Source organism: Trichocoleus sp. FACHB-6 (assembly GCF_014695815.1).
Taxonomy (GTDB): Bacteria; Cyanobacteriota; Cyanobacteriia; order Cyanobacteriales; family FACHB-T130; genus Funiculus; species Funiculus sociatus.
This window is the reverse complement of record NZ_JACJOY010000097.1, coordinates 1-230,686: the sequence shown is the minus strand read 5'-3', so window position 1 is coordinate 230,686 and position 230,686 is coordinate 1. Positions and strand designations below refer to the sequence as shown.

The window sequence follows — 230,686 nt, the reverse complement described above, 5'->3', positions numbered from 1 at the left end:
CTGGTGTCGCTCACGAAATCAACAACCCAGTCAACTTCATCTATGGCAACCTTGTCCACACCGAGGAATATACTCAAGACTTGCTCTACCTCCTGAGTCTATATCAGCAGCACTATCCCCATCCGGTGCCGGAAATTTTGGAGGAAGCCGAAACAATTGACCTCGATTTTCTACTCGAAGACCTCCCCAAAATGTTAACTTCGATGAAATTGGGGGCAGAGCGCATCCGCGAAATTGTCCTGTCTCTGCGGAACTTCTCTCGTCTGGATGAAGCCCAGGTGAAGCCCGTAGACATCCATGAGGGCATCGATAGTACGCTGCTGATCTTACACAATCGTCTCAAAGCCAAGCCAGAAAGTCCCGGTATTCAGGTGATTAAAGAATACAGCGACTTGCCCCTTGTCGAGTGCTATCCGGGGCAGCTAAACCAGGTATTTATGAATATCCTGGTCAATGCTATTGATGCTTTGGAAGTCGGGATTGCAGACTGGGTACTGGGTACTGGGGACAAGGGACTGGGTAAGAATTCTTCCAATCCCCAATCCCTAATCCCTAATCCCCAATCCCCAGCCCCGGAGATTCGGATTTGCACCGAGGTGCTGAATGCTCAGAGTGTGGTAATAAAAATAAAAGACAATGGATCGGGAATGACTGCGAATGTGCGATCGCGTTTGTTCGATCCTTTCTTCACTACTAAAACCGTCGGCAAGGGTACTGGGTTGGGGCTATCCATTAGCTACCAAATTATCACCCAAAAGCACGGCGGTGTCTTGAAATGCTTCTCAGAACCTGGACAAGGAGCCGAGTTTTGGATTGAAATCCCTATTTGCCAAAATTGAAATTTCTCGTTTCTACTCTCTGAGTGAGAACCAGACAAACAAAGTTGATATGAGGCTCCAGCCTTAGGGTAAGCATTCCTAGCCAAAGGCTAGGAACGAGCCAAACAAAGCAAAACGTAAAGTTGCACATTGCTTTCGTTACCATTAAGGTAATAGCTACTTGGAAAGTAGCTTTTTGAGGAAAAAACAAAAGTCATGGACCCGATCACAATTCTTGCTCCCCTAGCCCTACTGATTATCGGCTCAGCAGTGGGTTCTGGGAAAATTATCAATGAGGGTAATCAAGCTTTGGTAGAGCGCTTGGGTCAGTTCCATCGCAAACTAGAACCTGGTCTTAACTTCATCATCCCTTTTGTGGACTCAATTGTAGTGGAGGAGACAACTCGTGAGAGGGTCTTAGACATTGAACCTCAAGAAGCCATTACCAGAGATAATGTTTCTCTGATAGCCGATGCTGTGTTGTATTGGCAGATTTTTGATCTCAAGAAAGCTTATTACGCTATTGATGATATTGAAAACGCGCTGAAAAATCTGGTTTTGACCCGGTTGCGAACTGAAGTTGGTCAGATGGAGTTGGAGCAGACCTTTTCAGCTAGAAAAGAAATTAATCAGGCAATGCTGGCGGAGCTGGATGATGTGACTGACGCTTGGGGCGTGAAAGTCACTCGTGTGGAAGTTCTGGATATTATGCCAGTTCAGACGGTGCTAGAGTCGATGGAGCAGGAGCGGGCAGCTGAGATTAAAAAACGGGCATCAATTTTGGAAGCTGAGGGCGCTGCGGAGTATATGAACCGCATTTCTCAAGCTTTGCGATCGCAAGCTAATAGTAAGGAAGTTTTGCAGTTTTATCTGGCTCAGAGATTTGTCGATGCTAACTATAGATTAGGAGAATCTCCAAATTCCAAGATTCTGTTTATGGACCCGAAAGCTATGAGCGAAGCACTGGGAGAGCTGATGGGAACGGAGACTGACGTACCAAATGGCAGCAATGGCAGCAATGGCAATAAGTAATTTAGAATTAAAAAAGTTTTATGAATTTTTAATTCTAAATATGGCATCGGCGACGCGACAGACATCGTGCATTTGTTGAACGTCGTGTACTCGCAGAATATCAGCACCACTCGCGATCGCTCCACAACAAGCCGCCGCAGTTCCCCAAACTCTGGCTTTGGGATCGGGTTGATTTAAAATCCGCCCGATAAAACTTTTCCGGGATGGCCCCACTAAAATAGGTACGCCCAAAGAACGCAACATCGGCAAAGATCGCAAGATTTCTAAGTTTTGCTCGTAAGTTTTGGCAAAGCCGATACCTGGGTCAATGATAATCTTCTGGCGGTCAATGCCAGACGCGATCGCGCTTTCTATTCGGCTTGCCAAAAACTGCCCGATCTCCCCCATCAAATCCTGATAATCTGTCATCTGCTGCATCGTCGCAGGCGTTCCCCGGATGTGCATCAACACAATCGGTACGCCTAACTCTGCTACGGTGGGGAACATCTGGGGGTCGAAAGTCCCGCCGGAAATATCATTGATCATATCTGCCCCAGATGCGATCGCAGCCCGTGCTACGTCCGAGCGCGTCGTATCCACCGAAATCACCACTGAGGATTTTGGAGCGATTTTTGGGGAGATTGATGAGGGAGTTGAACCATTACTGGTTCTTCCCCCAACCTCCCGTTCTTCCCAAAACATCGCGTGATTTTCCCTGGGGGGATCGGTTGGATCAATTTGTTTATCTTGTCTTTCGCCTTCTCGTAGTGCCTGCACAACTGGCAGCACCCGATGCAATTCCTCTTCTAAAGAGATTTGGGCGGCTCCTGGTCGAGTCGATTGTCCTCCCACGTCGAGAATATCTGCACCAGACGCTATCAGATGCTCAGCCTGCGCCAGGGAAGAAGCGATCGCTCTGAAGTCTCCCCCGTCACTAAAACTATCAGGCGTTACATTCAACACGCCCATCAAATACGTGCGCTTTCCCCACTCAAAGGTTTTTCCCCTGATTGTCAAAAATCCCCTGTCATTAGTCATTAGTCCTTAGCCATTAGTCGTTTGTTAATGGCTAAGGACTAATGACCATTAGCCATTAGCCATTAGCCATTAGCTAATGACTACTACTTATAATTCACAATCCGAGCAAAACTCTCAGGCTCCAGACTCGCTCCCCCCACCAGCGCACCATCAATTTCTGGCTGCGCCATGATTTCATCAATATTATTAGGCTTTACCGAGCCACCGTACTGAATTGAAACATGAGGATTGTTTAACTGACTGCGAATCAGACCGATTACCCGGTTAGCTTCCGGGGAATCACAGGTGTCGCCAGTGCCAATTGCCCAGATGGGTTCGTAGGCGATAACTAGGTTCTGCTGGTCAACGTCAACAAGACCTTTCTTAAGTTGGGTGACGATCAGGGATTCTGTTTCACCATTCTCTCGTTGTTCTTTGCTCTCACCGACGCAGAGAATCGGCGTTAGACCACAGCGCTGCGCTGCTTTAAGTCGCCGATTAACTGTTTCATCGGTTTCGCCAAAATATTGCCGCCGTTCGCTGTGACCGACAATTACGTAGCGCACACCGATTTCAGTGAGCATGGAACCGGAAATTTCACCTGTGTAGGCTCCCTCCTGCTCCCAGTGGATATTCTGGGCAGATAGCAGCACCCGGTTGTTATGTAAATTTTTCGATAGGATGCTCAGATCGGTGAAGGGAGCCGCGATAACGACTTCCCGCTCCTGGGGGGTTTCTTCCAGGTGGGACATGAATCCTTGTAAAAACTCCAGACTCTCTGCCTGGGTTTTGTACATTTTCCAATTACCAGCAATAACTATTTTCCGCACAGGTAGCTCAGCCAAGTTCACAATGCTAAAAACTGTAACCTCCAGTTTAGTACGGCGCGGGGGAACCTCTGCCTTTAAGGGGATCAATTTTATACATAAATAGATGCGATCGCGATCGCCTTAATGCTTACCGGGCTTCCCAAAGAGTAGCGTATGCCCCTATACGCGGGGCTTTGCTCTTTTTTCCCCCCTTCTATCTCTTAGGTATTACTTCAGAAATTTTTTCCAGGCTTGACTCTGGATTCACCCCACAGGTTCAACCTAATGCAGGATGCTCTGGAATAATCGTAAAGCATAAAATTATATCAGAAAAAAATAAAGAATTAATAAAATATTGCAGGTAAAAAATATGAAACTGACAATTCTAGCAACCGCAGCACTTCTACTTCCCTTAAGCTTAGTAGCTCCGATTCGCGCAGAAAATCCTGCCCATGTCAAACAGTTGATAGAAACTAAACAATGTAAGGGCTGCGACTTAACACAGGCAAATCTGGCAAGCGCTCACCTGGCCGGGGCTGACTTGAGAGGGGCTAATTTGAAAGGCGCAAACTTGTCCAAAGCTAACCTGGAAGGTGCTGATTTAACCGCGGCTAATCTGGAAAAGGCTAATATGACTGCCGCATTTATCAATAGTGCGGATCTCCAGCAAGCAGACTTGAGCGGTGCCAACCTGAGTCAGGCAAACTTGATGAATGCTAACTTAGAGAATGCTGCCTTAGATAATGCAATTCTGCCCAAAGGCATGAGATAGGGTGAGGCAGTTGTTGAAAACTAATATCTCAAATCGTGCGGCTCGGTCTGTTTCAGACCGAGCTTTGTTCTATCTGCTATTAACGGTTCGCCGCCGCTTCGCGGGCTGCTGTTGCTTCATCGGGGTGAATGTTCAAGCGCGTCAAATTAATCCGACCCTTTGAGTCAATTTCTCGCACCTTGACAACCACTTCATCACCGACAGCTACTTCATCTTCTACGCGACCAACCCGATAGTCAGCCAGTTGAGAAATGTGGATCATGCCTTCTTTTCCGGGAAGCACTTCCACAAAGGCACCAATCGGGATAATACGGGTAACGCGACCAGCATAGACATCTCCTTCGTTCAGCTTCCGCGTCATACCCTGGATAATGTTGCGGGCTTTTTTCGCCTTCTCGCCATCCACCGAAGAAATCGTTACGGTGCCATCATCGTCAATATCAATCTTGGCACCAGTTTCTTCAGTGATACTCTTAATCATCTTGCCTCCGGGCCCGATGATCATGCCAATCAAGTCTGGATCGATCTTGATTGTCAGCAGACGAGGCGCAAACGGCGACATTTCGGTACGCGGCTTCTCAATCGTCGTCAGCATTTTTTCCAGAATGTGCAGCCGCGCCCCCTTGGCTTGCTCAATCGCTTTGGCGATTACCTCTATGGGTAATCCGCTGATTTTCATGTCCATTTGCAAAGCCGTGATACCGCTTTCGGTGCCTGCAACTTTAAAGTCCATATCGCCCAAGAAATCTTCGATTCCCTGGATATCTGTGAGAATGCGAACTTCGTCGCCTTCTTTGATTAGACCCATTGCTGCGCCACTGACTGGCTCAGTAATTGGCACGCCAGCATCCATCAAAGCGAGGGTGGAACCGCACACGGAACCCATTGAGGTTGAACCATTGGAAGATAGCACTTCCGATACTACCCGAATCACATAGGGAAATTCTTCTTTCGGCGGCAACACTGGCACGATGGCTCGTTCTGCCAGCGCTCCGTGACCGATTTCCCGACGACCAGGAGCGCGCATCGGCTTGGTTTCCCCTACAGAATAGGGCGGGAAGTTATAGTGATGCAAGTAGCGTTTTTCATCTTCTGGGTGCAGGTCATCTGCGAGATCCTGGGCATCGCCTGGGGTGCCGAGAGTGCAAACAGATAATACCTGGGTCAGTCCCCGGTTAAATAAACCGCTACCATGAACGCGAGTAGGTAACAGACCGACGCGACAGGAGACAGGACGCACTTCATCAAGTTTGCGACCGTCTACGCGAACGCCGTCTTCGATAATCTGACGGCGCATCATCTTTTTGGTGATACCTTTGAAAACGTTGCTAACTGCTTTCGAGTTTTCGGCAGCGGCAACTCGTATCGGGTCTTCTTCGGGTAATTGGGCGATCGCGCTGGTGATTTGCGTCTCTTTGATCTCGTCTAGGAGAGCATCACGCTGGTTTTTATCTAAGTCAAATTTAGATAAGACTTCTTTGATTTGAGCGGTTGCGCGATCGCTTATAAAATTCTCTAGCGTCGGGTCTAATTCCGGCGGTGTCTCTTGCACCATCTCTATACCCAGTTCTGCTAAAAGCTCTCGCTGCGCCTGAATTAAATCGCGCACCGCCTCATAGCCAAAATCAATCGCCTCAATCACATCCTGCTCTGGCAACTGGTTGGCTCCAGCTTCCACCATAATCACACCTTCTGGGGAACCTGCCACCACCAAATCCAAATCCCCCGCCTCAATCTCTGCATAAGTAGGATTGATAATAAAATCATCGCCTACTAAACCAACACGCACCGCCGCCATCGGCCCCAGGAAGGGAATTTTTGCCAACAACACGGCAATCGAAGCGCCAGTCACCGCTAGCACATCCGGCGGTACTTGCTCATCCATAGAAAGTGTCGTTGCTACCACTTGCAGGTCATCTCGCAACCAGGAAGGAAACAACGGACGCAGGGGACGGTCAATTAAACGGCTTGTCAGTGTCACCTTTTCCGGCGGCCGCCCTTCCCGTCTCAGAAAACCACCGGGAATGCGACCTGCTGCATAAAGCCTTTCTTCGTAATCTACTATTAAAGGCAGGAAATCAATTCCCTCTCTGCCGGTTGAGCGAGTCGCCGTGACTAAAACTACCGTATCTCCTGACTGAATCAAAACTGAACCCCCTGCTTGTGGGGCAAACAACCCGACTTTCAGTCGAATATCCCGTCCATCAAAGGATATTGACTTGTCTAGTTCTACCATGTGGTACTTTGTCCTTTCATCATTTTTCTTTATCTTTCGCAATCCTAGCATTTGTATAATGTTGGTGCTTTTAGTCTGTTGTCAGTTGTCTGTTAGCGTTTGAAGGTTGTCAGCTTCTTCCAACCGGACAACCGGACAACCTGACGACTTTTGACTGAACTAATGACTAATGGCCGATACATCATCAGTGCGTCTACCACCCGTCCATCAGATAAATGCGCCGCACTTGGAATGCGCCCTATTATCTGAAATCCCAAGGATTCCCATAACTGGATGGGGTGTTGTTTGCAAAGACCAAATTGAACATCACCGCCGTATAACCTTGAAGGGTGGCAATTTCTAGCATTCCCTGTCCCATCAACCTCCCAATGCCTTGACCCCGCATAGATGGTTGTACAATAAAGCCAGCATTACAGATGTGGCTGCATCGTCCGGGAAAATTGGGTTTTAGATAGAAAGCTCCCAAAATTTCCTCCGGCGTTGCTGCGGTTTCGTCATCGGCAGTGACGACAAAAGCATCGTGAGTCATCCAGTAGGCAGCAAATTCTACTTCGGATAGAGGTTGATTTTGTGGATACGTTTGATCCTCAATAATGATTTGGTTCAATAACGCCCTGACCGCATTTTGTTCGCTTAGGCGCATCCGGTCTAAGTTTACTTTTGTTCCATTTTTTAAACTTTTCTGCCAGGGCAAATTAATATTCATAGTTTTTTGGAAAATATGTTATCTCTTATGTAAAAATTTGATTTAAAAATTTATAATTTATCAGGTAGCTGTTAGATAGTCTACCTAAAATAATTGGATAGAGATTTAAGTTAAAAATCAAGAAATTAAATTTTAAATCATGGCAGTTTTACACGGTAGTTGGCTACTTCAATCTCAGAATAGTTATTTATTTCTTTGGGGAGAAACTTGGCGGCCAATTCCGCCAGATGGGTCTTATAAAACAGATTTGATACCATTTCATCCTTTGGCGATGACACAGGCGGAATTGATATCTTTCTTGCGATCGCGCAGTGTCTTTGGAGGAGAATCGCCCCATTTTGATATTGAGAAATTTGTCCAAACATCGGCAACCAAAAGCAAAAAGAATCGTACTGCGGATGAGAAATGGCAGCATTGTATACTAGCTCTCCCCACCCAAACAGGGGAGACAGGCGAACCAGTTTATCCCGTATTGTCTACCAAAATGGTGTCAGAAAATGGGGATGCGCCGCCTCTATTTTTACACCCTTGGCAAGTTGAGGGGCTGTGTCTTAACCCTTTGCAAGCAATGCAATTTTTGCAAGCGCTTCCCCTTGGCTCTTTGAAAGCATCTGACACATTTGTGGGGGGAGAATTGCGCTTTTGGTCGCATATTGGTCGATGGGTTTTGGATCTTCTGGCTCGGTGCAAGTTTTTGCCCGCACTAGAGCGGCAAAAAAATGATAGCATCGTCGCCCGTTGGCAACCCCTGCTGGATAGTGCAGTAGATCGGGAGCGTTTAGAAAAGTTTACCGCTTTGATGCCATCTACTTGTCGCACGTATCAGGGATTGGGGACTCAGGAAGAAGACCAATCCCCAATTCCCAATTCCCAGTTTCCAATTTCTGTACAGTTGCCAATAGAACCACAGGAGTTACTGTTGGGATTCTTGAGTAGTATGATAGACACGATTGTGAGGTTGCGTGTTGGCAATCCTAACTTAAGTGCAGTAGAACCTGCTGTTAGAGAATGGTTAGGCGCTCTATCGACGACATCTGATACCCTGAACGCACCGACGGGATTAGGAAAGCTGGAAACGGCGCTCAAAGATTGGATAGCGCCCGTGCAGAACCATTTAGTTTCTAGAGCGATCGCTAACGGGGAATCTTACACTTTTTTAGCGCCAGAGCAGAATCTGTTTCGCACCTGTTTGGTTCTCCAACCACCGACATCAGGTGAGGAAAACTGGACTTTGGATTACTTTCTCCAAGCAGTTGATAACTCAGAATTTCTGGTGGATGCAGAAACCATTTGGAATCATTCCTTGCAGCGAGGAGTGTTCAAAGGTCGGACAATTGAGCATCCTCAAGAGACTTTGCTTGGCGGTTTAGGCTTGGCTTCCCGAATATATCCTCCCATAGAAGCCAGCTTGCACGACCGCCGTCCGCAGTTTTGTTGCTTGACACCAATTCAGGTGTATGAGTTTATCAAGGCTGGCGCATGGCGGCTAGCTGACAGCGGGTTGGGGGTAATTTTGCCGCCCAGTCTGACACCTGTTGAGGGAGAAAATCGGCGCTTGGGGCTAAAAATTCGCTCCAGTGCGACACCGGGAAAAGGTCAATCAGGGTTACAAAGTTGGCTGGATTTTGAGTGGGAATTAGCTATAGGCGATCGCACAATTTCTAAACAGGAATTTGACCGACTCGTAGCCCTCAAAAGTCCACTTGTACAAGTGAATGGCGATTGGATTGCACTGCAACCTTCAGAAGTTAAAGCAGCGGCGGCGCTGTTGGCGACACCGAAAGATCAGCTTTCTCTCTCTTTAGAGGACGCTGTGCGCCTCAGCAGTGGCGATACCAAACTTGTTGAAAAACTTCCAGTAGTTAGCTTTGAGGCATCAGGGCCCCTGGAGCAGTTGTTGACGACTTTAACAGATAACAAGAAAGTGGAAGCGATCGCGCCTCCCGCCAACTTCCACGGTCAGTTGCGCCCTTACCAAGCCCTCGGAGTGGGCTGGCTTTCCTTCATGGAGCGCTGGGGCTTGGGCGCTTGTCTGGCGGATGACATGGGGCTGGGAAAAACGGTTCAATACATCGCATTTTTGCTAAATTTGCAAGAAAAAGGGAGATTAGAAGCACCAACTTTGCTAATTTGCCCGACTTCGGTGTTGGGTAACTGGGAGCGAGAAGTTAAGAAATTTGCCCCGACGTTGAATGTTGTAGTCCACCACGGAGATAAACGCGCCAAAGGGAAAACATTTACCAAAGCAATCAAAGGGAAAAGTTTGGTAATTACCAGTTATTCTCTCGCATTTCGAGATGCTAAAGACCTGCAAAGTGTTTCTTGGCAAGGGGTGGTATTGGATGAAGCCCAAAATATTAAGAATCCCCAGGCGAAACAATCGCAAGCGGTACGTCAGCTAAAGGCAGGTTTTCGGTTTGCGCTGACAGGAACTCCAGTAGAAAATAGATTAGCTGAACTGTGGTCAATTTTGGATTTTCTCAATCCTGGGTATTTGGGAACGCGGGATTTCTTTCAGCGGCGGTTTGCTTTACCGATTGAGAAATATGGGGATACAGCATCGTTGCAGACATTGCGATCGCTTGTTAGCCCTTTCATCCTCCGTCGTCTCAAAACCGACCGCAAAATCATTCAAGACTTGCCAGAAAAGCAGGAAATGAATGTATTCTGCGGACTTGCATCAGAACAAGCTGCACTTTATCAACAACTGGTAGAAGAGTCTCTTGCTGAAATCGAAGAAACCGAGGGTGTTCAACGCAAGGGAATGATTTTAGCTTTATTGCTAAAGCTGAAGCAAATTTGCAACCATCCCGCACAATTCTTAAAATCAGCAGGCGAAACTAAAAATTCATCTTTCCGCAGTCGTTCTGGTAAAGTCCAGCGTCTAGAAGAGATGCTAGAAGAGGCTTTAGCAGAAGGCGATCGCGCTTTAATTTTCACTCAATTCGCCGAAATGGGAAAACTCCTCCAGCCTTATTTAGAACAACTTGGCTGGGAAACATTGTTTTTGTATGGCGGAACCCGCAAACAACAACGGGAGGAAATGATAGACCGATTCCAGAACGACCCGGAAGGCCCCAAAATCTTTATTTTATCCCTAAAAGCTGGTGGTACAGGTCTTAACTTGACACGCGCTAACCATGTTTTCCACTTTGACCGTTGGTGGAACCCAGCAGTCGAAAATCAAGCAACAGATCGGGTATTTCGTATCGGTCAAACTCGTAATGTTCAAGTGCATAAATTTATTTGCACAGGTACTCTGGAAGAAAGAATCAATGACATGATTGAAAGTAAGAAAGCGCTGGCAGAACAAGTTGTTGGTGCTGGCGAACAGTGGCTAACAGAACTGGATACCGACCAACTCCGCAACTTGCTTTTACTTGACCGCAGTGCAGTAATTGATGATGAATAAATGCTGAACGAGTAAGAGGATGTCCCAGAAGCGTCAAAAGTTAGCTTGATCCCCCCAGCCCTCGCGCTAACGCGCCGCTGTGCTAGAGAGAAGGAGAGAAAATCAAGTCTTAGCCCCTCTTTTTAAGAGGGATGGAAGAGGGATCTCGACCGTCTAAGCGTCTCGATTATGACTTTTGAGACATCCTCTAAACTCGCAACCGCACAAACTCTCGTCCGCCTTTACAGTCTTGAATTCTCGTTCCCAGGCTGAGGAAACAAGAGAACAACAGGAGTAAAACAAAATGACAAATTACGATATTCAACAAAGTCGAGAATGGTGGGCGCAACGGTGGCTAGATTTACTAGAGTCATTTGGCTGGCGGCGTCGCTTGGAACGGGCGCGCATATATGCACGAGAAGGCAAAGTTTTAAGCCTAGAATTTCGCGGTCACAAAGTGGTTTCCAGAGTGCAAGGAACTGCGCCTGAACCATATAAAGTTGTTTTATCGCTGGATGCTTTTAGTGACGAACAATGGGATTATGTGATTGAAACTATGTCACAGCGGGCAATTTTTTCAGCTCGTTTGTTGGCTGGAGAAATGCCACAAAATATTGAAGAAGTGTTTACTGCAAATGGTATAAGCTTGTTTCCATTGACCAAGTTTGATATCCACAGTAAATGTTCTTGTCCCGATCCGGCTAATCCTTGCAAACATATTGGAGCAGTGTATTATTTGTTAGGCGATCGCTTCAGCGAAGACCCCTTTGTAATCTTCCAGTTGCGCGGGCGTACCAAAGAACAAATACTCGATACATTACGTCAATTGCGACGCGGGGCTGATGAAACTTCTGAAACAGAAATTACTGCGGAAACATCTCAGCCAACTCGAACAGTAACCCCGCTTAAAATTGAACAATTTTGGCAATACAACGAGCCACTGGAGTCTTCTTTAGTTATAATTGCACCAGCAAGCAACGACACAATATTAGATGTTTTAGGACCTATTCTTTTATCATCAGGTTCCAATTCAGCTTCTAGTCAGCCAGTGATGCAATATTTAGATACAGTTTACAAAACAGTCAGCCAGCAGGCTATTTTATCGGCAATGAATTTAGAGGAAGATTGATTAGGTAGTCATTACTTTAATAAGTAACCGTGGATAATTAATTACACAAACTTGCCTTGTTACATCAGACTTTCAATAGGATCTGATGTGTAATTTATTTCCTATATCCACTTCGTGCCATGCTACTATAGCGATTCTTGATTGGGTGCTATACATCTGTAAGGACATGGAAATGCCATGTCTCTACCAAGGTGGCTCGAACATCAGAACCACCATATATTCCACCCAACTGAGAAACCCTATATAGCAATCCTAAATCATTTATGAACTTCTCCCTTTCCTCTACCGGGAGCGCCTGGGCGGTTCATTTAAAAGGGAGTTTTCATAACTCAAATAGGATTGCTATAGACAAGCTGAATTCCTTTATTACTGTCCAAATTCGACCCTTGCTTGTTCAACAAACTCAACCGTGACAATATCCGAACCAGCAGCACGAGCTAGCTGCTCAATCCGTTGTCTCGCCTGAGTGCGGACAAAAAAGGGAATATTTTTCAGCTTTGTTTTGGCATCAGGTGTCCACTGTAAAGCATCTGTAAAATCAGGATCGCGCATGGTACGCCAGCCTTCTGCTGTCAGCAAGGAATATTAATTACATTTTATCTGAGTGTGCGATCGCGCCGCTCATTGCTATTTTTGAGCAGAAGCGAGTTTCTTCTGTGCTAATTGCAGCAGGTTTTGGGCTTCTGAATAGGCGGTTGTCCCAGATTTAACCGTTTGCAGCTGATTGATAATTTCTTGCATCTGGCTAATTATCTGGTTGCGATTTACCTGTGAACCATCCTTGGGGATAGAAGCCAGCAAGGCTTGGATTTGCTCTTGAGCATATTTAAACGCTTCTTGTGACTGGCGTTCTGCTTTCAGCCGAGTTTGCACAGTACCTAAGTTAGTTTGGTATGTTGCTAGTAATTTTTGCGCTTCCACGTAGTCAACGTCATCTACGCGAATTTTTTGTAGCTGCTCAATTGCTTTGTACCACAAAGTTTCAATTTGTTGCCATTTATCTGCTGTATGAGGTGCATTTTGTCCAAGTTTAGCGCCTGCAAAGGCAAATTGTTTGGCACCTTTAATTAAAGTTTTGGTGCGTCCCTGAACCTGTTTTTGTTGAGAAAGTTGGTTTTTTACCTGCTCAAATCTAGAGCGAATCGAGGCAGTTTGCTCGTCTTCTATTGTCTGCGTATTGTAACCGCTAACATAGCGCCTACCCTTTTTGCGCCTGTAAGAGTATTGCGGCGAAGATATTGTACGCGAAACTGGCAGTTCATCAATATGTTTTTTTGCTGCGTTTAGTTTTTCTTCACCCAATGCCAAATCTGCTGCTTTACTGGCTTGGTTAATGAATTTTTCTGCTTGTTCTAAGAATGCGATCGCTAATTCATAATGTTCTTCATTGCTCAAGGGAGCATTCTGCGCTACTGGCTGATCGTTTGTAGGATATAGCAGGATTGCTAAGACAAGCGATCCCGATCCTAAGACTAGCAAGACTACCAGTACAGCAGCTAGTTTAATTACATCTAAAATACCTATCGAGCGATTAGCTTTTGCGGCTTGCGTCAGCGCCTTCTCTCTGAAGTTTGGATAAGTGGTGACGACTATTTGTTGTAGTTCTTCTAAAGATGCAGGGGAGCCTTGTTGCTTTTGCAGTAATTGTAACTCCCTGACTACAAGGCTTTCCTCTATTTTACTCAATGGGTCATTCCCGGCACATTTGGTAATTTCAGCACGCAGGATTTCAAAAGCGCGATTGTTGAGACGGGACATAGACTAACACCAAGCAACTGATGTTAGTGTTCCCGAAATCAACTTGAGAATCACTGGGGCTGCTACAGGCACAAATTTTCAAGAACGCCTGATATTAAAGCAGCACCATTCTTGCCGTCGCCAGAGAGTGGCAACAATCCAATCGTGTTGTTCTAAAGTATCGGCAATTGGTTTGGCTTGCTCTAGCAAAACACCGCTAATAATTCCCCAACTAGAAGGTTTAGCGATCGCAGTCATTTGCGGGATCAAGTCAATAATCACCTCTGCCAAAATATTGCAGAGAATGCCATCGACAGGCTCATCGCTCATTTTTATCAAGCGGTCGATACTACCCTGCTCTACAATCAGACGCTGGGGGCTAATCTTGTTAAGTTCCCGATTGCTGCGCGTGGCTCGCACCGCCATCGGATCGATATCTACGGAATAAACTTTTTCGGCACCTAACAACACAGATGCAATCGAGAGAATCCCCGATCCGCAGCCAATATCCGCCACTGTAACCCCTTCTTGCTCCCCACCCAAGCGCATTTCCAACGACTCTAGACACAGCTGAGTCGTCTGATGAGTGCCAGTGCCAAAAGCCGCACCGGGATCGAGGCGCAGGGTATGGCGTTCTGACTGTTCTGGAGGAGGCAGCCAAGCCGGGTAGACAAGTAAGCGATCGCCTACTTCTTGCGGTTGCCAATATTGCTTCCAGCTACTCGACCAATCCTCCTCATCAATCAAATGCCAATGGGTCATCGGCATCGCCAATCCCACCATCAGCGCATCCTGACGCAACCACAGAGATAGCGCCGCCAAATCCAGCAGATTTGCATCAAGGGGAGATAAGTAAGCGCACACCAAGCTGGAATGTCCTTTTACCTCACTGGAAGTACCGCGACAGCCAAATTTTTCCAGCCTCCAGAAGATTACATCTTCCAAAGCTGGGTCGCCCAAAACTTGAATTTCCCACCAGGTGTTCGCCATATCTATTTTGGATTTTAGATTTTGCGGGGGCGAAGAAGTTTCTCCGCCTCCGATGATTTTAGATTTTAGATTTTAGGTAACGGGTTAGAACCACACAACCTGAGGATTAACGAGTAAACCTTTAATCCAAAATCAAGAGCATCCAAAATCCTTGCATCGTTTAAAGAGTCACCGTATAAGCATCCCGAATGCCGGGAATTTTGGTAATCTCGCTCAATATTCCCTCCGGTAAGGGATCGTCCAGGCTTAGCACCATCACCGCATCGCCCCGCACAATTTTCCGTCCCACCTGCATACTGGCAATATTGACATTAAAACTGCCTAACAGGGAACCGATATTCCCAATAATCCCTGGCATATCTCGGTGCAGAGTAAACAGCATATGAGGGCTGGGGGGGACGTTGATCGGGAACTCATCAATACTGGTGATGTGAATTTCCCCATCTCCCAATAAAGCGCCCGTCACTGAATGCTCCCCAAGCGTTCCTTGCGCCTCCAGATGCAGCGAACCAGAATAGTCTCGAATCGAGGCATCCCGCGTTTCAATCACGCGAATTCCTCGTTCCTTCGCCTCAATGCTGGCATTCACGTAGTTTACCCGCTCTCGCAGCGCCTGCGAAAGCAGTCCTTTAAGTGCTGCCACTATCAAAGGCTGACTTTGATTAGTTGCCAACTCTCCTTGCAGGCGGATATTCAACGAGTCAATCCGTCCTCCAGCCAATTGTCCCACCATATTGCCCAGAGTTTCCGCCAATTGCAGATAAGGTCTGAGTTTTTCCAGAACGTCGGGACGCAAGCCGGGGATATTCACCGCTGAACGGGCTGGAAGCCCCAGTAAAACATCTCGAATTTGCTCAGCAACATCTATGGCGACATTCACCTGCGCCTCAGCTGTGGAGGCTCCCAGGTGGGGGGTGAGGACGAGATTTTTGCCCAAGGATTTTAAGGACGACTCGCCTAACGGTTCTGTCTCGAAAACGTCTAAGGCAGCACCAGCAATTTTGCCTTCTTTGAGAACCTCTGCCAAAGCCGCTTCATCAATGATGCCACCACGGGAGCAATTGATAATCCGGGTGGTGGGTTTCATCTTGGCTAAGGCTTCGGCGTTAATCAAGTGAGTGGTTTCTGGAGTTTTCGGGATGTGCAGGGTGATGTAGTCTGCTTCCTGAAATAGCAAATCCAACTCTACTAGACGAGCGTCTAGTTCTTCTGCCCGTTCCACAGAGATGAACGGGTCGTAAGCTAGTATTTTCATCCCCATTGCTTTGGCGACGGTGGCGACATGAGAGCCGATTTTGCCTAAACCGACAACGCCGAGAGTTTTCTTGTAAACTTCCGTCCCGATAAAACTTTTGCGATCCCACTGACCACTTTTAACAGACGCATTTGCGTCGGGAATATGGCGGGAGAGGGAGAGCATCATTGCTAGGGCGTGTTCTGCTGCGGCAATTGTATTGCCTTCTGGGGAATTGACGACTACAATCCCCTGACGGGTGGCAGCTGGGACATCGACATTATCGACACCAACCCCAGCGCGACCGATGATTTTTAGCTGTTTGCCAGCTTCGATAATTTCCTTGGTGACGCGGGTTCCAGAACGAATCATTAGAGCGTCATACTCTGGCATGATCCGCACCAGTTCTTCGGGTGAAAGACCTGTTTTTACGTCAACTTGGGCAACTTGGGAGAGGATGTCGATTCCAACTTGGTCTATTGGGTCAGAAACAAGAACCTTGGACATGATTGGCAGGTAGGTCTAGGTAAAAAATCATCAGTTCCTGTACGCAAAACTTTTGAAAAGCCAAGAGCGATATTGTGTACAGGGAGCAAGGATTGAAAGTCAGCTAATTGATGGCAGTTGACTCAAGAGCGATCGCATCTGATGACTTCCACCAGTGGCGCGATCGCATCAGTTGGTCATTTTAACTGTATCAGGTGTTCTTACACGGCTTGTTACCTGAAAGTTTTTAACTTTGTCTGTTTGGGCTGCTCCCTACCCTACAAAATCTGTATGATATTGCGCTTCACATCCCAATCCGGGTAGAGGATTTGCTATAGCGACACTGATAGGCTGTTAATTAAGGCTATCTTTTGCATCATCTAACGATATCACTATGAATTATCTCGTCGCCGTACTGCAAGACCGCATCCAAGCAGAAGCAGCTTATTCCGCGCTAGAAAAAGAAGGCTTACCTATGGATAAGGTGACTATCCTGGGTAGAGGATACAAAAGTGCTGATGAATTTGGCTTGATCGATCCCAACGAGCAGGCTAAAAAGCAATCAACGCTGATGGCTTATTGGCTCATACCCTTTGGATTTATCGCCGGGTTTGTCTTCAACTTGAGTACTGGGATAGAAATTTTTCACTGGGCAGGAGCATTTGGTAATCATGTCATTGGTGGTATTCTGGGCGCAGCCTCCGGTGCTTTGGGTAGTATTTTTGTCGGCGGTGGTGTTGGTTTGGTAGTTGGGAGTGGCGATGCTTTGCCTTACCGCAACCGCCTGAATGCTGGTAAGTACCTGGTTGTGGTTAAAGCTCCGGAAACTACAACTCGCGTAGCTACTCGGATACTCCGCCAGTTTGAGCCGGAAAATCTTCAAGCCTACGTTGACCCAGATGGCGTGTAAGCTAATCCTCTAGACAGAGGGAGTAACAAACAGAACATTGCTAGTCTAAGTAATTGCTTGAGCGCAAGTGACTTGAGGCTGGTCGGAATGAGAGTATTGCTAGCGGGTTTGGGAGTTGCGCTCGTCTGGTGGATCATCATAGATGTACTTTGGACAACGCTAGCGGTAGGAAGTGGAGGCGGGTCAATTACATCTAGAGTGTGTAGTTGGGTGTGGAAAACTATTCTGCGTCACCATCGCTGCGCTTCGTCTCATCATCTGCTAGCGATCGCTGGCTACAGCACTATTATTATTTCTACTCTGGTGTTGATTTTTCTCACTTGGGCTGGGTGGGTATTAATTTTTAGCGCCAGCGAGCGCTCCCTCATCTTTGCCGATAGCAAGCAACAATATTCCCCTTGTTAGCGATGAAGTCTTTGAGGAAGAAGTCACCAGCCTAAATAGATAGGCGAAGGCGTTTGCTTCTGGCCTTAGTGCAGAATGATGGCTGGACTTGGAAGTCAATATCAAATCGTTTGGGTAGACGATCTGTTTCTGGGTAAGCATACGCCTTGGGCGAGCGCAACGATACAATCAAGAAAGTCATTGTAGATTCATTTAAAACTCAAGACGCGACAAACCGCGTCTAAAACAAAACTCAAAACTATTTAGAATGTTGCCAAGAGAAGAACTCCTCAAAGGAGTAGAAAATAGAGATAGTGTAGCTCGTGTCATTGATCTGGCGGATCAAGCAATTAAAACTTGGGAAGTGGTCGTAACTGATTTTCTTTCTCCTCCAGAAATTGTTGAAATTCAACAGGCTTTCAATCGTTTAACTGAAGTACAACTTGTTGCTTCGGGAGGTTATCCGCAAGCTGAACGGCAAAGGATCGCGATCGCGCGTTCAGAAATTCCTCTGGAAGTGTCTCAAGTCCCGGTTGCGGCTTTGGATATTGCTGGAAATTTTCTCTTCGACCAAGCCACTCATCGCGACTTTCTCGGCTCTATGCTGGGGTGTGGAATTGTGCGGGAAAAAACTGGCGATATTATTGTACTGGGAGAGTCTGGAGCGCAGGCAATTGTGGTTCCAGAAATGGTAGAGTTTCTGGAAATGCAGCTCAATCAAGTACGCTCAACTCCTGTGAAAACTCGCAGAATTGAGCTTAGTGAATTAAAAATTCGCGAACCGAAGAAAAAAGAGTTGACGACTGTTGAGGCTTCTCTGCGATTAGATGCGATCGCATCCGCTGGATTTGGAATGTCTCGCAGCAAAATGGTTGATTTCATCGATGCTGGCGATGTCAGGGTAAATTGGAAAGAAATCACTCAAGCGAGTTCTCAAGTTAAATCCGGAGACTTAATCGCTATTCGCGGTAAAGGAAGGCTGGAAGTTGGGGAAATTGCTGTTACTAAAAAAGAACGCTACCGCGTCCAACTAACACGATTTCTTTAAAATTATGCTTATCCTAAGAGAAAAAACGCGGCGCTAATTACTTAACGACTGTAGGCGCTTCGCCTTCGCAAAGGGTAGCCGCAACTGCACAAACTTTAGTCCGCGTAAGGCGAGACAAAAAAAGCCTGCGTAGACAGGCTTTTTTTTTGTAACCCCCGACTTGATGGGGCGTTTAGGGACGATTAGCAACTAATTACACGAGGACGACAACCGGACAGGGTATTGTGCATATTCACCACGTTGCCAATAATAGCGATCACGGGTGCGCCAAAACCAGCCGCCTCTACCTGCGCCACAATCGTTGCTAAGGTGCCAATTAATTCTTCCTGTTCCGGCCGAGTTCCCCAGCGAATCAAGGCGATGGGAGTATCTAAACTCAATCCGGCAAAGTGCAATTGTTCCACAATGTAGGGCAGATTGTGAATGCCCATGTAGACAACGATGGTTTCGGAACTGTGGGCTATGCTAGACCAGTTCACAGTAGGACGATACTTCCCCACTGACTCATGACCCGTAACAAATGTTACCGAGGAACTGTAAGCACGATGAGTTAGCGGAATCCCTGCATAAGCTGGTGCGGCAATTCCCGAAGTCACTCCTGGCACTACTTCCGCTGGCACTCCAGCACGTACCAAGTCTTCCATCTCTTCGCCGCCGCGACCAAAGACAAACGGATCGCCGCCTTTGAGTCGTACCACTATCGCTTGAGTCTGTGCTTTTTCTATCAACAGTTGCGTGGTTTCTTCCTGCAACAGGGAGTGACGCCCCATCCGCTTACCCGCGTCAATTTTCTCGGCGTGGGGGTTAATCATCGCCAAAATTTGCGGACTCACTAGAGCGTCGTAAACTACGACATCAGCACACTCTAACAGTCCTTTCCCTTTCAGCGTCATTAAGCCGGGATCTCCTGGCCCTGCACCTACTAGATATACCTTACCCAAGCACTTACTCCTGTTTACCTGCGTGTTCTCTATGACTGTGCTGTTCATTTACTTCTTAAGTCCCAAATCAAATCGGCTAACTCAGCACTAGCCCCTATAGGTTCAGCCAGATGAAGCTTGCTCGTGGGAAATTGCTTAGACAGTAGCTTAACTTTTGTTAAGATCGCATCCGTAATTCCCCCGGTAAATAAAAAATAAGGCAGAATCCCTATGTGAGAATACTTAGCGCTGACTAAATCTTCTAGACGCTCCTCCAAACTGGGTGACACCGACCAGTAAGCAGGCACTGCCCCTAGAGTTGCGGCTATTGCCTCCACTGGCTGATTTCCACCAACACGGCGGCTACCGTGAGATAAGAGAATACTCGCATCTGCGTTTACCGAAGCCAAGCTAGTTGCCAAGAGACGACTTAAGCCAGGGTGAACGCCTAGATGAGGTCGGATCTCTATTGTCAACTTGCTTTCAAGAGCAATGGATGCGATCGCTACTTGCTCTGGGATATCCTCCATCACATGAACTCCCGGCAACAGAAACAGGGGCAAGACCTGAAGGTGTTTCAAGCCACTGGCATGAGCGCGATCGCTAAATTGCCGAATTTGTTCATGCAAAGGCTGATCCCCTAGTTCCAGAACTGCTGTACCTACCAGGGGTGACAATGCCACTGGCGGCGCAGCCAAGGATGAGCGATCGCTTTTTTTCTGCATCCATTCGCTCTCAAGGCCTACCTTCTGTGCCACAAGAGTTGCTAATTCCTCTACAGCTGCTTGGGGACGAGGGTCACGGCTTCCGTGGGATACCAGTAGATAGGCAGATGTATTTGGCAAAACCCCGCTCAAACTCTTCCTAAATTGCGTACTATCCAATTAATATCGTTTTCCCGCAGAAGTTTTTGTATAAACTGTTTCTAATTCAAGTGCGATTTTAATATAAAACCGAATTTCTACATCGCTACAGGCGATTGCCTTACTTACATTATTAATTTTTTATTAAGAAAAGTCGAGCCTGTGGGTTAAACTTCCCACAGACTCGATTTTTTTAACTAAGTTGTCCTGACTTGATGGTACGATTAACTGTCAGCCGTAGGCTGTGGAACATACTGGAAATCAGGTGCAGAGTTCCAAGGCCCCCGCTCATCCTGACCATTCTGAGACAAATTGAAGTAAAGATTCACCGTTTCATCAGGCTGGATATTGCCAAAGAAGGGGTCAGTTAGTTTACCCATCGACTCCAGCGCCTTCATAAACATCTTGGTATGAGAAATTTCGCGGGTAAGCAGATGCACTAGAGTCTTCTTCGTCCCTTCATCAGTTGACAGCTTAATCAACTGCTCATAAGTTTGACGCGCCCCAGCTTCAGCAGCAATGTTTGCCCGCAAGTCACGCACAACATCCCCACCTTCATTAATATAGCTAGCAGTCCAACTGTTACCCTGGCTGTCTAAGAAGTGTGGCCCCATCCCACGGATAGCAAACAGGGTACTCTTATAAGCTTCTGTTTGGTCAGTATTCTTTGTATGCTGTTCGATGAGTTTACCCACCATTTCCAGGTGTCCAAACTCCTCTATAGCGATATCTTGCAGCATATCCTTAATACCGGGATTGTCGCAGTGAAAAGACTGTACCCAATACTGCAAAGCGGCTGTAAGTTCCCCCGTTGCTCCCCCAAACTGCTCTAACATTAGTTGAGCAAAACGCGGGTTAGGCTCTTTAATATCGACAGTATGAATTGTTTCTTTTTTGTGGAAAAACATGAATTAATTACTCCTCTCAATTTTAGATGTAAGCTGTAAAACCTGATTTTCGTAAAAGCGTTGTATCGCCAACTGAAAAAGCTTAAACTTTTCTCAATATTTTTGGCACTGTCACCAGCTTATATCAGGGTATACAATCTAAACCTGCATCAACAGACAGAGTTTAAAATAAGCTTTCTCTAACTAAAGAATGAGGATGAAATAGCTAATATAATATAGAGTCAGCAATCTAATTGATCCTCGTTTCCCTATGACTGGGGACGCTGAGATATGGAGGCTCTGCCTCTGATAAAGTATCAAATAATATCAGGCAGAGCCTCATGGTAGGTAATCCCAGCCAGAGACTGGGAAAGAGGAATTTGGTGCGATACATCTGTAGGGACATGGCATTGCCATGTCCCTACCAAGGTGGCGGCAATGTCAGAACCGCGATATATTCCACCCAACTGAAAAACGCTATATCCCTATATCCTGTGTAACACCCAATGCTCGTGGATATATTGCACCACAGGTTAACTAATCTAATAATATAGGCGCTCGCCCGATTTCCACACTACCTGATGCTGGCAAAGTAGATTTACCCCCAGCTAAATCTCGAACTTGCTTAATATTCCAATTAGAAGGCACTTTAAAAGGCAATTTGCCCTCTGGGTTCCACACAATCCAGCCTGTGTAATTATTATCTCGCGTAACCTGACAAATCCAGATTTTATTACTGTCAGGTTGACAAGATTTCATTGTCGCACCTATCAGCCATTTCTGCACCTCACTATAGGCAATGCTGGCTGGTGTAAGAGTTTTATTGTCTGCCTGCACCATCTTTAACCAATTTGGATGAATCTGCGTGTTTACATCCCAAGCGTACCAGTAGAAACGACTAATCCCTGATGCCCAATAAATAATATAAGTACGTGCTATAAAACCTCTTGCTTCTTCATCGGTAAACGGCTGTTCGTTAGGAAATTTAGCATAGGCATTTTCTGTGTCCCACAAAGGCTTATGGCTGAGTTTATTCTTAGCCATTACTTGTTGCATTCTCCGAATGGTTTGCACTCGTTCTTCTGGTGTTTTTTCCTTGATGGAATACAAGTGCGGCCCTACTACGTCGGTGTAAGCAGCCGCGCCTTTGGCAAAGTATTGATCCAGCCAATCCACTCCCCCAAGGGAAATCCAGCTTTCATTTCCTGGCAAATCCAAACCTGCGATCGCGCCGGGAGATACGACAATAATATTAGTATCAACTTCTTTGAGAACTTTGTAAGCCTCCTGTGCCATTTCTACCATCTTTTCAATTGAGCCACTATAATCATTTTTATTATTAGTTTCGTTCCAGATTTGATAAGCTCGAATGCGACCTTTGTAGCGAGTTGCAACAGTTCTTACAAAGTTGCGCCAATCCTCCATATCTTTAGGTTCTGAAGCAACTCCGGGGAAATCTTTTCCCCACTCTCCTACCTCATTCGGTCGTGCTGCTGCCCATTTAGGAGTATCGTTAAATACATAAAGAACTTCAACTCCCTGTTGTTCGGCTAAATCAACATATTTATCTAATATCTCGAATTTCCACTCACCTTTGTTTGGCTGGATGAAGAACCACGGCACAAAAACCCGCAAAGCCCCCACATTAACAGCAGGCCAAGGAGTTTTGGTAGGTTCTTGAATGTGCATCCCAAATAAGGTTTTTGGGATAGGTGTAGAGGAAACGGTTGCTATTGTATTTACTACTTGAGCCGGAGATTCTTTCGGTGCCAATAATGTGGTGCAACCAATTACTGGCAGTGTCAAAACGGTTATTCCTAAGAAGAAAAAATTAGAAAGTTTAATAGAAATCATTAGTTTTTTATTCTTAGTTATTCTCGTTTCTAGTCTCAGACTGGAAACCCCAGAATAGGAGGCTGAGCCTGCCCTTAAAAAAATAGGTGAGGCTCAAGCTGGGAAGGAGAACTTCACATCAAGGGTGAATGCATTGCGGTAACATTTTCTTAGCCGCTTGCTGAAATTCCTTGAGAAACTGGCGAATAGATCCTACACCGTTGCCAATTTGGGGATAATCTTCATAGTGAGATTCGCTTGGCAACTCCTGCGCCGCAATTAAAAACCATTCGTCGGCTAACCAAGCGAAGGTAGAACCCAGCGAGACACGGAATTTGTCTTGCAATGCCTGGACTTGCGAAATTACTTTAGCGGCTTTTTCCGGGGTTACTGGTATCAGTTCATCTTCTGCTGGACGAAAGCGGGTTAACCCTACTGGCACCACCGCTACAGATGCCAGCTTATCTGAGGGTATACAGTCTAAACTTGTATCAAGAGGCATAGTTTTAAATTAGCTTTTTCTAACTAAAGAACGACTAAAAAACTGCTAGTGCATAGTATTTTAAGCAATGCCTTCCATAAACTTTCTCCTCGTTCTTGCAATAACGAGGAAACGAGAAATTTTTAAAACCTACCTAATACCGCACTCTTCCAGTTTTGCAACCATTGCACCCGCATGATGCCACCATTCATAACCGCCTACCCAGCGACGCGATGGCAGATGTCCGGGTGCGGCTTTGTCGCTAAATTTCAAACCGGAGTCGGGATGATAAGGATTGTAGACAAACCAGCCTACTTTTTCGCAAAAAATTTGATATTCTCCCCTAGCATCTTGATAAATTTGCTTTTGTACGCTGAAGCCAAAACGCCCTTGACTATACTTCACCCACAGCTGGTCAATTGTCCACAAATCCTCACAAGGGAATTTTTGAATATCACTACTGGATAGATAGCTGCTGGGTGATTTACTAACTGCTTGACACATAACTGCCCAGGTTTCTTGATCGGCTTCTTTCCATTTCTTTTTAGCCAAGAAATCCCGCAGTTTTGTATATTTAACTTCTACGTTGGAATTTAGAAAATTAACAGCAGAACGCTCTTGAATTTGAACCGCTGGTGCAGGACGGGGATTTAAACTTTGCTGTACTGCTTGCAATACTTCAGCAGTGCAGGAATAGCGTTCTCTGATGGCATTTTGCAGCAATTTATCGAGGATTTGACTGAGGTCTTCGCTTACCTTCATTCCCCTTGGCAAAAAATCGCGCCACGCCCACCCGTTATTCACAATATCGAACATAGTCAGGGGAGGAACGCCAGTCAACAAGTGAATGCAAGTGACACCCAAACTGTAGAGATCGCTGGAGGGCAAAGCTTTGCCCCGTGTTTGCTCAGGTGCCATGTAGCCCGGGCTACCAATGATCGTCCCAGTGTGGAGCAAAGCTGTATCTGTGAATACCTTGGCAACTCCAAAGTCGATCAAAATGAGATGGCGATCGCTAGTGCGTCTGATAATATTAGCTGGCTTAATATCCCGGTGCAACACCCGATGCTCGTGGATATATTGCACAACAGGTAACAAATTCTGCAACATTTCCCAAATCTGCGTTTCGCTATAAACGCCCTTTTGCTGCAACTCCTGGGACAGAGTTTGTCCGGGAATAAACTCTTGCACTAAATACATCTGTTGCTTTTGTTCAAAGTGAGCTAATAGGAAGGGAATTTGCGAATGCTTTCCCAGCTCATCCAGACGCATTGCTTCCTGACAAAACAAGGAAACCACCTTTGTAAAAGTAGTTTGATCTCGTTCTGGGAAGTAGAGTTGCTTAATTACACAACTGGGTTTTGAAGGAATATGCTCATCCACCGCTAAAAAAGTTCTCCCAAAGCCGCCTTTACCAATTAGCTTGATCGGACGATAGCGGTCTTTCAATAATAGTTTTTGCCCGCAACTGCGACAAAATCGGTCATTTGCCTGGTTGTGGGGGCTTTTACATTCAGGAGCTACACAGTAGAGCATGGCAGGCTTTGGCACCCACGCGAATGATGTTCATCTCTAAGGTATCCCCAATTGGAGAGATGACACAAATCTGTTTGTTTATTCTCGTTCCCAGTCTGAGACTGGGAACGCCTTCGGGAGGCGCAGCCTCCCCCTAGAAAAAATAGGCGAGGCAGAGCCTCGCTAACCTCATTCCCAGGCTCAGCCTGTTCATGAGAACTTTAAGGGTGAATGCAAGCCTGGATTAGTTCTTCTATGCCGTTGACGGGTAAGATTGGTGTACCCAAATCTTGGGCAAGTTCTTCAACAGTCATGTCGTCTAAAAAGCGAGTATCTCCATGCTTGAGCATGACACAGGGGAGGAGAATGCGATCGCCTAAATCTTTTCCCTTTAATTTCAGCAAATCTTCACCCGTCAACAACCCGGTGACGCTAATTTCTTGTCCCCAGTAATCGCTATGCCTAGCTGCTATATTCACCTGTAGCCCTTCAACTTGATTCAGGCGTTGCACGATAGGTTGAAACGCTTTTTCAACGGCATTGCCAACTATCCAAGTGCATTTTCTGGGTGTCTCGATACGTTGCGGTAGCATTTTCTTAGCTGCTTGCTGAAATTCTTTGAGAAACTGGCGAATAGATCCCACACCGTTGCCAATTTGGGGATAATCTTCATAGTGAGATTCGCTTGGCAACTCCTGCCCCGCAATTAAAAACCATTCGTCGGCTAACCAAGCGAAGGTAGAACCCAGCGAGGCACGGAATTTGTCTTGCAGTGCCTGGACTTGCGAAATTACTTCAGCGGCTTTTTCGGGGGTTACTGGTATCAGTTCATCTTCTGCTGGACGAAAGCGCGTTAACCCTACTGGCACCACCGCCACAGATGCCACAGTGGGAATTTCCCCCCTATGGAAAGATGCTAAATCCCCCAGGGTGGTATCCAGATGTGCGCCATCGTTAACGCCTGGACACAGAACTACCTGGGCATGAATTTGCAAACGCCGTTCTTGGAACCACTGCAATTGTTGTAATATTTGCCCGGCGCGGGGATTTTTTAGCAGGCGAGTTCTTACATCAGGTTCGGTGGCGTGGACGGAAACGTAGAGGGGAGATAGGCGCATTTGCTCAATTCTGTCCCATTCTCGTTGGGTGAGATTGGTTAAGGTGAGGTATGAGCCATAGAGGAAGCTGAGGCGATAATCATCATCTTTTAAATATAGACTTTGGCGTTTACCGGGCGGTTGCTGGTCGATGAAGCAGAAGGGACAGCGGTTATTGCACTGGATTAAGCCATCAAATAGGGCGGTTTCAAATTCTAGCCCTAAGTCGTCGTCGTAGTCTTTTTCAATTTCGACTGAGTGGCTTTTGCCAGCGGTGTCTAAGACTTCCAGTTCCAGCACTTCATCGGCGCACAAAAACTGGTAGTCGATCAGGTCGCGGGGGCGCGAACCGTTGATGGAAACTATGGCATCGCCTGGTTCAAATCCAATTTCGGCGGCGATGGAGTCGGGGAGAACTTTGGTTATTAGGGCTGGACGAATTGATGTCTCGCTCATGATACTGGGAGGGAACGAACCACTTCAGGCAATAGAGGGCGTAGAAGAAAGAGTGATTAGATATTGGGGATGAGTTTGAGATAGATTGCTGCTAGGATTACTACTCCAAATGCTAGCCGATACCAGATAAATAGCCAGGTGCTTTGGGTTTGCAGGAAGCGCAGCAGCCAGGCGATCGCTAAATATGAAAATATTGCTGAACTGATGGTTCCGACTACTAGGGGAACTAGCCCCGCATCCCCCACTCCTTCTTCTAAAAAACCTTTTAACTCTACTAACCCAGCTACGGTAATGGCTGGAATACCTAATAAAAAGGAAAATCTGGCAGCAGTTGCCCGTTCTAATCCCATAAATAACCCGGCGGTGAGGGTGGAACCGGAGCGGGAAACACCGGGAATTAGCGCCATAGCCTGCGCTAAGCCCATCAAAATGCCATCTTTGAGATGGAGTTGTTCAAAGTTGCGCTTTTTCTGTCCTACGCGCTCTGCGATGCCTAGCAAGAGGGACATGACAATTGAGGCGATCGCGATCGCTGTCAAACTCCGCAGGGGTGAGTTGTCAAAGTCGGGAATAAACTTCTTGATCAGCAGTCCAAAAAATACTATCGGTAGCGTTCCCAAAATTATCCCCAGCGCCATGAGGAAGTCGTAGGATTGGTAATCTTTGCTGGCGAGCGCTTTGGCTGCACCCGTGACGATTTGCGTGATGTCGCGCCAGAAATACCACAGCACGGCGGCAATACTTCCCAGCTGAATCACTGCTGTAAAGGCAACCCCCGGATCGCCCCATCCCAGCGCTACAGGCACTACTTTCAAATGCGCTGTACTGCTAATCGGTAAGAACTCTGTCATCCCCTGCACAAAGCCTAAAAACGCCGCCTGGATAATATTTACCTGGGATGTGGTACCGGGTGCGGGTACCGCTTCTTGCGCCATAGTCAGCGTTTCTAAAGGGAATGCGATCGCACTGCTTAATCCACCTACACCCAAAAGCGCGAACCTCTGACATTTTGATAAAGCCATAGTCTCCTCTATAGTCAATCGCCTACTAATCTACTGTGGGTAATTGCTAATTGGTAACTACTAATTGCTAATTACTAATTAATCTTCTCCCCCAGTACAACCAGCCCCCTTCTCCCCACCCCTAATTCCCACTTGCTCTTGTCAAGAAAACTAAGTTAATATCTTAAGTATCCCCCCCCTGGGGATATTCAGTGTTATATTTAAAGATGTAAACTTAAGTAAAGAATATTAATAATATCTTGTTTAACAATACCTGGTCTTCCAACCCATCTTCTAACGTTTCTGACACTCTTAGCCAGCCTGGTAAAGTCCTTCTGACTCTTGCTGATTGGGGAATTGGCACCCGTCAAGCTTGGTTGATTTTTGCGGCATCCTCGTTTCTGGTTTCGGTGCCAGTGTTTGTTCAGGCTCCCTTAGTGCGGCTGCTGCCTGGGTTAAGTTTAGTAATGACAATAGGTTGGGTGTGGCTGGGTATTACCCTGATGCGGCGTGACTCAACGAAATTGTGGGGAGACTTGCTGCTGGGGTTCAGCTGGAGTTGGTTAGCTGGATCAATATATTGGGGTTGGTGGCGCTGGGAACCGACAATCCATCTGCCAATAGAGGCAATAGGTTTACCGTTTGCCCTTTGGTGTATAAGTCGGCGTTGGGGAATGGTGGGAAACCTGTTTTATCTCGGCTCGCTGTTCGGTACGGCAGTAACAGATATATACTTCTACATAGCTGGCTTAATTCCACACTGGCGAACCTTGATGCAAGTCGCGCCCAGCGAAGCATCACTGGTTTTCCAAACTGCGATCGCTCAAGTCAAAACTCCTTGGGGTGCAGGTTGGGCGATGGTTCTGTTAGGTGTTCTTCTGGGTGTTGGTCTAGTACCCTTGCGATCGCGCCAGCTGCACTGGTGGGCATTTGGTGGAGCAGTATTAAGTACAATTTTGGTAGACAGCCTGTTTTGGTTAGCTGCCTCTATGGCTTAAAAATACCTGCAAGTTGACCAATGCTCAAGCTATGAGTGCAGGGATGTCGAGCTTCGCTCTTGTTCCGTGATCGCACACTCAAGAGGCGGAAATATGCTAAAAATTAAAAGTTCTAAACGACTTGTCGTCAATATTTTAGCCTGTGGTGACTCTGCGACCCACTCCTTATCTGCTGCTTCGCACCGACTCCGGCAATCGCTATCTCCCGTTGGTGAGTAGTAATTGCTGGACAGTTGGTCGCAGCGACGACAACAATTTTGTACTGCCGGATCGGTGGATTTCCCGAAATCACGCTATGTTGCAGTGTACCGAAACCGGAGAGTTTTACCTAATCGACTTAGGCAGTCGTAACGGGTCTTTTGTCAATGGGCGACGAGTCAGTATTCCTGTAACATTACGCAATGGCGATCGCCTTACCTTTGGTCAGACGGATCTAGAGTTCCACTGTCCAACGGCAGCCGGCAACAATGAGTCATCGGTGACTGGAGATAAGGATACTCTCACTTCGACTTTGCACGTCCGTCGCCTGATGTCAGTGATGGTAGTAGATATCCGCGACTTCACTGTATTAACCCGACAACTGGATGAAAAGATTTTATCGGCGGTGATTGGCACCTGGTTCCGCCACGCCGGAAATATCATCCGACAGTATGGCAGTTGGGTGGATAAATACATTGGCGATGCAGTTATGGCAATCTGGTTTCATGGTTCCCAAGGCGTCACCCAGGAGGAAATGCTAAATATCTGTAAGGCACTGAGTGACCTCCATAAAATAACTATGGATCTGAGTAATAAATATCCTTTGCCCTTTAATCTGCGAATTGGGGCGGGGATTAATACAGGTTATGCTATGGTCGGTAACACTGGCAGTGGCGATCGCCCCGACTATACCGCAATTGGCGATACCGTGAATGCAGCATTTCGCCTGGAATCTGCCACCAAGGAAATTGGTCTAGATATTGCTATAGGGGAAACAACTCACGAATATCTCTTAACCTTGGCAGGAAAGGATACAGGGTTTCAGCAATATACCGTTAATCTCAAAGGTTATGACGCGCCCACTGTAACTTATGCCGGTTTATACGCTGACCTGGATGCTTTTGTACAGGTCAATAGTCAGTAGGTAGAAGTTTCACGATTGGCAGACTAAGAACTACAGACTCCTAATTTCTACATCAAAAACTTCCGCAAAGGCTGCAATCACATCCAGACGCACCTGCTTGAGGTCAATGGTGGGAAGGAACTGGGCTAAACTGCCAACAGGCTTGTCGGCAATGCCACAGGGTACGATGCGCTGGAAGCCACAGAGGTCGGGACAAACGTTTAAGGCGAAGCCGTGCATGGCGATCCAGCGGCTGACTTTAATGCCAATTGCTGCCACCTTACAGCCTTCCAGCCAAACGCCAGTCATACCGGGAATGCGCGAGCCTTTTAACCCATAAACATCCAGAACTCGAATTAATACCTCTTCTAACTGCCGCAGATACCAGTGCAGGTCTTGGCGATAATGTCGCAGATTTAAAATTGGGTAGCCGACTAGCTGACCGGGACAGTGGTACGTCACTTCACCGCCTCGTTCCACCCGAAAAACTTCCCAGTCGGTCGCTGCGGGGTCAAATTTGAGAAATTCTAGACTTGCTCCTTGTCCCAGAGTATAAACTGGCGGATGCTCTAGCAAAATCAGCGCATCTTGACAATTCGGGTCGTTTAGGCGTTCTGTAACTAGCGATCGCTGCCATTTCCAAGCATCTGCATAGGGCATCAGCCCTCGGTTGTATATTAAGACTTGCCGCCGGGAATCTAAGGCAAAAATTTCAGACATACTTAAGATTATCGCAAAAATCAACAGTAATTTGACTTAAATTTCCTGCATATTTCACCTAGCGGGATCAAGAAATGTCAAAAGATGCAAAGGATTTTGAAGAGAAGTCAAAGGCATCTGTTGTGTACATTACAAAGTGCTAATGTTGAAGTTATAAGCAAACAGTGTTGAAACAGGACGCATCTTCAAGACAACCCCAAAGCAAGGCTGAGCAATCGTAGGGTAAAACACGTTAGTTGGACTTGCTTTTCTGGAGATAACTGAACAGGAACATCGACAGTAGTTTTGAGCAATCGGCTTGCTGGTAACACCTCTGGCTATGGCTCGGTGCTCTTCAAGAACATCCGAGTAACCTTGTAGGTATGGGTAAAACCTTGATATTCCTAAAAGTTTTGCCTCTGTTCAACACTTGTCTACCCAAAAAACGGGCATTTAATAGCTACAGAAGAAAGCGGCAACTGCTATAGCTTTCTAATTTACCAATACGGTACACTATGGAGTATCCGGTATGAAGCTTGTCATCCACGGCAAAAACATTGAAATCACCGATGCGATTCGCGAGTACGTGAATCAAAAGATTGAAAAAGCGGTGAACCACTTTCAGAATTTGACAACAGAAGTCAATGTGCATCTATCAGTAGCCCGCAATCCCCGGATAAATCCCAAACAGGCGGCTGAAGTAACTATTTACGCTAATGGCACAGTGATCCGCGCCGAAGAAAGCAGCGATAACCTATACGCTAGTATTGACTTGGTTGCTGATAAAATTGCTCGAAACCTGCGGAAATATAAAGAAAAACGGCTGGATCAGAAAACCCAAGCTCAGCCTAAAACTGCCGTAGTGGTAGAAGAAGTACCAGTGGCACCGGATCTAATAGGCGATCGCACTCCCGAACTCCCCACAGAAGTTGTGCGTACCAAATATTTTGCCATGCCGCCGATGACTACAGAAGAAGCTTTGGAACAATTGCAGCTGGTGGATCACGACTTCTATATGTTTCGCAATGCCGAAACCGGTGAGATTAACGTGATTTATGAACGCAACCACGGTGGTTATGGAGTGATTCTGCCCCGTAACGGCAACGGACACACTAATCACAAAAATGGGAAAACTGCTCACGGCAACAGTGCGACACCAGAGAAGTCCACTGCAAAAGGTTAAGTCAAGTTTCTCGTTTCTAGTCTCTGACTGGGAACGTGCCTAGGGAGGCTCTGCCTCCCCTTCAGGGGCAAGAAAGTATAAAAGTCAGCCTCTAATTTCGCGTTCCCAAACTCAGCCTGGGAACGTGAAATTAGTCATTAGGAGTAACTTGGCCTTGTAGCAGGTAAGTAGTCATTTTTCCTTTACCCTTAACTTGGAGCGGTTCCCGTTCCTCAAATAAATATTGCTCCCGCAAGAGTTCGTAGGTGGCTGCTGTCACCTGAATATGACCAGGTAAACCGTGTGATTCCATGCGACTAGCAATATTCACCGTGTCCCCCCTTTCGTGCCAATCACACCTGCAACCACAGGCCCGGTGTGGATGCCAATCCGCATACTCAAAGCTTGCCCAGTTTCCCGGCTAAATTGAGCGATCGCAGTTTGCATATCAAGTGCCATTTGCGCGATCGCGCTTGCGTGGTTCCCCAGGGCATGAGGAATACCCCCCACCACCATATAAGCGTCTCCAATCGTCTTAATTTTCTCTAAGCCGTGTTGTTCAGCCAGCTGGTCAAACTCCGAGAAAATCACATTAAGGATCTCTACCAGTTCTGTCGGCGAAACTTTAGTTGAAAACTCTGTAAAACCAACCAAATCGGCAAACATAACCGTGACATCGGAAAAGTTTTCCGCAATAGTGTTTTCCTGCCGTTTCAGGCGTTCGGCAATCGGCTGGGGTAAGATATTTAGCAACAGGCGTTCGGTTTGTTCCTGTTGATAGCGCAGTGCTTCTTCTGCGGCTAAGCGCTCAGTGATATCTCGAAGGATCGCCCTTGTAGCAACAGGTTTTCCATTTACTAACTTACAGTTTACGCTTCCTTCTAGCGATATTTTTTCGCCATTTTTAGTAATAAATTCGACTTTAATTTGACCAATTTTTTCTCCAGACATCACCCTCTGGAACTTCTCCAAACATTGTTCTAGACAATCTGGATGAATAACGTCAAATACCTTTATCTGAGCAATTTCAGCTTCGCTATATCCCAAAGTTTCTCGCCAAGCATGATTAACATACAAAAAATTCCCATCTGGAGCGACGCTCTGAATTAAGTCGTTGGCATTTTCAAACAAATCTCGGTATCTTTCTTCGCTCTCCAGTTGCGCGGCTTCGGCTCGCTTACTCTGGATAAATTGGCCGAGTTGGCTACCAATAGCCATCATCATCTGAAGCAAATCTTCATCAGGTATCTGTTTCTCGCGGCTAAAGAAAGTCATCACCCCAAAAATTTCACCGCCGCTTTGGATGGGAAACCCAAATGCTCCGTGGATTTGGGTACGAGATGCGATATGCGATCGCTCAAATTTAGCATCATTGACCACATCGCTAATCCACAAGGGCGATCGCGATGCCCAAACGCGACCGGGCAAACCCACCCCTGGCGCAAAGGTAATCTTTTTAGTAGACTCTATAAACTCTTTAATCCCAACCAACGCCCTCGCCCAACTTTCCACACATCGCAATTGGCCACTGGGCAAATATTCCCCTCTCCCCTCCTCCCCTGAACCTTCCTCTACCATCCAAAATTCACCTAAATCCCAACTCAGGCTTTCACACAACGCTGGCAGAATTTTTTGGATTGCTTTGTTTAGTGCTGTTGACTCTGACAAAACGCGAGTTGTAGCATACTGCGCCACCTGACGCTGCTGGTCGCGCTTACGCTGGGTGATGTCTCGACCTATATAAACAAAATTTTGTAAATCTTGTACGTCAGTCTGAATAACTGAGCAGGAAAAGGCGACGGAAATTTTTTTTCCAGCTTTGGTCTGACAAACAGCCTCTACATTCTTAAATTTATTTGCAAATAATGGAGGCTGCTGATTTGCTTGTTTAAAAAAGTTTTTATCATCAATAATCATACTAATTTGCTGCCCAATTAATTCGGACTCGCTATAACCAAATAATCCTTCGACAGCTTTGTTAACTATTTTTATCTTTCCCGATGTCGTCGTTACTAACAGGGCATCTGCCATTGAATCAATAATTTTATCGATATAATATTTAGACTCAGATAAAGCACTTACTAAAAGATTGGTGCCATTAGTAGCTTGTACTAAATTTTGTTCTAAAATTATTCTTTCGGTTACGTCTTCAAGAAATATAATTAAATTATCGGACAGATTATCCTCAGTTTTTTCCTGCAAAATTACATACAAATTAAAATATAGAAAATTATTATCTCCACGTCCCAGAGAAACAAACTCGAAAATACTCCGCTGCCCTTCAAAGACAGCCATCAGATAATTTTCAGATCCTATCAGTTCCGGAAATCCCAGGCGGACATCCTTACCCGCTCCGAACTCCTGGGGTTGCTCGGCAAAACGTTGCGCTCCCTCGGATGTCTCTAACACGATCAAGTCCCGATCAAGTGTTAGGTACTCCATGCTGCGTGTAGCCAAAAATTTTTTAAACAGGGAATTCATAATTCAAGGCAAAAGGCTGAAGAGTCATTAGTCATTAGTACCTAGCTAATAACTTAGAACTCTTGACTATTAACTACTTTTTGTAGCATACATAACGCTCTAAGCTGCTAAGAGCCACAGACGCAGACGCGATCGCGCCCTTGAGTCTTAGCCTGATACAACGCCATATCAGCAGCTTGGATCGTTTCTGATGCCGTCAAACCGTGTTCTGGGAAACAAGCGACCCCTAGCGAGAGGGTGATGGTACCCAAAGGTTGACCGTGATACTTTACCTGAAGTTGCTTAATTTTTTCCCGAAGTTGCTGCGCTCGTTCCAAAACGACATCTAGAGGTGCCTGCGGTAAAATTAGCGTGAACTCCTCGCCCCCATAACGACAGGCAATATCGCCTTTGCGGATATTTTTTTGTAAAAATAAACCTACTTCCCGCAGCACCGCATCGCCTGCCTCGTGACCATAAGTGTCATTAAATTTCTTAAAGTCGTCAATATCGAGGATGATGATGCCTAGCGGTTGCTGCTTGCACTCGGCACGATGAATTTCCTGCTCTAAGGATTCTTTCAGGTAACGCCGATTAAAAAGATCCGTAAGCGGATCGCGAATACTTTGATTTTTCAGGATTTCCCGCAGTCTCAGATTCGCCAAAGCAAGCGCAATGTGTTGAGCTACGGTGACAGCCAGCCGTTGTTTGGCTTCGGTTAATCGTTCTTTTTCTAAAGGACTTACATACAACATTCCTATCGCTTCCCCCTGCGCCATCATCGGGATGCAGCCATATTCAGCAGGGGGCGGGTTTGGGTGCAAATGCTTGCAGAGCATACGGTTGTGGGTGTTCGTCACGAAATGCGATCGCCCCCGCCGCAACGCCCAGCACTCATGAGTTGAGAACAGTTTCTGGCTTGTATAAACTTCAGTTCCCGCGTCTTCACCCCAAGTCGCCACCGCCTCAACCAGCTGTTTTGAGGGATGAATTATAAAAACTCCACCCACCGTGTCCGGGAAAAGCGGTTCCATCATCTGGACAATGACGGTGTAAGCTTCCTCAACACTCAAACAAGCCTGGAGTAATTCGCTTAGTTCGCTCAGTAGGGTAATCTCCCGGTTGCGCTGTTCTAATTCATTAACCCAGATGGTGAGTTTTTCGTTTGCCTGTTGTACGGCTGCTTCTGTTAGCTTGCGCTGGGTGATGTCCCGCCCGATATAAACAAAATCTTGTAAGTCCTCTATGTCAGTCTCAATAGCTGAACAGGAAAATGCTACAACAATGTCTTTACCATTTTTTGTCTTACAAATTACTTCCACATCCTTTAATAATTCACCAGGAGATAAAGGATACAGTAACCGTGCTTTCTGGAAAAAATCATTGTCAGTAATAATCTGAGAAATTTGCTTATTAATTAATTCTTTTTCGCTATAACCAAATAAATCTTTCGCAGCTTTATTTATGGCTTTTATCTTTCCTGATGCTGTCGTTACCAACAAAACCTCAGCAATTGACGTAATAATTTTATCTATATAATTTTTAGAACTGGTTAAAGCGCTAAGCAAAAGATTGGCTTCGTTTGTTCTCTGCACCAAGTTTTGCGTCATGGACATTTTTTCGGTTACATCATCAAAGAAGATGATTAACCATTCTTCTAAGTCTTCTTCGTTATATTGGTATTTGCTCACAGAAATATCAATATATAGAAGAGAGCCATTATCTGAAGAGCGGGCAATACCTTTGAGATCGAAATTCTGCTTCTCTCCTGACAATATTTCGCTGAAAACTTCTTCAAGCCCGATTAATTCAGGGAAACCAAGACGGGCATCCTTGCCCTTTACTACCTCATCTGGTTGCTCGGCAAACCTATGCACGTTCAAAGATGTATCTAAAATGCTCAATTTCCGATCCAACGCCAAATACTCGATGCGTCGGGGTGCTAAGAGTTTTTTAAAATACGGATTTACAGAACTTGTAAACATAATTACAACTTTCGGTAGTAATATTAGGCAAATCCGGAATTAGCAAGAAGCAAAATGAGACTTTATCATCGTTCCTGGGCTGCGGTCTAGGAATGCGACGTGAGGCGACTATCTCACCTCTTTCTGGGTAATTCTTGCTATTAAGTGGAGGCAACAGCCTCTAAAACTTGCGTTCCCATTGGGCAGCCCTGGAACGAGAAGAATATGAGGCTGAGACTCTTAAGGAGAAATAGTTACATAAATTCTGGAGTAGCCACGACTATTCTATAATTTTGTAAGCTATTTTTTGAAAAATTTCATCGACGGCTTGACCTGTTTTTGCTGAAGTCGGCTGGATTGATAATACTTGAGCCTGCTGGTAATTGTTACTCATTTGGAGCAATTTTGCCATTTTTTCTTCATCAGCCAAGTCCGATTTATTCAAGGCAATGATGATAAATCCTTTGGGATTGACTGACAAAAACAGATTTAGATGAGCCTCAAGATGCTCGATGGTTTCCTGACGGCTGACATCGGCAACGAGTATGGCAGCGCTGGCTCCTTGCAGGTAAGTAGGCGCGATCGCTTTAAATTTGGTACTACCTTCTAAATCCCAAATTAGCAGATTTACGCTCAGCTTTTCGTGTTGTTTTACCTGTTCTAATTCCACGGTTTTGCGAGAAATTTTGACTCCCACAGTTGAAAGATACTTATCACTGAACTGACGATCTACAAAGCGGCGAATTAAGCTGGTTTTACCCACGCCAAAGTCACCAACTAAGCAGATTTTTTTGGATATACTTGACATATTTATTTACTTTGGACAACTGGTGTCGCTAGCTCAAATTCGACGCACCTACTTAACCATAGGGGTTGGTCAGCATCTACATCTAAGGGGTGGTTTGTCATTCCTGCAACTCGCAATCGTCGAGGAGCAACGCCTTGCTCTATTAAGGCATCTCGCACCGTCTTAGCTCGCTCAAGTGCCAAGCGCCGATCTCGGTTTGGGTTGTCGCTGGCATCACCGTAACCTACTATCATAAGATGCTTCTCTGGATACTGACTTAAGAATGCCCGGATTGGTAGAATTTTATTTTTTATATCTTTAAATTTGAGCTTTTGTGTACCGCGACTAAAGTAAATTCGGGTAGCGATCGCACTTGGCTGTATTTCTACAGTGTTGGTGACAGACTCAATTCCCGGAATTTTTCCGAATGCCAGAGTGATTTTCTGGGCATCTATCGCTTGCAAAGCAGTTCCCTGGACTGTGACTTTACGAGCATTATATTTAGCAGAAATGAAAACGCCGTCCATCTGATTGAGGATTGATGTTACTCGCTTTACCTCAGCTGCTGCTAATACCGGATCGGGGGGCGTATTGATGGCGATGACGTTATTGTTTAACTTCAGACTTGGGTAAGTATCTTGGGCAATTTGTGCAGCTTTTTGGCGTAAATACTCGTTAGGCACTTTTCCAGCAAGCTTCAGGATTTCGGCATCGGCATCGACTGTAAGACGATAAACTGCTAACTCTGGATTAGAGGCTAAGGCGAGGGCGGTATTTTGCTCAATGGCGCGATCGCTTCTGTGGCGATACTGATAAATTCCCCAAGGCAATAAGATGAAACTCAGTAGCATTGAGCCGAGTATTAGCAGCGTAGGTGGTTTAGTAGCTTTGTTTTTATTTGACTTTGTGCAGCTGTCTCTAAAGTCTTCTAATATATGGTTTACCTGCTCCGGGATGGTGGCGGTATCTCCATTAAACATCTCGATTGGTTTACCATATTTTTGAATGATTCTGCTGAGGGTACTCCGGATTCTCAACATTAACCAGTATCGGCGCGATCGCCTCAACAACTTCTTCCTTTGACTGATCAATCTTGAGAATCAAAATCTCTGTAATTAAAGGCAAAAGTAAATCTATTAACTCCGTCGGCTCGTAAATCTGATTCTCTAGAATTTTCAGTTTTTGTTCAATCTTTACTATCAAGTGCCGATATTCACCCATGCTAATATCGACCAGAAGATTTTCCAAGCGAGCCAGGGAATCATCTGATGCATCGACATCATCTAAATTCTGCTGAGATGTGTTCGACACCTCGCTATATTTTTTGGCTTTATTTTCACTTAAAATCAACGCATTCTGCGCTTTTTTAATAGGTTCACCCGCAGTTACTACCTCAGTAGATGGTAGTAACTCTACAGGAGATTTTTTGGCTTGATTTTCTAAGAGTGGCGCTGGAAAAATTAAGTTTTTTAATTCCGAAAAACTCGTAGCTACATCACCTGGAATATCTAACTCATCTTCCTCAGATGAAATCGAATCTATCTCGTTCCCAGGGCCAGCCTGGGAACGAAAATTAGGAGGCTCTACCTCCCCTTGCTGGATAATCGTGCCTGTCAGATGCACTGTGGGCGATTGTTCTGAAACTTTAGGTACAGTAACTACCTCGAAATTCTGCTCCGATAACAGCGAATTTTTCGGCAGATTTTCGGCTTTATTTTCAAGCTGTTGGGGTGTTTCTGACAAACTTTTCAACCCCTGAAGTACCGCCTCTACTTCAGGGGTTGAAAAGTTTGATTCTTCTCTATCTACCTTAGGAGGGTTGAAAAGCTCTAAGTCAATTGATAACTTTACAAACCCTTCTAGTGGAGCAAAATCTTCAGCTTGATTTTTTTTGGATAAAGTCACGTACTGCCATCCGTCACTCTAATTTTTAACTAATAAAGCTAAAAAATCAAGCAATACACCTTAATTTCGCGCCGGAATTTAATTTTATCTAATGATTTCCTGACTCTGGTAACAAAAGCTCAGCAGTTACACTTGTGGCACTGGCGTCTGATAAATCAGACACTAAGTTAGACCCTTTTAGCCTCATGCCAAACTCAAACATTATTTCTGCCATATCATCCTTAGAAAGTTTGACATCAGTCATTGAAGAAAAGCGTTTTTCCATTTCTTCAAAAACTTGTTTTTTCAGACTTCGGATATCTTCTTGGAGTTTCTCTCTGGTTTGAGATACATCTTGTCGAATCGCATTTGTTTGGGTATCGACAACATCATCCAAGGTTCGCAATGTGCTAGAAATGCTTTGGCTGGTGCGGTCAATATGTTGACGCAGATCCGCGCTATCTTTTTGGGTATTTAAGCTTAAAGTTCTGATTTTTTTATCCAGAGAATCAACTGCTATTTGCAGCTCAAGGGAAAGAGCATCTTTTATCCGATCAATGCGCTGATTGATTTCTTGATCTAGGTTGGATAATTCCGACTCTAAATGCTCGAAGCGCTTGCTATAGTCTCGAACATGAGAGCCAAAAAGGATGTCGCGAATCTGATCTATGTTTCCCAGTCTTTCACGCATTTCATCTTTGTTAATTTCATTCATAATTAGACCTTGTTATTGGGAAAACTGCCTATTGTTCATTTAATCAGACTATGGGCTATCCAGCATCAATTCAGGAAGAAAAACATATCCAATAATTCAGCCTATATTTTAGTTTCACGTCAGGTTTAAGCGGAGAAACCTTTAGTCTTCGTCATCGCTAACCTATATCAGAATCTCTACCAATAGGCGCAATAGATTCTCGTAGTTATCACATAGTTTCTGCGCGATAGTGATTCTAGAGAAACCTCCTGACATCCTCCTTTGTAAGTATTCGCATGTAGATGAGTATCTTTAACATCAGTGCTAAGGTTTTCTGAATTCAGAATTCTACTTAACAAAGAAGCAATCAGATATCAGCTTACTGTAGCCTACCGTCACGAGCGATCGTATCTTCGGTGCCATCACCCCTGCTCACTTTCGCGCCAACAATGCGATCATTGGATTAGCACCCAATAGCAAACTCTCAAGCCCCTGCGATGCCTCTGGTTTGTGACATACATGAGCATCAATAAACAAACCAATCGTTTCACCCACTAGAGAACGTATTGCCTCTTCCGGTTGAGTAGCTGGTAAGTCAAAAGGTGAAGCAGTGGTAATATCTGGCGGATAAGCAATGGAAAAGTGATTTGCCCCTTCCAGAATTAGCAGATAGGTGTCATCTCGCCCGCCGGTTATTGCCTCGTGGAAGGTACGGACAACTGCTGTAGTCGCGTCGCTACTGAGTCCATACTGTCCACTGCTGGTGGCAATTACCCCATCCTTGGTGCCACCTATGAGCAACAGGGGCAGCGATGAAGGCAGGGGCAATATCGTTTCTGGTGCAAATCCTAGCATTATCGGGGCGGCATTGTGAGCGCCGTAGGCAAAAGCCGCCGCGACTTGTGGAAAAAAGCGCGGTTCGGCATTTTCAAGCGCAATTCTGCCACCTGCGGAGTGTCCGCCCAAAATAATTTGTTGTAAGTTCAGCATTCCCGCCAGCACTCCCTCCGACTGGAGGCTTTCGAGTTCGCCTAGCAGTGTTGGTAAAGCCGAAGCAGTGGAGCCAGTGCCGTATTTATCGGGTGCCCACATTGCGATGTCAACACCTGGTGTGAGGCTGAATATCCCTGGTAAATTTTCGGCAACCCAGTCAAATGTCACTACCACCATTCCCCGCTGGGCAAGTTGAACTGCTAGCCACTGGTACATTTGGCTCGTGCAGTTAATCCCGCTAAAGAAAATTACCACCGGAAACGGAGCTTTGTCTGAGTCTGCTGGCACAATGCCTTGAGCTAGTTGCTGTTGGCTTCCCGACATCTTGGCGGGATATAGTACCTTGAGATGAATTGTGTCGTAGGGCGGTTTGGCATTCTCAACTTTAGCGGCTCGGAAAAAAGCGCGAATCATGCCAGAGTTCCTAAATTCAGGCTTTTTTAATCATAAGCCTAGACAGTTGGAGTTTTAGAAATAACTTGTAGGGCGATTTTTTAGCGCGATCGCATCAGCTGTTTCAACTCCTGCAAGACAGGCAATAATTGCCCCGAATCTGACTTTTTGTTGGTAAATATCCCGTAGCTGGGGCTGAATAACAATGCTATTACAAATAATCCCGATACAACTAATACAATTGCGGGGCCAGAAGGCAAATTAAAAAAGTAGCTGAGATACATCCCGCTGATGCTGGAAATAATGCCAATTACCGCCCCCAAAATCATCACATTGTGCAGCCGTTTAACTAATAAATATGCGGTTGCTCCCGGCGTGATTAGTAGAGATAAAACTAAGATTACTCCCACGGCTTTCATGCTGGCAACAATCGTTAGAGCAATTAGCAGCATCAGCCCAAAGTTTAGCAGGTTGGTAGGTAATCCAACTGCCTGCGCTCCGAGGGGGTCGAAGGTATAGAACAATAATTCTTTATACAGCAGTACAACAATTATTAATACAATTGCGGCGATGATAGCTGTGTCTCGGACTTCTTGAATGGTGACACCTAAAATATTGCCAAATAAGAAGTGGTTGAGGTCGATTTTGTTGTCTTTTTGGATTAGAGTAATTAAAGTAATACCAAGGGCAAAGAAGGCGGAAAAAACTATACCCATTGCCGCATCTTCTTTGATAGGCGATCGCGTCCGAATCCAAGCGATCGCCATTGTACTCAAGACTCCAGCAATAAAGGCCCCAACAAAGATATTCGCTCCCACCATAAAAGCGATCGCTAACCCAGGCAATACCGAGTGACTAATGGCATCTCCCAGCAAAGCCAATCGCTGCACCATTAGGTAGCTACCCACGACAGCACACAAAAGGCCGACGAGAATGGCAATTACAAGCGATCGCTGCATGAAACCATACTGCAACGGCTCAATTAGCACTTCTAGCATAATAATTTTATTTTGGGAATTGGAAATATTTAGAAGCTAGGAGTGATGAGTTAATAACTCTTAGCTTCTGATTTTCTAAGCTGCAAAAAATGCAACCTTGCCCCCATAGGCGCGGTAAAGGTTTTCCTGACTTAGCACCTCTTGGCGCGAACCACTGGCAATTAAATCAGTATTTAGTAAAATCAAATCATCAAAGTGGGTGATAGATTCCCCTAAGTCGTGGTTGACGACTAGAACAGTTTTATTGGCGTCGGCGAGTTCGTGGAAGATGTCAAAAATAATCGACTGAGTTTTCTGATCGATTCCCGCAAACGGCTCATCAAAACAGAAAATCTCCGCTTGCTGAGCGATCGCTCTGGCTAAGAATACCCGTTGCTGTTGTCCGCCTGAGAGTTGCCCAATCGGGCGATCGCGATAAGCGCTCATCCCCACACGCTCGATAGCATCTGCCGCTACTCGTCTGCTAACGTTTGAGAAGCGACGAAACCAGCCAGTTTTCTTCACCCTACCCATCATTACCGCATCCCAGACAGTAGCGGGGTAAGTCCAGTCTATTTGCGATCGCTGCGGCACATAAGCAACCAGTTCCCTTTGCTCCATCAACGGGCGCTCGTTATACAGTACACTGCCAGCAGCAGCCGGAATCAACCCCAACATCGCCTTCATCAGCGTACTTTTACCAGCACCATTGGGTCCAATAATTCCCGTCAGTCGCCCCGATTTCACCGCAAAACTGACATCTCGCAGCGCCTCTACCGTGCGGTACTGAACTCCCAAGTGGCTGACGTTAATGCTTGTTGCACCTGTCGCCGCCACAGGCACATCTCTCAGATGGCATACCATTTTTGTCCAATCCGCATCAGGTGAAAAAGTGACGGTACTCATTAGTGTGGTTCGATCTTGCTTTCCTTGAGCATAATCTAAAAATGAAAGGATTATGAAAACATCTATAAATGGAAATAATCTAAAAGATAGGCAAGATTAATTGTGCAGCACCTTCACAGTAGAAAGATGGAAGAAAACCTAAAAAAGAAAAAAAGAAATAAGAGAAAGCCAAAAATTCTTTCTTTTGCCCACCTTACCTGGTTGGGGCTGGGGCTGCTTCTACCTTTTGCCCTATTCAGTTGTAACCAGCCCTCCTCAGAAAGTACCAATCGAGCAGCAGACGGCAAACCTGACGTAGTTGCCACCAGCACCATCATCGAAGACTTAACTGAACGGGTGGGAGGAGAAGAGATTCAGCTTAAGGGCATTCTCAAGCCAGGAACAGATCCCCACGTTTACGAACCAGTGCCACAAGACTCTCAGGCTTTAGAGAAAGCAAACCTGATTTTGTATAACGGCTACAACTTAGAACCAGGGTTGATTAAGCTGATGAACGCCTCTGGCGGCAAAGCTCGGAAAGTGGCTGTAGGGGAAGTGGTAAAGTCTTTGCAACTGGATAAAGGCAAAGGGGAAGTAGTGCCAGATCCCCATGTTTGGGGAGATGCTGATAACGCCATCCAAATGGTTAATGCCATTCGCGATGCGTTAATTGAAGTATCACCAGAAGACAAAGAGAAATTTACTCAAAATGCAGAATTACTCACTGCTGAGTTAAAACAACTTGATAGCTGGATTACCCAGCAAATTAAAACCATTCCAGAAAATAAGCGGAAATTAATAACAACTCACGACGCTTTTCAATATTATGGCCGTGGTTATGGAATCCCAGTTGCTGGTACTTTGATTGGCATCAGTACGGAAGAACAACCTAGCGCTCAAACAGTACGAAAATTGGTAGAATCTGTTAAAGTGGCTGGTGTTTCTGCAATTTTTGCAGAAACAACAATTAACCCAGCTTTAATTACTACTGTAGCGCAAGAATCAGGCATAAAATTAGCACCGCGTCAACTATATTCTGACTCGATTGGTGCCGATGGAAGTGACGCTGATTCTTACATAAACATGATGGTTGCTAATACCCGCACCATTGTAGAAGCTTTGGGAGGAAGGTACACGCCATTTGAGGTTAGTGGCAGGGGAAAAAAGTGAACAGTTAAGAATCATTGTAGGTTGGGTTTCTCAACCTAACCTACTAGCACTTTCCAATATCTCTCCCACTTGTCACCGATATACTTAAATATCCGAGTTATGCTGGCCTCTAGAGCAGAGTTATTGAATCATTTTATGGCTGTTGTACTTGATCACATGGTTAGTAAATCTTGCCATGTCTCAGCGGGAGATTCAACCAATTTTAATTATTAAAAGAGCTTCTGTCTGAGGGGTTGCCAAAGCCGGGGGCGGAAGCTTAAGGATGCGAGAAGCGGAATCAAATTTCCCTGGGAAATTTTAATTCGCCAATTTTGGTAAAAACGATATATCCATGTGATATTTTTTCATATCGTTGGGGTCTACATATACATCTATTGTTTCAGATTTGATAAATTCTTCCGGATCAAACCAAATATTTTCACTGTGATAAACGTAAACTTCATTAGTCTCCGGGTCAAACCATTGGGAAGTTATCTGGTAAGGAGAGGAACCGTTGACTGTTAAAAATGTATTTAATTCCACTCCAGTGAATTTAGTTACTATCTTCTTGCCATTAGCTTGCAGCTTTGCAGCCTTGTTATTTGATGATAATCTAAATGCTAAAGGGCCAGCGAGTAAACTTAAGCCTATTCCGGCAAAAAGCCCCCCCATTCCCAGTAAAAAGATAGCAGTAAACCAAAGTTGCCCAAAAGAGTTTATTTCGGCTTCTGCGGGATTGTTGGGATTGTAAAGAACAGAAACCGTTTCGCCTACACGAAAGCTTGGTGGATAACTGCCAACGTTTGATTCAAGCTCTGCGCTTTCTCCTTTCTGAGTTTTGAATTTTACTATTGGGTAATAGGTACTGGACTTGCTACTGCTGGAACTGCTAGAAGTGTGAAGTCTAAGTTCGGTTACAGTACCTATGGTAGAGGATGAATTTTTAATAAAATTATGGGTAGAATTATAAGATAAAAAACTGCCGATAAGCATTCCGATTCCGGTAATACTAAATAGGATGCCCATCCAGGTTAACGTTGTATCTTTTTTTGCCATTTTATTTATTTTTACTCCTTGTAGCTAGGTAGGTTTTGAGAAGGTTTTAGATCCGCCTTAATCGGCACAGTTTTTGAAAATGCCATGCAAACCTGTGGCAGGCTAAATAAGAGCGGTTCTCTATCTTTAGATGTATACGGTGAAGTCTACAGACCAGCTAGAAGTTATTCCGGTTGGGTTTAAGTAATTTTTCTTAAATTCTGATAAAACTTAACAGTAGGTAGGTGAGTGAGGGGAGAAACGATGGCTGCAAATCAGCCTGATATTGATATTGCGGGGTTTATCGATCATGCGCTGCTAAATCCCACAGCTACAAGCGAGCAAGTGGTGCGGTGGTGCGAAGAAGCATACAGGTTTAATTTTGCGGCGGTGTGCGTGTATCCCGCATACGTGCGGCAAGCAGCTGATTTGCTGCACGGAAAGAATCCCAAAGTGTGTACTGTAATTGGCTTTCCCACTGGGGCGACGACAGTGGGGACGAAACTATATGAAGCTCAAGAGGCGGTAGAAAATGGAGCTACTGAGTTAGATGTCGTGATCAATCTGGGTTTGTTGAAAGCTGGAAAAACCGAGGAGCTGCATCGAGAAATTGCCCAGATTTGCGACGAAACTGGGCAGACTGTGAAGGCAATTTTGGAAACTGCCCTGCTGACAGATGCAGAAAAGAAGGTGGCAGCTGAAATATGTATGGATGCAGGAGTGGCATTCTTAAAAACCAGCACGGGCTGGCAGGGGGGTGCCACAGTGGCGGATATCCGCCTTCTGAAGCAGCTGGCGCGGGAGCAGGTAGGCATTAAGGCATCGGGGGGAATCCGTACCGTTGAGCAAGCCATAGAGTTAATCGTGGCAGGAGCTACGCGGTTAGGAACGTCTCGCGGTCCCGATTTGATCCGTCAGCGCGATACGCTGGAAAAAGAAGACTGAGGAGTGCTGAGGGCTGAGGGCTGAGTGCTGAGTTTAAAAATTCCTGTAACTCAGAACTCAAAATTCAAAACTCAAAACTTAAGCTAATGAGCCGAACCTACAAAGTAACAGGAATTAATCTTAAGGGTATGCCGTTAGGCGAGTCAGACCGACTGCTGACGATTTTGACGCGCGAATTTGGCTTAATTCGGGCTGTGGCTCCCGGCGCACGCAAACACCACTCCAAGATGGGTGGTAGGAGTGGGCTGTTTGTGGTGAATGAGCTACTGATTGCTAAAGGGCGATCGCTCGATAAAATAACTCAGGCAGAAACTATAGAATCTTACCCCGGCTTAAGTCAGGACTTGAGGAAACTGACAGCAAGCCAATATCTTGCGGAATTAGTTCTGTGTCAGGCATTGAGCGATCAGCCGCAGGAGGAACTGTATGAGCTACTAAATGAACATCTACGCCGCTTGGAGCAGTTGCCATCCCCCGACACTGCCTCAGTTTTAGCTCACCTTACCCACGGTGTCTTTCATTTGATGGCTTTGGCTGGCGTTGCGCCGGAAGTTCAAGAATGTTGCGTGACGCGACAACCACTGCTGCCGCAATTTAACAATCCAGACTGGCGGGTTGGCTTTAGTGCTGCTGCTGGGGGAACGGTGAGTTTACCAGCCCTGGAACGTCTGCAAGCAGAAGCGCGGGCGATCGCTACTCAAAGGACTAGGGGAAATCTAGCGCTAAAAAACACCGTCTCGCCACAAATGCCTGGTATCGTGGCGCAGGAAAAGGGCGGTAACTACCAAACTGTTGTTCATGCTCAAACCCCCCTGATACTGAACACTAAACTGAATGCCGTCGAGCTGGCGCTGCTGCAAAAGCTGGCTCAACCAGAACTACCCCAGGTTGATACGAGTAGTGATGAACCGCCAACGATGAGTGAAGAATCAATTCATCCCTTATCCCTAACCCATCATCCTTCTTATCATGCAGCTTGGGTTGGTGTAGAGCAGATTTTACGTCAGTACGTCCAGTTTCAGTTTGGGCGATCAATTCGCTCTGCTGCTTTGATGGATGCTTGTTTTTAGTCCCAGCCGAATTTTTATAAACCATGATTCAACGTTATGATTCTGATTTGCAAGCCAAAAGTCTGTCCCTAAGTTTGTCCAGACAGAGGACAGAGGACAATGAACGACGAACGGGGGAACCCACATTTCCTCGATCTTCTAAACTTCCTGTCCCTGGAACGGAGCAATCCAGCCGGGGTTTGACTGCATCATCAACACCTACTACATCGCGCCCCTTGTCTGACGATCGCCTGACACCCCCTCATGACCCTGACAACAGTAGAGACGCGCTTAATCGCGTCTCTAGCCCAGAGGTTTCTTTTCCCCAATCTACCGTTGACGATGGTTTAGTTCCAGCGATAGATGCACAATCCAATGGCTCTAACGGAGATTGGCACAACCCTGCATTGTCTAATGTTGATGCTGATGAGGCTGACGCAGATGCAGATCGAGGATTTGTGCCTGTTCTGAGAAACCGCAATTTCTTGGCGCTCTGGAGCGGTCAAGTTTTCTCGCAGATGGCAGATAAGGTGTATCTGGTGCTGGTGATTGCGCTGGTTGCTAATCAGTTTCAGGCGGCGGGTCAGACAATCAGCGGCTGGGTATCGGCGATTATGATTGCCTTTACCATTCCTGCTGTGCTGTTTGGTTCAGTTGCAGGTGTGTTTGTAGATCGGTGGTCGAAGAAGGGGGTGCTAGTCTCCACAAATCTGCTGCGGGGGGCGCTGGTTTTGGCTATGCCGCCTTTGCTGTGGATCAGCAAGGATTGGGGGCTAGTGGCAGGGCTGCCAGTAGGATTCTATATTTTACTGGGGTTAACTTTCTTGGTTTCGACGCTGACACAGTTTTTTGCACCAGCAGAGCAGTCAGTGATGCCGTTGATTGTTGAGCGTCATCGCCTGTTGTCGGCAAACTCTCTTTACACGATGACGATGATGGCATCGGTGATTGTGGGGTTTGCGGTGGGTGAGCCACTGTTGGGATTTGCCGATACTGTGGCGCGATCGCTTGGCGGGGGACTTGACATTGGTAAGGAAATTGCCGTAGGTGGCTGTTATGCGATCGCGGGGTTGCTTTTGCTGTTTCTTCGCACTGGTGAAAAAACTAAATCTCCCGACCACGAATTCCCTCACGTTTGGGAAGATTTGCGCGATGGACTGCTTTACCTGAAAGAACACGGTCGCGTCCGCAGTGCTTTAATTCAGCTAGTGATTTTGTTTTCTATTTTTGCCGCTCTGTCGGTGCTGGCTGTGCGAATGGCAGAGGTTATCCCCGGTCTGAAGTCCTCCCAGTTCGGCTTTTTACTAGCCGCTGGCGGGGTTGGCATGGCTGGCGGAGCGACTATTCTCGGACAGATGGGACAGCATTTTTCCCATCGTCGGCTGAATCTTTATGGTTCGCTGGGAGTGGCAGCATCTCTAGTAGGTTTGGCTATATTTACGCAACAGCTTTGGATTGCCTTACTTTTGACAATGCTATTGGGTGTTTTTGGGGCAATGGTGGCTATCCCGATGCAGACCACCATCCAGGCAGAAACCCCCGACCAAATGCGGGGTAAGGTGTTTGGGTTACAGAACAATGTGATTAATATTGCTCTGACGTTACCTTTAGCTTTGGCGGGCGTTGCTGAGACGATTTTGGGTTTACAGACAGTTTTTCTGGGTTTAGCGGCGATCGCGATCGCAGGAGGACTCTTAACCTGGTATATTTCCGGTACAGGAAAAGAAAAGTAATGAGTTTTGAATGACGAGTTTTGAATTAATAACTCAAAGCTCCACAACGGAAGTCTCCGGCTCCCCAAAACTCAAAGCTAAAAACTCAAAACTCTTAGAAAATGCACATAGCCTGGATCGGAAAAAAATCACCCTTTTGCGGCAATGTCACTTACTCTCGAGAAGTTACCAATGGGTTGTTAGACCGGGGTCTGCAAGTCAGCTTCCTTCACTTCGCCCAAGAAGAAGAAGTATCTGATGCCAGCAACTGGCCTAGTTGTCTGGAAGTGTCTCTACCTTTTCTATACAAGTCCCAGGTTTACACGCTTCCCACTCTCAAATCGCGAAAAGTTTTAATGCGGAGTCTCGAACAGCTAAAGCCAGACTTGGTACACGCTAGCTTGACTCTCTCCCCTCTGGACTTCCTGCTGCCGGAAATTTGCGAAGAGTTGAATATACCTCTAATTGCCACCTTCCACACCCCCTTTGATGGCAAGCAACGCAATATCAAATCAGGAACTCAATTGCTGACTTATCAGCTTTATGCTCCTTTTCTGGCAAATTACGACCGGGTAATTATATTTTCTAAAGTGCAGCGAGATTTACTGGAGCGGTTGGGCGTTGCTGCATCAAATATAGCCGTGATTCCCAATGGCGTTGATGAACGGAAGTATTGCCCAGGCCCTTCTAACATTAAATCCCAGTTGAATGCCAAGCGCCTTTTTGTTTATCAGGGCCGCATAGCCACAGAAAAGAATGTGGAAGCACTGCTACGGGCTTGGAAGCAGTCAGAAATGGGGTCTGAGTCCAAGTTACTGATTGTTGGCGATGGCCCGTTGAAGCCGTCTTTAGAGGCATTTTATGACGAAGAATGCGGCATCATCTGGTGGGGAGCTGAAGCTGATGAGCAGCGCCGAATTGAAATTTTGCGGGGAGCGGATGTATTTATTTTGCCTTCTCTGGTAGAGGGACTTTCACTCTCGCTGTTAGAAGCAATGTCTTGTGGTGTCGCTTGCGTAGCTACGGATGCTGGTGCTGATGGCGAAGTTTTGGAGGGGAATCCTTTGGAAGGGGACGCAGGGATAATTCTCAGAACTAATGGGGTAGCCGGGCAATTGCGAACTTTGCTGCCAGTCCTTCGCGGTCATCAGGAGTTTACAAAACAGTTGGGACAAAAAGCCAGAGCTAGGATTATGGAGCAATATACTCTCAGTCGCAACATCGACCAACTGGTAAAGCTATATGAGGATCTGTTGCAGGAGCGAAAGATTCAAAATATACAATTGGCTGGATTACGTTACAAGCGCAGAGCTAAAGAATCAGCCTCTTCATGGTTTATGGTTGATGATTCAGGGCGTGCTTGTGAATAAATATCTCGAATTAACCAGTAATAAATTAGTTAACCAGTTTCCAACCTAGTCGCGTTGGCTGCTCGTATACGCGCTTAAGCGTATTTATGTCTCTTTGGGAAATTGGGGGCGGATTACGCACCTGAGAAAAATATAGGGCATCTGTTTCTAAAGGGCTGTGTCCCCATATACCAAGTGCGTGACCAATTTCGTGACGGGCAGCTGCTTTAATATAATTGCCAGCCTGAGTTGGACTTAGCTGGATGGTGACTCGGTGGCATAAAACTGCATTTTTATCAAGATGGCTAATATAAAATTCATATTGGGTTTCGGCACTCCGAGCGCGGGGCAGCTGGAATTCGCCTGTGCTGCGATTGAAGGAGGGTTTGAGGGCAGGAAGATTTCGCACTATCTTGATATCAGCATTATCTGACTGCTCAACTATCTCAAGCGGCAAATAAACTGCCCATTCCTGCACCGCTTCAGTAACAGAGTTTGTCCACTTATCTTGATTTTCTACATAAACCTTAATCGGAAACTGCGACCACACTAGATAACCAACCGGGGTAGGCTTGATCTGGGAGAAGTAATCGCCGCTGTTGGTTGTATCTTTCCAGCGTGCCAGCGTCGGGGGCAAAATGTGAATTTGTGCAGCGGGTAGCGAGGTTTCGGCTGCCAAAACAGGATTATCGCCCCCCAGATGAAAATGGGGAAAAATGGCTATGAGGAAGGTAGCGATCGCGATTAACGTCGCCGTCAAGAATTTTTTAGAGAGGATCGCGATCGCGTTTCGATTTTGTAAAAATGTGAGCGATCGCGTCTTGAGTTTTGAGATCAAATTACTACTTAAGCCAACCTGCGCTCAAAATCACCGTCAAACCCAGAAAAATCACGCTAAGAACCCAAGTCACTCGGTTTAGCGCTGTCTCTGCACTCTTGGTACTCGTAAACAGTTGAGCCTGTCCGCCAATACCCCCAATCCCATCTCCTTTAGGAGAGTGCAGCAGCACTAAAACAATCAGACAGACGGCAGACAGCGCCCAAATAGATTGGAAGATGTTAACAAGTGTCATAGTTAGTTGTCAGTTGTAAAAAATAGCTAATTGCGAATGGCTAATAGCTAATCGTCAGAAAAATGCAACGCCGCTACTAGCTATTCGCAACTTACAGTGAAACTCGTACAGGCGTGCGATTGGCTCGGACTTCAAATCCAACAGGTACAATCATTGAACGACCCGTCATCTCTGGAGGTTGGGGCAGCCTTAAGATTTCTAAAATTGTCGGTGCAATGTCCGCCAGCCGTCCATCACTCCGCAAAGTAACTTCAGCGCCATGCCCAGGAATTTTTAAACCCTCCCCTTCCACCAAGATAAATGGTACGGGGTTCGTTGTGTGCGCCGTCCAAGGATTGCCTTCTTCGTCCCGCATATATTCGGCGTTGCCGTGGTCAGCTGTAATAATCGCTGTACCACCAGCCTTACTAATGCTTTCCAGAAGTTGTCCTAAACAACGGTCAACTGTTTCCAGTGCTTGAATTGTGGGTTCTATCTGTCCTGTGTGACCCACCATATCCGGGTTGGCGTAGTTGATGACAATCAGTGAATAAATGCGCTTTTCCACGGCGGCGATGACGACATCTGTCACCGCGGCTGCTGACATTGCGGGTTCCCGGTCATAAGTTGGCACCATTGGACTTGGCACCAGTTCCCGGTCTTCCCCTGGAAAAGGTTCCTCTAAGCCGCCGTTGAAGAAATAAGTAACGTGAGCGTATTTTTCTGTTTCAGCGGTGCGGAACTGGTGCAAACCTCGATTTGCAATTACTTCCCCCAAAATATTACTCAAGTTCTGAGGCTCAAATGCCACCAACACGGGTAAATTTGGCTCGTATTGGGTAAAGGTGGCGAAGCTCAACGGCTGGAGAAGCTGCCGTTCAAAACCCTTAAATTCCGGAGAGACAAAAGCTTGGGTGAGTTGTCTTGCTCTGTCAGGGCGGAAGTTAAAGAAAATCACTCCATCTCCAGGTTCTAACGCTCCTGGGGCAATGCGCGTCGGGATGACAAACTCATCAGCGACATTTTCGGCGTAGGAAGCTTGCAAGACCTCCAGAGCCGAACGACCATCCCCAGAACCATCCTGGGTGATCACATCGTAAGCTTTTTTGACACGATCCCAGCGATGATCCCGATCCATTGCGTAGTAGCGACCGCTGAGGGTGACAATGCGCCCAACTCCAATTTGGTCAATGCGGTCTTGGATTTTTTGAATTGCCTGTACACCCTCTTTAGGACTGGTATCACGTCCATCGGTGATGGCGTGGATACAGACATCTGAGATTTCTTGTGTCTTCGCTAAATCCAGCAATCCCAGTAAATGATCTAGATGGGAATGCACTCCGCCGTCTGAGCAAAGCCCCACTAAGTGAAGCTTACTGCCTCGACTCTTGACTTCCTGACAGACTTGCAGCAGCTTCTTGTTGCTCAGCAGGGTGCCGTCTTCCACAGCGTCTGAGATGCGGACTAATTCTTGCGGTACAACCCGTCCGGCACCAATGTTAAGGTGTCCCACTTCCGAGTTACCCATTTGCCCTTCCGGTAGCCCTACAGCCTTGCCTGAGGTTTGAATCAGCGTATGGGGATAGGCTGCCCAGAGGCTTTTCATTACGGGTGTTTTGGCGGCTGCTATGGCGTTGCCGTCAGTTTCTTCGCGGTAGCCCCAGCCGTCTAAGATGACTAGCACCACGGGAGAGACAGGTGCTTGCGCCATACAATAATGACCTTTATTTTCAGTGATTTCTTCGCAATGATATCATCGGATTTCGTACTCGAAGCGGCATTTTGTGGAAGTAATGTCAGGTTTTAGGATTTTCTGTCGTTGGAACTAGAGTTTTTAGGAGTTATTACCTACTTGACGACAGATGTGATATTGAGCTATTTGAATAGCGCGATCGCTTAGTTTGGCGCTCTTATGGGTTCCCGCAAGGCTATCGCACTTTATGGCACCTATTAACCAACCATTATGGCGCTGGGGCATAAACAAGCCACTACACAAGCGTTACAGGTAGGTTTCTTGAGTTTGCAAACAGCTCGATTGTGATATGTCAACAAAACGAAACAATTTCCCCACTCTGATTGAGCCAAAACCTGCATCAGGTCTTTCTTAATTTTGTCGATGTAAACCCCAACGCCGCTTGGTATGGGTATCGATCACGCCAGCATCAATTCCGTAGGCGTAATGCAGCACCATTGTGGCAGTCGTGCGGACGACAGATGGAAGCTGGAGTAACTGCGCTATTTTCTGCCGCACTTCACTGCGAAAACGCGCCAGGAGCATTTTGGCGGTGGCTTCAATGTTCTTGGCTTTGTTGCAAAAGAAGCTCAAGGGGCGCGAAATGGCTTCTAACTCCCCTGGATCTGCTTGCGTGATCGCAGGCTGAAAGCGGCTAAATAATTCTACTGTTACTTGATTTACTCACTCATCTGTGCATTTAGCCGCGATTATTACACCCGTGCAGCTAGGTGCACGGGTGCTTCGTATGTTTTTGTAGTAGCAAAGGAACGCAGAGGTTTACTCAGAGCAACGCCAAGAATCACCTAATCTTGGCGTTTTAAACTCATTACTTGCGTTTTGCAGCAGACTTAGCAGCTTTTGCAGCTTTTTTCGCAGCTTTCTCGGCTTCTAGGGCTGCTAATTTTGCCTGCTCTTTTTCTTCAGCAATCTTATCGAGATAGTAGTGATAATCGCCCCGATAAACTCGGAATTCACCCTCACGAATCTCGACAATTTTATTCGCCACTTTGGAAATAAAATATCGGTCATGGGAAACTACAATTACCGTGCCGTCATAATTCTGGATTGCCTCTTCCATCATTTCTTTGGCTGGAATATCCAGGTGATTAGTAGGCTCATCCAAAATTAGAAGATTTGCTGGGCGTAAAAGCATTTTTGCCAAGGCAAGACGGGCTTTTTCTCCTCCGCTCAAGGCAGCAACTTTTTTAAATACGGTGTCGCCACTAAATAGAAATCGTCCCAACAAGGTGCGAACTTCTTCATTTTTCCAGTCTGGCACTTCGTCATGGATGGTTTCCATAACTGTTCTGGAAAGATCCAAAGCTTCTGCCTGATTTTGCTCGAAGTAGCCTGGAATGACGTTATGAGCGCCTAAAGTTACTGTCCCTTCCGTGGGTTGTTCCATGCCCATAATCAAGCGCAGTAGGGTGGATTTGCCAGCACCGTTGGGGCCGAGAAACGCAATGCGATCGCCTCTTTCAATTAACAGGCTCGCATCCAAGAATAGAATCTTGTCGTCATAAGTATGCACCAAATCGTTAATTTCCACCACCTCGCGTCCGCTGCGAGGTGCGGGGGGAAATCGAAAGTGTAGCGTTCTTAATCCGCCCGTTGGCGCTTCGATCCGCTCAATTTTTTCTAGTTGTTTCTCGCGGCTTTTTGCTTGGGTGCTGCGAGTTGCACTAGCTCGGAAACGGTCAACAAAAGTTTGCTGTTTTTCTAATTCTTTTTGCTGGCGTTCGTAGGCGCTTAATTGCGCTTCTTGGTTTTCTGCTTTTTGTTGTAAATAAGCAGAATAGTTGCCCAAGTAGGTAGTAGAAACTCCGCGCTCAGTTTCTACAATTTGGGTACAAAGGCGATCGAGAAATTCCCGGTCGTGGGAAACTATTACTATCGGGTTTTTAAGTCCCTTGAGATAAGTTTCCAGCCACTCAATAGTTTCTAAATCCAGGTGGTTTGTCGGTTCGTCCAGCAGCAATAAATCTGGTTTTTGCAGTAATATTTTGCCTAAGCTCATTCGCATCTGCCAGCCGCCGCTGAAAGCACTAACGAGGCGATCGCCATCTTCCGACGTAAATCCCATCTCTGGCAACATTTTCTCAATCCGCGCATCCAACCCGTAGCCATCCAAAGCTTCAAACTGTCGCTGGAAACGATCTAATTTATGGATTAGTTTGTCTAATTCTTCTGGGGTGGCGGTTTCCATATCTCGCTGCACCTGCGCCAAAGATTGCTGCGCCTGGTTTGCTTCGGTAAACACTGTCCAGAATTCTTCCCGCACGGTGCGTGTGGGATCTACCTCAAATTCTTGTGTCAGGTAGGCGATGTGCAAACTGGCAGGACGGATAATTTCCCCGCTTGTGGGTTCTGTCTCTCCGGCTATAATCTTGAGTTGGGTGGATTTGCCTGCACCGTTAACGCCGACTAAGCCAATGCGATCGCCCGCTTTGACTTCCCAGTTGACATCTTTGAGGATTTCGCCTGTGGGGTATATTTTACTGATATGTTCGAGTCGCAGCATCAATAGTCTCCAAAAAATATAGCAGCAGGACAAATGAGAGCGCCGGACGAGGGTGCAGTCACAGATTTATCTGTCAGGCGGTAGCACTTGGTCGAGTTAATCTTAACAAAATTTAATTGTAAATTGAGTGCTGGCAACCCTACACAAGGCAGATTCAAGAATCTAAGGGTAGGGGCGGTAGGGTAACCTTATTGCTTGGGAGCATTTCACGTTTATGCACTCAGGCTGTTTTTGTTTCGCTCACCCCGATACCGACTTTGGAAGAGTCAGAATAATTGTAGGTTGCGCCCGTGCAAAATAATGAAACCCCACAATTGCCTTTATAGCCTTGATTTTCATTATTTTAACCCAACCTACAGTTACTTTTTTTTGAGTTTTGGGAGGCTATCTTAAAACAAGCGCGCTTTGTTTCTTAATCGTGTCCATCCCGGACTTCAATTAATTCCTCAATCGATTTACCTACGATTCTGGCGATCGCTCCTAGCTGGCTATCACTAACTTCTTTCCCAGCATAAATTTCTTTCAGTTCTCTCCACGACAATCTATAAGAATCGCAGAAGCGAACAAACTCTTTATCACTTATGTCTAGTGCTTCTTGTCTGTCGCGCAGGAGGTAAGCGATCGCTCCCGTCCCATTCTGGGGGCGTTCGGTGCTTTCTATGTATTTTTTCATCAACTCATTGACTTTATTTGTGTCACCCCCGGACTCAAGTATTAAGTCAAAACAAGCCATTTTAAATGCTTTGCGTAATTTTTCATTATCATTGAGAAATTCAATAATTTTACTTGCATAGTCTGGCTTTACAAATCCGACTACTGTTTCTTTGTAGTAAATCGGAGAATAAGTATCGTTTGCATCAAATTTCCAGTTTACAGATTGATTATTTTGCGGCATTTTAGCACCTCCTGACGACAGCTATCTTTACAAGCTTTTCGGGCAAATCATTAGGACTGAAACTTGAAAATTTATACATTTTTTGTGATGAGAATATTGTTTTATAATACATTAATTATCTATTTTATATTTTTAATAAAAATAAACTACAATAAAATAATAATTTTGAAAAGCATTAGTCAAACTTTTCTGGCTGCCAAGAAAGTTAGGCGGGATAATCAGTTGTTTTTTAGGTAATGGCGAGAATCATCCCAGCTTTGTAGCAGGAGTCCAGCCCATAAGCGTTCTTAACCAATTTTGCCAGAATTTCAGGCTAGGGATAGTGGCATAGAAGGACAAACCAATTGATAAGCTCTTTTGCTTGCTGGTTTTGCCGCCAGCATTTGGTAGGGTCGCCGCAAAGATTTAACTTTTTCTTGGTCTTCGAGTGCGATCGCTTCCGCTTCCGGCAAAAGATTGCCCTTGCCAACTTCAGGAGCGATCGCACACGCAACACGCAACAACCAGATCGGCTTCAGCTACCTGAAGATTCAGCCGCAGTAGCAAATCTCTCAGCTGCGGCTTGAACGATCATCGCCACCTGAGTCAGAGGCATATATTTAATTTGTCTCAAAATCTGATTCAAATCTGAGGATTCTGACACTGGCTTCCCCTCCAAACAGCTGAGGATCTCCTCCAAGGTGTAACCTGCTCTCTTTGCGATCTGAGCCAAATTTTCCATATCGGGAACTGTCACCCCCTTTTCCCAATACTGAACAGCGGTAGCAGAAACTCCTAAAAGCTTGCCGAACGCTCGCTGACTCATCGATCCACGAGCTAGTTTAATGATTTCAATCAGTTTTTCTCTACTTTCGATGTTCACGCCTAGACAGCTACTTAACCGCATCTACAAGTTTAGTTGTCATTTATTACATTTAAACTTATAGCTTGACAAGGCTGCTTTAAAAAACCTATATTAAAAGTATACTTAAAGAAAGCTAAGTCTACTTTTAGAGGTCATCAAAAAAATAGCCTGACTGGTTTGAACTGGAAACAGCTTGGCTTTGTAAGGTAGCACAGCAGGTAAATTTTTGAGCAAACATCAAAAAATCAGCGGTGGCTAACAATGAGCAACAGACTCAGCAGAAAGACTGGTAAGACGCGATCACCTCGTAGCCTCACAGCCACAGGATGGCTCAAACCTACGCGATGGCAGATTTCCCGCCAAGAGGCAGCTGACGCGCTTTTTATGCCTATAGAGCGAATTGTCAAGGTGTATCCAAAACGTCATCAGGTGATTGTGGTATTCCTGAACGAGCAAGGTCAAAAGTGCAGTTCTTTTTTTAGTTATCGGTTGTTTGCACGTTGGCAGACGGAAGCGATCGCGGCGATTTTAAGTTGCCAGAACTTGGAAGTATTAGCGAATCTGGAAGAGGTTGTCCAGTACGATATACAGCGGTTTAACTACCTTCCTGAGATGGCCGATGCGATTTGGGATGCGCTGCTAGACCATATTACTCGGTTGGCGGTAGCGGAGCGCTTTGCCAAAGAACCTGTTAAATAAAAAACCCAGCCGTTTAAATGCAGCTGGGGAAGTCTTGCTATACATGAAGCTTTATTTTAGTTAGCAGTAGAAGCAGCTAGCTCTGCCAAACGCTCCTGCTGATCTTGAGAGATACAAGCCTGAATAATACCTTCCAGATCGCCTTCGAGAACTGGATTGAGGCTGTAATTCTGATTCAGGCGATGGTCTGTCACCCGGTTATCTTTGTAATTGTAGGTGCGGATTTTTTCGGAGCGAGAGCCAGTGCCTACCTGAGAGCGACGCATGGAAGTAACAGCTTCCTGTTGTTCGTGCAGCTTTATTTCGTAAAGCTTGGCGCGGAGGATTTGCATCGCCCGCTCTTTGTTTTGCAGCTGACTTCTCTCTTCAGTACAGAAAATCCGAATTCCTGTTGGTTTGTGGATCAGGTCAACAGCTGTTTCCACCTTGTTGACGTTTTGACCACCTGCACCACCAGAACGAGCGGTTTTGAGTTCAATATCCTTCGGGTCAATGTGGATCTCCACATCATCGACCTCTGGCATTACAGCCACGGTTGCGGTTGAGGTGTGAACTCGTCCGCCCGCCTCCGTCAGAGGTACGCGCTGCACCCGATGCACACCAGCTTCATACTTCAGCTGGCTGTAAACATCGTCGCCCTTGATTTCCAGAATTGCCTCTTTAAAGCCGCCCATCTCCGCTAGTGACTCACTGAGCAAGCTGACTTTCCAGTTTTGGGTTTCAGCATAGCGCGAGTACATCCGCACCAAATCGCCAGCCCAAATACTCGCCTCATCTCCGCCAGTACCAGCGCGAATTTCCAGCATGATGTTTTTGTCATCATTGGGATCGCTGGGCAAAAGCAAAATTTTGAGGCGTGTTTCCAGTTGCTCTAGTTTTTGCTCTAATTCCTTTACTTCCAGGGCTGCCATTTCCTGGAACTCTGGATCGCTGGCAGATTCCTTGAGTACCTGTCTTGCGCCCGCCAAATCTTGCCCTGTCGTCTTCCACGTTTCGTAGGTGTTGACAGTTTCCTCCAAGGACGAACGAGCCTTCGCGACTCGTTGATACTCGTTTGGGTTGTTGGCAATATCTGGATCTGCCAGTCGGCGGGTCAACTCATTAAAGGTTTGCTCAACGGATTTTAGTTTCTCCAGCAGATATGTTTCAGCCATTGGTCTGCGATCGCTCCATAAAAACAGCTTTGTTGCTTAACATCAATAACTTCGACCCCATAGGCGGGTCGTGCTACCGAGCATAGCAACCCCGCTATTTTTTATTGTTGGAGCCAGCATCACCAGCTTGAGATTGATCGCCTTCCAGCATCCCGTATTTCCGCAGGAAGCGCTCAACCCGTCCTTCCGTGTCAATAATTTTCTGTGTACCAGTGTAAAACGGGTGGTTGCCAGACCAAACATCAACGTGAAGTTCTGGCTTAGTGGAACCAACGGTCATCACTAATTCCCCGTTGCAGTACACTTTAGCTTCCGGATACCACTCCGGATGAATTCCTTGTTTTGCCATAATTACTCGTCTGCTCCTCGACAATTTTCATTGCCTATGTTTATTGTAGCTTTCAAATCTGGGCAGTCACCCCAAGCCTTTTTAGGCAAAGGAGAAGACGCTTCGGGTAACCCAAAAGCCTCTCGCCTTTATTCTTATCGCTTAGAGTATTGCGGAGCTTTACGAGCTTTGTGCAAGCCGTATTTCTTCCGCTCTTTGGCGCGGGGATCGCGGGTTAAGTAGCCTTCGCTTTTCAAAGGCTGACGGTTGTCTGGATCGAGCTGACACAAAGCTCTTGCGACTCCCAAACGAATCGAGTCTGATTGACCGGTTAAGCCACCACCGTGAGCTTTCACCAGAATGTCATACTCATTTTCCAGTCCCAGAGTTTCCAGGGGGGCTTTGGCTGCTGAGAGGTAAGCTGAATTGTAGTTGAAGTAGTTGTCGCCAGGACGGTCATTAACAATCATCTGACCGCTACCAGGTACCAGGCGAACTCTTGCCACGGAAGATTTGCGGCGACCAGTTCCCCAGTACATAACGCGACCACTTTGTTCTGTTGCTTGCATTAATTTTCTCCTGGGATTGTATTAATCTTGACTTCCTGGGGTTTTTGTGATTCGTGGGGATGTGATGGACCCGGATAAACTTTGAGCTTGGTAAATAGTTGTCTTCCCAGAGAATTTTTGGGGAGCATTCCGCGCACGGCGGTTTCGATGATCCGCTCTGGCATCCGATCTTGCAGCTTAGCGAAGGTTTCAGTCTTCATCCCGCCTGGACGCCCGGAATGTCTCCGGTATAGCTTCTGGGTGCGTTTTTTACCAGTAACAACGACTTTCTCGGCATTGACGACTACCACGAAGTCGCCTGTGTCCATGTGAGGAGTGAAAATTGGTTTGTTTTTTCCACGTAGGATCATGGCAATTTCACTCGCCAAACGCCCCAGCCGTTGATCTGCGGCATCGACGACGTACCAATTGCGCTCGATAGAGTCTAGAGAAGGGAGAGGAGTTTTGTTCATAATTTTGTCCGTTGGTAGGACAGGCACGACGCCTGTCGTCAGTTGTCTGTCTTATAGAGACGATGATTACCGCAAGTCTTCGTTCGTTGCCCGTCTTGTAGAGACGGAGATTGTCCTTGTCTTGGCAGTGGAAAAACAACGGACGAAGGACAAAAGGCGAATTTGGGCTGGGTGTCAAACCAGATTTCGGGGGGAAAGGGGATATCTGGGTAGCCGACTCGCAACAGGCAAAGACCTTTTGCCGGGGCAGAATATTTTACTTCATGCCGCCGCTCATTTACCCACAAATCGGTAAAGTTTTCTGGCGATCGCTCACCCCTGCCCACTTGCACCAGTAAGCCCACCAGCAGCCGCACCATGCCATACAGAAATCCATTTGCCTGAATCTCAATATAAATAAATGAGCCTTCTCGGTGGCATTGAGCCTCCTGCACGTCCACCCAAGAATGCGATCGCGCCGAATGCGCTCTCATGAAAGCAGCCAGATGGTGGTTCCCTATCAAAGGGTTCAAAGCTGCCTGGATGAGAGATTCGTCTAGTGGTGCATAATAATAATGCCAACTGAAGGGCTGCACAAACAAGTTTGGCTTGCGATCTGTATAAATCGTGTAGCGATATCTGCGCCAACTGGCAGAAAATCGGGAGTGCCAGTTATCATCAACCGCAGCTGAGGCTCGAATCAGAATATCCTTGGGCAGTTGGCTATTGAGAACACCCGCCCACTTTTCAGGGGGGATCGAACCAACTGCCTCAAAGTGTGCCACTTGCGCTGCCGCATGAACACCGCTATCTGTGCGCCCTGCACCGTACAAGGTAACTTTTCGCCCCTGCACCCTGGACAAAACTGTTTCAATTTCTTCCTGCACAGTGCGCCCATTCGCTTGCCGCTGCCAGCCATGAAAATGAGTACCCAAGTATTGGATTACCAGGGCGACTCGCTGTTTGTCCGTTGTTTCTTGTCCTTTGTGCATGGCTGATTGCCAATTGCTAATTGCCACCTCTTGTGATTAGCTATTAGCCATTAGCACCTTCTTCAGACCAACTCGATAATTGCCATTTCGGCATTATCACCCCGACGCCGCACGGTATGCAGGATACGGGTGTAGCCGCCGTTACGCTCTCCATAGCGGCTAGCAGCTTGCTCAAACAGGGCATGAACCAGCTGTTTGTCGTAGATATAGCCCATAGCTTGCCTGCGGGCTGACAGAGAGCCATCTTTTGCCAAGGTAATCATTTTGTCCACTTCCGAGCGAACCGCCTTGGCTCGCGTTTGGGTGGTAGTGATTCTACCCTGGCGAATTAGTTCGGTTGCCAGCGATCGCAATAGCGCTCGGCGCTGGTCAGCAGGCTTACCTAATTTTGGAACACGACGTCTGTGACGCATAACAATTTTGGATTTTGGTTTGAAAGTTTATAAGAAATTGAAAAAAGTTAGGAGGCGAGGAGTTCTTAACTCTTAACTCCTAACTCTTTCACTTCAAGTAGGTTTTGCCGCCTTTTCATGGGGCAGCGTGATCCCAAGTCGCCGCTGCAAAGCTTCGATGACTTCTTCTGCCGACTTTTGACCAAAGTTTTTAATCTCCAGCAGATCCTCCTGGCTGTAATCCAGCAAGTCAGCTACAGAGTTAATCTGCGCCCTCTTGAGACAGTTGTAGGCTCGTACTGAGAGCTGCAATTCTTCTATTGGGATCTGGCTGGTAGGATCTTCATTATCAGGATAATCAACCGTCATCGGATCGAGGGTGATATCTTTCAGGGGGTTGAATAGATCCACCAGGATACTTGCGGCTTGAGACAGTGCTTCTTGGGGAGTCAGACTGCCATTAGTCCAAATTTCCAAGATCAGCCGATCTCTTTCCAGAGAACCGTCAATGCGGGCATCTTCAACGCTGTAGTTGACTTTATGCACTGGCATAAACACGGCATCAATTTGGAGGAAGTCCAGAGCAGCAGCTTCGTCGCGTCCTCGATCAACTGCTCGATATCCTTTCCCTCTTTCGATGCGAAACTCCATTTCCAGCCTAGCGTCGTCCGCTAGAGTAGCAATATACTGGTTAGGATCAACTGCATCAACTTCAGTTGGTAAATCAAATCGTCCGGCTGTCACCGTCGCTGGACCTGTGACAGCTAATCGAGCAATTTGGGGATGAGAAGAGTGACTTTTGAGTACAATGTCCTTCATATTCAGGAGAATTTCTAGGACATCTTCCCGCACCCCCTCAATTGTGGCAAACTCATGATTAACCCCGGCAATCCGGACAGCTGTCACAGCCGTACCTTCCAAGTTAGACAATAGAACCCGCCTCAGCGCATTGCCTACGGTGGTGCCTTGACCGCGCTCTAGAGGCTCCAAGACAAATTTGCTATATTGGCTACGATTGTTCTCAGTTTTGGACTCTACACACTCGATTTGAAACTGCGCCACGGAGTGACCTCCCTTCTTCATAAAACCCCTGGAAAGCACGTAAAAGTGCTTTTCCAGCATTGCCCCTGCTGCTCCAAGGCACAACAGCAGTTAGCTGTTAGCCAATATCCGCTAATTGCTAGTTGCTTTTAAAGCAATCCTAGACTCGACGCCGCTTGGGCGGACGACAGCCATTATGAGGAATTGGCGTCACATCTCGAATGAGCGTTATTTCCAGTCCTGCCCCTTGCAGCGCCCGAATCGCGGTTTCTCGACCAGCTCCCGGACCACTAACCATTACTTCAATCTGACGCATCCCCTGATCGGTCGCTCGGCGAGCGGCACTTTCAGCGGCGGTCTGAGCGGCAAAAGGTGTTCCCTTTTTGGCTCCCTTGAAGCCACTGGAGCCTGCTGAAGCCCAGGAAAGTACGTCCCCGTTGGTATCGGAAATCGTGACGATGGTGTTGTTAAAGGTGGACTGGATGAAGGCTACGCCATTGGGTACGTTGCGTTTTTGCTTTTTTGCACCAGTTTTCTTGGTTGGTTGTCGCGCCATGAGGGTCTAGTTGACAGTAGTTATAATGGTTTTGCTGAATTGGTAGGTCAATTAGCTAATGAGGGTAGCTGCATTTTAAAAAGCAGCTAACAGGCTCTTAATGGCTATTTCGGCCCTGGTGCTTTTCTCTTACCCGCGACCGTAAGCCTTCTACCACGACGGGTTCTGGCATTGGTACGAGTTCTTTGCCCTCTAACTGGCAGACCCATACGATGACGCCGCCCCCGATAGGAGCCGATATCAATCAGGCGCTTGATACTCATAGACTCAAAGCGTCTGAGATCCCCTTCAACTTGATAGTTGCTTTCTACTGCTTCGCGCAGGGAAGCAACGTCGGCGTCACTCAAGTCTTTAACTCTTGTGTCTGGATTAACCTTCGTTGCTACCAATATCTCTTTGGAGCGCGAGAGTCCAATTCCGTATATGTAAGTAAGACCAATTTCAACTCGTTTGTCACGAGGAAGGTCTACCCCAGCAATCCGTGCCACGCTTGTTGTCTCCCTAGTCTTGCTTTTGTGCTATAGATTTGTTCTGGTGTAGTTAGGTTAAGTTAACCTTGGCGTTGTTTGTGTTTTGGGTTGGAGCAGATTACCATAACCCGGCCGCGCCGACGAATGACGCGGCATTTTTCGCAAATCTTTCGGACTGATGCTCGAACTTTCATGCCTATTTTGGCTACATTGCAAGCTCTATATTATAACACTTTTTAGGTGCATTTGTAAGTTAATTTGCCAGGGCAAATTTTTAATAAGACAAGCTTATTTAAGAGTGAACGGTTTTTAATTACCGCTACTTTTTGTTACGCAGTCGGTAGGTAATTCTGCCTTTAGTCAGGTCGTAGGGGGTTAGTTCCACTTTGACGCGATCGCCCGGCAGAATCTTGATGTAATTTCGGCGGATTTTGCCGGAGATATGAGCTAATACATTAAATCCATTATCCAAATCAACGCGAAACATAGCATTAGGCAACGATTCTGTCACCGTGCCTTCCATTTCAATTAAGTCTTGTTTAGCCAAGTTGTCTTTTCCTCAATTTTTCTGTTTTTAGACGCGCATCATAGGGCTGATTGTCGGTCAAGGCTTTCTTAACATATTTTATCAAAAAATCAAGCCATCGGGTTGAGGTCAGTACCTGCTGCTAGTCTGGCAACAGACTGACCCCAAAAAAAATTAATGATGCACCACCTGTTTGAGTGCGTTAGTGACTTCATCAAGCGAGCGATCGCCATCAACTGAAACCAACTTCGAGCGATCATTATAGAAATCAATCAACGGTGCCGTCAGGGAACGATATACTTCCAAACGGTTGCGAATGACATCTTCCTTATCATCACTCCGCCCTTCCTTGCGCCCTCGTTCCAACATCCTTGCGACTAACACTTCATCTGGGACTTCCAGGTTAAGCGCGTACTTGATACCCTGGTTCAATTCCTGTAGCAGTGCATCCAGAAAAGTCGCCTGGGAGACGTTACGAGGAAAACCATCCAGAATCCAACCAGGTTTGGCATCAGATTCAAGAAGGCGATCGCGGATCATATCCAAAATCAGCTCATCAGGAACCAACTCACCACGATCCATGTACCCCTTGGCCTTTAGACCGAGTGGAGTTCCAGCAGCCTTGGCATTTCGTAAAATGTCACCCGTGGAAATGTGCGGAATTTCCAGCTCCTGAGCCAGAATTTGTGCTTGAGTTCCTTTCCCCGCTCCTGGCGGCCCCAAAAAAATCAATCGCGTCACTACTGCTTCACCATTCCTTCATACCGCTGGGAGATGACATAAGTTTGAATTTGCTTAGCTGTATCAATTGCTACACCCACCAAAATCAGCAAAGAGGTAGCTCCCAGCCCCTGAAAGGTAGTAATCCCAGTAACACTTTCCACAGCTGTTGGCACGACTGCCACCAAGCCCAAAAAGATAGCGCCTAAGAATGTCAATCGATTCAACACCCGCTCAACATACTCGCTAGTGGCACGACCCGGACGAATACCAGGAATACTGGCACCCATCTTTTTCAGGTTCTGCGACATATCTACCGGGTTCACAATCAGAGAAGCGTAGAAATAGCTGAAAAACAGAATCAAGATGAGATAAACCGTCACATAAACCCACGGCATCTGACCACTTGGGTTGAGAGCATTAGCAACCTGGGTCAAAATTAGATGGAGTTGAGACAACAACTGGTTGTTGCCACTGTTTTGAGTAATCTGAGCTAGAAAACTAGGGAAAATCAAAACCGAAGACGCAAAGATGATCGGCATAACGCCGCCCTGATTGAGTCGCAACGGCAGGTAATTAGTTCTTTCCCGATAAAGTCTTCTGCCCACCTGACGGCGTGCCGAAATAATCGGTATTCGCCTGGTTCCCTCCTGAACAAACACAATCCCCAGGATCATCACCAGGAACACTACGAGCAGAATAATTACAGGACCCACATTGCGATTATCAAGCTGGGCGTAATTAATAGTTTGCCCAAGGGAACGAGGTAGAACCGCCACGATATTGATAAAAATCAACAGTGAAGCACCGTTGCCAATTCCCCGTTCAGTAATCAGTTCCGACACCCACATGACAAACATTGAACCTGCTGTCAGCGCCAGTGCTGTCTCGGCCATGAACAGAGGTCCGCGAACATCCGTCGCATAACGCTCAAGCCACCCGGCAATGAAGGTACTTTGAAGCAAAGCTCCTCCTAGCGCTACATAGCGAGTAACCTGAGAGATTTTTCGCCGCCCTGCTTCCCCCTCATCCTTCTGCAATTTCTCCAAAGCTGGGATAGCAGCTGTGAGCAATTGGATAATGATGGAGGCATTAATATAGGGCAAAATCCCTAAAGCAAAAATCCCCAAGGCAGAAATACCACCCCCTGAGAAGATGTCCAAAAATCCAATTAAGGGGCTATTTTGAATATCTCTACCAAACGCGACTCGGTCAATCCCTGGTACGGGCAGAAAGATGCCAACGCGAACTAAAATTAGCAGACCGATGGTAACTAGCAGCCGGCCCCTAAGACCAGCTGCCTGAGCCATCTGCAAAAAAGTTTCCTGAGCAGTTGGAGTTTTATCTCGACTAACAACCATGAAGCGATACCTCTACGTCATCGAGCAGGCGCTGGCACACACAATGCTTAACCCTATCGGGCAGCGACAACTTCGCAGCTGCCGCCAGCTGCTTCAATTTTGCTGCGAGCCGAGCCTGTAAAAGCAGCTGCTTTTACATTCAGAGCCACGTTCAGATCCCCGTCTCCGAGAATTTTTAGAGGCCCGTCGTTGGAGGTGACAATACCACGATCTATTAATGAGGTTAGGTTCACCTCTGTATCAGCAGGGAGTGATGCCAGCTTACTTACGTTGATCGTAGTGTACTGTTTACGATTTACGACCGTAAAGTGCTTTAACTTGGGTAGGCGGCGGTAAAGGGGCATTTGTCCACCTTCAAATCCGGGTCGCGTACCCCGACCGGATCTTGATTTTTGTCCGCGCATACCAAAGCCACCGCTAGCGCCTTGACCAGCTGCAATACCGCGACCTATGCGACGGCGGCGCTTCTTTGAGCCTTTTTTAGGAACTGCGTCTTCTAATCTCATGTCTTTTGTCCTTTGTCAGTTGTCAGTTATCAGTTGCCAGTTGTCAGTAGGCGTTTGAAGGTTTGAACGTTTAAACGAGAAACCTACCCAACGTTCCAACTTTCCAACTCTTGCCTGACCGGTGACCATTAAGCGTAGAGGTTTTCAATGGGGATACCACGTTCTTCAGCCACATCGGAAAATGTCCGCAAGGTGGAGAGAGCGTTGATGGCGGCTCTGGCGTTGTTCAAGGGATTGTTAGAACCCAGCTGTTTTGCTAGGATGTTGCGAACCCCAGCTAATTCCAGCACCGTGCGAACGGCACCCCCGGCAATTACCCCTGTTCCAGGTGCTGCTGGTCGCATCATCACTTTGGCACCACCACCATCGCCGTTGATAGGATGAGGAATGGAATTTGATTTAGTCAAGGGGATGTCAATCAAATGCTTTTTGCCGTCGGCGACACCTTTACGAACAGCTCCAATTACGTCGCTAGCTTTGCCGACACCAACACCAACTTGCCCACGCTCATTGCCAATAACGACAATGGCTCGGAAGCTGAGTTTTTTACCGCCTTTGACGACCTTGCTGACGCGACGGATTTGGATCACCCGTTCTTGAAATGTAGTTTCTTTTTCCCGACGTGCAGAATTTTTACGACGTTCTTTTGCCATTACTTTATCTTGAACCATTACAGTGAAAGTAAAAACTAAAAAGGCAAAAGCAAGAAAACTAGGAAAAATATAAAATTTCTTTTACCTTTTGCCTTTTGTCCTTTAAAAATCCAACCCAGCTTCGCGGGCCGCATCTGCGAGAGCTTTGATGCGACCGTGGTAAAGGTTGCCGCCGCGGTCAAAGACAACTTTTGTGATACCAACTTCGAGCGATCGCTCGGCAATTAGCTTACCCACTTCTACGGAGGCTGCTACATTCGCTCCTCCTTCTAGGCGCGATTTCAGCTCTGGCTCTAGGGTAGAGGCAGCAGCTAGGGTACGCTGTTGGGCATCGTCAATCACCTGAGCATAAATGTGCTGATTGGAGCGAAAGACGGCTAAACGAGGACGATTGCCTGTACCGTTCACCTTGCGACGTACCCGCCGATGCCGACGGTGAATTGATTCTTTCCGAGTTAGCTTCATTTTTACTTCTTACCTGCCTTTCCAGCTTTACGTCTCACCACTTCACCGGCGTAGCGGATACCTTTACCCTTGTATACTTCTGGTGGGCGGACAGCGCGAATTTTGGCTGCAATGTTCCCCACGATTTCTTTATCAATACCGCTCACAATGACATTGGTGTTGTTTTCCACCGCCATCTGAACGCCTTCTGGGGGATCAATTTGCACCGGGTGACTGTAACCCACGTTCAAAATTAAATTGCGACCTTGAACTGAGGCGCGATAACCGACACCCTGGATTTCTAAACGTCGCTGGAACCCTTGAGAAACCCCATCAACCATGTTGGCAACCAAAGTCCGCGACAAGCCGTGGCGCTGGCGAGCTGCACGAGATTCATCCCGTCGCTTCACTACAATCGTTTCGCCTTCCTGCTCGATGATCACCTGCTCTGGCAGAACCCTGGAAAGTTCACCTTTAGGACCTTTAACTGCCACATGTTGACCGTCAATGGCAACTTGAACTTTAGCGGGAATATTAATGGGGCGCTTGCCAATACGAGACATAACTAATTACTCCTTTTTTTTGTCAGTTGTCCCTGGGCGTTTGAACGTTTGAACGTTTGAAAGTTGTTAGAACAAAAGTTTCTTTCTAACGTTTTAATTTGACAACGTTCCAGTGACCAATGACTACCAGATGTAGCACAGCACTTCCCCGCCTACCCCCTGACGCCGCGCATCCCGGTCAGTCATAATGCCACTGGAGGTAGAAATGATCGCAATTCCAATACCGCCCAGCACACGGGGTAAGTCTTTACGGTTGGAATATACCCTAAGTCCTGGTTTGCTGACCCGCTTCAATGTGTTGATAATCGGTTGGCGATTCTTGCCTTTGTATTTTAAGGAAACCAGCAGGTGTCGCTCGATGCCCTCGCCAACTTCTTCAAAATCAGCAATGAAGCCTTCAGCTTTCAGGACTTGAGCAATGCTCTTCGTCATTTTCGTTGCTGGTATTTCTGTTGTTTGATGCCGCGCCATATTCGCATTCCGAATGCGAGTCAGCATATCTGCTATTGTGTCGTTTGCCGCCATTGTTCCCTCCTTATTATGACTGCCTCAGTTATCCCGGAAGGGCATTCCCATTTCTTTGAGTAAGGCGCGGCCCTCTTCGTCGGTATTTGCTGTGGTGATGATTGAAATGTCCATGCCACGAATTTGATCGATGCTATCGTATTCTATTTCTGGAAATATCAGCTGCTCTCTAATGCCTAAGCTGTAATTTCCTCGACCATCAAAGCTCTTGGGACTGATACCGCGAAAGTCCCGAATGCGTGGCAATGACAGGTTGATTAATCGATCAAGAAAGGCATACATCCGATCTCCTCGTAGTGTTACCATTACGCCCACTGGCATACCTTGACGAAGTTTAAAACCTGCGATCGCTTTTTTCGCCCGTGTCACCACAGGCTTTTGACCCGCGATCTTGGCAATTTCGTTAAGGGAAGATTCCAGCGCTTTAGCGTTAGTAGATGCCTCTCCTAAACCTCGATTAATCGAGACCTTTACAATTTTGGGTACCTGATGGACATTGGTGTAATTAAACCGATCTGTCAGTTTAGGAACAATTGTCTCTTGGTACAGCGTTTTCAGTTTTTGTGCCATTGGTTTTTTCCTTCATGCCCTGGGCTTGGTCAGGGAAAATAGTAGTTAACAATTAGCCGACTGGCAATTAGCTGTGCAAGCTAATTGCTATTAGTCAATGATTTCTCCAGTCTTTTTGAGCATCCGCACTTTACGACCTTCTTCATTAAAGGTGTAACAAATGCGGCTGGCAATTTTTTGGCTGGTCGAATAAAGCATAACGTTAGAGCTGTGAATCGGGGCTTCTATCGTAACGATTTGACCGGATTCACCTTCTTGCTGAGGTTTGACGTGCTTGGTTTTGATGTTAACTCCTTTAACAATTACCCGGCTTTCTTCGGGAATCGCCTTTAATATTTCACCAACCTTGCCTTTATCTCGACCAGCGATTACTTGCACTGTATCGCCTTTTTTTACGTGCATTTTATAGCGCACTTTCGGCTGGGAGCCGTTTCTTTTAAACTGTTTTGTTGCCATTAGAGTACCTCTGGAGCCAGGGAAACAATTTTGGTGAAATTTTTGTCGCGCAGTTCCCGTGCGACTGGACCGAAAACGCGAGTTCCCCTGGGGTTGCCATCTGCGTTGATGATCACGGCGGCGTTATCGTCAAAGCGAATACTCATACCGCTGTCCCGGCGCATATTCTTCTTGGTGCGGACAATTACGGCTCGTACAACGTCGGACTTTTTGACTGCCATGTTGGGGATAGCGTCTTTGACAACGGCGATGATCACATCGCCAACGCCGCCATAGCGCCGACTGCTGGCACCTAAGACGCGGATGCACATCAATTTGCGAGCGCCGCTGTTATCTGCGACATTTAGGTAGCTTTGAGGTTGAATCATAGTTTTGAGTTTTGAGTTTTGCTCCAGCGGGACACTTCCGTTGATCCGGAGTTTTGAATAATAGTTTTGAGTTTTAAGTTTTGAGTTTTGAAGCCGGAAGAATTTATAAAATTCTAGACTTGGAATTTTTAACTCAAAACTCAGCTCTCAAAACTCATAACTTTCTTATTAAGCCTCGCGATTGAGAATTTCAGCGACTGTCCAGCGTTTAGTGCGACTCAAGGGGCGCGTTTCTGTAATTCGGACACGATCGCCCACTTTGCACTCATTCTCCTCATCGTGAGCCTTGTACCGCTTCGTGTTTACCACAATTTTTCCGTATTTCGGATGTGGCGAACGGTTTTCCACGGCGACCACTACGGTCTTTTGCATTTTGTCGCTGACGACCACGCCAACTCGTTCTTTAACTGCCATTGGGGTCTACTCTACTCCTGGGATTGTGCATCTGGCTGCGGTTCTGGGGCTGGCTGGTTATCCGTTGCCGCCCGTTGCCGCTCACCTTCCACGGTCAGCAGCTGACCTAACCGATGCTTCATATGCTTGAACTGATGTGGCTTTTCCAGGCGTCGGGTTGCCTGTTGCATCCGCAAATCAAACAGCTGCTGTTTGACAGCTAAAATCTCATCAGCCAGTTCCTGGTCATTTAAATTTCTGGCTTCTTCTATCTTGGGCAGAGGCATAATTTACACCTGTTCCCCTTCACGTGTAATGAACTTTGTCTTAATCGGCAATTTGTTGGAGGCCAGACGCATTGCCTCGCGGGCAGTTGCTTCCGGTACCCCGGCAATCTCAAACAAGATCCGCCCTGGCTTGACTACAGCTACCCAAAACTCCGGTGAACCTTTACCAGAACCCATCCGGGTTTCGGCTGGACGCATGGTTACTGGTTTGTCTGGGAAGATACGAATCCAGATTTTGCCACCCCGGCGGATATAGCGGTTCATGGCTCGACGGCTGGCTTCAATTTGGCGGGATGTAATCCAGGCTGGTTCTGTGGACTGGAGGCCAAAGTCACCAAAGTTTAGGTCACTGCCTCTGGTTGCCAACCCGTTCATCCGCCCGCGCTGCTGTTTGCGAAATTTAGTTCTTCTGGGACTTAACATGATTTGTCCTTTGCTAACTGCTAATTGCTAATTTCTTCTTACTAATAGCGGATAGCTATTAGCAATTAGCTATTACTCATTTGAGCGGTCTTCAAATTGCTGGCGGCGGCGCTGTTGGCGACGCCGGGGTTGAGCATTATTAGGAGCAGGCACTTCTTCCTGACCTGGTATAACCTCGCCTTTGAAGATCCAAACTTTAACGCCAAGAATCCCGTAGATGGTTTTGGCGGTGCGGTAAGCGTAGTCGATGTCTGCCCGGAGGGTATGTAGTGGTACTCTACCTTCCCGCGTCCACTCGGTTCGAGCAATTTCTGCCCCATTTAACCGTCCGCTTACTTGCACTTTAATCCCCTGGACTTCAGCGCGTTGAGCGCGTTGAATTGCCTGACGCACAACTCGCCGGAAGGAAACTCGTCGCTCCAGCTGCTGGGCGATGTACTCGGCAATCAGCCCAGCATCGGCATCCACCCGCGCCACTTCAATAACGTTGATCCGGATTTGCCGATTACTGCCGCCTAGAGCTTCAAGAAGCTTAGACCGTAATTCTTCAATGCCTTGACCACCTCGACCTACCACAACACCCGGTCTAGCTGTGTGGATTTCCAAATCGATTTGGTCGGCTTTGCGCTCGATCCTCACTTGAGAGATACCAGCGTTAGCGAGTTTTTTCTCCACTACCTGCCGAATGGTGTGGTCTTCTTGCAGGAGTTCTGGGTAGCGCTTAGCATCCGCAAACCAACGGGAGCGATGTTCTTGGGTGATACCCAGTCGAAAACCAATTGGATGAATTTTCTGTCCCACGAATGCTTCCTCTAAATCAGTGCTGAGTGATGAGTGCTGAGGACTGAGTAAAACTGTTACTCATTCCTCATAACTCAGTTCTGTTATTTTTCTTCTGTGTCTGGTGCAACGGCTACTGTGATGTGACACGTTGGCTTGCGAATCTGATAGGCGCGTCCTTGAGCGCGGGGCCGGAAGCGCTTTAAGGTTGGCCCTTGGTCAGCATATGCCTTAGAGATCACTAATTTCGCTGGGTCTAACCCGGCGTTATGCTCGGCATTGGCTGCTGCTGAGCGCAGTACATCGCGGACTGGATCGCAAGCCCGATAGGGCATAAATTCCAGCACAATCAGCGCTTCACGATATGACCGCCCCCGAATTTGGTCGAGAACTCGCCGCACTTTGTGGGGGGACATCCGGATGTAGCGGGCGATCGCTTTGACTTCTTCTGTAGTATCAACTGCCATAGATTTCTCCGTTTTAATAATTCTGAATCTTGTCTAATTCAAAATTCAAAATTATCTCTTTGCCTTGGAATCTTTCGAGTGTCCCCGGAAAGTACGAGTAGGAGCAAATTCGCCTAACTTATGTCCTACCATTTGCTCGCTGACGTAGACCGGAACGTGCTGACGACCATTGTGAACCGCGATGGTGTGACCCAGCATTTGCGGCAAAATTGTTGAGGCGCGAGACCAAGTTTTTATGACCTGCTTTTCGCCTCTGGAGTTCAAAGTTTCAACCTTTTTCAGCAAACTATCCGCAACAAAAGGACCTTTTTTAAGAGAACGACCCATACTTCACATAACCCCAAATTATTTTTGATTTCTGATTTTGGATTTTGGATTTTGGATTTATTGCCAATCTAAATTCCAAAATCTAAAATCTAAAATTCTAAGATTCCCGACCGCCACGACCGCGCTTAGAAGCTTTACGACGACGACGAACAATCAATTTACTGCTTTGCTTCTTAGGCTTACGAGTCTTATAGCCCAAGGTTGGTTTACCCCAAGGGGTCACAGGTCCGCTTCTACCAATCGGTGCGCGTCCCTCACCACCACCGTGTGGGTGGTCAACTGGGTTCATGACGCTTCCTCTCACCTTCGGACGGCGGCCCTTCCAGCGATTGCGACCTGCTTTACCTGCACTCAGGTTTCTATGCTCAACGTTGCCAACCTGTCCAATCGTGGCGTAGCACTCGCGGCGCACCATCCGGACTTCTCCGGAGGGCAACTTGATGGATACATAGCCACCTTCTTTTGCTACTACCTGAGCAGTGGCACCAGCAGCGCGAACAATTTGACCACCTTTACCTGCTGTCAGTTCTACATTGTGAACGCTAGTTCCCAATGGAATATTGCTTAACGGCAAAGCGTTGCCAATCTCGATGGGGGAGTTGGAACCTGCGGTGATAAATGTGCCAACCTCTAACCCTACTGGGTGGAGAATATAGCGCTTTTCTCCATCCTGGTAATAAAGCAGGGCAATGCGAGCATTACGATTAGGATCGTACTCAATCGCTGCTACTTTTGCGGGAATATCTCGCTTATCGCGGCGAAAATCTATCACCCGATAGAGGCGTTTGTGGCCGCCACCCCGACGGCGACTGGTAATTACCCCGCGATTGTTGCGGCCTTTGTCGCGGTGGTTAAAGTGGGTTAGTGATTTTTCCGGCTCACTCTTGGTAATTTCGGCAAAATCCGAAATTGTAGTCTCGCGAGTGCTGGGGGTGTAGGGCCGATAGGAACGGGTACCCATAATTTAAACTCTTAGTTGAACTGCTAAATGTTGAGTGTTATTTTGGATTTTGATTATTTAAAATCCAAAATTTAAACTTCTGGGAACAGGGTAATTGAGTCACCGCTTACTAAGGTTACGATCGCTCGTTTGTATTGAGGCTTAAACCCGGCAAATTTGCCAACGCGACGCTTGCGGCGTGGTAGGCAAAGGGTGTTGACGCTCAAAACCTTTACTTTAAACAGGTCTTCAATTGCTGCTTTAATTTCGGGTTTGGTCGCTTTGGGAATTACTTCAAAGACATACTTGTTCTGCTCCATGTGCAGAGTTGCCTTTTCGGTAACTATGGGGCGATAAACCATATCCGCCAGGTCGCGGCGATTAAATTCACTCACTGTAAACCTCCTGAATTTTGGCGAGGGCAGATGGCGTTGTTACAATTTTGTCAGCGTTAAGCAGGTCAAAAATATTCAATTGGTTAGCAAAAATTAGCTTCAAATTGACGATATTTCGGGCTGACAAATAAACGTTTTCTTGGCGCTCTGGCAAAATGAGGAGGATTTTTGATTGTGGATCGACTCCCCAACGAGCGATCGCTTCAACCAATTCCTTTGTTTTTGGTTTGGGCAACTTGTCGCCAAATTCCTCAACTACAACCATGTCCTCGGCGCGGTCAGCGATCGCTGTTCTCAACGCCAAACGCCGCTCCTTGCGGTTCATCTTCAGGTCATAGTCTCTTGGCTTGGGTCCGAAGATCACACCACCACCACGCCACAAGGGTGAACGAATCGAACCCGCACGAGCGCGACCTGTCCCCTTTTGTCTCCAGGGTTTACGTCCGCCTCCCCTAACTTCAGCGCGGGTTTTGGCGCTAGCGGTGCCTTGACGAGCATTTGCCTGCTGCCGGACTAATGCCCGATGCACAATATGTGCGGCGTTCTCTTCTTTGGCAACCTTTAATTCTAGTGTCGCCTGCCCGACTTCTTCCCCATCCCAATTGTGTACTACACAGTTAACCATATGCTTAGTCCGAGAGTCCTTTGTCAGTTGTCCGAGAGTCTTTTGTCAGTTGTCTTTGAAGGATGACTAATGACTAATGACTAATGACTACTTTCGACCTACCTTTTTGGCAGGCAAAATATTGACGAGCGCACCTGGTTTACCGGGAACCGCTCCCTTGATCAGCAGCAAGTTACGTTCCGCGTCTACCCGCACTACTGTCAGTTTGCGAATTGTGACGCGATCGCCACCTAAACGACCTGCCATCCGCTTCCCTGGATACACACGCCCGGGTGTGGTTCCAGCACCCGTCGAACCGGGCTGACGGTGGTTTTTGGAACCGTGAGACATGGGTCCCCGCTTGAAATTGTGACGCTTCTGATATCCGGCAAAGCCCTTACCGATGCTTGTACCAATTACATCCACAATTTGACCAGCAGTAAATAAATCTGGCTTTAACTGCTGACCCAGCTCAAACTCACCTACGTTATCTAGGCGATACTCCCGCAGTTTCCTTAAAGGAGCAGCGCTCGATTTTGCCAAGTGTCCCAATAGGGGTTTGTTCAACGCCTTTGGTTTCACTTCTTGATAACCAAGCTGGACGGCAGCGTAGCCATCTGTGTCCTTGGTTTTAATTTGCGTTACAGTACATGGCCCAGCCTGGATGACTGTTACAGGAATTGCTTTTCCTGTTTCGTCAAATACTTGGGTCATGCCGAGTTTGGTTCCGAGGATACCAATAGGCACGGCTTTTTGGTTTCTCCCTTTTACACACTACAAAGAGGCGGTGTTGCGATCACTCGCCACACCGACAAGCTCTTACAAACGTTTTCATTCGTTGCGATCAGACCAGCCAGAGATAGCACTGCCTCGCATTGAATCGAAGCAAGCTTTTAAGAAAGCTTTTGTAAGCTTTCCCCTCAGATGGTGTGAACCTATTCGACCGTCGGATATGCGACAGAAGGGCATTGCCTATATTCGCGGGGACTTAAGCAGCTTTATCTACTCAGTATCCCGAGAAGGCGAATGTGGTTTTTCCGGTGCTTTGAAGATTTCCGTCAAGAAGCCTTCTTTTATACCATCGCTTGAAGCGAAATCGCTCGGAACAATGAACTTTCTATTCTTATGACTGCACAGCCTTTTAGCTGAAAGCCTAATGTCCCTTTACCCGATCTCGACCTCAGCGGCAATAACCGCCTGAATTTTGACCACAATTGTTTACTATAAACCCTTTCTTAAGAATTGTCTACCAACCGCCAATTTTTTTTGTCTTGTCCCAGTTGATAGGCTCCTCACCACCCAACTATAATAAATCCGCAGCACTCATTAACAAAACTTAAAGCAGGGTAGAAGATAAATATATGGCACTTATCACCATCGGCAATCAATTTGTCAAAGGACTGGAAAAGGAGGGGGCTTTGGGGATGTACGTACCCCTAGAAGGAGGCTTTGAGGGACGTTACCAGCGGCGGTTGCGTGCAGCTGGCTATACCACGTTACGCATTACTGCAAAAGGACTAGGCGACTTAGCTGCCTATTTAACAGGCGTTCACGGTGTGCGTCCCGCGCATTTGGGTAAAAAAGACATTCGTACTTATTTCATACCGCCTGTGGTGAATTACCAATTGGAACACCTACCCCCCAAGTCGAAGGGTTTAGTGTTGTGGATTATCGAAGGAAATATCCTCTCGCGTGAGGAAGTGGAATATTTAACCGCTTTGCCAAGCATGGAACCGCGAGTAAAAATTGCGGTGGAGATGGGGGGCGATCGCGCATTCCGTTGGACACCGCTGAAGAATGCGATCGCTGCTGCTTAAGCAACCGATTTTTTCTAGCGATCGCCCACAGTCCCACGACAACTGCTCATTTCCTACAATCGTCAGGCATTTTTACTTAGCCCCGCAGGAAGAACTCGCTTGCGGGGCTAACTTATCCCTATCAAAAATCACCTGAATCGCCCAAATTATAGCTACTACAACCCATTAAACCATTTAGTTTTGATACCTTTAAAGAAGCAAACTAATAAGGCAAACTTTTATGGTGGAAAACCGCGACTATACCTTAATCATTGACAAAAGCGGCAGTATGTCACTAATAGACCAGCCAGGAAGTAAAAGTCGCTGGGTGGTCATGCAGGAATCTACCCTAGCCTTAGCGAGTAAATGTGAAGAATTTGATCCGGATGGCATTACCATTTATCTGTTTGCTAGTAGATTCAAACGCTACGACAATGTAACTGCCAGTAAAGTAATGCAAATTTTCCGGGAAAATGAACCATCTGGTCGTACCGATTTGGCGGGAGTTCTCCAAGATGCAACCAATAGCTACTTTCAGCGCAAAGCAACCGGACAAACTAAGCCAAATGGTGAAACTATTTTAGTAGTTACGGATGGGGAACCGGATGACCGAAAAGCGGTGATGAAAGTAATTATCGAAGCTTCTCGCCGCATGGATAGAGATGAAGAACTGGCAATTTCATTTGTCCAAGTTGGCGCAGACGCACAGGCTAGTAAATTTCTCAAAGTGCTGGATGATGAATTGCAAAGTGCTGGTGCCAAGTTTGATATTTGTGACACAGTAACCATTGATGACATGGAGGACATGACGCTGACTGAAGTGTTATTAAATGCCATTATTGACTAACACATAGTTTAATTTTGGGTTTGAAATTTGGATTTTAGATGAGTGAGCGTGTATCTAAAATTTAAAGTTTCAAATCTAAAATTTATTGGAGGTATCGAAATTATGGAATCGATAGATGACATACTTGCGTCAGTTAAGGCTGAGTATGAAGTAAAAGACAACCCAAAACCGCTTCACAACCCGCAACAACTCAAAGAAAAGCTAGTGAGTCCGCACGCGATCGCGCCATCTGTAGAGGTAGCCGAGAATTTCCCCCTGCAACCTGGGAAAAATAACTTGTCTTACTCCCATGAAGATAGCGTACTAGCTCAAGTTAAGGCTGAATTTGAGGAACAAGAAAAAGCCGAAAAACTGAAAAAACAGCAACAGCTAGCCGAGAAAAAAATTAAGCAGGAACAAATTAAGCAGCAGCAAAAAGAGGCACTAGCAAGCCAAGCGAAGGAGTGGCTGAAAAATTTAAACTCACTCTCAGAAGAAGGTCTTTGGTTTGAAGAATTTGCCTATGCTTACCCATCCAAACTAGATGCGGCGATTGATTACCTTCAAGCCTTGCGGGAAACGCAACCGTAAAGAGTCTAGAAGTAACTAAAACTTTTTATTTTTTTAATCTCAATCTACTTAATAGTCTCAGCCAGTAGGCTAGGCTAGATCAGTAGAACCTGACGATCGCAGGAGATTATCTCTTTGTGGAAGGAGTATCTGTGGCACAAGACCGAGACTATACATTAATCATCGACAAAAGCGGCAGTATGTCTACCCCAGAACCACCGAGTGGGAGAAGTCGCTGGGAGACGGCGCAGGAATCTACCCTGGCGTTGGCGAGAAAATGCGAACAGTTTGATCCGGATGGAATTACCCTTTACCTGTTTTCAGGTAGGTTTAAGCGTTTCGATGATGTAACCGCTAGCAAGGTTGCACAGATATTCCAAGAAAACGATCCATCCGGCACCACCAATCTTGCTGATGTTTTAAAGCACGCTGTTGACAACTATTTTCAGCGGAAGGCTGCTGGTGCGACGAAGGCGAATGGCGAGACAATTTTGGTAATTACAGATGGGGAACCGGATGACCGGAAAGCGGTGATGCGGGTGATTATTGAAGCTACTCGCCACATGGAAAGAGATGAAGAATTAGCCATTTCTTTCATTCAGATTGGAGCCGATCAAACGGCTACTCGGTTTCTCAAGGCTTTGGATGATGAACTGCAAAGTGCGGGAGCAAAGTTTGATATTTGTGACACCGTAACTTTGGATGATATGGAGGGCATGACTTTAACTGAAGTTTTGCTTAATGCCATAAATGACTAACTCGATTTTGGAGTTTGGATGGTAATTTAGTTTGATTTTGTAGTGAAGGTGGGCATTGCCCACCCTACTAACTTTTTGTGGGAAAGGAGGGTATGTATGAGTGCAGAAAATCGGGATTACACGTTAATTATTGACAAAAGCGGCAGTATGTCTACGCCAGACCAAGCAGGAGCCAGAAGTCGCTGGGAAATGGCGCAGGAGTCTACTTTGGCGTTGGCGAGAAAATGCGAACAGTTTGATCCAGATGGGATTACTGTTTACTTGTTTTCTAGCCGATTTAAACGTTATGACAATGTGACTTCTAGTAAAGTCGCACAAATTTTTCAAGAAAATGACCCGGCTGGCACTACTGACTTGGCAAGTGTGCTGAAGGATGCGACTAACCGCTATTTTGAGAGCAAGGCTGCTGGTGAGGTGAAGGCTGGTGGAGAAACCATTTTGGTAGTGACAGATGGGGAACCCGATGACCGGAAAGGGGTGATGCGGGCGATTATTGAAGCATCGCGCCAGATGGAGAGGGATGAAGAACTAGCAATTTCTATGATTCAAGTGGGTTCGGATGCAACGGCTACGCGGTTTCTCAAAGCGTTGGATGATGAATTGCAAGGTGCGGGGGCGAAGTTTGATATCTGCGATGCGATAACTATTGATGACATGGCGGACATGACTCTGGCGGAAGTTCTGCTAAACGCGATCGCTGACTAACTGAGTAGGAACTAATTTTATGACACTTGGTGTGTTGACTCACCGCGACTACACCTTAATGCTTGACAAAAGCGGTAGTATGTCATCTGTCGATCAACCGGGAGGCAAAAGTCGCTGGGAAATGGCGCAGGAGTCTACTTTAGGGTTGGCAAGTAAATGCGAACTGTTTGACCCTGATGGGATTACTGTTTATCTATTTTCCGACCGATTTCAAAGGTATGACAACGTTACTTCAACTAAAGTCGCCGAAATCTTCCAAGAAAATAGTCCTAGCGGTGGAACTAACTTGGTCGCTGCCTTGCAGCACGCAATCAACAACTACTTTCAGCGTAAAGCTGCGGGTCAGGCAAAACCAGAAGGCGAAACCATTTTAGTGGTGTCCGACGGCGAACCGGATAATCGGATGGCGGTAGTGGAAGTGATAATTAACGCCACTCAGAAAATACAGGGGGATGAGGAACTAGGGATTTCCTTCATTCAGGTGGGTTCAGACAGAGGCGCAAGGCGATTTTACAAAGGTTTGGATGAACAATTACAAGGAATCGGGGCAAAGTTTGACATCTACGATATCTTAAACCTGGATGAGATGGACAACATGACGCTAACTGAAGTGCTGCTAAAGGCAATTACCGACTAAAGGCAAGCGCCATTTTTTTACCTTTTACGTGGCAGGGGGGGTAGTACAATCGCCCCTATTTTTTACTATTTACACCTCCCCATTTATTCAGGAAGGCTTTAGCATATAAGGGTGACTGATTATTTCTATCCCTTACGCTCCCTAAGAGAGGGTCACTGGTTTAAGCTCATTTGCGGAGCTAGTTTCCAAGACCTCCCTGCCGTCCGGAATCTGACATTGGCTTATACTTTAGCTGGGGCTGACTGTATCGACGTTGCCGCTGACCCGGCGGTAATTGCTGCGGCACAAGAAGGTCTGAAAGCCGCTGCTGTCCTAGCTAGTGCAGCGCGTGTGCGAGGCTACTGTGCAGATACTTTGCCCTGGCTGATGGTCAGTTTGAATGATGGGGAAGATCCTCACTTTCGGAAGGCGGAATTTAACTCAACCGAGTGTCCGACAGAATGCCCGCGACCTTGTGAAAGTATTTGTCCAGCTGATGCGATCGCTTTGTCTGGAGTGATAGACCAACGTTGTTATGGCTGCGGGCGGTGTATTCCCGTATGCCCAAGTAAAATAATTTATACTCGTTCTTATGTCACAGCACCGGAAGCGATCGCTTCGTCAGTCTTGCCAAGTGGCGTTGATGCCTTAGAAATTCATACGCAAATCGGTAGAGTAGATGATTTTAAACGGTTATGGAGCGCGATCGCGCCTTGGTTGAATAAGCTCAAGCTCATAGCAATTAGTTGCCCAGATGGGGACGGTATAATTGATTACCTCTGGACTCTTTACGACCTGATAGCACCCCTGCCAATTCCTCTTATCTGGCAAACTGACGGGCGACCGATGAGTGGCGATATCGGTGATGGCACAACTAGAGCTGCTGTGAAGTTAGGGCAAAAAGTTCTATCTGCGGGATTACCAGGATATGTGCAGTTAGCAGGAGGCACGAACAACTATACTGTTGCAAAACTCAGGACAATGGGACTGCTCAACGACCGTCAGGAGCCAAAAGAAATTGTGGATTTACCTGAAAGCTTGGTAAAGGCAAGTTTATCAGACATAGCCGTGGAAAACCAAATATTATCGAAAAACAAGGCACCACAAACTCGAAAATCTCTCCATCATGCCTCAGTCCTGAATCCTGAGCCCTCCTATATTGCAGGTATTGCATACGGTAGCTACGCCCGCGTTTTGTTGTCACCCGTTCTAGACGAATTGGAAAAAATGAATATGAAAGACCTATCGGGGAAGGTATCGGCATCAACTCAGACATTTATGCCGAGACGACTGGAAGAAAATCCAGATTTACTTTGGCACGCAGTTAGTCTCGCTGAATCGCTGGTTTCTCAAGTTAAGAGTCATTAGTTTGTTGCTAAGGACTAAGGGCTAACAACTGTTATCTCTATCGCCAGTTGTGGATAAAAAAGTCACTTTAGGAAGAATGCAGATTACAGACGATCTCCAGAAATTATTGGACGTATTACCAAGTGAGATTCGGCAACCTTTAGAACAGCATCCTGACAAGGATAGGTTAGTTGAGGTTGTCATGGATTTGGGGCGATTACCGGAAGCTCGGTTTGCTACGCAGGCAGAGTACCTTTCCCAAATCCCAGTTTCCAGGGAACAGCTAAATTATTGTATAGAACGGGTAGGACATTTCGGCGGTGATAACCGGGCAGGACTAGAACGTACCCTGCATCGAATTAGCGCCATCCGCAACCGTAGTGGCGAAATAATTGGTCTTACCTTGAGGGTGGGTCGAGCCGTCTTTGGCACCATTGGCATGATTCGCGACTTAGTAGAAACAGGTCAGTCAATTCTGATGCTCGGTCGTCCAGGTGTTGGCAAAACCACCGCACTGCGGGAAATTGCCAGAGTTTTAGCCGATGAGTTACAAAAACGAGTTGTAATCATCGACACCTCTAACGAAATCGCGGGCGATGGTGACGTTCCCCATCCAGCGATTGGTCGCGCCCGTCGGATGCAAGTCGCCCGTCCAGAACTCCAGCACCAAGTGATGATTGAGGCAGTGGAAAACCATATGCCAGAAGTGATCGTCATTGATGAAATTGGTACGGAACTCGAAGCAATGGCTGCTCGTACTATCGCTGAGCGGGGTGTTCAGTTGGTGGGTACGGCACACGGAAACCGGATTGAGAACCTGATCAAAAACCCCACCCTATCCGATTTAGTTGGGGGCATTCAGGCGGTAACCCTGGGAGATGAAGAAGCTAGGCGGCGGGGCAGCCAGAAGACTGTTCTGGAGCGCAAAGCCCCGCCGACCTTTGAAATTGCCGTGGAGATGCTGGAAAGGCAGCGTTGGGTAGTACACGAGCAGGTAGCGGATATGGTTGATAACTTGTTGCGGGGGCGACAGCCAAATCCGCAAGTTAGAACAATCACTGACGCTGGGGAAGTGACAATTACCCGTGAGTTACCCCAAGCACCGACACCAATGCGATCGCCTAGTACCGGAGGCGGATATGCTGCTTCCTTGGATACTCCGGGACGACCGACTGGCTGGCGCACTTCTGGGCAGATGATGCCATTACCCAGTCAACCTAGATCGCTGCGGGGTCAGGATTTGCGGGTAACGAGTACAGCACTAAACTCGCCGCGTACTCTACCTTTTGGAAGCTCATCTGGGATACGGGACGTTACCAACGCAGGGGATCTTTCAGAACTAGGGCCAAGATCGCTGAGCAATGACTTTGAGCAGATGCTAGATCAATCTTGGCATCAGTCAGAATTGCTCTCAGATGGTTCCTTTGCCGGGCCGAATGGGGAAGATTTGCCGTTGCAGGTTTATCCTTATGGCATCAGCAGCCAACAACTAGACCAAGTGATTCGGGTACTGAATTTGCCTGTGGTGTTGACGAAGGATATGGATAGTGCGGATGCAGTTTTGGCATTGCGATCGCACGTAAAGAACCATTCCAAATTACGGCATATCGCCAAAGCTCGTCATGTTCCCATCCACGCAATTAAGGCAAACACTGTATCTCAGATTACCCGCGCCTTGCGGCGTCTGCTAGATATGGATGACCCCAGCAATCCCGACGTTGCCGAACTCAGTTTATTTACTACCACCGGTAACGAGGACGAGATTGAGGCTCTGGAAGAAGCCAGACTTGCAGTTGAGCAAATTGTCATCCCGAAGGGACAGCCAGTGGAACTTTTACCGCGTTCTGCCAAAGTGCGGAAAATGCAACATGAACTGGTGGAACACTACCGCCTCAAATCTGACAGTTTTGGGGAAGAACCTAACCGAAGGCTGCGGATTTACCCAGCATAGGGAAGGTCATGCGATTCTCTAAGAAAAAGGCAAAAGAGGAAGACTTTTGCCTTTTTCTTTTGTCGGTTAGTTCGGCGCGACTCAGCGAAATCCTACAAATGGCCGGAGAGCGTCGGCTAACGTTTCCCTGAAGCGCAACGCCCCAAGAGCGCTCAAAACAAACGGCACAACCTTTGCTCTTCAACCTATTCAGCTTTCACGAGGGACATTTTTAGAAAAATTTTGAAAAAGTTGTTGACAATTCCCTGGTAGGAACTGCTAATATATATGAGGTGAAATCAATGGGGTGTCGCCAAGTGGTAAGGCATCTGGTTTTGGTCCAGACATTCCGAGGTTCGAATCCTTGCACCCCAGTTAAAGCTAAAAAATAAGAGAGAGACGCGACTAATCGCGTCTCTCTCTGTTTTGCGGGGGCAATGTGTGCCAAAATCTTACGGTTGATTTTGGCTAGGCGAACAATGTCTGCGATCGCTCCAACTATTCTGGCTTTAGACTTTGACGGTGTGCTTTGCGACGGGTTGCTTGAGTATTTTCAGACAGCTTGGCGCACCTACTGTCAAATCTGGACACCTGAGAATGCAACGCCTCCAGAGAATTTGGCAGAAAATTTTTACCTGCGGCGACCTGTGATAGAGGTCGGCTGGGAAATGCCAGTAGCGATCCGGGCGCTAATATTGGGCATACCAGAAGAGAAGATGTTGCAGGACTGGTCAACCGTTGCCAGAACAATCCTGGCAGAAGATAATTTAGATGCTGCTGACATCGCCATGAAGCTTGATAATATCCGGGATGAGTGGATTGTTGCGGATTTAGAATCTTGGCTAGCTTTGCATCGCTTCTATCCTGGTGTGATGGAGAAATTAAATTCGCTTCAAGGTACTCCCATCCAAATCTACATTGTGACCACCAAAGAAGGGCGCTTTGTTCGCCAACTGTTGCAACAACAAGGCATCGATCTACCAGAGCAGTTTATTCTTGGTAAAGAAAATCGCCGTCCCAAGTACGAAATTCTACGGGAACTAATTAGCGATCGCATGATTAGCCTTTGGTTTGTGGAAGACCGCTTAAAAACTTTGCAAGTCGTACAACAGCAACCAGACCTTAATGATATCGGGCTGTATTTAGCAGACTGGGGTTATAATACGCCCCAACAGCGAGACGCTGTGCGCCACAACGAACGAATTAAACTATTATCCCTTTCACAGTTTGCACAAGATTTCTCCGCTTGGTCTTAACAGAGAACTGAGAGACGCGATATATCGCGTCTCAATATCGTATTGGGGACATAAAGAAAAGTATTTTTAATATTTTAGAAAATAAAAACACTGTAGTGGTAGATATATGTATCTAATATCACCCGAATGGGTGAGCTAAGTGGGCGAAGTGCGATCGCTGCTCGAAATACTTAAATATGGATACATTCGATACAAACACACAGAGTATGGCTACCATCAACGGAACTAACGGTAATGACCCCGCCTTAAACGGAACTAATGGTGATGACATCATAAACGGACTAGCAGGTAATGACTTTCTCTTTGGCGGGTTGGGTGATGACATCCTCAATGGCGGAACAGGTAGCGATCGCATGGAGGGTGGCGCGGGTAGCGATACCTACATTGTTGACAACGTAGGCGACGTGATTGATGAAAAAGGCCCTAATGATAGTGATAGCTTCGACACCGTACAATCGAGCATTACTTGGGTACTAGGTAACAACTTAGAGAAGCTGGTTCTTACTGGTAATAGTGCAATTAATGGCACAGGTAACGATCTAAACAACCAAATATACGGAAATTCTGCCAGCAACGCTCTATTTGGTGGCTTTGGCGATGACCTTCTCGATGGGGGTGCGGGTGCCGATCGCATGGAAGGTGGCGCGGGTAGCGATACTTATATTGTTGACAACATAGGCGACCAGATTATCGAGCAGTTTAGCAATCCTTCTAATCAATATGATTCAGACATAGTTGAATCGAGCATTACTTGGACACTGGGTGCGGGCCTGGAAAGGTTATATCTTACAGGGAATGCGGCGATAAATGGCACAGGTAATGGTCTCGCCAACGGACTTGGCGGCAACAATGCCAACAACACGCTAATTGGTGGCGCTGGGGATGACAGACTTGGGGGAGGCGGCGGCAGCGATATCCTTGATGGTGGTGCTGACAACGACACCTATTACATCACCGATAACAACGACACAATTATCGAAGCTGCCGACGGTGGCATAGACACGGTTGAAAGTTCCGTCAGTTATACGCTGGGTGCCAATATAGAAACACTTTATCTGATAGAGAATGCGGCGATAAATGGCACGGGTAACGCTCTCAATAATGGCATGTACGGCAATCAAGCCAGCAACACTTTAAATGGTGGTGATGGGGATGACTGGTTTGAGGGACAAGGCGGTAACGATATCCTCATCGGTGGAAATGGTAATGATACTTATATGATCTACGCTGAGGATGGCGATGCCAACGACACCGTGATAGAAGCCGTAAATGGTGGTACGGACTTGGTTTTTTCTAGTGCCTCTTGGACGCTAGGTGCCAACGTGGAAAACCTTCGTCTCTATGCCCTGAGTAGTATCGATTCCATGTATGGCATAGGTAACGAACTGGACAACAGAATAGAGGGAAGTTACAGCCTTGACACCCTGAAAGGCAAAAAGGGTAATGACACTCTACTAAGTGCGGACGGAAACGACACCTTGGTTGGCGGTGGTGGCAGCGACGTACTTACAGGTGGTACTGGTGCCGATAAATTTTACTTCTATGGCAAGTCAAGCGCTGTAGATCGGATTACGGATTTTTCAGTTGCTGACGACACAATTGGCATTGCTACTCGTTCTGGCTCAAGGTTTGCCAACGCCGGGCTAACAGTTGGCGCAGCAATTACCGCAGATCAGTTCCGCATCGGTGCTAGTGCAGGTGATGCAGGCGATCGCTTTATCTATAACAGCACAACTGGCGGTTTGTTCTTTGACAAAGACGGTATCGGTGGAACTGCACAAGTGCAATTTGCCACCCTCACTACTGGACTGGCTATGACCAACGCAGATATCGTCGTTTTCGCCTAAGCAAAATCACTCAACCTAAGCAACAAGAGGGTACGAGAATATGGCTTTAATCAACGGTACGAATGCTAATGACTCCCTCAATGGCACTATTGGCGATGACACTATAAACGGACTAGCTGGCAATGATAGTTTATTCGGTTTAGATGGCAACGACATTTTAGATGGCGGTACGGGTAGCGATCGCATGGAGGGTGGAGATGGCAGCGATACCTACATTGTTGACAACATAGGTGACCAAATTATTGAAGATAGCAATTCTTCTAATCCTTCTGCTCCATATTTCACAGACACGGTTAAATCGAGCATTACGTGGACACTGGGTGATGGTCTGGAAAATTTAACTCTCACAGGTAATGCCAACATCAATGGCACAGGTAATGCTAGTAGCAACACCCTGATCGGAAATGATGCTAACAACACCCTAATTGGAGGCGCTGGCAATGATTTCCTTGCGGGAGGAGGCGGAAGCGATATCCTAAATGGTGGCGCTGACAACGATACTTATGTCATCAACGATACCACCGACACCATTATCGAAGCTGCCAACGGTGGCAGAGACATAGTTCAAACTTTCGTCAGCTATACGCTGGGTGCCAACCTAGAAGATTTGACTCTTCTAGGTACGGCGGCGATAAATGCTACAGGTAATGCTTTTAACAACCTCCTTCAAGGAAATAGCGCCGATAACACTCTAAATGGTGGTGATGGCGATGACACCCTCGTTGGTGGAGGCGGCAAAGATATCCTCATCGGTGGAAATGGTAACGATACTTATACCCTCCACTGGGATATGTATAACGTTACTAAAGGCACCGAAACCATCGTTGAAGGCGTAAATGGTGGTACGGACTTGGTTTTTTCTAGGGACTCTTGGACGCTAGGTGCCAACGTGGAAAACCTGTATTTATATGGCATCAGTAGTGGCGTTTCTATGTATGGCACAGGTAACGAACTGGGCAACGAAATAAGGGGAGATTACAGCAATGACACTCTTAAAGGAAAAGCAGGTAATGACACCCTAATTGGTAACCCGGGAAACGACACCTTGGTGGGTGGAGGTGGCACCGACACGCTCACAGGCGGCATTGGTGCCGATAAGTTTTACTTTCATGGCAAGTCAAGCGCTGTAGATCGGATTACAGATTTTTCAGTAGTAGACGACACGATTGGCATTGCTACTCGTTCTGGATCTATGTTTGCCAACGCAGGGCTAACAGTTGGCGCAGCAATTACAGCGGATCAGTTCCGCATCGGTGCTAGTGCAGGTGATGCAGGCGATCGCTTTATCTATAACAGCACAACTGGCGGTTTGTTCTTTGACAAAGATGGTATCGGTGGAACTGCACAAGTGCAATTTGCCACCCTTTCTACTGGACTGGCGATGACCAACGCTGATATCGTCGTCGCATAAACACTATAAATTTCCCTAACAAGGTACAAGAATATGGCAATAATCAACGGAACTAATGGCAACGACCCCTCCTTAAACGGAACTAATGGCAATGACGAGATTAATGGATTAGCAGGTAATGACATCCTACGCGGTCTAGATGGCGGCGACATTCTCGATGGGGGTACGGGTAGCGATCGCATGGAAGGTGGCGCGGGTAACGATCTGTATATCGTTGATAACGTCAATGATGTCGTTGTCGAAGCAGTAAATGCTGGCTTTGACGGCGTTCAATCAAGCGTTACTTGGACGCTGAGTACCACCTTGGAAAATTTAACTCTCACAGGTAATGCCAACATCAATGGCACCGGTAATGCTGGCAACAACATTATCATCGGGAATGCAGGCAACAACATTCTCAATGGTGGCGATGGCGATGACACCCTGTTTGGTGGAGACGGCAACAACATTCTCAATGGTGGCGCAGGTAATGATACTTATAGAATCGATCCTGCTTCCACCACCACCATCAACGAAGGCTTGAATGCTGGTATAGATACAGTTGTAGTTACTCTAGGTTCGCCGGGAAGTTACACGCTGGGTACCAATTTGGAAAAACTCATCCTCCTAGCTGGCACCACTGGTTCGGGTAACAACCTCAACAACACTATCACCGGGAACGATGGCAACAATTATCTGTATGGCAGGGGTGGGAACGACATCCTGAATGGCATGATGGGTAACGACATTTTAGTCGGTGGTGGTGGTAGCGACATCCTGATGGGTCGTACTGGCAATGACACCCTCAAAGGCGGTCGCGGTGCAGATCGCTTTGACTTCATCGATCCATCGGTGGAAGGTGTGGATAGAATTGTTGATTTCTCGGTAGCACAAGACACGATTGGCATTTCTGCTGCTAGTGCTTACTTCCAAGGTGCAGGACTAACAGCTAATGCGGCAATTACCACAGATCAGTTCCGCATCGGTGCTAGTGCTGGGGACGCAAGCGATCGCTTTATCTATAACAGCACAACTGGCGCTTTGTTCTTTGACAAAGACGGTATCGGTGGAACTGCACAAGTGCAATTCGCCACCCTCTCTACTGGACTGGCTATGACCAACGCTGATGTTTTCGTCTTTGCATAACAAATTCAATCTGAGCATCTTGATGCTTCATCAATTAAGCTAATAGCTGATAGGCAAAAAGCTGGTAGCTTAACTATGCTGGACTTAACGAAACTCGCGCGGCAAATGCAGGGCATTAGTCAGCACCTAACTTTAGAGGCGGCTGCTAGTCGCCAACGCTTGGAACGCGCCCAGCAATTTTTTATCGTAGCTAAAACGCAACAGGCAGAACTGGTGCAGCGGCAAGAAAAGTGGCGCGATCGCATAACTTTTAACGCCGCTACACCAGTCGAACCCCTTTCTACCTGCATCGATTTACCAATTCCCCCAGCGTGTCACACCGTCATCGCTACAGACGGTTCCCAAATTGCCCCAAATCACCACGAAATCGCCTACTGTTATTTGATTAACGTCGGTCGGGTGATGCTACATTATGGGCAAAGTTTACACCCACTTTTAGATAGTCTGCCAGAAGTTTTTTACCAACCTGAAGATTTGTACGTTTCTCGTCAGTGGGGAATTCGCACAGAGGAATGGATGGGTTATCGACGCACCGCTTCCGAAGCGTCGGTCTTGGCAGAACTAGCTTGCAATTGGGTGAATCAGAGAGAGGTAGACAAGGGAAAAAAAATGTTGTCCGCCTTGTCTCCAGTCCCCAATCCCCAATCCCCAGTCCCTACTTTAGCGATGGTGGATGGTTCGCTGATTTACTGGTTTCTGGAACAATTACCAGGGGAAGCACGCGATCGCATTCTGCCTCCAATTTTAGAAGCTTGGGATGCTCTGCGCGAGGCTGGAATTCCCATAATGGGCTACTTGAGTGCTTCTCGCAGCAGTGACTCGCTTAACTTCCTGCGTTTACCAGCTTGTCCTCACCCAGTCCCCGACTGCATGACTCATTGTCCCGGTCAAACCGATCGCGCACCTTGCCAAGTTTTCGACCCTTTGCGCGATACTTTCCTTTGGGCTTCCCAACTTCAGCCAGGACAACGCAGTACCTTGTGGCGTAGTTCTGCACGAATTCTCGACTTGTATGGGGAACACCAAATTTACTTCTGCTATGTCCACGTGGGAACAGAAATCGCCCGCGTAGAGGTTCCCGCTTGGGTAGCCGAAAATCCAGAGAAGCTTGACTCTGCTTTAAGTTTAATGCTAGCTCAGGTACAGAAAGGTTATGGCTATCCAGTGGCGCTAGCAGAGGCGCACAATCAGGCTGTTGTCCGAGGAGGCGATCGCGCTCGTTTTTTTGCCCTCCTCGAACAACAAATGATTAAAGCTGGTTTGAGAAATGTCGGAACTTCCTACAAGGAAGCTAGAAAGCGCGGTAGCATCGCCTAAGCCTGGTTAAGCTAAAAAATGTAAGATATCAAATCGTAGGGGCAAAGCGTTCGTGTTAAAAAATATCGAAGCTAAGCGAAAAATTATTGCCGCGAATCCTTCGCCCTAAGTAGCTTAGCTACTACGAAAAATTAAATTTTTCTAGTCTTTAGAATCATCCTCTAATGTTTCAATTAATAAATTCATTTGCTGCTGTCGCTCTTGTAAAAAAGTTTCGCATTGCCGCAAATATTCAACAGCGCTATTAAATTCATTAAAAACCTCGGCTAAATCGAGTTTACCAGCTTCAATTTGCCTAATTAAAGCTTCAACTTTGGCAACTGTAGCTTCGTAGTTCCAGTCTGGCGGTAGTTGGGCATTGGATCGCTTTTTTTTTGAGCCGTCGCTGGTGCTGGTGGATTTGCTCATAAGAAATACAAGTATAAATTTACAAACTACTCTTTTGTATCTATAATTTCACTAACTTTGACTTTTATTTGTCCTTTATTCAACTGAATTTGTAGTTCCTGTCCCAGTTCTAACCCATCAGTAGAACGAGCGATCGCGCCATCTTGTTGCCTTACGACAGCGTAGCCTCTGGCAAGGACGCTTTGCGGATCGAGAGTGGTTAGTTTTTGCCGCAACATCTGGGTGTGCTGGCTTGCGTGTTGGAGATGCTGTGTTGTCACCTGCACCAGTTGTTGACGCTTCCAGGCGATTCCTTGCTTTTCTTGCCGAATTTGCCGATCTATTGGCAAACGCCGCAACGAGTTTTTGAGTCGTTGCAGTTGGGAAAGGCTGGTCTGCAACTGTTCATTCACAGCCTCATTCAACGCTTCAATGCGTTCTCGGTGTTCCGCGTAAAGAGTCGCGAGTTCTGGAACCGCTTGTTCAGCGGCGGCTGTGGGAGTATGAGCATAGGCATCAGCAACCAAGTCAGCCAAAGATTCATCTCTCTGATGACCAATTCCAGTGATCACAGGGATAGAACAATTAGCGATCGCTTTCACTACTCGTTCATCATTAAAGCAAGTCAACTCCTCCACCGCACCACCACCACGGGACAAAATTAGCACCTCGGCGCGACCATCTCGTTCCACCCGCTCAATCGCTGCCAAAATAGATAGTGGTGCTTGTTCGCCCTGTACTAATGCTGGTGAAAATAAGACGTGTAAACCTGGATAACGTTGCTTGAGTGTGCGTTGAATATCACCCCAGGCAGCCGCTTGCGGTGACGTGACAACAGCGATAGTTTGAGGATGGGTAGGAAGCGATCGCTTGCGTTCTGGATCAAACAACCCTTCTGCCTCCAGCCTCAAGCGTAGCTGACGATAACGCAACGCCTGCAACCCTTCTCCCGCAGGTAATGCTTGCCAAACAATTAGTTGATATTGTCCTCGCTGCGGATAAACTCGAATACTACCTAAAATAATCAACTGCTCCCCCTGGACTGGCAGTTGCATCAATTTGTTTAGCTGGCTTTTCCATACCACACAACTAATTGTCGCCTTAGCTTCCGGGTCTTGGAGCGTGAAGAATAGCCCGCTGGGATACTTGGATGCACTTGAGACTTCCCCAGTCACCCAGACTTGCCGCAGCTGCTCATCTGGCTCTAAGAGCTGCTGTATGTAGGATGTTAACCCAGCCACCGACACAGCTGTATCTGGAACCAGCTGGTTAGGAATATAGTGGTTCATCGCTTAAAGAAAGAAAAATATAGAAATTGTAGCCCTCGTGGATGCAGAAGATGCCTTAAATCACTTGCTGTCATGCTAATTATGTCTCTAGGGTAGCGAGATTAAGATGAATCAGGAACTTTTGGCTAAATTTGTTAGAACTTCAGCATTTGCACCCAAACCTGCTGACTTGAGATGTACTAACCGATGCCTGAGTTCTATTCTCTCCAAGCATCAGACGTTTTTTGTTCAATTTATCCCTCAGCTTTCGGTTGACAGTAGAACATTTGAACTACAATATAGGTTCATATCTCTAGCTTGGTTAGGATACAGCAGTATCCAAGGCATAGCAGGAGGAAAGGGCGATCGCGCTCTAATTTGCCACCAAAAGTGGTAGAATAAAAATAGCTGAAAGTTAAATTTTGTAGCTGTTTTGGGCATTTTTCAGCTTTGGTGATGATCCTAAATGGGGCAATGCCATCGGTGGAAAAACCTACTCACTCAAGAACCCAGAAAAAGGGTAAAACCTGAGTGAAAAGCTCAAACAAGCATTCATTATGTATCGTAAAAAGGCGGTGGATATCATCGTTTCTGCCTGTGGAGGCTGTAGAGGCGCAAAAGCTTGTTTGCTTTGAAGTCAACAGCCATTGAAACAGGAAGCTCCAGTCCGTGAGGCGGAGCAGCCCGCACAAAAGCTACTGTTGCTAAGTGCGGAAGTAAAATCACCACTCCTGATTCTGTTCTTGAGGCATTAATGGCTATCCAAATCACGAACAATCCCGACAAGGAAAAAGCCCTGAGCCTGGTGCTAAACCAAATTGAGCGTAGCTTTGGCAAGGGAGCAATCATGCGCTTGGGCGATGCAACTCGCATGAGGGTAGAGACGATCCCTAGCGGTGCGCTGACCCTGGACTTAGCCTTGGGCGGCGGCTTGCCGAAGGGGCGGGTGATTGAAATCTATGGCCCGGAAAGTTCTGGTAAAACAACTGTCGCTCTGCACGCGATCGCGGAAGTCCAAAGATCGGGTGGTGTCGCTGCCTTTGTCGATGCCGAACACGCTCTTGACCCCGCTTATGCCGCCGTACTGGGCGTTGATATTGAAAATCTCCTAGTTTCCCAACCTGATAACGGCGAATCTGCCCTAGAAATCGTCGATCAGTTGGTTCGTTCTGCTGCCGTTGACATTGTGGTTGTTGACTCCGTTGCTGCCTTAGTGCCTCGCGCTGAAATTGAAGGCGAAATGGGCGACTCTCACATGGGCTTACAAGCACGCTTGATGAGCCAAGCCTTGCGTAAAATCACTGGGAACATTGGTAAATCGGGCTGCACGGTAGTTTTCCTTAACCAGCTGCGGCAAAAGATTGGCGTTACCTACGGCAACCCAGAAACCACCACTGGAGGCAATGCCCTGAAGTTCTACGCTTCAGTGCGTCTGGATATTCGGCGGATTCAAACCCTGAAAAAAGGCAATGAAGAATTCGGTATCCGTGCCAAAGTCAAAATCGCCAAAAATAAAGTTGCCCCTCCTTTCCGCATCGCGGAATTTGACATTATCTTTGGCAAGGGTATTTCAACACTAGGCTGTTTGGTTGACCTCGCCGAACAAACTGGAGTGATTACCCGTAAGGGAGCCTGGTACAGCTACAACGGTGACAACATCGCCCAAGGTCGGGATAACAGCATTAAGTACCTGGAAGACAACTCCGAACTTATTAAAGACATTGAGCAGAAAGTGCGTCAAAAACTTGAAATGGGAGCTGTGGTTGCAGCAAATACCGTCTCGCGAGTTGACGCTGAAGACGTGGATGTAGACGATGAAATGCTAGAGGAAGATTAAGGATTTTTCGGGAGTAAATCATCCTCTCAATGCAGTGGGATTAAGAATGATTTTAGGTTGGGTAGAGCGCAAGTGTTACCCAACTTTTTCTTGATAATGTTGGGCAAGGTGCCTCAACGCAACCTAATGATATAAAAAACCCGTTTTCTTTGAGAAAACGGGTTTTTTAACATAAAATCTAAAATTCATAGCGGCTATTTCTGAGTACCAGCATCTGAAATTCGCCTGCTGAAAAAGCGGTCTAAAATTTCTGACTGTTGTGTGGGGCTAAACTGAGGCTCTATAGCAGAAGCTATTAGCTCATCATTGATATCTGATGATTTCAGGAAGATGGAAGTATCTCTGGGTTGATTAGTTTGCTTGTCTCTAGATTTTATAGAAGATGTAGGTGCCTCTGCATCTTCTGGGGTGTCCGATGCTTGTGCATTGGAGATAGCGTTGAGTTCCGCTATTAAGTATGGAGGGACATTGCCCAGCATAACGGTGTTACTGCCGAAAAAGAAGGAAAAAGCAAGACTACCGAGACGGATGCGATCGCCATCCTTAAGAAGAATTCGCTGATAAACTGGTTCCCCATTGACAAAAGTACCATTTGTACTGTTAAGGTCAACCAAATAAAAACCATCGTCTTCGATATATTGAATAACTGCGTGTTGACGAGACAACCGCCGATCGGCAATTGGCATAGCAGCCTGGCGCGACCTTCCCAACGTCCAGACCCCCTGCGGCTGAAACAACATCTGGGTTTTAGCGTCCACTAAGTTTGTAACCAGATACACTTGCCGATCTTGCACGACACCTTGGATATACCGAGGTGCAAGCCCGTTTACAAATTTGTTGCCCGTATTTTCCAGCTTGAGGATCTCATCTAGTAAACCATGATGATGCTCGTAGAGCTTAAGGAATACCTGATACAGACCCAAGCGTTGTTCTAGTTCCATGTATGCGATGAACTCAATTTTAGGTAAGGCTTCTGCTGGTACGACCATAACCAGTCAGCAGGAAGTTTAGAACTGCTAGTTCTTAAGTCACGTCGGTTTGTTGCATCAAAGTAGATTACACCCCACAGAAATGATAGAATTCTTGGCTAACCCCTTCTTCTAGCTTAGATCGCCTTACTCTTTAGAGGAATCCGCAGGATTACGGGAACTGTTCTTCTTTATTACTTACGTTCAGCTTTTTGCTCTAAGCGAAACAGCCAAACCATTAGGGCAACAACGCCAATTTGTAGCCCCAAGTTAGGAATGGCTGCGGCGATTTCCCTTCCTGCTGCTAATTGGGCGAAGAAAACAACTGCGCCAATGAAGCCAGATGCACCGCACGCTACGTAAACAAATTGCCTCAAACCCCGGTAGGGAGAGGCTGCTTCAGCTTTCAGGCGCTTATATAGTTCAGGATCAACTCGCTGATTGTTTCTGCTATTACTATTAGGATTTTTTAAATTTGGTGCCATCAGTCTCGATACCCCCATATCTAAGTCTATCTTTACACGATGGCACGGAACATTGGGATAAAAGCTTATTGTCAGAAATGATTCTCCATCAGTTATAATAAAAAACTGGCAGTGCCGGTGTAGCTCAGCGGTAGAGTAGCTGATTCGTAATCAGTTGGTCGTGAGTTCAAATCTCACCATCGGCTTTAAAAAACGTCTGAACCCTAGAAAAATACAGGAGTTCAGTTAGTATAAGTAATTTATATCTGACTAAATAAAAAAATTGAATTTTGACTATCATCAGGCGAGCGCTGTGAGTTAGCGATCGCTTGGCCCGGAAAAGTGGATAGGCTAATTTTGATTGTCTACGGACTATAAGTCTACGGACGATGTGTCACAAAGAATTGCACTACTTTTATTCTTGTTCAAATGAAGAAGGAGTCATTAAAATCTCCCCTGTGCACAACCCTTTTAAAGTTTAAAGAAAAACGAATTTGCCAATGCCGTTTAATATCAATCTGCTACCTCATCACCATGCAAAAGCGGTGCGTGAATATGGGAAACAATACTATGTTGATGCTAAGGGCGATCGCTTCCCCAGTGTCACAACTATACTTAACGCTACCAAACCGCAAGAAGATCGAGACGCACTCTTCAACTGGCGCAACCGAGTCGGAGTAGAAGAAGCTAATCGCATTTCTGGTGCTGCTAGTCGTCGTGGTACTTCCACCCACAAGCATATTCAGCGCTATCTGCTTGGTGAGGATATCTCCTGTCCAGACGCCGCTAAACCTTACTGGGAGAGCTTGCAGTCTGTCTTGCAAGACATTAACGAGGTGCGCTTAGTGGAAGGTTCTGTTTTCCACTACGACTTGACTTATGCCGGGAGAGTGGATTGTGTCGCTAGTTACAAAGGTGTTCCCTGCGTCTTGGATTGGAAAACTGCTGATAAACCCAAAGGTTCCGCAGAACGCTTACATGATGCGCCAATTCAGTTGGCGGCTTACTGCGGCGCGGTCAACCAGTTTTATCAAGAGTACGGCATCCAATTAAATCATGCTGGCGTGGTTGTAGCAGTTCCGGGAATGCAAGCTGAAGTGTTCTGGTTCGATCCAGATAAAATGATGGTTTACTGGCAACAATGGCAGAAAAGAATTGCAGAATTTTGGCAGCGTCGAGGAGCAAGCAAAAATGATGCAAACTAGCTCTCAAATCTTGGCAGGGCTGGTCGGGGTTTGTGTGGGTGATGCTTTGGGTGTTCCAGTTGAATTCACCAGTAGAGTAGAGCGGCTGAAGTCACCAGTGGAAACTATGCGAGGTTACGGAACTTATAATCAACCTCCTGGTACTTGGTCAGATGATAGCTCTCTGACTTTCTGTTTAGCAGAATCTCTATGTAGCGGGTTTTCAATAGACGCGATCGCATCCTCTTTTTGCCGCTGGTTAAACGAAGCTTACTGGACTCCCCACGGCGAAGTTTTCGATATCGGCAATACCACCTATGATGCTCTTGAGCGTCTGCAACAGGGTTTCCCGCCTGTAAAAGCTGGCGGTACAGATGAATACAGTAATGGCAATGGTTCCTTGATGCGAATTTTGCCCTTAGCTTACTATCACAAAACTCTAGATTTTCCTAAATTAATTGAGCGCGTACATCAAGTATCTTGCATCACTCATGCTCATTTACGCTCTCAAATTGCCTGCGGTATCTATATCAGTATCGCCGTTTGTTTATTGCAAGGAATGGCTCCAGCAGATGCCTATCTCCAGGGAATTCACAATGCCCAAGAAATTTACATTCACCCTTTATACGCTTCAGAAAATTATCATTTTTATAGAGTTAACAGTGGTGAAATTGATTCTTTACCGATAGATGATATTCGGTCTAGAGGCTATGTCATTGATACACTAGAGGCTGCTCTATGGTGTTTTTTAAATAGCTCCTCATATTCTGAGGCTGTTTTAAAAGCTGTGAACTTGGGCGAAGATACTGATACTACAGCAGCTGTTACTGGCGGTTTGGCTGGAATTTATTACGGAGTAGAAAATATTCCTAAAAAATGGATGAATCAAATTGCCAGAATTGAAGATATTATCGATTTGGGAAGACTTTTGGAAGCAGCTATTGACACTTAAGAAAACCTCTCCCTAATTACTTCCACCCGAAGAACAACCCCTCATAAGAAGAGCGGGAAGCCGAAGAATTTTTTTTACATAAAAGGGGTTTTTTGCTCCCCTTGCCTTATCTTTTTTTACCCACTTCCCTGCAAAATAAGGGGCTGGGGATTAGGCTTTATATCTCATTCACGTTATCTGAAATCCACTGTAAATAAGGTTGAGAACCAGCCAAAATTGGGAGAGCAATAATTTCTGGTACTTCGTAAGAGTGCAATTCTCGAATCTTAGCTTCTAGGGTGGAAAAGTGCGCCAAATCTGTTTTAATTACCAGATGCCACTCTTGTTCTGAGTTAACTTTTCCTTGCCAGGTGTAGATGGAATGCACTGGCATCAAGCTAACACAAGCAGCAAGACGAGATTGTACTAAATTTTGGGCTATCTTTTCTGCTTCTTCCTGCGAAGATGCCGTTACTAATACTACACCGTAGCCAGTTGTAGCAAAATCCTTATCCATAATCTGCAATTTATGATTAGTTCGTGTAGGGACGCAACACCGTCGTGTCCCTACGTCGTCAAGTTTTTATCCAACCATTTGTTCCACTGCTTCTTCAAACGCTGTCATAGCCACAACGTTTGCTGAATAGACGGAGTTTAGTGTTTCTGATGGCAGTATAGCGCCGCTAAGTTTGGTACCTTCCAGGTTTGCTCCTACCAGTTTTGCTTCACTGAGATTTGCATCGCTAAAATCTGCTTTACTGAGAATCGTCCAGCTTAAATCTGCTCCCTCTAAACAAGCGTTTACCAAGTTAGCGCTCCTTAAGTCTGCTCCTTTGAGGTTAACTCCGCGCAGCATCGCTTCACTCAAATCAGCTGCTACCAAGTTGGAGCCTTCCAGGTTAGCGCCAGTCAGTTTGGCATCTCTGAGGTTGACTCCCTCTAAATCAACTCCACCCAAGTCTAATCCTTTCAAAAAAGCTCTACTTAAGTTAACGCTATTTAAAGATGCGCCATACAACTTCGCGCCAGTGAGTCTCGCTTCGCTTAAGTTTGCCCAGTTCAGGTTAACACCGCTTAAGTTTGATTCCCGCAAATTTATCCGTTGCAGATTCGCACCGCTCAAGTTTGCTCCCCATAGATTAGCTTCCCGCAGATTGGCGGCGCACAGATTTGCCCCACTGAGTTTAGCTCCAGGCAGTTTTGACTTCACCAGAAACGCCCCGCTAAGGTTAGCTTTGGTTAAATCTGCATCTACCAGTTTGCCTTCACTGAGTTTGACAAAGTTCAGCTCCGCCCAATTTAGGGAAGCCTTTGTCAGGTCTGACTTGGTTAAAAAAGCGCGACTAAGCTTGGCTCCTATTAGGTTAGCCCCTGTGAGATTTACCCCGATTAAAGTAACTCCCCGCAGGTCTGCTCCGCTGAGATCTACACCTGCAAAGTCTCTGTGTCCTGCTTCGTAAAGCCTGAGTAGGTGGCTCACTTCCATAGCGCGATCGCTCTCCCTGCTAATAAGGTTATATAAACTGTTTAAGAGACTAGAAATACCAGCTTTCATTGGCTCAATAGCCGCCTTTGTTTGTTGCTACCTTAATAGCTACAACTGCTTTTTCATCAAGCTTTACTCGTTGCTCAGTTAAGTCTTAATAATTATTTTACTCTCAGTGACTCCCTGCTTTATAAGGGTTAGTTGCATCACTTTACAAATATTTTCTTTAAGAAAGTTTAAAATCTTAATAGCTTAAGTTAATTTACTAATATAAATTGATGGCTCTAATTATTTTCAGTAAAAATACGGTAGTCAGTTAGGCTATAAGCGGTTCTAAATTTATTAATTAACTGCTTAATATGGGTTTTGGGGGATTGGAATAAAAAATCCCACCGAATCTATATGCAGCTATTTTTAATTGCCAGTCTGCAAGATTAATGCTCCAGCGATGCGTAAGCGGCGACAGAAGTTAGCTGACAACAAGCCAATGTAAGCGTCTTGCCGTAGGCAAGACGCTTACATTGGGCAGGTACAAACACTGGCTACCAGGCTGGCAGAAGCGTTAGAGAACAGCAATCATGTTGGAGAACGTGCCAGCTTTTCATAACTGCCCCTTACAAAGAGTAAACTTGACCATCAATCAGCAAGCGGGTAATTCCCTTAGCTTGCAGTTGAGAACAAGTTTTCTGAAGCATCTTGCCATCTGGAACCTTAATCACTCGTTGAGTGCGGTTAGAAAACCGTCTAGCTACCCGGTGATTGTCGAAAACTGGTAGCGTTCTCTGCTGAAACTCCTGGGGAGGAATTTGTCCCAGATCGCTGAACTCTTTGAGAGGACGAGAGATTAACTCTGCCGCACGGTCAACGACTAAATAGCAAATTTTGGGAAGCACCGCGTTGGACAGCGGTAAAACTTGAACTCCTTCGCGGTTTTCACCGCGTAACATTCCTCTTTGATGCCCAATCTTTGGCGTTGGCGGATCATCGTCCCAATCCTCGTCTTCGAGGTCTTCTAAATCTGCGTCCTCGTCGTCCTCGTCGTCCTCGTCGTCCTCGTCGTCTTCGTCGTCGTTGTTTAAAGCTCTCAGGTCTTCTAAGAGCATCTCTTCTATGACGCTGGCTTCGGCTTCGGCAGCGTAATTATCATCATCCAGGCGTTCGGCACCACCTGTCTGTGCTGAATCAACTGCCACCTCGAACAGTGGCTCGGACGATGTCCCAAGAAGCTCTGAGGAAGGAAGGTTTTCTTCATCCTCCGTACTGTCTATTGTCTCTAGCGAAGATTCCACTGACGAGCGCCTGCGACGTCGCCGTTCGGAGTTAAAGATTTCCGCAGAGGGTTCTTCAATTTTTTCGGTTTGTGCAAAGGTTTCTGGCAACGTCTCTTGTGGTTCGTCTTCCTCAGAGGCTGTTGGTTCCGAAACGCTGCTATGGCTACGAGTAGCCCGCTTTTGCTGGATCAGACCTTCATATTCCTTCTCGGACAGACGATTTTTCAGGAGGCGGCTAATTGTCGAGTTACTGACATCATAACGAGTAGCCAGGGTTGAGGTTGTCTCTCCTGGCTGTCGATATAGGTTAAGGATTTCGCGTTTATCTGATTCTGAGAGTTTTCTCACACTCATGCCACTTTTTAAGCACGTTTGCGTCCGCTGCGGCGAGAACGACTGGAGGTGTCAAATTCTAGAGCAGCACCGATGGCAAAAAGCACACCGCTGAAAACCCAGAACACTTCCAATAGTCCGCCACTTTGGTATTCATCGCCAATGTAAGTATCGGCGTATTTAAGCCACATATCGGCAACATAGTAGGAAAAAGCTGCTCCTGCTATCATCCTCCAAGATTGGGAAAAGCGTCCCCCCCAAAAGGCTAACAATACAGTTGCAGCAATAATCAAGAGGAAGATATCGATAACTACGTAGAAGATGTTTAAAAATCCCGCCAATGGTTCTAGTAGTTTTTCCACGGATATAACCCAGGCTGGGGGCGGTGCTGGCTCAGCAGTAGCAGCTAGAACCCCTGTAGCAGAGGCTTTACCTTGTGCTGATTTCGCGGTTTTGACTGCTGGTGCTTTGGTAGCAGGGTAGGTCGTGGGTGTGCCGTAGGCATTCGCTTTCTTAGCTAAATTCGCATTAGCCACTTGCGTTGAAGAAGTAGGTAGTGAGTCAACTGAAACTGCTGTTGACTGCTTGGGGGGGGCAAAGGAAAGCCAGAGTGCCAAGGCAATACCGACGAATGCGATCGCGCCCACAACTGCCCACTGCCAAATTTCTAGATTCAATCGTCTGGAGATCACCGCTAAAATCATGCCCCAGCCAAGAAACAGATAAGCAGGCACAAAAAACAAATCCCCAGGCGACACAATTGGTTCTTGATGTAAAACCAATTCCCAATAGCAAAACAACAAGTTTCCCAGGAAATAGCACAACATTCCCATACCGAATCCCAGCCAGACGTTACGCCCGCTGACAATCTGAGGAGAGCGCCAGTTTCTAAAACACAGCACTGCTGCGCCTAGATAAGCCACTTCTTCAAAAATGTAAGTTCCAATGGTGTACCACAGTGGACGATCTTCCCCTGGCGCTGAAATGCTAAACAGCAGAAAATACAGCAGTGCTAGTACCGCCCAGGCAATTCCAGCGATCACAATGGTTTGAACACCCAGTATGGATTGCCAAGTAGATGAATTTTCCGATGACTTTTCCAAAGAGCTGCTCATAAGTCCTCAAAAAAAAAAGGATGCACGCTTTTGTTTCGATGGCAAATACCATTTAAATGAATAATCGCCTAAAAAATCTCATCTCAGGAAGCGCAAGTGTCTCCCCTGGCAATGCTTTTCTCCGGTACATTACCTTAAACATTTTTCTTTAGCGCCACAGCTTACCAAGGGGAGATTGATTCAACCACTCAATAAACTGATTCAGCTCGCCTGGTTGCATATCTTGTAATGTATCCTTTACTCCCTGAGAAAAGTTCGTATTGCCAAAATACTCTTTACCCAGGCGATGAAGTTCTTGCAACAGAGTTATCAGATGATGTTCTTCCCAAGCGGGAATCTGAAGGCTAGTCAGCGGGTCCATCGTTAGCAAGTTTTTCACCGCTTGCGGCGAATCCGCTCCCGGAAAGTGCCACTGCCGGAAGACATCAGTAAGGTCTTTCTGAAATAATCCAGCTTGCCTATTTCCTAAGAGGTCTTCAATGTCTATGTAAACCGCCTGGAGTAGCAACAGGCAGGCTTGCGTTATAGGGGTAATTTTGAGATCGCTACCAGCATCAGTTGCTAGTTGCTCTAAGCGAATTTTGCCCCAAATACTATACCGATCTGGCTCTTCCAGCAAAACGCAGGCTTTGCCACGGTTATCGGTGAGGTCGCGCCAAAAGGCTCTGGCTTCTTCTGCTTGATTGGCAGCAAAGACACTTAGCAAGCGAAATGTCTGCCCCTGATAATTGAGAATTGGGATCTGTTGCTCCCGCTTGGGGTGCTGAATGCTTGAGATTTCAACATCCTGCCGTTTCAGAATAAACATGACACTGGCAAATGACTCCTGACATAGCCGGGGGTGCTGTGTCCCTTATAGGCGATCGCCGCGCAACGATCAAGGGCTACAGAGCGCTGGTAATGGTTTAGAATCCGGCAACGCTGCCTTGTGAGTCTGCTCGAAGAGCGATCGCCTTGACTAATACACTATCGTATCCAAGCATCTCTCGTATAATGGTTTCTAGTCTACATTGCTCTTATAGCTCAAAAGAGCCTCCTTACTTTATAAACCTTTGAAATTCCGGCTTGCTTTACAGCACTCAGCACAGATACAATTTTATATACTAAGATAGGAATTCTGTGGGTGCGTAACTCAGGTGGATAGAGTAGCTGCCTTCTAAGCAGCCTGCCGCAGGTTCGAGTCCTGCCGTACCCGTTGTAAATAATATCCCTCAAGCCCCGACTATACCTAAAAAACCAATATAGACATCCAGAAGTCACAAGTGGGGCTTCTGGATGTCTATTATTTTCAAAAACTAAAACCTTTATACTGTTTCTCCGTTAGGTGAAGTATGAAATATAATATATGGCGTTTCTGACGTTTCGGCCACCTTAGTAAGGAGATGGCATTAGCTTGTCCTTACAGATGTATAGCATCCAACCCTTGAATTGCTATACAGTCTATATTTTCTATTTTTAAAAGCCCGTGACGAGGATTGAACTCGTGACCTCACCCTTACCAAGGGTGTGCTCTACCACTGAGCCACACGGGCGAAAAAGGCAAAAGGCAAAATAAAATTTTTACTTTTTCCATTTTACCTGAATTGTGGTGGGCCGAGCTGGATTTGAACCAGCGTAGGCGTAGCCAGTGGATTTACAGTCCACCCCCATTAACCACTCGGGCATCGACCCATTTCGATCCACGATTAATAATCGTAGCACAGCTTTTTAGAAATTGAAAAGGGTTTTGGGCAAATTTGTTCTCCGATGTTGGGAATCGCACTTCTCCCAATCAGCTTCCACCGAAGCGCGGGATATTTCTCACAGTTATCGCCCGACTCGGAAAATCACTTTCATCATAAATCTCTCCCACTAACTCCTCCAGAATATCTTCCAGCGTGATCAGCCCCACCGTGCCACCATACTCATCCACCACAATCACAATGTGCAGGCGCTGTTGCAACATTTCCTTGAGCAGATTCGCAACTCGCTTCGTGTCTGGCACATACACAGGCGGATCCATCGCCTCTGTCACGAGTCCATTGTCAATCCCTTCTTTTCGCAATTGATTGAGCTGCTGGAGCGCCCGCTTCAGGTGAACAATTCCCACAATTTGATCCTTAGACTCCTCCTGCACGGGGATGCGGGAATATCCCGTCTCCAAACAAAGATTTACAAATTCCTGCAAAGTTGCCTCATGGGAGATAGTCCGCATCTCAATCCGGGGCTTGACGAGATCGTGGGCGCTGAGACTATCTAGCATCAGGGCTTTATTCAGCAGCTGGTGTTTATCCAAATCCAGTTTGCCCTTACCGCCCAAAATTTCAATCATCAGTTGGAGGTCTTTTAATGACTCTCCCTCCTGAACAGCACCTCTCTGAAACAGGCGAATCACACTCTGGGCAATAGTTTCAAACAGATAAATGATGGGTGCTAAAGCAATTGAAAGCAAGTATATCGGGCGAATGGAAAACTTAAAAACTGCCATCACATTGTTAACAGCCAGAGATTTCGGTGTAACTTCGCCAAAAATTAACACCAGAAAAGTGACAACAGCTGTGGCAATTCCTATACCCGCATTACCCAGCCAAAGGGCAAATAAATTACTGGTCAAAATCGCTGAAAAATTATTGACCAGGTTGTTGCCGACAAGGAGGGTAGTAATAAATCGAGCGCGGTTCTCTAGTACCAGCGAGAACATCCGGCTTAGGTCGCTCTGCTCTTTCATCAGCGCCCTGAGCTTAAGATTGTCCAGCGCCGTCAGAGCGGTTTCGGAACCGGAGAAAAAAGCCGAAAACAAAAGCATCAATCCCAAAACTGCGATATCGAGCCAAACACTTCCTAAAAGCGGACCGATATCAGAAGCAACCAGAATGTATGACCCAACAGGTAAAAAAATCACGGGAAGATAAAAAAGGCAAAAGACAAAAGCGCACCAAAGAAAGGGTGTAGAGACGATGAGCGCTCTCGCGATCGCGCCTTCCCGAAATCTTGGAGCAATATAGGCAAAAGGAAAAAGAAAAATTTTTAACTTTTACCTTTTAGCTTTTGCCTTTTAACTTTACATTAGCTCACCAGTTTCTTGTAGTGAGTGCAAGCGGCGGTAAATTCCTTCACTGCGTAGTAGTTCCGCATGGCTACCGACTTCTACAATTTGTCCTTGGTCGAGAACGACGATTTTATCTGCTTCTCGGACGGTGCTTAATCGGTGAGCGATGATGATTGTAGTGCGGGTGCCAAGGATGCTACGCATGGCAAGCTGAATTGAGCGCTCAGATTCGTAGTCGAGGCTGGAAGTCGCCTCGTCAAAGATTAAAACGTCAGGTTCCACTAGGAGCGCCCTGGCAATGCCTAAGCGCTGCCTCTGTCCCCCAGAAAGCCGCATTCCCCGCTCCCCGACAACGGTGTAGTAACCTTGCGGCAAATGCTCGATTACTTCGTCTACTCTGGCAATGCGACAGGCTTCCTGCACTTGCTCAAAGGTGGCTTTGGGGTTCCCGTAAGTGAGATTATCTAGCAAGGTGCCGTTGAAGATGTCTACTTCTTGGTGGACAATGGCTAACCGCCGCCGATAGCTGCTGACATCCAGGGTACGAATGTCTTGCCCATCCATTAAAATGCTTCCCTGTGTGGGTTCAAAGTACCGGAACAGCAGTTTAACTAAGGTAGATTTTCCCGATCCTGAACGACCTACTAGAGCTACAGTTTGATACGGTTCAATCAGTAGATTGATGTTTTGTAAAACTGGGCGGCTGGTGTCGTAGCCAAAAGTAAGATGGGAAAATTCGATTTTTCCGGTGAATTGATAGGATGTGGCAATCGCAGATGAATCTATGACCAAATCGCCAGCATCTGCTCCAGACGGATGCTGCATAAATTCGTGAAACCGCAGCATTGAGGCATAGCGACGCGCAAAAATCTCGGCTATGTTGGCGATTGGTTCCAATTCTGCATAAGCCATACTGGAAATGGTTAAAGTCGTCACGAAGTGACCAAGTGAAATCTGTCCCTTCAGTGCAGCGTTGAGAGTCAAACCTAGCACCATCAAAACACAAAATTGAATGATAGTCTTTTGCCAAGTGGCGAGTTTGATGTAACCGAGGTGAATGCGGTAATCAACTACTTTAAACTCGCGGTTTAAGCGTTGTCGTTGCCGTTTGATTTCTATGCCTTCAGTGGCAAATGCTTTGACTGTTTTGATGTTGGTGACGATTTCCGAGGTGCGGCTTTGGGTATTTTCCATGTATTTATCTAGCTGTCGTTCTTGTTGCATCAGGTGCTTTAAACCTCTGAGACTGAAGCTGAGGATAAACAGGAACGAAACTAGAAATATTAAAGCAATGCGCCACTCGATTAGCCAGATAATTCCAAATATACCCAGGACTCGGAATAGCTTGGGAATAAACTGTCCGGCAATTTCTGGGTAAGTCCAGGTGTGGTTTTCTAGCCCTTTAGCAACTCGTCCGGCAATACGTCCGGGGTTGTTTTCTTCATAAAATTCTAGGGGCAGAGTGAGAATTTTTTCTAGAGTTTTTTGGGCTTGATCTCGACGCGATCGCAAGGCTATATCCCAATGGAACCACCAACTCGTCCAAGTCTGAACCGGCGCTCTAACTACGGTGACAAGGAAGATTAAACCCATCAGTACGGATAGGGAAAAGAACTGATTTGCTGGTAAATTGGTAATATCGGCTGCGAATGCGATCGCATTCTGCAATGCTTTATCTAGCGGTTGATTGGACAGGACATTAAGAATCTGTCCGATGGCGTAAGGAACCGCTAGATCGATGATTTCAAAAATACTGGCTGCGGCAATACTAAAACACGCGATCGCCCAATATTTTCGGTAATAACCAAGAATATCCCGAATGCTGGCCATAATTCTTTAGTTGTGAAAAATTTTCACGAGAAATTTCAGAGTTAAGCTCACAAAAGCGACTCTGAAAAACTAATTAAAAGTTTTTTGGGTTAAATGTCGAAGTTACGCAATGTGCAAATCTAAAGGTTACTTTCCTATTAAAAAGGGAGATATGCCGCTTATTATATTCAGCTTATACTCCCCCGAATCCCCTTTTAAAAAGGGGCGAAGAAAGATTCTATCTTCCTAATCTTCCTTAAATAAGGAGGACAAGAAAGAATAAATTGCACTTCACGGGAATTTTATCCCTAAAACAGGGATGATTACAGGAACCTTGAAATAACCCGATGGCTTGAATTTATGACTTTATCAGCATCGGTAGTATCCTCACCTTGAAGATTACACGGCGTAGGCTGATTGAAGCGCCCACCAAATGAGGAAAGCAATACCGCCCAAAACCACCACCGATGAGATAGCGATCGCTGTTGGGCTATCAGCTCCCTTAAACTTCATAATTCCACGATTCAAGTCTGACATAGCGCGGCGATCCTCCTTCTCTCGAAGATTAGCAAATATTTGTAAAGTTTATCCTATCCATCACTAGGTTAGCGGGTGATGCCACACTCGTCTATCACCCAAATGGGTCATAAATGGGTTGGGCTAAGATGGAGGCGACTTTTCAGAGTTGGGACTTGGAGCTATAAAAATACTACTTACTACAGCGATCGGGGCAACGTACTATACAACCAGAACAAACTGGAGGAGGCAATCGCTTCTTCCCCTCAAGCTACTCAACTTGACCCTAATAATTCTCGTGCTTACAACAATCTACTAAGAAGCGATCGCTGCCTATCATCAAGCTTTAAGTTTACCAGATACGCTAGAAGCACCAGCTGCTTCGGTTCACAATAATTTGGGTCTAGGACTCCATCAGCAGGGAAAATTGACAGCAGCTATTGAGAAGTTTAAGCAAGCTGTTCAATTAAACCCTAATTATGTAGAAGCTAAAGATAATCTCAAAAAAACGCAGCAACAGCTCAAAAAGCAGAGATAAACTTATATTTTGCACCTCTAGAGTCTACAAAACATCACTCTAGCTCGCGCACCATCCGGGCTTTGTTTATCTAGCCACGACTTCAGTCGTTGGGCATATTAATAACAGCCTTTGTCGTTGAGGGGGATTATCCGTGAAAATTGCGCTGATTGTTTTGGCAGTTGTTGTGGGGTTGGTAGTGGCACTAGAAGTGGGATTGCGCCTGCTGTTTGGTTTTGGTAATCCCTTAGTTTACGTTGCCGATGAGCAGATTGGTTATTTATTAGCGCCGAATCAGCGGACTCGCAGGTTTGGCAACCGGATAGAAATAAATCAATATTCGATGCGAAGCCCAGAAATAACCGAAACTCGCCCAGAGTCTACCATGCGGGTGCTGCTGTTGGGAGATTCCATCGCTAATGGTGGCTGGTGGACGGATCAAACTCATACGCTTTCCGCAATGCTGACTAAGCTGTTGGAATCATCTATCGATAGTAATACTTTTAAACAGGTGGAAGTTCTCAACGCTTCAGCAAATTCCTGGTGTCCGCGCAATGAATTAGCTTACATCAAGCGATTTGGTACGTTTGACGCTCAGATAATTGTATTACTGATTAATACCGACGATTTATTCGGTACGGCTCCAACTTCGATCCCCGTCGGGCGCGATCGCTTCTACCCCAGCCAGAAACCGCCGCTTGGGATAATAGAAGCCTTCAGCCGCTACTTATTGCCATACAAGCCGCCCTCAGAGATGGCACAGGTGAACGCAGAATCAGGCGATCGCGTCGGATTTAATCTAGAAGCAATCCGAGAAATTAAGACAATCGCAGATCAAAAAGGTGCCAGCTTAATGCTTGCCATGACACCTCTAAAGCGAGAAATCGGCGAACCTGGCCCCCGCGATTATGAATTGGAAGCAAGAAAGCGCCTGATTGACTTGACAAAGGCGCAAAATATTGCTTACCTAGATTTTCTACCAATTTTCAACTCAAAACAGCAGCCCGAAACCCTGTACCGAGATCATATACACCTCAGCATCGAAGGAAATCAGCTGGTTAATCAAGAAATTGGGCGATCGTTGCCAATTAAAAATTAAAAATAGGGATTACTCAATTTTTAATTTTTAATTTGGCATTTTTAATTGTCTCAATAGGAAATCGCCACACTTGGAGAACTCAAACAACGATTCTCCCAGTCCGGTTCCTGCCAAACCTGACCATCGAGAGCCAACTGATCAATTAAACTTGCCAAACGCAGAGCCTTAAGCGCCTGTTCGCCACCTACGGAAGGTTGTTTACCACCCCGCACACAACTAACAAAATGCTCTAACTCCGCGTGCAGTGGCTCAATATTACTGGTATAAACCTTCTCAATTAACCCATCCTGCCGATAAAGCACCTGCCCATATTCCGTCATATAATTGGCGGTTGTTTGCCGATGAATCAGAATTTCATTATTGAGAAAATCTGCCTCAGTGAGGGAATTTTTGCAATGGGCAGCAATCCGGCGAATTTTGCGGTGTGTCACCTTACTGGCTGTTAACGTAGCCACAATACCATTAGCAAAGCCAAGGGTCGCAGTTACATAATCTAAATAACCAGAATCAGAAGCACGACTACCACTAGCTGTCAACTTAACCACTGGCGCAGCTGCCAGTTCCAGTAAAAGATCGATGTCATGGATCATCAAATCCAAAACCACAGAGACATCGTTAGCCCTTTGAGAATAGGGACTCATGCGATGAGCCTCTAGAGCCAGCAATTCTTCTGTTTTCAGCACTTTGCTGAGTTCTTGAAAAGCCGGGTTAAAACGCTCAATGTGTCCCACTTGTAGAATACAGTGAGAATCGGCTGCCGCATTTACCAGAGATTCAGCCTCGGCAATATTGGCAGCAATTGGCTTTTCAATCAAGACATGAATCCCTGCTTGCAGACAGGTCATTCCCACATCGTGATGCAGCCTTGTGGGAACAGCAATGCAAACGGCATCTACATATGGGATTAAGTCATGATAATCTTCAAAAAAGCGGACGCGATATTTACTTGCAGTGTCCAAACCCCGCTCAACATTAATATCTGCCACACCAATCAGTTCAACGTCTTTAAGGAGACTTAGAACGCGGGTGTGATGCTGCCCCATATTGCCAACTCCAATTACGCCAACGCGGATTGGTTGCGGCTGGTTGCGCTGTAAATGAGCCTCTGGGTATCTTCCTGATATGCTTTCTTGCACTCCTGTATGCTCCTCCACCACCTGTATATAGGTCAATTAGCAATAGTTACTTGCCTGAGACGATCCAGATGGTACCATAGTGCCTTCATTTGTGAAGAATTTCAAAGCTCTGTCTAAATTCATAAACTATAAGTCAGATTTTAACTTCTCTTTCATTGTGTTGAGGTTTGTAAATTTGATGCAGGCGGATGTGTCACTTTCTTTCCCGTCCATTTGGGGAGGAGTCGGTTGCTAGGACAGGACGGAGAGTCTGTCAAGATTCGGCAGGGTAGGCTCTGCGGTCTGTCATTAGTTGTCGGTTGTCAGTTGAAACTGACAAGATTAAGAACAGCAAGAAAATATGTTGACGGGGGATTGATAAGTGAAAGCGGTTGTTTTGTTGTCTGGGGGGTTGGACTCATCGACGGTGTTGTATCAGGCAAAGGCTGAGGGCTGCGAGTTGTACTCTCTGGCGTTTGATTACCAGCAGCGACATCAGCGCGAGTTAGAGTCAAGCCGGGCGATCGCTCGTTTAGCTGGTGTGGTAGAACATCAGGTAGTGACCTTTGATTTGCGTCTATGGGGCGGCTCTGCGCTCACAGACAGCGCCATTGAGGTGCCAGAAGGGCGATCGCTTGATGAGATGAATCAAAGTATCCCCGTCACCTATGTACCTGCTCGGAACACCATCTTTTTGAGCTTTGCTCTGGCTTATGCAGAAACCATTCAAGCCCAGCGAGTTTATATTGGTGTAAACGCTTTAGATTATTCCGGTTATCCAGATTGCCGTCCCGACTATATCCAGGCGATGCAAGAAGTATTTCGACTGGGAACAAAACAGGGACGAGAGGGAGAGCCAGTTACTATCATCACGCCCCTGATAGACCTCAAGAAAACGGAAATCATCCAGCTTGGAAATCAGCTGGGCGTACCTTGGGAGCAAACCTGGTCTTGCTATGTTGGTGGCGAGGTTGCTTGTGGTGTTTGCGATTCTTGCCGATTGCGTCTGGCTGCTTTTGCCGAATTGGGGCTAGAAGATCCGCTTCCCTATGGTGTGACGAGTTCCCAGACGCAATAACCGCAAGCTTTCTAGAAGATTTCTTGCTCCTCTACTCCCCTAATTTCTTTCTCCTGTACCTGTTTGCTAGCATGATCCCCATCTTCCTCTGCTTTCTCTGGCTCCTGCCGATGAATGCGAATTTGGTGCAGGCGTGGCCCCTCGGCAGAAACTACTGTTAGCTCAAGGTTGTCATAATGCAGAGTTTCGCCTTGGAGAGGAATTTTTTGATATTGATAGAGCAGGAAGCCGCCTAAAGTTTGATATTCATCAATTAAGGGGAAGTTGAGATCCAGAACTTCGTTGACTTCTTCTAAGTTCATCTGTGCTTGCACCAGAAAAGTTTGCTCATCAAGAATTTGCACAGTTAACTCTTCTGTATTCTCTGAGTTTGGCTCGGAGCCGATGATTTGAGCAATCAAATCTTCAATTGTCACTAATCCCGCGGTACCACCAAATTCATCTACAACGATGACCATTGCTAGGTGACTTCGCTGCATCACTGGTAATAGTTCGCTCAAAGGCTGACCTTCTTGCACAAATCGGGCGGGACGAATCCAAGGCTGAATCGGTGTATCGAGCTTCAGTTGACCTTTTGCTAAGGGTTCTGCTAACTCTTTGAAGTAAATAATGCCCCGAATATCGTCGAGGGATTCGCCAGTTACGGGATAGCGGGAGTGACCGGAGGTGGCAATTTCATCCAGCAGTGTTTGGAAGGTGGCATCATAGGGAATGGCTTCAATGCTGGTACGCGGAACCATCACTTCTTCTGCCAAGACTTCCCCAAATTCAAACACGTTGTTGAGGAGTTCTCGCGCCTCGGCTTCTAAACCAGTGGACTCGCGCTCGGTGGTGATAATCATTTGCAATTCTTCTGGCGTGACGCGAGTATACCAGCCTTGACCAGTGTACTGAATGCCGACCAGCCGCAAGAGCAAGCGAGTTGATTGGTTGAGAATCCAGATGAACGGGTTGAAGAAACGCGCGATCGCTCTTATTGGCAGTCCCAAAAATCTTGCCAGCTGTTCCGAGTAAAGCAGTGCTACGGATTTCGGAGACAACTCGCCTAAAACAATTTGCAGATAGGCGATGAGGAAGAAGGCGACTGGCAAAGAACAAGAATGCGCGATCGCCCGGTTTACTTCCTCTGACAGTGGCAAATGCGCGATCGCGCCCGACACTAAAACTGCCATTGTACTCTCGCCAATCCAGCCCAATGCCAAACTAGAGAGTGTGATACCTAGCTGAGTAGTAGATAACAGCTTTTCTATAGTGCGTTGCAGATTTTGGACGGTTCGCGCTTGGACATCCCCAGCTTCGACTAACTGGTTAATACGCGATCGCCGCACCGAAACCATCGAAAACTCAGCTGTGACAAAAAAACCATTGATTGCAATCAGCAGTAGCACCGATAACAATCTCAGCAGAATGTCTTGCCCGGTGAGTTGAGGAAAAACATTTACCTGCAAAATCACCAAAACGGGAGTAACCATCCGTAACGAGGGTATTAGGTATTGGGCAAGTGAAGCAGAATTAAAAATCCCAAATTAAAAGTTAAAAAGAAATTTTTAATTTTTAATTTCTTACTGCACCACGGGAATCCCAGACATTTTCAGCTGGAGTTTTTGATCGGGATAATCTGTCAGAGTCAGAGAAAGCTGCTTGGCATCTTCCAGTAAAGCCGAGGGAATACTCACTGTCCCAGAAAAGTTTTCCCCATTTGCAGGCAACTCACCTGGCAATCCTTCAGTCACAGCGCTCAAGGCACGACCCTGATCGTCCGTCACGTTCAAGAAACTATAGAGAAACCTCACAGCAGAACCAGACTCATTCTTTAAGCTTACATTCAGCAACAAAGAACCGGACTGTTGACGCGCCCCGCGCACCTCCAGCTTAACGCCCTTGTCCTGACTTGTAATCGGGAACTCCGGCTGGTTAGTTTGGGCCTCAGGAGTCTTAGTCTCGGTAGTAGGTTCGCGATCGCTCTTTACTTCCTCTTCCTTTTTTTCAGTCTTAGCGTTTTTGCCTTTCCCATTAACTTGTGAGTAGACATTATTCAAGATATCTGCCTCTCGCAACATTGCCACTCCTTCCTTGCCCAGAGTTGCCCGCTTGCTACCAGCCAGTTTATTGGTAGGACGCACATCCGGCTGCGTCACTCCTTTTAGGGCTTCATGCCCCACAGTAAACCCCCAGATCGCACTCACAAAGCCAGCGCCTAACATCATGGCAAGCAAAACTAACGTGAGGGCGACAGTTGCATTCAGTTTCATTGGTTGTTCAAGCTATAAAAATTGCCACAACAGCGACTTACTGCTATACATAGCTTCTAACTGACAGCAGTGGAACCTATGATAGCGAATCTGTCAATGCCACGCCGATAATTTATCTCATTTTTAGCAAACAGCGCTTATAATTTTATATCAGGAATAATAGTCTTTATTGGCGAACGAGTAGACGCAAACACTGTATCTGTAATACAATGGCACTCGAAGCCGCGTAAATCTCAGCAGATTAGCTAGTTTACTAGGCTTGTCCTAAAACAACATCGAGTATGTATCTTTGACTGATTCCGGAGGCAACAGAGTAATACTCGACACTTACACGTTTACTTTACGGCAGTTGGCCGAGCGGTTTAGGCAACGAACTCATAATTCGTGTTAGGCAGGTTCAACTCCTGCACTGCCGATTACAAATTTATATACCCTTGTCTAGCTTCCAATGGCAGTTAGGAAACAACAGGGCTATATTATTCTATTGGTTTACTTAAGAAACTAAGGCGGTCAATACAAAGCTGCCCAGAGGTTTTACCCTGCTTATTATATATGCCAACCCACAGACAGTTATTTGTTGCTCCAGCTTTCTAGCATCTTCTCTAACTCGGCAATATTTACTGATTTTATTGGTTAGACAAATCACATCACAAAGCTCTTTATTTCTCAGCGATAAATTCGCTTTGGGTGTATTTAATAAAAATAGTCCTGAGTCTCTAAAATACTCGGGACTATTTTTATACCTTTACCGTTTTTAACGAAAAGGCTGTCTTTCAAACACAAATTCACTACCTGTTACCCTAGTGCCACTAACATTGACGTTGACAGTGGGGCTTTGCAAAATCGAAGTATTGAAGGGATTAGGTAAATCTGGAGTGCGAATTATTGGATCGCTAGAAACCTGTTGTTCAAGCAGTTCTCGGTAGAGAATGCTAATTCTCTGAGCATCGCGAGCGATTTCTAGATCAGGATAAGATGCTCGATCTATGCCCCCAACTCCAAATATGAGGTTGAATTGCCTGCGGGTGCTATTATTTTCAAAAAAAGTTTGAGAGTCTTCAAAAAAGGCTCGCTCCACAACATCTGGAATGCCAAGGGTGAAAGGGCTAACAGGTACTCCTACTGGGCTGATAGTGGTTCTTTGTGCGATCGCGCTCTCGGCAATTACACTCGAAGCGGCAGCGAGAACCAACACACCGATTAAATTAGTAAAGCGCATTCCCATATCATTCCTCCACCACTTTTACTCAATCATACCTAGTCTTTAAGTTTAAGATAATTGATGGTCAAATTTTCATAGTTCCACTACTTCTGTGTCCAAGTGATGAGCAACGAAATCCTCCCTCAGACCGATTTAACTTTTTTACCTGCCACTGCCGATTTAACAACGCTGCGCCAGTATCTGCTGGATTTATTTTGCCGTCTAGCTTATAAAGAGGGGGACTTTGTTCTATCTTCCGGACAGCGCAGTTCTTACTACATTAACGGCAAGCAGGTGACACTGCACCCAGAAGGAGCCTTGGCAATTGGTCGTATTTTATTATCGCTGCTGCCAATGGATACTCAGGCAGTTGCGGGCTTGACATTGGGAGCCGATCCCATTGTGACGGCAGTAAGCGTAATTTCCGCTTATGAGAAGCGAGGTTTGCCAGCTCTGATTATCCGCAAAGAGGCGAAGGGACACGGTACAAAAGCATACATTGAAGGGCCGGATCTTCCCACTGGTGCGAAAGTCGTAGTTTTAGAAGATGTGGTTACGACTGGACAATCTGCCCTAAAGGCAGTTGAGCGTCTGCGAGATGCGGGTTACAGTGTAGACGAAGTAATTTCTCTAGTAGATAGACAACAAGGCGGTGCCGAGTTATACCAGTCTGAAGGGCTGAAGTTTCAGGCTGTGTTTACAATTGAGGATCTTCAACAGCAATATTCTCAAATCAAATAGCGTTTTAAAAACGCAAAGGTACGCAAAGTAATTATCGCTCTGCGTACCTTTGCGTTTTAAATAACTAGCTTTGCGTCACGGGTTCTTTTGCCAAAAACTTCTCCAGTTCTGTCAAAGCATCGGCATCAACCTTAGTCTGCATCGGGCAGAATTTGGGGCCACACATCGAGCAGAATTCAGCAGTTTTGTAAATATCTGCTGGCAAAGTTTCGTCGTGATATTCTTTCGCGCGTTCTGGGTCGAGGGATAATTCAAACTGGCGGTTCCAGTCGAAGTTATAACGAGCCTGGGAGAGTTGGTCATCTCTGTCTCGCGCCCCCGGACGATGCCGTGCAATATCGGCAGCGTGAGCCGCAATTTTGTAGGCAATCAGTCCGTTACGCACGTCTTCGGCATTCGGCAGTCCTAAGTGTTCTTTGGGTGTGACGTAGCACAGCATTGCCGTACCGTACCAGCCAGCCATCGCCGCACCAATAGCAGAGGTAATGTGGTCGTAACCGGGTGCAATGTCCGTCACCAATGGCCCCAGCACATAGAAGGGAGCTTCTGAACACTCTTCCATCTGCTTTTTGACATTAAACTCGATTTGATCCATCGGGACGTGTCCAGGCCCTTCTACCATCACCTGCACGTTGTGTTCCCAAGCTTTGCGAGTCAATTGTCCCAGTGTCTTGAGTTCAGCCAACTGCGCGGCATCTGAGGCATCATGCTGACAACCGGGACGGAGGGAATCTCCTAGGCTGAAAGACACATCGTATTTTTTGAAGATTTCGATAATGTCTTGGAAGTGGGTATAAAGCGGGTTTTGCTTGTGGTGGTGCAGCATCCACCGTGCCAGAATGCCGCCACCGCGTGAGACAATTCCCGTGATGCGATCGCGCACTAAAGGCAAATGCTCAATTAAAATTCCGGCGTGGATGGTTTGATAATCGACACCCTGCTGGGCGTGTTTCTCGATGACATGGAGAAAGTCATCGGGGGTAAGCTTTTCAATTGTGCCGTGGACGCTTTCTAAAGCTTGGTACACAGGAACAGTTCCAATTGGCACAGGTGAGGCGTTGATAATTGCCGTGCGAATTTGATCCAAGTTACCGCCGCCTGTGGACAAGTCCATTACGGTATCGGCACCATATTTCACCGCCAGCTTCAGCTTATCGACTTCTTCATCCAGATTGGAAGAGTTGGGGGAGGCTCCGATATTGGCATTCACCTTACACTTAGAGGCGATACCAATAGCCATCGGTTCTAGGTTGGTGTGGTTGATGTTGGCTGGGATAATCATTCGTCCCCGCGCCACTTCGTCCCGAATTAGCTCAACTGGGAGATTTTCCTGCTGTGCCACATACTGCATTTCTTCAGTAATGACACTCTGACGAGCATAGTGCATTTGAGTGACATTGCTCTGCCCGTGACGCTTGGCGACCCATTCTGTCCGCATATTGATTTCCTCTATTAACAGCTTCCCTCCGCTGGTATTACCCAGTCTCAGGTTCTAAGGGACTATCTCAGCCTGGTTATTTCAGGCACCCCTAGCTATGGTTGTTGATTGTACCACTTAGGTCTGGTGAAGACTGTTTGGTTGCAAAAACTTGATGTTTTGTATCACTCTGTGAGGTGGCAGATGTCTTAGCTTGACGGGAATAGCTGAGAAACTTTGACTGGTGTGATAATAGAAATTAATATCTGGACTGACCGCACTGGGTTGTCCTAACAACAATATTGCTTTGTGAAAATGCGTTTCTGTAATTACGAAGACAGAGGGATTGAAAGGTTTTAATTATGATTTTTACATGAAAAGTTACTTTAAACAAAATTTATTTGACATATAGTTACGTGCGGTTAATAATTGTCCAAAATTGTCCAAAGAAGCTCATAAGTATAATACAAATAGATTATTTTTAAATAAAAACAAGTATAAATGATTAAAAAATTAAAGATGGAAGTGTATATCAATTATACTTATCTCTGGCACTTCTAAATAATTCGTGAATACGAGATACCCGACTTCTCTGAGAAGTCGGGTATCTGAAGGACTAGATATAGCGGTTCTTATGCGAGTGAGGTACGGCAAAATGCAGTATTATCAAGCTTTTGAGTTTTGAGAATATACCTCACATAAGCGAGAACCGCTATAACAACTCGAATAATATTGCTATATTTCGATATCTGAGAACCAGTAATATGAAAAAAAGTCCGCTAAGATACCCTGGAGGAAAATCCAGGGTTTTTGAAAAAATAATATATCATATTCCTCTAGATATTGAGGAATTTAGAGAACCATTTGTCGGGGGTGGTTCGGTTTTTTTAGGCTTTAAGCAAACACATCACCCTTTTCCGATACGGTACTGGATAAATGATTTAAATTATGACTTATACTGCTTTTGGAAAAATGCTAAAGACAAAATTGAAGAATTAGTAGATGCAATTATGCAGTTTCGCCAAAAGTATGCGAATGGTAGAGATTTATACGCTTATTTTACAGATCAAACCAATGTCTACAGTGAATTTGATAGAGCGGTTCGCTTTTTCATCATGAATCGTATCACTTTTTCTGGAGTAGTTGACTCAGGGGGCTATTCTCAAAAAGCTTTTGAACAGCGGTTTACTGAATCTTCTATTGAAAGGCTGAGACAAATTTCTCCCCATTTATCAGAAGTTAAGGTCACGCATGGGGATTATGAAAAATTGTTGTTTGAAGATGGAGGAAATGTTTTTTTATTTTTCGATCCCCCATACTGGAAAGCGACAAAATCGAAGCTATATGGAGTGAAAGGAGACTTACATACTTCATTCGATCACGAACGATTTGCAGCTAATTTGCAAAAATGCAACTACAGGTGGTTAATTACATACGATGACTCACCAAAAATTAGGGATCTATTCAGCTTTGCTAAGATAACCGAGTGGGAGTTACAGTATGGAATGAATAATTACCAAAAAGATTTTGCAGCTAAAGGAAAGGAATTATTTATAAAAAATTATTAGTTATCTGTACTTAGGTTAACAGCCTAGCAACCTGTATCTAAAGTTAATATACTAATAAAAACAAAAATTAGATAAAGCCGCTAAAGATGCAAGCAGTAAAGCGTATAAATAGTTAGAAAATAAGAACTAGACTACAAGTTTAAGCGATCGCTTTTGGTGAGGTTTGGAATACGCAGAGAGTAGCCTAGTAATTACCAAGCTGCAAGAACATCACAGCAAGCAGATTGTTCGCAATACTTTCTAATTAGGGCTTTGGCATTCTCGCGTCTTTCTCCTGTGAATAAATTGAAAACTATTTCTTCATCTTTAGAATAAAGATGCAATAATCCAAAATTTTTTACCCGTGAATAAAGTAAGGGAACGCCTGCAATAGCTAGTAAAGCCGCCTTCTTTCTATCACGCTCTTTTGCTTCAGGAGAGTCGTGATATTGGGATTGAAACTCTACAACCAAACAAGGTTTGAAATCATAGTCTGTTATTAAAGCATCAACGCTGGAGCTAAAGAAAAATTTTCTTAATTGCCAATCTAGACTACTATCGAGTTCGCAGAATTGGCATAAGCTTACCTGTGTATGGATTTTATAATTTACTTCTATACAGGTTTGCAAAAACTCCAGCATTCTTTCTTCATAAGGATTAATAAGCCTTTTTGATTTTACAGACATTACGGTTGCTCCATTAAGATTTTCGCAAAATAACCAATAAACTCTATAAGGACTTCACTGGACGTTATAGATGCCTGCCAAGTATAGGGAAAAAGTTTATCTTCACTGAGCATCAGGTAACTGCTATTGTCACTCACGGCTTCAATCCGAACTTCATCCCTAGGAATAATTTCGCTGTCGGGAATGACAGTGCAAAAACCATAAAGACCCTCGTCAACCATTTCACATCTATTAAGACTAACCGTGCCTATTGTCTTTTCTTGAACTTGCATTACATCCCAGTATTCAACAGGAAGTGAGTTCAAGAAGATATCTTTCTTACTAGGTAGAACCCAGATTCTTCCTACTGGTGAAAGAGTAACACCTGCATCGTCTGTAATGTCTACCCAATAACCTACTTCTAGAATATGTCCCTCTAAAACATCTTTAGGAATAGATATACATAAACCCTCTTTGCGTTGGGCTAAAACAAGTTGATAACGTTTAGCTCCTTTTGCTGGATTTTTGAGTCTATACCCTAGGTATTGAGAGGCTTGACTTACTTTAAACTTTTCGTTGAAACCAAGTTGATTTAGCAGATTGGTGGCTAAGGACATCAAATCTTCTCCACCTTGAATCACCTGGATATTTGTTGAAACCAGGCGGGGGACGCCGTTTTCTACCTCAAATCGTTGGATGACATCATAAACAATCTTTGACATTGGCTACCTCCCAAAAACCTTATCTAAGGTTCATGGAATCAGCTTAACCCCGTTTTCGATTTTTGCCAAGAGTCTTGTATAAGAATTTTAGATTTCGCCTGAGAGAGCTAATCGCCCTGACGGCTGAAGTCGCAGCTACACAAACGAAGCCTACCTACGCAGGTTTAGATGAGTCTACATACAACTTTTTTCGTCCTGTATCCACTGGCTTACTACCTGCGGTAACTCAAACGCGATCGCGTTTAAGTCAGATTTGGAGTATGCAGTGTGATCGCGCTCACTTATGCACAAGTTAGGAATTTGGGGAAATGCGATCGCGTCGCCTTCGGTAGCAATCACACTTCATCAGGATTAATTCCCATCTGGCGTAAACGTTCTGCTAATCTTTCAGCGCGAAGGCGTTCTTGTTCAGTCCGAAGGCGTTCTTGTTCAAGTTGCTCATCGCTACTCAGCAAGAGATTTCCTTGTGCATCCCACCAACGTAACCAAGGCGCTTCCATATTTCCATATTGTCCTTGCCAGATGCCTAACTCAACGCCCATCGCAGAAATTGGATAGCGATCGCGCTCATTTGCTTTCATGAGTTCATAGCGACCTTCTACCAGATGATACACTTCCACGGAGGCTTTTTTTACCTCATAAATGCCATAGAAAGGGACGCGAATCGCCTGTTCGTATACCCAAAATTTGCCAGTAATGGGTGTATTGTCTCGTTCTTCGGAACCATCCCCAGAGACAAATTCCAGCACTATTAATGGTGCAATATATTCCTGCCATAAGACGTAAGAACGACGAAACTTATCGTTCAGCATCGGCGGTACATTAGGAACGTAAAACCAATCTGGTGCTTCTGCGCCTCTTTCTGGAGGTTCGGTGATGCGCCAATATATGCCACAATCTTGACCGATAGCGTATTGATTATCGGAATGAAGTTGCTGCAATATAGGTCTAATAGAGTCAGTTAGTAGGATGCTTTGAGGATGTTCTTGGAAGTTTTTCACGAAAGTACCGTCCGAGTCGGGTAACTCGGTGTGATCTGGAAGATGGGTAATGTCTAGTTCGGGGGAGTTGGCAAGAGTCATAGAACTGCGGCTTTTGAAGGGAATTATATCTATTTTAGGTTTGGGTGGGAGAGCGATCGCATCCAAAAAAAGCAGGATAAATTTCAATTTATCCTGCTTCCGATTCTGGTGGTGATGCCTCTAAAGATGCCAATTTTGCCTTTCTTGATTGCCTCATTGATTCCCCGACTGTGACATTGAGTTGGTCGCCGATTAAAAGTACCAAAGAACTCATATAAAGCCATAGCATTAAAACAATAACAGCACCCACTGCACCGTAAGCTTTGTTGTAATTGCCAAAATTGGACACATAAAGCCGGAACAAAGCTGATATGATAGCCCAAGATACTGCCGCCACTATTGCGCCCGGCATAATTGGCGTTCCTTTAATCCAACGGCTGGGGCCATAACGATAAATAAAAGCAAAAGCTGAGGCGACGATTATAAGCGCCATAGGCCAGCTAAAAAGCCGCCAAATGGCAAGCAATCCTGTCCCTAAAAAGCCACTTTGATAGGCGATGATTCGCACAATTAAGTCGCTGATAAATACGAGAAAGGAAGCTGTAATTAATAGTAGAATTGTGCCAATTGTTAGTCCCAGAGAAATTAACTTGGCTTTCCAAAAGGGTCGAGTTTGCTCAGGGGGAATTTGATGAATTTGATCCAGGGCGTTCATAGCGGCACTTAAGGCCCCAGAGGAAGCCCAAATTGCGGCAAAGAAGCTGATGGAAAACAGCCCTTGATTTCTAGAGTGGCTAATTTCTTGGACAAAACCTTCAATTAGAAAAAGAACTTCTTTAGGGGCAACCTCACTTAATTGACTAGCCAGTTGGTCAAAGGTGGATGTTGAAAATTCAAACAGCCCGATGGCGGTTAGGATAGCCAAGATAGCAGGAAACAGAGCTAACATGGCGTTGTATGCCATTTCTGCTGAGTGACCCGTTAACCGCCTTTGGGCTACCCGCTGGAAGGTTTTCTTTATGGTTGCCCAGCCCAGATGTCGAAAGAAACGGAAAAAGCGCAGCGATCGCATTATTTTGGTTTTGGCTACAACGTTTCCTATAATGTGCCAAATCAATCGCCAAGGTTACAGGGATCGGGTGAAATTATCCATAATGTTTTATTAGGATTGGACAAATTTTGCAGAATCGATCGTTGCAACGGATGAGGAGCTGTTTTTAATGAGCCACGAGGTATCGCAGTGGTTGAGTGAAATTAAGGCGCTAAAACAGCAAATAGTAGAGTTAGAGCGCGATCGCGATGCGGCGCTAGAAAGTGCTGCTTCCTGGCGGCAGCTGTACGCGACAGAAGCGCAGCAACGCCGAACTGAGGCACGTCTTGCTCAGCAACAGATTAAAAAGCTCACAAGCCAACTACAGCAAATCCAAAGTTTGCCGCAACCTAAGGCGGACGATCCTGGTGCTGTGGCGGCGATTGTAGAGGAAGTGGAACAACTGCAAAACTTTGAGGAATTGAAAACGAAACTGATGGAGGCGATGGTTGAGCGCGATCGCCTTGCAATCGACTTAAAATCTGAACAGGCAAGTCATGCTCAAACTCGTAAAACTCTCACTACGGCTATCGGGGATACCTTAGATAGGCTTAGCCGCGAACGCATGACTCGCCAAGAAAGTCCAGCGTCAGGAGTCAATGGTCAGTGGAAAAGTAAACAACCACCAACAACTGACAACTAACAGGTGTATAGCCTGTCATTGGTAGGACAGGCTATACCAACTGACATTGTTTAAAATCCCATTGCCTGAGCCACTGCTGCTACTTCTGGCTCGATTCCCTGCTTAAATGAATTTTGGCAGTGTTTAATCGCCGTATCTGGGTCTTTAAGGCCGTTGCCTGTGAGGACGCACACTACGGTAGCGCCCGGAGGAACTTGGTCTTTCACCTTTAGAAGTCCGGCGACGGAAGCAGCGCTGGCGGGTTCGCAGAAAATACCTTCTTGTGATGCCAACATACGATAAGCATCCAAAATTTCTTCGTCTGTCACTGCTGCGAATTGCCCAAGGCTTGCTTGTTGAGTCGCGATCGCTTTCTCCCAGTTGGCCGGGTTGCCGATCCTAATTGCTGTTGCCAAGGTTTCTGGATTCGTCACTACCTTCCCCGTAACTAGAGGAGACGCGCCAGATGCTTGAAATCCCATCATTCGAGGCAAGCGATCGCATTTCCCGTCTTGATGGTATTGACAAAAACCCATCCAATATGCAGTTATATTCCCTGCATTACCTACGGGAATGCAGAGCCAATCAGGGGCATTTCCCAAAACTTCTACAATTTCAAAAGCCGCCGTTTTCTGTCCTTCCAAACGGTACGGGTTCACCGAGTTTACCAGAGTGACTGGATAACTCTGTGCCATTTCGCGAACAATTTCCAGCGCTTGGTCAAAATTTCCCTTAATCGCCAGAACTTCCGCTCCATACAGCAAAGCCTGGGCTAATTTGCCCAAGGCTACATACCCATCCGGAATGAGTACAAATGCCCTCATACCGCCGCGACGGGCGTAGGCTGCTGCTGCTGCTGAAGTATTACCAGTACTGGCACAAATTACAGCTTTTGCCCCGGCTTCCTTCGCCTTGGAAATCGCCATTGTCATCCCCCGGTCTTTAAAGCTACCAGTGGGGTTGAGACCATCGTATTTTACAAAAACTCGTACCTGTTTCCCGATAATTTGCGCGATCGCGGGAACGGGAATCAGCGGAGTATTGCCTTCCAGCAGCGTCACCACTGGCGTTGTTTGTGTCACAGGCAGATATTGCCGATACGCCTCAATTAGTCCAGGCCAACTGGGGCGTTCAGGGGTGCCGTTAACGGCAGGGAAATTAGTCGCAGATACAGTTACCACAGCAATCAATCGATTTTTGATTTTTGATTTTGGATTGATCCTATAGCTAAAGCTATGGGCTTGGAGATTTTAGATTTTACATTTACGATTTGTGACCTAGTTAAAGGTTTCTACCGATGTTCTTTCCGATCCAAAATCATCGGAGGCGGAGATTCTGGAACCTCCGCAAAATCCAAAATCGGTTTGGTCAGAGAGGGGTTGAGGGGACAATTATTGCTAGTCCCCAATCCCTAATCCCTACTTAATTCCGAATTCCTTCTGGCTTCGGGCTTCTGACCTCTGTATCCTGACTTTTTACTTCTGGTTTGGGGCGCTTGACCAGCTTTGGCTTGGAACCTTGACGGTCGTCCAGTGGCATTTCTGCCTCATTTGACAGCCAAGAAGGACGAGTCTGATCGTAAACAATTTGCAGTGCTGCTGCTGCGATCGCATGAGCGTCGTATTCTTCACTTAGCTGCGCTACCACTGGCAAGAAGGAAGCCATGCGTTCGCCGCTCAATACTTCCCGTACCTGAGCTTGCAGTTTTTCCAAACGCCGCCCTTCAATCTCCGCCCGTGTGGGAATCGGGACAATTTTCAGGGTTTGGCGGACTTTCCGCTCAATTAGCACCAGCTTGCGCCGATCCATTGGCTGAATCAAAGAAATAGCTGTTCCGCCATTACCAGCGCGACCAGTACGGCCGATCCGGTGGATGTAGCTTTCCACGCTATCGGGTAGATCGTAGTTAATTACGTGGCTCAGGTGGTCAACGTCTAAACCGCGTGCGGCAATATCTGTTGCCACCACCCAGCGCACCTGATGTTGCCGGAACCGCATTAACAGACGCTCCCGTGCTTGTTGGTTCAGGTCGCCGTGGTACTCGTCTACACTGTGCCCAGCGGCTTGTAGCTGGTTGGTGAGTTCTGCTGCGGTGCGTCGCGTCCGCACGAAGATCAAAGCAGATTCGGGATCTTCTAGTTCTAGGATGGGCAACAAGGCTCTGGATTTTGACCAGCCACGCGGCACCATGTAAACTACTTGGTTAATTCGCGCTGGAGCTGCTTTGGGTTGCTCAACTGTGAGCATAATAGGCGATCGCAGGAATTTAGCGATCAGCTTCTGAATTGTGGGAGGCATTGTGGCAGAGAAAAATGCCGTTTGCCTTTCCGATGGAACTTGCTTGAGGATGGTTTCTACATCATCAATAAAGCCCATGCTCAGCATTTCATCGGCTTCATCCAAAACCAAAAAGTTGACTTGATCCAGCTTGAGGTCGCCTCGATTTAGCAAGTCGATCACCCGTCCTGGTGTCCCCACCACAACTTGCACGCCCTTTCTCAGGGACTGGATCTGTCGGTCAATCGATTGACCACCATATACTGTTAGCACTCCCAAGCGGCGCTCGCTTGTGAAGGTGCGAATTGCTTGCGAGACTTGCTGCGCCAGCTCTCGCGTCGGTGTCAAAATTAAAGCTTGAACTGCGGGATTTTTGATATCTACCCGCTCCAAAATCGGCAGCGAAAAAGCAGCTGTTTTACCAGTTCCGGTTTGTGATTGTCCCACCACATCCCGGCCTGCCAGCATCTGCGGAATCGCTTGTATTTGAATTTGCGTGGGCTCAGTGAAGCCTAGTTTTTCCAGCTGCTGAACGCGGGCTTCTGAGAGTCCCAAGCTTGTGAACGAAAGGGTCATAGTTGTTTGTTCTTAAGTTAGTACAGTGTGCAATTTCGCCGTGAAAGCGATTGTTAGCAAAGCGCCTGAATAATAGAGATAGCGGCGCGTAAGAGCAGTATGAAGTTTGAAGTATAAAACTATCTTTTATCTTTATGCTTCAGCCTTCATTTTTTAGCATGAGAGCTTTTATTCTTGATCCTTGAGCCTTCAGGATTGAGCGAAAGCGACATGACCATATAAGTCGTAGATGTCAGCGTCTGTAATTTCTACAGATACTATCGATCCCAGAGGAGCATCGCCTTCAACGTACACTAATCCATCCACCTCCGGGGAAAACCGGGTCGATCGACCAATTAGTTCGCCTGTTTCTGGATGTTCTTGCTCGATCAAAACATCCACCACCTTACCCACTTGGGCTTGATTTTTCTTCAAGGATATCGGCTGTTGGACTTCCATCAGAGCATCCCGACGTGCCTCCATCACCTCTTGAGAGACTTGAGAGGGCAAGTTGTACGCTGGGGTTCCTTCCTCTGGTGAGAAAGTAAATACACCTACATGGTCAAACTCATGCCGTCCGACGAACCCCAGCAGATGTTCAAAATGTTCATCTGTTTCGCCTGGGAATCCGACAATGAACGTTGTCCGCAGCACAGCATCGGGAAGCGCTGTTTTAATCCGGTCAATGATTTGGTCATTCACCTGTCCTTGCCAAGGTCGGTTCATGGCGCGGAGGATGTCCGGATGAGAGTGCTGTAAGGGTAAATCTAGATAAGGCAATACGTTAGGTGTCTCCTGAATTGCTTCTATCACCTGGGGCGTTAGACCAGTGGGATAGGCATAGTGCATCCGAATCCAAGGAATGTCCACTTTCCCTAGTTCCCGCAGGAGTTGAGCCAGTTTTGGCTCTTTGTAAATATCCAGACCGTAGTTTGTGGTGATCTGTGATATAAGAATTAACTCCTGTACGCCTTCAGCAGCTAGCTGTTGGGCTTCGGCAACGATGGATTCAATCGAGCGCGATCGCTGATTTCCTCTGAGATGAGGAATTATGCAAAACGCACAGCGGTAATCACATCCTTCCGCTACCCGCAGGTACGCGACACCTTCTGATGTCGTGCGGTAGCGAGGTGTCGTTTCATCGGCAATGTAGGTCGGCTCAGATGAAACCTGTTTGACCCTCTCGCCGTCTTCAACTCTTTGAATCACATCGACGATTTTCTGATAATCGCCGCTGCCCACGACTGCAACCGCTTCTGGTAATTCCTCCAGCAGTTGCTCTTGGAAATGCTGCGCCATGCAGCCTGCGATCACAATTTTTTTATTCGCTTCCGCCAGTTCTACCAAGGTGCGGACTGACTCTGCCCTTGCTGCTTCAATAAAACTGCATGTATTTACTATAACATAATCTGCTAATTCTTCGTTGCTATCTACCTGATAGCCTGCCTGTACCAGCAGGCCCAGCATATGTTCGGTATCTATTCGGTTTTTTTCACAGCCCAAGTGGGATATCGCAATTGTTGGCTTATTGCCCATGCCGTTTGTAAGAAAGTTGTAGGAAAAAATTTGTTAGTTCGCTGAGGCTAAAATATTGTAACTTAATTTAACGCACAGCGGTGTACTACCTAGCCAAGTGTGCCAGACTGGGAGGAAAAACGCAGATCGTGGAAATGCAATTAGCCTTGGTGAGAAAGTAGCTTGATTTGCTTTCCCCAAGGGGTCAACTGGGATGCAATAGCTTGTCCTAGAGCCGATTCTAGTTGAAACCCTGCCTTGTGGACAAGGGTAGAGATTTTAAAAGAATGCCCCCAAGAGCCTTACTTTCAATCGATGCTCCAAAAGTCTACTAGCCACTGGCGATCAAAAATGATCAAGGGGTAGACCCGCTTAAACAGATAAAATTCTATAGAGGCATCATCCGAGGTGCGATTCATTTCACTACTATTTTTGCAGACGCTGGAGGTTAGCCTACAGGTGTGGCAAAAATTCGTCGGTGTTTTCAGGTAGACAAGTGGACTTAAATCAAATCTTCAAGACACCGAACCCAATTATTGGCGTGGTTCATCTTCTGCCGCTGCCGACATCTCCCCGCTGGGGGGGAAGCCTGAAAGCGGTTATCGATCGGGCTGAGCAAGAAGCGACAGCGCTTAGTGCTGGCGGCGTAAACGGCATTATTGTAGAAAATTTTTTTGATGCCCCTTTTACGAAAAACCAGGTAGATCCAGCTGTTGTCAGTGCAATGACCCTGATTGTGCAGCGGCTGATGAATTTGGTAACACTACCAGTGGGGATCAATGTGTTACGCAATGATGCTCATAGCGCGATCGCGATCGCATCCTGCGTCCAAGCCCACTTTATCCGGGTCAATGTCCTCACAGGCGTGATGGCAACCGACCAAGGACTGATCGAGGGAGAGGCGCATCAACTGCTGCGCTACCGTCGAGAACTAGGCAGCAATGTCAAAATTTTGGCAGACGTTTTGGTAAAACATGGTCGCCCATTGGGTTCCCCGAATCTAACAACAGCCGTACAAGAGACAATCGAGCGAGGGTTAGCAGATGGTGTTATCCTCAGCGGTTGGGCGACAGGCAGCCCGCCCACTCTCGAAGACTTGGAACTGGCAAGCGCCGCAGCCAACGGCACGCCAGTATTTATTGGCAGTGGAGCCAGCTGGGAAAATATTTCGACGCTGATGCAAGCAGCTGACGGCGTAATAGTTTCCAGTTCTCTCAAGCGCCACGGGCGAATTGAGCAGCCGATTGACCCGATTCGCGTTAGCCAATTTGTGGAAGCAACCCGACGCAGCGTTCCAGCAAAATCGGAACAAAAGTCAGTTTCCTCTGTCAGTTTGTAGTTGTTAGTTGTGAAATCAATTGTTAGTTTTTAGTTGTGTATTAACCCGAAAAACAACAACTAAAACTTTTTACGTCTTAATACCTCAGCTTGCGCTTACAGTCCTCATACCGCATTACTGATATGAGTCGCCGACGTTCTACTCCTTGGATTCATCGCTGGTCGCGCCTTCTAATAGCTGCGATCGCTCTTTTAGGTGCCTTAGTAACTGGTTATCTTACCGTTGTTAAGTTAACAGGAGGTGCAGCCGCTTGTCCCACCACCGGCTGCGAACAAGTCCTCTCCAGTCCCTACGCAACCGTCTTTGGTGTACCTCTAACTTTGTTTGGTTTGCTGGCTTATATCGGTATGGCGGCTTTCGCCCTAGCGCCAATGGCAGTCAACCCAGCCGAAAAGAAAGACCTGCACTCGAAACTAGATAACTGGACTTGGCTGCTGCTGTTTGCTGGTGGCACTGCCATGACCATTTTCAGCGGCTATCTGCTGTATTTGCTGGCATTTGAAATTAAAGCCGTTTGTCTGTATTGCCTTGCCTCTGCCTTGTTCTCCTTTAGCCTGTTGGTGCTGACGCTGATAGGTCGTGCCTGGGAAGATATCGGGCAACTCTTCTTTACTGGTATTGTGGTTGGCATGGTGGCGCTAATTGGCACTCTGGGTGTCTATGCCAGCACAAAGTCATCGCTGGCGACGAACCCGATAGCTCCCAATCAAGATCCCAGTGCAATCCTTAATCCAGTGGGTTCGCCCCAGCCTGGGATTGGCTGGGAAGTTACCACCAAATCCGGCCCTGCTGAAATTGCTCTGGCGCGTCATCTCAACCAAATTGGAGCCAAGATGTATAGCGCTTACTGGTGTCCCCATTGCTACCAGCAAAAGCAGCTGTTTGGTAAAGAGGGTTTCAATGAACTCGGCCTAGTTGAGTGTGCTGCTGATGGAAAAAATGCACAGCCAGATGCCTGCGTCAGTGCTGGGATTAAAAGCTACCCAACCTGGCAAATTAAGGGTCAACCTGTCGCTGGTGTCCAATCTTTGGAGAAACTAGCCGATCTATCCGGCTATCAAGGCCCCCGTAATTTCAATTATTCTTGGCCCGCTCCTTAAAAAAGTTTGTGTCTAGAAGCCTGGTAAACCGCCCGCTATGCCAGAGCCAGAAAGGCTTCTAGCTCTGGCAAGGGAGGGCTGCTATTGGAGGCGCAAGTTTTGCAGCGATCGCTCATACGGATATTCCTGCCACTATTCCATGAAGCTATAGCACCATAGTCTATATAAGAAAATTGAACTTTTGGCAAAATCGTGCAGCCAACCCAGATAGTGAAACAAACTTTATGGGCAAGACTCAGGCAATGGTTCCATCAAGAGCGCAGAGTCCTACTTACCTCCTCGACTGTAGCAAGCTGCGTCATCATTCTGCGTTTTGCTGGATTTTTGCAGTCCTGGGAATTGTCTGCGTTAGACCAAGTATTTCGTCTGCGTCCCCCAGAATCTCCCAACGAGCGAGTAGTTATTGTCGAAATTAATGAAAAAGACTTGCAGCAGGTGGGACAATGGCCCATCCCTGATGCTGTCATGGCGACTTTGTTGCAGAAAATAAATGCCTTCAAACCTCGCGCTATTGGACTGGACATTTATCGCGATATGCCAGTCAAACCGGGTTATAGAGAATTTATCAAAGCTTGTGAAACCATCCCCAACTTGATAGGGATAGAACTACTTCCAGATGAAAAAAGCTTAGGTGTCCCACCTCCACCGCCGCTGAAGGTGAACAACCAATTTGGTTTTAATAATGTTGTCGTTGACCCTGATGGCAAGGTACGCCGCAGTCTTCTGTATTGGCACGTGGATGGCAAACGGCATACAAGTTTTGCGCTCCAACTGGCTTTAATCTATCTCAAGGCGGAAGGCATTACCCCCAAAGGATCGCGGGTTAATCCCAGGTATTTGCAGATGGGTCAGGCTGTGTTTCGCCGCTTTGAGTCCACTGACGGTGCTTATGTGCAGGCTGATGCCAAAGGATATCAGATTTTGGCAAACTTTCGCCGGCCCTCTAGCTTTCGGATTGTCTCCATGTCAGACATTCTCTTCAACCGCGTAGAACCCGGCTTGTTGCGCGATCGCGTTGTTTTGATTGGTTCAACCGCCTCCAGCCTTCAGGATTTCTTCTACACCCCTTACAGCAATAATCTCGTCAAGGCCGCACAGCCCATTTCTGGCGTTGAGTTGCACGCCGATTTCTTAAGTCAAATCCTCTCCGCCGCCCTTGATGGACGCCCCTTAATCAATACCTGGTCTGACCTAGTAGAAGCTTTGTGGATTTTCGGCTGGTGCTGGATTGGTGCCAGTGTTAGTTGGCGATTGCCTTTTCCCAAAAAGTCGGTTATCAGTATGTTTTTGGCGGGTACGGGTCTGATTGGTATCTGTTACCTCGCCTTTTTAATTGGTTGGTGGATACCTATTATTCCTCCTTTGCTGGCGTTAAATGGATCTGCCCTTGTCATCACAGGTCATCTAGCCTATCTCAAGGAAGAATTAAAACGCTCTAAAGACTTTTTGCAGACAGTGATTAATACTATTCCTGACCCAATTTTTGTCAAAGACACAGAACATCACTGGATTATATTAAATCAAGCATATTGTAAGTTCAGCGGTTATCCCCTGGAAATATTAATTGAGAAATGCCCTTATGACTTTTTCTCTAAACACGAAGCTGATGTTTTTTGGGAGAACAACGAACGGGTTTTCCAAACTGGTAAGGAGCAGGAAAATGAGGAGGAATTTACCGATGCCTTGGGAAATACTCATCTGATTGCCACCAAAAGGTCGCTTCACAAAGATGCTGCTGGCAATATATTTTTAGTCGGTGTGATTCGCGATATTACTGAGCGCAAGCAGTTGGAAGAAGAACTGAAGCGAACAGCAGCAGAACTGACCCGTGATAACGCTGAACTAAAACAGGAAGAAATGCAGTTGCGTCATCTTGCCTATCACGACCCGTTAACAGGTCTACCCAACCGCCAACACTTCCACGACTGCTTGCATCAGTCTCTGCAATGGGCTAATAGCAATAACCAGTTGGTTGCGCTCCTATTTCTTGACCTGGATGGCTTTAAGCAGGTTAATGATAGGCTCGGACATGATAAGGGCGACTTGCTGCTAAAAATTGTAGCTCAACGGCTAAAGGCTTGCTTGCGCGGCAGCGATACCGTCTCTCGCTTGGGGGGTGATGAGTTTACGGTGATTCTTCCTGCTATTAAGAAAGTGCAAGATGCTGCCACAGTAGCGGAAAAGATTCTAGAAACTCTCTCTCGCTCTTTTGTGCTGGATGGAGATACCGTCTTCGTAACGGTCAGTATAGGTATTAGCGTCTATCCCCTCGATAGTAATGAGCTAAATACGTTAATTAAAAATGCTGATTCCGCTATGTACCGCGCTAAAGAACAGGGTCGGAATCAATTTGTATTATCTTAAGTTTTCCGGTTCCTGCTGCCATGCGGAATTTGAGGTGGTTTATAGGGGGAAACGCTCATGTTTGGCGCTTACAGGGAAGCGACAACACTAAATCGCTGTAAGCATTGCCAGTCCTATATACGTGCAAGTGCTGTGTCAATACTTCTCGGATAAGCGACTATGTGAAACCAAGTAGTAGCCTGGACGCGCTACTAAAATTTTTTCTAACCGAGAAGTATTGAGTGCTGTGTTCTTACGGAACGCGAAAACGCGGAATTTTGCAAAATCTACCCTTGGGAGCATCCTCTTAATTCAATCAACTATATGTAAGAATACTATAAGTTTTTTAAATACATCTTAAAGATAGATGTGTAATTGTCTCCACTAAGGTAAGGAGGTTTTTTTCCTGAAGAAGATAAAAATTTAGATTATTATAAATTTCCGGAAGAGTGGTTATTACTCCGGAATAGTGGTTATTACTATTGTTGAAAATACTGAAATGCTAGACATCTTTCATCAGCATCTGGGTTGAGATTTCCCTCTCAGAACTTGAGAGTGCCAAATCCATAGAACAACTTGTATACCTTTAGATGAGTTGACTTTAACCATTTCTAACTTTACAGAATCTTTATAAAATAACTATCTTTTATGAAAAGAATGTAAATGAAATATTTCTTAAAAATGCCACCGGATTCTGTCATCGGTATATATACTGATAATACTGACACTTCCAAAAGTGGCGCTCCATCCAAAAGTTTAGGAACTATAACGGGTGTTATGAGTAAATGCCGCAAACTCACAGGAATAGCAACTTTACTAATAGGGTTGCAATTGTTTATCCCTCAGATAGCTGCCGCAAAAGTAAATATCATTGTGGCTACCGATAGCCTGTCAAACAGCTTGTCGATTGACGCTGATGCTAAAAATTCGCTGAAGTCTACCGTGGAAACGGGGGCAGAACAGCCCTACGATCCAGGTGATAATGGTGGCCCCAGCACGACCCAAGGTGGAGGAAGACGCTAAAGAAAGCCACAGCGCGCAGCGTCTGCTTGGAAAAAGGCAAAAGTTAAAAGAAAGAAATTTGTTTTGTGTTTTGTTGGGATTAGTTTTTTAATAAAGACGATTTCCACAAACGGTTTTTTTGAACTAAGGTGTGGACTTGCCAGCTTGGTAAGACTTCAGAGAAGTCAGTTCGGTAGTGTCCTCCTCGACTTTCGGTGCGAAAAGCAGCACTTTTCAGGATGAGGTACGCCACATCTAGTAAGTTATAGGTTTCTCCCCAGGTTCGCACAGATGAGGTGGCGTCAGGTAAATTGAAGCTGACAGTTTGACCGGGGGTTAAATTTAGCAGGTACTGACTCAAAGAAAGGGCAGCAAATTCTTGTTGCCAAACTTCTATTTGCGCGATCGCATCCTCTAAAACTTCCTGTGACCGACAAATTCCGGCACTTTGCCATACTAATCGTGGTAACTCTTGCCGCAAAGTGGCAATTTTCTCTATATCTGAAGGATCTAGGATATTAACCGAAGGAAGAATTAATTCTTCATTTATCTTTGAATAATCATTCTTGATTATTTCAAGCTTCGCCAGTTGAGCGCCAAACACCAAACATTCTAGCAGCGAGTTACTGGCGAGACGATTAGCACCATGAACTCCGGTACTTGCTGTTTCTCCGACAGCATATAAACCGGGAATTGAGGTGTGGTTCATCAAATCAGTGGCGACGCCTCCCATCCAATAATGAGCAGCTGGCGCAACGGGAATCGGTTCTCGAAAAACATCAATTCCCCAGCGTTGACAAACCTGGATAATATTCGGGAAGCGGTGGCGAATTTTTTCTTCTGGGATTGGGCGCAAATCTAAGAAAACGTGACCAGTAGAAGGATCGGCGGCAATTTTCTGTAGGTGGCTGAAAATAGCCCGGCTGACAACATCTCTAGGGGCGAGTTCACCAGCTGGGTGATAATCAAAGGCAAATCGCCGCCCGACCGAATCTACCAAATGAGCGCCTTCGCCGCGTACTGCTTCGCTGATCAGAAAACGAGGCGCACCGGGTTTGGTTAAGGCGGTGGGGTGAAATTGGACAAATTCTAAGTCGCGGAGGATAGCACCACTCCGCCATGCGATCGCTACCCCATCTCCCGTACTCACAGATGGGTTAGTCGTCTGAGCAAATACTTGTCCGCCGCCGCCTGTCGCCAGCACCACAGCACCCGCTCGTACCCAGCTTACCTGACCTTGATACACAAGGCTAACTCCCTGACACCGCTTGCTTTCGGGATTCAGCCACAGACTCAAAGCAAATGCCTGGGATATAACCTGAATATTCTTCCGCTTTAGGACTTGCTCAGTTAGAGTAACAATTATTGCCCTACCAGTTGTATCAGCAGCATGAAGTACGCGAGGACGAGAGTGCGCCGCTTCCAAAGTCATAGCTAGTTGGCTTCCTTTGCGGTCAAAGGCGACACCCATATCCACCAGCGAGGCGATGCAATCAGGTGCCTCCTCTACGAGAAACTTCACCGCTTCCAAGTCACACAACCCAGCACCAGCGAGCATCGTATCCTCAACGTGCAAAATCGGTGAGTCAGAGGGAGCGATCGCTGCTGCAATACCACCTTGCGCCCAGTCGCTGGCAGAAAGGGGCAGGTTATCTTTGGTAATTAAGCCCACTTGATAAGATTCTGGTAGGCAAAGCGCTGCATAGAGTCCAGCTGCACCAGCACCTACTACTAGGACATCAAACTGGGTGGGGATATTTATTTCCGGTAAAGAATCGAAGTTTTTTGGATTCAACGAAAATTTCCTTGCTACTTCCACTAATGATAAATAACCCACTCCCCTAGAGGAGTGGGTTATTAAAACGGCTTACCTACTAACGTGGTTTTTAGTAGTAGCCGTTGTTATAGCGATCGCCACCTTCGACAAAGGTTTCGTCCACTTCCGTTACCGTGAAGTTATCCAGGTTAGCTTGCAGCCGTTCTTTTTGGCTTTCGCTTAGCCCGGCAATTTTCAGGACATCCTCCACATTCTTGTATGGAGCATTATCGACAACTTTTCTGGCCAATGTCGGGTACATTCCGGGATATTGCCGAAAAGCCCGCACGTTGGTGTTGTTCAAATCGATTTTTTTACCGAATTCAGTGGCTAGTTTATCGTCCGCGCGATTCCGTAGCTTCTCTAGGGGAGCCTCAACTGCTGCCAATACTGATGAAGAGCGCAGTGTTACGCCCGTCAAATTGGCTGCATAGGCATTTTGGGTCAGCCCCAGCCATCCCAGGCAGCTCACCAACAAAGCCAACACACTCACCAGACGAACCAATCGTTTCATAGTCTTCCATTCTCCTAACACAGCATCTTTGAGGATATTATCTCCTCTCTTAGTTTAATTTTTGTTTTCTATTCTCTCATCTTATGGCAGCATGGGGATACTTGAGACTCCCAAACCATTAGCAGGCTTGTACTCTAACCAAATCTTAATAAAGAGCTAAAATCCGATCGGAGAACCGGAGTTTTGTGGCAAGATAAAAGATTGTTCCTCAAGATAGTTAAGCGGATATGGCTCTTAGATTAGGCGACCAAGTTCCTGACTTCACTCAAGATTCTAGTGAAGGCAATATCAACTTTTACCAGTGGGCTGGCGATAGCTGGGTAGTGCTATTCTCCCACCCTGCCGATTTTACCCCCGTTTGTACCACTGAACTCGGTGAAGTCGCCCGCCTCAAGCCGGAATTTGACAAGCGCAACGTCAAGGCACTGGCTTTGAGCGTGGATGACGTAGAATCTCACAAAGGCTGGATTGGTGATATCGAAGAAACTCAGAATGTTGGTTTGAATTACCCGATCCTGGCAGATCCGGATAAGAAGGTTTCTGACCTTTACGACATGATCCACCCCAACGCTGCTAACACAGTAACGGTGCGTTCTGTGTTCATCATCGATCCGCAGAAAAAGCTGCGTCTCACCTTCACCTACCCCCCCAGCACCGGGCGCAATTTCGATGAAATTTTGCGGGTGATTGATTCTCTGCAACTGACCGACCATTACAGCGTCGCTACTCCTGCTAACTGGACAGAGGGAGATGATTGTGTAATCGTCCCATCTCTGAAAGATCCAGAAGTGTTAAAAGAGAAATTCCCCAAAGGTTACACCGAAATCAAACCGTATCTGCGGATGACTCCTCAACCCGACAAGTAAGGCAAAAGTAAAAAGGTAAAATTTTGTAGGGTGGGCATTGCTCACCCTACTTTGTTAAAGGGTAGAGAAAAGTAAGCGATCGCACTACCATTGAAATCATCAATTCGATTAGGAAATAGACGCATACACCATGCTTTCATCCCCGTTAGTTGTAAAAATTCCGCCCTCAATGCAAATGACAGATGACGATTTTTTTGAGTTCTGTCAAGTTAATCGTGGCTTACGCATTGAAAGGAATAAATATGGAGAATTGGTGATTATGCCTCCGACAGGCGCAGAGACAGGAAACAGAGAAGGTAATATATTTGGACAGCTATGGGTTTGGTCAGAACAAGATGGCACAGGTATAACATTTAGTCCAAGTGCTGGATTTAAACTATCAACAGGGGCAGAACGTTCGCCTGATGCGTCATGGATCAGACTGGAACGATGGAATACTTTATCAGCCGAACAAAAGCAAAGGTTTGCTCCCATCTGTCCAGATTTCGTAGTTGAACTCAGGCCACATTCTGATAACCTTAAGCCTTTGCAAGAAAAGATGTTGGAATATATGGAAGAGCCAGGATTCCAGTTAGGCTGGCTGATTGACCGGAAAAACTGCCAAGTTTATATTTATCGTCCGGGCGAAGAAGTGGAATGTCTAGATAATCCGACTACAGTTAGTGGCGATCGCGTATTACCTGGATTTGTCCTGAATATGAGTAAAATTTGGTAGAAGCCAAGATAGTACCGCAACGCTTACCTAATCTGGTTATGGTAAACGAGCGATCGCGCTTTTTAATCAAGCGTCCATCCTCACACCTAATATAAGCCAAAATTTTTATAGAGAATAACTCAGGTAATTTCAGAATGGATATCAAAAATGGATTTGTTGATGCGGTTGGCAATACGCCGCTGATTCGGATAAACAGCTTTAGTGAAGAAACCGGGTGCGAAATCCTGGGAAAAGCAGACTTTCTCAATCCCGGCGGTTCCGTCAAAGACCGCGCTGCACTATACATCATCAAAGACGCTGAAGAAAAAGGCTTACTCAAACCCGGCGGTACAGTAGTTGAGGGAACCGCAGGAAACACAGGCATTGGACTAGCCCATATTTGCAACGCTAAAGGCTATAAATGCCTGATTTTCATCCCAGACACCCAATCTCAGGAAAAGATAGATGCCCTAAAAACACTCGGCGCAGAAGTCCGCACCGTTCCCGCCGTACCATACAAAGACCCCAACAACTATGTGAAACTCTCAGGGAGAATTGCGTCCCAAATGGAGAATGCTATCTGGGCAAATCAGTTTGATAATCTGGCAAATCGCCGCGCCCACTACGAAACCACGGGGCCAGAAATTTGGGAACAAACGAACGGTAAAATCGATGCTTGGGTGACATCGACGGGTACGGGCGGCACTTTCGCGGGCGTGTCGATGTTCCTGAAAGACCAAAATCCGGCGATTAAAACTATTTTGGCAGACCCAATGGGTAGTGGACTTTACAGTTATGTCAAGACGGGTGAAATCACAACTGAAGGAAGTTCCATCACTGAAGGTATTGGCAACAGTCGCGTGACGGCAAATATGGAAGGTGTCCCGGTTGATGATGCCATCCGCATTGATGACACTGAGGCTGTGCGAGTGGTTTACCAACTGCTGCGGAAAGATGGGCTGTTTATGGGCGGTTCTACGGGGATTAACGTCGCCGCCGCCGTAGCACTGGCTAAACAGATGGGGCAAGGACATACTATTGTTACGTTGCTTTGTGATGGTGGTTCACGGTATCAGTCGCGGCTGTTTAATCAGGAATGGCTGGCATCCAAGGGACTTTCGCCGGATTAAATAAAATAACGCCATCCCCCTACCCGCTTTTCAAGGGGCAGCGTGGTTTCATTTATTAAAAGAAAATTCTGTAACGTTGATTCTGATTGGCGGTAGGGGCTTTTTGATTGCCATGCCCCTACAAAATATCGCAATGTCTCGATATTTTCTAAGGGTTGTATGAAACCACCCTGCTTCCTGCTTTTCAAGGAGGCTAAGACAAGGCTGTTTGATTTTTTACCATGTTAGCGATCGCAGGTTGGGGCCGAGGATGGGAAACTTAACACCCATAAGCATTTATTGGGTTGAATGCGAGTGTTCCCAGCGTTTGATGATTCCCACCAATAGGTAGATATCTAATTCACAAAACTTGAAACCACAGAGCCATAAACAACGTACAGCAATTAAGCCAACATTTGTATGGGCGTACAAAGTTACCCCCATACAAATGTTGATTAGCGTGGCTTGAAATTACAGATGTTTGAGGGCAATTTGTCACCTACCGAAGTATTAGTTTGCCAGAACCGCAGTTGTCGCAAGTTGGGTGCGGTTAAGGTTTTGGTAGCTTTTCAAGCACTTCCAGTTCCTGGCGTTACTGTAACTGGTAGTCAATGTCTAGGACAATGCGGCAATGGGCCAATGGTGCTGGTGCTTCCGGAACAGGTTTGGTATAGCCGCGTCCATCCCGATGAAGTCCCGGCGGTGGTGGAACGACATCTGCGAGGTGGACAAGCGATCGCATCCATGATTTATCGGAAGGTTAAGCAGTAATCACACGTAATCGTGAGTTACAAATGGCACATTAATAAGCTCACCTTGGCTTTCCCCGACCTGTACTTTCAGCCCTTCGCCACCAGCTTTGGTGCGGATATACGCTAATCCAAAGGAACCTTGTTCGGTTTCGGTGTAGCTGGTGAGTTTGCCGACTTTTTCCTCTCCTACGGTAATCACACTCCCAGGTTCTACGGGTGCGCTTAATCGCACTCCCCAAAGGTGTTGCTTGACTCCTTTATAGGTATTTAAACGGGCAATTGTTTCTTGTCCGATGTAGCAGCCTTTCTCAAAAGAGATTGTCTGCCATAAGCCAGCTTCTAGGGGATTATAATCTTCGGTTAGTTCAAAGTCAGGCGCAGGTCGTCCTTGTTCGATTCGCAGGTGTTCCCAGACGCGATCGCTCATTGGAACTGCCCCAGCTTCGACTATTTTCTCCCACAGCTTCTCGCGATTAGCAGAACTTAGGATAAGAGTATATCCCGACGTTGCCAAACCGCTACCTACAGCAACCCGCACATCCTCAAACAATTGGTGCGAGGCATAAGGTTGCCCAATAATTGCACCAGCACCCAACTTTTCTATTAGGGCATCACTTCCCGGCCCAATCAGGCTGAAAGTAGCGGTATCTTCGGTTACATCCTTTAATTGCACCTTGTCAGAGAAAAAGATGTAGCGATCCATTAACTGGATCAATTGCTGGCGGCGAGAAGGTGAAACCAGCAGCAGCACAGAATCTTCGATCACATAAGCAGTGGTTAAGTCAATAGTTCTCGCCGTCGATGTTACAAAAACTGTATCGCAACCTTGTCCCGGCTGGAGTGACTGGAAGTTGTTGGTAGTCTGGTTGTGCAAAAATCGGATGCGGTCATCGTCAGAAACTTGGATGCGTCCCCAGTGAGAGCGATCGCACACAGCAACAGAGTCCCGCACCGCTTGGATAGCTGCTGCTTCGTTGCTGTCAATTGTCGATGTTTGCATGGTGATTGTTGCTAATAGTTTCGATTTTTATTTAGCATTTCTGCTAGGTTCTTTGACTTGAAAATCTTATCAAATCAAGCTGATTGGCTTCAATGTTGTACTCAATATGAAGCTAACATACACTTAGCTTGCAAAAATACCGGACGACTAAAGTCAAGGGCAAACAAACCAAGCCCGTCTGCGCGGACTGAAAGCAAATTACTGAAAGCAAATTAAGGTTTTGTTTGTGAGCCAGCAAACTTTAATCCGTAAGAGAGTGGCTGCCATGCTAAAGTACGATCCGCTACAGCTTCCATCAGAGGAAGAACTACCTTGTTCTGACGATACTCCTGTGGATAATGAACTGCAAAATTTAATTCCTAACTTATTAGGAGCGATTTTAGCCTTCATTTGGCAAGACCGTAGGGACTGGTTTTTTGCCGTTGATATGGGGATTTACCATACAACAGGAACTAATCCCAGAATTCCAATTGTTCCCGATGGCTTCCTCAGCTTAGGGGTAGAGCGGTTGAAGGGTGACAAGTTACGCTTGAGTTACATTGTCTGGAAAGAAAACAACGTTGTACCTGTTTGGGTATTAGAAATTGTCTCTCACACTTACGGGGGAGAGTACGACAACAAAGCCACCCAATATGCCCAACTTGGAGTGTTGTACTATGCAATCTACAACCCCGAATACAGCCAGCGCGATAGACACGACCTTTTGGAGGTGTATCGCCTAGTTGATGGAGCTTATGTTCGGCAACCGGGGGAACCCGTGTGGATGCCGGAGATTGGTTTAGGAATTGGGCGGGAACAAGGAACTTATTGGGGAATAACGCGAGAGTGGCTGTATTGGTATGACCAAGATGGGAGAAAGTACCCATCCCCAGAAGAAGCAAGACAGCAGGAGGCTCAAAGGCGACAGATAGCTGAACAACGTGCCGAGCAATTGGCAGCACAATTGAGGGCATTGGGGATTGAGCCGGATGAAGCTTGAAGAAGCGATCGCGTTTAGTTATGAGAATGCGATCGCGCTCTATCTACTATCAATAAATAATTATTGTTGAAATTGGGATAATAACCAAGCACCAACTAAGCTTTGATTTTCTTGACGACTGCGCTCTAAAGCTTCCACTAGCACCGAAATTGCTAATCCCGGCAACACCTGAGACTCAGTAATTCTTTGACTTCCCCCAGCAGATGTGATGGTAAAAGCAATAATTCTGATGTTCACAACATCCACCACCCAATATTCCGCTACTCCTAAATCTTCGTACAGCAGCCGTTTTTGCCCGATATCATCAGACAGTGAAGTATTCGCAATTTCAATCACTAAATCTGGTGGTGGACATTGATCCAGATTGATAATTGATGTTTCCGAAGGAATCACATCAGCGTTTTCACCAATGTAATAAGATACATCCGGTTGACTTTCTTGAACGCCTGTTTTTCTTAATGTGCAGTTATCTTGTCCATTCAGAGGAATGCCTTTAATGGTAGCGAACAAGGTGACAGCGAAAATCATTATTGCATGATCGCTGGCGTGGTCAGAACCTACAGGTGACATTTCAATTCTCAATTGTCCATTGTAGTAATAGCCTTTCGCTTTTTCTAGTTGCGGCTCTTCAATCGCCTGGATGTATTCATCCCAACTGGCTACAACCCAAGTATTTATCGGTATTTTTGTTTGTAGTTTACTCATAGTTAAGGCATTAATGCTGAGACATTTGTTAGTGTAAAATTTAAATTATTTTATATAAATATATCTAGATGACATGAGCATTTCTTCCATGTAGTTTATAAATTCTTGAAGTACTTCGCTTGAGTTAATACAAATTTCCCAAGCATAAGAAAAAGTGCTATTTTCACATATATGTAAACAGCATTTACTATTAATTAAAGCCTCAAAATATGATTTATGCTTATAAAACGTAATATTTTTATTTTGAAATTCTTCAAATTCATCTGATTCAAATTCTTCCTGAGAAATTATTTCTCCCTTAAATGGATGAAGATAACACTCTTCTATGGACTCACCATAATCCCAGCTATTTAAACTATAATTGTATTGGGTATTTATCTTAAAAAAAATATCTTCTTTACTAGGAGCCAACCAAAACAATTCTTGCCCTACAAGTATACAGTCAGTCCCATCTTCCTCATCATTACACATAAAAATAAATTTCAACAAGTATGGTTCTACAATCTTTTTCAATATACAAATACTTAAAGCTTTTTCATGAGGCATTAAAATAAATTCATAACCCTTGTTTAAAAATTTTAAATCTTTAGGTCTGTACCCTATATATTGCGATGTCCTGTTTATATTAAAATAACGGTTGAAACCCAGTTCTTCTAGCATACTGGTAGCCAACGACATTAGATCCTCCCCTGTTTCACTCTCCTTTATGCTTGATGAGATTAGGTTAGGTACATCGTTTTGCTTTACCTGTTCCAAGTCGTCATCATCTAGTTGCAGGCTGAAAGCAATAAAGAGACAGAGAATAGACTCCTTATCAACTCCTTTTTCACCTTTCAATATTTTCCTAATGGTGCCAGGGTCTAAACCTTCTGGTGGCTTCAAGGTTCTGGTCAGTTGTCGTATTTTTTCCTGAGTACACCGATTCTCATGCTGAGTTTCCCACTCTCGTTTCGCCTCTGTGAGCTTTTTCGCTCCTTGAGAAGTGAGGATGTAACCACGATTACGTTTTGGCATTTGTAGAGGCAATAGTTGACGTAGCTTAAATTCCCGATGCGGATGTTTGGTGTCGCTTTCGGGAAGATAAGAGATTTTCACTGATCTTAAGCCAGTTTGCGTATTTCAGCAATTGAAGTTTCTTGAAGATTGGAAAGCCCGCCATCACTGCTTTTACCAAAGGATAAGAGAAAACTTTAAATTCACGGTTTAACTGCTTGGACTTCGCTGGATTAATCTTGGTCGAACTTGCATACTGGACTCAGTTACTTAGTTGAGAACTCAATCAAGATGGCCCCAGAAGCTATTAAAAATATTGCTTTCGTTCCTTCCAGCTTGGATATCATCAGCCTATTAACATTGCAGAAACCGCAGGCACATTGCCAAAAATGCCTTGCTGTCTTGCCTAGAATGCGGCGGAACCAGAAGCGGCAGATTTATTGCCCAGTGTGCCAAGTCCAGTATGTCACTTACAGCAATTTCCAAATCGAGCAATTTCAGTCTTATTTCCGAAATCAAAGTCTTTATATTGAGATAAAAGACCCAATCGAACACTGCAAGCATCTGGCAATGATAGCGAGTAATGTAATGCACAGCCCAGACTATCCACCGCTTCAAGGCTTGTTACAAGCATTGAGCCAAGCACAGTGTTTTGTCCATGTCACCAGTTGGGGGCTTAGCCATCAATTTCTGGGTTTTCTGAAAATGGCAGCACAGCGGGTTAAAGTACGGGGAATTGTCTCTTTACCTCCCGATCAAGCTTGGCTATTACCTGAATTAGAATGCTATAGAAACGAAGCACCAAATCTCGAAATAAAAGCTGTTTGCGCCTCAAGTCACAGATGGGATGAACTCCCTCATCAAAAATTAGTCGTGATTGATGGCTTACTTGCTTTCAAAGGTAGCGCTAATCTCACCCAAACTGCGTGGCGGAAAGCTGAAAAAGGGCTTGATGAGTTAGAAGTTATCACCGATGTTGAAAAGGTTATCAACCTGCACAACCGCTACTTTTCACCTGTTTGGGCTGACTTGAGCGAATACGGCGACGCGATCGCAATTAGCATGGATAATCTGCCTGACGATACTGCTGCTTGAAGAAAAAGTGATCGCGCTATCTTTCCTCCTCTTAGCCCGCGTAGGTGAGCTTTGTTTGTGGAGCATCTAGCCTTCAGCCTGCGGGCTTTAGAGATTTTCAACTACTAGGCAAATTCACAAATATTTCTTCCACTAGATGCTTAGCTTTAGCGTCCAAAAGATTCCAGTCTACATCACCAGTGTCTTCTTCAATTAAGCTGGTATCAATCTCTACTTCTGCATTTTCTTGGTGGATCGCTTGATTATAATTGCGAAAACAAACTTGATAGCACAGTTCCCACAAATCAACGCTAACTTCGCGGTCTTGTTGTTGCAAACAAAGCAGATAGCCAGGATAGGGATTTGGGATATCAGCTAAAGCATTTTCGATTACAGACGCTTCTTCTGGTGAAGCGGTGGCGAGTTGTTGCTGCAAAGCAGTAAAAGCAGCTTTAGTTTCTTCTGATGTCCCCCCAGACCAAATTAGCACTTCTTTATAAGTTCCTTTCCAGGTTGATTGATCTAAGTGTTTGCGGATGTGGTCAATGATGCGGATGAAGGCTGGTTGCATCAGGATTTCCGCTTGCCCCCAACTGGTAATATCTGTGAATTTTGGTTGCATTATTTTATGAAAGATTAAAAAAGTTGGATAAAAGATTGTTCAAGACTCAGGCTGTTAAGGTGACGAGGCTGGGCTTTCTCGCCGTACATCTTCGACTTGACTAACTTGAAAAATTAATGTAAAAGGTTGACCCATTTTTTGCTCGACAAACTCTTCCAGTAGCAGCACTTGTTTGGGTGTTAAAACTTCCTGAGCGCGAACTGTGAGATAAACTTCTGGTGGGTTAGTTAACCAGTTGGACTCAGTTTTAATTAAATCTACTCGCTGAAAAGTAATGGTTTCTTTAAGCAGTGCTTGTTTTAAACTTACTTCTAGTCGGGCTTGTCTGATTAATTGTACTAAACTGATACCTAAAGGAACTAGGAGAATTGCTGTAAAAATGAGAGTCCAAGTTAGGGCTTTCCGGGCGCGATTTAATGGGGTGTAGCCTGACACTAAAAATGTCAGCATACAAGCTAGGGTAATGCCCAACAAATTTGTCATATACAGCAGTGCTGCACCGAAACTCAGCGACCAATTAGCTTGGGAAAGACCTAAGCCAATGACGCAAACGGGAGGCATAAGTGCGACTGCGATCGCAGTCCCAGCTAAAGTACCAGAAATTTTTGGCTGAACTTTGGCAAAGCCGCTGATTCCCCCAGCAGATACGGCAATTCCTAAGTCTAGCAGAGTCGGTTTAGAGCGAGATAGCACTTCGCTGCCAAATTCTGGCAGTCCGACAAAGGAACCGAGAAGAAATGCTAAAAAAATTGCTACAACTGTACCCGCAATTACTGATTTTAACCCTTGGCGAAACAGCAGAATATCGCCTTCTAATGCGCCAAAAGCTAAGCCCCGAATCGGTAACATTAACGGGGCGATAATCATTGCCCCAATAATTACCGCCGCACTGTTAGTCAGGAGTCCGAAAGTAGCGATCGCGCAAGACCCAACAATCAATACCATATAGTTCAGGTCTATTATGGATTCTTCCAATAGCCCTTCTCGCAGCTGAGTTATATTTCGCTGTGCCGATTTTCTTAATCGGCGATATTTCAGCCAATCTTGTTGAATGTTTCTTAACAAATTGAAACCACTCCCATAGAATTTTACTCAAAGACGGGGTTAAGCCAATGCTTCTATAGTGAGTAAACTTCTCCCTAAATTGGTGTATATCCGCAGGCAAAGGTCTAAATCCTATAACACCCAAAGCGCACCAAAAGTGCGATGGTATTGAAATGAAATACCATAATCGCCATCCATCGGTAAAATGTAACTACTTCTCAGGGTAGAAATGAGCAGTGAGGTAATTGATAATAGGTAACTGGTAATTGGTAGTAGCAATTACCCATTCCCGATTCCCGATTCCCCATTTCCCTTTCCCCATTCCCTGCTAAATTGGCAATGGCACTGCATAGCCTGTCTGAATTTCATGCTTAAGAAAAATAAACGTCCCCTAATTCTGGCTTTGGGAACTGGTGCGTTGCTACTGGGCGGCGCATTGGCTTACTGGCTGCTGGTGCAGCAAAATATTTTACGGGGTAATGTCCCAGAAGGTGCCAAGTTAGTTCCTCAGGATGCGCTCTTTGCCGTGTCAGTTTCTACTGATGAAAAGCAATGGCAGCAACTCCGGGAGTATGGCACTCCGCAAAGCCAAGCTGCCTTTGCCAAACAGCTGCAACAGCTGGAAAAAAATCTCCTCACTGCCAACGGCTACAACTATCAGCAAGATATTAAGCCTTGGGTGGGTAAAGAAGTGACGATCGCTTTTTTGCCCCCGGAAACACCGCAATCCCCGAATGCGATTCCCGTTGGTCAACAATCGGTGGTGATGGTGCTGCCAATTAACGATCCCTTGCAAGCAAAGCAAGTGTTGGAAAGAGCCAGACCGCAAACCGCGAACAAGTTCGTTGAACGCGATTACAAGGGCATTAAGATTAGAGAAACGCCGAGCGGTGCGGCACAGAAGTTTTCCACAACGCTGCTAGAACGTTCTTTGGTTGTCAGCACCGATCCTAAAGGGACGGAGCGCATAATCGATACCTACAAAGGTGCAGCATCTTTGGGGACTACTCCAGGTTACTCGGAGGCGTTGGGTAGGATTAGAGCCACAGATCCGTTTGCGCGATTATATTTTAATGTGCCAGTTGCTACTGCTGTAGCCGCAGCAAATTCGGCGCGATCGCTTCCTTCCCAAAACCTCGCTTCTTTGCAAGAAAAGCAGGGTTTAGCAACATCGGTGATGTTGCAACCAGAGGGAATTCTTTTTAAAGGGGTTTCTTGGCTGAAGCCGAACAGCGAAAACAAGTATGCTGTTGAAAACAATGCCAAAATTATGTCCCGCCGCTTGCCAGAAAACACGCTGATGATGACTTCTGGCGGCAATTTAGAGCGGTTATGGCAAGATTACGTCAAGGGCGCTCAATCAAATCCGATTATCCCGATCAATCCAGAAGCCCTGAAAGCTGGGATAAAGTCTCAACTTGGTCTAGATTTAGAGCAAGATTTGCTGCCTTGGATGCGAGGCGAGTTTAGCTTGGCTTTAATTCCCGCACCTAAAGGAGTTCCCTCAAATTTAGGTGCTGGGGTGGTATTTATGGTGCAAGCAAGCGATCGCTCTCGTGCGGAAAAATCCCTCCAGCAAATAGATCAGGTGATGGCAAACCAATACCAATTCCAGGTGCAACAGGGAAATTTGAATAATCAACCAGTAGTCAACTGGACATCGCAGTTGGGTGGTTTAGCCGCAACTCACGGCTGGTTAGATGGAAATGTTGCCTTCCTGTCCTTGGGCGCACCTGTTGCTACTACCATCGTCCCGCAACCACAAGCAACTCTCTCCGACAGCGAGTTATTTAAACAGGGGATGCCAACAGAACTTAATGCCAAAAATGGTAGCTTTTTCATTGATGTTGACCGCACGATTAATACTGGAAATCTGGCACTGCCGCAATTTTCGCCCGATCAAAAGATATTTACAAATGCGATTCGCTCCATTGGGGTAACAGCTGGGATTAGTAGCGATCGCTCTAGCCGTTTTGACATCTTTGTGCGGACGAAAAAAATCGGGGAACCCACTAATTCTGGAAAACCTAGTATTTCTCCTACTCCCCAAAGTAGTCCCCAAGCATCTCCCACCGCTTCGCCCTAATTTTAGGAAGCTGCACATCTTTATTGTTTTTTGTCAATGGTCAGTTGCTACGAAATACTGACCACTGACTACTCACAATATCCAAATAAGGAGTTTAAATTTATAAGAGCGATCGCTAATTTATTTTTTGGCAGTAACACTCTAATACCAGGTCATAACAAGTATTGCTATTTTTATAAAACTCAACTTGGCTGGGCTTATTTGTCACTTCTGAGTTTCCCAAAGCACTGCACAGCCACCAATCACCACTAAGATTGAGACGTTTTGCCCATTCAGTGATTAACGGTTGAGCTTTTGTATGCCATTCGCTGCTTGGTGAAATTCTACCAACTTTAACAAGTGCCTCTTTATAATTATTGGATGCTGCTAACTGGTTCGCCCACTCAAATCGACACTCTTGAGTTAGTGCATTAGCATCGGCGTAATAGTTGGAATTACTAAGTGCTGTTTTGGCTTGTACAATGCACTCCTCAAATTTTCCCGCAGCTTTGAGATTTTCAACTTCTGCCAAAATAGTTTTTGCTTCGGAAGTTTGCAAAGGACTTGACGGACTTTGCATCTCAATTAAAGTCGTCTCTTGGCTTTGTTCAGCTTGTATTTCAGTGTAAGCGTAAACGCTCATCCCACCGAGAAGAGCAACACCAAGACCTATTTCAAATATCAGGCCAGCTTTGTTGTAGGATGACATAAAATTTCGCACAGTAGCCTTGTGCAGAGATATTGTAAGCGATAGGCTACTGGCTGGAGAATGTTTAATACATCCTGCTATCAGGTGAATTTGCAATACACCCACACTGTACAAGGGTAGCGACTGAAGTCACGCTGGCATTTTGACTCTAACAATAATCACCCAATCGGGTGAATCGATAGAACGAAGTGCGATCGCTTTACAACATCGTACCGTAATATTTACCATGCGATGGACGGAGGCTCTTGTCAATGTTTAAAAGACTTCTCCAAGCCGCCGCGATCACCTTGTCTCTCAACGTAATTGCGGCACTTAACCAACCTAGTATAAACCAGACGACTAATCAATTGCCGTCCGGGAGAACTTCAACACCAATAGCGAGTGTGCTGGATCAATTTCTCAAAAACTGAGACTTAATTAATCAAGGAATCGCTAAATGACACCACAATTTAAAGATTTAGAGGCGTTAGCTCAACAAGAAATTGAGCTAATGCCGACATTAGCACTTACTTTGCGATCGCGCCAATATCAGGATGCACCTCTAGAAGAAATCTTTGATTTACTCGAAAGTGTTACCGAATCCTTTGCAGCGATCGCTCACACGCTTCCTATACAGATGCAATACAGCGCCCGAAAAGAAATTGAGTTTTTCGTTTCTTTGTACCTACAGCGCTTTCATGATGCACTTTCCCAAAAAAAATGCTATCGTGCAAAGGCAAAAGTCATTAGTCGTTAGCTAGTGACGATATAGCAATCTTAAAGAGGTTGTAACCCGTAGTAAAGGCTGGGGAGCCTGTCCTTCTCTCGTCACGAGAGTGACTTAGCAAAGTGGAGTTTAAATATGAAAAAAAGTTTAATTGCATTTTTATTACTAATATTAGGTTCTGCTTCTGTTGCTTATTACTTTTGGAGTCAGGCAACAAAGCTCCCGGATTGGTACGTTTCCAAGGGAGTAAGTAGCGATAAACTAATTAACCTATCTAATGAAGTAGAAGTACAAGGAGTAAAAACTAAACTACAAGAAAAAATTGATACCAAAATAGAAGACAGCATTAATGCGCGTCAAGAACTCAGCCCTAAATTAGCTAGGGTTGATGGATATGAAGTTAATACTGATGCACCGAAAAATACTCAAGCCCAGGAAAATAGTAGAACTATACAAATAGACTTAAGCGAAAAGGATTTCAACGAGTTGGTAGTTTCATCGGTAGCAGAAAATACACCGAATAGTAAAGTATTGGGAACAACCAAAGCTTTTAATACAACCATAAAAGATGGAAATCTAGAAAGTGGAGCGGTAATAAATGTTTCTGAGATTCCCAAAGACAGACTAGAGCAGAGGGAAAAGGCTTTTGTAGAAAAGATAACTAAAACTTTTCCTTTTTTAGAAAATCAAGATGTTTATATTGGCATAGAGGGTAAGCCTAAAGTAGAAAATGGTCAGTTAAAATTTGAGGAAGATACAAGAATAAAGCTAGGAAACTTGAGCTTGACGATATCAGAGCTTTCCCAAAAGCTGGGGATTCCTGAAGATAAAATAAAAGAAAGACTAAAGTTGGAATTGGAACTAGGGAAATTAAAAATAAGCGATATAGAATTTAATGATAATAACGCTTTGATAAAAGGCTCAGTGAATTGATGCGATCGCGAGTAGGCGCGTCTACCACCAAAGACAATCGAACAGGATACGACGCAAGATGGAGCGATCGCTTGATGCCTCACGCTAAACTGCTAAAGGTGAAAACCGTTGTCAGACCGAGTGCTGCAATTAGCGTTTATGAGCAATCGCCTAGCCCAAGAATCAAGCCTCTATCTCCGCAAACACGCTGAAAATCCCATAGACTGGTGGCCTTGGAGTCAAGAAGCCTTAGAAAAGGCAAAGGCTGAGAATAAGCCGATTTTGCTCTCGATTGGTTACTCCAGCTGCCACTGGTGTACGGTAATGGAAGGAGAGGCGTTTTCAGATAACGCGATCGCGCAATATATAAATGCCAATTTTATCCCGATTAAAGTAGACCGGGAAGAACGTCCTGACATTGATAGTATTTATATGCAGGCGTTGCAGATGATGAGTGGTCAAGGCGGCTGGCCTTTGAATATCTTTCTGTCGCCTGATGATTTGGTGCCTTTTTATGGCGGTACATATTTCCCCGTAGAACCACGCTATGGACGACCGGGATTTTTGCAAGTGTTGCAAGCGCTTCGCCGCCACTACGACACCGAAACCGAAAAAATGCAAAGTCTCAAAGAAGAACTTCTCGGTTATATGCAGCAAGCCGCTGTACTGCAAACTGGAGTAGAGACGCAGGGGTTGGATAAAAATTTGTTGCGGCGAGGTTTGGAAACTAGCGCCGGGGTAATAGACAGCGACGGACAGGGTGCGAGTTTCCCGATGATACCGTATACCGAGTTGGCGCTGCGGGGTGTCCGATTTAATTTTGAATCCAAATCCGATCCTAAGCAAGCTTGCAGCAAGCGAGGATTAGATTTAGCACTGGGAGGAATTTACGACCATGTGGGCGGCGGCTTTCACCGTTACACAGTCGATCCTACCTGGACGGTGCCTCACTTTGAAAAAATGCTTTACGATAATGGGCAAATTGTCGAGTATTTGGCGAATCTGTGGAGTGCTGGGTTAAAGGAAGCAGCATTTGAGAGAGCGATCGCGCACACAGTAAAATGGCTGAAACGCGAAATGACTGCACCCGAAGGTTACTTCTACGCTGCTCAGGATGCGGATAATTTTACCACTCCAGAAGAGGCAGAACCCGAAGAAGGGGCGTTTTACATTTGGAGTTACCCGGAAATAGCCGAGTTGCTAACTCCCCAAGAGTTTGCAGAAATTCAAGAACAGTTTACAGTGACACCGGGAGGCAACTTTGAAGGCAAAATTGTATTGCAGCGCCGTCATCCAGGGAAACTGACTAAAACACTAGAAGCAGCTTTAGAAAAGCTGTTTGAAGCTCGTTATGGTGCCAAGGCAGGATTAGAAACTTTTCCTCCAGCCCGCAACAACAAAGAGGCAAAAACTGGAAATTGGCCGGGACGGATTCCACCTGTCACCGATACTAAAATGATTGTGGCATGGAATAGCCTGATGATTTCAGGTTTAGCCAGAGCTTACGGAGTATTCAGCAAAGAAGAGTATTTGTCTCTTGCTGGAGGCGCTGCCAATTTCATCTTAGATCGCCAATTTATTGACGGACGCTTCCACCGGCTGAACTACGACGGCTGTCCATCCGTATTGGCGCAGTCGGAAGATTACGCCCTGTTTATCAAAGCCCTGCTAGATTTGCACCAAGTGACTCAAGCTCGTTTCTGGATGAAGAAAGCGATACAGTTGCAAGAAGAGTTTGACGAATTTCTTTGGAGCGTGGAACTGGGTGGATACTATAACACAGCGAAGGATGCCAGTAGCGATCTAATAGTGCGAGAGCGTAGCTATGTGGATAATGCTACACCAGCGCCGAACGGGATAGCGATCGCCAACTTAGTGCGTCTGGCCATGCTCACCGAAAATCTGGAATATCTCGATCGGGCAGAGCAAACATTACAAGCGTTTAGCAGCATAATGGAGCGATCGCCGCAAGCGTGTCCCGGTTTGTTTACCGGGCTGGATTGGTATCTTCACTGTACGCTGCTTCGCACCACAGTCAACCAACTTGCCAGCGCGATCGCTCAATACCTCCCCACAACTGTATGCAATGCAGAGGTGATGCCATCTGAGGCGGTGGGATTAGTTTGTCAAGGGCTAACTTGTCTGCAACCCGCCCAAACCCAAGATCAGATGTGGGAGCAACTTTTGCAAAGCCAAACTAGGGGGTAGGGGCTGGGGACTGGGGACTAGGGACTAGGAACTGGCTAAGATTCTTCCCAATCCCCAATCCCCAATCCCCTCATTTTTCCGCCGAAGGTGGAATTTGTTCGATACTAATCAGCGCCTCCATGACTGATTTAACCACTGGTGCCGCCACAGTGGAACCATAGGCATTTTCCCCTTTCGGTTCATCCACTACAGCTAAAACCACATAACGGGGAGAATCTACAGGCAAGATACCTACAAAGCTTGTAATTCTGGCACTAGAGTATCCTCCTGTGGAACTGGCTTTTTGGGCAGTTCCCGTTTTACCACCAATCCGATAACCTGGAATCTGAGCTGCTTTGCCCGTTCCCTTGACCACCACAGCTTCCATCATTTCTAACACCGTCTGGGTAGTCTTCGGGGAAAAGAGGGGGCGCGGTGTTGGTTGATTTGGTTGCCAAAACACCTGTCCTTGAGTATCAAATAACCCCCGGACTAGATGGGGCGTTATCAGTTTGCCACCATTGGCCAGAGAAGCGTGCATCTGTGCGAGATGGATAGGCGTTAGAGAGAATCCCTGACCAAACGAGGTGGTAGCTGGTTCAATCCGAGATGAGGTAAACTGCTCAGAGCTTTTCATCTGCCCTGGTGATTCAAAAGGCAGGTCAATGCCCGCCGTTTGCCCCAGCCCCAGGCGTTCCAGCCAGCCGTAGTAGACGCTTGGCTTCATTTGTTGGATGATTTGTACCATGCCAATGTTGCTGGAGTATTGCAGAATCTCAGAAATTGTAAGTCTCCCGTGACGGCCAGGTTCAGCGTTTTTGATCTGCCAGCCAGCTACCTGAATATTACCGCCGTCATAGAATGTAGTTTCTGGTGTAATTGCTCCAGCTTCTAGAGCGATCGCTACATTCAACGGTTTAAACGTCGAACCCGGCTCATAAAGGTCAGCCAGCGCCCAGTTCTTAAACAAACCCACGTCAGAATTAAAATACTCATTCGGGTCATATGTCGGCTCTGCCACCAGCGCCAGCAAAGCACCATCCCGCGCATCCATAACGATAACCGTACCACGCTTAGCTCTAAACAGCTCTATCTGTTGCTTCAAGGCAGATCGCGCCGCCCGTTGCAAGCGAGAGTCAATCGTCAGCTGTAGTCGCAGGTCATCAAAGTGCAACAATCCTTCTGGCAAATGGTCAGGCATTAACGTGCCATTCCCCGCCCGGCTAAGTCGCACCGTGCGAACAGCACGAACCAGTAAATTTTCCTGACTATATTCCACACCCGCCTGTCCGCGATGGTCAACATCGACATAGCCGACCACGTCTGCTGCTAAATCCTTCTGAGGATAGAGGCGGGCGTAATTTTGAATCAGTTCAAGTCCATCGTTTCGCAGTTGGGCGATGTTGTCAGCCTGTTCTTCGGTTAGAGAGTAGGCAACCCGAATCCCACTATCGCGCTGGTTAAACATAGTAACCAGCGCGTCGGCAGAAATTCCCAAAGTCCCACTTAGCTTGGTAGCGATCGCAGACTTTGATTGTTTGAACAGCTTTGGGTGGGCAAACAGTGTATAAGCAGGGCGATCTGTGGCTAAAACGTTGCCGTTGCGATCCACAATCGCGCGGCGCGGCACAAACGGACGCAGATATACCATTTGCTGCTGTCGCGCTTTTGCAAGCAGTGTTGGTGCCTTGACAATTTGCAGCCGATACACATTCAGCGCCAGCCCTAACCCACTTGCGAATAGCACTCCCCAAACGAGTAGCAGCCGGAAGGATGAAGGATTAGACAGCAAGGCAATTATGCCGTTTGTTTGTTTCTCTTCTTGCGGACTTTTGCCACCCATTAGAGACGCGAGATTGCGCGTCTCTACATTATTTGATGCCTGATGATTTTTTCCGGCACGAGTAGCTTCTAGGGGCAGTTTTTTGGCTGATGGCATCCTAGTAGCTTTGTGATTCAGCAGGTTCGTAGTTTTGCCATTTCCGGAGACTTTCTGCGTAGCTGTCCTACGACTTCTAGATCCTGAATTCTCCATGCCTCTAGTAGCCCATTGGCATTGTTGGTGTTGGTTCTGGGTTAGCAGTCGCTGCTGGTGTGGGAAGTGACTGGCGCTGCGGTGCAGGCGCTAAAAAGATGGTGTTGGCAGGATTAGGAGAAACCAAGCCAGTTCCCGGACGCTCAGCTTCTTGAGCCAACTTATCTTTCAAGACTTCATTCGCCGCCGTCATCTGTCGCTCATTGCGTTGCAAGGTTTCCAGATGCTTGTACTGCCGGCTCCACATCTGCTGAGTATAGACTGTCCAAGCATAAACTCCCAGCGTAGCGGCAATCAAGCCGAAGCACAATATATCTGAGACGCGCTGCACGTAGGCAAGCGATCGCAGCCAACCTGGTGATTGAGCTTGAAATGCTGGCTTTTGGGTTCTTCTGCTACTGGTTCTAGACGGGACGCCGCCTTTGGGTTGCCGCGAGGAGATATCTGGTTTTCTTTTCCCAAGGCGGCGGTCTGAAGCAACGGATTGAGGGACAGCAGACATAAGCAGTTTTTAGTTGTGGGTTATCAGTTGTTAGTTGTCGGTTGTTTTTCCTTGCCACTAACTACTGACACCATTTTGTTTTACTTTGGTAACGCTTTGAATTATTGAAACTTCTACAGCTTAGAGTTTCAAATCCAAAATCCAAAATCCAAAATGGTATGACCACTGACAAAGGACAAAACACCAACGACTTTAAACCATAGACACAAAGGCTGTCTATTGTCCACATTTTAGAGTCGCTAGTCTGTTTTCGTGCAATTTGTCAATTCTTGCCCAATGGTGTCTTCCTAATCTCCATCGCTAATTTCATCGTGGTGTCTTCCCAGTCCCCAGTCCCCAATTCCCGATCCCCAATCTCTCCTTTACTTGGTGACAACGGTTTGGGTTGCTGGAGAGGAATTTCTATAATAAACTCTGCACCTTGACCGGGTTGGGAGTGACAGTGTAAGTTGCCTTGGTGCTGGGAGACGATGGTTTGATAACTTACGGTTAAGCCCAATCCCCTGCCCTGACCAACATCTTTGGTAGTAAAGAAGGGGTCGAAGATTTTCGGCTGAATGTCTTGGGCAATTCCAGGGCCATTATCTGCGATCGCAATCCTCACAAAATCTTCCCCCGTTTCCCCATCACTCACCAACTCTGTACGCAACTTGATAATTTTTTCTTTAGATGACCACCTGCTGATCGCTTCTATAGCGTTCATCAAGATACTCATAAATACCTGATTGAGTGGCTTTGGGTAACACTCCACGGGGGGTAAGTCGCCATAATGCCGCACCACCTCAATTTCATCGCCCAGGTAACTGTACAGAATTGAGAGGGTACTTTCTAACGCCTCGTGGATATCTATCGATTTCTGGGACGCTTGATTGAGGCGAGAAAAGTGCTGCAATGAGTTAACAATCTCGCGAATCCGCTCAGCACCTACCTGCATCGATTTTAAAATCTTGGGTAAATCTCTGAGTAAAAAATCTAGCTCCACTTGCTCAGTCAGCTTTTGTAATTCCGCATTTCGGTTCGGATACTCAGTTTGATAGCCCTGCACTAACCGGATCAGGTCATGGACATAATTTTCTACATAAGGAATATTGCCGTAGATAAAGTTCACTGGATTATTAATTTCGTGAGCAACCCCAGCTACCATCCGCCCCAAACTTGACATTTTTTCACTCTGAATCAGCTGAGATTGCGTTAGCCGCAGTTCTAAGAGCGTTTGGGAGAGTTGCTCGGCTTGCTGGGCGCTCGTGTGTGCCTGCTGCTGAGTTTGGGCATACAGATTCGCCTGTTGAATAGAAATCGCCAACTGATCGGCAACTGCTTGGGCTAGTTTCTGGTCATTTTTCGACCAATACCGGATTTCGGAACACTGATTGAGATAAAGAATTGCGTGCAGCGTTCCGTTAGCCTGAACTGGCACCACTAGAGAAGATTTTATCTGAGCTTTTTGGTACTCAAGGTTGGCTTCCCCAACTCGTCCATCTCGCGTAATGTCGGAGATGCTCACCTGTTGACGATGCTGGATCACCCACTGGGTGATTGGGCCATGAGTATCAAAGTCATCAATTGTCGGGGGAAAAGGCTCCCTACACACTTCATAAAGGTGTTTCCGTCTGAAGGCAGCAGAAGAGGGTTGGGAGTTTTGTAGGTGATTCTCCCACTCAGATACACGGATACTCTCCTGTTCATGACTTTCTACCAGATGAATTAGACACCGATCTGCTGATAATGCTTGCATCAGCTCTCGCGTCGCTTCGGTGAGAATGGTTTCTATGTCAAAACTTTGGCGGGTAAGACTGGTAATCTGATTCACCAGTTGCTCTCTTTGAGCTTGTTTCTGGGTTTGCTCATAAAGCTGAGCTTGACGGATGGCAATCTCTAGCTGCTGGGCGATCGCTTGCAGAAACTCAATTTCGGAGCTTGACCAAATGCGGGGTTGCTCTGAAATACAGGCAATAAAGCCTATCGAGCCTTCTGACTGTTTTAAGGGAACCAATAAGTTAGCGATCGCACCCTGGAATATAGGCAATTGTGGCGATCGTTGGTCTTTCTTTATCTGCGGTTGGATCAGCCGCAGCTGGGAAAGCCATCGGCTAACTATACCCACCACGCCTGGATTAGAAACTGCTGTTTTGCTGTTGATGATTAATTTGCCAGTAGCGATCGCGCCCGCGATCGCTCCAAACTTTTCTAGCGGATAGTATCCCAGTTGAGCATTTTTTCGATTGTGGCGCGATCGCTCTACTACTACTTGCACCCGTTGCGTATCCTCGAAATACCACAAAAAACAACACCTATCCAGGTTTAGCAATGTGGCAATTTCGTCTACCGCCGTTTGCAGAACTACTCTCAATTCCAATGAGTTCCGAATCCGGTCAACGATTTTCTGTAGTAGTATCCAATGTTTTTGAGGATATGGCATCCAGGCTGCTAGTAATTTGCTTTTTTTAGCAAAAATAGGGAACACAAAGCTTTCCTTGAACAATTCGGGCGCTTGTGGGCTAGTTAAATTTTTATGCAGTGGTTACAAGTCCTTTTGTCAAGTTATTTTGCCCGGTGAAGCTTTGTCAGCATAACGGATCTTTTCCTCCTTAAGTTGTATTCAGATTAACTAATGCTCAACTTCGATAGAAGTTTCTTTCCAATTTACAGGTTTTTTTTTACTTAAAGCTTAAAAAAACTGCATTACTCTTTAGTTATGGATTTTTCACTAAAAATAGTATAGACAGAAATTACTGTTTATGCTATAGTTCATATGTTTATTTTGGATTTTCCAAAAATCCCAAAACCCCAAGCAAATTCGCTGTCTGGCGAATAAAAGCAAATCCGCAAAGGCGGCGATAAACCGTCAATACCTAAGACAGCTTAGGAAAGGTGAGGCACGCGGAAATCGTCGGGACTCACTCGAAACAGAAACATCACTTCTAGCCGATTGAGCAAAGTGAAGTTCAAAATCCAGAAATCCTCCTTTGTAGGGACAGGAGTTTCAAGCAAAAAATACAATATTGTGATTAAATAGCAAACGATTCCTTCAGTAGCAATCCATAAAAGAGGAGTGTATGAACAAAAAGATACTTAGTTTGGTTTTGGTACTCGGCTTGGCTGCCACCTTGGGAGCTTGTGACCAAACGGGAGGAGGCGGAGAAGGAGCTAGTCCTTCACCCACTGCATCACCCACCGCATCACCTACCACATCTCCTTAGTAATTAAGCTGGGTCTCGGTTCTCATCCCCTGAATGAAGTTCATACCGCCGAAAGGGTATGATTTTCTCCACTTGGTTGGTTATCCCTAGTCTGAATCTCAGGTTGGTAATCGTTCCTAAGATATTAAGTTAGGCATGTACTACCACCTGGGTATCAGATTTTTGATTACCAGGAAATACAAGTTTTATCTTAGATGTAGGCGCAGCTAAATTTTGGGTAATGGCTGACAAGATTTATATGATATTGCGGTAAGCAGCTTTTGGCGCTAAATGCTACTACTGCAATTAGACAGTTTTGACTATTGTCGAAACTGAAACTGGGGCTGGGATTTAAATAAATTGCCTATCGAGTGAGAATTTAACCCCAGGGCTAGGTATTCTCAAGCTAAAACCACTCACCAGGCTGAGGAGAGTTCCGGTGCTTTTGGCAAAAATGGGAACCGAAAGCGATCGCACACTCATCGCCGATTTTAAAATTTTTAGACAGCCATCGTTCTAAACCAGCGCTTTCTTTGCCAGATTCCCAGCTACCGACCGAAGCATTGATGCTGGAATGGTTTGATGAAAGCATAGGCTGCCTACTCGCCTTGGAGAATAGCTGTCCTAGTTAGCCCTTTAGCACTGATTCCCAATTATCGGGAAGAATACCCTTGGTTGTTTGAGCGCATCAAGCAGATTCAACAAATCTGTAAGGAACCGCTACCCCAGGACTTCTGAAGGATGAACGATGAATTAAAAAAAACAAGTTTTTGCCTTTTGCAGCCTTCCACCCCCTTCAACTGGTTCGCCAGCAGGGGAGAGGGGAAAAACTTTTATTGCTGGGGGTTAGGCGGGATTGCCTTTTGTTTTTTACCTTTTGCCTTTTGCCTTCCTGCGTGGGCATTACCACCGCCGGAGGAAGTGCCAGAGGAAGTATTGCGGACGGAGATTATTACCGAAGCGCGATCGCCAATTGATGGCAAACCGATTACAGCCGCTGAATACGCCCAGCTGCAAGCCGAGTTGCAAACCATTACCCCAGGGGCATCCCCACTCAATCCTCAACTGCGAGAATTAGTTTTTCTGCTGCGAGTGCGGCAACTTCTGCGGGGAATTGGCGTTCCCATCAAATAGTATTTTTTCACTCCCAGCAAGACATCTCAGACTATTGCAATTGATTCCCCGCCAATAATTTTTTACCTTTGCGCCTTTCTCCTGCGGATACTGGTGCCATAATTTGCTATTGTCCCTTAGCAGGATGCAAAATATACAAACATAAAAAAATGTATATAAATATAAAGCACTCTTACATAGAGCGCCTGTAGATGCTTAGAAGCGAAACGACTTTAAGCGAGAGTGCCAGCTACCCTGATGGGTAGTGCAAGCTTCTCATTGAGCGAATCGTCTCAATTCAGTCAAGACCTTTAGGATAAGTAGGTTTATGTCCATGACCATTGCCCCCGAACAGATAGAGCGGATTGTTTGGAATCAACATCAAGACCCATTTGAAATCCTGGGTGCCCATCCCAGCACGCAAGATGGGAAAACCGTCTGGGCAGTTCGAGCCTACCTACCCAATGCGATCGCTGCCTGGGTCGTTCGCCCAGAAGAACGGACTGAATACCCCATGCAATCAGTGCATCATCCCCATTTTTTTGAATGCACCATTGAAACCCCAGAACTAGCAAACTATCAGCTACGAATTCAAGAAGGAGAACACGAGCGCGTTATCTATGACCCCTACGCCTTCCGTTCTCCCCGCCTCACAGACTTTGACCTGCATCTGTTTGGCGAAGGAAACCATCACCGCATCTACGAGAAACTGGGCGCTCATGCGACAGAAATCGACGGCGTAAAAGGAGTTTACTTTGCTGTCTGGGCCCCAAATGCCCGCAACGTCTCAGTTTTGGGAGATTTTAACCTTTGGGATGGTCGCCAGCATCAAATGGGTAAAGGTTCCACTGGCATCTGGGAACTATTTATCCCTGGTTTGGCTGTTGGGGAACACTACAAATATGAAATCAAAAACATTGATGGTCACATTTACGAGAAATCTGATCCCTACGGGTTTCAACAGGAAGTCCGACCTAAAACCGCATCTATCGTCACTAATCTAGATTCTTACCAATGGAAGGACCAAGACTGGATGGAGAAGCGCCGCCACACCGAGCCGCTGACTCATCCCATCTCCGTGTATGAAGTTCATCTAGGATCATGGCTGCACGCTTCCTCAGCTGAACCTGCCCGGTTGCCAAATGGCAAAACTGAGGATGTTGTAGTCGTCTCTGAGTATAAACCAGGGGCGCGGTTCCTCACCTACCGAGAACTGGCAGAACGACTGATTCCCTACGTCAAAGAGCTGGGATTCACTCACATTGAATTGTTACCAGTCGCAGAGCATCCTTATGATGGCTCCTGGGGCTACCAGGTAACAGGATACTATGCCCCCACCTCCCGCTATGGCACACCCCAAGACTTCATGTATTTCGTTGACCAGTGCCACCAAAACGGGATAGGGGTAATTGTAGACTGGGTTCCCGGTCACTTCCCCAAAGATGGTCACGGTCTGGCATTCTTCGATGGCACTCACCTTTACGAACACGCAGACCCCCGCAAGGGCGAACACAAAGAATGGGGTACTTTGGTATTTAACTACAATCGCCATGAAGTGCGTAACTTCCTGGTTGCCAATGCCCTGTTCTGGTTTGACAAGTACCACATTGACGGGATTCGCGTAGATGCTGTAGCATCGATGCTTTATTTAGACTATTGCCGTGAAGAGGGGGAATGGCTGACTAACCAGTACGGCGGCCGAGAAAATATTGAGGCGGCTGATTTCCTGCGCCAGACCAATCACACGATTTTTAGCTACTTTCCTGGTATCCTCTCGATTGCGGAAGAATCCACCTCTTGGCCTATGGTGTCTTGGCCTACTTACATGGGGGGGCTGGGTTTTAATTTGAAGTGGAATATGGGCTGGATGCACGATATGTTGGACTATTTCCACATGGACCCGTGGTTCCGGCAGTTCCACCAGAACAATATCACTTTCAGTATGTGGTACAACCACAGCGAGAACTTCATGCTGGCGCTGTCTCACGATGAGATAGTCCACGGCAAGAGTAATATAATCGGCAAGATGCCTGGTGATGAGTGGCAGAAGTGCGCTAATGTGCGCTGCCTGTACGCCTTTATGTTTGCTCACCCAGGCAAGAAAACTCTGTTTATGAGTATGGAGTTTGGGCAGTGGAGTGAGTGGAATGTCTGGGGTGACTTGGAGTGGCATTTGTTGCAATATGAGCCGCACCAAAAACTAAAGCGGTTTATGAGCGAACTCAACCACGTGTATCGCACTGAACCGTCACTTTATACTCAGGATTTCGCTCAGGAAGGTTTTGAGTGGATTGATTGCACTGATAATCGCCACAGTGTTGTTGCGTTTATCCGCCGCGCTAAGGACTCTGAAGAGTTTGTGGTCACGGTCTGCAATTTCACGCCTCAGCCGCACAGTCACTACCGCGTAGGTGTTCCTGTACCTGGATTCTATACGGAACTATTTAACAGCGATGCCCGCGAGTATGGCGGCAGTAATATGGGGAATTTGGGCGGTAAGTGGACTGATGAATGGTCGTTCCACAATCGTCCCTATTCCCTAGACTTGTGTTTACCGCCTCTGGGGGTGCTGATTTTGAAGCTCGACCCACAAAAGACAGCAGGGGCAATGTCTTAAGCCGAGGACTGAAGTTAAGGGCGAACAAACAAAGCGTGCCGACCCAGGCTAAAAAGGCTGCTTCTCGTTCCCAGTCAGAGACTGGGAACGCTCAGAAGAAAGGCTCTGCCTCATTGTAAGCATTCTCTAGCGATCGCTTCGCTAGGCAACTAGAGAAATTTCCAGCCTCCCAACCCATGCACAAACTTGCTAATAGCAATACTTGCCATCTTGGGCCGTAGAATGCTCTTTTGCAGTTCGCATTGCTCCTAAGAGGGTAGAAACAACTACACAACGTTTGGCTTTACCACCATTTTTTGAGGAAAGGGTGATACGACCAAATGGAATTGTTTTCACTTCACCCAGAAAGCCAAATTCTACACCCCGTACTCCATTGCTCTGAATGGGGTAGGTGGTTTCTGGGTCAATTTGAATCAGGGGGTCAAGGTTATTCCAGTTTGCTACAGTTGGACTCACGCTAGACGGGTAAACTGCCCACTGCACAATGCCATTAACTTCTCGAAAGCTAGCTCGCCAGTTTTGTTTATCGCGTTTGGCGTTGCTCTGGGCTGCCCGCATTGCCCAATAAATATGGTCTTGGGCTGTTCTGAGACTTTGGGTACTGAGGAAACTTAGCCAGCTGGGGGCTGCGATCGCGCTCAATATTCCTATAATCAAAATTACTACTAAACTCTCTATCAGCGTGAACCCACTGCTGGAGCAATTAGATAACTTTTTACGCATTAGCTAAATACTTAAAAGACGCACCCAACTTTTCAAGTTTCCTCTCTAGGTGCGTCTTTTGTATTCCGTATCTTCGCTGATTTTTGCAATTGACTCTTAGTTTTAGTCAGTATCTTTCCCAGTTGCGATCGCGATCGTGCTGACTATCCCTATAATCAAAATTACTACTAAACTCTCTATCAGCGTAAATCCAGCATTTGGCTCTTGCCATCTTTTGTGAATTAGCTAAATACAAAAATCCGCACCCAACTTTTCAAGTTTCCTCTCTGGGTGCGTGTTTTGGATTCCGTATCTTCGCTAATTTTTAATCAGCTATGTTTCCAGCCATTAACTAGGGCATTTATCATCTTTCTCGGCTTGAATTGCCCCCAATAAAGTTGTCACCTTAACGCACCGCTTGGGCCCTGTAGGCGCTGTATAATTACTATTGGCTGTAGCCACTGCGATAGTTAAACCTGTGTCGGCATCCTGTGGTAAAGTACCCTGATAATTAAAAGTAATTGTTTTCGCAGTTGTTGGAGCATAGCTGATGACACCACCAACGGGAGCTTTGTTAGGAGTAGTGATGTTGCTGTAAAGTAAAATTTGCCCTGGTTTGATGTCTTGATTTTCTCCTAACTTCTTCCACTCATTGGCGGGAATACTAGCGGCGGCAACATCAGCACGATGAACAAGCACTTGTGGAACTTGAGCTTCTATTTTAAAACTAACACTATAATCGCGCTTTGTTCTTTTAGCCTCTCGCTGGGCTTCTCGAAGGGCATTTAAGGCGGCATCGTTAACTGCATTCACTCGTTGACGATTCAGAAAGGCAAGCCAGCCAGGGGCCGCGATCGCGCTTAATACTCCGATTATTATAATTACTACCAGCAACTCGATCATCGTGAATCCAGAGTTAGATTTCGCTGGTAATCGTTTTGAGGGAAGTTTTTCAAGTTCCCCAGACAATTTGTCTAATATAAATTGCTGCATAATCTTTAATAAAGCTGGGTTTTTCATCAATTCCTCCTACTTACTGGAGATACTACTAGCATAATTTACAATATCTACTATTCGCCCAGCACACCACGTTCTTTAATCTGCACCCTTGCATACGGACAATATGTATCTTGATCAGCACACGTTCCCCCCAAATTAATCCGTTCGCGGGCATTTCCTCTTATAATAATTTCTGCGATCGCGTTTTCTTTTTCTGGAGTGTTAGGATCGTCGGTTGGGGGTTTAATAAGTCTGAATCCGTTCGTTGTTGGATCAACATAATCAACTAATACCCGCATTGGGGTTTGAGCGGCATTATAGGAACCTGCATTCTGCCATTGGGTCGGAGATTTCTTCCGGTCTAATTCTGCAAAGCCTGGACTAGGACTTTCAGCAAGCGAAACGTAATCGTTAGGAGCAGCAGTCAAGGGATTTTTTACGCCATCTCGAATTTGAAATCTAGCAATACGAGCTGCGTTTGACCAAGTTTTAGGGTTAGAGTCATTACCTTTAATTAGGTAATAGCCAACTAACGAGTAGACAAAAGTATCGTCTTTCTTAGTATTGTTTCCAGAAACAGGTACTACTCCTTCTCTATAATCGCGCTTCCAAAACACAACAATTGGTTTACAAATGTTTGCCCCACCGTCGGCACAGCCAGCGAAGGTAAGTCCTGGTCCAGGTATTTGATTTGCAATCCCAGACGCAGCCGCATCTGTTGTACTTGTACTTTTAGTCAATGCAAGAGGATCGTAGACATAAAATGCCTGTTCCATGTCTTGTGCAATGTAATCAAGAGCTGCTTGAATTTCTTGCTCTGTACTGGCTTTGGCTTGTTCCCTGCGGTCTGTATCGAGAATATTGACCATAAACCCCAGCAGAGGTGTAAGAACCAGTGCAGCGATGATCATGGCGACCAGCACTTCAATTAAAGTAAAGCCGCTTATTTTCCTGCTCAGATGCGATTGTCTCATCTGAACAGTCAGAAGCCATTTCACTATGCTTTTCATACCCTTTCCTGCGTTAATTGACCTATCAAAAATTATGGAGTACAGCCTAGGCGATTGCATAATTGAGTGAAGCTGGTTTGACTTGAGGCTATTGCAGTAGTTACTGCTACTACTGGCAATTTGCGAGCACCCAATCCTCCAGTAAAAGTCGCCTGCTTGCTTCCCTTATCCCCATCGGTCTGTGGTTTCAGAGCTGTAGTATCGCTAAAAGCATCTGCCCTGTAAACCCGCACTAGCAGAGGGTATCCTTCTGTTCCTCCTGTAGTTGTTGTAATTGGTGCAACGCCAACAGTACCGCCCACAATTGGCTGAACGACCATATCTACGAGGCTGGTATGTAGACAGGAACCATCCCCATCGCCATCAATGCAGTACAAACCATCTTTATATTGAGCATTTGGGATGCTCAAAGAGCCTGAACTGTTGGGGCCTTTAACAGCAGAAAATTTAGCGAGATCGTCGGTTACTTGGGCTTTAGTTGGGTTTTTAGTAGTTGCAACGGTGGCAAGAGGAGGCGTAATTCTTCCAGAACGAATACCATCAATGTAGGTTCTAGCAGCTTGGCTTCCCAGTTCCACCCGCCTTGCCTGGACTCGCGTAGCTGTCGAGAGGACAATCACGGGGGCGATCGCACTCAGCAAAATCGCTACTACAATAATCGCCAGCAAAGACTCAATAAGGGTGAAACCTGACTCGCTACTGTTCAGAGTGCGCAGACCTAACCCCCTAGCCCTTTCCTTAGTAGGAAGGGAACTCAAGCCCCTCTCCTTGTAGGAGAGGGGTTGGGGAGAGGTTAACCCAACACTGCTGACACCTGAGTGACTAGATAGATGTTGCTGTTTTTTGGGTGTAATCATAGTTAATCGGCAGTCACTAGTTTTGAGATTGAACCTTTTTAGTCTTTACTGGTAGTCGCCCAAATTCCGACAAGAAGCATCCGGTTTGTTAGTGTCACTACCGTCGTTAGCAGCAAACCTGTTGTAGGTGTATGTGTTGCCATTTTGTGCACCAACAGCACCGCACAGCAAGGCTTTCACCCAAGGGTCATCCCGACCAACCTGTCTGAAGAACTCATCGGGAGAGCTGGTTTCTGGCAGTGTAAATCTTTGAGCGAACAAGTCAGGTAACTGCGAGAGCAACCCTACATCAAAACCCCATTGCCGTAAGGGTGGCTTATAGTAAGGCAGTTTACCCCAATTACTTCCTGGGGTAACGGAAAGGTTGTCCGTGGCATAAGCCTGCCGATATCCAAAAATCCCACCAACAGCATCCGAAGCAACAGTATCGAAGGGAGCCGTCGCAAAGTTACTGCGCTTTAGCTGAATAAACGATCCGCTAATTCTGGCGGCAATGTCCGCAGTACCGCTATTATCTGTCCAGTTTTCCAAGAAGCGCACAAAGTTATGCAGACCACCATTGATTTCAGCTAATCCGGTTGCAGGATTGACTCGCGTCGGCGTATCGCCCGTAGCAGCTACTAAATTGAAGGTTGTAGGATTAGCTTTCATCATCCACCGGGTTTCCCCAACCCGCGTACCTGGGTTATTCAAAGTAGCACTAGGAGTGCTATCTGTGTACTGAACCTGCAATACTGGCACCAACAATGGCTGCTCTTGGGAAGTCATCGCAGTCATCTTGAGATTTCCCGCTCCTAAAGCAGCTGGGAGGTTACTTCCAGAGAATCCCAGGAAGCGACCGCCAAGGATTTGAGTAGGATTGCTTATGAACAGAGCATTAGCAGGGCCTGCCGCATTGCTTCCCAGGAAGTTACCTGCTAGGCGGTGTGAACCACTAACAGCATTGAATCTGATGCCCCGATTGGAAACCCAGAAAACTTTGTTAGCATCAACTCCGTCAAGTTTAAGTTCTATCCTTTTTCCACCATTTAGACCAAGATCCATACGCCTGTTCAGTGGAGTTTTGAGGACAAATATAGAATCTGGGGTGCCTTTGAGAGTAATCGTTAGAGGAGTTGCTGGAGGTACAGGGGAGCCAATTCGAGATATAGTAGCGGTAGTAACAGGCAGCTCGTATACAAAAATTCCATCTCCCTTATCGTTATAGACAGGATCGTTGGAATTTAGAATTAGGTCTTTCTGGCCGTTCCAAGTGTCGGGATTATTGGTGGTACCTGTGCCATTAGCTATCCAGTCAGGAGTCAAAGCTGCAAGGGCGGCTCTAAAAGCTTCAATTTGAGCATTAGCTGGACAGGCGCCAGGAGTTATGGCAGCAGCAAGGTTAATTGAGTATTTCCTTGAAGTCCTCCCACCACCAGCACCATTGGTGCACACTGCGTAGTCTGAAGCGCCTATAGTAGGAGCAACAGCATTTAGGCTTCGTCCTGCTATATCAGGAGTATTGGGCAAAACTAGCTCTTCTACGTACTTTGTCGGGTCTGTTTCGTAGTAGAGCGGTCTGGCATTTACGTATGTTATATCCGTAGGTGTGCCTGGGTTGCCAGCTACATTGTTGGTTGTTCTAAACCAGAGTCCATTTCCATTATTAGCTGGTAACCCGATATTCGTTCCTGGTGCATTACCTCCATACTGACAGCCATTATTTTCAGGGGCATTGCCAGTGGGATCAACAGGACACCCAACTCCCAATGGTTTTGCAGCTGTATTAGCACCAATTTCTGTAAATACCAGTTCGCCTAATTGATTTCTGGCAAAAGCAACCCGACGAGCATAGCCTTGGTCTACTGGAATTAGTTGTTGAATGTTGAGGGTCAGCGGCTTGATTATCGAGCTCCTCGCTGTAGTCCCTGCTCCCAGACGGTCTACCACATTGCGATTACCACCTCCTGTAGTTTGAAAGGGAGTAGTCCAAGGTAATGTAGGCGCTTTTCCTGCAACAGCAAAAGCTTTACCCAGCTGATATGTCTTAATGTCTATTTCTTTGGTTTCAGGCGTTCCGTCTCCATCCAAGTCAACCTTGTCATATTCGGCATCTGTTATGACTCCAGGCGGCGCAACAGTATCTTGATAAAAGTCGCCATCGCCATTGACATCAAAACCAACTACCCAGTCATCTGCCGTGCATTCAGAAACTGGCAGTTTCCGGCAGATTTCCATCACATACTCAGGTGCTCGGTTTACCCGTCGCTGTACAGGTGTAACGAAATTGTTGAAGTAAGAACTGTTGGGGGCAGTCGCGTTGTTACCAGAGTACGAAGCATCTGTGAATGTAGATCCACCTACAGTTACAGGTAGGCTACCGCTGCTAAGACCGTTAGTGACAAAATTGTTGTCCCAGAAGCCGTTCTTCAGACGCTTGTTAAGTGAGTCTCTATCTCCCTGGTTATTACTCAGGTTGTAGTCTCCCTCATTTCGGTATCCGAACCGGAAGCCTAAAGCTGGATTGTCATTAATAGGGTTGAGATCATTATCACTCTTAGAAAGCAGTGTTATGGAATCTGCCAAAATCGTTGCCGGTCGCCAGTAGTCGCCAGTTGTGCATTTAGGCAGTCTGGGATCTTGGGGGCGACAAGCAAAGTTATCATTAATGTTGCTTCTGGCGTAGAAGTTATTCCAATTCGGAGTTAATAGGGTGCCAAACTCTTCATTACTGTGCTTATTGAATTCTCCCCAGATGTATGTAGGTAAATCTGTGGCTAAGATTAAACCTTTCTCTGCCTCCCTAAAGTTTTGATCCCGCCAGAGTGCGCTACCGTTAGTCAACACAATGCCGTTGGGACGGCGAGTGGGGTCTAACTGGAAGTCATTGGCACTCAGCTGCTTGCGACTTTCAATATCGTCTGTGCCAAGGTAACGCGGGTCTTTGTTGCTTAAATCCAGCAGCGCATCATCGCGAGAAGCGTAAATTATGCCGCTGTTTGGCAGCAGGTACTCTGGTGTTGCCAGTACATTAGCTCCACTTATTGTTTTTGTACGGAGTCTATTGATATCTAGTACAGTGGCGCGAACTTCCAGGGGCTGACGCTGCTCAACGCTAAGGGCTGTAGCAGTAGTAGCCGGAGGGCTACCAGGGGGTGGCGGCAAGATGTTGTAGTTCCCAGTTAGTTGTGCATTGCCATCATTTGTAAATGTTTCTAGTGCTGTAGTGACTGGATTATCGGTTTCTACTGCCTTAATTTGTCGGGCATCCAGAAAAGCCACTTCTTTGATTGCACCGTGAGGAATGAGAGCAGGGTTGGGATTTATAGTACCGCTCAAAATTTGCAAAGCGCAAACGGTAGAGTCGATAGCAGATTGCTCTGAAAGCGTTAGGGTCTCACCTTTGCCTTTCCGAATCAGAGCATTTCGCAGCGGCTCATTAACAAAGCGTCCGTTCGGAAACTTCAAATTTGCTTGATGATTTATTCTTGCCTGTAAACCCGCAGAAGCTGCATTGCCCGGTAACAAGCCAGTTCCTGGATTTGGTAAGGCACCTGCAACAGTCTGGGCATTGGCGTTAGGCGGCCCGTAAACTACGCCATTGTTTGATCTGGCTCCTTGCAGATCTGTGGGTGGCGTACCGAGTTGTTCGCCGCTGACATCAGGCAGTCCACTGGGGTTTCTGGCGGTAACGCTGTTAGTGGGGTCGTAGTAACTGCTGACGCAAGCAATAGGCGCTTGGTATTGAGCTGGAGCAGCGACATCGAAATTATCTACAGCGTAGTGATATACCGCAGTTGCCCGCATCCGCAGGTCGCCTTTAGCAAATTTGGGAGTGTTGGGGTCAATCGTGTTTGCGATTGTGCCAGGGTTTAAGTTTAAGTTGAAAGTACTTAAGAGTTCAGCTGGCAGAGGTATCCACCCAGGCGCCGTCCCAATAGCAGGTGAATTATCAAACACTTTTGTCCCCGCTCGTCCCGGCGACATAGGCATAGTGTCCGGCCATACTATGGGGTACTGTTCTACAACACCAGTCGCGGGGTCATCGTAGGTTAGTAATTTTTCTACTTGTGAGGTATTGGGGTTATCGTAAGTTGGTGGTGGTAGAAAAGAATTCTTGCGCTCGTAAACTCCGGCACCAGTGATGACGCGCAGACCGCCGACGTTATCTAGTGGCGTTACAGGTTTTTCGGCTGCTGCCTTTTCCCATAAGTCGTCGCGGTTGATTGTCCCTAGATTCACCAACTCTCTAACTTGAGTAGTGCGGTACCGAGTTCCGCCTCCATCTTTCCAACTAGCCCCTGTAATTTCTTGCGGTTCGTTTTCACCAACAAAGGTTGTGCCTTTTTTCCAGACAGCAGGCAGGTTATTACCGACTAGAATGCGATCGCCTAAATAGTTTTCTTCTTTATCCTCTTGCTGTTTTTCCGGTTCGGTTGCTTCTAGTTGGTTAATCTTCAGCGTTAGCTTTGTATCAGTACCCGTTTTGCCATCAGCTGTGCTAGTAGGATACATCCACTTATCTGGTGGTGCTAAGCCGTCAAGGCTGGTACCGCCAAGTACGTTTGCTTTACTGTAGCCTGTAGTTCCCGCTCCGGGCTGACCAGTATAAGGAACCTCGCTAAAGGGAACGCGACGGGTACGATTTCTAAACCATAGTTCCAGTTGTTTTCTGCGTTCCTTGTCTTGTTCGCCATCAGGAACCGCCTTAACTTTTCTGTCAACATCCGGCGGATCGGTTGTCCTCGCGTTATCAAACTGTGCATCAACCAGCAATGCGATCCGTTCTGCATACGCCTGGGTGTTATACCCTACCAGCGTTGGAGCGTTGCTTGTAGATTGATTAGTACTGTTAATTGCCTGGTTTGTTGTTGGATTGTTTCTTATTCCCTGGAACAAATGGACATTAACTGCACCTTTATTACTGCCAGCAGCGATTCCACCAAGCGCCACATTGCCGCCAACAATAATCTTGCTACTTTCCTCTTGGTAGTAACAAGAATCCTTACTACTGACTTGATACAGGCTAATATTATTATCCGTTTCTCCTGTTAGGAGATTGCTATTAGTAACAACTCTTCCATTCAACCGAAATTCGGGACCTGGGGTGATCTCCAAGTCGTCCTCGAATACAACGGCATTGTTACTAATAGGAATCCGGCTTCTGTCTTGCTGATACTCTAAAGCCGAAAATCCTTTATTACCCTTGTATGGTTCATACTTCGTCGGATCGGTGGGAGCTGGGGTTGCGGGAATCGGAACCGTAGCTGAATACACAAAAAAGCTTTTCTTTAGTTGTCCGTTTATTGAATACCACCCAGAGTTACCGACCAAACTAGCAGAACTGTCGCCTGCTTGCTCACACTGTCCTCCTGTTCCTGCGGTATTCATGGGCGGCGTTCTTGCCTCTAGCGGGCCTCTTGGCCGGTCAAACTTGCCGCCACTTTGAGTGGGACTGCGAAAGAAAATCCCATAAAGGGTGTAGCTGTCGTACTTACCGTTATTATCGGTATCAATGGGAAATCTCCAGGCTGTTGCCAGAGTTTCATCGTTTTCTAATTTAATGTTGGCATTTGCGGTTGATTTATTAATACTGCCATCGTTGCCGTATTTACCATCATTCTTTAAAAAGTCAGCGACCAGTTTTACAGGCTCTTCGTCATTGAAGGTATATCTTTTTAACTTGCCGGGGCCAGCAAATGCACCATACAGTGCGCTTTCTGCGGGAGTTCCTCTAGGAAGGGTAGGATCAGCAAATAACTCATCAATTTTTGCTTTTGCACGTTCTAATGCTGGCGTTGCTGCTTCAAGTACAACCCTATCTACCCTAACGTTACTGGCATTTTTGGAGCGCTCAAATGACCGGAACACCATTGCCGTTGTCAGCAAGATGACGACCAAAATTACCATTGTCACCGTTGGCAATATAAATCCAGCGTTTGCCAGATTTGCTTTGTTCCCAGTTACCAATATGCTCCGCAAGAGCCAATTCATCAGCTTTTTGGTGACAGCTTTTGCTATCTGCACCATTTCCCGGAACAGATTTTGAATGGCTTTGAGTAGCTTTTTGTGGGGTGACATACTTGCTTTCCTGTCAAACGTTGGATAGGGCTGAAATGAAGACTGAGGAGTAAATAATCTGCGGTAAATTAAATTTATATAAAAGGCAGATGGGCTGAACTACCCTAATCGCCTTGGTAAAGCTTCATCAAAACTTCATAATTTTGGCGTTCTTTTCTGTCTTAACAAGTCTAAACTTTGTTATCAACCGGGAAAGTACGCATTTAGATGTAATAAATTTTTATTAAGTTTTTCAGTATTTTTCCGGATCATAAATCCTCCACCAGAATTCTGAGACAGAAGTGAGGTTTGCGCTTCCCCCACAAGACTGATTTAGGGAAGATGTATGAGTTGTCTGTGAAAGATAGCGATCGCCTTAAACATAACTTAACAAACAAGGTGGGGAAATTACTGTATTTAGCATACCCACCTGTCTTAGAAAACCTATCACCTCTCGCAAAAAAAATCGGGAAGCCGCCCAACACCCGACAGAAGCAGGATAGGCATCACAACGGTAGGGACGTTGGATACAAAAAGTTTTATCCCCTAGCCCCCTTTTTTGAGGAGGGCTAGGGAGATGTAAACAATACAGTGTTGCCATCAAAATTTCTACAGAAAAAATAATCAGAGAAATTTCGAGAGTGGCTGCATTAATAGTGATTTAGGTTGATTCCAGCTTCGTTCGCCATTGCTTGCAAACCCTTATGTTGTAAGGTTTTGATTGCTTTGGTAGAAAGCCGCAGTTTCACCCAGCGATTGCCTTGCGCCCACCAAATCCGCTTCGATTGCAGGTTGGCTTCCTGTAGCTTTTTGGTGCGTCGGTGAGAGTGGGAAATGGCAAAGGCATTATTCGCCTTTTTTCCGGTCAGCTGACATTTGCGCGACATAGAATATCTCCAGATTGGGGTTCGGTTAAATGACCACAGAATTCGGTCTATGGCTAGACAAACAAAGTCTCGCGCAACGCGAGACTTTGGCAAGATGTCTATTGTATCGAATCTCTGGTTCTCAGGCTAAGCTTGGGAACGCGAGATGGTTGCTAGTTGCTAACGTTCTGTGAGACGAGTTAGCACCTGATTCGACCGTTCTACAAAGGTTTTCATCCCTTCGGCATCAAATCCTTTTTGAGCCATGAGCGCCAAATCGTAAATATGTTGACAGATTAGATTAGTCAACTCGCCTGTAGGCGATCGCCCTTCTTCTTGAATAATACTACCTTGACTCATGTGAGTGAGATTCTGGATCAGCGGGTGGGCGGTGTTCACTACCAGGACGTGTTCTTCGGGAAACTCAACATTTTGCTGCTGCATGAGTGCGTTCATCTCTCGCAACCGTCGCAGCACTTCTGGTAACAGCACCATTGCGGGTGGCGTTGCTTGCAGGTCATCTGACTTCAGCGCCTCGGTGCGGATGTTAAGTTTGGGTTTGTTGAGGGCTTGCTGAAATAGTTCTTTGATTTGTTCGCTGCGGGTTTTGTTGGTTTTAGGGTCAACAATTTCGCCGGATTTATCTTGGTCAATTAGGGTCTTGTCCAGTTCTGAGTCTACGCGGGAGAACTTGACATCAGGATGTTCCCGTTCTAGGAAGCTGATGAAGTGGGTGTCTATGAAGGAGTCCATAAACAGAACTTCTAAACCCTGGCTTTTATGTAATTGTACGTAGGTTGCTTGGGTGACTTCATCGGTGCAGTAAAAGACGCGGTTTTCTTGGCGTTCTTTGTTGCGTTCCAGGTAGTCTTTGAGGGTGGTGTATTGGGATGTTGGATTTTGTTGTTCTCCGGAGGCTGGGGTGACTTCTTGCCAAACATCGCCTTCCTGGGATTGTACTTCGACGGCTGGGGGAGTTTCGGGAGTTGCTTGTGTAAGGTTGGCGGTGGTGCGATAGATGATGATGTCTTCGACTTGTTTTTTGAATTTGTCGTCGTTGAGGGAGCCAAATTTGACGAAGGTGCCAACATCTTGCCAGCAACGGATGTATTCTTCGCGCTGTTCGCGGTAGAGTTCTTTTAAGCGATCGCCTACTTTCTTGGCGATGTAATCTGCTATTCTCCTGACGGTGCGATCGTTGGTAAGGGCGCTGCGGGAGACGTTGAGGGGGATGTCAGTGCTATCAATGACACCTTGCAGGGGTAGGAGGAATTTGGGGATAACTTCTTCGCAGCGATCGCTCACAAACACCTGGTTACAGAATAGTTTAATCTGCCCTTTGGTGACATCGACATCCGGCTTCAGCTTCGGGAAGTAGAGAATCCCATTCAGAATGAAGGGATAGTCAGTATTTAGATGCACCCACAGCAACGGCTCTTCTTGGAACGGGTAGAGGTAGCGGTAGAATTCTAGATAATCTTCTTTGGTCAGGTTTTGCGGCGATTCCTTCCACGGTGCCTTTTGACGGTTGATTACCTCCCCATCCAGTTTGATAGACACTGGCATGAAGTCGCAGTAGGTTTTCACCAACTGACGAATCCGCATCGGTTCCAGATATTCCTGTTCTTCATCCTGAAGGGTCAGGGTAATAGTCGTACCGCGTTCAGTGCGGGGCGACTCTTCTAAAACAAAGGCTGGCGAACCGTCGCAAGACCAGTGTACTGCTTGCGCTCCTGGCTGGTATGAGAGGGTATCAATCTCGACTTTTTGCGCCACCATGAAGGAGGAGTAAAAGCCTAGCCCGAAGTGACCAATAATTTGCTGTTCGGCGCTGGCTTTATACTTTTGGATAAATTCTTCAGCGCTGGAGAAAGCAACTTGGTTGATGTACTTCTTCACCTCATCGGCTGTCATCCCGATGCCGTTATCGGTGATAGATAGGGTCTTTTTGTCTTTGTCAATAGCGATGTTAATTTCTGGTTCGCCTATTTCGCCTGTGACTTCCCCAGCGAAGGACACCATTTTAAGTTTCTGGATAGCATCGACGGCGTTGGATACCAGTTCCCGCAAGAAGATTTCGTGGTCTGTGTAGAGGGACTTCTTGATAATCGGGAAAATATTCTCGGTATGTATCGTGATTGTGCCTTGTTCCAGCATATATATCTTGTGGTAGTTGTGTAAAAACTTTCTAAAGATTGATTGTGAGCGATCGCAGATGCTTGTGAGAAAGGGTTTTTCCGCCCTTGAGGAATTCGGATTTCCCTACTTGCTGGTCTATATTCGTTCAATTAAGCTTGCTAAAGGCTAATTTTTAGCCTTTTTTTCCAGTACGAAAAAATAGTGATATGGATTCAATGGATCGATAAATTCTCTTTTAATTGTAAGACCCGCTTTTTCAATCGAGTTTACCAGACGCTGTTTCGGGTAGCCTTTCAATCCCATTTCCCAGTAGTGTTCATCTTCGGTTAAGGGCTTTTGGCTCCAGAATCGGGGAACGTGGAGAAAAAGATGTCTTGGTCTTTGTTTTAAAGAATATTTAAACTGAATTGACAAAAATAAACTGCGATAGGGAACCGATATTACCAGAAACTTTTTAGTAGCGTTTGCAAGTTTCTCCAGGGCTTTTTCTGATTTGTCATAAGGGATATGTTCTAGCACTTGAAAAAGCGCGATCGCATCAAATTTATCTTCTGGCAGTGTAAAATCACTTGCTAGATCCAGAACCATCTCCGGCTTTAATTCTGCGTCAAAATCAGCGGTTGTGACGTTATATCCAAACTTCCTTAACAAGTCCGTGAAAAGTGAATTAAATATTCCAATTTCCAGAATATTATTTACTTGCTTTCCTAATCCTTTGATGATACGCACCTGATTGTAGTAGCTGATTAGTCTGTCTTTTGATATGTATTCATCGCTTGGAATTTTAGACGTATTTATACTTGTCATAAAATGTCCCAACCAAATAAACTACTATAGTAACTCTGTCATTAGTTGCTTCACCGTTTGGGTAGCAACATCCCAATTTAGCCGAGATTGATACTCTTCAAATGAGGAGATAGCCATTTTTTTATATTCACTATAATTTTCCATTATAAAGACAATATAGTTACAATAATCGGATATATTAGCTTCTAACGCAAAAGTTTTTCCATTTATATTTTCTTTAATAATGGTTGGTATACCGCCAGTATTTGTTGCTAAACAAGGAACCCCAAAAGAATTTGCTTCGCAGAAAACATGACCATAAGATTCTGCTCGCGAAGGTAAAATTAAAAAATGGGACTCTCTTAACAATTTATTTATTTGATCCTTACCTTCTTGACTGGATTTATCGATAAACCCTAATGATTTTATAAAACCAGGTAAAGGCTCATTAGTCATAGGCTGGCATCCCACTACTGTCAATTCAGTATTCAAACCCATTAGGTTTAAACTTTTAGCTATTTCAAGCGCTAAATCTCCCCCTTTCCTGTACCAGTCAACTCCCACAAACAATAACTTACACGGGCTTGAAACCCTAGATTCTACTAAGATACGAATCTGATCGCTCGTTCTGTCGCACCCTATATTTGCTCCCCAGGGAACTACTTTTACTTTACAAGGATTAAGACCATAGATATTAATCGCTGTTTCAGCAGCCCACTCAGACGAGAGTATTACTAATTTACATCTATCCAATGCAGCTTTTTCCATCGCATATATATTAGTTTCGGTTTCCTTAGACAGATTGCTCAAATAAGGATAAAAATTAATTAATCCAGCCAAGGTTGAATCTGTCCACAAAACAATTGGCTGCTTACATTCGAGATAAGCAATAGGTACTGCATTTTCTGGACAAAGCACTATATCTGAGTTTAACCTAAATAGTTTTTCAGAAATTTGATATGCATAATCTCTAAGCACTAAGGGTTCTGCCCATCGGTAGTAATCTTTGTGAAGTAAGTTACGGTAAAAACTCCACTTAGGTCTAGTTAGTAATGAAAAATTTTTATTCAAACATCCAATGTAGTCAAGCTCAATAGACTGACTAGCTAAAGATTTTGCTATGTAAGAACCAGCTCCAGCAAGCCCTACTTGATTTTTAGACCAAGTAGAAGTATTAGAAATATCGTAAGTGGTAATATAAGCTATTTTCATAAATTAGCTCTTTAGATTAAATCCATAAATAATTCCTTGGCTGTTTGAGTAGCAACTGTCCAATTTAGACGATTTTGATACTCATTAAATGAAGATAAAGCTAATTTTTTATACTCTGAATAGGTTAAAAAAATATTATAAATATAATTACAGTAGTCACTAATACTTGCATTGAGCGAAAACACTTTTCCATTCAAAGTATCTTTAATGATTGTTGGTATTCCACCCACGTTTGTAGATATGCACGGGACTCCAAAAGAATTTGCTTCACAAAAAACATTGCCATAAGCTTCTGCTCTTGAAGGCACTATTATGAAGTGAGATTCAGCTATCAATTTGTTGATTTTATTTAATCCTTCTTCTGTGGATTTATTAATAAAACCAGGATTAACAACAAAATAAGGATATGAATCGTTCTGGAAAGGCTGGCACCCAACTATTGTTAATTCAACATTTAACCCTGTCTTTTGTAACTCGCTTGCTACTTCCAAGGCTATGTCGCCACCTTTCCTATACCAATCTACACCTAAGAAGAGTAACTTACATTGGTTTGATGGTCTGGCATCCACAATCTCTTTGATGTCTTCCAAGGTTCTGTTACACTCAACGTTAGCACCGGAAGGAATAACTTTTACTTTAGAAGGGTCAACTTGATAAATATCAATTACCTTTTGTGCAGCCCAGTCGGATGAAAATATAGCGTAACTGCATTTATCATAGGTAAGTTTATCCATTGCAATTAATTGCTCAAGTGTATCTTTACAGAGGTTGGTTTGATCAGGGTAAAAGTTCATTAATCCAGCATAAGAAGAGTCTGTCCATACAATAACTGGTTGCTTGCATTCTAAGTAAGAAGCTAAATTTATGTCCGGGCATAAAACAATGTGGGGATTTATATCTAATAGTTTTTGATAGATTTGAGAAGCGTAGCTTTGGTTAACAATTTTTTCTGCCCAAGGTTGGTAAACCTGCTTGGTAAAATGCTTGTGCCAGCGATTTTTAGTTTTGAATATATATTTATATATAGGTGAGTAATTTTCTTTTAAAGGTCCAATGTATTCCAATGATTCGCACTGCTTAGCAAGGGCAAGAGCTTTGTAGTAGTTAGTCCCACAATGACCAATCATTTTTCGGTGCCAAGTATGCCTATTTAAAATATCATAGTGGGTAGCGAAGGCTATTTTCATAACGAATTACACAGGCTCCAAAAAAGAATAATTTAGTAAAGTGAAATAGCTTTGGCTAGTTATAGCAATCCTATTTGATTTGTAGAGAAGTATGCAACGTCTTTACGTTTTTAACGAACCGCAGAGACGCTAAGGGCGCAGAGGAAGAGAAAAGAGAGAGTTTCATAAATGAATTAGGATTAATATATAGCGTTTCTCGGCTGAATGAGGTACAAGTTCAGGGGTTGAAAGCCTCGTGGGGTTTGACATCTGGTGTACCTCACTCTTATAGGAACCGCTATATTGCTTTTTACTACTGAAAAACTGCACGGTAGAGCTGTACTGTTTTTTGGCTTAATACAGACCAGTCTAGCATCTCTAATGGAGCCTGGTTGGCGCGTGGAGTATGCACTGCCCAATCTAAGCCTTCGCGGAGGATATCTGAGGTTAGCTCATCTGAGTAGGTTTTAACCCACGCTTCTCCTACTAATGCCTGTAGTTCACCCAGCGCACCCTTGTGCGGTACTAATATTGGGCAATCGAAGGAAAGAGCAAGTATTGCGCTGCCGGAGTTTAAAATTTCTTGAAATGGCAAGACTACTAAATCTGCTGATTTGAGGTAAAATTGCACATTGTCGGGCGGCACATATTGCATGGATAATCTGACGCGAAAATCACCATCTGCTGCCTCAAATACTTCTGTTTTAAGTTCTGGTAAATCGGGAGTGCCTGCTACCACTAAAACTAAATCGGCATCATCTAATTCGCCAAATGTGCGGATTAAGTGGGGAACGTTTTTATAGGGGGATATATGTCCTAGAAAAACTATGGTTCTAGCTTTTTCTGGTATATCTAATGTTTTCCTGGCACTAATTTTATCAACTTGATTTGGATATTCTCCACGATAATGTCCGTGGGGTACGACCGAGTTTAAGCGTTGTTTAAGAGAAGGGAAAGTTTCTTCAGCTAGAGTTTTTCCTGCCTCGCACATACTAATATATGCGTCTACACGAGATACGAGTTCTGACTGAAACCAATCCGCTATCTGGGGATGCAAAACGATGTGGGGGATTTTGTCGTGAAAAGTCCAGATGATGCGCGTCCCTTGGTGCCGCACTCTGTCTATAAGAGCAAGCATGGCTTTTGCTCTTATAAAAGCTAAAGTTGGGTTGGGATGGCGTACTATCGTTTCGGCTGCCCAGTGTAGATGAAAAATATCGTAGTGTTGGCGTAACAATTTGAGGGGCGAAAATTCTTCAACTGTCACCCCTTGTTGGCCCATCTGGGAATACAACAACCAGTTATACGGGTTTTTGTATCTGGTTTTGAACGCAGGCCAAGCAATTACTTTCATGTTTAATGTTACTTTCGCCTAAGCTTTTGGATGTTGTATTTACATCAAAATAGCACGAGATAATTTTATACGTAGATGCACTGTAGGTTTAGAAATAAATCGGAGGCGGTCGCCTTCGGAATACGTTCCCAGGCTGAGACTGGGAACGCGATGAATGTAAGCAGTGGAAGTTTATGGAATGACTTTTGTAGGAGAGACTGGAAGACTCGTCTCTACAATAGATTCGGAAATCTTGAGCGGTTGTTTTTTCCTGAAGGTGAGGGCATTATCTACGCAATCAACTACGATGGTGTCACCGCTGACAAAAGTGTTTTCTAGAAGGGCGGTTGCTAGAGTATTCTGCAATTCACGCTGAATGGCACGTTTCAGGGGACGCGCACCATAAACTGGATCGTAGCCAGCCTCCGCTATGTGGTCTTGAGCTGCTGACGACAGTTGTATGGTAATTTTCTGATCCGCCAGCATGCGCTCAATCTGCTTGATTTGAATCCCCACAATTTGCCGCAGTTCTTTGCGGTTGAGCGTGTGGAAAAGAATTATGTCGTCCACCCGGTTAAGGAATTCCGGACGGAAATGCGATCGCAGCGCATCTGTCACCTTCTTCCGCATCAACTCATATTGTGCATCATTCCCAGCCACATCCAGAATATGCTCGCTGCCAATGTTGCTGGTCATCACAATTACTGTATTCCGAAAGTCTACCGTCCGACCTTGGGAATCCGTTATCCTACCATCATCCAGCACCTGTAACAAAATGTTGAAGACATCCCGGTGCGCCTTTTCCACCTCATCCAGCAACACCACCGAGTAGGGACGACGACGAATCGCCTCTGAAAGTTGACCCCCCTCCTCGTAGCCTACATACCCTGGAGGCGCACCTACAAGGCGCGAGACAGCGTGTTTCTCCATGTACTCGGACATATCAATCCGCACCAAGGCATCATCGCTATCAAACAGAAACTGAGCTAAGGCACGCGCTAACTCAGTTTTGCCCACACCAGTTGGTCCCATGAACAGGAACGAACCAATCGGACGACCGGGATCTTTCATCCCTGCACGGGCGCGACGAATTGCCGCCGCCACAGCCGAAACCGCTTCTGATTGACCAATAACACGCTCGTGCAAGTGGGATTCCAAATGTAGCAACTTTTGACGTTCCGACTCTAAGAGTCGGTTCACGGGGATGCCAGTCCACTTGGCGACGATTTCGGCGATGTCACCCTCTCGTACTTCTTCGCGCAATAAAGCCGAACCGCGAGATTGCATTTCCAACAGCTGGGCTTCTTTGGCTTCCTTGTCGCGTCCTAACACCTCCAACCGCCCATACTTAAGCTGTGCAGCCTTGTTCAAGTCATAGGCGCGTTCCGCCTGCTCTATCTGCACCCGCAGGTGATCCTCTTCCTCCTTGACAGCATTAATTTCTTCCAACAGTTGCTTTTCAGATTGCCACTGAGAGCTTAGTTGACGTTGTTTTTCACTCAAAGACTCAATTTCTTGCTCAATGCGCTCCAAACGCTCTTGGGAAGAACGGAAAGCACCGACAACAGTTATACCCAGCCGTTGACCTTCCCCTTGCAAAGATAGCTTTTCCATCTCTAGCTGCATCAGTCGGCGGTCAATCGCTTCTAATTCTACTGGCTTGGAGGTAATCTCCATTTTCAGCTTAGCTGCTGCCTCGTCCACCAAGTCTATCGCCTTATCTGGCAAAAACCGTTCTGTGATGTAGCGATCGCTCAAAGTAGCAGCAGCCACTAAAGCGGAATCCGTAATCTTCACGCCGTGATGAACTTCGTAGCGTTCTTTCAACCCTCGCAAAATCGAAATCGTATCTTCTACTGAAGGCTGATTTACATAAACCTGCTGAAATCGACGTTCTAGCGCCGCATCTTTCTCGATATGCTTACGATACTCATCCAGCGTACTCGCCCCTATACAGCGCAATTCCCCCCGCGCCAACATTGGTTTGAGTAAATTACTCGCATCCATCGCCCCTTGAGTTGCACCAGCACCGACGACGGTATGTAACTCATCGATGAACAGGACAATTTGACCGTCAGAAGAGGTAACTTCGCGCAATACCGCCCGCAGCCTGTCTTCAAATTCTCCCCGATATTTGGCACCCGCAATCAGACTACCCATATCCAGGGCGATCAACTGGCGCTTTTTCAGAGATTCCGGAACATCCCCGTTAACAATCCGCTGCGCCAGACCTTCTGCGATCGCTGTCTTCCCTACGCCCGGTTCCCCAATCAGCACCGGATTATTCTTACTCCGCCGAGATAGCACCTGCACCACCCGACGAATTTCCTCGTCTCTCCCAATTACCGGGTCGAGCTGACCAGATTTTGCCTTTTCTGTTAAGTCTTGTCCGTATTTTGCCAACGCCTCATAGCGTGCCTCTGGATTTTGGTCTTGTACTTTCTGAGCGCCCCGGACATCCTTGATTACCGCTTCTAGTTTCTGTCTGTCAACGTTGAAGCTTTTAAGCAAGCGCCGCCCGACGCGGTCATCTTCCGCAAAACCAAGCAATATATGCTCTATGGCAATAAATTCATCTTGTAAGGCACTTTTTGCTGCGTCAGCCTTGTCTAGCATGACATCTAAGCCTCTGCCCAGGTACAGCTGGTCAATTACGGTGACTTTTGGCTGGCGCTGGCTGAAGGCTTCCAGTTGCGCCTTTAATGCTGTGGTGTCTACCGCTGCTCGACTCAAAACCCGACTCGCCAACCCGTCTTGTTCTATCAGGGCAATGGTTAAATGCTCTACCTCTAGCTGCTGATTTTTGAAGCGACGCGCCACATCTTGGGATTTGACGATGCCTTCCCAGGCTTTTTCAGTAAACTTGGTAGAGTCAGTAGGCTGCATTTTATAAAATATATCTCAGTCAAATAGCGTGTCCCACACGCTAGTATAACAATCTGTTATTGGTCATTGGCCATTAGTTATTAACTAAAGTGCGCCAGAGAATTTTATGGCGCTACACAAACAAAGCCGTAGCCAGCTAATAGGCTGCCTTGGCGGTCTTTGTTTGTGTGGCCCCGACTTTACTCGTCGGGGTTTAGCTTACGCCTCTTGCTCAACAGGTTCAGCTTCTGGCTTCGCCTCGCGGACTTCCTGCTTGACTGTGAGGTAACGGATCACGTCCTCGGAAAGACGCATTGCCCGTTCTAGAAGCGCAATCTGGCTGCCATTGCACTTATAGTTCATCTGGACGTATACACCTTCTCGGTGCTTGCCAATTTCCTGAGCCAAACGTCGCCTGCCGCGATGCTGAGTTTCAATCTCCTCAGCTCCATTTTCGGTCAGGATGTTCTGGTATTTGGCGATCGCTAGGTTGGTTTGTTCCTCGCCTAAGTCGGGACGGAGGATGTACATAGTTTCGTAAACGATCTGCATTTTGGTAATCTCCTTATGGACAATGAGGCTTCTTGGGGGGCTAGGAACTAGGGAGGAGGTGACTAGGTACTGATTCCTCGCCTTGTGGTCTTCTACCCTCATAACTCTTCCCTAACGCCTAACAACATGAAGAAGCAAGGACTTAAAATCTTACTACCAGTTCACAAATTCTACAAATTAACCAGGCTAAATTTGCATCTGTGACATTTGAAGCACACTCTTAAAGCATAATCAAACATTACTCAACCATATGGCGCAGCGCTACGTCCGAGTTCGCACTGAAAAAGGACAGACTTACTACGGTTTACTGCAACTGAGCCGAGGTGTTCAGGTGCTTGATGCGCCTCCCTGGTTGCATGGGCAACCTACAGATTTGCAGTTAGAACCAGACACTTACCAAATTTTGGCTCCTTGTGCGCCGTCTAAAATTATTGCCGTGGGCAAGAATTATGCTAACCATGCGGCGGAAATGGGAACCCAAGTGCCAAAAGAGCCGCTGCTATTTCTCAAACCGCCGACTTCTGTCACCGCAGTGGGTACAGAAATTCATTATCCGCCGCAATCGCAGCAGGTGGACTATGAGGGCGAGTTAGCTTTAGTGATTGGCGAGCGCGCTTGCGATTGTACGCCAGAGGAGGCACAAGAAAAAATCTGGGGCTACACTATTGCCAATGATGTTACTGCCCGCGATCTGCAAAAATCAGATGGTCAGTGGACGCGGGCAAAAGGGTTTAATACCTTTTGCCCCCTGGGTCCGTGGATTGTCCGCGAATTGAGTCCTGCTGCCCGCTTGCAAACTTTTCTTAATGACAATAAACAGCCAGTGCAGTCTGCCTCAATTAATCAGATGGTATTTTCGCCAGATTATCTGGTGTCTTACATCTCTGGGGTGATGACACTGCTGCCTGGGGACGTGGTGCTTACCGGAACACCGCAGGGAGTGGGACCGATGCAAGTGGGCGATCGCGTCCGCATCGAAATTGAGGGTATCGGTCAGATGGAAAATACCGTTGTGGTACGCCCCACACCGACGGCACCATAAACAAAGAAATGCCTGCGGCTTGAAACTAGCGCAATTGGGTGTAAGCTGCCTCGGAAATGGCGGGTATTTCTCCGTAACGTCCCAGTATTGACTGGACAACTGAATAGCCGCAGGCTACCAGCGTTCCTAAAAAGACTACATTGAACAGCGTTTGTGTGATTAAGTTTGCGCCGCCTAGCGCTGGAACTAAAATCTGCAAAAGCATACTGCACAGAAACAGCAGGATATCTAAAAGTATTGCCTGCATGGTGTTGAAACGAATAAAATGGTTAATGTTTTCGTTTCTAACTACTCCTAAGAACAAGGCAAAGAAAATTATTAAGCTGGCAAAAGGTATATCGTAAATTGCTAACAAAGGTGACAGCGGCGTGTAGATAAGGCCAAATACAGGAAACTGTCTAACCAGAAACAGACGAAAAGGATACGCCGAAAGTAAAGGCAGTATATAAGGAAGGCAAGAAAAAATCCGGTCTTTGGTTGTTGTTGAACCACGCCAAGTCATCGTGCGTTCTCCTGTTGTAATGTTATTAATCGCTAGTTCTTACTAAGTTCAGGATAACGCACAGCACCAGGTCAACCATGTTGGGGCTGCTTGAGGCGGATCTTTCCCCCAGATGGTTCCGGGGTAGCGATCGCGCTCATTTAATATTGGCAATCCGGAAGCCCATGAGACACTCGTATTGCTCCGGTTGATTTTCCGTCAGCTTGTGAATCGATTGACCACAGCCGAGTTGTCCTTTCCGCCAGCGGGGTTGACCGCTAGAGTCTGCTAGTAAACAGTTCTGACAAACTTGCTTGGGAGAGAGAATTTGTTCATCCGTAAGAATGACTAACATTTGACACCTCCCTTAAGAGGCTTATCCGCTTTCCTCAATTTTAAGCCAGGTTTTCGGGAATATATGGTAAATTAACATACACCTTAATGTCTTTAACCCTTATAGTCTTGAAGTTTTAATATGTCTGTTGTCAGGCAAGGTATTTTTAGGAGAGACGGAACTCCGTAGAATCACTGATAGAGTGTTAACAGAAAGGTCAGGACGGACGCGACTCCAACAGCATTAAAATAAAAGACTCAGGAAAATACAGGCGCAAGCCAGAAAAGAAAGCATCCGAACTAAAGTAGGAAGCGATCGCTAACAGTATCTCTAGGGGTTTACTCCGTGACAAAAACTAACTTAGACTTTCTCGCCCAAACCGATCCCGTCGTTGCCGAGTTTATTGGGCAGGAACTCCAGCGTCAACGCGACCACCTGGAACTGATTGCCAGTGAAAACTTTGCCTCAGCAGCGGTTATGGCAGCACAAGGTTCCGTCTTGACGAATAAGTACGCCGAAGGCTTGCCTGGAAAGCGTTATTACGGCGGCTGCGAATTTGTAGATAAAATTGAGCAACTGGCAATTGACCGCATTAAACAACTATTTGGGGCGGCTCATGCCAACGTACAACCCCATTCCGGGGCGCAGGCGAATTTTGCCGTTTTCCTGTCGCTGTTGCAGCCTGGAGACACGATTATGGGAATGGATTTGTCCCACGGGGGACACTTAACCCACGGTTCGCCAGTGAATGTATCGGGAAAGTGGTTCAAAGTTTGTCATTACGGTGTCAGTAAAGAAACAGAGCAGCTAGACTATGACCAAATTCGGGATTTGGCGCTGCAACATGGTCCTAAACTACTAATTTGCGGTTACTCAGCTTATCCGCGAGTAATAGAGTTTGAGAAATTCCGCGCGATCGCAGACGAAATTGGGGCATACCTGTTAGCCGATATCGCCCACATTGCCGGGTTAGTCGCCACAGGGCATCACCCCAACCCCCTCCCCCACTGTCACGTCGTCACCACGACCACTCATAAGACCCTGCGCGGTCCCAGAGGTGGTTTAATTATGACCAATGACCCGGAATTGGGTAAGCAGCTAGATAAAGCCGTTTTCCCCGGCACACAAGGTGGGCCTTTGGAACACGTTATTGCTGCTAAGGCAGTTGCTTTCGGGGAAGCACTGACACCAGCCTTTAAAACGTATTCAGGGCAAGTGATTGAAAATGCCCGTGCCTTAGCTGCCCAGTTGCAAAAACGCGGCTTTAAGATTGTTTCTGGCGGCACTGACAATCACCTGATGCTAGTAGATTTGCGTTCCATCGGCATGACTGGCAAGCAAGCCGATCATCTGGTGAGTGGGGTAAATATTACCGCCAACAAAAATACCGTTCCCTTCGATCCAGAGTCGCCTTTTGTAACGAGTGGCTTGCGGCTGGGAACGCCTGCAATGACAACTCGCGGTATGGGAACAACGGAATTTACCGAAATTGGCGATATAATTGCCGAACGGCTGCTGAATCCGGAAGACGAAGCAATAGCGGCTGCTTGTCGGCGTCGAGTTGGGGCATTATGCGAAGTCTTCCCCCTATACCCCCATCTAACAATTCCTGTCCCAGCTCTAGCTTAGTTACCAGTCATTGGCCAGCGGTCAGTAGCAACGGACAACTGACCCCTGACAACCGACAAATGACGACTAACTACTGACGTTTACCGTCCCAAATGTAGTAGACTCTGCCTGACGCCTTTTTTAAAGGATGAAAGATCAATAGCGATTAGTTAACAGCTAACAGCTTTTTTGAATTATCCTTTGTGATGTCTCGCACCCTACTAAATTTCAGATGCCTCCCCAGCTATACCATCTGGTTGCCTTTCTCGTCTCTGCCTTTGTTGTCCTCTGGACGACACCCGTTGTCAACAAAATTGGCTTACAAAAGGGATTGGTTGATTTACCCGGTGAACGCAAAGTCCACAAGCAGCCGATAGTGCGAGTGGGAGGTATCTCTATCTTTGCAGGTACCATAATCGCCCTGCTGATTGTTTGGGGAACCGGGGGATTTGGCACTCTCAGCGCAGATAAATCCTCCGAGATTTGGGGAGTCACGGTTGGTGGTCTAGGCTTTTTCCTGATTGGGCTAGCCGATGACTTGTTCAGTCTTTCGCCCTTCACGCGGCTGTTTATGCAAATAATCATTGCTAGCTGGGCGTGGCACTTCGGCGTCCAAATTGACTTTCTCACAGTTCCCTTCGCTGGGCTTGTAACTTTGCCAGACACCATCAGCTGGCCGATCACAGTCATTTGGCTGGTAGGTATGACCAATGCCATCAACTGGATTGATGGTTTGGACGGTCTAGCTGCTGGAGTTTCTGGTATCGGTGCCGTGGTGATGCTAATTGTAAGTTTGTTTATGAACCAACCAGCAGCAGCCCTAATTGCGGCAGCGCTTGCTGGCGGCGCACTAGGATTTCTGCGATATAATTTCAACCCCGCCCAGATTTTCATGGGAGATGGGGGAGCCTATTTTATGGGCTTTACTTTGGCTGGTGTCGGGGTGATTGGCTTAGTGAAAAGCACCGCTGTCACCGCTGTGCTGTTGCCCTACTTAATTTTAGCTGTGCCGATTGTGGATATGTCAGCCGTGATTGTGCAACGGCTGTTACGCGGCAGTTCCCCTTTTATTGGCGATAAATTCCATCTACATCATCGGTTACTGCAAGCTGGTCTGCCACAACGCTTGATAGTTTTGTTTATCTACGCTTTAACTCTGTGGGTGGGAAGTCTGGCGCTGGCTCTGGCTAAGGTACCCAGCGGACTAGCTTATGCTTTTGGCGCAACTTTGCTGCTGGGTTATACCAGTTGGCAAGTTTGGCGATCCTCCCGTGTCAGAGGCGAAGAGTAAAAAGTTATGAGTGCTGAAATTATTTGTGTTGGTACCGAACTGCTACTAGGCGATATCCTCAACAGCAATGCTTATTTTTTGGCGCAGCAACTAGCATCTCTGGGAATCCCCCACTATTATCAAACGGTGGTGGGAGATAATCCAGAACGTCTCAAGCAGGTCATAGAAATTGCCCTGCAAAGATCGCAAATCTTAATTTTTACTGGTGGGCTTGGCCCGACTCCGGATGACCTGACAACGGAAGCGATCGCTGATTTTTTTGGCGTTCCCTTGCTGGAAAACCCGGAAATTATCGAAGATATTGCTCGGAAATATGCCCAGCGGGGGCGGCAAATGACACCCAGCAACCGCAAACAAGCCCTGATGCCAAACGGTGCCTCAATTTTACCCAATCCAGGCGGTACAGCCCCTGGCATTATCTGGCAACCCCGCCCAGGATTGACGATTCTCACTTTCCCTGGTGTCCCCAGCGAAATGCAGGGGATGTGGCAAGAAACCGCTGTACCCTATCTCAAAAGTCAAGGCTGGGGCAAAGAAATTATCAAAAGCCGGATGTTAAGATTTTGGGGAATTGCTGAGTCGGCTTTGGCTGAAAAAGTTGCCCCTTTTCTCAATTTGCCCAATCCCACGGTTGCTCCTTATGCTGAGTTTGGAGAGGTACGCTTGAGAATTTCCGCGAGGGCGGAATCGGACTCCCAAGCGCTGGGATTAATTGAGCCTGTGGCGCAGCAATTGCAGCAGATTGCAGGGCTGGATTATTATGGCAGCGACACTGACACTCTTGCCTCTGTGGTGGGGCAGTTGTTGCAAGCAGAGGGTGAGACGCTTTCGGTTGCGGAATCTTGCACTGGAGGCGGCTTGGGGCAGATGATCACATCTATCGCCGGAAGTTCTAGTTACTTTCTGGGCGGTGTCATTTCTTACGACAACTCGGTAAAAATTTCCCTTTTGGGTGTCAATCCAGAAGATTTATCCCAATTCGGTGCGGTAAGCGATGTAGTTGCGACAGCGATGGCGGTTGGGGTGCGATCGCGTCTCTCCACTACGTGGGGGCTAAGTATAACTGGTATTGCAGGCCCAGGTGGAGGTACGGATGCTAAGCCAGTTGGCCTTGTCTACATTGGATTAGCAGGGCCAAATAACATTGGGTCAAGTTTTAAGTACCAGTTGGGTCAAACTCAAGAACGTGACTCAATTCGCTATGCCAGCGCTTGTAATGCCCTTGACTTGCTGCGGCGAAAATTGCTGACCCGCTGAGCCTCCGATCAGTCTTTTGACTGATAGAGGATACTAAAACACTCTTCTATGGTGGGAGAGAGATGCTATTTCCTAATGTGCTAGGGTTAAAATAATAAATCTTATTAGTACAATAGGATTTAAGAACTGTCAATTTTGCCCAGTTGTAAACTATTTATCCTGGTTGTATTGCAGGAGCCGTCAGTACAATGGACTACATAGAAAACGTGTTGGAAAAGCTTAAAGAATGGGCGCGGAAGCTCATCGAAACGCTGCTAGGGCCGGAGGCCGAGCCGGAACCGGAACCAATTCCAATACCCGTAAACGAGCGATCGCGCCAAAGACGTTAGTGTAATAAGTGACTCATAAAACTTTGGGCGCTGTAAGTGTTTTGGTACTGCACGGGCCAAACCTGAACCTGCTGGGGCTGCGAGAACCAGGGATTTATGGATCTTTAACGTTGGATGAAATTAACCACCTGTTAGAGCAAGAAGGGCAAACGCTACAGGCGAAACTTTCTATCATCCAGTCGAATCACGAAGGTGTCTTAGTTGATGCCATCCAGAACGCTCTGGGGCAGCACCAAGGCATTTTGATTAACGCAGGGGCGTATACTCATACAAGCGTAGCCATACGAGATGCGATCGCAGCTGTGAACCTTCCCACAGTTGAAGTGCATCTAAGCAACATTTATCGCCGCGAAGCTTTCCGGCATCATTCCTATATTGCACCAGTGGCAATTGGGCAAATCAGCGGCTTTGGTTCACAAAGTTATTTGCTTGGACTACAAGCGTTGATTCACTATCTGAAAGAAAATTAAAAATTAAAAGTCTAAAACTTTATTATTTTTTAATTTTCCATTGTATAAGGACACAGCTGTGCCGTGTCCTTATTTTTGCAGGCAAGATACCTGAGCTACAGATGAGATTTATCGTATCGGGTTGCCATTAGGAAATAACCGCTGAGAATCGCGATCGCCAGCAGCGTCATTTTGGGAATTGCGAACCAGCACCGTATAAATTTCCGTTGGAATCTCAATTCCAGCCTTGTGCAACGCCTCTTTAATTGCCTGATTAGCGCTAGAAGTAGTCTTTAGAAACTCTAACCGTCGGGAATTTACCCAAAAGCGTATTTCCATACCCACATTGCCAGCAGCTAGTTCTCGAACCAAGACTTCTGGCGGTGGGTTCGACTGCACCCCTTCAACTTGGACAACAGCATCTGTTATGACTTGCGTAGCCGTATTGATATCCGCCTTATAAGTAATGCCTACCGTTACCGAACTGCGCCGATACGAGTAAGCAGTGTTATTAGTAATACTCGCTTGAAAAACCTCTTGATTAGGAATATAAACCTTTCGCCCATCATAGGTATTCAGGGTTGTAGCCCTCAGTTGAATTTGGGTGATGGTTCCCTCGAATTCCTTAATCACCACCTGATCGCCTAAACGAAAAGGTCTGCCTGCAAGTAAAATCATCCCAGAAATGTAATTACTAAAAATTTCTTTAAGACCAAAACCGATAGCAACGCTAGTGAGTCCCACCGCTCCTAGTAAAGCTCCAAAGTTGAGTCCTAAGACACCCAGAGCAACTACTGAGCCAATTACCCAAACACCACCGTATCCCACTCGTCCTAAGAGGATTTCAGCACTGCGATCGCCTTCTGTCTTTTGCGCCCATTTCAAAGTGACGTAACGCATTCCCTTGGCAAATCCCCAAGTAATGCCAATTACTACCAGCGCCCCTAAAATTGACGGCAACTTGCTAATCGTGTCGCGCAGCAAATCCCGCACAGTAATATATAGGCGCTGTCCGACATCAATGGCTAGGGACGGTTTCTCTAAAGCCCGATTCAATTGCCTCGCCCACCTCTGGGCAAGCACTTCTACAGGCAAACTGAAGTCGCGGGCATCTTGTTGAGTCACCGTCATCAAGACGCGATTATTCACCTGTAAGGTGGCGATTTTCTTTGGATCGTCGGGCTTGACGGCGACTTGCCCTAAAGCTTCGGGTTGTGCCAGCACGCTAGCAATACGTCGGTTGATAATTTGCGATCGCTCCTTAGCACTGAGTCCCGCCAAACTTCCGACTTGAAAAACTGGGTATCCTCTGACTGTGACATCAGCAAAATAAAGTTCTTCCCCATAAACCCTTACAGGTGTAGGTTTCGACGTAGGCATCTCTTGGGTTCCAGCTGGAGTTGCTGTAAACAAAACGCCAGTGATGACGATTAAAATCTGGAAGCGATGTATTTTATTGCGAGTGGAACGATGAAAAAGGTTTTTCATGTCAATTCCAAAGGAGAACCCACATAACAATACATTAAGTTGTTGGCATCTGACTTCTGACGCGAGACAGGTTTTATAGCGATCGCATCTAAAAATTGAGTAATTGATTGATAGCTAAGTGTAAATCCACACCTTTTGATAGATGGAGAAACTCTGCTTTTACATACTCGAATATCATTTTTAATAAAGTGTAATAAGTTACAGGCATTAAGCAATTATGGCAGTTTAATTTAACTAGAAACATTCAAAGGTGAAGAATATGCTTACTGCCAATAAAGGATTTATTCCAGAAGATTTATTTAAGGCTCCAGAATATGAATTAGCTAAAAACCATAATAAAGAATTACCTGATGTTGAAAAAATAGCTACCAGAGCCAGATATTTAGATTCCTTGGCACCGATTAGCGCCATTCAAGTTTTTGAAGAAATACCTGGCATCAAAAAATCTACTATTTTACTTAATACAGAAACTTTCTTTGAGGTTTGGAATGTTATTCCAGATCGGGTATTACTTCCTGAAGATTTGGAGTTTCTCAAACAAGACGCCAATCGCGTTGAGTCAATAGCTAAAAACCTGCTTTGGTTAGGTGACTCTTGGATAAGTTCACAAATTTTTGAGAAAAAGCTAAAAGTTGCAACTTGGGAAGATGTGCAAAAAGTAGTTAATAGATATGAATATGAGTATGAGTTTATAGATATTGTTGAGGTTCCTTATAAAGTTAGTTTAGAATCCCATAAAAATAAATTTGGGGAAGTTAATGAATATTGGGGCGTGTATCCTACTTGCTGGAATATATCTTTAAATAGAACTCGCGGCTTTAATGGATGTTACATCATAAATGACTACAATTCATCTTACAGCTTTAATATAGAAGTTTGGGCGGGAATCCCGTTTTTTAGAAACCTAAAAACTGGAGAAGTAGTAACGCTAGAAAATTTATAGAGAAAATGCGATCGCCTTCTCTCTACTTAGATGGTTCCAGACTAAGAATCATCAGATCCTCACCCATCTGACTTTCTTGGATAGCGAGGACTGGGCGCTAGACGCCTTATTTGCGGGAAAGGCTGGGAAAAGATAAATCCAGCCGCCGCGTTCCATGAGTAAGCGGCAAGCTTTAGGCTTTTATGGACCGGCTGCGTAGTCTACCATAGAAATCATGCGCTACTCACTTTTAAGTCGATTTCGCGGCACCTTATTGGGGGCTGCAATTGGGGAAAATTACGCCTATAAAGGCAAAAAACAGCCGCAGCATTCTTCTGGCTGGGGCAAAATCGCGGTTTTGGGTGCAGAAAGCTTAATTAAGCAATCTAGATTAGATTTAGAAGATTGGTATCGCCTCAAAAGGGAATTATTGGAACCAGAGGCGATGAATCCCGTCTCTACAGAAGCAATTATTTCGACGTTAACTGTCGTGTTATTTTCCCACGAGTATAAAGCGAAACTGCGGCAAAACTTGCAACAAGTTGCCAGCGTTTTTTCAGACGAGCCAGAATTGCAGGATGCGGTGTTGGCGGTGGGATATGCGATCGCGCAATCTCTCAGAGAAAAGTTGAATCCCGCCACATTAATTCCCAAAACCCTCGCCTTTCTAGAAAATTCCCAGACACCTCTGGTGGAACAACTGGGTGCAGTTCAAATATTATTAGAGCAGGGCGCTGGCTTAGAGATGGCTGTAACCCAACTGTGTCGGGATTCTCAGCCAAATAGTACCCCAATTGCCTTAGCCTTTTACTGCTTCCTTAGCACCTTAGAAGATTTTCGACTCAGTGTCGCCCGTGCGGCTCGTAGCGGCTACCAAACCCAGATTACCTGCGGTTTAGTCGGTGCAATGTCTGGAGCGTATAACACTACAGCGGGCATTCCTGTGGGATGGCGGCTACCTTGTAAACAGCATTGGGGAATCACGTCAATAGCCCAATTGCTGCAACTATCCGACCGCCTCTTTGGGGTTTGGTCTGGTGTTTATGACCCTTCTACAGATGTAGACACACAAAATTTTGCGTCTCTAAGTAGCGCTGTGGCAGCTCCGCGCGTAATTCAGCCGCGTTAACTTTTTTTAGTCCCAAAAATAGATGCCAAGATTATAGTTGGTAAAAGGAAATCAAATCTGATAAGATTATTTCCCCACAGGGGGCTAGGCATTCCCATCGGAGTTCTGTAAGGTAGGAAGAAGCCAACAATCGGGTGCCGCCTAGAGGTAAAGATTGCTGTTAGATGCCTTGAACCCAAGCAAAGTTAGCTCCCTCTCACCACGCCTGTCGCCTGAAACGGCAGTCATAACTATACTATGAAGACGCTTCAGTCATTGACACATCAGCTTGATCAATGGCGGCGAACGAACCAGCCTATTCGCAATCTTTTTCCATCCCGCTCATCTCGTCGAGCAACAGATGGATCGGCGCGAGGCTTGCGGCTAGGTATTGATTCTACACTTCGTAGGCGAGGAAACCGTCCCAAGTTCGTTTGGATGCTGGCAGTGGTGTCTCTCACGGGGACGATGGGACAACGCTTTTACAATGCTCCGAAGCTGGATGTCGGTAAGACAGCTCCTCAAACCATCCGCGCTCCCTATGATGCCAGCATTGAGGATTTCAAAACTACGGAAGAAAAACGCAAAGCTGCTCGCACAGGTGCTGTACCAATCTTGATGGTAAATCAAGATGTCACTCAACAGGTGTACGAGGATCTGGAGCGATCGCTTCGCACCGCGGACGACCTTCGACAAATCGCCGGGTTTTTTCCTTTAGTTCCGGCTAATGTATTGTCATATCCCACGCAGATTGCCCTCCGTAAATGTCCGGAATGGGAGTGGCGGGCTGTGCTGGCAGCAGTTAACACCGATATGGATGTTAACCAATCTCAGTTGGGGTCATTGCCTGATGCCGATAAGCAATTAAATGCTTCTACAGCACCAGCTGCGGTTGAACTCCGAGCCTACTATAAGACGGCTAGCCCGGAACAGTTTTCCATCCTGATTGATACAATTACCCAAGCACGCGCTCGCTACGACAAGGCTTTAGCTGCGCTCTCAGAAACAGACAAAGCCAGAAGTCGCTACGATGTTTCCCTGCTTGACTTATCAAATGATGTCTGGCAACAAACCCAAACGGGAATCCTGCAAGCTGCCGAACGCATTCTTACCCAAGGCATTCCTCCAGGCTTACCTGACAGTATCTTACAGGAGGCGCTGAAAGTCCATCTGCGTTCGTTGGTTCCCATCGAAGCTGAGCCTGTAGCCAACCAGTTGTTGCTTTGGGCGCTGCGACCTAACTTAACCGAAGATCAAGAACAAACGAAATTATTCGCAGAACAAGCAGCACAAGCTGTAAAGCCGCAAATGGTGATGGTGCACAAAGGCGAGGCGATTGTCCGAGCTGGTGAGGTAATTTCTCAAGCAGATTTTGTGCTGTTAGATTATTTCAAATTGAGTCGCCGGGGCATCAGTTTGCCTGGTGTGCTGGGGTTTGGGATTCTCATCACTGGTGCTGTTGGTACTTTCTGGCTGGTGGAACGCCGATTTCACCGGAAAATGCGGCAACGAGATCACCTGCTGGTGTTGCTGCTAACTTTGAGTACGCCAGTGCTGGTGAGTTTGGGTATTCGCTACACGAACTTGGCAGCTGTTGGTTTACTGGTGGGCAGCTTTTACGGTTCGGCCTTGGGCATCACGGTTGTGGGGCTGCTGAGTGCCGTGTTACCAATTAGCCTGAAAATCGGCTGGGATTATTTGCTGGCTGGTATTGCGGGTGGGATAGTAGTAAGCCTGTTGGCTGGGAGAATGCGATCGCGCGAAGAGTTGGCTTTTGTAGGTGTTGGCGTAGGATTAACTCAAAGCACTGTCTACCTAGTGGTAAATCTTATCTTCAGTGCAGCTGCTGGTTCAATTTGGTACACCGTCCTCCAAGAAGCTGCTTTATGTGGTCTTTCCGGTTTAGCTTGGAGTATTGTAGCCCTTGGTCTTAGTCCCTATCTTGAACACGTCTTTGACCTGGTTACACCGATTCGTCTGGCAGAACTTGCTAACCCCAACCGTCCCCTGCTGAAACGATTAGCTGCTGAAGCCCCCGGAACCTTTCAACATACCCTGTTCGTGGCTACGCTGGCAGAAGCGGCAGCCCGGAAACTCGGTTGTAACGTGGAACTCGTCAGAGCGGGTACACTCTACCACGATATCGGCAAAATGCACGACTCATTAGGATTTATTGAGAATCAGATGGGTGGGCCAAATAAGCACGATGAGATTAATGACCCCTGGAAAAGTGCAGCAATTATCAAAAAGCACGTTACCGAAGGTGAGGTGATGGCGCGGCGGTGTCGTTTACCAAAAGCGATTCGGGCGTTTATCCCGGAGCATCAGGGAACAATGCTGATTGCCTATTTTTATCACCAAGCGCAGCAAATCGCCGAAAAAGACCCCAGTAAAGTTGTGCGGGAGGAGGATTTCCGCTATGACGGCCCAATTCCCCAGTCGCGGGAAACTGGGGTGATGATGTTGGCGGATTCCTGCGAAGCGGCGTTGCGAAGTCTCAAAGAAGCCACACCGGAACAAGCGCTAGCGATGATTAACAAAATCCTCCGCGCCCGTTGGCAAGATAACCAGTTAGTAGATTCTGGGCTAACGCGAGAAGATTTAACCTGCATTGCCCAAGTCTTCGTGCAAGTCTGGCAACAGTACAATCACCAACGCATTGCTTATCCTAAATTAGTAGTTAGTTCAGAGAAAAGTTGTCAGGCATCAGTTTGAAATAGCTAATAGCTAAGACTATTGGCTCATTGCTAGAAAAGCTTATTTACTATTAGCCATTAGTTGCTGACAGATAATGTTGTAATAATCCAATTACTAACTCTGGCTGCTCTAAATGCGGTAGAACTCCTGTTCCCGGAACTGGTTGAAACACGGAAATTGCTTGTTTATTTAGCCCAGCTAAACGCCGCCCCAGTCGAAGCTTAGTAAATTGCGCTTCCTCTCCCCAAAGAACGTAAGTGGGAACTGTCAGCTGTTGAATATATAGCGACAGGTCAAAATAAAGGTCGCCCCGCAAAAATGCTAATGCCGCATATTCTGCATTCTGCTGTTGCGCTGATGCCAAAAAAGCCTCTACTATATCTTGAGAAACTCGCTCTGGCTTGGCAAAGAGAAACCGTTCCAAAAAGTTCCTCACCGACACTTCATTCGTCGCCCCAAGCGTATAAATCAACTTATCTAATATGGGAGTACCAATTACCTGAAGCGGTAGTCTGCGCCCCGCATCTTGCCCAAAGTCGGCAAACCCAGACGGACAAACCAAAAACAGTGTCTTAAATAAATCCGGGCGTTGAATAGCAAGGCGAATAGTAATAGCAGCGGTCAGAGAAGAAGCTACCACCTGTAGCGGCGCAAAGCCTTGCTCTCCCGTCGAGATAGAAATCTTTTCCAGAAACTCAGTTAGCGTCTTGAGATAGTCTGCAACTTGGTAATCTCGAACTGGATGAGCCGACTGACCCCAGCCTATCAAATCCGGAGCTAACACGCGGTAAGTGGTAGCAAAAGCTGGGTACACCTTCGACCACTCATAAGCAGACGATCCTCCACCAAAGCCATGCAGGAAGATTAACGGCGGCAAATCTGCACCTTGTCGGGGTAAGGACCAAGGTTGGTCTAGTGCGCTGTAGTAAACCATTGACCCCAGCGAGGTTTCGATAACTTTTTGTTCAAAGCCGAGAGGTTGAAACTGAAGCATGGTTTGCAACGAATGATCTTACTGACATTTTGCCTCAGTAAGATAGCGATCGCTACCCCCGAAGTGCCAATTACACTTTTCTGTAGCTACTATCAAGCGCCGCGATGCAATTCTAAAATTAATATGGTGCTGAACCAAAATTGAAAAGAATTATATTTTATACTTAACTGGTAAAATCCAATAATTCCTAGCGATTATTTAATAATTTAACTTGTGCGAACTGATAAAATATTTTATAGCCTATTTCAGGAATTTCCTAGCATCTTTTTTGAACTGATTGGCGTAACAAGTGCGGATGTCGATGCCTATCAATTCACCTCAGTTGAACTCAAAGAAACAGCTTTTAGGATTGATGGGGTGTTCGTCTCCAATCTAGAATATCCTGTTCAACCAGTTTACTTTGTAGAAGTCCAGTTTCAACAAGATTCAACTTTCTACAGACGCTTCTTTGCAGAAATCTTCCTTTACCTGCGTCAAAATGAATCTGTTAACTTTTGGCGTGCCGTCGTTATCTATCCTACTCGAAGTATAGAGACAGGCGACGAAGAACCGTATCGGTTGTTACTAGAGAGTACGCAAGTGCAGCGTGTGTATTTGAATGAGTTGGGGGACGCAGCAGAAAACTCTCTGGAAATTGCAGTTGTGCAGTTAATTGTGGAAAGCGAAGCTACAGCGATTAACCGAGGCAGAGAGTTGATTTTGCAAGCGCGTGAGGAACTTGCGGATGAAGCACCCAGGCGAAAAATTTTAGAATTAATAGAGACTATTTTGTTGTACAAATTTACCCGGCTAAGCCGCGAGGAGTTGGCGCAGATGTTGGAAATAGACGACGAATTCAGGCAGACAAGGATGTATCAATCCATCAAGCAGGAAGGCTTGGAAGAAGGCAAAATAGAGGGTAAGTTAGAATCCGTGCCAGGGTTGTTGGCATTGGGGTTGACTGTAGAACAAATAGCAGGCGTATTAGGTTTGACTGTGGAGCAAGTGCAGCAAGCATCCGATAATCAGTCAGTCTAGCTGATAGCGATCGCATCCATAGCTAGCCGGTTCAAACATCAGCATCGCCATAGGTTTGTCGCCAGCTTTCGGCTTGCTGAAATTTTACGCCTGCTTTTGCAGCTGCTTCTCTGTCGTCACTGCGATCGCCTACCATTAAAACTGAGACAGGTGAATATTTTTGGATAACCAAATTTAGCATTCCTGGGTTGGGCTTGCGGAAATTTCCAGACTCTGAATGCTTGCAGTAATTATGCCCGTTCTTCGTTACGCAGAAACACTTTCTACCATCAAAATCTGGACAAAAATAAATTTCTTCGATTTCTGGCAATAACTCCAGCGTGTACTGCTGTTCTTTGATGCAACTTTGGAGAGATTTTTTGCCACTGGCGACACCAGCTTGATTTGTCACGCCAACAATTTTCCAACCAGTAGCGGCGAAATATGCGATCGCATTCTCAACACCTTCGATAATCTGTTGATCGCGCGGACGCTGGATAAACTTATTACCTGAGAGCGGTTGCCTCACAGTACCATCCATGTCCAATATTAATAGCTTTATATCTGCGGTTATTTCTCGATCTTCCTGCTCCATGCCTCAATCTTATCTGTTATCAAAAAGATATATGTGCATTTGAGAATAAAATGTCAAATCAAAACAATCGCTCTAAATGGGATTTTGGCAGATTTTTGCAAACCCTTGCCTATTTCGAGGTTATCCCTTTCCTCAGTTGTCTACAGCGGTTATTTCAAGGTCGTGCCAAGGATAATAAGGACAGACCTACTGGAGAAAAGCGCGTGGGAGTGATACTGGTAGCAGGGGCGACAGGCGGAGTCGGTAAGCGAGTAGTGCGACGACTGGTTGAGCGCGGTTATAGAGTGCGCTCGCTTGTCAGAGATGCCCATAGAGCAAAGGAAATACTTGGCGACAACGTGGAATTGTTCGAGGGAGACATCACCATCCCAGAAACTCTCACTTCCGCAATGATGCAAAACGTAACAGCCATTGTCTGTTGCACGGGTGTCAAAGTGCAGCCAGTCGAAGGCGACACGCCAGATCGAGCTAAGTATTATCAAGGTATTAAATTTTATATGCCTGAAGTCGTGGACAAGCCCGAAATTGTAGACTATCAAGGCATTAAAAACTTAGTACAAGCCGCCTCTGAGCAATTTTCCTCCAATAATAAAGGAGGAGCTGACGAAAAACTGATATTTGATTTTACCAACCCATCGGATGACATCAAAAATACTTGGGGTGCAGTGGATGATGTTGTTATGGGTGGCGTGAGTCAGAGTGGTATCCAACTGGTTGAAAACACTGTACTATTTGCTGGAAACGTGTCAACCGAAAACTCCGGCGGCTTTGCTTCAATTCGCACGAAAAACTTCGAGTCACCAATTGATTTAGCTGGTTACGAAGGTATAGAATTGCGCGTCAGAGGCGACGGAAAACGATATAAATTCTTTCTTCGTACAGAAGCTAAATGGGATGGAGTTGCCTACAGCCATTCCTTCGATACCGTAGCAAATACTTGGATTAATGTTCGCGTACCTTTCGCCGACTTAATTCCTGTATTCCGTGCCAAAACTTTGACAGATGGAGAGCCAATCAATTCCAGTAAAATTTGCTCGTTTCAATTCATGTTGAGCAAGTTTGAATACGATGGTGGGCTAAATCCCAAATTTTCTCCCGGTGGCTTTGCCCTACAAGTAGAATCCATCAAAGCTTACGGTGGTGAAACTTTACCTCAATTTATCATGATCAGTTCAGCAGGTGTAACTCGTCCTGGCCGCCCTGGAATTAATTTAGAAGAAGAACCGCCAGCGGTGAGAATGAACGAGCAACTCGGAGGAATTTTAACTTGGAAATTGCGTGGAGAAGATAGCGTTAGAGAAAGTGGAATCCCTTACACAATTATCAGACCTTGTGCGCTGACTGAAGAACCAGGAGGTAAGCAATTAATTTTCGAGCAAGGCGACAACATCCGGGGTAAAGTGAGCCGGGAAGATATTGCCGAGTTGTGCATACAAGCCTTAGAACAACCCAAAGCGTGTAACGTAACTTTTGAGGTGAAAGAGGGAGAAAATAGCGCTGACTCCCTAGACTGGCAAAATCTTTTTTCCCGCTTGCAACCTGACAGGTAGGAGATTATGACAAAATCTTCACAGGACTATTTCCTTCTATAGTTTCCTGTCTTTTCAGCGCCTGCGATGGCTCGTTGTTCTTGTAATCTAAGCCTACCCACCCACAAAATCTCAACCCTCAAAAAGAAAAACCCCAGGCTTATCGCCTGGGGCAAACATCAGGGTGCATCTACTAATTTTTGTTTCCATTAGCAAAGTAGTCTCCTCCGGAAAACTCCAGATTTATTTTTTGCCGATGGTTCACCGGATGCGGGAAATGGTTGCGCCTGCGGCTATAGCGGTAGTCTTACCCTCAGCGTTTAAAGGGCTAAAATCAACCGCAGAGGATTGGGAGAGACTGGAGTTATCCGTTTCTGTCTTGGAGTTGAGTCCATATAAATCCAAAAATACTCCTTGCTTCTAAAAAGGCGTTAACCTTTAACGCCACTGCCAGTATCTGTCGCCACAATGTAACGCTGCAAGAATAGAAAAACTAGCAGTACTGGCGCAATTGAAATAACACTCCCAGCGGCAATTAATCGCCAATCTAGAGAGAATGTCCCGGCAAGATTAGCAACACCCAAAGGAAGAGTGTAATATTCTGGCCTATCAAGGACAATCAAAGGCCAAAGAAAGTCACTCCAAGAACCAATAAAAACAAAAAGAGCCAAGCAGACCAATGCTGGACGAATTGCTGGAAGCATTACGTGCCACCACAAGCCTAACTCAGAACAGCCGTCCATCCGGGCAGCTTCTTCGAGTTCTTTGGGGACTCCTTGAAAAGCTTGGCGCAGTAGAAAAATCCCAAAGGCAGATGCGACGCTTGGTAAAATAACTCCCAAATAAGTGTTTCTTAAACCCAGTTGCACCGTCAAAATATACAGGGGAATCATCACTATCTGGAACGGAATCATGATAGTAGAGACAACTCCGGCAAAAATCATGTCGCGTCCCCGAAAATTTAGCCGCGCTAACGGGTAAGCGGCGAGGGAGCAAAACAGCAAATTTAAGCCCACTGTCAGGACTGCAATTAGGGTACTGTTAAACAAATACTGCCCAAAGGGATTTGTTTGCCAAACTTGCACAAAGTTCTGGAATGTCGGTTGGCTTGGCACCAGCTGGGGCGGAAATTGAAAGATGTTTTCTGATGGGGATTTTAGGGATGTGCTGATAAGCCAAATCAGAGGGAAAAGCATAATCAGCGCGATCGCTCCCAATATCCCATACATCCACACAGTTGTTATTTTTGAGCTTTTAGCTTGGCTCTTTGGTTTTTTAGCCTGGTAATTATTCATCTACAATTACACTTTATATTTCCAATTAATGGGCAATCTCTAAATTATCAACTATTGCGCTTTTACTGCCAAAAATTTATCAATTATTTTCCTAAAAACACTTGTAATTAACAGTATTATGTCGTATTATGGAAATATATTGGTCTAACCGAATGGTTGCTAAAGGTAGGTGGTTAGAGCGCAGAGGAAATTTTCCTCTGCGCGGAAATCAGAAATTTGGAGATTTGATTCATGGCATCATCCTCAAACCCGTTTCTGTACAAACGCCATGCAAGGGTTTATCCCACTCATCAATAGGTAATTCCGGCGAAATAGCGAATTCAAATGCAATCCCTATAGTCGGTTGGTGCGCCCACTGGGATGAACTTAGCAAGCGATCGTAATAACCACCACCGTAACCTAAGCGATATCCGCGAACATCACAAGCCACAGAAGGTACAAGAATTAAATCAACTTCATCTGGTTGCAAAATGGGAGCATCTGGATGCGGTTCAAGAATACCATAAGCTCCTTTGCTCGTCGATTCTCCAGGTGTGCAGATATGCCACATCAGGGAATCGCCAACACATCGGGGAAATCCCCATCTGCGATTATCTACAAATAAAGGGCTGAGGTCTGGTTCCTGTCGAAAGCTGAAGTAAGCGAGGACAGTTTTAGCCTGAGTAAATAGAGGCGAGGATTGCAGGTGAGTGCAGATGCGATCGCTATTTTCTCTCCATTTTCTCCCAGGCATAAATTGCCGTTTTTTGAGAAGCGATTGCCGTAATTCTACTTTATCTAGATGATTATCAACTTTGTTCACCAGTTCTATGGATAGGGTGGTTGTGAGATTATACTAGCTTCCATCTTAGTGTCTCCCTATCCTAGGAGGCTTGCTGGGTGCTCGGTAAGAAGATTTTGGATACTGACAACACAAAAACCCGTTTTGTTAAACAAAACGGGTTTTTCACACTCAGATTTTTTCGACTTACTCTGCGTGTTGCCGATACCACTCAATGGTATTTTTTAGACCTTGCTTGAAGTCAACTTTGGCGGTGAAGCCAAATTCTCGGCAAGCCCGTTCGGTATCTAAACAGCGGCGTGGTTGACCATTGGGCTTATCTGTTTCCCAAACAATTTCGCCCTCATAGCCCATAAGTTCGCAAATCAGTTCTACCAACTCTTTGATGGAAATTTCATAACCTGTTCCCAGGTTCACGGGTTCTGTACCATCGTAGTCCTGCGTACCCATGACGATACCCAAAGCAGCATCAGTTGAGTACAGAAACTCGCGGGTAGGACTACCATCGCCCCATACAGGTAGATGCTTATCTCCCCTAATTTGGGCTTCGTGTACCTTGCGAATCAAAGCTGGGATAACATGGGAACTCTTGGGGTCAAAGTTGTCTTCTGGGCCGTACAAGTTTACTGGCAACAGGTAAATACCATTAAAGCCGTACTGCTGTCGGTAAGATTGGAGTTGAACTAATAAAGCTTTCTTAGCAACGCCGTAGGGGGCGTTGGTTTCTTCCGGGTAGCCATTCCAAAGGTCATCTTCTTGGAATGGCACTGGTGTAAACTTGGGATAAGCGCAGATAGTGCCAACACAGGTGAACTTTTGGACACCAGCTTGATAGGCGGCATGAATCAGCTGAGCGCCCATCATCAAGTTGTCATAGAATAATTCAGCAGGTTTTACCAGATTCAAGCCAATGCCGCCGACGTGGGCTGCGAGGTGAATCACGACATCCTGGTGTTCGACAGCGCGTTGGCAAGCTTCGAGCGATCGCAAATCATGATCGCGCGATCGCGGTATCGTAATCTTCTCTAGGTCTGCCCCTGCTAACCTCAGCTGTTCCACCACCTGACGCCCCAAAAAACCAGCCCCACCCGTAACTAGAATCCGTTTATTGCTCAAATCTAAAGTAGCCATATTTTCTGACCATCCTTCCCTAAATTTTTGGATATCTGCTAAAAATTATGAGTTATGAATAAACTCATAACTCATAACTCATAACTCATAACTCCTAACTTTTAACTTTCTAGTCGTGCATACTACCGGCAGCCTGGCGAATCGTAGCCATATCCAGAGGGGAGTGGGAACCGTTACCGTTAGGTGAAGTTAAGCCTAAAGCTTGCATATCCCCTTCCACCATCAAATGAACTAATTCTTCAAAAGTAACAGAAGGTTTCCAGCCTAGTTTCTCTAGAGCCTTAGTCGGATCGCCGATGAGTAACTCCACTTCTGCTGGACGCAGGTAGCGTTCGTCAAACTCTACATAGTCATGCCAATCCAAATTGACGTAATTAAAAGCAACATCTAGGAATTGGCGAATTGAGTAAGTTTCTCCAGTTGCTACCACGTAATCATCCGGCTCCTCTTGCTGGAGCATCAGCCACATTGCTTTTACGTAGTCTTTAGCATAGCCCCAGTCCCGCTTGGAATCGAGATTACCTAAGTAGATTTTTTTCTGTTTTCCGGCAATGATGCGAGCGATCGCTCTGGTAATCTTTCGCGTTACAAACGTTTCGCCCCGGCGCGGACTCTCGTGGTTAAATAATATCCCGTTACAGGCAAATAAGCCGTAAGATTCCCGATAATTTACCGTTTGCCAGTGAGCATAAACCTTGGCACAAGCATAAGGGCTGCGGGGGTAAAAAGGTGTCGTTTCCTTCTGAGGCACCTCCTGCACCTTACCAAACATCTCAGAAGAACCCGCCTGATAGAAACGTACCTCAATCCCGGTACGCTGCTGGTAGTCTCTAATTGCTTCCAACAAGCGCAGCGTCCCCATCCCTACCGCATCGACAGTATATTCCGGCGAGTCAAAGCTGACCCTTACGTGAGATTGAGCGCCCAAATTGTAAATTTCTACTGGCTTGACTTCCTCTAAAATCCGGCGCAGGGTGGTGCCATCAGTTAAGTCGCCATAGTGCAGAAACAACCGCACGCCCTCCTTGTGAGGGTCTTCGTACATATGGTCTATGCGGTCTGTGTTAAACGTAGAAGTCCGGCGGATGATACCGTGAACCTCATAACCTTGCTCAAGCAATAACTCACTTAAGTAGGAACCGTCTTGTCCAGTAATACCAGTGATTAGTGCGATCTTGCGTTGCGTCATACTTAATCTTCCCTATAGCCTCTGACCAAATAATTGTCTTGACAACAGCTCTAAATTCTCTTTTGATTTTCTCTCGCCATCTACGAGAGCGAACAGCACCCAATTTTGTGAAAAATCCCTCTATCAGTAGAGGAAATCCCTAAGTCACTACTTAAGTTAACTCAAAATTTCTCGGAGAACATCAGGAATATACGTAGAGTATGCCCAGAATCAAAATAAAACTTACGTATTTCGACGGTAGACTGAGAATTTTCCAGGTCTAGGGTGGAGAAGAGATCAGCACAGGGGAAAAAACTTTAGTTATAAGGATGTAACTTGGTATATAAATGCCCACACTAAAATCTACAGCCCTTCTGCGGCAGGGAGAAAAGCTGTAGCGGTCAAAAGCAAGCACCACCAGCAAATTAATAAATTGCTGATAATCAGCTAATGCCATGTGCAACTAGGATAAGCCCCCCTTTCTTGCCCGAAGATTTGGGGAAAGCGATCGCTTTCCCTACACCCTGTCTTTCGGACGCTTTTTAAGCTCTTTTGGGGAAGCAACACATGAGTTGGTCTGTTCTTTGGATCTCCCCTAGCCCCCCAATTTATGGGGGGTATGAGCTGTAAAGTTGCACATCGGCTCAGCTATTTTTCAGTAGGCACCATTGTCTTTGGGGGATATGACAATGCCAATCGTTTTTATCACCACGCACAGATCGAGCCAGAAATTCCTGGCATTGACGTAATAGACATCTATCTGCACTCGGCGGGGATAGGGGATATCGTTGCGTCCAGAAACTTGCCACAATCCGGTAATTCCAGGGCGAATCATCAAAACTTTATCAATTTGATTCCCGTATTTTGACAGTTCCTCTGGAACTAGAGGTCTTGGCCCGACAACGCTCATGTCCCCTGTGAGAACGTTCCAGAACTGGGGAAACTCATCCAGGCTAGTCACCCTTAGGAATTTACCAATCCAGGTGATCCGAGGGTCATCTTTGAGCTTGAAATTGTCCTCAAATTCCTCACGCAGATCCGGTGAAGTTGCCATCATTTGCTCCAACACCTCGTCTGCATTCACCACCATCGTTCTGAATTTGATACACCTAAAAGGCTTATAGTCTTTCCCCACACGTTCCTGAATATAAAAAATCGGCCCTTGCGAGCTGAGGGCAATCAGCAAGGCCAACAGCAGGTAAACCGGAGAAAACAAAATCAAAACCGATAGCGAAAACACAACATCAAAACATCGTTTAACGGAATCTCGGTCTAGACGTTGTAGAGAGAGGTCGCGGTGTTTGCTCAAACCTCTTTGTCTACCTATCGGCGTCAGTGGGTGAAACCCTCGTTTCACCAGCGCCAATAACGTCTTGCCGGAGATAAGTTGGCTCTCGGCAGTCATCTTACTCCTTCACATCACACCACACAGTCCCGATCATAAAGCCACAAGACACCGGAAGACAGCGAATTGTGTTCTAAGAAGTGGAATTTAAGTCACCAGTCACCAATTATTAGTCATTAGTCCTTAGCAATAGAGTAACTAACTAAAGACTAATAACTGCGAACTAAGGATGATTGAAATTCCTGTAAACAGCGCTCCACAAAGGCTAGGTATAACGCCTGAAAGGCGGGAACAGCAAACTGAGCAGCGTTTAACCGAGCCTTCTGAGGATTAAACGACTTCTGGGAGGCCTCGAAAGTTTCTACTGCTTCTATCAAAGCCGCTTCTGTTTGGGAGGGGAAAAATAAGCCAGTTCCCTTGGTCGGGTGTTGCCGAATATCCAAGACAGTTTCTAGCGCCCCGCCAGCACCGTAGGCAATTATTGGAGTGCCGCAGGCTTGAGCTTCTACCAACGCTATGCCAAAATCTTCACAGGCTGCATACACAAACGCTTTTGCTTGCGCCATATACCTCTCAACAACGTCATCTGGCTGCGGCCCTAACACTTTTACATTTGGTTGCGCTAGCTGGCGCATCTTGTCAAGTTCGGGTCCAGTACCAATCACTACTAGCGGGTGTCCTAGTTGGTTAAACGATCGGATGATTAAAGATACTTGCTTGTAGCTCACCAGCCGGGAAACGGTAAGGTAAAAATCTTCTTTTTGCGGCTGAAAGGAAAATCGCTCGATATTGACTGGTGGATAAATTACTTCCGCCGGTCGGCGGTAGCAGCGCCAGATGCGACGAGCTGTGTGTTTGGAGTTGGCAATAAAGTAGTCAACTCGGTTGGCTGAAACTACGTCCCACTGACGCAGCTGGTGGAGCAGATACCGCGTCAGGATGCCAGGAACGCCGCCTCCCAGTCGGCTACTATTCAGGTAGTCAAAGGTCAAATCCCATGCGTAGCGCATGGGCGTGTGGCAGTAGCAGATGTGCATTTGTTGCGGACTGGTGAGGACTCCTTTAGCGACGGCGTGGGATGAGGATAGGATTACGTCATAGTTGCGTAAGTCGAGTTGTTCAATGGCTAGGGGCAGCAAAGGAAGATATTTTTGTACGCCACTACTAGCCTGTGGCAGGTGTTGCAGGAAGGTTGTACCTATGGGGCGCTTGAATAAATAACTTTCGGGATTGGTAGATTCAAAGTCTATTAGGGCGTAGAGGTCGGCATCTAGTGAAGAGAGGATTTCTCTGACAACGAGTTCCGATCCTCCGGTGGCTTTAGGGGTCAACCACTCATGGACGACGGCATATTTCATAAGTTTTTACTTTTGAATTTTGAATCTTAACTCAAAACTCATAACTCAAATTCACGGCTAGGGCCATAAAAGATATTGACTTTATATTCAATAAACCGATGCAATTACATAAGTGCCAATGTTAATACCTGCAATGCCTAAGAAAAGACCAGAGGTAAGTCCACTCTTGGCACTACCAATCAGGGAAATGGGGTCAGGTGGTGCTGGAAGCTGAAGCGATTGCCAAAATTACGCCCAGCAACACCTCTATAGTAGTTAAAGCTTAAAGCTCGCGTTTTCCCGGAGGATATTGCTATTGCGGTTGGTCAACAGGTATAGATGCGAGTTTCTGCCTATCCTTGCGAGTTTCTGCCTATCCTTATCCAGATTACGGTACGCTCAAAGGGAAAGTGAGTGCGATCGCTCCCGATGCCACAACTCCTCAAAGCAACGAAACTACTATATCTGGGGCCGTTTTGCCTTTTTACGAAGTGACCATTCAGCCTCTAAAAACAGAATTAAACAAAGACGCTCGCCAATATACCGTCCAACCAGGGATGGACATTACAGCAGATATTATTTCTAGAGAAGAAACTGTACTTACATTTATCCTGAGAAAAGCAAGGTTAATCACAGATTTATAATGAATTTTTCATCAGCACGTCAATCTTTTTACCAGGAAATCAATCAGCCAGATGAGCAAATCAATCTGGCAAAAGCCGCTCTGGATATTGCACAGGAAGAGTATCCAGACCTCGATCTAGAGGAATATCTTAATGCTCTCGATACTATGGCAGCTGAGGTACAAGAACGCTTACCTGCCGAACGGTATCCGATGCGGACGATCCAAACTATAAACCGATATCTCTACGACGACTTAGGTTTTATCGGTAATACAGATGATTACTACGATCCGCGCAACAGCTTTTTAAATGATGTCATCGACCGACGCACAGGCATTCCACTTACCCTAGCGCTAGTTTATCTGGAGATTGCACGGCGGATAGATTTTCCGATGGTGGGTGTGGGAATGCCAGGACATTTCTTAATTCGCCCAGAATTTGAGGATGTAGGAATTTTCGTGGATGCTTTTAATCGTGGCGAGATTCTATTTGAGCAGGATTGCAAAGAGCGACTTGCCCAAATTTATCAGCAACCAGTGGAGCTACAAGGGAATTTTATCGCCCCAGTGAGTTCCCGGCGCTTTTTGACGCGGATGCTGACGAATCTGAAAATGATTTACATGAACCGCCAGGATTTGCCAAAAGCGCTTTCTACAGTCGAGCGAATTTTGCTGTTGTTTCCAGATGCACCAGTGGAATTGCGTGATCGCGGTCTTTTATACTATCAATTGGGGCGTTGGGCAGAGGCATCCCAGGATTTGAACATTTATTTGGCAATGCTACCTAATGCTGAGGATGCGCCTTTGATTCGCCAGCTGCTGAAACATTTGGGCGGTGATGGCTAATAGCTATTAGCTAATTTAATTCTTAATTTCCTCTGCGACTCGTTTGAGGCGTTGCAGTTGAGCTTGCATATCTTTTTGAGTCCAGGTAGTAGCAAAGGTGTTAAAGCCAAAGCGTACTAAGGGGTTGGGAATTTCAAACTCAAAGCGATTTAGCAAGAGGGTTTTCTGGGAGACGGGTTGACATTCCCAGCGATCGCGTCCTTTAAAATATCCTTCAAATCCCCAGACTATCAGCCCCGGTTGCCGCTCCACAATTGTACAATTTAAGCTTAACCGCAACACCGGAATTTGAATAATAAAGCGACATTTACTTCCTAAATCCGTTCGCCACTCCCCCACTGGTTCGCAACGCAAAACTGGATTCAACCATCGGTGCATCAGCTCATTGTCAGTAATGCACTGTTCAACTACAGTTGCACTAGCATTAATTTCGATAGATTGCTCGAATACTTGGGGATGTGTCATATTATACAGCTTACTCTTTGATGAGTATAGCGATCGCGCTTGAGGATACAGCGATTGCAAAAAAGCGGAAAATTTGCCGATTTTTAAGCATTAATTATCTATAAAGATAGATTCATAACATCTGGTGGTAACTTATATCTATCTCATCCTGTGTTAAATGGTTCTTTACGAACCAAGCAGCAATCAGAGAATTTATCAGTGTATCGGATAATTCTCAGCTATTCCTGCTAAACGTAGTAAATTATCGTACATTTGCCTGATCCGAGGTTAACCAAAGACACCATGAATGGAACTTGGCAAGGAATTACACAAACTCTTTGGCTCGATCTGCCAGTCAAGTTAAATGGATTGTTGGCACAGGTTACACCAGTACCTGTGGATGAACCAGCACCAGCCAGAGGGTTTTCGTTTGATAGTATTTTCGCCAATCTTGGCCTGAATCTGGGCAGTTCCCTAGTGGATCTGCTCAAAGCGATCTTGACGCTAGTGGTGGGCTTGATCGTGGCTTCACTGGTGGCGGCGGCGGTAAGAGGACTGTTGAACCGCACCAACATCGATAATCGCATCGCCAGTTGGGTAACTGGTCGTCAAGGGGCTGACGCACCACCTGTCGAGAAATGGGTCTCTAGTCTGGTGTTTTGGCTAATTATGCTCTTTGCCATAGTTGCCTTTTTACAGACCTTGAGGCTAACAGCGGTTGCAGGCCCCCTCAACACTTTGTTAGAGCAAGTAACCCAGTTCCTGCCTAAGTTGGTAAGTGCAGCGATTCTGGTGGGGGTAGCTTGGTTGCTGGCAACTCTGGCAAAGCTAGTAGTGACGCGAGGGCTGCGGGCGCTGCGAATAGATGAACGTTTGGGCGAGCAAGTGGGGGGAACGAGCAGGGGAAATCTGGGTGATCCCGCAGTGGAGACTCCCAGGACAAATCCGTATGCTCTCAGCGACACCCTCGCCAACGCCTTGTACTGGTTCATCTTCTTGCTGTTTCTGCCGCTGGTTTTGGATGCCCTACAGCTACAGCAGGCACTCGGCCCAGTTAACAATCTGCTAAATCAGATTCTGGGGGCAATACCAAATATCCTGACGGCTGTAATTATTGGTGCAGCGGGATGGTTGTTGGCTCAGGTGGTACGGCGGATTGTGACAAATTTGTTGGCAGCAGCTGGGGCAGACAGGTTGGGTGCTAGGTTTGGGATTTCGCGGGCTACTGGTGGGCAGTCGCTTTCCTGGCTAATTGGGACAGTTGTCTTCGTTTTAATTTTAATTCCGACAGCGATCGCAGCCCTAAATGCTTTGGGAATTGCGGCGATTTCAGTTCCAGCGATCGCGATGTTGACGCAGATTCTCAACGCGATCCCGTTAATTTTTACCGCTGGGTTGATTTTAGCGATCGCTTACGTAATTGGACACTTTGTCTCCGAGTTAGTTACCAATATCCTCACCAGTATTGGGTTCAACAACATTTTCTACTGGCTGGGAATACAACCAAGGCCCTTAACCCGTAGATCAAGCGGGGTTCTGCCTCCCGCAGTTGAGGGACAAACGCCTCCAGCTGGACAAGCAACTGTACTTCAGCAACCAACAACGACTACTACCACCCGCACACCGTCGGAAATCGTCGGTATTGTGGCGCTGGTTGGGATCATGCTGTTTGCTACTCTTGCTGCTGTCCAGGTCTTGAATATTCCGGCGCTGACAGCACTGGTGGGTGGCATTATCGTAATTCTGGGGCGCATTCTGGCAGGGTTGGTGGTATTTGCCATTGGTTTGTATTTGGCAAATCTAGCCTTTAACCTAATTAACAGTTCCGGCAATCCCCAAGCACGGATACTGGCACAGGCGGCTCGGATTGCGATTATCGCTCTTGTTTCAGCGATGGCGCTGCAACAGATGGGAATTGCCAGCGATATTGTCAATTTAGCTTTTGGTTTGTTGCTAGGAGCTATTGCAGTAGCGATCGCGCTTGCCTTTGGTTTAGGTGGTCGCGAGATTGCTGCTGGGCAAGTTCGAGAATGGTTGGGCGCGTTTAAAGATAAACAACCGCCCAGGTAGATTCTAACTACACCTAGAGACGCGATATATCGCGTCTCTACAATGCACTATTTAAAATAATATATTGACTTAGAATATAAATAATATATCTCTCTAAAACAGTTCTATGTTAAAAACATTTGTTATTACAACATCTTTAGCCTTTAGCTTAATTTTATTGACAAATAAAGCAACTTTTAGTAGTCCACAGCCTCAAAGAACTCCATCCTCAAACCTAATTAAGCATGATGTTAATGAGCCAGTGTGCTACCTAAGAACTTCCGATGGTAGAACTCTGGATCTTAGTAGCTTATGTGGGACAAGACCTGAAAATATAGCTATTCGTAAATATCCCAGTCCGTACAATACTACAGCCATCAAAAAATTTGACGATGACCTTTATGGCAAAGGAAATTAAAAGGAAGAACAAGAGCAGCGCTGGTAACTCGCTAGTTATATCCAACTGGGAGCATCCCGTTTTTGCCAATATAAGCCCACAGGCTATAGCAGTCCTAAATAATTCGTGAAGGCAAGATACCCGACTTCTCACAGAAGTCGGGTATCTGAAGGGCTGGCATCTTACAAGTCAAATAGGATCGTTATAGAAGCTTGGAGCTAGAAGAACGAGCCTGCCTTCGCAAACGCTTTATATTAGCCTACGAAGGCAGGCTTTGTTTGTTTAGCCGCGACTTTAGCCGTCGGACATTTTTAGTCCCTATCAAATTCTGTTGATTACTCATAATGAAAGAACCCCACCCCGCAAGCCAAGCGGGGAGACTGAGCCGCAGGCAATGGTGGGGTAGGGTTCCGAGAAATAGTGGGTAATCAACCGGATTTGATATTACTGATTAATTGCTGTCTCTTCCCTATCAACATTGGCTGGGTTAGTAGAGAGTTGGGCTGCTGTTTGATAGTCTTGATTTGCACCGTTGCTATCTCCTAGCTTGGCACGAACATCACCCCGATAAGTGTAGGCGCTGGCATAATTCGGATTCCACCGAATTGCTTGAGTAAAGTCCTCAACCGCTCCTTGATGGTCGCCAAGTTTGTAGCGGATTTCCCCCCGATTAAAGTAGCCAATCCATTCTTCAGGATAAATTTGAATTGCTTGAGTAAAGTCCTCAATGGCTCCCTGAAGATCGCCTAGATGAGCGCGAACTTCTCCCCGGCTATTGTAGAGGTGAGTAAAGGTGGGATTTAACCGAATTGCCTGGGTAAAGTCCTCAATCGCTGCCTGATGGTCGTGTATTTGATTGCGACTATTAGCGCGATTGATATATGCCGTTTCATGAGTAGGATCTAACCGAATCGCCTCGGTAAAGTCCGCGATCGCGCCTTGATAGTCCTTTGCTTGAACCTTCTCCAGACCCCGGTTATAAAATTTCTCAGCATCGATCTGGGTTGCCGATTTTTCAGGCAGGGGCAATTTAGTTTTTGGTGATGACGAATGGTCGTGCGATCCCCCAGGTGATGACGAATGGTCGTGCGATCCCCCAGGCATTGCATAACTAGGCGGAACTAGCCCTCCCAATGCAGTAGCTATAACTATGGTAGCGATCGCTTTTTCAAAAAAGTGCATTGCTTCTATTTTGAGTTCTTTGATTGGTTTATTCAGGTATTGAATGCTACAGCGCCGGTGCCGGGAGATTCTTCGCTGGTGCTGTAGTAATTGGATCTGCCCCACCTTGACCCACTTGGAACTGACCCATCATGTCGTGGTCTTCGTGAACCGAATTATGGCAGTGAGTCATGTACTTACCCGTGTGAGGGCCAAACTTCCCAATCACACGTACTGACTCGTTTTCGCCAACATAAAAGACATCCTTCCAGCCTTTCTCATAGGCGAAAGGCGGCTTACCGTTACGGTCAAGAATTTGGGCATCAATAAGATGAAGGTGTATAGGATGAAACCAGCCCCCACTGTTGTTGTATAGACGCCAAATTTCGACATCGCCTACTTGTGGATTAGCATCGTCTCGGTTTCTATCCCACGTCTTGCCATTGATTACCCACAGCCCATTAGTACGCTCATATCTAAATTCGCGGGTTCGCACAGCCGAAGATGCGGAAATGGGCTGTACATACCGCAGAGTGCTGGGAATAGAGCTATCATCAGTTTCTCGGCGCACCACATCAAAACGCATGATTTGGCCGGTTCCGTCGTAGTCGTCGTTATTGGGAAGTCCGAGATTTTGCAGAACTATTTTGGTTCCTACGGGGTACTTGGAAAAGTCGATAATAACTTCGTAGCGTTCTGCCATGCCAAGCCGCATATTTTTAACCCTAGCAGGCGCGCTCATCAGCCCAGCATCAGTGCCAATTACAACCAAATCATCGCCCGTGCTTAGTGCCAGTTTGTAAGAACGTGAAATCGACCCATTTAAAATTCGGAAGCGATACTTGCGGTTTGCCACCTCCATGCGCGGCCAAGGCACACCATTAACTACGATAATGTCGCCCATTTGACTGTCCTCGCCTTGGTCGTCAAATATCAACCTGCCATCACTCCCAAACTGCTTATCCTGAATGATTAGCGGCACATCGTAGTCGCCCTTAGGGAGGGGTAAACCTAGTTCAACGTCATCTTGAACTATATACAGTCCCGCCAACCCCATGTATACGTTCCGAGCAGTTTCATGAACTGCATGGTCGTGATACCAAAGTGTAGCGGCGCGGTTATTAGGATAGATATAGTCCTTATATTGTCCCGGATAAGTCAAATCCTCAGCATAGCCATCGTACTGCGGTAGGGATGCCATCCCGTGTAAATGTACTGAGGTTTCTGTACCGACATCATTGATAAAGCGGACAACAGATTGCCTATCTTTGCGTTGTTTGATCGTCGGGCCAGGACTTATACCGTTATAACCCCAGACCTGGGTTGATTTCCCAGGTAAAATTCCTGCCTGTCCCTTTCGCATTGTGATTTGGTAGTAATCTGTAGTCGAGTCACTGCGTACAGGATTAAGAACCGGAGGAACGCGGAAGGGAAGCGAAAAAGGCGTTACCCTCGGACTACCGGCATCTCCCGCGAAGCTACGACCTTGGAGTCCTATAGGCAGTAAGAGGGAGCCTCCTGCTAGCGCTCCCAGTTTTAACATCTCTCGTCTACTGATTCTTTTCATCATGTTCTTTTGGTAGTGTTCTCCTGACTGAAGCAAACCTGATAAATATACTGACTATAGAGGTGCGTAAAACTACCTATATCAGCTAAACTATGCTAGTATTTGCTTGGCAAACCTAGTAATCTCACAGAAACGAAAATCTCTTCTTCGTGGAACTTACTAAGTAGTTTCACAGTCTTATTCCAGCTTTGCAGCCGGATGTTAAAGAACAGGTATGAGTAGAGGTACGAAAGGCTGTATAAGTTGTGTAAACTTATGTAAAAGTTATGTAAACTCATGTAAATGGCGTATAAATACGGGTTTATGGGATGACGGGAAGAGTAGGGCGATCGCTTCAGGCATCGACCCAAGGTCTTGAAAAAGCAAAAAAAGCTTTAATTCGCGATTCCTTATCGCAGAATGCTTTAGCAAAAGAGTTACTAATCACTCGTCAGACGGTTAGCAAATTTTTTAGAGGTGAGCGAGTAGATCGGCAGTATTTTGTGCAGATTTGCGAAAAGCTAGGGCTAGAGTGGGAAGACATAGTGGCTAAGCCAAGCGTCGCCCTTGAACCTCAGACAGATAAGCTTGAGCAAAATGCTTCTCCTATTGACCTTATAGTGCAGGAATTGCGCCAGAAGGGAAGCGCCAACATTCAACAAAAATGCGGGACGATGCGAGTCTTAGATATGTCCCAACCGATTAATTTGAATAACATTTATACTAGCGTCAACGTATTAGAAAAAATCTCTGGGCGCAGACGGCTAGAAATTGCTAATCTAATAAAAATTTGTGTTCCAGAAGACTTTGATCGTCCAGGCTTTGGCAAAGTTTGCGAAGAACGAGTTTCAGGGATAAAAGCTGTCGAAAAATATTCAAAACTGCTGGTTCTGGGAAAACCCGGAGCCGGAAAAACTACTTTTTTAAAGCACTTAGCAATTCAGTGCAACTTAGGGATAATTCAAGCTGATAAAATCCCAGTCTTTATCAGCTTGAAAAACTTTGCCGAAGCGAAAACTAAACCTAATTTATTGGAAAGCCTCACGCAACAAGTTTCCGGCTTTTTAATTGATGACGAGGAACTAATTGAAAAATTATTAATTCAAGGTAATTTTTTTATTTTACTCGATGGACTGGATGAAGTTAGAGAAAAGGACAGTAATAGGATTTTTAAAGAAATTATTTATTTGTCCGAACATTTTTATGCAAACAGTTTTGTTATTACCTGTAGGCTGGCAGCGAAAGAATATACATTTGAACAGTTTACAGAGGTAGAAATTGCTGATTTTGACGATCAACAAATTTTTACATTCGCTAAACATTGGTTTCAGCATAAATCTCCATCAAAAGCTGAATTATTTATCCAAAACATCAAAGCAAACCAGGCAATTAAAGAACTAGCTACAAATCCATTGCTTTTAACAATGCTATGCTTGGTTTTTGAAGAATTAGACAAATTTCCCTCAAATTACTTAGAACTGTACAAAGAAGGAGTGGATATTCTGCTGAAACACTGGGATGCTAAGCGAAATATTGAACGAGATAAAATATACAAAAATCTATCATTACAGTCCAAGGAAGATTTACTAAGCAAAATCGCCCTAATTACTTTTAAACGTGGAGAATACTTTTTTAAACCAAAAGAAATAAAGCAACACATAACGGATTACATTCGGAATTTACCCGGAGCCAATACTGCTCCTGAAGCATTACAACTCGACAGCGAAGCAGTTTTAAAATCTATTGAAGCGCAACACGGGCTACTGGTAGAGCGTGCTAAAGGAATTTACTCTTTTTCTCACCTAACATTTCACGAATATTTTACTGCTAGAGCGATTGCTGATAATTTGGAGAAAATAAATTCAGAAAATACTTGGGAGTTTTTAGGAGAAAAAATCACTTATAAAAGTTGGCGGGAAGTTTTTTTGCTAACAGTCGGTATGTTGTCAAGTGCAGACAAGCTATTGCTGTTCATGAAACAAAAGATTGATGAACTCATCGCTCAAGATCAGGATTTACAAAAATTCCTAACTTGGGTAAACAGAAAGTCTTGTGCAGTCTCTTCAAACTTCAAACCAGTAATTGTTCGAGCATTTTATCTTGACCTTGACCTTGCCCGCGCTTATGGCGTTATTTGTGGTAGTCTTGACCTTGCTCGTGGCTTCGACAAGACCCTTACTCGCGCCCTTAGTCCTGACCTTACCCTTGACCTAGCTCTTGACCGCGTTCTTGCTCTTAACTTTACGCTTGACCTAGCTCTTGATCCTGACCGCGTCCATGCTGATGTGTTTAAGCGTGCGATTAATCATGCTACTGCTATTGATTTTGGACTTGAAGGAAACAAAGATTCTGATAAAGTAGTTTCGCCAACATCATTAAGTGAATCGCTAGAGCAACTAAACAAGCAATTACCTCACTTTGATAAAGATAGAGAACAATTTAGAGCTTGGTGGAAAGATAACGGTGGGGCTTGGATTGAAAAATTAAGAGCTATGATAGTTTATTATCGCGATATAGGACATCATTGGCAGTTTAGTAATCAGCAAAAAGAAATGCTGAAGAAATACTATGAGGCTAATCAGTTGCTGGTGCATTGCCTAAATAGTGATTGTTATGTAACTCAGAAAGCGCGGCAGGAAATTGAAGAGACGATGTTGCTGCCGATTGTAGAGATTGAGCAATATAAAAATTCTTTTTTGGAACAGCGACTTCAGTCAAGATTAGTATAAACATGATAATACGGCATTCATTGGGTAAGCAAATAATTTTTCAGGGGAAATGCAGTCTACTTAAAGTAGAATGACTTATAATAAAAAAAATAGACAATATAGCTTATTTTTTAAGATAAAAAATATATATTATTACAGACATATTGGATATTTAGTTGTCAGTCTTAATAATGCTCAAGTGGCGGGATAAAAAATGTCACAGGGCTGTATTTAATAGCAATTATTTTGAGTATTTTGTAAAAGATTAGATATATTTTATAGATAGAAAAAAATCTCGGTTTGAAAACAGCGAGGAGCATTACTGGGCTGGGGTTACTATCTGAAATTATGACAGTTGAGGAAAATGAAAAAAAGAATAAAAAACCTGGCGTTTTTTGTGATCGCGTTTATAGCCGGACTTAACCGACTTGGATCGAGGTTGTCAAAGAAAATTAAAAAAAGCATGGTAATGGTAGCGATCGCTGCCGTTATTGTCTTAGCTGGACATACCGTAGCGGCGCAGGTATCGCCACCTGAACAGTCCCTAGCTTCGCTCAAAAGTGTACCGATCCCAGAGCCGGACAATCTGGGACAATTTGTTAAGGATAAAACAGCTGCGATCGCACTCGGAAAAACTCTTTTTTGGGATATGCAGGTAGGAAGCGATGGACTCCAGTCCTGTGCTAGCTGCCACTTCCATGCGGGAGCTGACAACAGAGCAAAAAATCAGCTTCACCCAGGGCCATCGACAAATTTCACTTCCGGAACAGGGCCTAATTACACGCTGAAGCCGGAAGATTACCCATTCCACAAGCTGCAAAACCCAAATGATCGTTCCTCGACCGTTCTAGCCGACAATAACGATATTACTGGTTCTCAGGGTGTCGATCTTACCAAATTCAACGACATCATTCCCGGTAGTGCGGTAGACAATGTAACCGTGCAACCAGATCCAGTTTTCAATGTCAACGGCATCAACGTCCGTCAGGTAACAGGTCGCAACACACCCAGTACAATTAATGCGGTGTTCAACTTCCGCAACTTCTGGGATGGAAGGGCGCAGAATGACTTTAACGGCGTCAATCCCTTCGGGTCGAGAGACAAAAATGCCTTTCTTTATAAAGTAGCCACAAAACAGTCTTCGCTACAGCAAGTGAAAGTCAGCCTTAAGAATTCCTCTCTAGCATCGCAGGCGGTAGGCCCGCCACTCAGCGATGTTGAGGAATCTGGTACTGGTCGTGTTTTCCCCGATGTTGGTCAGAAGTTTAATAGAGTCAAGACCAAGAAGCTTCCTAGAGAAACTGGTAAAAAGCTAAAGTTCTTACCTCCCCTGGCAAAGCAACTTGTGCATCCTGAAGACAGCGTTCTCGGTAAATATAGCAACTGGCCGCAACCAGGTTTGAAGCAGAAGACCTACGAAACTATGGTTAAAGAAGCCTTTAAGCCAGAGTGGTGGGACTCTCAGCAGATTATCAAAGTTGGTACTGACGGTAGCCGGATCTTCAAACAACCGCAGGGAGCTTTAGCTACCGACGAGTTCACGTTGATGGATTACAACTTCTCGCTGTTCATGGGACTTTCCATTCAGCTGTATGAGTCAACTCTAGTTTCCGATAATACGCCTTTCGACCAATACATGGAAGGAAATAGCAATGCTTTAACTTCCCAGCAGAAACTAGGGAAACAGCTGTTTGAGGGTAAAGCTAAGTGCGTTAATTGTCACGGTGGAGCCGAGTTCACCAACGCTTCTGTAAGAAACGTGCGAAACGAACGACTCGAACGTATGGTTATGGGCGATAACGGTGTTGCTGTTTATGACAACGGCTTTTACAACATTGGTGTTAGACCTACCCAGGAAGATTTAGGCGTGGGCGGTAAAGATCCGTTTGGCAATCCGCTTTCAGAATCGCGACTGGCGCAGAATGGAAAGTTCAACGATCCCAATCTGAGTCCGCCTATTAGTGCGACTGAAAGAGTGGCTGTCGATGGAGCTTTTAAAACACCAGGACTGCGGAATGTAGCACTTACTGCTCCTTACCTCCATAATGGTGGGCAACTGACTCTGCGGCAGGTAGTGGATTTTTACAATCGGGGTGGAGATTTCCACGAAACTAATATCCAAAACTTAGACCCAGACATCGAGAACTTGGGGCTGAGCGAATCGGAAAAAGATGCGCTAGTGGCTTTCATGAACGGTCTAACTGATGCGAGAGTTCGCAATCAGAGCGCACCTTTTGACCATCCACAGTTGTTTATTCCTAACGGTCATCCGGGGGATCAAAACTCTGTTACTAATGACGGTTCTGGGAAAGCAACGACTGCTTTGTTGGAACTCCCAGCTGTTGGGCGTAATGGTGGTAGTCCTCTAGCAAGTTTTCTGGAAAATTCTGCTCCCGCGGCTGCCCAAAGTCCGACTCCCGTTCAACCAACTTCTAATCCGCTTGAGGGGAGTATAACTCAGCAAGACTGTCCTCCTAACTCTACTCTGCAATTTGTAGCTGGAGGCTATGTTTGCATAAGTAATTAAACTATCTGTGAGGATTCCTGCTAAAGGTGCAGAGGTTAAGGTAGTAGATGCCCAGTTTCGTTGAGAAACTGGGTTTTTTGTTTAATAATGTGATAAGTAGGTAGGCGGGAAAAACTATCACTATTTAACGAAACATTAAATAAGGTGATCAAAGTTAAATCTAACACCTTGTGTACGGTAGTTTTTTCTTTTTCCTCTAACTTATAGTCCATAAATTACGGCGTAGGCAAATTCTAACTTATTGCCAAACATTTCCCTTCCTAATTCATCTTTGTTTAATGTGCTGCACTCTAATTAAATAGATGTATTATCTGTATTTACTTATTTTTATATAGTTTGATTTTTTCGCGCCGAGGTTCCTCAACCCAAAAAATCGTAGGGTTTATATTTTTAACTCTAACTGAACCTAATTCCAGCTTAAACTTACTGGATATAAAATATAGCAATTCCTTTATTAACTATAGACTTTCCTGCTTCCGAGACGTTATATAACGTCTCGGAGCAATGACAGGTTCGCCCAAATCTCTACACCGATTTGTATGTAGTTCACAAAGCTGTTAATAACTGAAGTAAGTCAGTAGATAAATCTACCGCATTCTTCTGCTGCTTTGTAAATAGAACTCCAGCCAAAAGATAGATATTTGACGAGTAAAAAGCCAAATTACTTTTTTGCATCTCAGCAATCCAATTTTTTACCTTTGGTTCAGAACTGTAATAGCCAAACTTTAGGGGAGAAACAATGAAATTAGAAACCGAGTAATCTATTGATCTGGCATAATTAATCAAACCTATTGGATTTGAATAACTAGAAGCCATGACTAATACATTTGTGTAACCTAGCTCTAAAAGCTTTTTAGTTACAGTTATTCCATCAATCCCTCCATGTAGCAGAGGTTGATAAATGTTGTTATCTAATGCAGGTAAGTAGGGCGGATTGGATATTAAAAATTCCGCTTTTGGTTGGGAAGCATCAAACAAGCATTTATTGTGTATTTTATAGTGTTGGCTAACTTTATATTTATCAATTTTTGCTTGCGCCGCTTCACTAGCCAACCTATTTAGTTCAAATCCATGTATGACTCCCTCAAAGTTTGTTCTCAGCAATGCCTGAATAACCGGACTTCCGTCTCCGGAACCAAATTCAACAATTGACTCTGACCCAAGACAATTATTTAAAACTAATGTTTCTATGGAGTGTGCATAAAAGTTAGATTCTTCTGGGCAGAAGAAGATATCTTTCAACGGCTTGGATGAGAGGAGCATTTAAGTATTTATTAAGTAAACAACTATTACAAAATCTAAGATGTTAAGAGTGATACTGCCATCTATCGCTCGGATTATACCTAAAGGCATTACCATTACTTATACTTTTAATGTAAATTTGCTATAAGGGTATTAATTAAATTGAGCTAATATAAATTTTAAATTATATTTAAATAAAAAAATATTCAAATAAAAGTTGCAAATTTTTTGGACAATATTTCAGCAACTTAGTATTTCAGGAAATCAGTATAATTTATTTTTTTAATATGAATTAAATACTTTTTGCTTTGATTTTAGTGGGTATTCTGATGAAAATATTCTATACCTACTGCCTAAATTAGGCCCAAAAATGCAATAATACCAGCATAATTACCCTAACCAAAAAGGTGTTTTTATGGGCAATAAGGACAGAAATCAAGAAATTGCGGAAGTTTATCGTAGTCTTTTCATTCAACACGGAGCCTCAGCGCATGGGGTTCGTTGGGATGACGAATTCCAGCAGATGGTAAGGCTGAAAATATTGTTAGAAATTGCGGATATATCAAATACAAAAATTCTTGACTTTGGCTGCGGCTATGGTCAGATGCTCAACTATCTAAAGCAGCAGAACATCAATGTGGACTACACGGGAATAGACCTAGTTGATGAATATCTGGCATTTGGTCGGCAAAACTATCCTGAAGCCAGATTTTGCCAGCAGCAAGACATCGAAAACGAAACTTTTGATTACATTTTTTTGAGCGGTTTGTTTACAGCTGACAGAGGCGACGATTGCCGAAAATTTTGGCAAGATACAATTTGCTGGTGCTTTTCAAGAGCCAGCAAGGGAATTGCCTTTAATATGTGGTCTAAATATGCCGAGTTCCATATGGAAAAACGTTATTACGAAGATCCGGGTGAAGTCTTCCGGTTTGTCAAGCAGCTGGATATTCGCTGCAACCTGACGATTCGCAACGACTACATCACGCCGGAAGATCGTTTCTCGCCCCACGATTTTACAGTGTATTTACAAAAGTGAGTAATTGCCTAGTGCTATTGGTATAGATCCCTACCTGTCAACCTTAAGACTGATGTAGCCGGGTTTATACTGAATTAATTTACTTAATAAAAGTACACAATTTAGAAAAATGCAATTCACCTGTAAGAGGTGAAGGGTTTTTCATGAGCAAATTTAAGGAGTAGCAATGCAATTGAAGGCAATAAGTGAGCAAGTTGTCGCCGTAGTTGGGGCGAGCAGCGGTATTGGGCGGGAAACAGCTTTGCAATTTGCCAAACGGGGCGCAAAACTGGTAGTCTCGGCTCGCAGTGAGTCTGGGCTAAAGTCCTTGGTGGAAGAGATTAAGAGCTTTGGCGGTGACGCAACATTTGTAATTGCTGATGTCAGCGATTTTGAGCAGGTAAAAGCGATCGCAGACTATACCGTCTCACATTATGGGCGACTCGATACTTGGGTGCATTGTCCAGCCACCGCCGTCTTTGCCACCTTCGACAACACAACACCGGAAGAGTTTAAGCGTGTCATCGATGTTAGCCTGATGGGGCAAGTATACGGCGCAATGGCCGCACTACCCCATCTGAAACGCGAGGGACGGGGAGCGCTGATCCACGTCTCCTCAGTGGAGGGCAGGCGAGCTTTACCATACCAGAGTTCCTACTCCTCTGCAAAGCACGGTGTTGAGGGCTTTCTGGAAGCTTTGCGCGTTGAGCTGGAACACGAGAAATACCCTATCAGCGTCACGAGTATTAAGCCATCAGTCATCAACACGCCTTTCTACAACAACGGTCGTACCAAGTTAGGCGTGAAGCCAACGGGGATACCGCCCTACTACGATGCTAGTATTGTCGCCGATGCCATCCTCTACACTGCCGAAAACCCAACTCGTGACTTCATCGTGGGCGATGTCGGCAAGATATTAGATGTGCTTCAGCGTCTCTCGCCCGGATTAGTGGATCAAATTTTGCTGCTAGTCGGCTTCCAGTTTCAGAAAACCAACGAGCCAAAGTCTGAAGACGCGCCTGATAATCTCTACGAACCTATCCCAGCTCACGACAAAGTGGAGGGAGATTTTGGCAACCTAGAGATACCAACCTTCACAGACTGGCTGGATAAAAATCCGCCGCTCAAGTGGGGCGCTTTGGCAGCGGCGGCTTTAGGAGTCGCAGCAGTATTAGGGTGGCATCCAGGGAATGATGTTTAAAGAAAGTCGCGGTAGCAGTCACTAAATTTCTCCCCAGACACATAGCAATTTAATACCCGCGAAAGAGTAAACCTCGATACTAACTGGGCTACTGTCATAAAAAGAAACATCACAATTTGACGAAAAAACAGTTTGTAGCCGCAACATATTCTTTGCCTACAGACTGCCCTCAAATTTAAAAAAAAGTAGGAGCAAAAATCCATGAGCGACGGACAAAATCCAGTGCTACCAGAAGAGCCAAAAGAAGCTGAACCTGGAAGAGGTGCGCCGGGAGATAATCATGCTGGCGTTCAAATGGCACAAAACCCATTTGTTAATGCCCCGGATGCCATAATTCCTTCTAACAATGACATCGAACTCAATAAACATCAAATTGAGGCTTTCCACGAGCAAGAAGAAGGTACCGGCTTAGATACTACTGGTGGCTATGTTATTGATGAGGCAGGTAAAATTGACAACTTTGCAATTGAGCCTCCAATGTATATAGAAGAAAAGTAGAATTGTCTAACAATAGGGTGCGTTAAAAGCTTAACGCACCCAAGCGATTAAGCCGAAGCTCTCTCAAAGCGTTTATTCACTTCATTCCAATTAACTACATTCCACCAAGCATTTAAATAATCAGCCCGCTTGTTTTGATATTTCAAATAATAAGCGTGTTCCCAAACATCATTACCCATAATGGGATACATTCCTTCCATCAAAGGACTATCCTGATTCGCCGTACTTACAACTTGCAATTTACCATCTTTGCCCCTCACTAACCAAGCCCAACCACTGCCAAAGCGTTTACTACCCGCTTCGTTGAATTGCTTTTTGAAAGCATCAAAACTGCCAAAGGTTTGATTAATCGCATCGGCAATTTTTCCGGTTGGCGCTCCACCCGCATTCGGTGCCATGATTTCCCAGAACATTGTATGATTCACATGACCGCCGCCGTTGTTGCGAACTGTTGTACGAATATCCTCTGGTATGCTGTTAAGATTGCTAATTAATTCTTCAGCGCTTTTGCCTTGAAGCTGCGGATATTTATTCACCGCTTCATTCAGGTTTTTTACATAGGCGGCATGGTGTTTATCGTGGTGGAATTGCATCGTCGCTGCATCAATGTGGGGTTCCAGAGCTTTGTAGTCATAAGGTAAAGGCGGCAGGGTAAAAGTATCTTTTGTTTGAGCCGTTGGAGACGCTGGAGCCTGCGTTGCATTGCTTTCTTGAGTGCTTTGAGCTGAGCAAGCAGATGGGAAGGCTCCTATGGCAACTGCGCCCGTGGTGGCACCTAACAGAAATAGGAACTTACGACGATTTAGAGCCATAATTGTGTAAAAATTGAGAGTTTTTTAGGTCTTTGATTCAAATTTACAACAATTTGCTGTCTGAAGTACCTCTATTTCAAGATTTTATATGATAAGTAGATATTTCCTAAGCTTAAAACGTAGACTGTACACCGATGCGGAAAGTTAAACCAGGTTGATAAATTCGATTGGATTTTTCGTAACTCACATCTGCTAAATTTTCTAGATAAACTATTAAACCCAAGTTTCTAGTAACTGGAATTCTACCGCTTAAATCTAAATTCAGGTAAGGTGGCGAGAAATCTCTTGGATCCTCACCAGCATTATTAAAGAAGGCTCTACGTGCGCCACTGTAGTAACTCGCATATAGATTAATCTGCCACCCGCCAGAGTTATAACCTACACCTAATTGACCTACAGAGTAGGGAATCAAGCCTAATTGTAAGCCTTTTTCTACACCTGTCTCTATTCGTGCATCTGTATAAGTGTAATTAACAAAGGTTGACCACTCACGATTTATTTGCCATTTAATTGCTGCTTCTAAACCATTGGTGTTTACCAAACCAATATTAGCCCATCTACCGGCTATAATCCCCAATCTGTCATTTAAACTACTACCGAAATACGTAAACTGTCCTGTCAAATTTCTAGAGAAATTAATATCTACTCCAGCCGTCCAAGATGAGCCTGTTTCCGGATTCAAATCCGGATTAGGCAACCAGTTATGAACTGTGTCGAAAATATACAATTGATCTAATCCAGGATTGCGCTGTACAGATGCCCAACTACCGCGTAGAGCAATGGCTGGAGTTATATGCCAACGTACCCCCGCAGTGGGGTTTAAATAACTACCAAATTCACTATCAAAATTTTGCCGTATTCCTAAATCTGTTTGTAATGTATCGGTGATATTCCAAGTATTTAAAGCAAATATGGCTGTATGCAATCTATCTCTATTTTCAGTTTCATTCAAAGCGCTTCGACTAGGGACTGTACTGAAAGAATCACCAGTTAAATAGCTATTTTTTACATCTAATCCCCAAATTAGTTTGTTACTAGGAGATGTTTGCCACTGATGTTCTATTCTCCCTGTAACTGCTTGGGAATCTAAGGTGCCAGTACGATAAAATATGTTTTGGGTTGGGCCATAGGTGTTGAAGTAATCTCGGTTGTAGCCTAAAGTAGTCCTGAGTACAGAATCTTTGTTTCCTCCTAATAAACTTCTCCAAGATAAACCTACATTTAAGACATCATGATCTAGTCTGTCTCTTTGTAAAGGGAAACCAAAATAAAGTAGGCCGCGACGACTGCTAATTGCATAAGCGTCTAAGCTGAGAGTGTTTCTAGAATCCAAATCTAGTGCGATACCACCAAAGTAATTGCTAGTATTTTGATCTCCATTAAATAAAAGACCTTCTGCGTCACGATTTGCTGCACCTTCAGGAACAGGATAACGGTTATCTGCCTCGTATTTTTCATATCCAAGGTTGAATCTTAAATTCCCAGCAGAACCGCCATAGCTGACGCGATAGTTAGATTGATTGTAAGAGCCATATTGGACTGTAGCATTAAGTCTGGGAACTTCTTGAGCTTGTTTTGTGACAATATTAACGACCCCTCCAAAAGCTTCTGAACCGTACAAGGTGGTACTGGTGCCGCTGGATAATTCCACTCGTTCAATTGACTCTACCGGAATGCTATTCAGGTCAGTAGTGCCATGATAAGTATTAATATTATTACCAATTGGTCTACCATTTAGTAGGAATACAGACTGATTAATGGAGTGTCCTCGGTAGTAAGTTCCTGTGTGAATATCTGCGCCATAACCAGCATCGTTGATGGCAAATCCTGGTAATCCTTTCAATATTTCCGCTGCACTATTTGAGCCTTGTTTTTGAATTTCTTCTTCGTCAATTTCGTATACTGGTGTAGACTGAGGAAGATTGTTTTCTTCGGTATCGTTGGTTATTACCCGTTCTGGCAACTCATTTTTATCAGTTTGAAGTGGAGGCTGATTTGCTGTTTCAGTGGTTTCTTCGTTTGAAGCTGTGGTCTCTGGGGTAGTGGTAAAGCTGAAAACAAAATTTTTATTATTCTGCTTTATTTGTCCTTTCGGTACGCCATTACTTCCAGTTACGACTACTCGGATACTGTTAGCATCTAGGGGAGTAACTGATACTAATTTAACTTGGTTAGTAGGGTTGGAAATGCTAAAGCGATCGCTATCTCGTAAACGCAATTTTGCATTAATAATATCCGCTACAAAAGTTTCTCCATAGCTGGATGTTAACACTTGAGAAAATGTGCCACTTTTGGTTTCTAAAATAACCTCAATGCCGCTAGATATTGGCTGAATTTTAACGCCAGTTACTTGCGTAACCTCAGCATGAATCGGTGCTACCGATAATACTATAGCTCCGGCTATTGACAGTCCATTAAATAATAGCTGTTTTTTCACAATGTATCCTCACACAAAAACACCATAAATAATTTGGGGCAGGTTTAAAAGTAAGAAGTTGCTAACTCCTTACTTCTAACTTTGGTAGCAATGCTAAGTAAGACAGGCAGGAGAGCTTTTTGCAGGAATCTCGCCTGCGCTACAAACGGAAAAATATTTCACAATTCCTGCAAGGATTGCTATATTACATCCAGCCTTTTTCCGTCTCTAGAACGTAAGCTGCTACGTCTTCTATCTGTTTGTTGTTTAAGCGACCTTTAAAAGCAGGCATGGCATTTTTGCCATTCTCAACCTGGGTGACAATAGCCTCCATTGAATTCATGTTGTACTTCTGTAAAGCCTCTTTCTGTAGAGTTTTGGCAGCAGCAACAACATTGCGTCCTCCCTGATGACAGGCGGCACAATTAGCACTAAAAATTTTCGCTCCGCTAGCCGCGTCTGCTGCGAAAGCAGGACTAGCGAAGGCGATAATAAATGCGATCGCTATAACTATGACTGAAAATAATTTTCTCAAGCTGCTCCTCCTCACTCGGCGCGTGCCAAAGCACTGATCCCATATTTTTGAGGAGAGCGGCTTGCTATGTCAAAAGACAGGTTGTCATACTTCGAGATGAACCTACAATTATTCTGCGAGCAAATTGCTGCCCTTAGCTCAGGACTTCCTTTAGCTCGTGCTGGCTCCAAAGTGAGCGGTAAAGTCCAGTTTGTTGCAAAAGTTGGGTATGAGTACCAGACTGAACAATTTCACCTTTTTCCATTACAAAAATTCGGTTAGCAGTGGCAGCAGCAGATAATTGATGGGAGATAAAAATAACAGTTTTGCGCTGGATACCTTCAGAAAGATTTCTCAAAATGGCGGTAGCTGTTTGATTATCTACGCTAGAAAGTGCGTCATCCAAAATTAGAATTGGCGCATCTATTAACAAAGCACGAGCAAGCGCAGTCCGCTGTCTTTGTCCCCCAGAAAGGGTGATGCCGCGCTCTCCGACAATCGTTTCGTATTGTTGGGGGAAGTTAATAATTTCCTGATCGATTTGTGCTTGCTTGGCAGCATATTCAATTTCTGACTGTTCAGCTAAGGGATTGCCGTAGCGAATGTTGTTTTTGATGGTGGCGCTGAAGAGAAAGCTGTCTTGGGGAACATAAGCGATCGCACCCCGCAAATCTTGTAATTTCAACTTGGTGATATCATAGCGATCCAGAAATAAAGTATCCCTATTGATATCCAACAGGCGGGGTATGGCATTTGCCAGCGTCGATTTTCCAGAACCAATGGAACCGACAATCGCCACAGTTTCCCCAGGTTCAATTTTAAAGTTGATATTATTCAGGGCTGGTGTCGTGGCTCCCGGATAGGTATAAGTGAGGTGACTAGCCTTGAGTTGACCTCTGACTTCTTCCTGTGGCAATGCGATCGCATCTGGAGCATCTTTAACTTTTGCTTCTGCCATTAAAATTGACTCAATGCGGTCGATACTAACTTCACCCCGTTGGTAAGCGGTAATCGTAAATCCTAGTAAAGCTGTGGGGAAAACTAATCGCTCAGCATAGAGAATTAGTACCAGAAAGTCCCCAATTGTAATCGCACCAGCAACAATTGACCTAGATCCCAGCCATAGCAAGAGCAATATGCTGATAAAAGCTAGACCTTGAATGAAGGGAAACAAGGTATTTCGCGTTTTCGCCAGTTGCAGATTTGCTTGCAAAAGACGGTCGTTCAGCCTTCCGAAGGCGCGACGCTCGTTTTCTTCTTGGGCATAGATTTTAATCAGGGCGATACCACTCATATCTTCCTGAATCAATTCGCTGATGCTGGATAATTCCTCTTGCAAAACCAGCTGTTCGTTACGCAGGCGATCGCTAAACATCTGCACAATAATCAGCATAAACGGGTAAACTGCGATCGCTACCAGAGTCAACCGCAAATCTATCGACATCATCACTGGCAAAGTTAGCGCATAAGCAAAAATCGTATTTGCTAGACTCAAAACTGCAAACCCCAACAACCGCCGGATATTCTCCACATCACTTGTCGCCCTGCTAATCAAATCTCCAGCAGTGTTAATGGAAAAATAAGCCGGTTCCAGAGTCAGCAGATGCTGAAAAATCTTTTGCTTCAGGTCAAATTCTACCTGTCGCCCCAGTCCAAACAGCAGGATACGCGACACCATTCGCACCACCCACATCACCGAAGCCAGCAGCAAAATTAGCACCACAAAGTGCTTGATTTGATCGAAATCAAACGCTAGGCGAAGTTCGTCAATACTATCCCGAATCAGCAACGGGATATACACGCCCAGTCCATTGACAACAAACAGGGCGATGATGCCTAGAGTAGCCGTCCGCCAGTGCGGACGCATATAAGCGCCTAATTTTTGCAGCCGTGAGTGAGCCATGTTAGTCGTTAGTCCGTTGTCCGTTGTCCGTAAACAATGGCTAATTGCAATCTTGTTTACTGCCATTAGCCATTAGCCATTAGCCATTAGCGCGTGACTAATGACTACTTTAAAGTAATTGCTGATACAGCTGCTTCTACAACAAGAGTGGTGTTAACCAGCCGCGTAAGAAGTAATAGATTGAACTGAGAAACTCTTCCACAATGCGAGTTGTGATCGTCAGCGCTTCCACACTGGGAAGAAAATCTGAGACTTGCAAGCGTCGCACGGGTGTCGCCCCACCTTGAAACGTATAAAAATCTGTAGGCCTGGGAATAATCGTGATACCCAGATTAGAAAACGTCAGATTAGCGCGACGGATATTTAAGGCGGAGGAGACAAGAATAACGCGGCGCGACCTAATACCGCGCTGTCTTAAAATTTCCTCAACCCTTTCAGCACTGGTGCGGAGGTCAACACCTCTGGGTTCTACAATAATTCGGTCTGACGGCACATCCAACCGACGCAGCACCGTGGCAATATCGTTACCCTCATTAATAGTATTTGTATCTCCTTCGAGGTCAGGTCTTGGCCCAGCGCTGACAACTATCAGAGGGTCATTTCCTCGGTTTCGCTGTTCCTGGTAAAGTTGAGCAGCATAGAGAATGCGATCGCCTGTATCAGTCAGCTGAATTTGTGTACGATACGGCAGGTTAGCTTGCGTAGTTCCCCGCCCTAGCACCACAATCGCCCCAGCAGTTTCAGCACCCGCAGGTGTCACGTCAACCGGACAATTGACTTGACAAATTGCCGCCCTTCGTTGCTCTGATAAAATCGCCTCTTGTTCCGCTTGCTGCGCCAGCCAATATGCAAAAATTGGCAAACTAGAAATCAGCAAAATCAAGAACGCTGCCCTAAATTGCCTTACGGCCATGTTTGATACAGCATTCTTGTTTATCCCTCCCAGTCCCAGCAACAAAAGGAAAATCGCCGCGCCTACTGGCTTAAGCGGAAACGAGAGAATATTCCATGCAGCTGAGACAACCCTATAGTTGGGATTGTAAAACGACAGCAGGATGACGAGAAATATAATTACTCCGCCAAACCAAGCCAGATATTGCTTGGGAATCCATCTCGTCAGCAAATTGTAGACAATTATGCTAACCAACAGCCAGAGCAGAACCCGCGTTAGTAGTAGAAACATAGGCGGTATTGGGTAATGGGTAATAGGTAATGGCTAAATGGTAATAGGTAATGGGGACTGGAGAATGGGGGTATGGGACTAAAGGCTGGGGAATAAGGACTAGGTAAGGCTTTTTCCCAATTCCCAATTCCCTAATCCCCAAATTCCCAATCCCCAACCCCTTTCTATCTGCGTTTCAGCTGTGAGTGAATCGCCTCTGCCACCGACTGAATTACCTTAACACGGGCATAGTATTTATCATTCGCAGCAATAATCGTCCAAGGAGCGTTAGGGGTGCTGGTGCGTTGAATCGCTTGATTTACTGCCACTTCATACAAAGACCATTTTTCCCGATTTCGCCAATCTTCATCGGTGAGTTTATATTGCTTAAACGAGTCATTCTGGCGATCGCAAAACCGTTTGAGTTGTTCTTCTGGACTAAGATGCAGCCAGAACTTAACCAAAACGTAGCCAGCACTGGTAAGCTGAGCTTCAAACTCATTGATTTCCTGATAGGCTCTGTGCCATTCCCGTTCTGTAGCAAAGCCTTCGACACGCTCCACTAGCACTCGTCCGTACCAGCTGCGGTCAAAAATGCCAATCGTCCCGGCTGTGGGCAACCAGCGCCAGAAGCGCCATAAGTAGTGATGGGCTTTTTCCTCATCTGTGGGTGCGGCGAAGGGATGAACAATGTAACTGCGAGGGTCTAGTGCATCAGTTAAGCGTTTGATGGCTCCACCTTTACCCGCAGCGTCCCAGCCTTCAAACAGAACCAACACTGGCACTTGAGCTTCGTGAATCTTCATCTGGAGTTTACGCATCTCGACTTGTTCGTGGCGTAACTGCTGTTTGTACTCATCCTTTGAGAGGCAGAGATTCAGATCGACGCGGGCTAATAAGTTTGGTTCTGCTGGGTTAAGGTGTTCTTGCGGCGGTAATGCTGGGATTACTGGTGCCTGAATGTGCAGTCTGTCGAGTGCTTCTGTAAGGGTAGCTGCCATTTGGGTCAGGACTTTTACCCTGCTAAAGCGTTGACAGTTGCCTTCTACTAATGTCCAAGGTGCGGGGCCAGTGCTGGTTTGGACAAGCATTTCCTCGGCATAATTAATATACTGGTCGTAGCGTTTTTCTTGCTGCCAGTCTTCCGGTCGCACTCGCCAAGCTTCTAAGGGATCTGCTGCATATTTTTTCAGTCGGTGCTTTAACTCTTTGCGACCCAGATGAATCCAGAATTTAGCGATCGCACTTCCATCATCCACCAACTGGCGCTCAAAGGCGTTAATCTGCGATATCACTGTTGGGATTTCCCCGGAAGATACCCGTTCAAATAGCCTGTCTTCTAAAACGCGAGTGTACCAGCTGTGATAGAAAATCCCGATGCTACCCTTGCTTGGTAGTTTCTGCCAAAAACGCCACAAAAACGGGTATTGTTGCTCTTGCTCGTTGGGAGGCCAAATCGGGTGAACGGTAAAGCCTCGCGGGTCCATGTAGTTTACCATTTTCTTCACCAAGGAACCCTTACCCGCTGCTGCCCAACCTTCCAGCACTACAATCATCGGTAATTTTTTTTCCCAGCAGGATTTTTGGAGCGATCGCAGCGATCGCATCAAAGTCTCCATCTGAGACTTATAAGTGCTTTTATCCAGGGAACGTTCCAGATCCAGAGTGTCTAACATGGCGTTTAATGGGTACCAACTGTACTTTCCTCGTCCCTAGGCTGCGGCCTAGGAACCCAATTCTGGGAGGGTCAGCCTCCCCTAATCTGTACAAAGCTTACGCTAAGACGATTAGTATTCCCTATAGCAATCTTATTTGCGTATAAAACTTATAAAATAATTGTACTAATAAAATAATATTAGCTTATACTCATGAACAACTTCTTAGTTATTAGAAGCTGCTATAAACTGCCGATATTAGTTAAAAAAATTACCGAAGTTTAACCCCTGTTTTAGGACACGGTTAGTAAAAAAAGCGAGAAGAGAACTCGATTTTTTAAAGACAGAATTAAGCTGAAATTGAGGCAAGACGCATAATTGTGTTTTGTGTAGATGAGTGTCATTTACTCGGAGATGATCTATGTGGATAGGGTTCGGCTGCTTCGCCACTCACAAAATTTTTTCTTACAAACAGTCGTTTGTAAAACACGTAAATGAGTTGTGTTAGATATGTTTTTTTTCGGGAACTCTAAGTAAAAGTGATAGATAAAAACTAGGAGCCATATACTTGCAGGTACTGCAAGCCAATCCTCAGAGTGGAGATTTATTGAGACGGAGTTTTTGGGTTTAAAAGGTGAAGCTGGGGAACAGCGAGTTTAGGATCGGCTCCATCAAACTTTTAGAGGATGTTTTAAAAGTCGGTTAGATAGCAAAAAAGCTCACTCAGTGTAAGCTGCGAATATGTAGTACACAGCACTGAGAGAGCGTTATGAGTAAAGCTTACCCCAGTAATT

217 protein-coding genes, 6 tRNA genes, 3 pseudogenes and 1 riboswitch (1 of these 227 cut by a window edge) are annotated in these 230,686 nt (G+C 45.8%); of the genes and pseudogenes, 83 read left to right on the top strand and 143 right to left on the bottom strand.

What is annotated here, in order from left to right:
• Both H6F66_RS19950 and H6F66_RS19945 read left to right on the top strand, forming a co-directional pair.
• Nucleotides 1–839 carry the end of a PAS domain S-box protein gene (locus tag H6F66_RS19950; protein WP_190424470.1) on the top strand. The gene continues 2,458 nt to the left of window position 1, outside the view, so only the last 839 of its 3,297 coding nucleotides appear in the window; the start codon falls outside the window, past its left edge; it ends in the stop codon at nt 837–839.
• A gap of 195 nt (nt 840–1,034) precedes the next feature.
• Nucleotides 1,035–1,850, top strand: coding sequence for a stomatin-like protein (locus tag H6F66_RS19945; RefSeq protein ID WP_190424468.1), 816 nt, complete (start codon nt 1,035–1,037; stop codon nt 1,848–1,850).
• A gap of 18 nt (nt 1,851–1,868) precedes the next feature.
• Here the strand turns inward: H6F66_RS19945 and folP are convergent, their stop codons facing one another.
• Together folP and tpiA are read right to left on the bottom strand one after the other, a co-directional pair.
• The gene (gene folP, locus H6F66_RS19940) at nt 1,869–2,867 is read right to left on the bottom strand and encodes a dihydropteroate synthase (protein WP_199294897.1); all 999 of its coding nucleotides are present in this window, start codon (nt 2,865–2,867) and stop codon (nt 1,869–1,871) included.
• An 83-nt stretch (nt 2,868–2,950) separates the two neighbouring features.
• Nucleotides 2,951–3,676, bottom strand: coding sequence for a triose-phosphate isomerase (gene tpiA, locus H6F66_RS19930; protein ID WP_190424524.1), 726 nt, complete (start codon nt 3,674–3,676; stop codon nt 2,951–2,953).
• A 349-nt stretch (nt 3,677–4,025) separates the two neighbouring features.
• On the opposite strand from tpiA, the gene H6F66_RS19925 reads away from it, so the two are divergent.
• Nucleotides 4,026–4,427, top strand: a complete 402-nt coding sequence (locus H6F66_RS19925) for a pentapeptide repeat-containing protein (protein WP_190424467.1) — start codon at nt 4,026–4,028, stop codon at nt 4,425–4,427.
• A 79-nt stretch (nt 4,428–4,506) separates the two neighbouring features.
• Here the strand turns inward: H6F66_RS19925 and H6F66_RS19920 are convergent, their stop codons facing one another.
• The gene (locus H6F66_RS19920) at nt 4,507–6,663 is read right to left on the bottom strand and encodes a polyribonucleotide nucleotidyltransferase (protein ID WP_190424464.1); all 2,157 of its coding nucleotides are present in this window, start codon (nt 6,661–6,663) and stop codon (nt 4,507–4,509) included.
• 92 nt (nt 6,664–6,755) lie between these two features.
• Nucleotides 6,756–7,363 (bottom strand): annotated as a pseudogene (locus tag H6F66_RS19915) (N-acetyltransferase).
• Nucleotides 7,364–7,508: 145 nt separating this feature from the next.
• Here H6F66_RS19915 and H6F66_RS19910 point away from each other — a divergent pair.
• Complete coding sequence (locus H6F66_RS19910; protein ID WP_190424462.1) at nt 7,509–10,781, top strand: DEAD/DEAH box helicase; 3,273 nt, start codon at nt 7,509–7,511, stop codon at nt 10,779–10,781.
• Between the two features lie 283 nt (nt 10,782–11,064).
• Nucleotides 11,065–11,889 (top strand): SWIM zinc finger family protein, encoded by an 825-nt coding sequence (locus H6F66_RS19905; protein ID WP_190424460.1) that lies wholly within the window; start codon nt 11,065–11,067, stop codon nt 11,887–11,889.
• Between the two features lie 366 nt (nt 11,890–12,255).
• On the opposite strand, the gene H6F66_RS19900 is transcribed toward H6F66_RS19905, so the two are convergent.
• From H6F66_RS19900 to serA, 4 genes are all read right to left on the bottom strand, one after another.
• On the bottom strand, nt 12,256–12,441 hold the full coding sequence (locus H6F66_RS19900) for a PCP reductase family protein (protein ID WP_190424522.1): 186 nt from the start codon (nt 12,439–12,441) through the stop codon (nt 12,256–12,258).
• A 75-nt stretch (nt 12,442–12,516) separates the two neighbouring features.
• Nucleotides 12,517–13,647, bottom strand: a complete 1,131-nt coding sequence (locus H6F66_RS19895) for a hypothetical protein (RefSeq protein WP_190424458.1) — start codon at nt 13,645–13,647, stop codon at nt 12,517–12,519.
• Nucleotides 13,648–13,725: 78 nt separating this feature from the next.
• Nucleotides 13,726–14,616 (bottom strand): 50S ribosomal protein L11 methyltransferase, encoded by an 891-nt coding sequence (gene prmA / locus H6F66_RS19890; RefSeq protein ID WP_190424456.1) that lies wholly within the window; start codon nt 14,614–14,616, stop codon nt 13,726–13,728.
• Nucleotides 14,617–14,776: 160 nt separating this feature from the next.
• Nucleotides 14,777–16,357, bottom strand: coding sequence for a phosphoglycerate dehydrogenase (gene serA, locus H6F66_RS19885; RefSeq protein ID WP_190424454.1), 1,581 nt, complete (start codon nt 16,355–16,357; stop codon nt 14,777–14,779).
• 373 nt (nt 16,358–16,730) lie between these two features.
• Here serA and H6F66_RS19880 point away from each other — a divergent pair, with 373 nt between their 5' ends.
• From H6F66_RS19880 to H6F66_RS19870, 3 genes are all read left to right on the top strand, one after another.
• On the top strand, nt 16,731–17,246 hold the full coding sequence (locus tag H6F66_RS19880) for a hypothetical protein (protein ID WP_190424452.1): 516 nt from the start codon (nt 16,731–16,733) through the stop codon (nt 17,244–17,246).
• An 87-nt stretch (nt 17,247–17,333) separates the two neighbouring features.
• The gene (locus tag H6F66_RS19875) at nt 17,334–17,651 is read left to right on the top strand and encodes a hypothetical protein (RefSeq protein ID WP_190424450.1); all 318 of its coding nucleotides are present in this window, start codon (nt 17,334–17,336) and stop codon (nt 17,649–17,651) included.
• 247 nt (nt 17,652–17,898) lie between these two features.
• Nucleotides 17,899–18,678: a photosystem II S4 domain protein gene (locus tag H6F66_RS19870; RefSeq protein ID WP_190424448.1), complete on the top strand. Its 780-nt coding sequence runs from the start codon at nt 17,899–17,901 to the stop codon at nt 18,676–18,678.
• 182 nt (nt 18,679–18,860) lie between these two features.
• Here the strand turns inward: H6F66_RS19870 and cobA are convergent, their stop codons facing one another.
• From cobA to H6F66_RS19825, 9 genes and pseudogenes are all read right to left on the bottom strand, one after another.
• Complete coding sequence (gene cobA, locus H6F66_RS19865) at nt 18,861–19,667, bottom strand: uroporphyrinogen-III C-methyltransferase (RefSeq protein WP_190424446.1); 807 nt, start codon at nt 19,665–19,667, stop codon at nt 18,861–18,863.
• Nucleotides 19,664–20,443, bottom strand: coding sequence for a sirohydrochlorin chelatase (locus H6F66_RS19860; RefSeq protein ID WP_190424444.1), 780 nt, complete (start codon nt 20,441–20,443; stop codon nt 19,664–19,666). The genes cobA and H6F66_RS19860 overlap by 4 nt, the downstream gene beginning before the upstream one ends.
• 242 nt (nt 20,444–20,685) lie before the next feature.
• The gene (locus tag H6F66_RS19855; protein ID WP_190424442.1) at nt 20,686–21,369 is read right to left on the bottom strand and encodes a manganese catalase family protein; all 684 of its coding nucleotides are present in this window, start codon (nt 21,367–21,369) and stop codon (nt 20,686–20,688) included.
• A 296-nt stretch (nt 21,370–21,665) separates the two neighbouring features.
• Nucleotides 21,666–21,815: a hypothetical protein gene (locus H6F66_RS19850; protein WP_190424440.1), complete on the bottom strand. Its 150-nt coding sequence runs from the start codon at nt 21,813–21,815 to the stop codon at nt 21,666–21,668.
• A gap of 70 nt (nt 21,816–21,885) precedes the next feature.
• Nucleotides 21,886–23,202, bottom strand: coding sequence for a beta-galactosidase (locus H6F66_RS19845; RefSeq protein ID WP_190424438.1), 1,317 nt, complete (start codon nt 23,200–23,202; stop codon nt 21,886–21,888).
• 136 nt (nt 23,203–23,338) lie between these two features.
• A pseudogene (locus H6F66_RS19840) lies at nt 23,339–23,656 on the bottom strand (DUF512 domain-containing protein); the annotation flags it as partial.
• A gap of 156 nt (nt 23,657–23,812) precedes the next feature.
• Nucleotides 23,813–25,198: a serine/threonine-protein kinase gene (locus H6F66_RS19835; protein WP_190424436.1), complete on the bottom strand. Its 1,386-nt coding sequence runs from the start codon at nt 25,196–25,198 to the stop codon at nt 23,813–23,815.
• 200 nt (nt 25,199–25,398) lie between these two features.
• Nucleotides 25,399–26,730, bottom strand: coding sequence for a TIGR03279 family radical SAM protein (locus H6F66_RS19830; RefSeq protein WP_190424435.1), 1,332 nt, complete (start codon nt 26,728–26,730; stop codon nt 25,399–25,401).
• Between the two features lie 56 nt (nt 26,731–26,786).
• Nucleotides 26,787–27,752, bottom strand: coding sequence for an undecaprenyl-diphosphate phosphatase (locus tag H6F66_RS19825; protein ID WP_190424434.1), 966 nt, complete (start codon nt 27,750–27,752; stop codon nt 26,787–26,789).
• A gap of 335 nt (nt 27,753–28,087) precedes the next feature.
• Here H6F66_RS19825 and H6F66_RS19820 point away from each other — a divergent pair, with 335 nt between their 5' ends.
• Entirely contained in the window at nt 28,088–28,729 is a 642-nt protein-coding gene (locus H6F66_RS19820; RefSeq protein ID WP_347269410.1) for a DUF3120 domain-containing protein, read from the top strand.
• 142 nt (nt 28,730–28,871) lie between these two features.
• The gene (locus tag H6F66_RS19815; RefSeq protein ID WP_190424432.1) at nt 28,872–29,852 is read left to right on the top strand and encodes an FHA domain-containing protein; all 981 of its coding nucleotides are present in this window, start codon (nt 28,872–28,874) and stop codon (nt 29,850–29,852) included.
• 30 nt (nt 29,853–29,882) lie between these two features.
• Here H6F66_RS19815 and lipB read toward each other — a convergent pair whose 3' ends face one another.
• On the bottom strand, nt 29,883–30,551 hold the full coding sequence (gene lipB, locus H6F66_RS19810; protein ID WP_190424431.1) for a lipoyl(octanoyl) transferase LipB: 669 nt from the start codon (nt 30,549–30,551) through the stop codon (nt 29,883–29,885).
• Nucleotides 30,552–31,059: 508 nt separating this feature from the next.
• On the opposite strand from lipB, the gene raiA reads away from it, so the two are divergent.
• The gene (gene raiA / locus H6F66_RS19805) at nt 31,060–31,713 is read left to right on the top strand and encodes a ribosome-associated translation inhibitor RaiA (protein WP_190424430.1); all 654 of its coding nucleotides are present in this window, start codon (nt 31,060–31,062) and stop codon (nt 31,711–31,713) included.
• A 130-nt stretch (nt 31,714–31,843) separates the two neighbouring features.
• On the opposite strand, the gene H6F66_RS29035 is transcribed toward raiA, so the two are convergent.
• The 10 genes from H6F66_RS29035 to H6F66_RS19760 form a co-directional block, all read right to left on the bottom strand.
• Nucleotides 31,844–32,023, bottom strand: a complete 180-nt coding sequence (locus H6F66_RS29035; RefSeq protein ID WP_199294893.1) for an adenylate/guanylate cyclase domain-containing protein — start codon at nt 32,021–32,023, stop codon at nt 31,844–31,846.
• Complete coding sequence (locus H6F66_RS19800) at nt 32,020–34,101, bottom strand: PAS domain S-box protein (RefSeq protein ID WP_199313340.1); 2,082 nt, start codon at nt 34,099–34,101, stop codon at nt 32,020–32,022. The genes H6F66_RS29035 and H6F66_RS19800 overlap by 4 nt, the downstream gene beginning before the upstream one ends.
• A gap of 179 nt (nt 34,102–34,280) precedes the next feature.
• Nucleotides 34,281–36,137 (bottom strand): diguanylate cyclase, encoded by a 1,857-nt coding sequence (locus H6F66_RS27815; RefSeq protein ID WP_199294890.1) that lies wholly within the window; start codon nt 36,135–36,137, stop codon nt 34,281–34,283.
• A gap of 259 nt (nt 36,138–36,396) precedes the next feature.
• Nucleotides 36,397–36,924, bottom strand: a complete 528-nt coding sequence (locus H6F66_RS19790) for a Rab family GTPase (protein WP_190424428.1) — start codon at nt 36,922–36,924, stop codon at nt 36,397–36,399.
• Nucleotides 36,925–36,926: 2 nt separating this feature from the next.
• The gene (locus H6F66_RS19785) at nt 36,927–37,943 is read right to left on the bottom strand and encodes an OmpA family protein (RefSeq protein WP_190424425.1); all 1,017 of its coding nucleotides are present in this window, start codon (nt 37,941–37,943) and stop codon (nt 36,927–36,929) included.
• Nucleotides 37,894–38,808 carry a hypothetical protein gene (locus H6F66_RS19780; protein ID WP_190424423.1) on the bottom strand — a complete coding sequence of 305 codons (915 nt, stop codon included), beginning with the start codon at nt 38,806–38,808 and terminating at the stop codon, nt 37,894–37,896. Before H6F66_RS19780 ends, H6F66_RS19785 begins: the two co-directional genes overlap by 50 nt.
• A gap of 88 nt (nt 38,809–38,896) precedes the next feature.
• Entirely contained in the window at nt 38,897–39,502 is a 606-nt protein-coding gene (locus tag H6F66_RS19775; protein WP_190424421.1) for a hypothetical protein, read from the bottom strand.
• Nucleotides 39,503–39,913: 411 nt separating this feature from the next.
• Nucleotides 39,914–40,888, bottom strand: coding sequence for a dienelactone hydrolase (locus tag H6F66_RS19770; protein WP_190424419.1), 975 nt, complete (start codon nt 40,886–40,888; stop codon nt 39,914–39,916).
• Between the two features lie 80 nt (nt 40,889–40,968).
• Complete coding sequence (locus H6F66_RS19765; RefSeq protein WP_190424417.1) at nt 40,969–41,865, bottom strand: metal ABC transporter permease; 897 nt, start codon at nt 41,863–41,865, stop codon at nt 40,969–40,971.
• A gap of 75 nt (nt 41,866–41,940) precedes the next feature.
• Complete coding sequence (locus H6F66_RS19760; protein WP_199294923.1) at nt 41,941–42,708, bottom strand: metal ABC transporter ATP-binding protein; 768 nt, start codon at nt 42,706–42,708, stop codon at nt 41,941–41,943.
• 168 nt (nt 42,709–42,876) lie between these two features.
• Between H6F66_RS19760 and H6F66_RS19755 the strand changes: the two genes are divergently transcribed.
• On the top strand, nt 42,877–43,899 hold the full coding sequence (locus tag H6F66_RS19755; RefSeq protein ID WP_190424415.1) for a metal ABC transporter substrate-binding protein: 1,023 nt from the start codon (nt 42,877–42,879) through the stop codon (nt 43,897–43,899).
• Between the two features lie 297 nt (nt 43,900–44,196).
• On the opposite strand, the gene H6F66_RS19750 is transcribed toward H6F66_RS19755, so the two are convergent.
• The gene (locus H6F66_RS19750; RefSeq protein WP_190424414.1) at nt 44,197–44,934 is read right to left on the bottom strand and encodes a DUF3592 domain-containing protein; all 738 of its coding nucleotides are present in this window, start codon (nt 44,932–44,934) and stop codon (nt 44,197–44,199) included.
• 243 nt (nt 44,935–45,177) lie between these two features.
• Here H6F66_RS19750 and deoC point away from each other — a divergent pair, with 243 nt between their 5' ends.
• The 4 genes from deoC (at nt 45,178) to H6F66_RS19730 (ending at nt 49,989) form a co-directional block, all read left to right on the top strand.
• Nucleotides 45,178–45,858: a deoxyribose-phosphate aldolase gene (deoC, locus tag H6F66_RS19745; protein WP_190424413.1), complete on the top strand. Its 681-nt coding sequence runs from the start codon at nt 45,178–45,180 to the stop codon at nt 45,856–45,858.
• 86 nt (nt 45,859–45,944) lie between these two features.
• Nucleotides 45,945–46,928: a DNA repair protein RecO gene (gene recO, locus H6F66_RS19740; RefSeq protein WP_190424412.1), complete on the top strand. Its 984-nt coding sequence runs from the start codon at nt 45,945–45,947 to the stop codon at nt 46,926–46,928.
• A gap of 23 nt (nt 46,929–46,951) precedes the next feature.
• On the top strand, nt 46,952–48,640 hold the full coding sequence (locus H6F66_RS19735) for an MFS transporter (RefSeq protein WP_190424411.1): 1,689 nt from the start codon (nt 46,952–46,954) through the stop codon (nt 48,638–48,640).
• 101 nt (nt 48,641–48,741) lie between these two features.
• A complete protein-coding gene (locus H6F66_RS19730) occupies nt 48,742–49,989 on the top strand; it encodes a glycosyltransferase family 4 protein (protein ID WP_190424410.1) in 1,248 nt (415 codons plus the stop codon).
• A gap of 25 nt (nt 49,990–50,014) precedes the next feature.
• Here H6F66_RS19730 and H6F66_RS19725 read toward each other — a convergent pair whose 3' ends face one another.
• From H6F66_RS19725 to H6F66_RS19685, 9 genes and pseudogenes are all read right to left on the bottom strand, one after another.
• The gene (locus H6F66_RS19725; RefSeq protein ID WP_347269409.1) at nt 50,015–50,692 is read right to left on the bottom strand and encodes a matrixin family metalloprotease; all 678 of its coding nucleotides are present in this window, start codon (nt 50,690–50,692) and stop codon (nt 50,015–50,017) included.
• A 118-nt stretch (nt 50,693–50,810) separates the two neighbouring features.
• Nucleotides 50,811–51,041: a preprotein translocase subunit SecG gene (gene secG / locus H6F66_RS19720; RefSeq protein WP_190424408.1), complete on the bottom strand. Its 231-nt coding sequence runs from the start codon at nt 51,039–51,041 to the stop codon at nt 50,811–50,813.
• 91 nt (nt 51,042–51,132) lie between these two features.
• A complete protein-coding gene (gene gpmI / locus H6F66_RS19715; RefSeq protein ID WP_190424406.1) occupies nt 51,133–52,731 on the bottom strand; it encodes a 2,3-bisphosphoglycerate-independent phosphoglycerate mutase in 1,599 nt (532 codons plus the stop codon).
• Nucleotides 52,732–52,854: 123 nt separating this feature from the next.
• Nucleotides 52,855–52,998, bottom strand: a complete 144-nt coding sequence (locus H6F66_RS19710; RefSeq protein WP_190424405.1) for a hypothetical protein — start codon at nt 52,996–52,998, stop codon at nt 52,855–52,857.
• 126 nt (nt 52,999–53,124) lie between these two features.
• Nucleotides 53,125–53,424 (bottom strand): annotated as a pseudogene (locus H6F66_RS19705) (endonuclease III); the annotation flags it as partial.
• Between the two features lie 157 nt (nt 53,425–53,581).
• Nucleotides 53,582–55,276, bottom strand: a complete 1,695-nt coding sequence (locus tag H6F66_RS19700) for an ABC-F family ATP-binding cassette domain-containing protein (protein ID WP_190424403.1) — start codon at nt 55,274–55,276, stop codon at nt 53,582–53,584.
• Nucleotides 55,277–55,688: 412 nt separating this feature from the next.
• The gene (locus tag H6F66_RS19695; protein ID WP_190424401.1) at nt 55,689–56,171 is read right to left on the bottom strand and encodes a hypothetical protein; all 483 of its coding nucleotides are present in this window, start codon (nt 56,169–56,171) and stop codon (nt 55,689–55,691) included.
• Between the two features lie 308 nt (nt 56,172–56,479).
• Nucleotides 56,480–56,671: a hypothetical protein gene (locus tag H6F66_RS19690; RefSeq protein ID WP_190424399.1), complete on the bottom strand. Its 192-nt coding sequence runs from the start codon at nt 56,669–56,671 to the stop codon at nt 56,480–56,482.
• 14 nt (nt 56,672–56,685) lie between these two features.
• A complete protein-coding gene (locus H6F66_RS19685; protein ID WP_190424397.1) occupies nt 56,686–57,033 on the bottom strand; it encodes a helix-turn-helix transcriptional regulator in 348 nt (115 codons plus the stop codon).
• 243 nt (nt 57,034–57,276) lie between these two features.
• On the opposite strand from H6F66_RS19685, the gene H6F66_RS19680 reads away from it, so the two are divergent.
• Complete coding sequence (locus tag H6F66_RS19680) at nt 57,277–57,714, top strand: hypothetical protein (protein WP_190424395.1); 438 nt, start codon at nt 57,277–57,279, stop codon at nt 57,712–57,714.
• Between the two features lie 56 nt (nt 57,715–57,770).
• Here the strand turns inward: H6F66_RS19680 and prfA are convergent, their stop codons facing one another.
• The 31 genes from prfA to rplC all read right to left on the bottom strand — a co-directional run bounded on the left by prfA (nt 57,771) and on the right by rplC (nt 75,702).
• Nucleotides 57,771–58,868 (bottom strand): peptide chain release factor 1, encoded by a 1,098-nt coding sequence (gene prfA / locus H6F66_RS19675; protein ID WP_190424393.1) that lies wholly within the window; start codon nt 58,866–58,868, stop codon nt 57,771–57,773.
• Nucleotides 58,869–58,962: 94 nt separating this feature from the next.
• Nucleotides 58,963–59,217: a 50S ribosomal protein L31 gene (gene rpmE / locus H6F66_RS19670; RefSeq protein WP_190424391.1), complete on the bottom strand. Its 255-nt coding sequence runs from the start codon at nt 59,215–59,217 to the stop codon at nt 58,963–58,965.
• A gap of 134 nt (nt 59,218–59,351) precedes the next feature.
• Nucleotides 59,352–59,765: a 30S ribosomal protein S9 gene (gene rpsI / locus H6F66_RS19665; protein ID WP_190424389.1), complete on the bottom strand. Its 414-nt coding sequence runs from the start codon at nt 59,763–59,765 to the stop codon at nt 59,352–59,354.
• On the bottom strand, nt 59,765–60,217 hold the full coding sequence (gene rplM, locus H6F66_RS19660; protein ID WP_190424388.1) for a 50S ribosomal protein L13: 453 nt from the start codon (nt 60,215–60,217) through the stop codon (nt 59,765–59,767). Before rplM ends, rpsI begins: the two co-directional genes overlap by 1 nt.
• Nucleotides 60,218–60,255: 38 nt before the next feature.
• Nucleotides 60,256–61,188, bottom strand: coding sequence for a tRNA pseudouridine(38-40) synthase TruA (gene truA / locus H6F66_RS19655; protein ID WP_190424387.1), 933 nt, complete (start codon nt 61,186–61,188; stop codon nt 60,256–60,258).
• A gap of 62 nt (nt 61,189–61,250) precedes the next feature.
• A complete protein-coding gene (gene rplQ, locus H6F66_RS19650) occupies nt 61,251–61,601 on the bottom strand; it encodes a 50S ribosomal protein L17 (protein ID WP_190424386.1) in 351 nt (116 codons plus the stop codon).
• Nucleotides 61,602–61,694: 93 nt separating this feature from the next.
• Nucleotides 61,695–62,663: a DNA-directed RNA polymerase subunit alpha gene (locus tag H6F66_RS19645; protein ID WP_190424514.1), complete on the bottom strand. Its 969-nt coding sequence runs from the start codon at nt 62,661–62,663 to the stop codon at nt 61,695–61,697.
• 118 nt (nt 62,664–62,781) lie between these two features.
• A complete protein-coding gene (gene rpsK, locus H6F66_RS19640; protein ID WP_190424385.1) occupies nt 62,782–63,177 on the bottom strand; it encodes a 30S ribosomal protein S11 in 396 nt (131 codons plus the stop codon).
• Between the two features lie 104 nt (nt 63,178–63,281).
• Nucleotides 63,282–63,665 (bottom strand): 30S ribosomal protein S13, encoded by a 384-nt coding sequence (gene rpsM / locus H6F66_RS19635; RefSeq protein ID WP_190424384.1) that lies wholly within the window; start codon nt 63,663–63,665, stop codon nt 63,282–63,284.
• A gap of 62 nt (nt 63,666–63,727) precedes the next feature.
• Nucleotides 63,728–63,841, bottom strand: a complete 114-nt coding sequence (gene rpmJ / locus H6F66_RS19630; protein ID WP_071782548.1) for a 50S ribosomal protein L36 — start codon at nt 63,839–63,841, stop codon at nt 63,728–63,730.
• A gap of 125 nt (nt 63,842–63,966) precedes the next feature.
• Nucleotides 63,967–64,194 carry a translation initiation factor IF-1 gene (gene infA, locus H6F66_RS19625; RefSeq protein WP_015203280.1) on the bottom strand — a complete coding sequence of 76 codons (228 nt, stop codon included), beginning with the start codon at nt 64,192–64,194 and terminating at the stop codon, nt 63,967–63,969.
• A 153-nt stretch (nt 64,195–64,347) separates the two neighbouring features.
• Entirely contained in the window at nt 64,348–64,914 is a 567-nt protein-coding gene (locus H6F66_RS19620) for an adenylate kinase (RefSeq protein ID WP_190424383.1), read from the bottom strand.
• Nucleotides 64,914–66,254 (bottom strand): preprotein translocase subunit SecY, encoded by a 1,341-nt coding sequence (gene secY / locus H6F66_RS19615; RefSeq protein ID WP_190424382.1) that lies wholly within the window; start codon nt 66,252–66,254, stop codon nt 64,914–64,916. Before secY ends, H6F66_RS19620 begins: the two co-directional genes overlap by 1 nt.
• A gap of 53 nt (nt 66,255–66,307) precedes the next feature.
• On the bottom strand, nt 66,308–66,760 hold the full coding sequence (gene rplO / locus H6F66_RS19610) for a 50S ribosomal protein L15 (protein ID WP_190424381.1): 453 nt from the start codon (nt 66,758–66,760) through the stop codon (nt 66,308–66,310).
• A 128-nt stretch (nt 66,761–66,888) separates the two neighbouring features.
• The gene (gene rpsE / locus H6F66_RS19605) at nt 66,889–67,413 is read right to left on the bottom strand and encodes a 30S ribosomal protein S5 (RefSeq protein ID WP_190424512.1); all 525 of its coding nucleotides are present in this window, start codon (nt 67,411–67,413) and stop codon (nt 66,889–66,891) included.
• A 102-nt stretch (nt 67,414–67,515) separates the two neighbouring features.
• A complete protein-coding gene (gene rplR, locus H6F66_RS19600) occupies nt 67,516–67,878 on the bottom strand; it encodes a 50S ribosomal protein L18 (protein WP_190424380.1) in 363 nt (120 codons plus the stop codon).
• A 2-nt stretch (nt 67,879–67,880) separates the two neighbouring features.
• The gene (rplF, locus tag H6F66_RS19595) at nt 67,881–68,420 is read right to left on the bottom strand and encodes a 50S ribosomal protein L6 (protein ID WP_190424379.1); all 540 of its coding nucleotides are present in this window, start codon (nt 68,418–68,420) and stop codon (nt 67,881–67,883) included.
• A 123-nt stretch (nt 68,421–68,543) separates the two neighbouring features.
• Complete coding sequence (gene rpsH / locus H6F66_RS19590) at nt 68,544–68,945, bottom strand: 30S ribosomal protein S8 (RefSeq protein ID WP_190424378.1); 402 nt, start codon at nt 68,943–68,945, stop codon at nt 68,544–68,546.
• Between the two features lie 24 nt (nt 68,946–68,969).
• A complete protein-coding gene (gene rplE / locus H6F66_RS19585) occupies nt 68,970–69,515 on the bottom strand; it encodes a 50S ribosomal protein L5 (RefSeq protein ID WP_190424377.1) in 546 nt (181 codons plus the stop codon).
• Nucleotides 69,516–69,605: 90 nt separating this feature from the next.
• Nucleotides 69,606–69,971 (bottom strand): 50S ribosomal protein L24, encoded by a 366-nt coding sequence (gene rplX, locus H6F66_RS19580; protein WP_242017833.1) that lies wholly within the window; start codon nt 69,969–69,971, stop codon nt 69,606–69,608.
• Nucleotides 69,971–70,339, bottom strand: a complete 369-nt coding sequence (rplN, locus tag H6F66_RS19575; RefSeq protein ID WP_190424376.1) for a 50S ribosomal protein L14 — start codon at nt 70,337–70,339, stop codon at nt 69,971–69,973. Before rplN ends, rplX begins: the two co-directional genes overlap by 1 nt.
• A 168-nt stretch (nt 70,340–70,507) precedes the next feature.
• Nucleotides 70,508–70,753 (bottom strand): 30S ribosomal protein S17, encoded by a 246-nt coding sequence (gene rpsQ, locus H6F66_RS19570; protein ID WP_190424375.1) that lies wholly within the window; start codon nt 70,751–70,753, stop codon nt 70,508–70,510.
• A gap of 11 nt (nt 70,754–70,764) precedes the next feature.
• The gene (gene rpmC / locus H6F66_RS19565; protein WP_190424374.1) at nt 70,765–71,019 is read right to left on the bottom strand and encodes a 50S ribosomal protein L29; all 255 of its coding nucleotides are present in this window, start codon (nt 71,017–71,019) and stop codon (nt 70,765–70,767) included.
• A gap of 3 nt (nt 71,020–71,022) precedes the next feature.
• A complete protein-coding gene (gene rplP / locus H6F66_RS19560; RefSeq protein ID WP_190424373.1) occupies nt 71,023–71,442 on the bottom strand; it encodes a 50S ribosomal protein L16 in 420 nt (139 codons plus the stop codon).
• A gap of 72 nt (nt 71,443–71,514) precedes the next feature.
• Nucleotides 71,515–72,243: a 30S ribosomal protein S3 gene (gene rpsC, locus H6F66_RS19555; protein WP_190424372.1), complete on the bottom strand. Its 729-nt coding sequence runs from the start codon at nt 72,241–72,243 to the stop codon at nt 71,515–71,517.
• A gap of 83 nt (nt 72,244–72,326) precedes the next feature.
• Entirely contained in the window at nt 72,327–72,689 is a 363-nt protein-coding gene (gene rplV, locus H6F66_RS19550) for a 50S ribosomal protein L22 (RefSeq protein WP_190424371.1), read from the bottom strand.
• 51 nt (nt 72,690–72,740) lie between these two features.
• Nucleotides 72,741–73,016 carry a 30S ribosomal protein S19 gene (gene rpsS / locus H6F66_RS19545; protein WP_190424368.1) on the bottom strand — a complete coding sequence of 92 codons (276 nt, stop codon included), beginning with the start codon at nt 73,014–73,016 and terminating at the stop codon, nt 72,741–72,743.
• A gap of 97 nt (nt 73,017–73,113) precedes the next feature.
• On the bottom strand, nt 73,114–73,977 hold the full coding sequence (gene rplB, locus H6F66_RS19540; RefSeq protein WP_190424367.1) for a 50S ribosomal protein L2: 864 nt from the start codon (nt 73,975–73,977) through the stop codon (nt 73,114–73,116).
• A gap of 71 nt (nt 73,978–74,048) precedes the next feature.
• On the bottom strand, nt 74,049–74,351 hold the full coding sequence (locus H6F66_RS19535; RefSeq protein ID WP_190424364.1) for a 50S ribosomal protein L23: 303 nt from the start codon (nt 74,349–74,351) through the stop codon (nt 74,049–74,051).
• A complete protein-coding gene (gene rplD, locus H6F66_RS19530) occupies nt 74,344–74,976 on the bottom strand; it encodes a 50S ribosomal protein L4 (RefSeq protein ID WP_190424362.1) in 633 nt (210 codons plus the stop codon). Before rplD ends, H6F66_RS19535 begins: the two co-directional genes overlap by 8 nt.
• An 87-nt stretch (nt 74,977–75,063) precedes the next feature.
• Nucleotides 75,064–75,702, bottom strand: coding sequence for a 50S ribosomal protein L3 (gene rplC, locus H6F66_RS19525; protein ID WP_190424360.1), 639 nt, complete (start codon nt 75,700–75,702; stop codon nt 75,064–75,066).
• A 614-nt stretch (nt 75,703–76,316) separates the two neighbouring features.
• Between rplC and H6F66_RS19520 the strand changes: the two genes are divergently transcribed.
• From H6F66_RS19520 to H6F66_RS19455, 14 genes are all read left to right on the top strand, one after another.
• Nucleotides 76,317–76,772 (top strand): NAD(P)H-quinone oxidoreductase subunit N, encoded by a 456-nt coding sequence (locus H6F66_RS19520; protein ID WP_190424358.1) that lies wholly within the window; start codon nt 76,317–76,319, stop codon nt 76,770–76,772.
• Between the two features lie 220 nt (nt 76,773–76,992).
• Nucleotides 76,993–77,598, top strand: coding sequence for a VWA domain-containing protein (locus H6F66_RS19515; RefSeq protein ID WP_190424356.1), 606 nt, complete (start codon nt 76,993–76,995; stop codon nt 77,596–77,598).
• A gap of 102 nt (nt 77,599–77,700) precedes the next feature.
• On the top strand, nt 77,701–78,168 hold the full coding sequence (locus H6F66_RS19510) for a hypothetical protein (protein ID WP_190424354.1): 468 nt from the start codon (nt 77,701–77,703) through the stop codon (nt 78,166–78,168).
• A gap of 131 nt (nt 78,169–78,299) precedes the next feature.
• Nucleotides 78,300–78,905 (top strand): VWA domain-containing protein, encoded by a 606-nt coding sequence (locus H6F66_RS19505; protein ID WP_190424508.1) that lies wholly within the window; start codon nt 78,300–78,302, stop codon nt 78,903–78,905.
• Between the two features lie 96 nt (nt 78,906–79,001).
• Nucleotides 79,002–79,610, top strand: coding sequence for a VWA domain-containing protein (locus H6F66_RS19500; RefSeq protein ID WP_190424352.1), 609 nt, complete (start codon nt 79,002–79,004; stop codon nt 79,608–79,610).
• A gap of 31 nt (nt 79,611–79,641) precedes the next feature.
• A complete protein-coding gene (locus H6F66_RS19495; protein ID WP_190424506.1) occupies nt 79,642–80,247 on the top strand; it encodes a VWA domain-containing protein in 606 nt (201 codons plus the stop codon).
• Nucleotides 80,248–80,358: 111 nt separating this feature from the next.
• Nucleotides 80,359–81,594, top strand: coding sequence for an LdpA C-terminal domain-containing domain (locus H6F66_RS19490; protein WP_190424350.1), 1,236 nt, complete (start codon nt 80,359–80,361; stop codon nt 81,592–81,594).
• A gap of 76 nt (nt 81,595–81,670) precedes the next feature.
• The gene (locus tag H6F66_RS19485; RefSeq protein ID WP_190424348.1) at nt 81,671–83,524 is read left to right on the top strand and encodes a R3H domain-containing nucleic acid-binding protein; all 1,854 of its coding nucleotides are present in this window, start codon (nt 81,671–81,673) and stop codon (nt 83,522–83,524) included.
• 282 nt (nt 83,525–83,806) lie between these two features.
• Nucleotides 83,807–83,878: transfer RNA gene (locus tag H6F66_RS19480), tRNA-Gln, on the top strand.
• Between the two features lie 104 nt (nt 83,879–83,982).
• On the top strand, nt 83,983–84,759 hold the full coding sequence (locus H6F66_RS19475) for an HAD family hydrolase (RefSeq protein ID WP_190424504.1): 777 nt from the start codon (nt 83,983–83,985) through the stop codon (nt 84,757–84,759).
• Nucleotides 84,760–84,965: 206 nt separating this feature from the next.
• Nucleotides 84,966–86,606: a calcium-binding protein gene (locus H6F66_RS29030; protein WP_190424345.1), complete on the top strand. Its 1,641-nt coding sequence runs from the start codon at nt 84,966–84,968 to the stop codon at nt 86,604–86,606.
• Between the two features lie 40 nt (nt 86,607–86,646).
• The gene (locus H6F66_RS29025) at nt 86,647–88,017 is read left to right on the top strand and encodes a calcium-binding protein (protein WP_190424344.1); all 1,371 of its coding nucleotides are present in this window, start codon (nt 86,647–86,649) and stop codon (nt 88,015–88,017) included.
• 33 nt (nt 88,018–88,050) lie between these two features.
• The gene (locus H6F66_RS19460) at nt 88,051–89,142 is read left to right on the top strand and encodes a calcium-binding protein (protein WP_190424343.1); all 1,092 of its coding nucleotides are present in this window, start codon (nt 88,051–88,053) and stop codon (nt 89,140–89,142) included.
• A gap of 75 nt (nt 89,143–89,217) precedes the next feature.
• Complete coding sequence (locus tag H6F66_RS19455; protein WP_190424342.1) at nt 89,218–90,459, top strand: DNA double-strand break repair nuclease NurA; 1,242 nt, start codon at nt 89,218–89,220, stop codon at nt 90,457–90,459.
• Between the two features lie 141 nt (nt 90,460–90,600).
• Here H6F66_RS19455 and xseB read toward each other — a convergent pair whose 3' ends face one another.
• Nucleotides 90,601–90,867, bottom strand: a complete 267-nt coding sequence (xseB, locus tag H6F66_RS19450) for an exodeoxyribonuclease VII small subunit (RefSeq protein WP_190424340.1) — start codon at nt 90,865–90,867, stop codon at nt 90,601–90,603.
• 26 nt (nt 90,868–90,893) lie between these two features.
• Nucleotides 90,894–92,135 carry an exodeoxyribonuclease VII large subunit gene (gene xseA / locus H6F66_RS19445; protein ID WP_190424338.1) on the bottom strand — a complete coding sequence of 414 codons (1,242 nt, stop codon included), beginning with the start codon at nt 92,133–92,135 and terminating at the stop codon, nt 90,894–90,896.
• Between the two features lie 733 nt (nt 92,136–92,868).
• On the opposite strand from xseA, the gene recA reads away from it, so the two are divergent.
• Nucleotides 92,869–93,951 carry a recombinase RecA gene (gene recA / locus H6F66_RS19440; protein WP_190424336.1) on the top strand — a complete coding sequence of 361 codons (1,083 nt, stop codon included), beginning with the start codon at nt 92,869–92,871 and terminating at the stop codon, nt 93,949–93,951.
• 194 nt (nt 93,952–94,145) lie between these two features.
• Here recA and H6F66_RS19435 read toward each other — a convergent pair whose 3' ends face one another.
• Both H6F66_RS19435 and H6F66_RS19430 read right to left on the bottom strand, forming a co-directional pair.
• Complete coding sequence (locus H6F66_RS19435) at nt 94,146–94,940, bottom strand: FHA domain-containing protein (RefSeq protein ID WP_199294884.1); 795 nt, start codon at nt 94,938–94,940, stop codon at nt 94,146–94,148.
• Nucleotides 94,941–95,113: 173 nt separating this feature from the next.
• Nucleotides 95,114–95,404, bottom strand: a complete 291-nt coding sequence (locus H6F66_RS19430) for a DUF3493 domain-containing protein (protein WP_190424334.1) — start codon at nt 95,402–95,404, stop codon at nt 95,114–95,116.
• A gap of 113 nt (nt 95,405–95,517) precedes the next feature.
• Here H6F66_RS19430 and H6F66_RS19425 point away from each other — a divergent pair.
• The 3 genes from H6F66_RS19425 to H6F66_RS19415 all read left to right on the top strand — a co-directional run bounded on the left by H6F66_RS19425 (nt 95,518) and on the right by H6F66_RS19415 (nt 97,519).
• Nucleotides 95,518–95,589 (top strand) — tRNA-Thr (locus tag H6F66_RS19425).
• 294 nt (nt 95,590–95,883) lie between these two features.
• Complete coding sequence (locus H6F66_RS19420) at nt 95,884–96,588, top strand: PD-(D/E)XK nuclease family protein (protein ID WP_190424332.1); 705 nt, start codon at nt 95,884–95,886, stop codon at nt 96,586–96,588.
• Nucleotides 96,578–97,519 carry an ADP-ribosylglycohydrolase family protein gene (locus tag H6F66_RS19415; RefSeq protein ID WP_190424500.1) on the top strand — a complete coding sequence of 314 codons (942 nt, stop codon included), beginning with the start codon at nt 96,578–96,580 and terminating at the stop codon, nt 97,517–97,519. The genes H6F66_RS19420 and H6F66_RS19415 overlap by 11 nt, the downstream gene beginning before the upstream one ends.
• 157 nt (nt 97,520–97,676) lie before the next feature.
• Here the strand turns inward: H6F66_RS19415 and cutA are convergent, their stop codons facing one another.
• From cutA to H6F66_RS19390, 5 genes are all read right to left on the bottom strand, one after another.
• Entirely contained in the window at nt 97,677–98,015 is a 339-nt protein-coding gene (cutA, locus tag H6F66_RS19410) for a divalent-cation tolerance protein CutA (protein ID WP_190424329.1), read from the bottom strand.
• Nucleotides 98,016–98,081: 66 nt separating this feature from the next.
• Nucleotides 98,082–98,984, bottom strand: coding sequence for a pentapeptide repeat-containing protein (locus H6F66_RS19405; protein ID WP_190424324.1), 903 nt, complete (start codon nt 98,982–98,984; stop codon nt 98,082–98,084).
• 614 nt (nt 98,985–99,598) lie between these two features.
• Nucleotides 99,599–100,609 (bottom strand): hypothetical protein, encoded by a 1,011-nt coding sequence (locus H6F66_RS19400; protein WP_190424322.1) that lies wholly within the window; start codon nt 100,607–100,609, stop codon nt 99,599–99,601.
• An 8-nt stretch (nt 100,610–100,617) separates the two neighbouring features.
• On the bottom strand, nt 100,618–101,703 hold the full coding sequence (locus tag H6F66_RS19395; protein ID WP_190424320.1) for a hypothetical protein: 1,086 nt from the start codon (nt 101,701–101,703) through the stop codon (nt 100,618–100,620).
• A 148-nt stretch (nt 101,704–101,851) separates the two neighbouring features.
• Entirely contained in the window at nt 101,852–102,511 is a 660-nt protein-coding gene (locus tag H6F66_RS19390) for an Npun_F0813 family protein (RefSeq protein WP_190424318.1), read from the bottom strand.
• A 313-nt stretch (nt 102,512–102,824) separates the two neighbouring features.
• Here H6F66_RS19390 and H6F66_RS19385 point away from each other — a divergent pair.
• A tRNA-Arg gene (locus H6F66_RS19385) sits at nt 102,825–102,898 on the top strand.
• Between the two features lie 265 nt (nt 102,899–103,163).
• Here H6F66_RS19385 and H6F66_RS19380 read toward each other — a convergent pair.
• The 5 genes from H6F66_RS19380 to H6F66_RS19360 all read right to left on the bottom strand — a co-directional run bounded on the left by H6F66_RS19380 (nt 103,164) and on the right by H6F66_RS19360 (nt 107,077).
• Nucleotides 103,164–103,235 (bottom strand) — tRNA-Thr (locus H6F66_RS19380).
• A 54-nt stretch (nt 103,236–103,289) separates the two neighbouring features.
• A tRNA-Tyr gene (locus H6F66_RS19375) sits at nt 103,290–103,374 on the bottom strand.
• A 100-nt stretch (nt 103,375–103,474) separates the two neighbouring features.
• Nucleotides 103,475–104,584 (bottom strand): hemolysin family protein, encoded by a 1,110-nt coding sequence (locus H6F66_RS19370; RefSeq protein ID WP_347269408.1) that lies wholly within the window; start codon nt 104,582–104,584, stop codon nt 103,475–103,477.
• Between the two features lie 159 nt (nt 104,585–104,743).
• Entirely contained in the window at nt 104,744–106,561 is a 1,818-nt protein-coding gene (locus tag H6F66_RS19365; RefSeq protein WP_190424316.1) for an ABC transporter ATP-binding protein, read from the bottom strand.
• A 378-nt stretch (nt 106,562–106,939) separates the two neighbouring features.
• Nucleotides 106,940–107,077, bottom strand: coding sequence for a hypothetical protein (locus H6F66_RS19360; RefSeq protein WP_190424314.1), 138 nt, complete (start codon nt 107,075–107,077; stop codon nt 106,940–106,942).
• Nucleotides 107,078–107,155: 78 nt separating this feature from the next.
• Between H6F66_RS19360 and H6F66_RS19355 the strand changes: the two genes are divergently transcribed.
• From H6F66_RS19355 to H6F66_RS19345, 3 genes are all read left to right on the top strand, one after another.
• Nucleotides 107,156–107,452, top strand: a complete 297-nt coding sequence (locus tag H6F66_RS19355; protein ID WP_190447415.1) for a tetratricopeptide repeat protein — start codon at nt 107,156–107,158, stop codon at nt 107,450–107,452.
• A gap of 1 nt (nt 107,453) precedes the next feature.
• Nucleotides 107,454–107,594: a tetratricopeptide repeat protein gene (locus H6F66_RS19350; protein ID WP_190424310.1), complete on the top strand. Its 141-nt coding sequence runs from the start codon at nt 107,454–107,456 to the stop codon at nt 107,592–107,594.
• Between the two features lie 133 nt (nt 107,595–107,727).
• Nucleotides 107,728–108,672: a GDSL-type esterase/lipase family protein gene (locus H6F66_RS19345; protein WP_190424308.1), complete on the top strand. Its 945-nt coding sequence runs from the start codon at nt 107,728–107,730 to the stop codon at nt 108,670–108,672.
• Between the two features lie 50 nt (nt 108,673–108,722).
• Here the strand turns inward: H6F66_RS19345 and H6F66_RS19340 are convergent, their stop codons facing one another.
• A complete protein-coding gene (locus H6F66_RS19340; RefSeq protein WP_190424496.1) occupies nt 108,723–109,796 on the bottom strand; it encodes a Gfo/Idh/MocA family oxidoreductase in 1,074 nt (357 codons plus the stop codon).
• A 373-nt stretch (nt 109,797–110,169) separates the two neighbouring features.
• Between H6F66_RS19340 and queC the strand changes: the two genes are divergently transcribed.
• Complete coding sequence (queC, locus tag H6F66_RS19335; protein WP_190424306.1) at nt 110,170–110,865, top strand: 7-cyano-7-deazaguanine synthase QueC; 696 nt, start codon at nt 110,170–110,172, stop codon at nt 110,863–110,865.
• 11 nt (nt 110,866–110,876) lie between these two features.
• Here queC and H6F66_RS19330 read toward each other — a convergent pair whose 3' ends face one another.
• Nucleotides 110,877–112,337, bottom strand: a complete 1,461-nt coding sequence (locus H6F66_RS19330; protein ID WP_190424304.1) for a hemolysin family protein — start codon at nt 112,335–112,337, stop codon at nt 110,877–110,879.
• A 90-nt stretch (nt 112,338–112,427) separates the two neighbouring features.
• A complete protein-coding gene (locus H6F66_RS19325; protein WP_190424302.1) occupies nt 112,428–113,117 on the bottom strand; it encodes a hypothetical protein in 690 nt (229 codons plus the stop codon).
• A 343-nt stretch (nt 113,118–113,460) separates the two neighbouring features.
• Between H6F66_RS19325 and H6F66_RS19320 the strand changes: the two genes are divergently transcribed.
• Nucleotides 113,461–113,533, top strand: a tRNA-Ile gene (locus H6F66_RS19320).
• 338 nt (nt 113,534–113,871) lie between these two features.
• Here the strand turns inward: H6F66_RS19320 and H6F66_RS19315 are convergent.
• Entirely contained in the window at nt 113,872–114,342 is a 471-nt protein-coding gene (locus H6F66_RS19315; protein WP_190424300.1) for a hypothetical protein, read from the bottom strand.
• A 99-nt stretch (nt 114,343–114,441) separates the two neighbouring features.
• Between H6F66_RS19315 and pyrE the strand changes: the two genes are divergently transcribed.
• On the top strand, nt 114,442–115,059 hold the full coding sequence (pyrE, locus tag H6F66_RS19310; protein ID WP_190424298.1) for an orotate phosphoribosyltransferase: 618 nt from the start codon (nt 114,442–114,444) through the stop codon (nt 115,057–115,059).
• A gap of 64 nt (nt 115,060–115,123) precedes the next feature.
• On the opposite strand, the gene thiC is transcribed toward pyrE, so the two are convergent.
• Nucleotides 115,124–116,497, bottom strand: coding sequence for a phosphomethylpyrimidine synthase (gene thiC / locus H6F66_RS19305; RefSeq protein ID WP_190424296.1), 1,374 nt, complete (start codon nt 116,495–116,497; stop codon nt 115,124–115,126).
• A 6-nt stretch (nt 116,498–116,503) separates the two neighbouring features.
• Nucleotides 116,504–116,600, bottom strand: a riboswitch (TPP riboswitch).
• A 640-nt stretch (nt 116,601–117,240) separates the two neighbouring features.
• On the opposite strand from thiC, the gene H6F66_RS19300 reads away from it, so the two are divergent.
• Nucleotides 117,241–118,044, top strand: a complete 804-nt coding sequence (locus H6F66_RS19300; protein WP_190424295.1) for a DNA adenine methylase — start codon at nt 117,241–117,243, stop codon at nt 118,042–118,044.
• 191 nt (nt 118,045–118,235) lie between these two features.
• Here H6F66_RS19300 and H6F66_RS19295 read toward each other — a convergent pair whose 3' ends face one another.
• The 5 genes from H6F66_RS19295 to H6F66_RS19275 all read right to left on the bottom strand — a co-directional run bounded on the left by H6F66_RS19295 (nt 118,236) and on the right by H6F66_RS19275 (nt 121,504).
• Entirely contained in the window at nt 118,236–118,709 is a 474-nt protein-coding gene (locus tag H6F66_RS19295; protein WP_190424293.1) for a DUF2726 domain-containing protein, read from the bottom strand.
• The gene (locus tag H6F66_RS19290) at nt 118,709–119,410 is read right to left on the bottom strand and encodes a hypothetical protein (protein WP_190424291.1); all 702 of its coding nucleotides are present in this window, start codon (nt 119,408–119,410) and stop codon (nt 118,709–118,711) included. Before H6F66_RS19290 ends, H6F66_RS19295 begins: the two co-directional genes overlap by 1 nt.
• 174 nt (nt 119,411–119,584) lie before the next feature.
• Nucleotides 119,585–119,749, bottom strand: coding sequence for a hypothetical protein (locus tag H6F66_RS19285; protein ID WP_190424289.1), 165 nt, complete (start codon nt 119,747–119,749; stop codon nt 119,585–119,587).
• On the bottom strand, nt 119,746–120,492 hold the full coding sequence (locus H6F66_RS19280) for a Uma2 family endonuclease (protein ID WP_190424494.1): 747 nt from the start codon (nt 120,490–120,492) through the stop codon (nt 119,746–119,748). The genes H6F66_RS19285 and H6F66_RS19280 overlap by 4 nt, the downstream gene beginning before the upstream one ends.
• Before the next feature lie 88 nt (nt 120,493–120,580).
• The gene (locus H6F66_RS19275) at nt 120,581–121,504 is read right to left on the bottom strand and encodes a YihY/virulence factor BrkB family protein (RefSeq protein ID WP_190424287.1); all 924 of its coding nucleotides are present in this window, start codon (nt 121,502–121,504) and stop codon (nt 120,581–120,583) included.
• Between the two features lie 148 nt (nt 121,505–121,652).
• Here H6F66_RS19275 and H6F66_RS19270 point away from each other — a divergent pair, with 148 nt between their 5' ends.
• Nucleotides 121,653–122,165 (top strand): hypothetical protein, encoded by a 513-nt coding sequence (locus tag H6F66_RS19270; RefSeq protein ID WP_190424285.1) that lies wholly within the window; start codon nt 121,653–121,655, stop codon nt 122,163–122,165.
• Between the two features lie 50 nt (nt 122,166–122,215).
• On the opposite strand, the gene thrC is transcribed toward H6F66_RS19270, so the two are convergent.
• The 3 genes from thrC to rimO all read right to left on the bottom strand — a co-directional run bounded on the left by thrC (nt 122,216) and on the right by rimO (nt 126,512).
• Nucleotides 122,216–123,325 carry a threonine synthase gene (thrC, locus tag H6F66_RS19265; protein ID WP_190424283.1) on the bottom strand — a complete coding sequence of 370 codons (1,110 nt, stop codon included), beginning with the start codon at nt 123,323–123,325 and terminating at the stop codon, nt 122,216–122,218.
• A gap of 241 nt (nt 123,326–123,566) precedes the next feature.
• Nucleotides 123,567–124,997 carry a DEAD/DEAH box helicase gene (locus H6F66_RS19260; RefSeq protein WP_190424281.1) on the bottom strand — a complete coding sequence of 477 codons (1,431 nt, stop codon included), beginning with the start codon at nt 124,995–124,997 and terminating at the stop codon, nt 123,567–123,569.
• 189 nt (nt 124,998–125,186) lie between these two features.
• Complete coding sequence (rimO, locus tag H6F66_RS19255) at nt 125,187–126,512, bottom strand: 30S ribosomal protein S12 methylthiotransferase RimO (RefSeq protein WP_190424279.1); 1,326 nt, start codon at nt 126,510–126,512, stop codon at nt 125,187–125,189.
• 475 nt (nt 126,513–126,987) lie between these two features.
• Between rimO and btpA the strand changes: the two genes are divergently transcribed.
• The 4 genes from btpA to H6F66_RS19235 all read left to right on the top strand — a co-directional run bounded on the left by btpA (nt 126,988) and on the right by H6F66_RS19235 (nt 132,296).
• Nucleotides 126,988–127,830, top strand: a complete 843-nt coding sequence (gene btpA, locus H6F66_RS19250) for a photosystem I biogenesis protein BtpA (RefSeq protein WP_190424277.1) — start codon at nt 126,988–126,990, stop codon at nt 127,828–127,830.
• Between the two features lie 122 nt (nt 127,831–127,952).
• Nucleotides 127,953–128,930, top strand: coding sequence for a vitamin K epoxide reductase family protein (locus H6F66_RS19245; protein WP_190424275.1), 978 nt, complete (start codon nt 127,953–127,955; stop codon nt 128,928–128,930).
• Between the two features lie 192 nt (nt 128,931–129,122).
• Complete coding sequence (locus H6F66_RS29465) at nt 129,123–131,294, top strand: CHASE2 domain-containing protein (RefSeq protein WP_347269407.1); 2,172 nt, start codon at nt 129,123–129,125, stop codon at nt 131,292–131,294.
• A gap of 642 nt (nt 131,295–131,936) precedes the next feature.
• Nucleotides 131,937–132,296, top strand: a complete 360-nt coding sequence (locus tag H6F66_RS19235) for a hypothetical protein (RefSeq protein WP_190424273.1) — start codon at nt 131,937–131,939, stop codon at nt 132,294–132,296.
• A gap of 79 nt (nt 132,297–132,375) precedes the next feature.
• On the opposite strand, the gene nadB is transcribed toward H6F66_RS19235, so the two are convergent.
• Together nadB and psbU are read right to left on the bottom strand one after the other, a co-directional pair.
• Nucleotides 132,376–134,070 carry an L-aspartate oxidase gene (gene nadB, locus H6F66_RS19230; protein ID WP_190424271.1) on the bottom strand — a complete coding sequence of 565 codons (1,695 nt, stop codon included), beginning with the start codon at nt 134,068–134,070 and terminating at the stop codon, nt 132,376–132,378.
• Nucleotides 134,071–134,161: 91 nt separating this feature from the next.
• Nucleotides 134,162–134,605 (bottom strand): photosystem II complex extrinsic protein PsbU, encoded by a 444-nt coding sequence (psbU, locus tag H6F66_RS19225; protein WP_190424269.1) that lies wholly within the window; start codon nt 134,603–134,605, stop codon nt 134,162–134,164.
• 227 nt (nt 134,606–134,832) lie between these two features.
• Here psbU and H6F66_RS19220 point away from each other — a divergent pair, with 227 nt between their 5' ends.
• The 4 genes from H6F66_RS19220 to H6F66_RS19205 all read left to right on the top strand — a co-directional run bounded on the left by H6F66_RS19220 (nt 134,833) and on the right by H6F66_RS19205 (nt 138,045).
• Entirely contained in the window at nt 134,833–135,471 is a 639-nt protein-coding gene (locus H6F66_RS19220) for a peroxiredoxin (protein WP_190424267.1), read from the top strand.
• Between the two features lie 130 nt (nt 135,472–135,601).
• Nucleotides 135,602–136,186 (top strand): Uma2 family endonuclease, encoded by a 585-nt coding sequence (locus H6F66_RS19215; RefSeq protein WP_190424265.1) that lies wholly within the window; start codon nt 135,602–135,604, stop codon nt 136,184–136,186.
• 134 nt (nt 136,187–136,320) lie between these two features.
• Complete coding sequence (locus tag H6F66_RS19210; RefSeq protein WP_190424263.1) at nt 136,321–137,295, top strand: cysteine synthase A; 975 nt, start codon at nt 136,321–136,323, stop codon at nt 137,293–137,295.
• Nucleotides 137,296–137,751: 456 nt separating this feature from the next.
• Nucleotides 137,752–138,045: a (2Fe-2S) ferredoxin domain-containing protein gene (locus H6F66_RS19205; protein ID WP_190424261.1), complete on the top strand. Its 294-nt coding sequence runs from the start codon at nt 137,752–137,754 to the stop codon at nt 138,043–138,045.
• Here H6F66_RS19205 and H6F66_RS19200 read toward each other — a convergent pair whose 3' ends face one another.
• Nucleotides 138,046–139,026 (bottom strand): folate-binding protein YgfZ, encoded by a 981-nt coding sequence (locus H6F66_RS19200; RefSeq protein WP_190424259.1) that lies wholly within the window; start codon nt 139,024–139,026, stop codon nt 138,046–138,048.
• A 265-nt stretch (nt 139,027–139,291) separates the two neighbouring features.
• Between H6F66_RS19200 and H6F66_RS19195 the strand changes: the two genes are divergently transcribed.
• Nucleotides 139,292–140,005: a Uma2 family endonuclease gene (locus H6F66_RS19195; RefSeq protein ID WP_190424490.1), complete on the top strand. Its 714-nt coding sequence runs from the start codon at nt 139,292–139,294 to the stop codon at nt 140,003–140,005.
• A 60-nt stretch (nt 140,006–140,065) separates the two neighbouring features.
• Here the strand turns inward: H6F66_RS19195 and H6F66_RS19190 are convergent, their stop codons facing one another.
• Nucleotides 140,066–140,710, bottom strand: a complete 645-nt coding sequence (locus H6F66_RS19190) for a Uma2 family endonuclease (protein WP_190424256.1) — start codon at nt 140,708–140,710, stop codon at nt 140,066–140,068.
• A gap of 45 nt (nt 140,711–140,755) precedes the next feature.
• Nucleotides 140,756–141,805, bottom strand: a complete 1,050-nt coding sequence (locus H6F66_RS19185; RefSeq protein WP_190424254.1) for a hypothetical protein — start codon at nt 141,803–141,805, stop codon at nt 140,756–140,758.
• A gap of 189 nt (nt 141,806–141,994) precedes the next feature.
• On the opposite strand from H6F66_RS19185, the gene H6F66_RS19180 reads away from it, so the two are divergent.
• Nucleotides 141,995–142,798, top strand: a complete 804-nt coding sequence (locus tag H6F66_RS19180) for a phospholipase D-like domain-containing protein (protein ID WP_190424252.1) — start codon at nt 141,995–141,997, stop codon at nt 142,796–142,798.
• 97 nt (nt 142,799–142,895) lie between these two features.
• On the opposite strand, the gene H6F66_RS19175 is transcribed toward H6F66_RS19180, so the two are convergent.
• Nucleotides 142,896–143,399, bottom strand: a complete 504-nt coding sequence (locus H6F66_RS19175) for a hypothetical protein (RefSeq protein ID WP_190424251.1) — start codon at nt 143,397–143,399, stop codon at nt 142,896–142,898.
• A 54-nt stretch (nt 143,400–143,453) separates the two neighbouring features.
• On the bottom strand, nt 143,454–144,464 hold the full coding sequence (locus tag H6F66_RS19170; RefSeq protein ID WP_190424249.1) for a DUF389 domain-containing protein: 1,011 nt from the start codon (nt 144,462–144,464) through the stop codon (nt 143,454–143,456).
• Between the two features lie 346 nt (nt 144,465–144,810).
• Here H6F66_RS19170 and H6F66_RS19165 point away from each other — a divergent pair, with 346 nt between their 5' ends.
• Nucleotides 144,811–146,529, top strand: coding sequence for a DUF3352 domain-containing protein (locus tag H6F66_RS19165; protein WP_190424247.1), 1,719 nt, complete (start codon nt 144,811–144,813; stop codon nt 146,527–146,529).
• 115 nt (nt 146,530–146,644) lie between these two features.
• On the opposite strand, the gene H6F66_RS19160 is transcribed toward H6F66_RS19165, so the two are convergent.
• A complete protein-coding gene (locus H6F66_RS19160) occupies nt 146,645–147,217 on the bottom strand; it encodes a hypothetical protein (RefSeq protein WP_190424245.1) in 573 nt (190 codons plus the stop codon).
• Nucleotides 147,218–147,468: 251 nt separating this feature from the next.
• Between H6F66_RS19160 and H6F66_RS19155 the strand changes: the two genes are divergently transcribed.
• The 5 genes from H6F66_RS19155 (at nt 147,469) to H6F66_RS19135 (ending at nt 151,043) form a co-directional block, all read left to right on the top strand.
• On the top strand, nt 147,469–147,627 hold the full coding sequence (locus H6F66_RS19155; RefSeq protein ID WP_190424243.1) for a hypothetical protein: 159 nt from the start codon (nt 147,469–147,471) through the stop codon (nt 147,625–147,627).
• Between the two features lie 26 nt (nt 147,628–147,653).
• Nucleotides 147,654–147,953 carry a hypothetical protein gene (locus tag H6F66_RS19150; protein ID WP_190424241.1) on the top strand — a complete coding sequence of 100 codons (300 nt, stop codon included), beginning with the start codon at nt 147,654–147,656 and terminating at the stop codon, nt 147,951–147,953.
• A 105-nt stretch (nt 147,954–148,058) separates the two neighbouring features.
• Nucleotides 148,059–148,856, top strand: coding sequence for a hypothetical protein (locus tag H6F66_RS19145; RefSeq protein WP_190424239.1), 798 nt, complete (start codon nt 148,059–148,061; stop codon nt 148,854–148,856).
• On the top strand, nt 148,856–149,047 hold the full coding sequence (locus H6F66_RS19140; RefSeq protein ID WP_190424237.1) for a hypothetical protein: 192 nt from the start codon (nt 148,856–148,858) through the stop codon (nt 149,045–149,047). Before H6F66_RS19145 ends, H6F66_RS19140 begins: the two co-directional genes overlap by 1 nt.
• Nucleotides 148,995–151,043 carry a thioredoxin domain-containing protein gene (locus tag H6F66_RS19135; RefSeq protein ID WP_190424236.1) on the top strand — a complete coding sequence of 683 codons (2,049 nt, stop codon included), beginning with the start codon at nt 148,995–148,997 and terminating at the stop codon, nt 151,041–151,043. The genes H6F66_RS19140 and H6F66_RS19135 overlap by 53 nt, the downstream gene beginning before the upstream one ends.
• Nucleotides 151,044–151,113: 70 nt before the next feature.
• Here H6F66_RS19135 and H6F66_RS19130 read toward each other — a convergent pair whose 3' ends face one another.
• The 3 genes from H6F66_RS19130 to H6F66_RS19120 all read right to left on the bottom strand — a co-directional run bounded on the left by H6F66_RS19130 (nt 151,114) and on the right by H6F66_RS19120 (nt 155,978).
• Nucleotides 151,114–152,961, bottom strand: coding sequence for a penicillin-binding protein 2 (locus tag H6F66_RS19130; protein WP_242023784.1), 1,848 nt, complete (start codon nt 152,959–152,961; stop codon nt 151,114–151,116).
• Between the two features lie 100 nt (nt 152,962–153,061).
• The gene (locus H6F66_RS19125) at nt 153,062–153,559 is read right to left on the bottom strand and encodes a hypothetical protein (protein WP_190424234.1); all 498 of its coding nucleotides are present in this window, start codon (nt 153,557–153,559) and stop codon (nt 153,062–153,064) included.
• A 262-nt stretch (nt 153,560–153,821) separates the two neighbouring features.
• A complete protein-coding gene (locus H6F66_RS19120) occupies nt 153,822–155,978 on the bottom strand; it encodes a GAF domain-containing protein (protein ID WP_190424232.1) in 2,157 nt (718 codons plus the stop codon).
• A 637-nt stretch (nt 155,979–156,615) separates the two neighbouring features.
• On the opposite strand from H6F66_RS19120, the gene H6F66_RS19115 reads away from it, so the two are divergent.
• Nucleotides 156,616–156,759 carry a hypothetical protein gene (locus tag H6F66_RS19115; protein WP_190424230.1) on the top strand — a complete coding sequence of 48 codons (144 nt, stop codon included), beginning with the start codon at nt 156,616–156,618 and terminating at the stop codon, nt 156,757–156,759.
• A 385-nt stretch (nt 156,760–157,144) separates the two neighbouring features.
• Here the strand turns inward: H6F66_RS19115 and H6F66_RS19110 are convergent, their stop codons facing one another.
• On the bottom strand, nt 157,145–157,330 hold the full coding sequence (locus tag H6F66_RS19110; RefSeq protein WP_190424228.1) for a hypothetical protein: 186 nt from the start codon (nt 157,328–157,330) through the stop codon (nt 157,145–157,147).
• Nucleotides 157,331–157,479: 149 nt separating this feature from the next.
• Between H6F66_RS19110 and H6F66_RS19105 the strand changes: the two genes are divergently transcribed.
• On the top strand, nt 157,480–157,872 hold the full coding sequence (locus H6F66_RS19105) for a hypothetical protein (RefSeq protein ID WP_199295494.1): 393 nt from the start codon (nt 157,480–157,482) through the stop codon (nt 157,870–157,872).
• A gap of 307 nt (nt 157,873–158,179) precedes the next feature.
• Nucleotides 158,180–160,468: a 1,4-alpha-glucan branching enzyme gene (gene glgB / locus H6F66_RS19100; protein WP_190424226.1), complete on the top strand. Its 2,289-nt coding sequence runs from the start codon at nt 158,180–158,182 to the stop codon at nt 160,466–160,468.
• Nucleotides 160,469–160,657: 189 nt separating this feature from the next.
• Here glgB and H6F66_RS28510 read toward each other — a convergent pair whose 3' ends face one another.
• The 13 genes from H6F66_RS28510 to rpsF all read right to left on the bottom strand — a co-directional run bounded on the left by H6F66_RS28510 (nt 160,658) and on the right by rpsF (nt 180,994).
• Nucleotides 160,658–161,191, bottom strand: coding sequence for a type II secretion system protein (locus H6F66_RS28510; RefSeq protein WP_190424224.1), 534 nt, complete (start codon nt 161,189–161,191; stop codon nt 160,658–160,660).
• A 327-nt stretch (nt 161,192–161,518) separates the two neighbouring features.
• A complete protein-coding gene (locus tag H6F66_RS19085; protein ID WP_242023782.1) occupies nt 161,519–162,190 on the bottom strand; it encodes a prepilin-type N-terminal cleavage/methylation domain-containing protein in 672 nt (223 codons plus the stop codon).
• A 50-nt stretch (nt 162,191–162,240) separates the two neighbouring features.
• On the bottom strand, nt 162,241–163,179 hold the full coding sequence (gene hpsC, locus H6F66_RS19080; RefSeq protein WP_190424221.1) for a hormogonium polysaccharide secretion pseudopilin HpsC: 939 nt from the start codon (nt 163,177–163,179) through the stop codon (nt 162,241–162,243).
• A gap of 32 nt (nt 163,180–163,211) precedes the next feature.
• Nucleotides 163,212–164,036: a hormogonium polysaccharide secretion pseudopilin HpsB gene (gene hpsB, locus H6F66_RS19075; protein WP_190424219.1), complete on the bottom strand. Its 825-nt coding sequence runs from the start codon at nt 164,034–164,036 to the stop codon at nt 163,212–163,214.
• A 45-nt stretch (nt 164,037–164,081) separates the two neighbouring features.
• On the bottom strand, nt 164,082–170,096 hold the full coding sequence (gene hpsA / locus H6F66_RS19070) for a hormogonium polysaccharide biosynthesis protein HpsA (RefSeq protein ID WP_190424217.1): 6,015 nt from the start codon (nt 170,094–170,096) through the stop codon (nt 164,082–164,084).
• A gap of 629 nt (nt 170,097–170,725) precedes the next feature.
• On the bottom strand, nt 170,726–170,962 hold the full coding sequence (rpmB, locus tag H6F66_RS19065; protein WP_190424215.1) for a 50S ribosomal protein L28: 237 nt from the start codon (nt 170,960–170,962) through the stop codon (nt 170,726–170,728).
• 159 nt (nt 170,963–171,121) lie between these two features.
• On the bottom strand, nt 171,122–173,098 hold the full coding sequence (gene htpG, locus H6F66_RS19060) for a molecular chaperone HtpG (RefSeq protein WP_190424213.1): 1,977 nt from the start codon (nt 173,096–173,098) through the stop codon (nt 171,122–171,124).
• Between the two features lie 147 nt (nt 173,099–173,245).
• On the bottom strand, nt 173,246–173,887 hold the full coding sequence (locus tag H6F66_RS19055; protein ID WP_190424211.1) for a methyltransferase domain-containing protein: 642 nt from the start codon (nt 173,885–173,887) through the stop codon (nt 173,246–173,248).
• Nucleotides 173,888–173,911: 24 nt separating this feature from the next.
• The gene (locus H6F66_RS19050; RefSeq protein WP_190424209.1) at nt 173,912–175,078 is read right to left on the bottom strand and encodes a glycosyltransferase family 4 protein; all 1,167 of its coding nucleotides are present in this window, start codon (nt 175,076–175,078) and stop codon (nt 173,912–173,914) included.
• Nucleotides 175,079–175,089: 11 nt separating this feature from the next.
• On the bottom strand, nt 175,090–176,205 hold the full coding sequence (locus H6F66_RS19045) for a glycosyltransferase (protein WP_242023780.1): 1,116 nt from the start codon (nt 176,203–176,205) through the stop codon (nt 175,090–175,092).
• 352 nt (nt 176,206–176,557) lie between these two features.
• Complete coding sequence (locus H6F66_RS19040) at nt 176,558–177,598, bottom strand: glycosyltransferase (RefSeq protein WP_190424204.1); 1,041 nt, start codon at nt 177,596–177,598, stop codon at nt 176,558–176,560.
• Between the two features lie 171 nt (nt 177,599–177,769).
• Nucleotides 177,770–180,463: an ATP-dependent chaperone ClpB gene (gene clpB, locus H6F66_RS19035; RefSeq protein ID WP_190424202.1), complete on the bottom strand. Its 2,694-nt coding sequence runs from the start codon at nt 180,461–180,463 to the stop codon at nt 177,770–177,772.
• A gap of 198 nt (nt 180,464–180,661) precedes the next feature.
• Nucleotides 180,662–180,994 carry a 30S ribosomal protein S6 gene (gene rpsF, locus H6F66_RS19030; RefSeq protein ID WP_190424200.1) on the bottom strand — a complete coding sequence of 111 codons (333 nt, stop codon included), beginning with the start codon at nt 180,992–180,994 and terminating at the stop codon, nt 180,662–180,664.
• Between the two features lie 250 nt (nt 180,995–181,244).
• Between rpsF and H6F66_RS19025 the strand changes: the two genes are divergently transcribed.
• Entirely contained in the window at nt 181,245–182,036 is a 792-nt protein-coding gene (locus H6F66_RS19025; RefSeq protein WP_190424198.1) for a fumarylacetoacetate hydrolase family protein, read from the top strand.
• A gap of 25 nt (nt 182,037–182,061) precedes the next feature.
• On the opposite strand, the gene H6F66_RS19020 is transcribed toward H6F66_RS19025, so the two are convergent.
• The 3 genes from H6F66_RS19020 to H6F66_RS29010 all read right to left on the bottom strand — a co-directional run bounded on the left by H6F66_RS19020 (nt 182,062) and on the right by H6F66_RS29010 (nt 183,203).
• Nucleotides 182,062–182,538: a Tic20 family protein gene (locus H6F66_RS19020; protein ID WP_190424196.1), complete on the bottom strand. Its 477-nt coding sequence runs from the start codon at nt 182,536–182,538 to the stop codon at nt 182,062–182,064.
• A 136-nt stretch (nt 182,539–182,674) separates the two neighbouring features.
• Nucleotides 182,675–182,872, bottom strand: coding sequence for a hypothetical protein (locus tag H6F66_RS19015; protein ID WP_190424194.1), 198 nt, complete (start codon nt 182,870–182,872; stop codon nt 182,675–182,677).
• A gap of 196 nt (nt 182,873–183,068) precedes the next feature.
• Nucleotides 183,069–183,203: a hypothetical protein gene (locus H6F66_RS29010; protein ID WP_277873965.1), complete on the bottom strand. Its 135-nt coding sequence runs from the start codon at nt 183,201–183,203 to the stop codon at nt 183,069–183,071.
• On the opposite strand from H6F66_RS29010, the gene glyA reads away from it, so the two are divergent.
• The 5 genes from glyA (at nt 183,197) to aroQ (ending at nt 187,806) form a co-directional block, all read left to right on the top strand.
• On the top strand, nt 183,197–184,480 hold the full coding sequence (gene glyA, locus H6F66_RS19010) for a serine hydroxymethyltransferase (protein ID WP_190424192.1): 1,284 nt from the start codon (nt 183,197–183,199) through the stop codon (nt 184,478–184,480). The two genes, H6F66_RS29010 and glyA, sit on opposite strands and share 7 nt — an antisense overlap.
• A 211-nt stretch (nt 184,481–184,691) precedes the next feature.
• Nucleotides 184,692–185,750: an MraY family glycosyltransferase gene (locus H6F66_RS19005; protein WP_190424190.1), complete on the top strand. Its 1,059-nt coding sequence runs from the start codon at nt 184,692–184,694 to the stop codon at nt 185,748–185,750.
• Nucleotides 185,751–185,756: 6 nt separating this feature from the next.
• The gene (locus tag H6F66_RS19000) at nt 185,757–187,007 is read left to right on the top strand and encodes a competence/damage-inducible protein A (RefSeq protein ID WP_190424188.1); all 1,251 of its coding nucleotides are present in this window, start codon (nt 185,757–185,759) and stop codon (nt 187,005–187,007) included.
• A gap of 188 nt (nt 187,008–187,195) precedes the next feature.
• Nucleotides 187,196–187,336: a hypothetical protein gene (locus H6F66_RS18995; RefSeq protein WP_190424186.1), complete on the top strand. Its 141-nt coding sequence runs from the start codon at nt 187,196–187,198 to the stop codon at nt 187,334–187,336.
• An 8-nt stretch (nt 187,337–187,344) separates the two neighbouring features.
• Entirely contained in the window at nt 187,345–187,806 is a 462-nt protein-coding gene (aroQ, locus tag H6F66_RS18990; RefSeq protein WP_347269406.1) for a type II 3-dehydroquinate dehydratase, read from the top strand.
• 108 nt (nt 187,807–187,914) lie between these two features.
• On the opposite strand, the gene H6F66_RS18985 is transcribed toward aroQ, so the two are convergent.
• Nucleotides 187,915–189,273, bottom strand: a complete 1,359-nt coding sequence (locus H6F66_RS18985) for a mechanosensitive ion channel family protein (RefSeq protein ID WP_190424184.1) — start codon at nt 189,271–189,273, stop codon at nt 187,915–187,917.
• A 259-nt stretch (nt 189,274–189,532) separates the two neighbouring features.
• Between H6F66_RS18985 and H6F66_RS18980 the strand changes: the two genes are divergently transcribed.
• The 3 genes from H6F66_RS18980 to H6F66_RS18970 all read left to right on the top strand — a co-directional run bounded on the left by H6F66_RS18980 (nt 189,533) and on the right by H6F66_RS18970 (nt 194,018).
• Nucleotides 189,533–190,216: a hypothetical protein gene (locus H6F66_RS18980; RefSeq protein WP_190424182.1), complete on the top strand. Its 684-nt coding sequence runs from the start codon at nt 189,533–189,535 to the stop codon at nt 190,214–190,216.
• Between the two features lie 214 nt (nt 190,217–190,430).
• Nucleotides 190,431–191,324 (top strand): ADP-ribosylglycohydrolase family protein, encoded by an 894-nt coding sequence (locus H6F66_RS18975; protein ID WP_190424180.1) that lies wholly within the window; start codon nt 190,431–190,433, stop codon nt 191,322–191,324.
• A 237-nt stretch (nt 191,325–191,561) separates the two neighbouring features.
• Nucleotides 191,562–194,018: an HD family phosphohydrolase gene (locus tag H6F66_RS18970; protein WP_190424178.1), complete on the top strand. Its 2,457-nt coding sequence runs from the start codon at nt 191,562–191,564 to the stop codon at nt 194,016–194,018.
• A gap of 52 nt (nt 194,019–194,070) precedes the next feature.
• Here the strand turns inward: H6F66_RS18970 and H6F66_RS18965 are convergent, their stop codons facing one another.
• Nucleotides 194,071–194,994: an alpha/beta hydrolase gene (locus H6F66_RS18965; protein ID WP_190424175.1), complete on the bottom strand. Its 924-nt coding sequence runs from the start codon at nt 194,992–194,994 to the stop codon at nt 194,071–194,073.
• Between the two features lie 213 nt (nt 194,995–195,207).
• Here H6F66_RS18965 and H6F66_RS18960 point away from each other — a divergent pair, with 213 nt between their 5' ends.
• Nucleotides 195,208–196,011 carry an Rpn family recombination-promoting nuclease/putative transposase gene (locus tag H6F66_RS18960; protein ID WP_190424173.1) on the top strand — a complete coding sequence of 268 codons (804 nt, stop codon included), beginning with the start codon at nt 195,208–195,210 and terminating at the stop codon, nt 196,009–196,011.
• Nucleotides 196,012–196,042: 31 nt separating this feature from the next.
• On the opposite strand, the gene H6F66_RS18955 is transcribed toward H6F66_RS18960, so the two are convergent.
• On the bottom strand, nt 196,043–196,585 hold the full coding sequence (locus H6F66_RS18955; protein ID WP_199295491.1) for an HAD-IIIA family hydrolase: 543 nt from the start codon (nt 196,583–196,585) through the stop codon (nt 196,043–196,045).
• A gap of 50 nt (nt 196,586–196,635) precedes the next feature.
• On the opposite strand from H6F66_RS18955, the gene H6F66_RS18950 reads away from it, so the two are divergent.
• Complete coding sequence (locus H6F66_RS18950; protein ID WP_190424171.1) at nt 196,636–198,135, top strand: CIA30 family protein; 1,500 nt, start codon at nt 196,636–196,638, stop codon at nt 198,133–198,135.
• Nucleotides 198,136–198,545: 410 nt separating this feature from the next.
• On the opposite strand, the gene H6F66_RS18945 is transcribed toward H6F66_RS18950, so the two are convergent.
• From H6F66_RS18945 to H6F66_RS18920, 6 genes are all read right to left on the bottom strand, one after another.
• Nucleotides 198,546–199,409 carry a carbohydrate ABC transporter permease gene (locus tag H6F66_RS18945; RefSeq protein ID WP_190424169.1) on the bottom strand — a complete coding sequence of 288 codons (864 nt, stop codon included), beginning with the start codon at nt 199,407–199,409 and terminating at the stop codon, nt 198,546–198,548.
• A gap of 229 nt (nt 199,410–199,638) precedes the next feature.
• Nucleotides 199,639–200,211, bottom strand: coding sequence for a 5-formyltetrahydrofolate cyclo-ligase (locus tag H6F66_RS18940; protein WP_190424167.1), 573 nt, complete (start codon nt 200,209–200,211; stop codon nt 199,639–199,641).
• Nucleotides 200,212–200,376: 165 nt separating this feature from the next.
• A complete protein-coding gene (locus H6F66_RS18935) occupies nt 200,377–201,321 on the bottom strand; it encodes a GDP-L-fucose synthase (RefSeq protein WP_190424165.1) in 945 nt (314 codons plus the stop codon).
• A gap of 109 nt (nt 201,322–201,430) precedes the next feature.
• Nucleotides 201,431–202,510 carry a GDP-mannose 4,6-dehydratase gene (gene gmd / locus H6F66_RS18930; RefSeq protein WP_190424162.1) on the bottom strand — a complete coding sequence of 360 codons (1,080 nt, stop codon included), beginning with the start codon at nt 202,508–202,510 and terminating at the stop codon, nt 201,431–201,433.
• Between the two features lie 634 nt (nt 202,511–203,144).
• Nucleotides 203,145–203,894, bottom strand: a complete 750-nt coding sequence (locus H6F66_RS18925) for a sugar transferase (RefSeq protein WP_190424160.1) — start codon at nt 203,892–203,894, stop codon at nt 203,145–203,147.
• A gap of 149 nt (nt 203,895–204,043) precedes the next feature.
• Complete coding sequence (locus H6F66_RS18920) at nt 204,044–205,192, bottom strand: glycosyltransferase (RefSeq protein WP_190424158.1); 1,149 nt, start codon at nt 205,190–205,192, stop codon at nt 204,044–204,046.
• Between the two features lie 338 nt (nt 205,193–205,530).
• Between H6F66_RS18920 and H6F66_RS18915 the strand changes: the two genes are divergently transcribed.
• Together H6F66_RS18915 and H6F66_RS18910 are read left to right on the top strand one after the other, a co-directional pair.
• Entirely contained in the window at nt 205,531–205,815 is a 285-nt protein-coding gene (locus tag H6F66_RS18915) for a hypothetical protein (protein ID WP_190424156.1), read from the top strand.
• Complete coding sequence (locus H6F66_RS18910; protein WP_190424154.1) at nt 205,815–206,639, top strand: SirB1 family protein; 825 nt, start codon at nt 205,815–205,817, stop codon at nt 206,637–206,639. The genes H6F66_RS18915 and H6F66_RS18910 overlap by 1 nt, the downstream gene beginning before the upstream one ends.
• Nucleotides 206,640–206,654: 15 nt before the next feature.
• On the opposite strand, the gene H6F66_RS18905 is transcribed toward H6F66_RS18910, so the two are convergent.
• On the bottom strand, nt 206,655–207,104 hold the full coding sequence (locus tag H6F66_RS18905; protein ID WP_190424153.1) for an SRPBCC family protein: 450 nt from the start codon (nt 207,102–207,104) through the stop codon (nt 206,655–206,657).
• A gap of 282 nt (nt 207,105–207,386) precedes the next feature.
• Between H6F66_RS18905 and H6F66_RS18900 the strand changes: the two genes are divergently transcribed.
• Both H6F66_RS18900 and H6F66_RS18895 read left to right on the top strand, forming a co-directional pair.
• Nucleotides 207,387–209,153, top strand: coding sequence for a mechanosensitive ion channel (locus H6F66_RS18900; RefSeq protein ID WP_190424152.1), 1,767 nt, complete (start codon nt 207,387–207,389; stop codon nt 209,151–209,153).
• Nucleotides 209,154–209,259: 106 nt separating this feature from the next.
• Nucleotides 209,260–209,550: a hypothetical protein gene (locus tag H6F66_RS18895; RefSeq protein WP_190424150.1), complete on the top strand. Its 291-nt coding sequence runs from the start codon at nt 209,260–209,262 to the stop codon at nt 209,548–209,550.
• Between the two features lie 423 nt (nt 209,551–209,973).
• Here the strand turns inward: H6F66_RS18895 and H6F66_RS18890 are convergent, their stop codons facing one another.
• On the bottom strand, nt 209,974–210,711 hold the full coding sequence (locus tag H6F66_RS18890; RefSeq protein ID WP_190424148.1) for a tetratricopeptide repeat protein: 738 nt from the start codon (nt 210,709–210,711) through the stop codon (nt 209,974–209,976).
• A gap of 46 nt (nt 210,712–210,757) precedes the next feature.
• Nucleotides 210,758–212,257, bottom strand: coding sequence for a multicopper oxidase domain-containing protein (locus H6F66_RS18885; RefSeq protein WP_190424477.1), 1,500 nt, complete (start codon nt 212,255–212,257; stop codon nt 210,758–210,760).
• 308 nt (nt 212,258–212,565) lie between these two features.
• Here H6F66_RS18885 and H6F66_RS18880 point away from each other — a divergent pair, with 308 nt between their 5' ends.
• On the top strand, nt 212,566–214,965 hold the full coding sequence (locus H6F66_RS18880) for an NACHT domain-containing NTPase (RefSeq protein ID WP_190424145.1): 2,400 nt from the start codon (nt 212,566–212,568) through the stop codon (nt 214,963–214,965).
• A 343-nt stretch (nt 214,966–215,308) separates the two neighbouring features.
• Nucleotides 215,309–217,471, top strand: coding sequence for a cytochrome c peroxidase (locus H6F66_RS18875; RefSeq protein WP_190424143.1), 2,163 nt, complete (start codon nt 215,309–215,311; stop codon nt 217,469–217,471).
• Nucleotides 217,472–218,017: 546 nt separating this feature from the next.
• Here the strand turns inward: H6F66_RS18875 and H6F66_RS18870 are convergent.
• The gene (locus H6F66_RS18870; protein WP_190424141.1) at nt 218,018–218,734 is read right to left on the bottom strand and encodes an SAM-dependent methyltransferase; all 717 of its coding nucleotides are present in this window, start codon (nt 218,732–218,734) and stop codon (nt 218,018–218,020) included.
• A 394-nt stretch (nt 218,735–219,128) separates the two neighbouring features.
• Between H6F66_RS18870 and H6F66_RS18865 the strand changes: the two genes are divergently transcribed.
• From H6F66_RS18865 to H6F66_RS18855, 3 genes are all read left to right on the top strand, one after another.
• Complete coding sequence (locus H6F66_RS18865; RefSeq protein WP_190424139.1) at nt 219,129–219,752, top strand: class I SAM-dependent methyltransferase; 624 nt, start codon at nt 219,129–219,131, stop codon at nt 219,750–219,752.
• A gap of 166 nt (nt 219,753–219,918) precedes the next feature.
• Nucleotides 219,919–220,932, top strand: coding sequence for an SDR family oxidoreductase (locus H6F66_RS18860; RefSeq protein WP_190424137.1), 1,014 nt, complete (start codon nt 219,919–219,921; stop codon nt 220,930–220,932).
• 201 nt (nt 220,933–221,133) lie between these two features.
• Nucleotides 221,134–221,430 (top strand): hypothetical protein, encoded by a 297-nt coding sequence (locus tag H6F66_RS18855; protein WP_190424135.1) that lies wholly within the window; start codon nt 221,134–221,136, stop codon nt 221,428–221,430.
• A 47-nt stretch (nt 221,431–221,477) separates the two neighbouring features.
• On the opposite strand, the gene H6F66_RS18850 is transcribed toward H6F66_RS18855, so the two are convergent.
• The 6 genes from H6F66_RS18850 to pap all read right to left on the bottom strand — a co-directional run bounded on the left by H6F66_RS18850 (nt 221,478) and on the right by pap (nt 229,913).
• The gene (locus H6F66_RS18850; RefSeq protein ID WP_190424133.1) at nt 221,478–222,242 is read right to left on the bottom strand and encodes a superoxide dismutase; all 765 of its coding nucleotides are present in this window, start codon (nt 222,240–222,242) and stop codon (nt 221,478–221,480) included.
• Between the two features lie 112 nt (nt 222,243–222,354).
• Nucleotides 222,355–224,679: a TonB-dependent receptor gene (locus H6F66_RS18845; protein WP_199295490.1), complete on the bottom strand. Its 2,325-nt coding sequence runs from the start codon at nt 224,677–224,679 to the stop codon at nt 222,355–222,357.
• A 184-nt stretch (nt 224,680–224,863) separates the two neighbouring features.
• Nucleotides 224,864–225,193, bottom strand: a complete 330-nt coding sequence (gene petJ, locus H6F66_RS18840; protein WP_190424132.1) for a cytochrome c6 PetJ — start codon at nt 225,191–225,193, stop codon at nt 224,864–224,866.
• A gap of 133 nt (nt 225,194–225,326) precedes the next feature.
• Nucleotides 225,327–227,075 (bottom strand): ABC transporter ATP-binding protein, encoded by a 1,749-nt coding sequence (locus H6F66_RS18835; RefSeq protein ID WP_190424473.1) that lies wholly within the window; start codon nt 227,073–227,075, stop codon nt 225,327–225,329.
• A gap of 136 nt (nt 227,076–227,211) precedes the next feature.
• Nucleotides 227,212–228,258 (bottom strand): YdcF family protein, encoded by a 1,047-nt coding sequence (locus H6F66_RS18830; RefSeq protein WP_190424130.1) that lies wholly within the window; start codon nt 228,256–228,258, stop codon nt 227,212–227,214.
• A 164-nt stretch (nt 228,259–228,422) separates the two neighbouring features.
• The gene (pap, locus tag H6F66_RS18825) at nt 228,423–229,913 is read right to left on the bottom strand and encodes a polyphosphate:AMP phosphotransferase (RefSeq protein ID WP_190424128.1); all 1,491 of its coding nucleotides are present in this window, start codon (nt 229,911–229,913) and stop codon (nt 228,423–228,425) included.
• Nucleotides 229,914–230,686 lie beyond the last annotated feature (773 nt).

Excerpts from the sequence above, each read along its gene's own strand:
- H6F66_RS19945 (WP_190424468.1), top strand. The coding sequence starts at position 1,035 with ATGGACCCGATCACAATTCTTGCTCCCCTAGCCCTACTGATTATCGGC.
- folP (WP_199294897.1), bottom strand. The coding sequence starts at position 2,867 with ATGACTAATGACAGGGGATTTTTGACAATCAGGGGAAAAACCTTTGAG.
- H6F66_RS19925 (WP_190424467.1), top strand. The coding sequence starts at position 4,026 with ATGAAACTGACAATTCTAGCAACCGCAGCACTTCTACTTCCCTTAAGC.
- H6F66_RS19920 (WP_190424464.1), bottom strand. The coding sequence starts at position 6,663 with ATGGTAGAACTAGACAAGTCAATATCCTTTGATGGACGGGATATTCGA.
- H6F66_RS19910 (WP_190424462.1), top strand. The coding sequence starts at position 7,509 with ATGGCAGTTTTACACGGTAGTTGGCTACTTCAATCTCAGAATAGTTAT.
- H6F66_RS19905 (WP_190424460.1), top strand. The coding sequence starts at position 11,065 with ATGACAAATTACGATATTCAACAAAGTCGAGAATGGTGGGCGCAACGG.
- H6F66_RS19900 (WP_190424522.1), bottom strand. The coding sequence starts at position 12,441 with ATGCGCGATCCTGATTTTACAGATGCTTTACAGTGGACACCTGATGCC.
- H6F66_RS19895 (WP_190424458.1), bottom strand. The coding sequence starts at position 13,647 with ATGTCCCGTCTCAACAATCGCGCTTTTGAAATCCTGCGTGCTGAAATT.
- prmA (WP_190424456.1), bottom strand. The coding sequence starts at position 14,616 with ATGGCGAACACCTGGTGGGAAATTCAAGTTTTGGGCGACCCAGCTTTG.
- serA (WP_190424454.1), bottom strand. The coding sequence starts at position 16,357 with ATGTCCAAGGTTCTTGTTTCTGACCCAATAGACCAAGTTGGAATCGAC.
- H6F66_RS19880 (WP_190424452.1), top strand. The coding sequence starts at position 16,731 with ATGAATTATCTCGTCGCCGTACTGCAAGACCGCATCCAAGCAGAAGCA.
- H6F66_RS19875 (WP_190424450.1), top strand. The coding sequence starts at position 17,334 with ATGAGAGTATTGCTAGCGGGTTTGGGAGTTGCGCTCGTCTGGTGGATC.
- H6F66_RS19870 (WP_190424448.1), top strand. The coding sequence starts at position 17,899 with ATGTTGCCAAGAGAAGAACTCCTCAAAGGAGTAGAAAATAGAGATAGT.
- cobA (WP_190424446.1), bottom strand. The coding sequence starts at position 19,667 with ATGAACAGCACAGTCATAGAGAACACGCAGGTAAACAGGAGTAAGTGC.
- H6F66_RS19855 (WP_190424442.1), bottom strand. The coding sequence starts at position 21,369 with ATGTTTTTCCACAAAAAAGAAACAATTCATACTGTCGATATTAAAGAG.
- H6F66_RS19845 (WP_190424438.1), bottom strand. The coding sequence starts at position 23,202 with ATGATTTCTATTAAACTTTCTAATTTTTTCTTCTTAGGAATAACCGTT.
- H6F66_RS19835 (WP_190424436.1), bottom strand. The coding sequence starts at position 25,198 with ATGCTCTACTGTGTAGCTCCTGAATGTAAAAGCCCCCACAACCAGGCA.
- H6F66_RS19830 (WP_190424435.1), bottom strand. The coding sequence starts at position 26,730 with ATGAGCGAGACATCAATTCGTCCAGCCCTAATAACCAAAGTTCTCCCC.
- H6F66_RS19825 (WP_190424434.1), bottom strand. The coding sequence starts at position 27,752 with ATGGCTTTATCAAAATGTCAGAGGTTCGCGCTTTTGGGTGTAGGTGGA.
- lipB (WP_190424431.1), bottom strand. The coding sequence starts at position 30,551 with ATGTCTGAAATTTTTGCCTTAGATTCCCGGCGGCAAGTCTTAATATAC.
- raiA (WP_190424430.1), top strand. The coding sequence starts at position 31,060 with ATGAAGCTTGTCATCCACGGCAAAAACATTGAAATCACCGATGCGATT.
- H6F66_RS27815 (WP_199294890.1), bottom strand. The coding sequence starts at position 36,137 with ATGTTTACAAGTTCTGTAAATCCGTATTTTAAAAAACTCTTAGCACCC.
- H6F66_RS19790 (WP_190424428.1), bottom strand. The coding sequence starts at position 36,924 with ATGTCAAGTATATCCAAAAAAATCTGCTTAGTTGGTGACTTTGGCGTG.
- H6F66_RS19785 (WP_190424425.1), bottom strand. The coding sequence starts at position 37,943 with ATGTTGAGAATCCGGAGTACCCTCAGCAGAATCATTCAAAAATATGGT.
- H6F66_RS19775 (WP_190424421.1), bottom strand. The coding sequence starts at position 39,502 with ATGAATGAAATTAACAAAGATGAAATGCGTGAAAGACTGGGAAACATA.
- H6F66_RS19770 (WP_190424419.1), bottom strand. The coding sequence starts at position 40,888 with ATGATTCGCGCTTTTTTCCGAGCCGCTAAAGTTGAGAATGCCAAACCG.
- H6F66_RS19765 (WP_190424417.1), bottom strand. The coding sequence starts at position 41,865 with ATGCTAGAAGTGCTAATTGAGCCGTTGCAGTATGGTTTCATGCAGCGA.
- H6F66_RS19760 (WP_199294923.1), bottom strand. The coding sequence starts at position 42,708 with ATGGTATGCCATCTGAGAGATGTGCCTGTGGCGGCGACAGGTGCAACA.
- H6F66_RS19755 (WP_190424415.1), top strand. The coding sequence starts at position 42,877 with ATGGAAGAAAACCTAAAAAAGAAAAAAAGAAATAAGAGAAAGCCAAAA.
- H6F66_RS19750 (WP_190424414.1), bottom strand. The coding sequence starts at position 44,934 with ATGGCAAAAAAAGATACAACGTTAACCTGGATGGGCATCCTATTTAGT.
- deoC (WP_190424413.1), top strand. The coding sequence starts at position 45,178 with ATGGCTGCAAATCAGCCTGATATTGATATTGCGGGGTTTATCGATCAT.
- recO (WP_190424412.1), top strand. The coding sequence starts at position 45,945 with ATGAGCCGAACCTACAAAGTAACAGGAATTAATCTTAAGGGTATGCCG.
- H6F66_RS19735 (WP_190424411.1), top strand. The coding sequence starts at position 46,952 with ATGATTCAACGTTATGATTCTGATTTGCAAGCCAAAAGTCTGTCCCTA.
- H6F66_RS19730 (WP_190424410.1), top strand. The coding sequence starts at position 48,742 with ATGCACATAGCCTGGATCGGAAAAAAATCACCCTTTTGCGGCAATGTC.
- secG (WP_190424408.1), bottom strand. The coding sequence starts at position 51,041 with ATGACACTTGTTAACATCTTCCAATCTATTTGGGCGCTGTCTGCCGTC.
- gpmI (WP_190424406.1), bottom strand. The coding sequence starts at position 52,731 with ATGGCGCAAGCACCTGTCTCTCCCGTGGTGCTAGTCATCTTAGACGGC.
- H6F66_RS19710 (WP_190424405.1), bottom strand. The coding sequence starts at position 52,998 with ATGCCCCAGCGCCATAATGGTTGGTTAATAGGTGCCATAAAGTGCGAT.
- H6F66_RS19700 (WP_190424403.1), bottom strand. The coding sequence starts at position 55,276 with ATGCTGCGACTCGAACATATCAGTAAAATATACCCCACAGGCGAAATC.
- H6F66_RS19695 (WP_190424401.1), bottom strand. The coding sequence starts at position 56,171 with ATGCCGCAAAATAATCAATCTGTAAACTGGAAATTTGATGCAAACGAT.
- H6F66_RS19680 (WP_190424395.1), top strand. The coding sequence starts at position 57,277 with ATGAGCAACAGACTCAGCAGAAAGACTGGTAAGACGCGATCACCTCGT.
- prfA (WP_190424393.1), bottom strand. The coding sequence starts at position 58,868 with ATGGCTGAAACATATCTGCTGGAGAAACTAAAATCCGTTGAGCAAACC.
- rpmE (WP_190424391.1), bottom strand. The coding sequence starts at position 59,217 with ATGGCAAAACAAGGAATTCATCCGGAGTGGTATCCGGAAGCTAAAGTG.
- rpsI (WP_190424389.1), bottom strand. The coding sequence starts at position 59,765 with ATGCAAGCAACAGAACAAAGTGGTCGCGTTATGTACTGGGGAACTGGT.
- rplM (WP_190424388.1), bottom strand. The coding sequence starts at position 60,217 with ATGAACAAAACTCCTCTCCCTTCTCTAGACTCTATCGAGCGCAATTGG.
- truA (WP_190424387.1), bottom strand. The coding sequence starts at position 61,188 with ATGCACAAAGGACAAGAAACAACGGACAAACAGCGAGTCGCCCTGGTA.
- rplQ (WP_190424386.1), bottom strand. The coding sequence starts at position 61,601 with ATGCGTCACAGACGTCGTGTTCCAAAATTAGGTAAGCCTGCTGACCAG.
- H6F66_RS19645 (WP_190424514.1), bottom strand. The coding sequence starts at position 62,663 with ATGAAGAAGGGAGGTCACTCCGTGGCGCAGTTTCAAATCGAGTGTGTA.
- rpsK (WP_190424385.1), bottom strand. The coding sequence starts at position 63,177 with ATGGCGCGACAACCAACCAAGAAAACTGGTGCAAAAAAGCAAAAACGC.
- rpmJ (WP_071782548.1), bottom strand. The coding sequence starts at position 63,841 with ATGAAAGTTCGAGCATCAGTCCGAAAGATTTGCGAAAAATGCCGCGTC.
- secY (WP_190424382.1), bottom strand. The coding sequence starts at position 66,254 with ATGGTTGTTAGTCGAGATAAAACTCCAACTGCTCAGGAAACTTTTTTG.
- rplO (WP_190424381.1), bottom strand. The coding sequence starts at position 66,760 with ATGAGATTAGAAGACGCAGTTCCTAAAAAAGGCTCAAAGAAGCGCCGC.
- rpsE (WP_190424512.1), bottom strand. The coding sequence starts at position 67,413 with ATGGCAAAAGAACGTCGTAAAAATTCTGCACGTCGGGAAAAAGAAACT.
- rplR (WP_190424380.1), bottom strand. The coding sequence starts at position 67,878 with ATGAAGCTAACTCGGAAAGAATCAATTCACCGTCGGCATCGGCGGGTA.
- rplF (WP_190424379.1), bottom strand. The coding sequence starts at position 68,420 with ATGTCTCGTATTGGCAAGCGCCCCATTAATATTCCCGCTAAAGTTCAA.
- rpsH (WP_190424378.1), bottom strand. The coding sequence starts at position 68,945 with ATGGCGGCAAACGACACAATAGCAGATATGCTGACTCGCATTCGGAAT.
- rplE (WP_190424377.1), bottom strand. The coding sequence starts at position 69,515 with ATGGCACAAAAACTGAAAACGCTGTACCAAGAGACAATTGTTCCTAAA.
- rplX (WP_242017833.1), bottom strand. The coding sequence starts at position 69,971 with ATGGCAACAAAACAGTTTAAAAGAAACGGCTCCCAGCCGAAAGTGCGC.
- rplN (WP_190424376.1), bottom strand. The coding sequence starts at position 70,339 with ATGATTCAACCTCAAAGCTACCTAAATGTCGCAGATAACAGCGGCGCT.
- rpsQ (WP_190424375.1), bottom strand. The coding sequence starts at position 70,753 with ATGGCAGTTAAAGAACGAGTTGGCGTGGTCGTCAGCGACAAAATGCAA.
- rpmC (WP_190424374.1), bottom strand. The coding sequence starts at position 71,019 with ATGCCTCTGCCCAAGATAGAAGAAGCCAGAAATTTAAATGACCAGGAA.
- rplP (WP_190424373.1), bottom strand. The coding sequence starts at position 71,442 with ATGTTAAGTCCCAGAAGAACTAAATTTCGCAAACAGCAGCGCGGGCGG.
- rplV (WP_190424371.1), bottom strand. The coding sequence starts at position 72,689 with ATGGCAGTTGATACTACAGAAGAAGTCAAAGCGATCGCCCGCTACATC.
- rpsS (WP_190424368.1), bottom strand. The coding sequence starts at position 73,016 with ATGGGTCGTTCTCTTAAAAAAGGTCCTTTTGTTGCGGATAGTTTGCTG.
- rplB (WP_190424367.1), bottom strand. The coding sequence starts at position 73,977 with ATGGGTACCCGTTCCTATCGGCCCTACACCCCCAGCACTCGCGAGACT.
- rplD (WP_190424362.1), bottom strand. The coding sequence starts at position 74,976 with ATGGTTAACTGTGTAGTACACAATTGGGATGGGGAAGAAGTCGGGCAG.
- H6F66_RS19520 (WP_190424358.1), top strand. The coding sequence starts at position 76,317 with ATGGCACTTATCACCATCGGCAATCAATTTGTCAAAGGACTGGAAAAG.
- H6F66_RS19515 (WP_190424356.1), top strand. The coding sequence starts at position 76,993 with ATGGTGGAAAACCGCGACTATACCTTAATCATTGACAAAAGCGGCAGT.
- H6F66_RS19510 (WP_190424354.1), top strand. The coding sequence starts at position 77,701 with ATGGAATCGATAGATGACATACTTGCGTCAGTTAAGGCTGAGTATGAA.
- H6F66_RS19500 (WP_190424352.1), top strand. The coding sequence starts at position 79,002 with ATGAGTGCAGAAAATCGGGATTACACGTTAATTATTGACAAAAGCGGC.
- H6F66_RS19485 (WP_190424348.1), top strand. The coding sequence starts at position 81,671 with ATGCAGATTACAGACGATCTCCAGAAATTATTGGACGTATTACCAAGT.
- H6F66_RS19475 (WP_190424504.1), top strand. The coding sequence starts at position 83,983 with ATGTCTGCGATCGCTCCAACTATTCTGGCTTTAGACTTTGACGGTGTG.
- H6F66_RS29030 (WP_190424345.1), top strand. The coding sequence starts at position 84,966 with ATGGCTACCATCAACGGAACTAACGGTAATGACCCCGCCTTAAACGGA.
- H6F66_RS29025 (WP_190424344.1), top strand. The coding sequence starts at position 86,647 with ATGGCTTTAATCAACGGTACGAATGCTAATGACTCCCTCAATGGCACT.
- H6F66_RS19460 (WP_190424343.1), top strand. The coding sequence starts at position 88,051 with ATGGCAATAATCAACGGAACTAATGGCAACGACCCCTCCTTAAACGGA.
- H6F66_RS19455 (WP_190424342.1), top strand. The coding sequence starts at position 89,218 with ATGCTGGACTTAACGAAACTCGCGCGGCAAATGCAGGGCATTAGTCAG.
- xseB (WP_190424340.1), bottom strand. The coding sequence starts at position 90,867 with ATGAGCAAATCCACCAGCACCAGCGACGGCTCAAAAAAAAAGCGATCC.
- xseA (WP_190424338.1), bottom strand. The coding sequence starts at position 92,135 with ATGAACCACTATATTCCTAACCAGCTGGTTCCAGATACAGCTGTGTCG.
- recA (WP_190424336.1), top strand. The coding sequence starts at position 92,869 with ATGGCTATCCAAATCACGAACAATCCCGACAAGGAAAAAGCCCTGAGC.
- H6F66_RS19435 (WP_199294884.1), bottom strand. The coding sequence starts at position 94,940 with ATGGTCGTACCAGCAGAAGCCTTACCTAAAATTGAGTTCATCGCATAC.
- H6F66_RS19430 (WP_190424334.1), bottom strand. The coding sequence starts at position 95,404 with ATGGCACCAAATTTAAAAAATCCTAATAGTAATAGCAGAAACAATCAG.
- H6F66_RS19420 (WP_190424332.1), top strand. The coding sequence starts at position 95,884 with ATGCCGTTTAATATCAATCTGCTACCTCATCACCATGCAAAAGCGGTG.
- H6F66_RS19415 (WP_190424500.1), top strand. The coding sequence starts at position 96,578 with ATGCAAACTAGCTCTCAAATCTTGGCAGGGCTGGTCGGGGTTTGTGTG.
- cutA (WP_190424329.1), bottom strand. The coding sequence starts at position 98,015 with ATGGATAAGGATTTTGCTACAACTGGCTACGGTGTAGTATTAGTAACG.
- H6F66_RS19405 (WP_190424324.1), bottom strand. The coding sequence starts at position 98,984 with ATGGAAGTGAGCCACCTACTCAGGCTTTACGAAGCAGGACACAGAGAC.
- H6F66_RS19400 (WP_190424322.1), bottom strand. The coding sequence starts at position 100,609 with ATGAGTGTGAGAAAACTCTCAGAATCAGATAAACGCGAAATCCTTAAC.
- H6F66_RS19395 (WP_190424320.1), bottom strand. The coding sequence starts at position 101,703 with ATGAGCAGCTCTTTGGAAAAGTCATCGGAAAATTCATCTACTTGGCAA.
- H6F66_RS19390 (WP_190424318.1), bottom strand. The coding sequence starts at position 102,511 with ATGTTTATTCTGAAACGGCAGGATGTTGAAATCTCAAGCATTCAGCAC.
- H6F66_RS19365 (WP_190424316.1), bottom strand. The coding sequence starts at position 106,561 with ATGGCCAGCATTCGGGATATTCTTGGTTATTACCGAAAATATTGGGCG.
- H6F66_RS19360 (WP_190424314.1), bottom strand. The coding sequence starts at position 107,077 with ATGTCAGACTTGAATCGTGGAATTATGAAGTTTAAGGGAGCTGATAGC.
- H6F66_RS19355 (WP_190447415.1), top strand. The coding sequence starts at position 107,156 with ATGCCACACTCGTCTATCACCCAAATGGGTCATAAATGGGTTGGGCTA.
- H6F66_RS19330 (WP_190424304.1), bottom strand. The coding sequence starts at position 112,337 with ATGGTTACTCCCGTTTTGGTGATTTTGCAGGTAAATGTTTTTCCTCAA.
- H6F66_RS19325 (WP_190424302.1), bottom strand. The coding sequence starts at position 113,117 with ATGAAACTGAATGCAACTGTCGCCCTCACGTTAGTTTTGCTTGCCATG.
- H6F66_RS19315 (WP_190424300.1), bottom strand. The coding sequence starts at position 114,342 with ATGGGAATGCGCTTTACTAATTTAATCGGTGTGTTGGTTCTCGCTGCC.
- pyrE (WP_190424298.1), top strand. The coding sequence starts at position 114,442 with ATGAGCAACGAAATCCTCCCTCAGACCGATTTAACTTTTTTACCTGCC.
- thiC (WP_190424296.1), bottom strand. The coding sequence starts at position 116,497 with ATGCGGACAGAATGGGTCGCCAAGCGTCACGGGCAGAGCAATGTCACT.
- H6F66_RS19300 (WP_190424295.1), top strand. The coding sequence starts at position 117,241 with ATGAAAAAAAGTCCGCTAAGATACCCTGGAGGAAAATCCAGGGTTTTT.
- H6F66_RS19295 (WP_190424293.1), bottom strand. The coding sequence starts at position 118,709 with ATGTCTGTAAAATCAAAAAGGCTTATTAATCCTTATGAAGAAAGAATG.
- H6F66_RS19290 (WP_190424291.1), bottom strand. The coding sequence starts at position 119,410 with ATGTCAAAGATTGTTTATGATGTCATCCAACGATTTGAGGTAGAAAAC.
- H6F66_RS19280 (WP_190424494.1), bottom strand. The coding sequence starts at position 120,492 with ATGACTCTTGCCAACTCCCCCGAACTAGACATTACCCATCTTCCAGAT.
- H6F66_RS19275 (WP_190424287.1), bottom strand. The coding sequence starts at position 121,504 with ATGCGATCGCTGCGCTTTTTCCGTTTCTTTCGACATCTGGGCTGGGCA.
- H6F66_RS19270 (WP_190424285.1), top strand. The coding sequence starts at position 121,653 with ATGAGCCACGAGGTATCGCAGTGGTTGAGTGAAATTAAGGCGCTAAAA.
- H6F66_RS19260 (WP_190424281.1), bottom strand. The coding sequence starts at position 124,997 with ATGACCCTTTCGTTCACAAGCTTGGGACTCTCAGAAGCCCGCGTTCAG.
- rimO (WP_190424279.1), bottom strand. The coding sequence starts at position 126,512 with ATGGGCAATAAGCCAACAATTGCGATATCCCACTTGGGCTGTGAAAAA.
- H6F66_RS19245 (WP_190424275.1), top strand. The coding sequence starts at position 127,953 with ATGAGTCGCCGACGTTCTACTCCTTGGATTCATCGCTGGTCGCGCCTT.
- H6F66_RS19235 (WP_190424273.1), top strand. The coding sequence starts at position 131,937 with ATGAAATATTTCTTAAAAATGCCACCGGATTCTGTCATCGGTATATAT.
- psbU (WP_190424269.1), bottom strand. The coding sequence starts at position 134,605 with ATGAAACGATTGGTTCGTCTGGTGAGTGTGTTGGCTTTGTTGGTGAGC.
- H6F66_RS19220 (WP_190424267.1), top strand. The coding sequence starts at position 134,833 with ATGGCTCTTAGATTAGGCGACCAAGTTCCTGACTTCACTCAAGATTCT.
- H6F66_RS19215 (WP_190424265.1), top strand. The coding sequence starts at position 135,602 with ATGCTTTCATCCCCGTTAGTTGTAAAAATTCCGCCCTCAATGCAAATG.
- H6F66_RS19210 (WP_190424263.1), top strand. The coding sequence starts at position 136,321 with ATGGATATCAAAAATGGATTTGTTGATGCGGTTGGCAATACGCCGCTG.
- H6F66_RS19205 (WP_190424261.1), top strand. The coding sequence starts at position 137,752 with ATGTTTGAGGGCAATTTGTCACCTACCGAAGTATTAGTTTGCCAGAAC.
- H6F66_RS19200 (WP_190424259.1), bottom strand. The coding sequence starts at position 139,026 with ATGCAAACATCGACAATTGACAGCAACGAAGCAGCAGCTATCCAAGCG.
- H6F66_RS19195 (WP_190424490.1), top strand. The coding sequence starts at position 139,292 with ATGCTAAAGTACGATCCGCTACAGCTTCCATCAGAGGAAGAACTACCT.
- H6F66_RS19190 (WP_190424256.1), bottom strand. The coding sequence starts at position 140,710 with ATGAGTAAACTACAAACAAAAATACCGATAAATACTTGGGTTGTAGCC.
- H6F66_RS19180 (WP_190424252.1), top strand. The coding sequence starts at position 141,995 with ATGGCCCCAGAAGCTATTAAAAATATTGCTTTCGTTCCTTCCAGCTTG.
- H6F66_RS19175 (WP_190424251.1), bottom strand. The coding sequence starts at position 143,399 with ATGCAACCAAAATTCACAGATATTACCAGTTGGGGGCAAGCGGAAATC.
- H6F66_RS19165 (WP_190424247.1), top strand. The coding sequence starts at position 144,811 with ATGCTTAAGAAAAATAAACGTCCCCTAATTCTGGCTTTGGGAACTGGT.
- H6F66_RS19160 (WP_190424245.1), bottom strand. The coding sequence starts at position 147,217 with ATGTCATCCTACAACAAAGCTGGCCTGATATTTGAAATAGGTCTTGGT.
- H6F66_RS19155 (WP_190424243.1), top strand. The coding sequence starts at position 147,469 with ATGTTTAAAAGACTTCTCCAAGCCGCCGCGATCACCTTGTCTCTCAAC.
- H6F66_RS19150 (WP_190424241.1), top strand. The coding sequence starts at position 147,654 with ATGACACCACAATTTAAAGATTTAGAGGCGTTAGCTCAACAAGAAATT.
- H6F66_RS19145 (WP_190424239.1), top strand. The coding sequence starts at position 148,059 with ATGAAAAAAAGTTTAATTGCATTTTTATTACTAATATTAGGTTCTGCT.
- H6F66_RS19140 (WP_190424237.1), top strand. The coding sequence starts at position 148,856 with ATGCGATCGCGAGTAGGCGCGTCTACCACCAAAGACAATCGAACAGGA.
- H6F66_RS19135 (WP_190424236.1), top strand. The coding sequence starts at position 148,995 with ATGAGCAATCGCCTAGCCCAAGAATCAAGCCTCTATCTCCGCAAACAC.
- H6F66_RS19130 (WP_242023784.1), bottom strand. The coding sequence starts at position 152,961 with ATGCCATCAGCCAAAAAACTGCCCCTAGAAGCTACTCGTGCCGGAAAA.
- H6F66_RS19125 (WP_190424234.1), bottom strand. The coding sequence starts at position 153,559 with ATGTCTGCTGTCCCTCAATCCGTTGCTTCAGACCGCCGCCTTGGGAAA.
- H6F66_RS19120 (WP_190424232.1), bottom strand. The coding sequence starts at position 155,978 with ATGCCATATCCTCAAAAACATTGGATACTACTACAGAAAATCGTTGAC.
- H6F66_RS19115 (WP_190424230.1), top strand. The coding sequence starts at position 156,616 with ATGAACAAAAAGATACTTAGTTTGGTTTTGGTACTCGGCTTGGCTGCC.
- H6F66_RS19110 (WP_190424228.1), bottom strand. The coding sequence starts at position 157,330 with ATGCTTTCATCAAACCATTCCAGCATCAATGCTTCGGTCGGTAGCTGG.
- H6F66_RS19105 (WP_199295494.1), top strand. The coding sequence starts at position 157,480 with ATGAACGATGAATTAAAAAAAACAAGTTTTTGCCTTTTGCAGCCTTCC.
- glgB (WP_190424226.1), top strand. The coding sequence starts at position 158,180 with ATGTCCATGACCATTGCCCCCGAACAGATAGAGCGGATTGTTTGGAAT.
- H6F66_RS28510 (WP_190424224.1), bottom strand. The coding sequence starts at position 161,191 with ATGCGTAAAAAGTTATCTAATTGCTCCAGCAGTGGGTTCACGCTGATA.
- H6F66_RS19085 (WP_242023782.1), bottom strand. The coding sequence starts at position 162,190 with ATGAAAAACCCAGCTTTATTAAAGATTATGCAGCAATTTATATTAGAC.
- hpsC (WP_190424221.1), bottom strand. The coding sequence starts at position 163,179 with ATGAAAAGCATAGTGAAATGGCTTCTGACTGTTCAGATGAGACAATCG.
- hpsB (WP_190424219.1), bottom strand. The coding sequence starts at position 164,036 with ATGATTACACCCAAAAAACAGCAACATCTATCTAGTCACTCAGGTGTC.
- hpsA (WP_190424217.1), bottom strand. The coding sequence starts at position 170,096 with ATGTCACCCCACAAAAAGCTACTCAAAGCCATTCAAAATCTGTTCCGG.
- rpmB (WP_190424215.1), bottom strand. The coding sequence starts at position 170,962 with ATGTCGCGCAAATGTCAGCTGACCGGAAAAAAGGCGAATAATGCCTTT.
- htpG (WP_190424213.1), bottom strand. The coding sequence starts at position 173,098 with ATGCTGGAACAAGGCACAATCACGATACATACCGAGAATATTTTCCCG.
- H6F66_RS19055 (WP_190424211.1), bottom strand. The coding sequence starts at position 173,887 with ATGACAAGTATAAATACGTCTAAAATTCCAAGCGATGAATACATATCA.
- H6F66_RS19050 (WP_190424209.1), bottom strand. The coding sequence starts at position 175,078 with ATGAAAATAGCTTATATTACCACTTACGATATTTCTAATACTTCTACT.
- H6F66_RS19045 (WP_242023780.1), bottom strand. The coding sequence starts at position 176,205 with ATGATTGGTCATTGTGGGACTAACTACTACAAAGCTCTTGCCCTTGCT.
- H6F66_RS19040 (WP_190424204.1), bottom strand. The coding sequence starts at position 177,598 with ATGAAAGTAATTGCTTGGCCTGCGTTCAAAACCAGATACAAAAACCCG.
- clpB (WP_190424202.1), bottom strand. The coding sequence starts at position 180,463 with ATGCAGCCTACTGACTCTACCAAGTTTACTGAAAAAGCCTGGGAAGGC.
- rpsF (WP_190424200.1), bottom strand. The coding sequence starts at position 180,994 with ATGCAGATCGTTTACGAAACTATGTACATCCTCCGTCCCGACTTAGGC.
- H6F66_RS19025 (WP_190424198.1), top strand. The coding sequence starts at position 181,245 with ATGGCGCAGCGCTACGTCCGAGTTCGCACTGAAAAAGGACAGACTTAC.
- H6F66_RS19020 (WP_190424196.1), bottom strand. The coding sequence starts at position 182,538 with ATGACTTGGCGTGGTTCAACAACAACCAAAGACCGGATTTTTTCTTGC.
- H6F66_RS19015 (WP_190424194.1), bottom strand. The coding sequence starts at position 182,872 with ATGTTAGTCATTCTTACGGATGAACAAATTCTCTCTCCCAAGCAAGTT.
- H6F66_RS19005 (WP_190424190.1), top strand. The coding sequence starts at position 184,692 with ATGCCTCCCCAGCTATACCATCTGGTTGCCTTTCTCGTCTCTGCCTTT.
- H6F66_RS19000 (WP_190424188.1), top strand. The coding sequence starts at position 185,757 with ATGAGTGCTGAAATTATTTGTGTTGGTACCGAACTGCTACTAGGCGAT.
- H6F66_RS18995 (WP_190424186.1), top strand. The coding sequence starts at position 187,196 with ATGGACTACATAGAAAACGTGTTGGAAAAGCTTAAAGAATGGGCGCGG.
- H6F66_RS18985 (WP_190424184.1), bottom strand. The coding sequence starts at position 189,273 with ATGAAAAACCTTTTTCATCGTTCCACTCGCAATAAAATACATCGCTTC.
- H6F66_RS18980 (WP_190424182.1), top strand. The coding sequence starts at position 189,533 with ATGCTTACTGCCAATAAAGGATTTATTCCAGAAGATTTATTTAAGGCT.
- H6F66_RS18975 (WP_190424180.1), top strand. The coding sequence starts at position 190,431 with ATGCGCTACTCACTTTTAAGTCGATTTCGCGGCACCTTATTGGGGGCT.
- H6F66_RS18970 (WP_190424178.1), top strand. The coding sequence starts at position 191,562 with ATGAAGACGCTTCAGTCATTGACACATCAGCTTGATCAATGGCGGCGA.
- H6F66_RS18965 (WP_190424175.1), bottom strand. The coding sequence starts at position 194,994 with ATGCTTCAGTTTCAACCTCTCGGCTTTGAACAAAAAGTTATCGAAACC.
- H6F66_RS18955 (WP_199295491.1), bottom strand. The coding sequence starts at position 196,585 with ATGGAGCAGGAAGATCGAGAAATAACCGCAGATATAAAGCTATTAATA.
- H6F66_RS18950 (WP_190424171.1), top strand. The coding sequence starts at position 196,636 with ATGTCAAATCAAAACAATCGCTCTAAATGGGATTTTGGCAGATTTTTG.
- H6F66_RS18945 (WP_190424169.1), bottom strand. The coding sequence starts at position 199,409 with ATGAATAATTACCAGGCTAAAAAACCAAAGAGCCAAGCTAAAAGCTCA.
- H6F66_RS18935 (WP_190424165.1), bottom strand. The coding sequence starts at position 201,321 with ATGGCTACTTTAGATTTGAGCAATAAACGGATTCTAGTTACGGGTGGG.
- gmd (WP_190424162.1), bottom strand. The coding sequence starts at position 202,510 with ATGACGCAACGCAAGATCGCACTAATCACTGGTATTACTGGACAAGAC.
- H6F66_RS18925 (WP_190424160.1), bottom strand. The coding sequence starts at position 203,894 with ATGACTGCCGAGAGCCAACTTATCTCCGGCAAGACGTTATTGGCGCTG.
- H6F66_RS18920 (WP_190424158.1), bottom strand. The coding sequence starts at position 205,192 with ATGAAATATGCCGTCGTCCATGAGTGGTTGACCCCTAAAGCCACCGGA.
- H6F66_RS18910 (WP_190424154.1), top strand. The coding sequence starts at position 205,815 with ATGAATTTTTCATCAGCACGTCAATCTTTTTACCAGGAAATCAATCAG.
- H6F66_RS18905 (WP_190424153.1), bottom strand. The coding sequence starts at position 207,104 with ATGACACATCCCCAAGTATTCGAGCAATCTATCGAAATTAATGCTAGT.
- H6F66_RS18900 (WP_190424152.1), top strand. The coding sequence starts at position 207,387 with ATGAATGGAACTTGGCAAGGAATTACACAAACTCTTTGGCTCGATCTG.
- H6F66_RS18895 (WP_190424150.1), top strand. The coding sequence starts at position 209,260 with ATGTTAAAAACATTTGTTATTACAACATCTTTAGCCTTTAGCTTAATT.
- H6F66_RS18890 (WP_190424148.1), bottom strand. The coding sequence starts at position 210,711 with ATGCACTTTTTTGAAAAAGCGATCGCTACCATAGTTATAGCTACTGCA.
- H6F66_RS18885 (WP_190424477.1), bottom strand. The coding sequence starts at position 212,257 with ATGAAAAGAATCAGTAGACGAGAGATGTTAAAACTGGGAGCGCTAGCA.
- H6F66_RS18880 (WP_190424145.1), top strand. The coding sequence starts at position 212,566 with ATGACGGGAAGAGTAGGGCGATCGCTTCAGGCATCGACCCAAGGTCTT.
- H6F66_RS18875 (WP_190424143.1), top strand. The coding sequence starts at position 215,309 with ATGAAAAAAAGAATAAAAAACCTGGCGTTTTTTGTGATCGCGTTTATA.
- H6F66_RS18870 (WP_190424141.1), bottom strand. The coding sequence starts at position 218,734 with ATGCTCCTCTCATCCAAGCCGTTGAAAGATATCTTCTTCTGCCCAGAA.
- H6F66_RS18865 (WP_190424139.1), top strand. The coding sequence starts at position 219,129 with ATGGGCAATAAGGACAGAAATCAAGAAATTGCGGAAGTTTATCGTAGT.
- H6F66_RS18860 (WP_190424137.1), top strand. The coding sequence starts at position 219,919 with ATGCAATTGAAGGCAATAAGTGAGCAAGTTGTCGCCGTAGTTGGGGCG.
- H6F66_RS18855 (WP_190424135.1), top strand. The coding sequence starts at position 221,134 with ATGAGCGACGGACAAAATCCAGTGCTACCAGAAGAGCCAAAAGAAGCT.
- H6F66_RS18850 (WP_190424133.1), bottom strand. The coding sequence starts at position 222,242 with ATGGCTCTAAATCGTCGTAAGTTCCTATTTCTGTTAGGTGCCACCACG.
- H6F66_RS18835 (WP_190424473.1), bottom strand. The coding sequence starts at position 227,075 with ATGGCTCACTCACGGCTGCAAAAATTAGGCGCTTATATGCGTCCGCAC.
- H6F66_RS18830 (WP_190424130.1), bottom strand. The coding sequence starts at position 228,258 with ATGTTTCTACTACTAACGCGGGTTCTGCTCTGGCTGTTGGTTAGCATA.
- pap (WP_190424128.1), bottom strand. The coding sequence starts at position 229,913 with ATGTTAGACACTCTGGATCTGGAACGTTCCCTGGATAAAAGCACTTAT.